Here is a 225805-nt window from a genome sequence, read left to right on the forward strand (position 1 = left end):
ACGTGTTACTCACCCGTTCGCCACTCGAGTACCCCTGCAAGCAGGAGCCTTTCCGTTCGACTTGCATGTGTTAAGCACGCCGCCAGCGTTCATCCTGAGCCAGGATCAAACTCTCCACAAAAAAGTTTCAGAAAGAAACAGGCCGTGAAAAGCCCAAACCCAACCAAAAACAAACCAAACACCAACACCCAAACAGGGCGCCGGACTGGCAAAATCCAAAAATTACAAAGGTTCAAACAACCAACCCCCAACCCGACGGGGCACAAAGGAGGCTGGTCAAAAAATACGTGAAACATGTTCAACCACACCCCACGCACACTATGAACCAAAAAAGATGACGCGATCCATCATTGGAATTCAACCACGCCACCACCGGCACACACCCACAACAGGGCGCACACCACACAGTGCACAAAACGAGGCAGGCAAACACACCCACGCAACAAAAGTACATTGGCACACTATCGAGTTCTCAAACAACACCAGCACACCCACCAACCAGAACCAAACGGCCCCAGCCGGAAAAAGCGGCTTCGTCAGAAGCTACACAACCAACCAACCAAAAGTCAAACTCACGTTAAACCCCGGTTAACCAGAACGTAACCCCTATTCACTTAAACCATTCCCTCCGAGCGACCGAACCGCTCAGAAGCAACGGATGGATATATAACCACGAAGCCAAAACGCACACAAATCAGCAGCGCAACCTGCCTTTTAGTGGTACGCAGCAATCGGCCCATGCGGGCCATCGATCACTTGCACCGGGGTATTGAAGATCTCGGTGAGCAAGTCGTCGCGCATGATCTCCTCCACGGTGCCGAAAGCGAAGACCTGCCCGTCCTTCGCTGCGCAGATGTAGTCGGCGTAGCGGGCCGCGAAATTGATGTCGTGCAGCACGATGACGATGGTCCGGCCGAATTCGCGGGCCGCGGAGTGCAGGTGCTGCATCATTTCCACGGAGTGGGAGATGTCCAGGTTGTTCAGGGGCTCGTCGAGAAGCACGTAGTCCGTCTCCTGGCAAAGCACCATGGCAACGTATGCGCGCTGGCGCTGACCGCCGGAAAGCTGGTCGAGGTAGCGGTGCTCGAGTTCGCGCAGGCCGAAGAAGTCGATGTAACGGGAGATGATCTCCTCATCCGCCTCGGTCAGGCGTCCGCCCGAGTACGGGAAGCGGCCGAAGCCGACGAGCTGGCGCACGGTCAGGCGGGTGACAAAGTGGTTTTCCTGCCGCAGGATGGAGACCACTTTGGCCAGGTCCTTCGGGTTGGAGGAGGTAACGTCCATCTGCCCGATGCGCACGGAGCCGGAGTCAAGCGCCAGAAGGCGGCCGATCATGGTCAGGAGTGTCGACTTGCCGGCGCCGTTCGGCCCCACCAACGCGGTGATGCCGCCGGCCGGGATTTGCAGTGAGACCGGCCCGATGGCGGTGTCGTCGCCGTAGGCCTTGCTCACCTCGTTGAGCTCGATCACAGTCTCCCCTTCCGTAGGACAACGATGAGGAACGTCAGGCCGCCGACCAGCTCGATGATGATGGAAACGACGCCCTGGGCGTAGAAGATGTGGTTCATGATGAAGTACGCGCCCGCCAGGATGCAGTAGCCGAGCAACGCCGCCATGGGGAACACGTAGCGGTGGTCGTAGGTGTCCGCGAACTGGTACGCAAGTGTGGCCACCAGGAACCCGAGGAAGGTCATCGGTCCGACGAGCGCGGTGGACACCGCCATCAGAACCGAGACCAGCACGAGGGTGTACACCGCGTGCTTCTTGTGGTTCACGCCCAAATTCACGGCCACGTCGCGGCCCAGGCTGAGCACGTTGAGACGTCGCGAGTTCACGTACATCAACCCGGCAGCCACCAGCACCAGCGGCACGGCCAGCGGGTAGTAGGCCGGGTCCGCGTTGTTCACGGAGCCGAACAGCCGGGCGGTGAGCAGGTCGAACTCGCTGGGCGTGAGCAGACGCTGCATGAACGTCGACACGCTGCCCAGTCCCCCGCCGAGCACGATGCCGACGAGCAGCATGGCGTGCATGTTCGGGTTGTCGCCGGCGAGCAGCCACGTGTACAGGATCAAACTCAGCCCCACCATGAGCACGAGCTGGACCACGAACATCTCCAGCGTGCGGGCGTTATTCAGCCCCGCGGCGCCGAGGAAGTACACGGTTGAGGTGTGAATGGCCACGTACAGCGACTCGAACCCCATGATGGACGGGGTGATGATGCGGTTGTTGGTCACCGTCTGGAATGCCACTGTCGCCACGGCCTGGCAGACCGCCACCACCGCCATCGCAATGACGGAGTTCATGCGGCGCTCCGCGATCAGCCAGTAGCCGCGGGTGCCGAACTCCATGGGGTTTCCCCACGACAGCAGGCCTGCGGTGAACAGCAGCGCTGCCACCACCAGCGCGCCTACGACTAGCCAGTAGCGCCTCTTGCTTTGCGACGTCTGGAACGCCCCGACCCCGCGCATTACCTCACGCATTCCGGCTCCTCTTCACAATCAGGGCGATGAAGACGGCGGCGCCGACCACGCCGAGGATCACGGACACGGGCATCTCGAACGGCGCGATGACGATGCGCCCGAGCAGGTCGCACAGCGTCACCACGCCGATGCCGGTGAGGCAGACCCAGGGCAGGTTGGACCGGAGGTCGTCGCCACGCAGCATGCTCACGATGTTGGGGACGATGAGCCCGAGGAACGGCAGGTTGCCCACGACAACTGTGACCACGCCGGTGGCCACGGCGACGAGACTGGTGCCCACAAGCACGATGCGGTTGTAGTTCAGGCCGATGTTGGTAGCGATGTCTTCGCCGAGGCCGGCTGCGGTGAGGCGGTCGGCGTAGAAGAACACGGCGACGACCACGAGCAGCACGACCCAGAGGATCTCGTACTGGCCTGCGATCACGCTGGTGAACGAACCGGCGAACCACACGCCGAGGGACTGCAGCAGGTCAGTCTGCAGGGCAATGAACGTGGACACCGCGCTGACCACGGCGCCGAGCATGATGCCGACGATGGGCACCACCAGGCTGGAGCGCAGTGTGACGCGCCGCAGGAACGCGAAAAACACCATGGTGCCGATGAAGGCGGCGCCGACGGCGAACAGCATGCGCGTCATCACGGAGCCGTCCGGGAACAGCAGAAACGACGCGAGCAGCCCCAGACCGGCCCACTCGGTGGTGCCGGTGGTGGTGGGTTCGACGAAGCGGTTCTGGGTGAGCATCTGCATGATCAGCCCGCTCATCGCCATCGCCGCGCCCGCGAGCACCAGCGCGATCGTGCGCGGCACGCGGGTGGCGCGGAACATTTCCCAGCCGTCCTCGGTGCCCAGGATGTCGTACTGCCCCACCATCAGCGACGCGGCAAGGAGTGCTAAAACAAGGACGACACCCGCCGCGAGCTTCCAGTTCAGAAGCTTGGGGCGGGTGGTGGTCGTTGTGTCAGTCATCGAAGACAGACTACTTGCCTGCCTCGAGCTGCTCGGAGATCTGGTTGAGGATCTCGGTGTAGGTGTAGATGGACTCGTTGGTGTAGGTGTCCGCCGGGGCGACGTAGACGTGGCCGTCCTTCACTGCGGTGACGTTCTTCAGCGGCGCGGAGTCGTTGATCACGGACAGCGCTTCCGGCGAGTCCGTGATGGACTTCACGCCCGCGTCGCGGTCCAGCACAAGCAGCCAGTCCGGGTTCGCGCCAGCGATGGCTTCGACGGAGATGTCGTCGCCCTGGTGGTCGTCGGAGGCGTTCGCCACCTCGAGCGCCGGGGTGAAGCCGATCAGGTCGAACAGCGGGCCCCACACGCGGCCCACGCCCGGGGCGACGTAGCCGATCTCACCGCCGGAGACGTTCAGGGCCATGACCTTCTGTTCCGGGTCGTAGGCGTTGCGGGCGCGCTGGACAGCCTCGGTGAATTCCTGAACTGCCTGCTCAGCCTCAGCCTGCTTACCAAAGACGTCGCCCAGCTCCAGGGTCTGGCGGATAATCTCGCGGTCAAACGGCTCCCCGTCGCGCGGCTCGAAGTCCAGCAACGTGGCGTCCGGGACCAGCTTCTCAATCTCTTCGTCGTATTGCTCGAAGCGCTGGCCGGAGATGATCACGTCCGGGTCAGCTGCCACGATGGCCTCGAGATTCGGCTCCTTGTGGTTGCCGATGTTGACGATGTCCTCGTTGTCCGCGATGCCCGGGATGGAATTGGGCACGATGTCGCGCGGCGCGGCGACGGGCTTAATGCCCCAGGAATCCAAAAGCTCGAAGGAGCGGTTGTCCAGGGCGACCACCCGCTTCGGCGGGGTGGGCACGGTCTTCTCGCCGTAGTTGTCGGTGACGGTCACGGTGCCTTCGGAAGCATCATTGCTTGCCGACGCCCCTTCGGTCGCCACCGATTCCGAACCAGCGGCGACATCCGTGCCGGACTCACTGGTGGAGCATGCACCCAGCGCGAGGGCGCCGGCCGCAACAAGAGCGATGAGAGGGGTACGGGAGAAACGGGTCACGGTCGTCCTTCCTTCCAATCCATAAGGTAAGGGTTTCCTGACCCATCTTAGGCTAACCAAACTTCGGCACCTAACCCGCCCCCGACTTAGACCTTCTCAATCACCGCAGCAAGCCCCTGACCACCGCCAATACACATGGTCACGAGCGCACGCTGGGCGTCAGTCGGAGAAATTACTGGTAGTCGCGGCCGTGCATCTTTTGAAGCTCAATGCCGTGGCCCTGGCCCGCGAGGAACAGGGTGGACGCGTCGAGCTGGAACAGCTGCGGGTTGGACTGCAGGACCATCTTCAGGTCGTCGGCGTCCTTCTGCGCACCCGGCTCGCACGCCATCTTGGTCTCGGTGAAGTCGCTGAGGTGCAGCGCGCCGGTGTTGTCGATCTGGTACTTGGCGGTGCCGGAGTTGCAGCCGTCGTTCAAGTGGAGCACACCATTTTCCCGGAAGTCCAGGGTGATGGTGTTGTTCTTCTTCGCCTGCAGCGTGGTGTCCAGTGCAGCGGAGAGGCGCTCGTCCTTGAGCTGATCTGCACCTTCTGGGAGCTGCTGGATCAATTCGGAGCCGGCTGGGTTTTCCGGTGCCGGCGCTGGCGCCGGTGCGGGTGTGCCGCCGAGGTCACCGAACAGGTTCGAGCTCATCTGCACGAATTGGTCAATGCTGGAGGCTTCGGGGCGCTCCTGGGCGTCGGCAGTTCCGACGCCGAGCAGGCCGCCCGCGAGGGCGACGACTGCGGTCGTTGTGGACAACTTCCTTAGGGTCTTGGTCGAAGTAACCATGGCCATCACGCTACCGAGCGATTTCAGGCGAACAAGGGGCTCAAGGGAACTTCAACGCAACTCCACATTTGCGTTGACGCGGTTCATAGCTTCGCCGCACGCACTAGCGCTCTGTAAAAACCAAAACCCGCTGCCCAGAGGTGGGAGCAGCGGGGGCGCAAGTGGCGTCGACTAGTTTGCAGCAACCTTGGAGAATTCGATGGCCTTACCCTGGGCCGCCAGGGCGATCGTCTCGTTGTCGAGGCGGTACACCGACGGGTTCGAACGCAGGATGGACGTCAGCTCGTCCGCCTTGTTCATCTTGGTCGGGTCGCACAGACGCTGCGTCTGGGCGATGGCCCCGACCTTCACGGCGCCGGCACCGTCGATGGAATACCCGGCGCTACCGGCGTTGCAGCCGTCGAAGAAGGACAGCTTGCCGTCCGGGCCGAAGGTGACCGTCATGGACGCGTCACCCTTGACTGGCAGTGGCCCCTCCAGGGCAGCCTTCGCCTTCTCTGCGGGCAGCGGCTTCGCGTCTTCCGGCAGGTTCTTCAGCAGCATGTGGGACCCGCCCTTGTTAATCACGGAGCCGCTAAAGGCAGACCAGCCCATCTGCGTCCAGCCCTCGATGTCGGCCGGGCCGTTGGAAGACATCTGCGCATTGGCGGTGCCTACGCCGAAAAAGCCGCCGGCGAGGGCGGCGAGGGCAGTTGCTGCGGACAACGTCTTTACAGTCTTGGAGGTCATGAGCGCCAACCTACCTGGCTTTTCGCGGCACTCAAGGACTTCTACGAAGCTTTTAAGCAACCTGGACGCCCCTTTAACCCAACGGCCAGCGCACGCTAGGGCGGCTTAGAAAAAACACCACTTCGTCGCGCTCCAGCCACGCCCCCTTGCCGCTTTCAGAGTCCCAGCAGGTCACGCCAGTTTCCTCCACCGCGCACACGAACGGGCCGTGGTTGACCACTTCGCCGTACTGCACTACCTCCGCGGATTCGCTGCCAGGGGGCCACACGGAGTCGTCGTAAAGCGGCGGCTCAGTTTGCTCGCGCGGGTAGCCGCCGAGGATTTCCATCATCCACCTCGGCGTCCCCAGCTCACCGATGCCGAATTGCTCGCTTTCCATGAAGGACTTCACGCCGCAGTCGAACATCGGCCCGTCCGCCAAGTTCATCATGCAGCCGATGTTGCCGGACGGGGTGACAAACAGCGCGTTTTGCACGGGGCTATCGCCGATACTCTTGATCGTCCTGATCGGCCGCGCGTTGTCCGGGACGGGCCCGCCAGCGCCCGGGTACGCCAGCGGGGCGCCGGGGATGCCTTGCCTATCGACGTGCTCCGCCTCCCCCGACGTCACAGCATCAGCCTGTTTCGCTGGCTTCTCAGGCTCCGGCGCTTTCGCTTCCGGCGCCTCCACGGTTTCGGTCACCGTCGCACGCTCCGCCTCAGGCCCGCCGCTGCAGCCGACGACCAAGAAAGTCGTGGCGGCGAGTGCTGCGATGACGTTGCGGTTCATGCCACCGGAGGCTAAAGCCCGACTATTCGGTGCCGGTTTAAACAGGCGTAAAAGTTCCTGTCGGCCGCAGCCCCACAAACCCCGAGCAAGCCCTCACGAGTATGCGCGTTTTTGGGCCTTAATAGGGGTTTTTCGCTCAGGGTTTGTCGCGCTGCCCGCCACCACCCGTGACAATGCGCGGGCAAAGCACTGGAAAACTTTGCCACCCACGTGGCCCCGGCGCTGGGTTGGAAGCCGAACACCGAGGGGCCCGTCACCGGCTACCCGGCCGACTAGATCCCCGGGCCTCGGCGGCATGACTACCATGACGGCCCATAAGGACGATCCCTAGATCTTCCGACGCCCCGACCGCCGAAAGCTCTCCTCCAAGGACCCAAACCGTAATGCAGGATCCAAGCGCACCCCTCACGACGCACACCGACTCCACCGGCGAGTTCGTCATCTACAACACGGAGGACGGACGGACCGAGGTCCAATTACGCTTCATTGATGGCTCAGTCTGGATGACCCAGGCCGAAATGTCAGAGCTTTTCGACGTCACGCGCGCCAGTATCAGTGCGCATCTCACAAACATCTACTCGGAAAACGAGCTGACCAGGGATCGAACTATTAAGAAATTCTTGACAGGTCGGTCTGAAGGGGATCGAAACGTCACTCGCTCGATTGACCATTACAATCTCGACACCATCATGGCCGTCGGATCTCCCAAAGAAAACGTCTCCAGCCCCGCAGAAAGTCTGACTGAGCCACGAAACGGAAAAGCGGACGTTCTACCTTGTAAAACGTCCGCTTTCGGTGGAGCCGCCGGGAATTGAACCCGGGTCCTTCATCACCGCGCCAGGGCTTCTCCGTGCGCAGTTCGCACGTTGTCTCTCATCGACCCTCCGGATCAGGCGAACATGTCCGGATGACGGGCCCAGTCAGTGAAAGGTGTCCCTTCCAAGGCCCCACTGACAGAGCCGGAAGGCAAGTCCCCTAAGTCGACGCCAGGTACCGGGTCGGGGACATCCCCGGCCTGACGGACACGCAGGTCGCTGGACCTTTCTATTTAGGCAGCGAGGGCGTAGTCACGCTGAGAGTTCTTCTCTGCGTTTATTAGTTACAGCGACGCTTACGGTGGTCTCCTGCCTGCACCGGCACGCTTCCCCTGGCTAAGTCGATGAAGTCGAAACCAGAATCGACCCCTTCAACTACGAAGAAACGTAGGAGAAGGAATTTTACCGCACGCGTCCAAGATGCACAAGATGCTTTACGACGTCAACGCCGGACGCACCCGGAGAAACTCCACTACGGCGTCCGGGCCGGCGTCGACGGCGAGGCGGGCCGCCTTGGCCACCTCGTCGGCCGCCATCTTCGGGCGGCCGTTGTCGCCGGCGAGCATGTCGGTGTCGGTGCGGCCCGGGTGCAGGGAGGTCACGCGCACCTTGCCTGCTTCCTCCTGCGCCAGGGACTCGGTGAACCCGCGCAGGGCGAACTTGGACGCGCAGTAGCCGGAGTTTTCGGCGATGCCGTGGAATCCGGCACCGGAGTTGATGGTGATGATGAGGCCGGAGGAGCGTCGCAAGGCAGGAAGCAACGCGCGAGTGAGCGTGACGGGGGCGAAGAGGTTGACCTCCATCATCTCGCGCCACTTGTCGTCGGTGAGCTCTTCGAGGGGGCCGCCGTCCATCTCGCCGGCCGCGAGGACGAGCACGTCCAGCTCCTCAATCTTGGAGGCCGCCTCCAAGATCGCGCCGGTGTCGGTGAGGTCCGCCTCGAACGGCTCGGCGCTGGGCAGAGCGGAAACGATGTCGGAGGCGTCCTTCGACGCGCCCGCGTAAATGTGGTGGTCCTTGCCCAGGTCCTCGGCGATGGCGCGGCCAATGCCGCGGGATGCTCCAGTAATCAGTGCCTTCTTCATAGGCACCCACCGTAGCGAATCCGAAGATTTAAGCCTTGATGCCCTTGAGCTTGCGGCCCAGATCGCGGGTGATCTCGTGGTCCTCGGTGCGACGCTTGATGTCGCGGCGCTTGTCGTAGTCCTGCTTACCCTGCGCAAGGCCCAGCTCGACCTTGGCGCGACCGTCCTTGAGGTACAGCGACAGCGGGATCAGGGTGCGGTTGCCGTCGCGGACCTTGCCCTCCAGCGAGTCGATCTCGCGGCGGTGCAAAAGCAGCTTGCGGGTGCGGCGCGGCGGGTGGTTGGTCCAGTGGCCGCGGGAGTACTCCGGGATGTGCATGTTGCGCAGCCAGACCTCGCCGTTGTCGATGGTGGCGAACGCCTCCACCAGCGAGACCTTGCCCTCGCGCAGCGCCTTGATTTCGGTGCCCTGCAGCACCAGGCCGCATTCCCAGGTGTCCAAGATGTGGTAGTCATGGCGAGCTTTCCGGTTGGTGGCAAGCACACCGGTGTTGGAAAGCTTCTGCTTCTTGTTCTTCTTGGACATAAGAGCGCCAAGTGTACTACTTGCGCACGTAAGAGCGAAGCGCCACCTGCGCGGCCAGCCCGCCGAGCACCATGGCGACCAGGCCCACCAGCGGCATGACCGCCCACACGGTGCTGTCCGGCACGCGCGCGATGAGCTGGTTGGCGTAGAGGTCCCCCAGCAGCGGGTCCACGATGAGCTGCTTGCCGGCCCACACGCCGACGGTGGCCAGCACCGCGCCGATGAGCACGGACAGCACCGCCTCCAGCACGAACGGCGCCTGGGTGAACCAGCGCGAGGCGCCCACCATGCGCATGATGCCGATCTGCTCGCGGCGGTTGTACGCCGCCAGCTGCACCATGTTGGAGATGAGGAACACCGCGGCCAGCGCCTGCGCCGCCGCCACCGCGAACGCCACGTTGCGGAAGGTGTTCAGCGTCCCGGCCGCCGAGCGCACGGTGTCCGCCTGGTCGGAGATGACCTCCACCTGGTCCATGTCGCGGATCTTGTCCAGTGGCGAGGTGTCGGTCGGGTCCGTCAGGCGCACGTGCAGCGCCGCCGGCAGTGCCTCCGGGGCGGTTTCGCGCACCAGCTCCGGCTCGGATTCCTGGAACAGTTCCTTGAAGCGCTCGTAGGACTGCTCGCGGGAGCGGAAAGTCACCTGCTCGACGCGGTCGTCCGCCTGCAAGGTGTCGCGAACCTGCTTGCAGCGGTCTGAGGAGCAGTCTTGGTCGCTGGCGGAGATGTCCTCGTCCAGCTCCACCATCACCTCGACGCGGTCCAGGTACAGGTCTTTCGTCTGCGTGGTGGCCTTGGAAATCAGCACACCGGTGCCCACCAGCACCAGCGACAGCGCGGTGGTGATGATCAGCGCGATGGTCATGGTGAGGTTGCGGCCGAGGCCTTTGACACCCTCACGGAAAACAAACTCCCAGTTCACGGCTACCTCCTCACGTCCCCGTACACGCCGTTTTCCTCGTCGCGCACGATCTTGCCCAGCTGCAGTTCAACTACGCGCTTGCGCATCTCGTCCACCGCTCGCGCGTTGTGCGTGGACATAATCACGGTGGTGCCCATGCGGTTAATGCGGGCGAGCAGCGCCATGATTTCGTCGGCGGTGCCGGGGTCGAGGTTGCCCGTTGGTTCGTCGCAAAGCATGAGCTTGGGCTTATCCACGAAAGCTCTCGCAATAGCCACGCGCTGCTGCTCACCACCAGACAGCTCCCGCGGCATGCGGTTGGCTTTGGCGCCGAGGCCGACGAGCTCGAGCGCGTCGGGGACGAGTTTGGCGATGCGGTTTTTCGGCTTGCCAATGACCTCGAGTGCGAACGCGACGTTGTCGTAGACACTCAAGTTCGGCAGCAGGCGGAAGTCCTGGAACACGTAGCCGATGGATTGGCGCAGCTTATTTACCTGCTTGCCGGAAAGGGCGTTGACGTGGAAGTCGTTGAAGAAGATGTCGCCTGAAGAGACGTTTTCCTCGCGGATCAACAGCTGCAGGAATGTGGACTTGCCGGAGCCGGACGCGCCGATGAGGAACACGAACTCGCCGTCGGGGATGTCGAGCGTGACGTCGTCGAGCGCGGGGCGCGTGGACGTCGGGTACGCCTTGGTCACATGGTCGAATCGGATCACGCGACACACCTTACCTGTTACTGGTGTGACTGCAGTGGTTGTTGGCGGCGGGGCGGGATCAGTCTGCGGCCGCCGGTGCCGGATGTGACATCCGGCTTGTCGCATTAATCACTCTGCCCAGGTCGCGAGAAAAAGCGATTCCACATCCGTCACTGCCGGCACTCCCCTAACTAACGATTACCCTTGAGTTTGTTGTGATACCCGCACAACATTGTTAGGTTTTCCTCCGTAGTTTCGCCACCCACCGACCACGGCGTGACATGGTCAGCATCCATACCCCTCTTTCTGTACTACCGCCCAGGTAAGCAAGTAAGGCAAGGTTAAGGGCTATTTCTGGTCTGTAAGTAAGGAGTACATTGAAGGTATGACCGCTTATCATCTCCTCGGACGCGAGGGCGCACGGCGCATCGCGTGGTGGCGCCCGCTGGTGGAGTTCGTCGTTGTGCTCGTGCTCTTTTTCGGAATCTTTGCCGCGATGATCGCGCTTTTCGACGCCGCCGACCAGGCCTTCAACCCTGCAGTAAAAGCCATGGGCGATTTCGAGTTCGTGGATACGCCCTGGCTCGCTCTGGCGGCCGGATCGATACCGGCGGCAAACATCCCAGCAGCGTTTCTGGCCGCGCGCATACGCGGTCGACGCCCAGCCGCTCTGTGGTCGACGGAGCATCACTTTCGGTGGCGCATCTTCGGACTAGCGTTGATGCCTGCGCTGGTTTTCTTTGGCGCGGAGCTTGCATTCTCGGTGGCTCGCGCTCCCGAAAACGCGACTGCAGCGTCTGACGGCGGGTTTACCCTGGCGAGGTTCGGTGCATTGTGCATCCTCATTGCACTCATCCCGCTGCAGGCGCTGTCGGAGGAACTCGTATTCCGCGGCTCGCTTGTGCAGGTGGTTGGCCAGTGGACCCGCTCGCCTTGGGTGGCCTACTTGGTCCCGGCGCTGCTGTTTGTGTCTGTCCACAACTACGATTGGCGCGGTCAGCTCAGCGTGCTGACTTTCGCGCTCTGCGGCGCCTTCCTGACGTGGTCAACGGGCGGATTGGAGGCTTCGCTCGCGGTGCACGCGGTGGCGAATACTCTCGCGTTCGTAACCGACCCTTTCCATGTATACGTTGCCGGGTTGGCAGAGGCGACGGTAGTGGATGTGGTTGCGTCGATAAGCGCGACCGTACTCGCCACCGCTGCGATTTGGTGGCTGGTCACTAGGGCCGGCGGTATTGCATCGAAATCTTGTCAAGCTAGCTTGACCCCCGCTTAGGCGGGCTATCTTCAAGTTCGTTCCCCATGCCGGTCTTAACCTTCCCGATGCCCTGCGCGAACAGATGACTCACCAAAGGTGGACCATCCACCTACTTGCGAAATACGATAGCCCCAAGACCAAGATTCTTTCTCTTACGCCTCCTGCTGCTGCGCCATGCGCCAGCGGATGCCGGCCTCCAAGAACCCGTCGATGTCGCCGTCGAGGACCTTCTGCGGGTCGCCGACCTCAAAGTCGGTGCGCAGATCCTTGACCATCTGGTACGGGTGCAGCACATAGGAGCGCATCTGGTTGCCCCAGCTGGCGTTGCCGCCGGCGCCGAGGGCATCCATCTCGGCCTTTTCCTCCTGGCGCTTCTTCTCCAACAGCTTGGACTGCAGAACGTTGAGCGCCGAGGCCTTGTTCTGGATCTGGGACTTCTCGTTCTGGCAGGTCACCACAATGCCGGTGGGGATGTGGGTGATGCGCACTGCGGAGTCGGTGGTGTTCACGCTCTGCCCGCCGGGGCCGGATGAGCGGTAGACATCGACGCGGATGTCGGAATCCGGGATGTCGATGTGGTCGGTCTGCTCCACCACCGGCAGCACCTCCACCTCGGCAAACGAGGTCTGACGGCGCGCCTGGTTATCAAACGGCGAGATGCGCACGAGCCGGTGCGCGCCCTGCTCCACCGAGAGTTGGCCGTAGAGGTACTCGCCGTGCACCACGAAGGTGGCCGATTTAATGCCGGCTTCTTCCGCATAGGAGATGTCGTAGATGTCCACCTTGTGGCCTGCCTTTTCGGCCCAGCGGGTGTACATGCGCATGAGCATCTCGGCCCAGTCTGCCGCGTCCACGCCGCCGGCGCCGGAGCGGATGTGCACCACGGCTTCACGCTGGTCGTATTCGCCGGAGAGCATGGTCTGCACCTCCAGCGAGTCAATCTGCGCGGCGACGTCTGCCAGCTCCTCGTCGGCCATGGAGGCGTCGCCTTCTTCTTCGGCGAGTTCGTACATCACCGGGAGGTCGTCGATACGCGAGCGAAGCGAGGACACCTTCTTTAAGCGCGCTTGCACATTCGACAGCTCGGTGGTGACCTTTTGCGCGTGCGCGGGGTCGTCCCAAAGCGACGGGTCCCCGGCTTGGGCCTCCAGCTCGCGGGCGCGCTCGCGCAGGACGTCCAGGTCCATCACCTTCTCAATGGTGGAAAGTGTGGAGCTTAAGTCCTTGATCCGCGTCTGAGTTTCCGGCTGCATAGGGGCAAAGTCTAGCGAACCGCCTGACGCGGCCACCAAGACGGGATACAGTGGCTTGCGACCCCACACGGGTGCCCGGGGCACCGGGCTGAGATCGCGCTAACGCCCGCGCGAGCACCGTTCGAACCTGTCTGGTTAGAACCAGCGAAGGAAGGAGAAGGTCGTGGCTCACGACATCTATGCACATGAAATCCACCCGAAGCACTCCTACGCCCCGATTGTGAAGGACGGGCTCGAGGTTCCGGAGACCGCAATTGCGCTGGATGATTCCCCCACCGGCCCGAACGAGCCGTTCAAGATCTACCGCACCCGCGGCCCCCACGCGGAGCCGGAGGTGGGCCTGCCCAGCCTGCGCGGCGAGTGGATCGCGGCGCGCGGGGATGTGCAGGAGTACTCGGGCCGCGAGCGCAATTTGCTTGATGACGGCCGCGCGGCCGTCAAACGCGGCGCCGCCAGCGAGGAGTGGCGCGGCGAGACCCGCACGCCGCTGCGCGCGAAAGACGGCAAGCGCGTGACCCAGATGGCGTATGCCCGCCGCGGGGAGATCACCCGCGAGATGGAGTTCGTCGCGCTTCGCGAGCACTGCGACGTGGAAAAGGTGCGCGAAGAGGTCGCTGCGGGCCGCGCGATCATCCCGAACAACGTCAACCACCCGGAGAGCGAGCCGATGATCATCGGCAACGCGTTTTTGACCAAGATCAACGCCAACATCGGCAACTCCGCGGTGACCTCTTCTATCCGCGAGGAGGTGGACAAGCTGCGCTGGGCCACCCGCTGGGGCGCGGACACCGTGATGGATCTGTCCACCGGCGACGACATCCACGCCACCCGCGAGTGGATCCTGCGCAACTCCCCGGTCCCGATCGGCACCGTTCCGATCTACCAGGCGCTGGAGAAGGTGAACGGCATCGCGGAGGACCTGACCTGGGAAGTCTTCCGCGACACCGTGATCGAGCAGTGCGAGCAGGGCGTGGACTATATGACCGTGCACGCCGGCGTGCGCCTGCCGTACGTGCCGCTGACCTCCAAGCGCGTCACCGGCATCGTCTCCCGCGGCGGCTCCATCATGGCCGGCTGGTGCCTCGCGCACCACAAGGAATCCTTCCTGTACGAGAACTTCGACGAACTGTGCGAGATCTTCTCCCAGTACGACGTCGCATTCTCGCTTGGCGACGGGCTCCGCCCCGGCTCCGTGGCCGACGCCAACGACGCCGCGCAGTTCGCGGAACTAAAAACCATCGGCGAGCTGTGCAAGCGCGCCTGGGACTACGACGTGCAGGTGATGATCGAAGGCCCCGGCCACGTGCCGCTGAACATGATCCAGGTCAACAACGAAAAAGAAGAGCAGTGGTGCGGCGGCGCGCCGTTCTACACGCTCGGCCCCCTGGTCACCGACATCGCGCCGGGCTACGACCACATCACGTCCGCCATCGGCGCGGCCAACATCGCGGCCGGCGGCACGGCGATGCTGTGCTACGTCACCCCGAAGGAGCACCTGGGGCTGCCCAACCGCGACGACGTGAAAACCGGCGTGATCACCTACAAGGTCGCCGCCCACGCAGCCGACGTGGCTAAGGGCCACCCGGGCGCTCGCGACTGGGACGACGCGATGAGCAAGGCCCGCTTCGAGTTCCGCTGGCACGACCAGTTCGCCCTGTCCCTGGACCCGGAGACGGCGCAGTCCTACCACGACGAGACGCTGCCGGCGGAGCCCGCGAAGACGGCGCACTTCTGCTCCATGTGCGGGCCGAAGTTCTGCTCCATGCGCATTTCGCAGGACATCCGCGACGAGTTCGGCGACCAGATCGCGGACCTGGGCATGCCGTCGTTCGATTTCGACGCCGACTCCCCGGCCGCGTCTTCCGACGCGCGTGAGGGCGAACAGGAGATGGCGCGCGAGTTCCGCGACTTGGGCTCCAACGTGTACCTCAAGGAGGGCGAGGAGTCCCCGACTGCGCCATAATGGCTGCGTGACCGATACGCAGCAGTTTATTTCTGACCACCGCAACGATTCCGACGCCGAGCTCGCAGCCGCGCTCGTGCAGCATGCCGGCCAGCTGGCGCTGCGCATGCGCGCGAACGGCCTGGACGCGGAGGTGAAAACCTCCGTCTCCGACGTGGTCACGGAAGCCGACCGCACCGCGGAGCGCTTCGTCGCCGAGGCGCTTCAGGCGCTGCGCGGCGACGACGGCGTGATCGGCGAGGAAGGCGCTTCCCGCCCGTCCGCCACCGGCCGCACGTGGGTGATCGACCCGGTGGACGGCACCTACAACTTCTCCCAGGGCTCGGACTACTTCTGCTCTGCGCTCGCGCTTACCGACGACAACTCCGCCCACACCCCGGCCATCGGCGCCGTGCACCGCCCTGCTACGGACACCACGTGGGTCGCGGCGGACGGCGTGGCCACGCGTGACGGGGTGGAGCTTGAGGGGTTGGCGGAGTCGTCGCTAGGCGAAAGCGCTGTGGTGACCTACCTGCACCCCACCTTCATGGCAAACGACGATGTGCGCGAGGCGTGGCTGCGCGTGATTTCCGGCGCGGCGACGATGCGCATGATGGGCGCCGGTTCTATTGACCTGTCGAATCTCGCGTCCGGGCAGATGGGCGCGTGGCTGCAGCACACCGTACCGGATTGGGATTGGTTGCCGGGCAAGGCGCTGGTCGAGGCCGTCGGCGGGCGCTGCATCAAGGTCGACGCCGGTGGCGTGACTTGGTGCGTTGCCGGCAACCCGCGGATCGTGGACGAGATCGCCGAGCACCTGCGCGGCTAGTTGCCCGGGCTACGGCAGGCGGAACCCGCCCGGGATGTCGCCGAGCACGGCGTCCATGCGCAGCGCACCCGTCGGCGCGTGCAGCGGGCCCTGCAGCGGGGTGCGGCAGGCCACGTTGAACGGCGGACCCCAAATGCCGCCGTTGATCATGCCGATCACGCGGTCGCCCACCATCAACGGCGCACCCGAGTCGCCCTGCATGGCGCAGACCTGGTTGGTGTTGCGCTGCTCCCAATCGGTGTAGGTGTGGCCGCAGGTGGTGCCGGAGGCCACGCCGGTCTTGCACACCACGCCGCCCGGCTTCACCGGTGCGCCGCCCAGGTGGTTGACGGTCACACCGTTGTAGGAGCGGGTGACCTCGGTGTTGTCGGCGAGCGTGATTACGGCGTAATCCAGCTCGCGGTTGACGTGTGTGATGGTGCCGGTGCGGCCGAGCTGCCAGGAGTCCGCGGAGCGCACGGCGTCGCCGACGTTGCCGCAGTGGCCGGCGGTGACGGCGATTTTCTCGCCGCGGTCGTTGTAGCCGGCCGCCGTGGTGGTGCACATGACTTCCTTGCCGGGCTCGGAGCCGACGTAGAGCGGGGTGCTCGGTCCATAGAGCGCGCGGCCGCGCCGCATCGCCTCATCGGATTCCGCCGGGGTGCGCGGGGCGTCGAAGAAGGAGCCGGGGACGCGGTGCAGGACCTTGTCCGCCATGGGCTTTCCGGCCAGGGCTTTGGAAACCGGGTCGGTGCGCCACACGTAGTTGAGCAGGTCGCCCACCGGCGCCTCCGCCTGTTGGGCGTGCGCCGCGGGGCTGCCGATAGCCGCCGAGGTGGCAATCAGAAAAGCGGCGGTAAGCAGGCGGGCGGCGGTCGAGCGACGCATAGCAACCCCAATCACATTGGCAACATGAGTATCAACAGAGACATTCAACCACATCCTTTTCCTCCGCGGGCCAGTAACCGCAAACGTGGCTCATGCGGGCCTGAGGCGGTACCTTGAGCGCATGCACGAAGCCGCCAACACCGAACAGCACCAACCACCGCAGCAACCCACGCAGCAACGCCCCCGCCTGATCGTCCCGGACCTCGCGCGGGGCACCGCCCTGTTGGGCATCGCGATGGCCAACGCCGCCCAGGGGTGGGTGATCAACGACTGGTCGGAGGACCAGTCCCGGGTGGGCTGGTCCGTCGGCGGCGTGCGCCCGGATAGCGTGATCGACCAGATCGGCGCGGTGTTCGCCGCGATGTTCATCCACGTGCGCGGCCTGCCGATGTTCTCCACGCTGCTGGGCTTCGGCTTCGGCCTGGTCGCGGCCAGCCTGTACCGCAAGCACTACCCCGCCAAGCAGGCCCGGCGCGTGCTGTACCGCCGCTACGGCGCGCTCGCGCTGTTCGGTGTGGCGCACATGTTCCTGCTGTTCTACGGCGACATCATGCTCACCTACGGGCTGGTGGGCATCTTCCTCGCGGCGATGCTCACGCTGAGTTCGAAGACGCTGCGCATCATCGCCTACACCATCCTCGGCCTGTTCACGGCCCTCGGCGTCGCCGGCGGTATCGCGTCGTTCTACTTTGACGCCTCCGGCGGCTTCAACCAGTCCGAACCCACCGCCACCTTCGACACCTTCGGGGCGTACTTCTCGTTCAACCTGGACATGGCACTCGGGCAGCTGGTCGCGCAGCCGTTTGCGGTGCTGCAGCTGTTATCGCTTGCCATCATCGGCTACGTGTGGGCGAGGGAGCGTGTGCTTACCGACGTCCACGCGCACCGCCGCACCCTCATCACCTGGAGCATCATCACCGGGCTGGTCATCCTCTGCGTCGGCCTGCCCTGGGGCTTAGCCGCCGCGGGCGTGCTGCCGGACGAGTGGGAGCTGCCGCTGTTCGTGCTCAACCAGGCGCTCGGCTACCTCAGCGGCCCGGGTATCCTGGCGCTGCTCGCGCTGGCCACAGACGAGCTGAACAACCAGGTCCCGGGTTGGGCGCGCGCGTTCGTGGCGCTGGGCAAGCGCTCCATGTCGGGGTATCTCGCGCAGTCGTTCCTCTTCATCGCGATTTGCACCCCGGCGTTTTTGGGCATCGGCCTGGACGCCTCGGTCACCGGCAAGCTCATCATCGGTTTTGTGGTGTGGTTGATTAGCCTGCTGCTGGCGGTGGTGCTGGACCGGGCGGGCAAGCAAGGCCCGTTCGAGTGGGCACACCGCCACCTCTCCTACGGCAAGACGGGAAGGATTGAGCCGAAATATGATCAGCCTCAAATCACTGCATGAGATGACACCCATGCAGGTCCACCAGCTGTACAAGCTGCGTGTGGACGTCTTCGTGGCCGAGCAGAACTGCCCCTTCAAGGAGATCGACGACCAGGACGCCGCCCCTGAGACCCGCCACATCCTCGCCTTCGACGGCGAGACGTTGGCCGGCTGCGCCCGCGTCTTCCCCACCGAGGACGGCTCGCGCTTCGGCCGGTTTGTGGTCCATCCCGATTTCCGCGGGTCCGGCCTCGGCCCGCAGATCGTGCGCACCGGCATCGAATACACCGAGCGCTTCGACGGCGACCTCATCGTGGAGGCCCAATCCGGCCTGGTGGGCTACTACGAGCAGTTCGGGCTTGTCGCCGAGGGCGACGAGTTCCTCGACACCGGCGTCCCGCACAGAAAAATGCGGCTGGCCCGCTAGGGGCTCAAGCCGCATCGTTGCAGGTTAACCTGCTACTGGTCGGACCTGCGGTCGTCGACAAGCGTGTCGCTCTCGCCGCTGCGATTGCAAACGGCGTGTACGCGCCATGCTTGGTCCTAACTAGGTCCTAACTAGATTCTTGGCAGAGTTAACGGCCAGGCTTGATCAGCGTGCCGGCGAGAGAGGACGTGGCGGCGGATCCCACCAGCACTCCGATGGTGTAGAGGATCCCTGTCACCCCCAGCATCTGCAGCAGCCAACCGAAAAACAGCGCGCCAACGACGGCGCCGGCGATTGCGACGACCCAACGTCCCATAGTGAAAACCTTCCTCAAGTTTTATCGAGAGTTTGATGGCCTGTCCGCACCACGGTACCGATTTGCTAGGCTCAGCCTCTGCAACGCGGGTGTGAGAGGGATGAAAACCGTGGAAAACACCGAGCAAAAACTCCTCGAGCGATTCATGTGGCTTTCCATCGCCGCAGCGGTGCTGACCATTGTGTTGAAAGTGACTGCCGCCTGGGTGACGGGCTCTGTGGGCTTTCTTTCAGACGCCATCGAATCTGGCATCAACCTCATTGCTGCCGCGGTGGGTTTGTGGGCGCTGAAGCTGTCGGCCAAGCCCGCGGACGCCAACCACCACTTCGGCCACGCCCGCGCCGAATATTTCTCTGCCCAGGTGGAGGGCTCGCTGATTCTGCTGGCGTCGGTGGCCATCATCGTCACCGCCGTGGACCGGCTGATCCACCCCGTGCCGGTGGAGCAGCTTGGCATCGGCTTGGCATTTTCCGTCGTGGCCACCATCCTCAATGGCGCCGTCGGCGTGGCGCTCATCCGTGCGGGCAAGAAGTACCGCTCCACCACGTTGGATGCCGACGGGCACCATTTGCTTACCGACGTTTGGACCACCGTCGGCGTCATCGTCGGTATGGCGCTGGTGTGGCTGACCGGCTGGCAGCCCCTCGACCCGATCGTGGCGCTGGTCGTGGGCGCGAACATCATGTTCACCGGCTACAAGCTGCTCAAAGGCGCAATCCTGGGGCTGCTGGCGGAGTCGCTGCCGAAGGAAGAAAACCAGATCGTCCACGCCTACCTAGACGAGTACGCCGCCGCCAACGGCGTGAAGTTCACCTCCGTGCGCACCACCGCCGCCGGCCGCGAGCGCATGGTCAACCTGGTCATGCAGGTCCCCGGCGACTGGACGGTCGACCGCGCCCACGACCGCGCCGACGAGGTGGAGGTCGGCGTGGCCGAAGCCCTCGGCGGCGCGGAGACGATCGTGCACGTGGAACCGCTGGGACACCCCACCCGCACCGGCCCGATGACGGTCTAGGGATCCCTTCTGCCGGGTGCCCCTCCAGCCCCCGCGCGGATCTGCTAGTTCCGTTTTTGGGCAACTAGCAGATCAAGTGTCCAACTTTACGTTTCCCCAGGTGATATTGGAACTGAACCCCAGCAACAGCGCCATCTGCTAGTTCCGTTTTCGAGCAACTAGCAGATCCGCAAATCACCGCCCGCAACCCGCCCCACCTGGACCTCGAAAACGCATAGGCTGGCGGCCATGGCTGATTCGATCAAGGATCCCGAGCTCTACGAGGCCCTGCTGCGCGAGGGCAACTCCAAGTCCAAGGCAGCCGCCATCGCGAACGCCGCGGCGCGCGACGGCCGCTCCGCAGTCGGCGAACGCGGCGGCGAGTCCGGCTCCTACGAGGACTGGACCAAAGACGAGCTGTACGCCCGCGCCCAGGAGCTCGACATCGAGGGCCGCTCCGAGATGACCAAAGACGAGCTGATCGAGGCCCTTCGTGACTAGTCCGCTTGATCTGCGCTGTTACTTCGTCACTGGTCAGGGCCCGGACGTCGTGGAGCGCGCCCGCCAGGCTGCGGCCGGTGGCGCGGGCGTGATCCAGGTCCGCTCGAAGCCGATCACCGCCCGCGAGCTCTACGCGCTCTCCCGCGCCGTCGCCAAAGCGGTCCACTCCGTCAACCCACGGACACATGTGCTTATCGACGACCGCGCCGACGTCGCCGCCGCCCTCCGCAACCAGGGCATCTCCGGCGTCCACGTCGGCCAGGACGACCTGGACGTGCGGGTGGTGCGCGAGCTGCTTGGCCCGAACGCGATCATCGGCCTGACCACCGGCACCCTGGAGCTGGTCCAAGCCGCCAACGAGTACAAGGGCGTCATCGATTACATCGGCTGCGGGCCGTTTCGCGCCACGCCCACGAAGGATTCCGGCCGCGCCCCGATCGGGCTGGACGGCTACCCGGAACTGGTCGCGGCGTCAGAGCTGCCGCTGGTGGCCATCGGCGACATCACCGCCGACGACGCCTACGACCTAGCGCGGGCAGGCGTGGACGGGCTGGCCATCGTGCGCGGCATCATGCACGCCGGCGACGCGAAGGCGTACTGCGAGCGCGTTGTCGCCGAGTTCGACCGCGGTGCCCAGGCCCACGCAGCCACGAGTTAGTACGAGCTGAACCCGTCGCCGGTCAGTTCGTGCACCTCGTCGCCGGTAATCGCCGGGTTGAACACGGACACCAGCACGAGGTCCTCGTCCTTGCCGCCGCGCAGGTAGTGCGGGTCGTGCTTGTCCAGCACGTAGATGGTGCCCGGGGTAATCGGGTAGACGTTGCCGTCGGTGTCCTCGACCTCGCCGGATCCGGCGATGCAGTAGCAGGCCTCGAGATGGTTGCGGTATTCCAGCTTGGATTCGGTGCCGGCGCGGACCACGGTGTGGGCGACGGCGAACCCCATGTCGTCGCGAGCGGTGAGCAGGCGTTCGCTGGTGCCGCCGCCCCATTCGACGGTTTCTACGTCTTCGCGGGATCGGATGAACATTTGCACTCTCCTTGAATCTCGACTCTCACACGTTCACCTGCCACGGTATCGAAATTCCCGGAATCACCGCCGAAAACGCGCTACCCTCTGAAGAGTGATTATCTCGGTCGTCGGCGCAGGAATTATCGGTTTGACCACCGCTCTTATGCTCGCGGACCGCGGCCACACGGTCACGGTCCACGACCCCGAGCCCGCCTCCGGTGCCTCCCACCACGCGGGCGGGATGCTCGCCCCGACCGCCGAGGTGGTGTACAAGCAGGATCCGCTTTTCCCGCTGATGCGCGCCTCCGCCGAGTGGTACCCGGACCTGATCACACTCACCGCGAAGTACACGGACCTGCCCACGGGTTACCGCACGGACGGCACCCTCGTCGTCGCGCGCGACATCGCGGACAAGACCCACCTGGATGAACTCACCGAGTACCAGTCCCGGCACGGCATGGCGGTGGACAAGCTCACCGTGCGCCAGGCCCGGAAGCTCGAGCCGGCGCTCTCCCCCGCCATCAACGGCGCCGTCTGCATCGATGGCGACCACCAGGTGCAGCCCCGCCTGTTCACGCGTGCGCTTCTCGACGCCTGCCGGTCCGCGGGCGTCACCTTCACCACCGACCGCATCGACTGTCTCGACCAGCTCGACGAAGCCGACCAGGTCGTCGTCGCCAACGGTCTCGGCGCCCAAGAGCTCGTCGAAGGCTTGGACCTGCGCCCGGTATACGGAGACGTCCTGCACGTGCGCGTGCCCAAGCACCAGTACCCGCTGCTCACACGGGTGGTCCGGGGGTTCGTGGAGGACCGCCCCGTCTACCTCATCCCCAGGCAGGACGGCACGCTGACCATCGGCGCGACCACCCGCGAGGACGGTCGCGGTCAGCCCCAGGTCCAGGGCATCCACCAGCTGTTGCGCGACGCCATCGAGCTCGTCCCGGCGCTGGAAGAGTGCGACTTCGTCGAGGCCACCGCGGGCGCGCGCCCCGGCACGCCGGACGACCTGCCCTACCTTGGCCGCGTCGACGAGCGCACGGTCGTGTCCACCGGCTACTTCCGGCACGGGATTCTGCTTGCGGGGTTGGGGGCGCGGGTAGGGGCGGAGCTCGTCGATAGGCAAGAGCCCTCAATAGACTTGACCGCGTGCGACCCGAGGAGGCATTCATGAACATCACGCTCAACGGAGAAGCAGTCACCACCGCCGCCACGACGGTAGAAGAGCTGGTAAATGAGGTCGGCGCGCCCGCGGACGGCACCGCGGTGGCCATCGACGGCGAGGTCGTGCCGCGATCGCAGTGGGGGCGCAAGCTTCTCGACGGCTGCGCCGCCGACATCCTCACCGCAGTGCAAGGAGGCTAAACGTGCTGGAAATTGCCGGAACACAGTTCGGCTCGCACCTGATCATGGGCACGGGCGGGGCGAGCTCCTTTGACATGCTGGAGCAGGCGCTTGAAGCCTCCGGCACGGAGCTGACCACGGTGGCGATGCGCCGCCACTCCGCCAAAACTGACGGCGGCGAGAGCGTGTTCGACCTGCTCAAGCGCCTAAACATCGCGCCGCTGCCGAACACCGCCGGCTGCCGCACCGCGCGCGACGCGGTGATCACGGCGAAGCTGGCGCGCGAGGCGCTGGGCACCGATTGGGTGAAACTCGAGGTCATCGCGGACGACCGCACGCTGCTGCCCGACGTGGTGGAGACCGTGGGCGCCTGCGAGATGCTCGTCGACGAGGGCTTTACCGTGCTGGCCTACACCTCCGACGACCCGGTGGCTGCCAAGCGACTCGAGGACCTTGGGGCGGCAGCGGTGATGCCGCTGGGCTCGCCGATCGGCACGGGTCTTGGGATCCTCAACCCGCACAACATCGAGCTGATCTGCTCGCGCGCGGAGGTGCCAGTGCTTATCGACGCCGGCGTGGGCACCGCCTCCGACGCATCGCTTGCCATGGAACTGGGCTGCTCGGGCGTGCTGCTGGCGAGTGCGGTGAACCGCTGCCAAGACCCGGTGGCGATGGCGCAGGCCATGCGGCACGCGGTGGAGGCCGGCAGATTGGCGCGCGCCGCCGGGCGGATTCCGAAGCGCGAGCACGCCGTGGCATCCTCCACCTTCGACGGGCTGGCCAGCTGGGCGGACGAGGTTTTGTAAGTGCTGCCCGAGCAAGAACTCAAGCGCACCGCGCGCCAGATGAACCTGCCCGGCTTCGGGCCGGAGCAGCAGCAGCGGCTTTACGACGCCAACGTGCTAGTCATCGGCGCGGGCGGCCTGGGCTGCCCCGTCATGCAGACGCTGGCGGCCACCGGCGTCGGCCACATCACGGTGTGGGACGACGACACGGTGGACATCACCAACATCCACCGCCAGATCCTCTTCGGCGCGCAAGATGTGGGCCGCCGGAAGGTCGACGTTGCCGCCGAACGGTTGCGCGCCCTGCAGCCGGACATCCAGGTCACGGCGGTGAACAACCGGCTCAGCCCCGACAACTTCATCGAGGCGCTCGACGGCATCGACCTGCTCATCGACGGCTCCGACACGTTTGCCACCAAGTTCATGGCCGCCGACGCCGCCGAAATCACCGGCACGCCGCTGTTGTGGGGTTCGGTGCTGCGCTACCGCGGCGACATCGCCCTGTGGCACTCCGGCCCCGGCGCGCCCGCGGACGGGGTCGGTCTTCGCGACCTCTACCCCACCCAGCCGGACGCCGATTCCGTGCCGGACTGCGCCACCGCCGGCGTGCTCGGCGTGACCACATCGGTGGTCGGCTCGCTCATGTCCACCGAGGCGCTGAAGTTCCTCTCCGGCATCGGCGAGGTTCAGGTGGGCCGGCTGCACATGTACGACGCCCTTTCCGCCACGATCCGCCGCTTCACCGTCACCCGCGACCCGGCGCGCGAGCTCGCCACACACCTGGGTACCTACGCCGAGGCGTGCAACGTGAACACCGAAGGGCAAGAGCTTTTCGACGCCCTCACGGCCCACCACCTCCCCTCCCTCGACGTGCGCGAACCGCACGAGAAGGCGATCGCAGATCTGCCCGTGCCGGGGATAAACCTGCCGCTCAGCGAGGTGGAACGGGACCCGGAGGCGGTATCGAGGGCGCTTAAGCAGTTCTCGCGCGGCGACGAGGTTGTTGTGTATTGCGCGGGTGGGGTGCGTTCGGAGCGATTCGTCGATAAGCATGGCGCCCTGGCCGAAACATTGGGAATTTCTTTGAAATCTTTGCCCGGAGGCGTGCAGCGCTGGGCATAAACTGCAATACTTCTGTCATGCAGATCACAAAGACCGCCCCCATTGTTACTACCGCCACCCTCATCGCCGCCACTGCCACGCTCGCGCCGGTCGCATCCGCCAACAGCGCCGCCTATTCCAACACCGCAGGCGACGTCCGCTGTGAGATCTACCAGGTCCAGGGCACCACGAAAACCATCTGCGTGTCCGACGCCGCACGCAAGGCGCAGCCGGAGTGCAACCCGCCGGAGCAGCTCGCCCCGGCCGTCAGCGTCGGTGGCGGATCCGCCGAGGTCCACTGCTGGAACCAGGGCTTTACCAACGCGCCCCAGAAGTTGAACCCGCTGCAGGTCAAGCAGCTCGGCTCTGCGTACATCGCCCCGGATTTCTCCGGCAACCTGTACGTGGCGGACATTGCCACCCGCGCGATCATCCGCGCCGGCGCCACCAACCAGGTACTGTTCAAGCTCTAACAAGCCCGCCGTGCAGGCCCGGGCGACCTAAGCCGCGCTCTCCTCCTGCCGGCGGATGCGGCCCCGGCGCGCAAACCACGCCACAACAAAGGAGAGCACGAGCGCGACGAGCACGCCAAGGTTAGCGTCTGCCCAGTGCTCGCCGACCAGCGGCAGGAGGTAGCCCTGCCAGTTGTTCCAGGCCGCCTCCTCTGCGAAGAGGTTGGCCACCAAGCCCCACCCGATCACCGAAGAGACTGCGAGGATGCTAATGGAGCCCCAGTCGACGGCGCCGTAGCGACCTTTGGCGCTGTAGAGCGCTGGCTCGTCGTAGTCCTGAGTACGGCTGTAGATGTCCGCAATCAGGATGCCTGCCCAGCTGGCCAGCGGCACGCCGAGGGTGATCAGGAAGGATTGGAACGGCCCGAGGAAGCTTTCAGCGAAGAAGACCACCCAGATAGTGCCTAGGGTCAGGATCACACCGTCGATGGCAGCGGCCGCGGGGCGCGGGATATTGATGCCCAAGGTCAGAAGTGTCAGGCCCGAGGAGTAAATACCCAGCACCGCACCGGAGACCAGCGCCAGCACCGCGGTGATCAAAAACGGCACGAGCACCCAGGTGGGAAGCACCACCGCAAGCGCGCCGATCGGATCGTCCGCGATCGCCTCCGCCAGCATCTCGTCGGACGCGGCGAGCAACAACCCGAAAACCACCAAAATCGCAGGAGCGATAGCGCCGCCGAATGTGTTCCAGAAGATGATGGCGGAGTCCGGGGTGTCGCGGCGCTGGTAGCGCGACCAGTCTGCGGCGATGTTGATCCAGCCCAGGCCGAAGCCGGTCATCACCATCACCAGCGCGCCGACCACGCTGCCCGCGGAGCCGGCGGGGATGGATTGGACCGCGGCCCAGTCGATGCGCGGGATGGTCAGCGCCATATACAGCACGGTCACGGCGCCGGTGATCCAGGTCAGCACCGACTGCAGCTTCATAATCGTGTGGTAGCCCAGCACCGATGCTGCCACGATCAGCCCGGCGACGATCACGGTCGCGATGACCTTGGTGGCGGTGCCCGGGTTGCCGCCGAGCTCGCGGATCACCGTGGTGGTGGCCAGCACCGCCATGATGGACAAAAACGTCTCCCAGCCAATCGAGGTCAGCCACGAGACGATGCCCGGCACCTTCTGCCCCTCCACTCCGAACGCTGCCCGCGAGAGCACCATCGTCGGCGCGGACCCCCGCTTGCCCGCCACAGCGATGAGCCCGCAGAGGAAGAACGAAAACGTCACGCCGAGGGCGGTAACGAGTGCGCCTTGCCAGAACGACAGCCCGAACCAGAGCACGAACGAGCCGTACGAGATGCCGAACACCGAAATATTCGCGGCGAACCACGGCCAGAACAGGTCAGAGGGTTTCGCGGTGCGCTCGGCTTCGGGGACGATATCGATGCCCAGGGTTTCCACGACGGGGGTCGTTCCGCGCACCGGTGTGTTATGTGACATACATGGACTATACGTCGCAGTTACGCACGCATAATGGCGGAATGAGAATTCTTGCTCTTTCCACCAGCGTCCACCGCTACACCACCTCCGGCATCCACACCGGCATGTGGCTCGGCGAGTACACCCACTTTTACGACGTTGTCACCGCAGCCGGCCACGAGGTCACACTTGCCAGCGTCGACGGCGGCGCCGTGCCCATCGATCCGGTGAGCCTAAAAACCCCGGTGATCCAGCTCGGCGGCACCAACAAGCGCTACGCGGACCCCGAGTTCATGAGCCAACTCGACGACACCCCCGCAATCGCCGACGTCGACCTCGAGAACTTCGACGGCATCTACCTCATCGGCGGCCACGGCACCATGTTCGACTTCGGAGCTGCAGACGTGAAAAAGGCCGTCGCCCACTTTGCCGACAACGACAAGATCGTTGCCGCGGTCTGCCACGGCCCGTGCGGTCTGCTCGACGTCACCCTCGCCAACGGCGCCAAGCTTCTCGAAGGCCGCCACGTCACCGGCTACTCCTGGACCGAGGAGAAGCTGGCCCGCCGCACCGAGGAAGTCCCCTTCAGCCTTGAGGAGAAACTCCGCGGCCAGGCCGGCGAGTACACCACCGCCAAGATCCCGATGACCAAGCACGTCGTCGTCGACGGCAAGCTCATCACCGGCCAGAACCCGACGAGCGCGGCTGGTGTCGGCGAGGCGGTGCTTGAGCTAGCCGTCTAGCTGGAGCTCGGGGGGGGGGGGGAATTCGACCGGCATGCAGAATCCCGGCCAGGGGATCCCCTGGCCGGGTTTCAATCACGTTGGTAGCGGGGGCAGGATTCTAACCTACGACCTCTGGGTTGCGGAACTCAATTAGTTGGCAACTTTCCTATGCCTTTCCCATGTGAACAGCAGAGAAGAACGCCGCCCGGCCGGGCGTGCGGTCATTTGCGCACGGATCAGTCTCGACCGCAAAGAAGAAGCGGGTGTGAACCGCCAGCTTGACAACTGTCATAAGCTCGCCGGGCCTTACGACCTCGAAGTCGTCGATGAACTGGTCGACAACAGCGTCAGCGCGTGGTCGGGGGTCGAGCGCCCGGCGTACACCGAACTTCTCCGCCACATCGCCCGCGGCAATGTCGACCGGGTCGATCGTGTGGCACACCGACAGGCTCGCAAGGCGTACGCGCGGCCTTCTCGGCTACCTTGAAGTGTCGAAGCTCGCCGGGGTGGTCACGCTCACCGTAAAGGGCAACGGGATGGACCCGTCGTCGTCCGACAGTAAGTTTCCGGCGCCCGCCCTCGACGCCGACCACCTCGACGACACCCGGCGCCTGTCGAAGTTGATCGGACTACGAGCCGACGCCGGGAACGAACTGTTCTGGTCGTGGTCGACGGTCTGACGCACACTACCCCATAAATAGGGGTTGAACATTAGCTTTGGTCAGTTCATTCATATATTTTCTTTATGTTTGACCTTCCAATATCCGACACAGTTCTAGTCGCCGTTATCACCGGTACTCTGACTTTGCTCGCCGGTGTATATGGCGAATTTACCAAGAACGCTCTTGCCAGACACCACCGACGAAAAGAACAGGAGGCCGAATCACGTAAAGAACAGCTCGCCGCTGTCCGTGACTTCTTAGCAACCGCCGGGGAATTGAGACTCAATTCTTTGTACGAAGCGTTACCCCTCACCTACACCGCCACCATCCAGGATCAGGTTAAAAAGAAAGTTGAAGTTGAGGGGTCAAATAAGCGCTTGTCGAAAAATTTGGAAAAGATCTTTTCGCGGAAGCCCAAACGGCCCGCCCATTCCTACTCGACTATGCATGAATTCGGAATGGATACCTTCAAAATCAAGACGGCCAACGCAAAACTTCGTGCAGAGTTACATAGCGCATGGGAAACCATGGATCTTCAGCTTGCCCACCCGCAAGTACGGGGGGCTTCGAAACGTGTTCAAGAAGCCCTTCGGGACAAGAGCACCTACGTGGGAGCGTCAATAACGAGCCCCTATACGAAGGGGAAAAACTACGCGACTTTCGTAGCTTCAGAATTTGACCGGGTACTCGACGAGCTTCGAGAGACAGCCGTCGCACAGTTAAGAGAATGAGAGTGACCGACCTAGACTTACCCCCGAACACCCTCCCCCGCTGCCACACCGACGGGGCTATACAACCACAACAGCGGATATATGCTCTTGGAGGTCAAGTCCCGTGTAGTGGTGTAGCCGTTTGTGCTTTCGGCTCGGTATGAAGTTGGGGGTTTTGTTAGGCGGTTAGCTGGTGGTGGTCGCCGTGATCATCTTCGGTTTGGTGCATGAGGTGTTTGGTGTGCTCGAGCGCGGATAGTGACATGGAGCGTTTTTGCTGGATCCAGTCGTCGTGCTACTCGGCAAGAACCGCCCCGACAAGCCGGATGATGGATTCGCGGTTCGGGAAGATCCCCACAACGTCGGTGCGCCGGCGGATCTCCCGGTTTAACCGCTCGGTGGGGTTGTTCGACCAGACCTTCGTCCAGACCGGTTTCGGGGCTGCGGAAAACGCCAGCACCTCATCGAGTGATTCCTCCAAATACGCAGCAACCTGCGGGAACTTCGGTTCTAGTAGGTCGACGACCTCACGGGCTTGGGCCCAGGTGGATTGGGCGTCGGGTTGCTGGAAGATCGTCTGGAACATCGCTTAAGACCATCGGCCTTTTAAGTTTTCGGGACTTTCTCGTAGAGGTTTTTGGCGAAATGGGTGCGACAGCGTTGCCACGACGCGTCGGGCAGCACTTCGGATATCGCGTGCTGGATGCCCTCATGAGCATCACTGGTGATAAGGAAGACACCGCGAAGTCCGCGGGCCTTGAGGTCTTGGAAGAAGCCTTTCCACGATGCGTTGGATTCCGCAGTGGCAACGTGCATGCCGAGCATTTCGCGGTACCCGTCGGCGTTGACCCCGGTGGCCAAAAGTACGGAGCATTTGACCACCCGGGGTGCCTTCGCGCACTTTTATCGTCAGCGCGTCGCACGACATGTAGGCGTACCCGCCGGTGTTGCGACCGGCTAGTTGGTAGCGGTGTGGTGACTTTCGGGTAGCGGTTCAGTGGGTTTCCGGTAGCGGGGTTGGCGGTGGCGGGTGATGCTTTCGGGTGGTTGCACCACAGGGGTGTAGCCGGTTACCGGAAGGAGTCCGCTGATGACGGATTACCGGGCGGTGATGAAGCTGCTTGTGCAGCAGCGTTCGTACCGCCAGATTGAACAACAGCTCGGGTGCTCGCACCGCGCGATTTCCCGGTCGAATCAGGTGCTTCGATCCCTTGGGATTCGCACTATCGACCAGGTTTTGGCGTTGACGGATGATGAGCTCGACGAGTTATTCGTAGATGGGCGCAGTACCGGCCAGGGCGATTTCGTCCCTATCGATTTTGATGCGGTGGTCAAAGCCCGCACGGGGCGTAACAAGCAGACACTGCAAGTGCTGTGGGCGCGCTACACCTCCACACCTGCTTTACCCGGCCAGCTCCATTACAGCTACGACCGGTTTCGACAGTTGGTGGCGTCTCATGTCGATGCGGCCGGTTTGACCGCACGCATCACCCATACACCGGGGCACACCATGCAGGTGGATTGGGCAGGCACCAAGATGCGCCTGTTCGACCCTTATGGCGCACCGGGGGTGAAGGTCAGCGTATTTGTTGCCTCAATGCCGTATTCCGGGATGATTTTTGCCCTCGCATGTCCGGATGAGCGCCAGCATTCCTGGCTTGATGCCCACCACCACGCGTTCGCCTACTTCGGGGGCGTGCCTGAGGTTGTGGTGCCGGATAAGAGGGTGTCAGGAAGTTTGTGTGTGAGGCTCTGATCTAGAAGGAGTTTCACCGATAATGACTACGGTGTCACCGAAGAAAAACCATGACCCGGCAAAGGTCAACGAGATCAGCGAGAAGCTGATGGAAAATCCTGAGCTTGCCAGCTTGATAAGCGAGCTGTCGACCTCCGCTGATGATGCCAGCGAGCTGGTCAAAGGCCTACTGCAGGCATCAATCAACGCTGGTCTACAGGCGGAGATGGATGCGCATTTGGGCTATAGCCACTCCGACCGCAAGGCCAAAGCCCAGGTGGAAACCGCGCAGAGCAGCAATCACCGCAACGGGTCGTACACCAAGACCGTCAATTCCGGGTACGGCGCGGTGGAAGTGACCGTGCCCAGGGACCGTGCCGGCACGTTTGCGCCAAAGATGGTGCCCAAGGGCGCACGCCGTCTCACAGAGCTCGATGACATGATCGTCTCGCTATACGCCGGTGGGATGACGGTGCGCGATATCCAGCATCACCTCGCGACCACGCTCGGGGTGGATATGAGCCCGGATACGATCAGCACCATTACCGACGCGGTGTTAGACGAGGTCATGATCTGGCAAAACCGCCAGCTCGACGAGTTCTACCCCGTGATCTTCCTCGACGCGCTACGCGTCAAGATCCGTGACGGCCACCGCGTGGTCAACAAGTCCTGCTACATGGCGGTTGGTGTCGACATGGACGGCATCAAGCACATCCTGGGATTGTGGATCGCGGAAAACGAAGGCGCTGCATTCTGGGCATCGGTGTGCGCGGATCTGGCCAACCGCGGTGTCCAGGACGTGTTCATCGTGTGCTGCGACGGACTCAAAGGCTTGCCGGAAGCCGTGGAAGCCACCTGGCCGAATTCCATGGTGCAAACCTGCATTGTGCACCTGATTCGGGCTGCGAACCGGTGGGTGTCCTACCAGGACCGCAAATCTGTCTCCCGGGCGCTGCGTGAGGTCTACACGGCCGCCAACGAGGACACCGCACGTGCCAGCTTGGATGCGTTCGAGGCCAGTGAACTCGGCCGGAAATACCCGCAGTCGGTCAAAGTCTGGCGCGACGCCTGGGAGCGGTTCGTGCCGTTCCTGCAGTTCCCGCCGGCGGCACGCCGGGTGCTCTACACCACCAATTCGATCGAATCGCTCAACGCTGAACTGCGTAAAGCTACCCGCAACAGGGGCCAGTTCCCGAACGATACTGCGGCGCTGAAGACGCTGTGGCTGATGATCTGCAACATCGAAGACAAGCGCGCCGCGCAGCGAGCGAAGAAAGCAAAGCGCGATATTGAGTGCAACGGCTATATTGAAGGAGCGACAGCCACCGGGTGGAAACAAGCCATCAACCAACTAGCCGTGGCTTACCCCGACCGATTCGCGGACTACTTGTAAACCAAACCCCCGCACACAAAGAATCGGACACTCTCCCGGATAATGCTTCGACTGCGTCGAACGCGATCAGCGCGGCGGATCGAAACCGCAAGGTCAACGACACCTACGAGCAGTTTTTGGAGCATTACAACACCGCAGCACTGCCCACGAGGGCGAAACGGCCGAAAGACAAAGCGAATGTCGAAGCCGCAGTCAAGATCGTCACCCACAAGGTCATCCACGCACTCGATGGCCACCAGTGCGTCGACCTTGACGAACTCAACTCGCGAATTCAGCAGCTGGTTGACCAGATCAACCAGGCGGTACCGTTTCGTCACCAGCAGTCAAGCCGCAAAGACATTTTCGATGCGCATGAAAGGCACCTGTTGACAGCGCTTCCCGATACCCCGTGGCAGCGCACCGAGTGGAAACGCGCCAAGGTCGCCCCAGATTTCCACATCACCGTAGCTAGCGTGCGGTACTCCGTGCCGCACCAGCTCGTTGGCCGCACTGTCGATGTGCGCATCACCGGGCAAGTGCTCACGGTCTTCGATGGTGGCCGTGCCGTTACAACCCACACGCTTGCCCACACCCGCGGGGCGTATGTCACCGATGCCGACCACATACCGGCGAACATGGATCACACCCAGGGACTGTGGACGAGCGATTACTTCCTGCGCGAAGCCCAAAAGATCGGGCCGGCGACACGCGCAGTCATCGAGGAAATGATCACGGCGAAAGCAATCCCGGCCCAGGCGTACCAATCGTGCAGAAACGTGCTGTCAATGGGCAAACACGCCAACAAGCTCGTGTTGGAAGAAGCATGTAAGCGCTTGGTCTCCTCCGACGGGACCCGCCGGGCGGTGTCCTACACCGCGGTCAAAAACATGATGGCCGCCGTACGCAAAGAAGCCGCAACCCGACCACACGGCTTCGACCAACCGGCACCGGCCACACCTGGGCATCGGGCCCACGCACCCGCCGCTGCCACACGCGACACCAGCGGCGCCTACCTCGGTGGCGCAGCACAGTTCAGTCTGGACAACCTCATCAAGAAAGGAACCACAACGCCATGACCCCACCGACCCCGCCTCAAGAGCGTTTCCTCGACGAATCCGTCCTCGCGGACTTCACAGCGATGCGCATGACAGCCTTCGGCAAAAGCGTCATCGACATCGCCAACGACCCAGCCTTCGACACGTGGACCTTCTCCCAAAAGGTGCTCTACGCACTCGACAAAGAAGTCGCGGCCAGACGCGAACGCCGCATCAACAAACTGCTCAAGGCATCACGATCGCCAAACCCCGATGCCTGCCTCGAAGACGTCGTCTACGCACCTGACCGCAACATCAACCCAGAACAAGTCAGCCGACTCGCTCACGGACAATGGTGCCACCTGGGCCAAAACATTGTCATCTTGGGCAAATCCTCAGTCGGCAAGACCTACCTCGCCCAAGCACTGATCACCGCAGCATGCCGCAACGACTACTCCGCCAGGTTCTACCGCACCGACATGCTTGCCGCGCACTTCGCAGTGATGCCACTCGACGACCCAGCCCGGCTCAAACTCACCCGCGAGCTGATCAACGTCGACGTGTTAGTCCTCGATGACTTCCTCACCACCCCAGTCGATGCCACCACCGCACACCTGCTCTTCAACATTCTCTCCGAACGAGAAGGAAACCGATCAACAATCGTGACCTCACAGTTCACCCCGCAAGACTGGTACAGATCCATCCCGGACGCCGTCATCGCCGAATCCATCCTCAACCGACTCGTCGCTGGCGCCGAAATCATCACCCTCGAAGGGCCAAACATGAGACTGGAAACTAACCAGTAACCCCACAAAACGCCTGAGCAGGGACCGCTACCGGATCCCCACTCAGGCGCTACCACAAACTCACCACACCGCTACCATTCCGATCTTCTAAACACGCCGGGATCGAGTGGGCGGTTTTTGAAATCGGCGACCATCTCGTCGAGTTCTTCCGCCATGCGTGAGACTTGGGATTTCGACATGTTGGTAATGCCGAGTGTTGCTACCAGGTCGTTCATCCTGCGGGTGGAGACCCCTTTGAGGTAGCAGGTGGCAATCACAGTCGACGACGCCCGTTCTGCTCGCGAACGGCGCTCGAGCAGCCAGTCCGGGAAGATCGCACCGTGGCGCAGCTTCGGTACTGCGACATCGATGGTGCCGACACGGGTATCAAGGTCGCGGTGGCGGTACCCGTTGCGGTGGTTGACCCGCTCGGTCGGGGCGACGCCGTATTCGGCGCCGCAGACGGTGTCGGCCTGGGCGGAGAGGATCTGGTTGATAAACCCTTGCAGCATCTGGCGCATCAGATCCGGGGAGGCTTGGGTGAGCAGATCATCCAAGTAGGTTGCCGGGTCGATAGAATGCGGTGCAGCGGTCATCGTCATGTGCCTTTCGGTGAGATGTGGTAGTTGAGTCGAAAGGTTACTGGCGGTGGCCGCCCCACTATTTCCAGGGCCCACCATCAGCAAGCGTTACACCACACTAAGGGACGCAACCCGGCACGGCGCATACAGACAGTGAATACGACTACGATTTCTGGAAGGATGACACCGAATCCTCCCCCCACAATGCCCAACGCGGGCACCGCGTGCCCTGACACGCGAACGGCTACGGTTACGCAAGATCCCGCTGCCGTGCGGCGTGAAAAAGAACGCAAGGACGCAGAATCCCCTTCCAGATTGACCAACTATCCCATCTGGGTCTCCATTACGTGGCTCTACCAGTCCGTAATAGCGCTGGGAATACTTAATATGTTGCTGGTTCTCGGGCTGGATAAATTGAGATTTTTCACCCGCTTTCCAGTAAACGAGTGGATCCTAATCCTGGTACTTCTCGTTATCTATGCCGTGGTGGTCGCGCCGCTGGGGGCCTTTACGTTGTCAAGACTGATGACGCAGCCGAGTGGTATCAAGCTAAAGAGAACGCCACCCACAAGTGGCTGCGGTCCACGTTCTTCGTACTCGCTCTCCCGGGCCTCGCTTGGACTGCGTTTTGGGGCTGGCTCTTGTGGATAATCGCTAGGTACTGGTGGGTGATGCTGATACTTGGAGGCGCATTTTTCTTCACCTATGCGATGACCGACGGATTTTTCGGCCGTATGAAAAAATGAGATGTACTACGGCAAGGTTTGGCAAACCACCAAAGAGCTCGAAGAAGCCATCGCGCGATACATCGAGTTCTATAACAACCACCGGATCAAAACCAGTCTAGGCGGTGTGAGTATCACCGCCTACCGAAAACTTCATGCAGCGTAACCCGAAACTGTCCAACAAAATGTCCGCGTCCCCATCTGTGTGTTAATGAAATGTCACAGACACTACGGAGTGCAGTGAGTTGCGCAGCAGAAACGCCAGTAAAAGCACCGCTGCACTGCACTGTAAAACAGCACGGGTGATGTGCAACAAAGCGGCGTGTGAAATGCACCGTGAAATGTCAGTGCACCTAGAGCTGCACCACCGCTATTCCCCTACGACGTCCGAACGGCGCCTTTGACCTGGCGTAGACATAGAGAAAGCGCTGGGTGGTATGCCCAGCGCTTTGTTTTCGCGACCTGAACTGGTCTGTTGGTGGTGTGAGCCGTTACTTCACAACCGGGGTGAGGACTGCAAGACCGCTGGAAGGCACTCGCTTTTGATCATCTTTGGAGTCGTGAGCCTCGAGGTAGACGGTAACGGTGCCTCCGCCTCGGACATCGAGAGTACGTTCAACGACCTTACCGGCCGGGACAGTAAACGTGCCAAGGAGTTGCCCGTCTCGCTTGACCGTAACCTTGCCGGTTCCACCTGAGTTCGGGATCGTATCAACCCAAGCCGCCTTGAGATTCAGCGTTCGTGCGGTGTCTGCCACGTGATACTCCTCGAAGGACACTCGATATGCACCTTGACCGTCAGTGGAGAGGATTGACTTTTTATACTCCTGCCCGTTCACGGTCACCCCCATCCCCGATTTGATCTTCCAATCGTGGAAATTAGTGGGAAAGTACGACTGAAGCCCTCAGGGACGGCTGTCGGTCAATTGAGGGAGATCCCCGCGTCGTTGAGCGCTGCCCGCCCGGCGGGAGTGAGACGCACGGCCCGGGTACGACCCCTGCGGGAAAGCCATTCCTTATCCAGCAGAGTCTTGCAGATTCCCGTGCCGAGAGGGCCGGCGAGGTGGAAGCGGCGTTCGGTGGAGTCCATGCACGACCTGCCCGTATCGAGCATCTTCGGGGGCACACCCCACTGCATGAACAAGCGATGACCTTGATTAGTGACCTGACAGTGCGAATCGATGAACTCGTGCTCTTCCAGTTGTTCAGCCAGGCGCACCCCGAGCTTACCGGCGAGGTGCTGATAACAGGTGCGGCCTTCACGTAGGTTCGCATTCGCCCGTGACGCGCTGAGGCTGTGAGGAGTGGGCAGGGGCGAGCGGGCGACCACGCCAAGGCTCTCGACCACTCGTGCGATGTCTTCCCCGGCCAGGCGAATGTAGCGGTGCCGGCCCTGCCGAATGTCGTGGACGAGACCGTGGGTGACGAGCACGTCAACATGCTCGCTCGCCGTCGACCGGGCCAGGCCCGCGTACCTGCCCAGTTCACCAACCGTCCAGGCCCGCCCGTCCATGAGCGCAGCACACATGGCCGCCCGCGACGAGTCAGCCAGAGCCGACGCGACTGTCGAGATATCCGGGACCGCTTCAGGAAACACGCGCGCAACCATGTCTCCAGTGTGCACCCGGAACTGTTCGGTGACGACCGAACAATCGCAGGCGTAGTTTGAACTCACCAGATTCATTGCATCAGGAGACGAAGGGAGCGATCGCGATGAACGGGGACCGCCAACGGCTACGCGGGCACTACGATGAGGACTTCTACAAGCGCACCTACTTCGGCCACCCGCCCGCCGAGGCTTCGCTGGAGTCTCGCGTATGACCGCGCATCGGCGCACGGCGCTGGTCGCGACCCTCCTCGGTTTCTTCATCGTCATGCTCGATACGACCATCGTCAATGTCGCCCTCGCCGAGATCGGCACTGACCTCGACATGACGGTGGGCTCACTGCAGTGGGTCGTCGACGCTTACACCCTCGTGTTCGCCGCGTTCCTTCTCACAGCTGGGGCCGCATGCGACCGTCTCGGGGCCCGCAGGGTCTACCTCGCTGGCCTGGTGGTCTTTGCTGTGCTCTCGGCCGTGTGCGCCCTCGCTCCCACAGGCGGGTTCCTCGTCGCTGGTCGCGCCGTCCAGGGCGTGGGCGCGGCAGCGATCGTGCCGGGCTCTCTGGCATTGCTGTCGGCTGTGTACGACGATCCGAAGGAACGAGCACGCGCCATCGGGCTGTGGGGCGGCGCAGGAGGTGTTGCCGCCGCGATCGGACCGGTCCTGGGCGGAGCGCTGGTGTCGACGATCGGGTGGCGGGCGGTGTTCTGGGTCAACCTCCCCATCGTTGCGATCGGCTGTCTGCTCACCTTGTGGGCAATTCCCGTGCTCACGGGCAGTCGCGCGAGACGGGTGGACCTACCCGGACAGGTGCTCTCCGTGCTCACGCTGGTGGCAGTAACCTATGCAGTCATCACCGCAGGCGAACACGGATGGTCACCCTGGCAGGTAGCCGTGCTGATCGCCGGGGGCGTCTTCCTCGCCCTGTTCATCATCGCAGAGCGACGACACCCGGACCCGATGCTGCCGATGGCCTTGTTCACTCGTGCCCGGTTCTCCGTGGCCGCAATGGTAGGGCTCGCGCTCAACTTCAGCTTCTTCGGACAACTCTTCGTGCTCTCCCTCTTCTTCCAGCAGTACCTGGGATACGAGCCGTGGCTGGCAGGCCTCGCGCTGGCACCACAGGCGTGCAGCGCCGTGGTCGCGTCACCGCTGGGCGGCCGTGCCGTCGCCCGGTGGGGCGCGTTCCCCACCATGCTCACCGGCCTGGTAGTTGGCACGATCGGCTTCAGCAGCCTCGTGCTGCTCACCGCAGAAACCCCTTACGTGGTGGTCGCGGTGTTGACCTTCACAGCTGGATTCGGGATGGCCTTCGCGATGCCGGCCGCGACCTCGGCCGCAGTGGCCTCGGCCCCGCCGGAACATGTCGGCATCGCAGGAGGAGTCATCAATGCCGCCCGCCAGACCGGCAGCGTCGTCGGCGTCGCAGTCCTCGGCGAAATGGTCGCCAGTGGAGCGTTCCTCACAGGCTTCCACACAGCCGTCGCGGTCGCCGGTGGAGTCTTCGGTGCCGCAGCGCTCGTAGTTGCCGCCACCATCATCAGTCACCTATAGGAGCCAGTTACACCTGAAGTTTAGAATCATTGTGTGGTGAAGCACCATCGGAGGAGGTCGAAGAAGCTGCTCTCCCCCCAACTTTGCCACAGCACCTATACGAGCCAGGTGCGCGTCATGCGGGCAGCCCATTCAACAACGGCTGCACCAGTCGACGCTGCGTCGGTCGCGGCCTGTGTTTGTTTTGTACTCCATAGTCCATTAACTGCTAGCATCGCGGACATGGGTAGACCACGAACGTTTGACGAGGCGACGGTGCTGGATGCCGCGGCCGCGCAGTTCAGGGTGCGTGGATTCGCGGACACGTCGACTGAGCAGTTGTGCGCGGCGGCCGGGGTGCGGCGGAGCAGCCTGTACAACGCCTTCGACTCCAAGGATGAGCTGTTCGTTCGAGCACTGGAGCGCTATGTCGAGGTCACTGGTGAGAGTCAGGAGGCGGTGCTCGCCGATGCCGAACTGGATGGCTTCGCACGCGTGAGCGGCGTTCTGAATCTCATGATCGCCGAGGAGTACGAGGCGTCCACTGAAGGGCACGCGGCCGGGTGCATGGTCGTGACGACACGCATGACGCCGGACCGCGGCAGTCAGGACCCGCGCGTCGCCCGCATCCTCGACCGTGCACTGGGACGCCAGCTTGCGATGCTGGAGCACGCCGTCAGGGCCGGCAGGTTCGACGGCAGCCTCCGGCCGGACCTGGACGCTCGGGACACCGCACTGCTGGTCGTCACCCTGATCTCAGGGATTCGCGTCATGGCACAGGCCGGCTCCGCACCCGAGGAACTGCGGCGGATCGTCGCACTCGGCCTCAGTGCCCTGACACCTTGATACGCCACTACTGAGAAATCCGTGAGCTGTCGGGCTCACCTGCACCTTTATTTTGTACTAGAGAATCCACATTGGAGACCGGGCAATGAAGAAATACCTGTACGTACTGATGCTCACGATCATGGTGGTGGTCATGAGCGAGTTCCAGACCGCGGGGATGATGCCGCAGATCGCCGCAGACCTGGGCGTCTCGACCGGCCAGGTCGGGACGGTGGTCACTTTGTACGCGCTCGGCATGGCGCTCGGAGGCCCGCTGCTGGTGTACCTCCTGCGGCATCGCCCACCCAAAGCCTCGCTGTTGATCGTCATCGGAACCTATGCCGCGCTGGAGGTCCTGGTCCCGCTGATCCACGAGTTCTGGTGGCTGGCACTGCTTCGCGTCCTGACCGGATGCCTCTCCGGCGCCGCCTATGGCATCGCCGTGTCCTACAGCGCCCGACTGGCCCCGAGTCCGGAGAAGATCGGCGAAGCAGTGTCCATCGTGCTCGGCGGCATCATGATCGGAACCGTCATCGGCCTGCCGCTGTCGCACTTCCTCGCGGCCCGCTGGGGCTGGCAGTCCAGCTTCTACATCCTAGGCATCGCGGCCTTCGCCGTGTTCCTCATCAGCCTGCTCACCCTGCCCGCCCGTGAAGCCGCCACCCAGGAAGCCGCCGCACAGGACCTGCGCAAGCTGCGCTCGCCGAAACTCTGGTCCAGATACCTGGTCAGCCTGCTGACCATCGGCGCAGCCTTTGCCGGCTTCTCCTACTTCACCCCGCTGCTGGAACAGAACGCCGGCTTCGCGACGAATACGACGACCCTGATCCTGCTCGCCTACGGGATCGTGTCCTTCATAGGCAACCTCATCGTCGGCAAGTTCGCCGACCAGCACGCCATCGGCATCCTGCGCATCGGACACACACTGCTATTCATCTCACTCGCGCTCCTTGGAGCCTTCAGCAACGCACAGCCGCTCGTGCTGGCCATGGTGCTCATCGTAGGCGTCGCCGGAGTGCCGATGAACCCCGCCTTGGTCGCCCGCGTCGCCGAAATCGGAGGAACCGGGAACATGGTCAGCACGGTGCACACCTCCCTCATTACCATGGGCGTCGCCCTGGGATCAGCAATCGGCGCGCTCGCCATCGGCCGAGCCGGTGACGATCCCTCCGCAGCCATGTGGATCGGAGCAGCCTTCGCCGTTCTCGCCACACTCACCCTCGCAACACAAGCACGAGGCAGAAGACAACCTCTTCGACCGCCCCATGCAACTGAAACAGTAGATTGTGTCTGATCTGCTGATCTGATCAGATCACATCTCAAATCGGCAGGCCCGTCGATCTCCTGGACCATCAAACAGACGTAGCTACTTTCGCATCCCAACGGCGTTCTCGTCTCCATGTAGCGCTGTGGAGGCGATGCACTCATTGCGGAAAGGGCAAGGCACGATGTTTGTCTACGGGCAACCGAACCCGGACGCGGTGATCGTCAACCGGGTCTTCGAGACGGCCTGAGAACGCCCACACGCAGCGGCCATCAGGGAATGAGAAACTGAGTCTTCGCTGCTCTCCCCCCAACTTTGCAACAGCACCTGAAATGGGGACCGACGGTCTCAAGGTCCGGGGCGACATTCGCAGGGGTCAGATCTTGTATTTCTGGGAGCCGTAACGGGTACCTGGCCTTGTAAGCCCAGGAGCTCCCACAGGTGGTCGACAACCTGCACTGGGCTCTTCCGGGGGCAAGGTTGGATGAATCCCATCTCAGCGACACGGGAACTGAAGCGTCCTGGGTTTAGTTCCGCCCCCAAATTGATCTTTGTACGCGTCGATGCAGGAGATCATTTGGTCGCGGGTCGGTCGAGTTCCGCTGCGAAAAAGCCGAAGCTGTCTTAAGAATCCCGTTTGCTCGTTTCAGCTCACGGTTTTCGCGGCGCAGACGCTTGAGCTCTTCTTCCATTGTTTCGCCGCCTGAAGCGTCAGAATTATCTCGTACTGAAGCGCTGTCACGGTACCAAGCCCGCAACGCGTGGTGGGATACTCCAAGCAGCTCACCGACCTCCGTGTAGGCGCGTTGCAGTGAGCAAGACTCCAGTCGGACCATTTCGATGATCTGATGGCCCGCCTTCTCCTTGAACTCAACGGAATACTTTCTGGGCATAGTGCCTAATCCTTCCTTACCAGAGGTAGGAACTGAACCCAGGACGCCTCAAGATGAACTTCTAAGCTTAGCCACCAGCCTCAAAGAGAAGCTGGAAGGCTAGCAATTATACGGTTCCTCTGCCGTTAGGCAGTGAGATAAAACCTCACGTGAAGAAAATCGGCATGCTCTGTGCTATCCATTTTCACCCCTGCTTTCTACCAGTGCCGGAAACAGGAAGGTGGGCGCCGCGCAGCGTGAAAAACATCGCGACAATCAATGAACCAGCCGCCACTGCGAAACTCAAGGTAGTTGAGTTACTAAACACCACAGCGATAACCGCAGGGCCCATAATTTGCCCCAAGCTGTACCATGTCGTTAGGGAAGCCGCCGCAACTGGGCTCCCCGCTTTGAGACCCGCTTCAATAGTCAGCATCGTTACCCCCATGAAGGTAGCTCCGAACAAAAACGCCGACACAAACAAAAGACCGGGCCCAGAACTGAAGACTGCCACGACAGCACCTGTAACCTGCAGGAAATAGCATCCAGCAAGCGCTTTGAAGGTTCCCACTCGGTTTGCCGCATACGACCAAAACAACGGGGATGGAGCGGTGGCGCATCCAGCTACCAGCCACGTCGAGGCGGCGGCTGTTTGCCCGAAAACCGGCTGCGCTAGAACCACCAGATATGTACCGATGATGATATAGCCTGCGCCTTGGAAGAGATATCCAGCAGATAACCACCGCAATGGTTCAAGCGAAGATTCCTGTCCTTGGTCACTTCGTGGCCGAGTAGAAGAATCGGAGCGATTTTCACGTATTGGCCAATTCCATGCAAGAAGCGAAAGTGCTGCACTCACTGCTGCGCAGATAAGCCACAGTGCCCGCCATGAGATAACGCTTCCCCCCATGAGGACAATTCCTCCGGAGATGAGGATGCCTAGCCCAACCCCAGCGTAAATTATTCCACCATCATGGGCTCGGCGTTTGACCACGGGAATATTCTGCGTCACCGAGACGAAAACTAGAGCTGAGATGGCCCCAGCCAAAAAGCGGACCGCTATTTGCCACCACGGTGAGCCAGAGAAAGCAACCGCCGCCAGGAGCACTGTCGTCAACACAAGGGCTGCCCTGTATAATCTTCTAGAAATCGGCACCCACCCTCGGGAGGCCGCCAAAGAACCCGCAAAATACCCGGCGTAGTTGGCGGTGGCGATCCACGCGCTGGACTGTCCCGACCAACCCAGGGAACCTACCATCAAAGGCAAAATGGGGGTGTAAAAGAATCTGCCCAAGCCCATGGCTACTGCTAGGCCGGCGGTACCACGCGACACCAAAAGAGCATCCCGGTGGGTAGTTTCAGTCGCAGCGGAGTGAGCGTCTCCCTCAGGCTTCCCCATTGTTTTCCTCCTGATTGTTTTCCTCCTGTGCAATCATTTGCTGAGAGGTATGCCCAACTGCCAACACAACATTTTTGACCACTACCGTGTGCCCATCAGAGTCCATGAGAGCGTATGCCCCCTCTTGATCGGAAATAGATAGCACTCGCGTGGGCACTAAGCGAATATCTACATAATCTCGATAGGCAGTAACTACCTGAGAAGCTACCCAGTGAAGATAAGCGCCATAGAGAGCCCTAGATGTATAGGTGCCTGGCCCCGTTTGCAGAGCCTCTTCCAAAAGGACAGGATCTGAGTGCAGGAAGGCAGAGGCTTTCTCAGATTTCAGCCATTCGTAAAATGTGGGCCCCTCGAGACACCTCCCCTCGATACCGGCGCCGGAATCAGGGAAACCACTGAGCTGAGATGCCACAGTATTCATGAGGAGAGCAGGAGTCCGATAAGGATTCCACACCTTGCCGGATCCGAAGGATGAATCATCAAACCAGACCAGTACGGGTGTTTCTTCTCGATCATTACTGTGCGCCAACCGGTCCAGGGTTCTTTCGACGACCGCCAGCCCTCTCGGCCCCCCGCCCACAACAGCTACCTGGGCAGCCAGAGGAACGACTCGACCGACGCCTAGAGAAGTAGAATATGGGGTCAGCTCATCAACAATATCGGCCGCAGGTGCCGAATGGGCGCACCCGTAGTTCACTCCCGCCCAAAGGTTAAGGCTTTCCACATCGCCAGCGTAATTAGCATTTGCTCTTAACTCTGAAGTCAAATGGTGAAGTTCCGGATACATCGACGGAGCGGACTGGGAGTACTTTTCAGTAAAAGTATTGGTGATGGCGCGAGCCGATCTTCCGGTGAACGCTTTAGTAAGGGTGGTCGGCCGACCGCGTAACTCTTTCAGAGCAATCTTGTGGGTATGTTTCGTCCCCGCCTCATCTGCGAGAAGAAAATGGGTGCCCACCTGTATAGCCCATGCACCCCAGCGAAGGAGTGCGAGGGCTTCTTTTGCAGTCGCGATACCACCTGCAGCAATAACAGGCTTACTTACTTTAGATAAGGCATATTCCAGCAGTTCAGAAGTAGAATGAGTCGATCCCTCACTCTCGGTAGAGAGCACAGTCGCTCGATGGCCTCCAGCTTCTGCCCCCTGAACACATATAGCATCACACGAGGTGGATGCGAGAAAGTCGATCTCATGAGGCGTTGTCGCATTTAAAACAACACTTTTCCCTGCTTCTTGAAACTCATGGATCAACGTTTCATCAGGGTAGCCAAACGTAAAAGAAACTACTTGAGCCTGCGAGCTTAAAGCAATGTCTATCTTTTCCCGGTAAAAGTCGTCCCCCGTAAAGGGTCGATCAGGTAGCTCCCCAAGTATCTGGGTATCCGTTTCGAGTAAGACGCGGTATCGCTTCCATAGGTCCTGCTCCTTAGAAGAACGCTCTCGATCCGGAGGCGGGCAGAATATATTTATCCCGTACGGGCCGTCCGCTTCACCTTCAACCTGTTGAATTGCCGATATCAGCTTTTCTGGAGTTAAGTAACCTGCAGCAATATTTCCCAAACCGCCGGCATTCGTTACCGCGACACAAAGTTCAGGAGTAGATGGCCCCCTGCCATTGGCGCCAAAATCAAGGGTCTCTTCAAAGTGATCATGAGTGAAATCCTTACTCAGTGAAATCCACGGCATGATTCACGCTACACAATTTCTGCAGCGTCCTGGGTTTAGTTCCGCTTCTTTTACGGCCCTGTGTTGATGGGCTCGGTGAGATAGTACTCGGTTTCTATTTCCTGTGGGGTGGCGTAGTCCAATGCTTCGTGAAGTCGCTTAGTGTTCCACTAATGCACCCACCGCAAGGTGGCCAGTTCGACTTCTCCGACCGACGTCCACGGGTCGGACCATTTCGATGATCTGATGGCCCGCCCTCTCCTTGAACTCAACGGAATACTTTCTGGGCATAGTGCCTAATCCTTCCTTACCTGAGGTAGGAACTAAACCCGGGACGCTTCAAACTGTACGAATCGATGTATGGGTCGACCACGACCTCGGCGGATCTAGTATCTTGAAGAAAAAATAACCCCGCAGGGAAACCTGCGGGGTGTTGTTGTAACTAGAACGGTGCTTGTTCAGCGTCTGCGAGCGCTGCGTTCGCCGCCTCGCCTCCGCGACGGGCAGCGCGAGCAGCGGACTCCTTCTTGGAATCAATCAACTGCACCGTGTCGATGCGCGCCACCAGCGGGTACTGCTTCTGGCCGTCCTTGTCGGTGTAGACGTCGGTTTTCAGCGAGTAGCTCACCGCGACGCGGCCGCCGGAGCCGATGCAGCCGAACACGCCGGGGTTCTTCGCGTCCTGGACGTAGCCGGTCAGCTCCACGATCTCGGACTCGACCTTGCCGGTGGCCTTGTTCTTGAAGGTGTTGCGCGCATAGACGCTGAGCTTCACCGTCGCGCCACCGTTTGCGTGCTCGAACAGCTTCGGTGCGCGAGCTGCGTTGCCGACGATGGTGCCGTTGTTGAATGGGTTGGACATGGTGGTTCTCCTTACGTGAGTGGGTGTGAATTGCTGTGCAGTTTGGGTACTTAAGCAGCGGCTTTGCTGCTGCGGGGTGGTTGCGCTGTCGTTACAGCACTGCCCAGGGCAGCGGTGTGCCTGCCGCCTCTAGGTCGCGCAGTTCTTGTGCTGCGCCCGGATCGGCGTCCTCGCCGTCGATGCCGTCGGCGAGCTGGTAGAGCAGTTCCAGGTCGGTGTGGATGAAGTCGCGCATCAGGTGCCTCCTTGTTCGGATTGATGGTCAATCCGTCTGTTGGAGACAGCTCTGCTGTCTAGAGGTCGCTCCCCTACCTCGTTGAGGTATCTGTCGTCGCAAGCCACGACCCCGCGAGAAAAAGAAACCCCGTTGCATCGCTGCAACGGGGTGTGTGGTGCTACTCGGTGAACAAGATCGTGCGGGTCTTCTCGGCGCCCTCGCGGACGAGTTCAACCATCCGCTCGCCTTGGCCGATGTCGGTCAGCTTGGCCACCAGCGAGGCGAAGTTCTCCTTCGGCCCGATCTCGGTGGCTCGCTGCGCAGCCACGCCAGCTAGCCCCGGTTGGCCGGTGGCGTGGGCGAGCACGGCAACAGTGGCTGTGAGCTGCGCCCGCATCCCTGGCCAGCTGGTCGGGACAGCGCGCATAACCTGCTCTATGAACGCAAGGCCCGCCTGCGGCTCATCGAGCAGTGCTGCAAGCAGTGTGTCTCGCAAGCGCGGCGTGGTGAAGCATTTCAGCGCAGACCGAACAGCGCGCGTGCTCGGCTGGGTGATCCCTGCCGCCGCCTGCTCGTATTCACGCTGCAGCATGTCGGGAAAAACGGGCGGGATATACGCCAGCGCGTCTTCGATGATGTCGGCGTGCTCGGCAGCGTCGATGCCGTGATCGGTGCTGTTCAACCGCGCCTCGATGTCGTCTTTGCTCGGCTCCGGCAGCTCTCCGGTGTCTGCAAGCATCTGCTGCAGCGCCGCCGATGCGGCGACCTCGCCAACAACGCCGTGGCGCGGCTCGTCGATGAACGGATGCTGATTCACAGACCACCACGCAGCCCCAGTGACGATCTCGGGCACCTGCACCACCCCGAGCAGCGGCGGTAGGTGCACTGCCCCACTAGTGAGATACGTGGCCGTCTCGACGAAGACCGGCTGCGCAATGTCATCGCTGATCATGTACGCGATAACAGCGTCGAGTTCGAGGTGGTGGACCCACGCTGCGAACCGCTCGCGGCTCTCGGTGAGCTTCTCCACGGCCTCGTCCAGGTCGAACCGCGCGACCGGGCCGAGGCGGATGGTGTCGACGCCCTCGTCGTCGACGAAGAACGCGAGGATCAGCGAGTTGTTCGGGTAGAAGCCGAGGATGCCGGGGAGGTTCGCAAGGATCTCGCCGTGAGATGCAAGCGTGTGGGAATGAGTGGACATGGCAGTGCTCCTTTGCACGAATACGGGGTGTACATGGTCAATCCCGTATTCGGTCCGGCTCTGCCGGTCGCGCCCTGCCACGGCACCACCGCACCTGAAGCGTGCTGAGCGTCGCTAGCGCAGCCTGATGCTCGGCTTGCCGGGTGCGGGCGCTAGCGACGCAGCATGTGCTTAAGCGTCGGCTTCGATGCGCTTGAGAGCGCGATAGATCGTCGGCCGCGAGACGTTGAAGGTGCGCGCTACAGCGCTGACGGACTTGCCGCCGTCGATAAGCTCCTTGGCCATCTGCGCCTGCTCAGTCAGCTACGCTGACCCAAGCAGCATAGCTAACCCCCGACGTGTCTACTTTCCGGGGGTCAGGCCCGTGCTCGACAACCCCAGCGGACTCAACGCCCACGCCAGCGTCGCGGACCATGCGGCCGGGTACCGGAAGGTGGCCAAGGCCGCGGGCATCGCGATTTAATCCCGCGCAGAGCCGGAGACTGTGACCTGGCGATCATTGATGCGCAAGGTGCTGTCAGCGGCAGCAATAACTGCGGCATCGTGCGTGGCGGCCAGAACGAGTGCGCCCCCGTCCGCAGCTCGCCGCAGGAGCGCGATAACTTGGTCGCGGTTAGTGGGGTCGAGGGAGGCGGTCGGCTCGTCAGCGAACACATAAGCCGCGCCGCGGAGCAGGGCTCGGGCGATCGCCAGCCGCTGCTGCTCGCCTCCGCTGAGAATAGCTGCCGGCCCGTCGAAGGGGACATCAAGACCGACTTCGCCGAGGGAGTGCAGCAATTCTTCTTTGGAGTATTGCTTCCTGGATAGCCCGAGGGTGAGGTTATCTTCGCAGCTTAGTTCGGGAATGATTCCGTGGTCTTGGTGGATTATCGCTGCGCGTTCTCGCCAGAACCTCCGCCTCCGCTTCATCCTCCACGCGGAGGCATTCTCACCGTCTATCCGGAGGAGGCCGTCCGCCGGCGGCAGGAGCCCGGCCAAGGTGTTGAGCAGCAAAGTCTTTCCGGAACCGCTGGCTCCACAGATGGCGACAAAGCCTGGCCCGGGTAGGGAAAACGTTGCATTTTCCACGAGGGACTTCTTCACCATCCGCGTGCTGCGCCCCACAGAAAAAGTCGACTCCGCGGCGAGACAGAGATGAGAGGTGGAAATCTCCGGCGGCAGAGTGGGGGACTGATTGGGGCTAGCCAATGACATTGTGACTCCTAGGGGAGGCGGACATGTGCTGAGAAATACTGAGACGGACAAAACCGAGGTAGACGATTAAGACAAGGCAGCTTAGCGCGGTGAAGGTGTAGAGGAACGGGTTGGGAAGCAGTAGCGGAGCCAGGACGGACAATATGACGACAACTGTCAGGCTGACCAGTTGGCTTTTGAATAGTCGCCACATCGTTTTGTCCGGTGATTGCCCAGCGCTGTGGAGGAGTACCAGGAGGCGACGGTGAACTCGGAGCTGGATGCGCGCCTGGACTATCAAGGCCGCAAGCGTGGCGAGCAAAGCTCCGAGGACGCTCAGGATACTCAGCCAGAACAGCGCCGTGCTGGCTACTAGTTCGGCCAGACCGCGATCGGCCGCGCGTACCGGGTACACGTAGCCTTCGAGGCCGGCAGCGGTAAGTTCTGGACCCAGTTCCGAGAAATCCGCGAAGAGCAAATTTTTACTCGAAGCTGTGGAGCTTAGGAAGTCTGCGTCGAAGCCGGATAGATCGTCCGTTTCAAGCACGTAAAAACAATCGCCGGGAACCAGTTCCCCCGACATTGTTCCACTAATGAATCCGACCGCATGATCGGCACTGACCGGACCAATTTGCGCAGACTTAAGGAGCAGGTCGCCGGATTCCTGAGCCCACAGATCCACGGAAGCTGCGAAATGCTCTTGGGCTGCGGAATAGTCGACCGAGTGGTTGTCGTCTCCGGGACGGAACTGATAATCCTGCAGATCGTGCCATTGGCGGTTAGCAAGTGCCACGGGGCAGGAGTCCGGCACACCGGTAGCTTCTTTCGGCAAAGTATGGCTGAGGACAGCCCCGTGCTCCCGTTCCCAGCTGAGCGCGAAGTCGCGGAAGTTCTGCTGCACACTGGGCGGCAAGAGCTCGCCTCCTTCCACGCGGCCAGCAGGGCCGTCGAAGTTGGCTGAAAAATGCAAGGCTCCAAACTCCGCGAGAGATTTCCAGGTCTGTTGGGCCTCGGATTCCTGCTGGTAGGAGCGGAGCGCAGCCGCTGAGCTAAGACCCGCTGCTACAAAGGTCACGCAGGTAAAGACCGAAATTACTTTCAGCGCTTTTCCCGCCGCCTTCTCTGCGGGGGCACGCTGCCCCAGCAGCGCTACTGCGCGGCGCAACAATGGGGCGGTGACGGCTACGGCCAAACCGGTGGTAGCCAGGGCCAAGCCTATCCCGGCGGCGTAGAACCTGAGGAACAGGAGGGCAAAAGAATAGCTCCCTTGGCGGGCGAGGAATGTACTCGCAAGGCCAATGAGAACTAGGTGCGGGAGGATGACAAAGGTCCATTGCCGCCAATTGCCTTTTTGACTGCGGTGCCCGCCATTTATTGTGCGCAGCGCTGCCAATCTAAGACCGGAAACCCGAAGAACAAATACCAGGGCAAAAAGGGAAACGACAAATAGAAACAGGATCGCCACCAACGCGGGCAGGCGGAAGACGACCGATTGGATGAGGTGAAGGAACTGCGTCTTTTCGCTTAGCCTGAGCCCGTCATTCCTGGCCGATTCGTAGAAGTGGTTCGCATTGCCACCCGTTGCTTTGGGAACCAAGACGTAGTCACCGTGGTAATCCAGCGACCCAAGCTCACTGGCCGCTTGGCTCAAGGCATCCGGCCGGTTGAGCCGGGGAATGCGTTCCGGTGCTGGATAATTTTGCTCCAGCGGGATGAAAACCTCGTGGGAAGTCCCGCTTGCGTCATCGGTGCCAGTCAGCCGGTAGATGGAGTAGCCGTTCTGCTCGGCCAATGAAACCAGTGAGTTACGGATTACCGTCGGTGCGTAGTCTGACTCAAGTTCCTCCGCGAGTGAAGTCTTAGGCTCGACGTAGTCAAGACTAAAGGTTGATTCGACCCCTAAGGACAAGGGCTTGGTGGAGTCAACCAGGGCTGTCAGCAGCCACCCAGTAGTCGCGATGACTGCAGCAAGAAGTAGGCTCAAAAGCCCAAGTACTAGGGGTCGAATGCGCATGAGTTCTAGCAGAAGTTGTAGTAGTAGCTGTCCTTAGTGCCCGGCAAATTCGTTGCCCAAAGCTCGGCGATCGACTTCTGGCCGCCGCGGGTGTTGATGCTTCGTTGCGTTCTGTCGTTGACGATCACAGTCGAAGTATGGCACCGATTCACGGTGAAATAAGAACGCGCCTTAGCGTCCCAGAATCCGTCGATCTCGTACGCCCCGCGCCTGACGTGCTGCTACGTGAGCGCAGTTACAGGATGGAGGTGTACGAAATCGTATTACATGACGCTAAGTGTAACACAATTCACAAATTGGCGATACCGTACAGCGAGAATTAAAATTTCGCCGCTCGACGTGCGAGGCGACAAGAGCCGTGTCATACTTCCCGCGAACGCCACGGTTGAGCAGTGTCGCCCCCGATACACGAGGGCAGATCTCCCCCGAACTGCCGGCTCCCGTGGCGTTCCTCGTTGCGGCCGACCTCGCAATCACTAAGCAATGTCCCGAGAACCTGCACCGCTTGGTTGGAGCGTCGCGGTTCCGTTTGGTGCAGGATTTTGGGGTTAAGGGTCAAAAAGTGTGTCCAGAATCGCGGATTTTTAGGGATTGACCTGTAGGTTTCAGGAAAGTATATGCTTCCGGGGCATATATCTGGGTCTCGAGCGTTCAATCCTCGGTGTGGCAGCGTTGGTGTGCTATGCGCGGCGTGGTGTGGTGTCGCAATGTCAAAGAACCAACCTCGCTGCTACTGCGGCGGTGAAATGAAACGCAACGGCACCACTAGCAAAGGCACCACCAGATGGCGCTGCAAACAATGCGGCGCCTCCAGCGTGAAACGCCGAAGCGACATCACCAACGCGGCGGCGTTCACCGTCTTCATCGACCACCTCACCACCGGTGCCAGCCTCGATACTGTTGCCCGCCGTGTGGGGTGCTCACCGCGCACGATGCAACGTCGATTCGAACCGTTCTGGTTCGTTGATGTGCCTGACCCCACCGCCGGCCACGACAAGCGGGTCTACGACCAGATCTTCCTCGACGGCACCTACACCGCCGGCGGCTGTTTGATCGTCGCGGCGACCATCGACCACGTGATCGCCTGGCACTGGTGCAAACGCGAAACCACCCGCGACTACCAGCTGCTGCTTGAACGCATCGAAGCCCCACTCATCGCCGTCATCGACGGCGGCCAGGGAGCCTACAGCGCGATCAAAAAGTGCTGGCCGACCACGAAAATTCAACGCTGCCTCGTCCACGCCCAACGGGTGGTGCGCCGCTACACCACCACCAACCCGCGTACGGATGCTGGGCGCACCATCTACCGACTTGCGCTGAAACTGACCCGGATCACCACGCTGGATGAAGCCGCCGCATGGGGTGCGCAGCTGCACGAGTTCTCCACGATCTACCGGTCATGGATGGACGAGAAGACCCTGATCAAGGACCCCAAAACCGGTGCATGGACACGGGTGTGGACACACCACAACGTGCGCAAGGCCTACAACAGCCTCAACCATCTTTGGCGGTCCGAGATGCTGTTTGTCTACCTCAACCCGCCAGCAGGAGTCCTTGCGCCCGAGCGGATCAAATCCACCACCAACAGCCTGGAAGGCGGCATCAACGCCCAGCTCAAACTGCTCGCCAGAACCCACCGCGGCAGATCCGGTGAACGACAACGCCGCATGCTGGATTGGTGGCTCTACTTAAAAACGGAGCTGCCTGACGATCCAGTACGAATCGCCAGGCAGTCCGACTGGGGCCAGGGCCAACTCGCCAAAGTATCCACCCTGACCCGAAACGAGAACCAAGCCGACCACGAAACAGGACGACCAGCCCTCTACGACAACGCTATCGACACCGACTACACCCACTCAATCGGCATCCAAAAAGGCCAAATCTAACCCCCACGACACGCCGGGCCAGACACACTTTTTGTCGTTTAACCCGGATTTTGACCCTAGTGCACCAGCTAGTGCACCAAATGGCGATCCGATCACAAAATGAAGAAGACCCCTACCAGCATTTGCACTGGTAGGGGTCTTATCTTAGTAGCGGGGGCTGGATTCGAACCAACGACCTCTGGGTTATGAGCCCAGCGAGCTACCGAGCTGCTCCACCCCGCGTCGGGCGTTTATGTGATTATCGCCTGTCGCCGTAACCGGCAACGTGGAGTTACTATACATACACCAACTAATAGCACCAAACCTCCTGCTCAAAGGAGGTTTGGCGCTTTCGTTTTTGTGCTCGAGTGGCGCGCGTGCGCGGATCGTGCTTACTGAGCCCGCTGGTACTCCTCCACCGCACGGTCCAGGCGGTCCAGGGCACGGCCGTACTCCTCGAAGGAGCCGTCGCGTGCGCTCTCCAGGTTGCGCAGGGCGTCGTTGATGTTGTTCATCGCCTCGTCCTTGTTCACCTGCGGAGCGTCCTGGCCATCCTCCGGCTTGGCCTCGCCTTCCGGCTTAGCCTCCTGGCTCTCGCCCTCCGGCTTGGAGTCCTGGTTTTCGTCCACAACCTCGATGTCCTGGGCGGCCGAGGAGTGGATGCCCACCTGGTCAAGCGCCTGGGAGATCGTCGGGGCGTAGCCCACCTGGCCGCGGTAGAACACCAGCACGCGCAAAAGCTTCGGGAAGGCAGAGGCCTGGTCCTTGCGCTGCGAGTAGATCGGCTCCACGTAGAGGATCTCGCCGCCGCCCACCGGCAGGGTAAGCAGGTTGCCGTTCTTCAGGTCGTTGGTGCCCTCCCACAGGGTGCGGTCGCGCGCCACCTGGTCGGAGGACATCAGGGCGTCCTGCGCCTGCTTCGGGCCCTGGGTCTGCTTGTTCGTCGGCAGCACGCGCACGGTGATCTGGCCGTAGTTCTCCGGGTCGGAGGACACCGCCATGTGCGCGGAGAGGAACTCGCGGTTCAGGCCGCGGAACGGGGTGATCAGCTGGAAGGAGGCCTTGTCGGTCTCCGGGTCGGCCGCCACCACGTAGTACGGCGGCTGGTTCAGCTGGCCGCGGCCCTCAGGCGCGGTCGGGTCGTTCGGCACGGACCAGAAGGCGTCGTTGTTGAAGAACACGCCCGGGTCGTCCACGTGGTAGCGCGCCAGCAGGTCGCGCTGGACCTTGAACAGGTCCTCCGGGTAGCGCAGGTGCTCGCGAAGCGACTCCGAGATGTCGGACGCCGGGCGCACCGTGTCCGGGAACACACCCTGCCATGCCTTGAGCACCGGGTCGGACTCGTCGAAGGCGTACAGCTCCACGGAACCGTCGTAGGCGTCCACGGTGGCCTTGACGGAGTTGCGGATGTAGCCGACGTTGTCGGTGATCAGGCGCTGGGTGGTGCCGTCCGGGTTCAGCGCGTCCTGGGTGGTGTCCTGCAGGGATTTGCGCGTGGAGTACGGCATCTGCGACAGCGTGGTGTAGCCGTCCACGATCCACTTCACGCGGCCGTCCACCACGGCCGGGTAGGTCTTGGAGTCCGTGGTCAGCCACGGGGCGACCTTCTCCACACGCGTGCGCGGGTCGCGGTCGTAGAGCACCTTGGAATCGCCGCCGACGCGGTCGGACAGCAGGAAGTTCAGCTCCTGGTACTTCACCGTGTAGGCGAGGCGGTTGAACATGTTGCCGATGTCCACGCCGCCCTTGCCGTCGTAGGTGTAGGTGGAGTTATCCGTGTCGTACTCCACTGGGCCCTGGCCGGTCTCGCCCACAATGGCGTAGTCCAGGCCGTCCTTGGCGGAGGCGATGACGGGTCCGTAGTAGATGCGCGGCTCGTCGACCTTGATGCCCAGCTCTTCTGCGTCCTCGGAGGCCTTGGCTGCGGCGTTGGACTGCAGGTCGGACACCGTGAAGATGGGCAGGCCGCCGCGGGTGGAGCCGGCGTCCTGCGCCGCCTCGTCCACGGTGTTGGCCTGGGCTGCGATGAAGCCGTTGCCGTGGGTGTACACGGTGTGGCGGTTAATCCAGTCGCGCTGGTTCTCACTCAGCGAGTTCGGGTCCATCTCGCGGGCGGCGACCACGAAGTCGCGCAGCTCGCCGTCCACCTGGTAGCGGTCCATGGCCAGCTGGTCCGGGAATCCGTAGAAGTTACGCAGCTGCTGGTTCTGGGTGAACGTCGGGGAGATGATCTCTGGGTCCAGAAGTCGCAGGTTGGAAATCGTGGCCGCGTCGGAGGCGACGTCCGAGTTGGAGGTGTTGCCTGCGCCCCAGTCCTCCAGGTAGGTCACGTTGTCGTCGGTAAGCCCGTACGCCTCGCGGGTGGCCTCGATGTTGCGGCCGATGTACTCGTACTCCTTGGCCTGGCGGTTCGGCTTGACGGAGAACTGCTCCATCAGCGCCGGCCACACGTTGCCCACCACCAAAGAGGACAACAGCATCAGCACAGTGGCCAGCACCGGCACGCGGAAGTCGCGGTAGACAATGGAGGCGAAGAACGCCGCCGCGACCAGCACGGCGATGACGGTGAGGATGATCTTCGCCGGCAGCATCGCGTTGACGGTGGTGTAGGAGGCACCGGTGAAGATGTCGTTTTCGCCGTAGAGCAGGTAGTAGCGCTCCAGCCAGTAGCTCACGGCCTTCAGCAGCATCCACAGGCCAGCGGTGACGGCGAGCTGGATGCGCGCGTCCTTGCTAATAAAGCCGGAGATGCCGGAGACCTTGTTGCCGATGCGGATGCCGCCCAGCAGGTAGTGGCCCACCGCGGCGACCAAAAACGCCACCAGCAGCAGCATGGAAAGCGTGTCCACCACCGCGGAGATGCCGGGCAGCGTAAACGCGTAGAAGCCCAAGTCCTTGCCAAACTGCGCGTCGGTGGAGCCGAACTCGCCGCCGTTGAACCAGAGCATGAACACGCGCCACATGCGCTGGCCAGCCAGGCCGGACAGGATGGCGACGACAACCGGCACCCACACCAGCATGCCGCGAACGGACCGCTGCACCTGCTGGCGGTACTGGGCGGCCTGGTCGAACGGCGCGGCCTGCTCCTGGGGCCTGCCGCGCCACGCCAGGCGCGCGGCGATCCAGGTGATCGCACCGCCGATCAGGGCGAAGATGACAAACAGCACCACGCGGACCAGGATCACGCGGTTGAACACGCCTCTAAAGTCCACCTCCCCGAACCACAGGAAGTCGGTGTACAGCCCGACTGCCATAGGCAAGAGGAAAAGAATGATGGCCAAGACACCGATGGTGGTCATCAACCCCGTATTCGGTTTCTTGGCGCGTGGTTGTGGCCGATTGAGGCGGGTAGCCAAGCCTGCTCCTTAGGAATTAGTGTGTGCAACGCAGTTAAGCTTCAAGCTTAAATAATCCAACGTCAAACTTGCCCGGAGGGTTCCCGTGCGCGAACAGCAAGCATTAAATAAGGCCATGATGGAGGCCGTCGAGTTCGTCCACGCGGAGGGGTGGGACGCTCCCCCAACCTTGTTCGGCCTGGTGCCGACGCAATTGCTTGTCGACGAGCTGGGCAACCTGGACGACTCTTCCCCGTTAACACTGGTGGTCCAGGACCTCCCAGAGCACATCCTGCCCGGCTCCGAGGAACTGGGCGAGTACGTCTCACGCATCGCCTGGCCGCGCGAGGTCGAAGGCGTGATCCTGGCCCAGGAGATCGTGTTCAAGGACGCCTCCGCCGGCGAGGACGCCGAGCCGCGCCCGGCGCGCCTGTTCTCCGGCGTGCTGCGCGAAGAAGACATTGAGCAGACGCTGTTGCAGCTGCGTCTGACCGATCAGGAGCTTGAGGAGCGCGGCGCGTTCGCGCAGGACGACATCGAGCTGCGCGGCGGCCCCGGCGTGGCCCCGGGCGTTGTGGCGGCGCTGCGCTACGGCCTTGAGCAGGACCCGGACGAGCTGGTTTAGGATGTCGGTTGTGTCTACTTCCCGCGCCTCGTCTCGTAGCTGGTCCCGTTCCATTGCCGTCGCCGCCGCGACGGCCGCAGCGCTGACGCTTGCGGCGTGCTCCAACGATTCCGACTCCGACGATCCCGATACCCGCGCGCCGGAGATCACCTCCACGGAAACACCGCCGAGCGAGCCGGAGCAGAACGGCACCGAAACCAGCGCCGAGACAGACGCGGGCACCGAGACTGAATCAACGACGGCGACGTCGACGCGAAGCGAGACCGCTTCCACGTCGGCTACCTCTGGCACGTCCACGAAATCGCCGTCGAAGAAGACTGCTGCGGGCACGGCGGATGCGACGTCGACAAGCAAGAAGCATGAGACTGACGCGCTGGCGGAAGTGCGCGAGCGCTTCGCCACCTTGGCCCCTGAAGAATTCTTCGACCAGTTCGACGACTGCGCCGCGGGCGGTTTGAGCGGCTCCTTCGACTGCTCCGGCGAGGGCATCGGCCAGTTCCAGTTCTTCGACTCCGACTCCAAGGCCGCCTCGACAACGCAGCTTCTGACGGAGCTGCGCTCCTCGCGCGTGGTGGAGGACAACGGCGACCGCGTGGTGGGCTGGTCCACGCTCGGCACCTCCGCGATCATCACCGTGGTGGACAACGAGGCCGGTCAGGTAATGCAGCAGCTGATTTCCACCGACCAGGAGGATCCGCGCCAGCGCATCTACGACCTGGGGTTGGCCAAGCAGTAGCTACTCGCAGGCGGGCACGTCGCGGCCCGCGGCGAAATCCTCCATCGCCTCGACGGCCTCGGCGAGGTTGTCCACCTTCGCCACCGTCATGTGCTCCGTTTCCACGCGTTTGACGGCGTCGCAGTTGCCGGCGGGCGCTAGGAAGAGCTCGGCGCCGTCGTCTTCGGCGGCGCGGATCTTGTGGGTGATGCCGCCGATGGGGCCGACCTGGCCGTCCTCGTTGATCGTGCCGGTGCCCGCGACAAACTTGCCGCCGTTGAGCGCGCCCGGGGTGAGCTTGTCGATGACGGCCAGTGAGAACATCATGCCCGCGCTCGGCCCGCCAATGTCGTTGAGGTTGTAGTTCACGGTGATGCCGCCGGCCGGTTCGGAAGTCATGAGTATGCCCAGCATGGGCTGGCCCTTCTCGTGCGGGTTCTCCCCCAGCTCCACCGACTCGGTGTGCTCGTTGCCGTCGCGCTCGACGGTGATCTCGATCGTCTCGCCGGGTGTCTTCGCGCGCACTGCGTCCTGGACCTCCTGCGGTGTTTCCACCTTCTCGCCGGCGACAGCGGTGATCTGGTCCTGCGGCTGCAGGAACCCCTCGGAGGCACTGTCTTCAATCACGTCGTGCACCACCACCGTGGTGGGACGGTGCAGGTAGTGCATGGCCGCCACCGTCGCAGATGCTTCGGAGGCGACAAACGCCTGCTGGTTGACCTCGCGCACCTGGTCCTCGTCCAAGTCCGGCGGCATGATCTGCTCCACCGGCACGATCGTGTCGTCGGTGGCGATCCAGCGCCCCAGTGCCTGGCCGAGCGTCATGTTTGTGCGCACGGACACGGTGGTCATGTTCAGCTTGCCGCCGGTGTCCAGCGTCTCCGCGCCCTCGATGTCAACGACGGGCTCGCCGCCGACCTCGCCGAGCGTGTCAAAGGTGGGCCCCGGCCCCTCCGCCGCGTACGGCACGGTCAGGCGGATGTCGGTGCCCGGGATGTGGTCCGCGGTCAGCGCACCTGCCAGCAGCACGACGGGGATGGACCCCCAGACCAGGGTCGACCACCGCCGGTTCCGTGCTTCACGTGCTTTGGACATGGGCGCAGATTCTAGCGCAGGAGGCGTGAAGTACTGGTGCTGGACCGTTGCTGGCTCTCAGCGAACCCATGCACTCGCGGGCTGACTGTATTCTGGCTGGCATGACTAACGGATTCGGCTTTTCCTTTCCTAACGACTCGAACGATGACGGCGAAAACGACGGCAACAATCGGGGCGGCGACGGAAACGGCCGCGGCGACGCGAACAACCCGTTTGCCGCATTCGGCTTCGGCGGGGGCCAGCCCGGCGGGGGCGGCTTAGGCGACGTGTTTAACCAGCTGGGCCAGATGCTCTCCGGCATGGGCTCGTCCATGAACGCCCAGGGCGCGGGCGACGCGGTGAACTTCGAGCTGGCCGCGCGCATGGCTCGCCAGCGCGTCGCCGGCGCCAACCCGGTCTCCGACGCGGACACCCGCGCCGCGGAGGAATCCCTGCGCTTAGTGGAGCTGTGGCTGGACGAGGCCACGGACCTGCCCGCCAGCGGCGCCAAGGCTGAAGCCTGGAATGCCGAGCAGTGGCTGAACCAGACCATGCCGATGTGGAAGCGCCTGGTTAACCCCGTAGCCGAGCACATGAACCGCGCCCAGCTGGACTCCATGCCGGAGCAGGCCCGCGAGATGATGGGCCCGATGGCCGGGATGATGAACCAGATGAACGCCATGCAGTTCGGCATGAAGCTCGGCCACGCGCTGGGCGATTTGGCGCAGCAGGCTCTGACTGGCACCGACTTCGGCCTTCCCGTCGCCCCCGCCGGCACCGCCGCGGTGCTGCCGAAAAACATCACCGAGATTTCTAAGGGTCTGGATCTGGCCGGGCAGGAAGTGATGGTCTACATCGCTGCCCGCGAGGCCGCCCGCCAGCGCCTGTTCCGCCACGTGCCGTGGCTGGTGGAGCGCATCGTCTCCTCCGTGGAGGAGTACGCCGCAGGTCTTGAGATCGACACCTCCCACATCGAGGAGGTCGCCCGCAACTTGAACCTGGAAGGCGGCGACCCGCAGCAGATCCAGGAGGCGCTACAGAACCTGCAGGGCGAGGACCTCTCCCCGCGCGTGGGCACCCGCAACGCCGGCGCCACCTCCCGCCTGGAGACGCTGATCGCCCTGGTGGAAGGCTGGGTCGACGTGGTGGTGGCCGAGGCACTCGGCGACCGTATCCCGTCCACCCCGCAGCTGGCCGAGGCGTGGGCGCGCCGCCGCGCCACCGGCGGCTCCGCCGAGCAGGCCTTCGCCAACATCGTCGGCATCGAGCTGGGCGCCCCGCGCACCCGCGACGCCGCCGAGCTGTGGCGCCGCATCGACACCGCCGTGGGCACCGAGCGCCGCGACCAGGTGTGGAACCACCCGGACTTCATGCCGTCCGCGGAGCACCTGGACAACCCTGCGGCGTTCATTGACACGCTTCTCGACGATCAGCCCGACACCGACTTCGATGACGAATTTGCCAAGCTCGAGCAGGAGCTGCGCGACAACCCGGAGCTCAAGCGGGAAGACGGCGACGGCAAGGACGACGGCCGCGAGGACGGCACCGAGCTCTAGGCCTCTGAGCTTCCGAAGCGCTGGTAGGCCTCCAGGTAGCCGCGGGCGCGCTCCGCGTACGGCACCTTGTCCGCCCACTGGTAGAACTCGGCGCTGTGGTTGGGGATGAACGTGTGCGTCAGCTCGTGCACGATCACCGCGTTCAGTACGTAGTCCGGCACCTGCTTTAACCGGTCACTGATGCGGATGTCGCCGGTGGACACCGTGCAGGATCCCCACCGGGAGCGCTGGTTGGACACCCACCGGATTGAACCGATGCGCGCCTGACCGTCCAGGACGCTCGCGTTGAGGGAGTCGGCGCGCGTGCGCAAGGAATCGTCGTCAAGCGGGCGCGCCTTTGTCTTGCGGTCGAGCTTGGCCAGCATCTCGGTGACCGCCTCGCGCTCCTGCGCATCGGTGAAGTGCGCGGGGATGCGGATCTCCGCCACTCCGCCCACCAGCCGCGCCTGCACCGAGCGCGTCCTGCGCGCCGAGCGGATCACGCGGTACGGCGTCGAATTGTTCTGCGTTTGCCTGCCAGCCATGGCAATGCATTGTAGGATCCCGCATCGGGGGTGGATGCAGGGATGATCAACAACAACTCACGGGTGAAACTCGCCCAGGGCGCGCACCCGTTTCTGCGCGCAGACAACGTCATGCAATTCGGCACCGACGCCACGCGCACAGGGTTGGTGACCACCGAGCACGCCAAGGACGTCGCCGCGCTGTTGGGTGTGCTCATGCGGCCGCGTCGGCTGGGCTGGGTGGTCGAACAGCTCGCCGAACTCATCGGCGCCGAGGCCGCGCGCAGCTTGGTGGACGACCTGGTCAGCTACCGGGTGCTCGTGCCGGCTATAAAACCCGAGGTGCTGCTGGTCGGCCACGGCAGATTGGCCACGGCGGTGACCGCCAGGCTGCGCGAGTGCGGATTAGATGTGCGCACGCAAGCGCGCAACGAGGCGCTGTCGAAGTTCCTCCTGCGCGGCGACACGTGGGTGCCGGTGGCGGCGGTGAACACCACTGCCCTACTCGGCGAGCTCGCCGCACTGACCCGACAGCGACAGGGCGCGGTGCTACCGGTGACACAGGTGGACGCGCGCGTGGTGGTGGGCCCGGTGTGCGCGCGGCCTGGCCCATGCCCGTTGTGCGTGCGCCTCTACCTTCTGGACTGGGACCCCAACTGGCCCGTGGTGGAGCAGCGCGCGCCGCTGAGCGTGCAGGGCGAGCCCATCGCAGCCGCGGCCGGCGCCGCGTTTGCCGCGGTGTTGCTGCGGCGCTTGGCGGGCGTGCCGGACCCGCCCGGGGTCTCCGCGCCAAAGCCAGACGCTGGGCTGCTCACCGTGGTGGACCCGTTCGCACCGCACCCAGTGCCCACGGCGACGCTGCCGCCGCACCCGGACTGCGCCATGTGCTTCTAGGGGGCTTCTAGGGGTGCTTCTAGCGGAACTGCCCCAGCACCTCGAGCACGCCCGCGCCGTAGTTGTCCACCTTCACCGGGCCCACGCCGGAGACACCGAGCAGCTCGCGCTCGTCTGCAGGCATGGCCTCCGCGATCGACATCAGTGTCGCGTCCGTGAACACCACGAACGCTGGCTGGCCCGCGGCGCGTGAGACGTCCAGGCGCCAGCGCTTCAGCGCGGCGTAGACGGCCTCGTCGAAGTTCGGCTCGCATTCCTCGTGGCGACCCAGGGATTTCTCCGCGGGCGTGCCTAGCTGGTTGCCGCACACCCGGCAGCGCTTCGCGCGCTTGAGCCGCTGCGGAGATTTTTCCACCTCCAGCTCCGGCACCAGCCCGTCCAAGAAGCGCGAGCGGGTGCGGCTTTTGTGCCCGCCCTCCTGGCGCGCCAGCGACCACGACATGTGCAGGTGCTCGCGCGCACGCGTGACACCGACATAGAACAGGCGGCGCTCCTCCTCGATCTGCTCGTCGCCGGCTTTCAGCGCGTGCGAGATCGGCAGCGTCTTTTCCACCAGGCCGACCAAGAACACCGCGTCCCACTCCAGGCCCTTCGCGGCGTGCAGGCTGGCCAGCGTCACCCCGTCCACCGCCGGGGGCTGCTTCGCCTCCGCGCGGCGGCGCAGCGAGCCCAGCACCTCCGCCATGGTGGATGCCTCGCGGGTGCGCACGATCTCCTCGATCAGATCCACCAGCGCGCTCAGGGACTGCCAGCGCTCGCGCGCCTTCGCGCCCTCCGGTTCCTCCGGCGTCAGCCCCAGCGGGGCGAGCGCGGCACGCGCGATGCGCACCGGATCGTCCGGCAGGTCCGTGCGCTTGGAGGCGCGCAACAGCTGCGCGAACGCCTCGCGGATCTCCGCGCGCTGGAAAAACCCCTCGCCGCCGCGGACCTGGTAGACAATCCCCTCGTCCGCCAGCGCGGCTTCAAACGCGGCGGACTGGGCGTTGATGCGGTACAAGATGGCGATTTCGCGGGCAGGGACGCCGTCGTTGAGCAGCTTGCGCACCTTCTGCGCCACCGCGCGGGCCTCCGCGGGCTCGTCGTCATAGCCGTTGAACTGCGGTTCTGGACCGTGCCCGCGCATGCCCTGCAGCTCCAGACGGGTGCCGGCGATGCGGCCGCTGGCCTTGCCGATGACGGTGTTGGCCAGGTCCGTGATCTCCACCGTCGAGCGGTAGTCACGCTGCAGCTTCACCACGGTCGCGTGCTCGTACGTGCGCGAAAAGTTCAACAGGTAATCCGGGGTCGCGCCGGTAAACGAGTAAATGGTCTGGTTGGCGTCGCCGACCACCGTCAGGTCGTCGCGGGTGCCCAGCCAGGCCTCCAGCACGCGCTGTTGCAAGGGGGTGACGTCCTGGTACTCGTCCACAACGAACGACTGGTACTGCGCGCGGAACTCCTCCGCCACCGCCGGCGCGTTCTCCAGGGCCCCGGCGACGTGGATGAGCAGGTCGTCGTAATCGATCAGCATGCCCTCCGGGCTGGTCTTCGCCTCCTCGTAGAAGCGGTAGACCTGCGCGACCTTCTGCGCGTCCGCCGGAGGGGTGCGCGGGGAGTCGGCGATGCGCTGCACGTAGTCCTCCGGGCCGATGACCGATGACTTCGCCCACTCGATCTCACTGAGCAAGTCGCGCACCATTTCCTTGCCCGTGTCCAGGCCTGCGGCGCGGGTGGCGCGCGCGACGATGGGGAACTTGTTGTCCAGCACCCGCCACGGCAGATCGCCTGCGATCTGGGGCCAGAAGTACTGCAGCTGGCGCATCGCCGCGGAGTGGAACGTGCGCGCCTGCACCCCGCCGATGCCCATCGCGGTCAAGCGGTCGCGCATCTCGCCGGCGGCGCGCTTGGTAAACGTCACCGCCAGCACACGGTTCGGGGCGACCTGGCCGCGGTCGATCAGGTTGGCGATGCGGTAGGTGATCGTGCGGGTTTTACCCGTGCCCGCGCCGGCGAGGATGCACACCGGCCCGCGCGGCGCTTCCGCCGCCACACGCTGGTCCTCATCCAGCACGCTGAGGTCTATCGCCATGGGTGTGCTCCTTCCGGGTTGGGTGTCTGCGGTGTCGGCGGTGTCGGCCGTGTGGCCGCCCAGTCGTCGATGAGCGCGCGGGCGATGGTGCCCTCCACCGCGAGCGTGAGAGAGTCCAGTTCGTCGCGGCTGGCCCACACGGTGCGTGTCAGCTCGCCGTCGGTGGGCGCTTGCGCATTGACGTCCGCCGTGCGCGCCGCCATGCCGAGCATGAGCGCGCCCGAGAGTGGCCACGGCTGGGAGCGCAGGTAGCGCACGCCGGTTACGCGCCGACCGGTTTCCTCCCACACCTCGCGGGCGAACGCGGCTTCGAGGGTCTCGCCGACATCCACGTAGCCTGCCACCAGGGTGAGGTAGCCGGGGCGGCGGGCGTTTTCCACCAGCAGGATCCGCTCGCCTTTCGGGTCCTCCACCAGGCCGATCACGCACGGGTCCAGCCGCGGGAAGATTGGCCGGCCGGTGGCGCCGCGGGCAACGATGCCGCCGTCGCCCCAGCGCACCTCGGAACCGTCCGCCGGGTCGAAACGGGTGCGCTCGCGGGCGTTGACTAAACCGACCGCCCGTGCCGCCAGCGGGTGGCAGGCGTGAGTGCGCGCGTCCCCGGTAGCCCCGCCTGGCCCGGCGAGGTCTGCCGCGTCGACGCCGTGCACCCGGGCCGCGGTGACCTCGCGGGTCACGTGCACGCGGGAGGTGATTTCGGTGGCGGCCGGAGGTGCGTCGAAAAGCTTTGGCTCCCCGTCGGTACCGAGTGGGAAGCGCCCGGCAGCATCGATGAGCAACAGCATCCGGTTAATCCCGGTTGGTGATCGCGCCGTTCATGCGCACGTACAGCAGGCGATCGCCCGGCTCGACCGTCTCCGCCTCGGGGGAATCGATGCGGTAGAGCTCGCCGGAGCGCACCACGCCCAGCACGATGTCGGCGAGGTGGCGGGGGTTCGCGCCGACCTCGTCGTCCGCGATCGGGCGCTCCGCAACCGCGAAGCCCTCGTCCGGGCTGAGCAGGTCTTCCATCATCTCCACCACCGGCGGGGTCACGGTGGCGATGCCGAGCAGGCGGCCCGCGGTTTCGGAGGAGACGATCACCGAGTCCGCACCGGACTGCATGAGCAAGTGCTGGTTCTCGCCTTCGCGCACGCTGGCCACGATCATCGCGCTCGGCGCCATCTCGCGCACCGACAGAGTGATCAGCACGGCGGTGTCGTCCGACGACGGCGCCACGATCACAGACCGCGCGCGGCTGATGGCGGCCACGCGCAGCACGTCCGACTTGGTGCCGTTGCCGTGGACGGTGATCAGCCCGCGCTTCTCGGCGACGGTGAGTGCGGCCGGGTCCGGGTCGATGACCACGATCGAGGACGGCGACGCGCCGCCGGCGATCAGGGCGTCGATTGCGGAACGGCCCTTGGTGCCGTAGCCGATGACAATAGTGTGGTTACGCACGCTATTCCTCCACTGTTGGATCTGGAGTGTCTTGCGGGAATCCTCCGTGAGCACCGACAAGGTGGTGCCGACCAGGAGCATCAGGAAGGCCACGCGGGCCGGGGTGATCAGAAAAATGTTAATCAGGCGGGCGGACTGCGTCACCGGCGTGATGTCGCCGTAGCCCGTGGTGGACAGCGTCACCGCGGAGTAATACAGCGCGTCGATGAACGTCAAAGGTTCGGAGTAGCCGTCCCTGTCCAAGTACGCCACGAACGCGACGGCGACGATGAGCAGCAACGCGTAGAAGAAGCGGCGCGCGATCAGCGACCACGGGGTGGCGCGCGCCGCCGTGGGGATGTTCACAACGTCCAGCAAGCTGTGCACCGGGATCTCGGTGAGGTTGGTCGCGTCTGCGCGCAGCGACAACAGGCTCCGAAGCTTCATCCCTGCCGCTCCTCGCTTTCTAGTGCAATGTCTTCGCCGGGCGTGCCGGTGCCCGCGCCTCCGAGCATTGTCTCGAGCTGGTCAAGATCCGGCAAGGCGCGCGGCGCGAACGTCTCGCCCGTGCGCACGTAGAAAAATACCGCCCGCACCGGCTTGCCGTCACGTGCGATCCGGCGCCACGCCTCGCGGTAGACCGAAAGCTGCAGCTGGGCCGATTCCATCGCGTCGCGGCCTGGCTTTTCGCCAGTCTTCCAGTCCACCACGACCCAGCCGTCGTCGGCGGCGAAGACGGCGTCCATGCGCCCGCGCACTACCGAATCGCCCAGTGCCAGCTCGAAGGGGTGCTCGACGTACTCGGGCGTGCGCCCGGCCCACTCGCTGGCCTCGAAGTTGCGCTTCAGCCGCTCCAGGACGGCGCGGTCCACTTCTGCCTCGTCGTTGCCCGGCAGCTCGTCTTCTGTCAACAGTGGGCGCGCTCCGTAGAACTGCTCCAGCCACTCGTGGAACGCGGTGCCGCGCTTGGCGTAGGTGTTCGGCTTGAACGGCACGGGGCGGCGGGCGCGGCGGGCGAACTGCTCCGGGTCTGCCTTCAGCGCCACCACGTCGGAGGCGGTGAGCTCGCCCGGCATGACCACCGGCACGTCCGCGGCCTGGGCGGCGCCGTGCTCCTCAATCAAGGCTGTGGCGTCGCGCTCCCAGAGCGAGAACAGCTCGCCTTCGGCGTAGTCCGGCAGCGTATCCATGGCGGTACGGACCGCTTCGGCGGCCGCGATGTCGCGCGGCGTGGGCGCGTAGTGGGGCCAGCGGCCGGACTCCGGCGCTGCCGCCTCCTGCGTGGCCTCTTCCGTGTCTTCCTCGGGCGCGGTGCCTTCGTCCCAGACCACCACGCACTCCTCCGGCACGCGTTCGCGCATGGCGGCAAAGTGCTCGTAGGGCTCTGCCTCGCGTGCCACACCTTCGCGGCGGCGCGAGCCGGTGACAATGAGTTTCTTCCCGGAGCGGGTCACCGCCACATAGAACAACCGGGCGGCTTCCTCGGCCAGATCCCCGGCGACCTCTTTGAGCCAGGCTTTGCCGGCCTTCTCAAAGTCCGAGCGGTTCTCCACGTCCGCGAAGACCGGGTAGACATCCGGGTCGCCGAACGTTTCCGGCGGCAGGAAGCGCGGGAAGGTGAGGAAGGTTTCCGTCTTGGATTTGTACGTCGCCGCGTCCGCGTGCAGCACCGCCACGGTGTCCCACTCCAGGCCCTTGGCCTTGTGCGCGGTGAGGATCTGCACCCGGTCCTCCTTCACCGCCACCGATCCCGGGGCCAAGCCGTCCTCGAAGCTGCGGGCGAGCTCGAAGAAGTGCAGCAGCCCGTCCAGGCTCGCGCCCGGGTACGCGGCAACCTCCTCAAGCAGGCGGTCCAGGTGCACCGCACCCGTGGCGGAGCCGCGGGCGAGCACTTCGGTGCGGATGCCGAAGACGTGGATGATGTCGGCGAACAGGTCGCTTAGCCGCTTGCCCAGGCTGTGGGTACGCAGCCAGCGCAGCTTCGCCGCGGTGTCCCGCATGCGCGCAAGGCCTTCCTCGCTGTAGCGCTCCGGCTCGCCCAGGTCCGCCAGGGCGTCCGTGAGCCCTTCGGGCTTGTCGGAGCTGGCGGAGATCTCTGCGGCGCGGGCCACGAGCTCCTCCAACTGGGCGTGCAGGTGTTCCGCCGAGTCCGCCGGGGCGGTCTGAGGCTGGGTGTCAACGCCCGAGCCGTGCAGGTTGTTCGCGCGCGACGCCAGCGCCTGCAGGTCCGCCAGGCCCAGGCCCACGGCGGGTCCGCCAAGGACGCGCAGCGCGGCGGCGGTGTCGTCTGGGCGCACCAGCATCGTGGCGATGGCGACGGTGTCGGCGACCTCCGGGACGTCGAGAAGCCCTGCAAGTCCCACGATTTCGTAGGGCACCCCACGCTCCTCCAGCGCCGCCGCGAGCACTGGCGAGTGGCGGTTCTTGCGCACCAGCGCGGCCGCGGAAAGCGCGCGTCCTTCCTGCGCCGCCGCCCGGTATTCCTGTGCGAGCGCGTCTGCCACGTAGGCGATTTCCGCGTCCTGGTCCGAAAAGAACCCCAGGGTCACATCACCCGCATCCGCGGCCGGTCGGGGCTCTAGCTGGGCCACGGCCCTGTCCTCGGCGGTGCCCAGCACCGCGTCGGAAACGCCGTTGGCCAGGTCCAGCACCTCAGGCGGGTTGCGCCAGGAGGTGGTCAGCTGCTTCTTCGGCGCCGCGCCTGCCGGCGACGGGAAATCCTCCACGAACGCGGCCAGGTTGGCGGCGGTCGCGCCGCGCCAGCCGTAAATCGCCTGCATCGGGTCGCCCACTGCGGTCACTGTCAGCGACGGGTCCGCGCCCTCGCCGAACAGGCTGCGCAACAGCACGCGCTGCGCGTGCGAGGTGTCCTGGTACTCGTCCAGCATGACCACGCGGTAGCGGGAGCGCTGCGACTCCCCCACTGTCTTGTGGTCGCGCGCCAGCTTCGCTGCCACGGACATCTGCTCGTTGAACGTGACCACGCCGCGGCGGCGCAGTTCCGCCGCTAGCTCCTCCACCAGCGGCAGCATGTTTACGCGCATTTCCTGCTTGGAACGCCATTTCGTGAGCACCTTGGTGAACTCCACGCGGGCGCGCGGGGCCATGGGGTAGGACTCAGTTTCTGCGAGGAAGTCGTGCGCGTGCTCGCGCACCCACTCGGGCGAGGCCAGCTCGTTGCCCATCGCCGTGGTCAGCGCGAGCAGGTCCTCCACCACGGTGGACAGCGACGGGTTGGAGCCCAACTCCGTGATCAGCCCGCCGGAGTAGTTGACCACCACGTCTGTGGCGATGGCGTGCAGCTCCGCATCCGTGATCAGCCGGGCGTCCGGCTCCACCGGCACCAAAAGGCCGTATTCGCGAATCAGCTCGCCGGCGTAAGAGTCGTAGGTGGACACCGAAGGCGCGATCACCTCCAGGTTTTTCGCCAGCTCGCCGGACGGGTCGAGGCGGCGCACCAGGTCGGTGTTGGCCGCGAGCGAGCCCAGCCGGTCCCGGATGCGCTTGCCCATCTCCTGGGCGGCCTTGCGGGTAAACGTCAGACCCAAAACCTCGTCCGGCCGGGCGTAGCCGTTGGCCACCAGCCACACCACGCGCGCGGCCATGGTTTCGGTTTTGCCCGCACCTGCGCCGGCGACCACCAGCAGCGGGCCGGGCTCCGCGCCGATCACGGCGGCTTGCTGGTCTGTCGGCGGGTATTGCTGCCCCAGGTAGCGCGACAGAAGCACGGGAGACATCGGGGTGGGGTTAGACATGGTGGATTGTCGCTCCTTCCGGCTGGATCGGGCACAGCGCTCGCACAGCGCAGCGGTCGCACTGCGGGCCGACCACGGCGAGCAACGTCGGTCCTGCGGTTTCCTCGGGCAGCCCGTCGAGTGCGGCGGCGAGCGCGTCCAGCTCTTCGTCGGTTTTCGCCGCCTGCTCACGGGTGCTTAGCGTCTTCTTCTTGGCGTTCGGGTACACCAGCACCGCCCCGCCCACCGAAAGCGCATTTGCGCCGTCGCGCGCGGTGACCACCTTGCCGCCGTCGAATTCGCCGTGCGCCAGCGCCAGCTGGTAGGTGGCCAGCTGGGGGTTGTCCGCGGTGGCGTCCTTGGTCGGCGGGTACGCGCTCGTTTTCAGGTCCACAATGTGCACCGCACCGCTGCTGTCGCGCTCGAGGCGGTCCAGCCTGCCGCGGATACGCACACTGTCGCTGACCTGGACGTTCACGTCCGCTTCCACCGCGACCTGCTCAAAAGCCCCGCGGCTGGCCTGCAGCCAGCCATGGGTGCGCTCGAGCATGGCCCGAAAGTCCGCGATGTCGCGCTCAACCTTCCACTCCGGGGCGTTATCCGCGGCCCGGCGCGCCGCCACGGTCGCATCCAGCGCCTCGGCATCGTCCATGCCGTTGCCCAGCGCTTCGAAGTAGGCGTGCGCCATGGCGCCGTAAATCATGTCCAGCGATTCATCCAGGCCCGACATCCGTTCCAGCACCGCCTGCATGGGGCAAGCGAGCAGCTTTTCCACCCGCGACGGCGACAGCGCCGGCGAGACGCCGAGCGGTTCGCTTGTGGACGGCTCCGTGGTCGTCCACCACTGCTCCGGATCCGCGCCCAGCACGCCGGCGGCCGCCATGCGCGCGAGTTGGCGGGACGCCTGGCTGCGCTGCGCCTCTGTGGATGCTGGGTCTGTCAGCACGCGGCGGAACTCGGCGATCAGGTCGCCGTGCGCGAGCACGCGCACCACTGTGCTTCCGCCCTCGGCCCCAGCGGCAGCGCCCGCACTCTGGCCGACGATCCGGGCGGCGTCCGCGGACGTGCCCGCGATGCGCACCTCGCGCGGCTGCACCTTGAAGTCGCGGCAGAACTCCTCCACGAAACGCGAGCGCTGCTCCACTTCCTCGCCGTCGTCGCTTTCTACGGCGGTGACCAACAGCTGCTCCGTGGCGCGGCTGGCCGCCACCGTGAACAGGCGGCGCTCCTCCACCAACCGCTCGTTGATGTGGGAAACGGGCACACCGGGGTCCACGTCCTTGTCGATGAGGTCCACCAGGTCTTCCTGGCGGAACAGCGACCCGGTCTCCCCCAGGCTCGGCCACGTCAGCTCCTGCACGCCCGCCACGACCACGCGGCGGAACTCGCGGCCAACCGCTCCGTGGGCGGTGAGCAGTGCTGCGGCGTCCGGGGTGGCGTTGCGGCGGTCGCGCACGCCGGTGGGCAGCTCCTGCTCGGTGATGGACGCGACGAAGGATTCGATGCCCGCGCTGGGCCTGCGCTCCGTGTGGTCGCCCGCGGCGTCAAACAGCGCCATCACGGCGTCGAGGTCCCGGTCCGCCTGCGAGCCGGTGGCGCCGCCGCGCAGCGCGGACGCCAGCAGCCGGTTGGACAGCCCCGTGGCGTGCCAGAGCGCCCACAGCACTTCCTCCACCGTGCCGCCGCCTGCTAGCGCGCTGCGCCCGGCGTCGAGCACGTCGCGCACTCGGTGCAGGATGTCCAGCTCGCGGTCCGTGAGCACGGTGCCGAAGTCCGGGAGCGCGGTCGGGGTGGCCAAAAGCTCGCGCAGGCTTTCCTCCGCGCGGGTCTCCGGCGACCAGCGGCGCAGGCCGCGCAACAGCCTGCGCAGCGTCACCGGGTCTGCGCCGCCGACCGGGCTGAGCAGCAGGTCGCGCCACTCGGTGGCCGAAAGTTCCTCGTACAGCGCGCGCACTCCGAGCAGCAGGGCCGACACAATGCGCTGCTCCCCCAGCACCAGGTCGGTGGGGTTGAGCGAAACCGGCACCCCGGCGCGCAGCAGCGCGCGCCGCATCGGCTCAAGCAGCGGCGTGGAGCGCACCACCACCGCCATGTCGCGGTAGGCCACGCCCTCCTCCAGGTGGGCGCGGCGAAGCGTGTCCGCCACGAGCGACAGCTCGGCCGCGCTGGAATCTGCGATCGCGGCGGACCGCACAGGCGTCCTGCGGGTTGCGCCGAGGTCGATCACCTCGTGCTCCAATCCGCCGAGGTCCTTGAGAAACGCTGGGGAGGCGCCGCGGAAGTGGAACACGGACTGCTCCAGATCCCCGCCGACGACGCCGAGGTCCGCCTGCTCCAGCAGCCGTTGCACTAGCGCCGCGGATGCCGGCGCCAGGTGCTGCGCGTCGTCCACGATCACGGTGTGCCACGTGCGCGGCAGTTCCACCTCCAAGGCGGCGGCAATCAGCTCGGATGCTGAGAGGCGGTGCGCGCCGGACAGCGCCATCACCTGCTGGTACTCGCGTAAGAAATCGCCCGAGGCGGACCAGATGCCAATGCCGTGGCGCTGTCCCAGCTCGACCAGGTCCTCCGGGCCCAGGCCGCGCTCAATGGCGCGCAGCAGAAAGTCCCTCAACTGCCGCGCAAAACCGACCATGGGAAGCGCCGGGCGCAGCTCCGCGGGCCAGGTGCCGCCGCCGTCTTCAGCGTGGCCCCGCAGCAGCTGGCGGATCACCGCGTCCTGCTCCGCGCCGGAGATCAGCCGCAGCTCCTCGTCCATCTGCTGTCGCACCAGCGCGAACGCGAGCGAGTGCACGGAGCGCACCACCGGCTCGTCGGAGACAAACCCGGAAGCGGCCAGCGTGTCCGCCAGCTCCGCGCGCAGCCTCGCGCCGGTCTCCTTCGAATCGGTAAGCACCAGTACCCCGCCCGGGCCGTGCTCCGCTTCGCCGCCTGCGTGCCTGCGCATCGCGGCCGCGGCGGTGTCCAGCAAAAAGCTCGACACCCCGGAGCCCGGCTCGCCCGTGACTTTGTGCAGGCCTTGTTGGGGCAGATCAACCGGCCATTCGCGCCGCGTGTTCGGGCGTGTGCGCGGCACGAGGTAGGCCTTCGGCTCGAGTACCGCCGGGGGCACGGGAGAGGGTCTGGTGGAAGTCATGACGTCGATTGTGTCACTCACTCCGACACGAGGACCTCATCAACCCTCTCAACTATCGAACGTATGTCCGAACCCGCAGCTCGTGCGCAGGCCGCGCGGTACTCCAGCGCGCGCCGCGCCAGCCCCCGCAGCTCCGGCACATGCGCCCACCTGTCCAGCACGGCCGCATCGCAGGCCTCAGCGAGCAGCCCGTCCACAATCACCAGCGCCGCGGTGAAACCTCGGGGGCGTTTGCCTGAAGACGGCACAAGGTCCGTCAACGTCGGCACCATATCCCCGGAAAAGAGCAGGCAGGACACAAAATCCATGTGCGCCACAACGTCGTCTGGCTGCGGCGTGTAGTCGCGCCACACCGCGCGCTCTGCCGTCGCGAACGCGTCGCCACGGTCCGCCGCCGGCGGTTCAACCCCGGCCATCGCCTCGTCGTAGCGCAGGGCGGCGGACACGGCTTCGTCGATACGCGCGCGCACCTGGCCCTCAACAAACTCGCTGGCCTTGAAGCCGCCCACGACCAGGCGGCCGTCAGTGGCGCGCACCGGGCGCGACACGGCGATGCCCGCGCCGAACTCGCCAGCATGATCGCGGGCCTTGCCGGACCAGGCCGCAGTGTCGCTGGCCTCGGAGACCACCACCCGACCGAAGCGGACGCCGTTGTCCCACTCCGGGCCCAAAGGGATGCCTGCCCGGCCGTCGAGCTGGAACGCCGACAACACATGTCCGGGGATCTGCTGTGCCGTTTGCTCTGCCACCTACAGCCTCCTACAGCGCCGCTGGGCGCGGGTAGGGCCACGGGTTCGTCCGGCAGGTGTCCGGGTTGTCCGGGTAATTGTCCTCCGGGCTCATCTCCCGCAGCTGCGCATTGTTCAGGCTTAAGGTCTGCTGCATCATGATCGGCGCCAGCGCGTTCGGCTCCGGGCACGGCACGTGCTCCGCAAAGCCCACGGCGTGGCCCACCTCGTGGTTGATCAGGTACTGGCGGTAGCTGCCCAGATCACCCTGGAACGGCACGGCGCCTCGCACCCAGCGCGACTCATTGAGCAGCACCGTGTCCTCGCCCGTGATGCGGGTGCGGCAGCTGGTCTCGGTGCCGATCTGCACGCCGCACAGCTCCGCCGTGGTGTCCAAAGAGGTCAGACGGATTTTCAGCGACGGGTTGTCGTTGACGCTGACGTGCTCGAAGCGGAAGCGCGGGTCGTTGATCCAACCGCGCGGATCGCTCAACGTCGCGTCAACCATGTGCGCAAACGCCTCATCCCCGCCGTAGCCCGAGGTGTCGATGCCATGCTCGACCTCCACGGCGAAGCGCACCACCAACTCGGTACCTTCGCCTGCGGTCATGCCTGGAGCACCCACTTCGTAGAAGGTGCCGGCTCCGGTGGTGGTGTACGGCCCGCCCGGCGGCAAGTTGTGCGGATCAAACTCGCCTTCGGCGATCTTCGCCGGCTCCAACGGCTCCACACCGCCGTCCGGGTCTTCCTCGCGCTGCGCGGGCGAAGACGCTGCGGATTCCTCCTCCTCAGCAGAGGAAGCGGTGGAACCAACGGCCAGGTCCTCCGGGTTTTGGAACATGTTGATCAGCACAAAGACCGTGATCACGGCCAGCACGGGGATGGCGTAGGCACGCCAGCCGTACTCCTGCGCAAACGCGGCGAGCTTGCCATCACCAGCCTCGGCGTGCTTCGAGGAGGTTTTGGGCCCCCATGAGGCACCGTGAAGCTTGGCGCTTTTGCGCGTGCGCTTTTCGTCACTGCGACGGCGCGGGCGCGCGGGCTCCGAATCTTCGGATTCGAGATCCCAGCTATCGAACCAGTCGCCGAAATCATCGTCGCCGGTTTCACGGGCACCGAATTCGCCATCGCCAGGGCGGCGGTGCGCCCCGTGGCCGCCCCCGGTGGAGCCGCCGCGGGCGTCCCGCTCATGTGCGCCGTGCCGTTGTGCCATAAATGCGTAATTTAGCGCATGAACCCGACGGATCGGGCTGCGGCAGTACCCTGCTCCACGTAGACGATGCGGTCGGTGCGGATGAGGTACACGCGGCCCTTGTCGTCCTCCACCTTTAGGGTGGCCTGGCCGCCGTCAATGGCCTGCTCCACGGTGGCGATGATGTCGTCCTGGCCCTCCGGCAGCTTGATCGTCAGTTCGCGGGGGCTGTCTGCAAGACCGATCTTGATATCCATGGCGCCATTGTAACGGCCTGTAGTTAAGATAAACGCGTGCCCTATTCAGCTGAGAGTGAACACAACCGCGCCTCAACTGGCGCCCCGGCTGGCGACAAATCGCTACCGCCGACGTTTGTTCAGCTTGGCGTCGCCGCTGAAATCACCGATGCGCTGGCGCAGCGCGGCATAGTGCGCCCCTTTTCCATTCAGGAGCTCACGCTGCCCCGCGCGCTGGCGGGCCGGGACATCATCGGGCAAGCCCGCACCGGCATGGGCAAGACGTTCGGTTTCGGTGTCCCGCTCTTAGACCGCGTGTTTGACGACGCGGACATCGACGAGCTCGACGGCACCCCGCGCGCGCTGGTGATTGTGCCCACCCGCGAGCTCGCCGTGCAGGTCGGCGACGACCTCGCCTACGCCGCCTCCGAGACGCCGGTGCGCGTGACCACGATTTACGGCGGCCGCCCGTACGAGGACCAGATTGCGGCGCTGGAAGCGGGCGTGGACGTGGTCGTCGGCACGCCCGGGCGCCTGATTGACCTGCACGAGCGCGGCGACCTCACACTATCCACCGTGGCGATTCTGGTGCTCGACGAGGCGGACGAGATGCTGGACATGGGCTTCTTGCCCGACATCGAAAAGCTCTGGGCGGCGGTGCGCGATGACGCGCAGACGATGCTGTTTTCCGCCACCATGCCGGGTCCGATTCTTTCGCTTGCGCGCGCGAAGATGAACACTCCGGTGCACATCCGCGCCGAGTCCGCCGACGCCCCGCGCACCCACGACACCACCCGCCAGGTGGCGCTGAAGTCCCACCGCATGGACAAGCCCGAAGTGGTCGCGCGCATCCTCCAGGCCCGCGGCCGCGGGCGCACCATCATCTTCGCCCGCACGAAGCGCTCCGCCGCGGAGCTTGCGGAAGACCTCGCGCAGCGCGGCTTTACCGTTGCCGCGGTCCACGGCGATCTTGGCCAGCGTGCGCGCGAGGCGGCGCTCGATGCTTTTCGACGCAGCTCGGCCGACATCCTCGTCGCCACCGACGTCGCCGCCCGCGGCATCGACGTCGAAGACGTCACCCACGTGATCAACTTCCAAACTCCGGATGACCCGATGACGTACGTGCACCGCATCGGCCGCACCGGCCGCGCCGGCAAGAACGGCACCGCTGTCACGCTGGTGGGCTACGACGAGGTGCGCAAGTGGGAAGCGATTAACGACGAGCTGTCGCTGGGTGCCCGCGAGCTGCCGGAGTGGTTCTCCACCTCGCCGGAGCTGCACGAGACCTTGGATATCCCGGACTCAGCTACAGCACGAGTGGGACGCCCGCGTAAAGTGCTCGGAGCACGCCCAGCACGAGCCTCAGGAAGGAAACGGCGATGAATTCTCCCCTGCGTCGCACCCGCGGCGACCTGATCGCTACCGGAGTGATCGCAGGTGTCTCAGCGCTGCTGCTGGGCACCGCCTTTTTCACCGCCCCCGCGCGCGACGCGCACCTGGATTCTGCCCAGGAAGAACACCAGGACTACGGGCAACTCGCCGTGGTGCCGAAGTCTTTCAGCGAAGGCTTTTCCCTGCCGGACACGTCCGGCCGCGACCAGCCGCTGGTGGCCAGCGGCATGGTGATCACGTACAACGACCACACGCTCACCGCCACTACCCCGGAGGGTGAGACGGCGTGGACGTACGAGCGTCCCAACGAGCTGTGCCTGGTGGACCAGGCCTGGGGCAAGGTTGTGGCCACCTACCGCGACAACGCGGGCTGCGGCGACGTGGTTGCCATCGACGCGAAGACCGGCAAGTACGCCGGCACCCGCTCGGCTAGCGCGCCGGACAACGTGGTGCGCTTGGCGTCGAACGACCGGGTGGGCTACGCCAGCTCCCAGCGCGCCGAGGTGTGGCGCTCCGACCTGGTGCGCACCGTGGAATACGGCTATGTGGAGGCGAAGCAGGAGCCGGACATGCAGCCCAACGAGTGCACCATCACCTCTGCGCTGACCCGCACGGAGCTGGTCGCTGTCACGGAGATCTGCGACGACGGCGCGTACTTGCGCCTGCAGGAGGCCACGCCGGAGGATTCGCGCAAGCCGGAGGTTGTGGCCAACATCGAGATCAGCCCGGACGCGTATTTGGTGTCCATCTCCCAGGACGCGGCCGCGGTCTATGACCCAACCACCTCCGAGGTGCGCGGTTACGACAAGGAGGGCACCAACATCAGCTCCTCGTCAGTGCCGCAGATGGACAGCCCGGAAGTCGGCCCGGACGGCATTATCAAAAATCTTCCCGTGGCCGACCTGCCGCACCACATGACCTACTGGGAGAACAACTCCCTGCTGCTGATGGAGCCCGCAGCGCTCGCCGTCACGGGCGTGTTCCAGGGCGCGCTGGGCACTGGTTTCTCCGCCGGCGAGAAGCTGCTGTACGCCTCCGACAGCGGCATCGCTGTGGTGGATTGGGACAAAAACGCCGTGGACAAAATCATCCCGGTCGACCGCGGCGGCTACGCCGGCCCGGTGCACATCTCTTCCGCCGGCGCCACCGTGGTGGAAAAGCGCGGAGACGAAGTTGTGGTGATGAAGGCCAACACCTAAGCAGTCGGCCTTACCCCCTCCCCCTAGCGCGGCGCTCTACTGGGTGCGCCGCGCTTTGCGTTGCGCGTAGCGCGCCTCGTTGTACTCGCGTGTGGCCGGGTGGAAGATGCCGATGAGCGCGAGCACCGCGGACGCCAGCGTCGCCGCGCCCAGCAGCGGCACGCCGCCGCGGAACATGTACACGGCCACGCCCGCCAGTATCGCTTCCACCAGCACGATCGCGCCGGTGGCGCGGGGGTTGCCTTTCAGCGTGCTCACCGCGGCGTAGGCGATGTAGCCGAAGATGATCGCAAGGAACGTCGCGGTGCCGATGTTGACGTAGTTCGCTGCGGGGGAGTCCGATTCCAGCGTCGATGTGTGCTCGGTGAACTGGGAGACGATCAAAGAGGCCGCGTAGATGAACATCGCGGCGCACTGCAGAAGCACCACCACTGCGCTGAAACGCATCACTGCCGGCACGGTTCCATGCGCAACCTCGGGGCTATTCGGGGCGGGGTTATTGTTGGTTTCCACATCGAAGCAGTCTAGGCCCCGCCGGCTTGCGCTCCCACTTGCGTTGCGCGATTTGACGGTAGCCTATCTCGAAGGGTGCTAGCCTTTCTGCAGGTCACATTGCTTGTCGACGCCCTCCGGACGCACCCCGCACCCAACCCCGGCCGACGAAAGCAGTGTTAGATTCTATGATTCCCGTCACAATTTGGCACGCACCCCTAGCGCGGTGTAGGTGAACATGCCATTATTTCCGGGTAGCAAAAACAACGGGCTGGTTACACAGCCCTTAACCCTAAGCCACCACAGGGTTAACGCCCGGTAAACCGGAAGACGGGTCCCGCATCCAACGGGACACTCCGCCCGGCACCAGGAATCAAACTTCGTTTGCAACGCATCCGCCAAATGCGGGTGTTTGTGGTGCGCACGTAATTGCACATGGATTCAACCCACACCATTTAAAGGAGAGTCACCATCATGGATTGGCGCCACGAAGCTATTTGCCGCGACGAGGACCCGGAACTGTTCTTCCCCGTCGGTAACTCCGGCCCGGCACTGAGCCAGATCGCGCAGGCCAAGCTGGTCTGCCACCGCTGCCCCGTCACCTCCCAGTGCCTGAAGTGGGCACTGGAGACCGGCCAGGACGCCGGCGTCTGGGGCGGTCTGTCCGAGGAGGAGCGCCGCGCGCTCAAGCGCCGCAACAAGGCCCGCGCCCGCAACCGCGCACGCCTGTCGGCGTAAAACTCCGCCGGATTACCTTGCCAGCAGTGCAGGGCTATACAGTGGAACATCTGTAACCGGTACCCATATTCAAAGGAGGCCCCCATGAGCAAGCGTGGTCGCAAGCGCAAGGACCGTCGTAAGAAGAGCGCGAACCGCGGTAAGCGCCCCAACTCTTAAAGCGCGGTAAAACGAAGTAGCAAGCGGGCCCTTCCCATTTCGGGAAGGGCCCGCTTGTTGGTTTCTACCTACCGGCCAGCCTTACTCTTAGCGCATTGCGAGGAATGCTGCGCCGATGCCCAGGGCTGCTAGGGCTGCGACGACACCGCCGATGATGGCCGCGACGTTGACCTGGCTGTCAGCCTGCTTGGGAGCCTCAGCCTTGGCGGGCTTGACCTCAACCTTGACCTTGGCCTCGGCTTTCGCTTCGACCTTCGGATCGTCCTTCACCGGCTGCTCCGCCTTAGCGGGGACGACACCCGGCTGAGCCTCGGCCTCGGCAGCCGGCTCGTCGGCGATTTCCTCGGCCGGGACCAGCTCGACCATCTCGTGCACGTCGGCAACCTCGACAGGCTCCGGCTTCTCAACCTCGACGACCTCCTCCGGCTGCTCGATCTCCTCGACCTCAGCCTTGTCGGCGATGTCAACGCGGGCGCCGATGGACTCGGCGTAGGCGCCGATACGGGTGTTGGCCAATTCCAGGCTGTCCCAGTCCGCCGGAACGAAGACCTTGCCTGTCGGGGTGTCGGCGAAGTAGCCCTGCTCGGAGTAGTTGAAGTAGTCAAACTGGTGGTCGTAGTTCATCACCGACTGGTAGCCGGCCTGCATCGGGGAACCTTCAGCGATGTCGGTGACGTACTGCTGAGCACCCCAGTGGCGCAGTCCCAGGGTGTGGCCGAACTCGTGGAGGATGGTGTTGCGCACCTGCTCGTCGTTGGCGCGGCCACCCGGGTTGGCGACGTAGAAGGAGTTATCGCCCACCAGCGACAGGCCCGTGGCGTTGGAACCTGCACGCATCCGATCGCCCAGCACGCCGGGGCGGAAGATGTTCGCGCGGTCACCAAGGTTGTTGATGGTGTCGATGAGTTGGAACGCCTCAAACTCGCTCGGGTCAAAGTAGAAATCGCGGTACTCCAGCGTCTCGCCGCCGTGGACGTCAGAGTAATTGGGGATGTTGGTGTAGTGCTCGCCAGCGTCGATGTGCAGGGCAATGCCGTGGTCGGCAAACAGGTCCACCAGGTCGTCTAGGCCCTGCTTCGACGGGGCGTAAGAAGTGCGGTTGGCGCTAGCGCACTCGCGTGCCGCGCGGGTGTCGCACTTCAAGGTGTCGTATTCCGACGACATCCAGTTCAGCTGCATGAACAGATCCGGGCGTTCGGGGTCCGCGCCCCAATCCGGCAGGGGGATCTCCGTGCCGTCGGCAAGGACGACGCCTTGCTCTTCCCAGATGTCCGGCAGGCCGTCGCCGTCGGTGTCGGCGAGGGTGGCGGTGTTGGTCAGCACCGGTGCGAGCTCAACGTCCTGCTGGGCGTGTGCGACGTTCGCGCCGGACACCGCGATGGCGGCGGCAACTGCTGCGGCGATGGTGTTTCGGAATGCTGCTCGCATCTCGGTGACTCCTTGGTGTGCGTTTTTCTCTTTGTGACATCCCCGAGTTTATGCACCGAATATGCGCAGGTAAACCGCTCGCCGCCAGGCTGAAAAATACCCTAAATCGTTGAACATTCCGTCCGGATTGTTCAACGTTTCCACCCGTTCCTAGCTGCGGATTGTTCATCAATCTGCCCGCGTGATCCGCCGTTTCGTCAGCATTGTTCAACGATCAAACTGCAAACGCGCGCGGATGGTTGAACAATCCACTATCACTGCATTTTATACACGTTAAGGTGTTTTCCAGTATGGATTCCGGCAATTTTGCGTCTACCTGCATGTTTGGATTGCATACACAACTCACACACTCTTATTTTCCCCGGGTTTCCCTCAGAAATGTAGCAAACCCCCTGGATTGTTCAAAGATCCGCGGATTGTTCATCAATCCGGAAACCCCCGCTACCCCCGTTTTTTACCCCCGCTGCGGCGGCAAGGGGCCGTCGCAAAGCAAAAAGCCCGCAACCTACAGGCTGCGGGCGAGAAACAGAGGCCTTATCTATAGCGGACTTCGGTGTAGCTCACCGTAGTAATGGAGGCGATGATGCGCTGGCGCAACGGCTCCGGGGCCTTCGCGGGGCCGCAGCACTCGCGCACCATCGCGCGGACGTCGCGCTCAGACTGGGCGACGGCCAGGCACTCCGGGCAGGACGCCAGGTCGTTCTTGATTTCCTCGCGGCGCTCAGGCGCAGTGTCGGCATCGAACAGCTCGCACAACAAACGGTGGGTGGCGTCGCAGCCGTGAGCGTCGGTGTGGGTGTGTCCGGTGGACATTACTTCTCCTTCGCGTCCTGTTTGCCGGCGGCATCCGCCATGTCAGCGTGGTCGAGGCCGATGCCGCGTTCCTTCGCCACGTCCTTCAACATCCCGCGGAGCTGTTTTCTTCCCCGGTGCAGCCGGCTCATCACGGTGCCGATGGGAATGTCCATCACATCCGCGATCTCCTTGTAGGCCATCCCCTCCACATCCGCGTAGTAGACCACCATGCGGTAGTCCTCGTTCAACGCGTTGAGCGCCTCGGAGATCCGCGAGTTCGGCATGGCTTTCAGCGCCTCCACCTCCGCGGACTCCAGGCCGGTGGAGTCGTGCGAGCTGGAGGTGTAGAGCTGGTTGTCCGTCACCTCGTCCGCGGAGGTTTCCAGCGGGCGGCGCTGCTTCTTGCGGTAGGAGTTGATGTACGTGTTCGTCATAATCCGGTACAGCCACGCCTTGAGGTTGGTGCCGGGGGTGAAGCTGCCGAAGTTTTTGTAGGCCTTTAAATAGGTCTCCTGCACCAGGTCCTCGGCGTCCTGCGGGTTGCGCGTCATGCGCAGCGCGCCGCCGTACAGCTGGTCCAAAAGCGGCATCGCTTCCTCGTTGAAGCGCGCCTTCAGGTCATCGCTCACGCCTGCGTCTGGCTCGGTTTCGGGCATGTGAGCCATTGTAGGGCCACCTTCTGCGCGCGCTACCCTGTGGCCATGGCCGAGAAAACCCGCGCATTGACGGCACTGAAAGGCACCGACCACGAGGTGCTCACCTACTCCCCCAGCCAAGACCACTTCGGCGAGCATTCTGCGGCCGAGCTCGGTTTGGATCCGGCCGCGGTGTTAAAGACGTTGGTTATCGCCCACGAGCGCGATCTTGCCATCTGCTGCGTGCCGGTGGCCGGGCACCTTTCCTTAAAGGCCGCGGCGAAAGCGCTCGGCTGGAAGCGCGCGGAGATGGCAGATCCGGCCAAAGCGCAGCGCGCTACCGGCTACGTCGTCGGCGGCATCTCTCCGCTTGGCACGATGCACAAGCTTGCAACGCTTATCGACGCCTCCGTGGCCGACCTGCCCGCCGTCACCGTCTCCGCCGGCCAGCGCGGCCTGTCCGCCCGCCTCGCACCGCGCGACTTGGCGGAGCTGACCAGGGCGGAGTTCGCGCCGATTAGCGCTCCGTAGCGTCTACGCCGATAAGCTCCGCGTAGTCGTTTCTGGTGTTGCCCACTTCCTGGGCCGCCTCGTTCCACACCAGGGTCTCCGCCACGTGGGAGGGGTGCACCAACTCCAGCGCTTCGTCCGGGGTGCCGTCGACCCAGGTGCGGATCTCGTCTTCGCGCAAAAACAGCGGCAGGCGGTGGTGCAGCCACGCCATGTTCTCCGTGGCCGCGGTGGTGACCATGGTGGTGGAGAGGCGATCCAGCCCCGTCTCCCACAGCGCGGCGGCGTAGAGCATGCCGTCTTTCGGGCGCACGAAGTACGGCTGCTTGCCGTTTTCCGTCTGCTTCCACTCGTAGTAGCCGTCCAGCACCATCAGCCCGCGGCGCGCCTTGAACGCGCTGCGGAAGGACGGCTTCTCGGCCACCGTCTCACCGCGGGCGTTGAACAGCGGCGGGCCGGTCTCGTCCTTCTTCCAGGTGGGCAACAGGCCCCACCGGGCGGCGTCGATACGCGCGCTGCTCTCTGCAACCCTGATCAACGGCACCTGCTGGGTGGGCGCGATGTTGTAGCGCGGCGGCGGGGTGCCGTCCGGCGCCTGAACTTCCGCGACGCCGGGAAGGCCCGCCACTGCCTCAACGAGGTCGTCGCCTGACGTGAAAAGAACGAATCGTCCGCACATGCGCTCCATTATCATGACTTTCATGACCGAGATGTGGCCTGCGCCGTTTCACCCCAGCCCGATCACCCACACGCAACGGGTGCCCGGGTCCAAATCCATGACCAACCGCGCCTATATTTTGTCGGCGCTCGCGTCCGGCCCGTCCACGATCGTCGGCGCGCTGCGCTCGCGTGACACGGACCTGATGGAAAGTGCGCTGCGCGCCATGGGCACCGCCATCGAAGAGGACGGCGACACCATCCGCGTGTCTCCGGGCAAGCTGCGCTCCGCCGAGGTCGATTGCGGCCTGGCGGGCACGGTGATGCGGTTCGTGCCGCCCGTCGCGGCGTTCGCGGATGGGCCCGTGCTTTTCGACGGCGACGCCCACGCCCGCAAACGCCCCATGTCCACCATCCTGGACGCGCTGCGCACCCTGGGCGTGTCCGTGGCGGGTGACACACTGCCGTTTACGGTGCACGGCACCGGCCGCGCCGAGGGCGGCCCGGTGGAGATCGACGCGTCCGGCTCCTCCCAGTTCGTCTCCGGCCTGCTGCTTGCCGCGCCCCGGTTCGAGCGCGGCGTGCAGATCCGGCACACCGGCGGCACCCTGCCATCGATGCCGCACATTGAGATGACCGTGGCGATGCTTCAAGACGCCGGCGTTGAAGTTGCGGCCACCGCCAACTCCTGGTCCGTGGAGCCGCAGCCGATCCGCGGCACGTACTGGGAGATCGAGCCGGACCTATCCAACGCCGCGCCGTTCTTGGCCGCCGCGGCGGTCACGGGCGGCGAGGTGCGCATCCCGAACTGGCCGGTGACCACCACCCAGCCGGGCGCAACCATGCAGTCCATCCTGGAACGCATGGGCTGCGAAGTGGAGCTGGAGGCCGCCGGCGCCGGCCACACCCTGCGCGTGCGCGGCCCGGAGGCCGGAAGCCTGCGCGGCATCCGCCTCGACATGAGCGACATCGGCGAGCTCGCCCCCACCGTCGCCGCCATCGCCGCCTGCGCCACAACGCCGAGCGAGCTGACCGGCATCGCCCACCTGCGCGGCCACGAAACCGACCGGCTGGCCGCGCTCTCGCGCGAAATCAACGGGCTCGGCGGCAACTGCGAGGAGCTCGGCGACGGCCTGCGCATCACCCCGACCCGGATGCGCGGCGAGGCCTGGCACACCTACGACGACCACCGCATGGCCACCGCCGGCGCCATCATCGGCCTGGTGGTGAGCGGTGTCGAGGTGGAAAACATCGACACCACCTCCAAGACACTGCCCGGGTTCGCCGACATGTGGGCGGAGGTGGTGGCACAGTAATGGGCCGCAGCTTCGCCGACTACGACGAGTCCGATGTGCGCGTGCGCCCCGGCAAAGGCTCGCGCCCGCGCTCGAAGAACCGCCCCACGCACGACGACGCCGAGTTCGGCCTCGTCGTGGCCAAGGACCGCGGCCGCTGGGGTGTGGTGCTCGATACCACCGGCACCCGCCTGCAGTGCACCCGCGCCCGCGAGCTGAAGCGCACCTCCATCGAGGTGGGCGACCGCGTCGGCGTGGTCGGCGACACCTCGGGCGCGAAAGACACCCTCGCCCGCATCGTCAAACGCGAAGAGCGCACCTCAGTGCTGCGCCGCACAGCGGACGACACGGACCCCTACGAGCGCATCATCGTCGCCAACGCGCAGCTGATGCTCATCGTGGTCGCGGCCGCCGACCCGCCGCCGCGCACCGGCTTTGTCGAGCGCGCCCTCATCGCCGCCTTCGTCGGCGGCGTGACCCCGGTGGTGTGCGTGACCAAGACCGACCTCGCGGACCCCTCAGACTTCGAGCGCGAGCTCGAGGCCATGGGGGTGGAGGTGCTGCGCACCGGCGTCGAGGACGGCGTGGAGCAGCTGCTAAAGCTTATCGACGGGCACGTCTCCGCCCTTATCGGCCACTCCGGCGTGGGCAAGTCCACCCTGGTCAACCGCATCGTGCCGGACGCGGACCGTGAAACCGGCGAGGTCTCCGGCGTAGGCAAGGGCAGGCACACCTCCACCCAGTCCGTGGCGCTCGAGGTCCCCGGCGGCGGCTGGATCATCGACACCCCCGGCATCCGCTCCTTCGGCCTGGCGCACGTCGCCCCCGAAGAAATCGTGGACGTGTTCCCGGACTTGGAAGAGGCGGCGCAGCGCTGCCCCCGCGGCTGCACGCACTTGGGTCCCCCGGCGGATCCGGAGTGCGCCTGGGACGAGCTGGACCCGGCCTCCCCCGTCGGCCGCCGGGCCGCGGCAGTGCGTGGCCTGTTGGCTGCCCTGCACTCCAACAACGAGTGGGAGCTAAAGCAGCTCGACGAGCACCGGTAGCTCGCTCGGGTCGTAGAACGCCATGTAGTTGTCCTGGGCGTCGCCCACGGCAAGCTCGGCATCCTCGTCACCCAGGTCGGCGGCGTCGATGACCTCGATCGCCTTCGCGGTGGCCTCCTCGGCCTCCGCGATGTCCACGTGGATCGCGGCGATGTCCTCGAAGTTCACCGGCGCGGACAGCTTCACCACGGACTCGCCCATTTCCGGATCCGGGGTGGCCTGGGAATCCGGCACGTCCGCGGAGACCACCACGCGGCGGTGCGGGTGGCGCTCCTCGTCGCCGATGGCCAACAGGCGGATGGACGCCATCGCTGCGTCGTCGAACGCCACGGCCTCGATCTCCTCCTGGTCGCCGGAGGTGAAAAACTCGTGCAGCGCCTCGGTGGCGGCGAACGCCCAGCCGTTGCGGGCGTGGATCAGGCGGTTGTCCTCCAGCGCCGCGAGCATGCCGAAGGTGGCGGGGATGTAGACGCGCACTAGAACTCGCCCTCGACGTCGAACAGGGACTGGATCTCCACCGCAGTGCGGTCGATCGCCGTGTGCAGGATGCCGATCATGTTGTATTCGACAGCGGCGCGGACGTTCATGATGTCGTCGTCGATCATCACGCAATCGTTCAGGTCCACGCCGATCGCGTCGGCCGCGGCCTGGAACGCGGCGCGCTCCGGCTTTTCCGCCCCGATCTCGCCGGAGAGCACCACAGCGTCGACCACACCGCCGAACTCCCACTCGCGGATCTTTTCCGCCATCTCGCCGTCGCCCTCCTCGTTGGAGAGGATGCCCACGGAAATGTCCTTCGCCTTCACCGCCTGAATGAGGGTCTTCCAGCGCTGCTCGTCCTCTGCACCGGTGTCCAGCACTCCTGCGTAATCGATGATCAAGCCCTGCAAGGGTTCCCTCTTTCGTTGGTTGCGTCGCGGATGCCTACTGTAGTGAGCACACCCTTTACACGGGCGGCTGCGAACGTGGACAATACTACCTACCCCGCACCACGCCCGTCCCCCTCTGCTACGCATTCCCGCTCAGTTGAGGGAGGACACCCGCCATGTACTACACCGCCCCAGGGCACCGGCACGTGCAAGTGCTCGTGCCGCAGCTGAACCGGAGCCCAGCCGTGCTCGGCCGGCTCATCCAAACGCGCAACTCCGAGTCCGCGGCTCCGCCGCCGAACACTGCCGCCGAGATCGAACCGGTCGTGGCGGAAGCGCTCAACGCCGCGCTGAGCAAACACCGCGCCACGTCCATGATGGCCTGGCGCTTCGCGCCGGCGGTGCGCGCCCACATCCGCGCCCGCCAGCACGCGGCGGCGCTGACAAACGCACCGACAAGCACCGCCCCCGCGGCGGACAGGCTCCAGGTGGTTACCTGCCACGCCCGCGAGGGCGGTGAATTCTTCGGCACCGTCGAAACTCAAGACGGCACCAGGAGGGCCTACGCCGCGAAAATCTGCGACGGCAAGCTGGTCTCCTTCAAGGTGCTGTGAGGCGGCAGCTCGTCGCTAAGCAATTTGCTAGACGACGGTGGAGCCGCCCGCCTCAGCCGCCTGCTCAGTCCCCTGGGCCCCAAACTGCTTGCGCATGGAGAACAGCTGGCGCACGGTCTCCTCCTGGACAGCTTCGTTCATCGCGTTGAACATGTCGCCGCCCTCCTTCTGGTACTCCACCAGCGGGTCGCGCTGCGCCATCGCGCGCAGGCCGATGCCCTCCTTGAGGTAATCCATCTCGTAGAGGTGCTCGCGCCACTTCGTGTCGATGATCGGCAGGATCACCATGCGCTCCAAATTGCGCATCTGTTCCTCGCCGCCAATCGACGCCACGTTGTCCTCCAGCTTGTCGTACTGGGCGTTCGCGTCGTCGAGAAGCGCCTGGCGCAGCTGCTCCGAGGTGAGCTCGCCGGCGCGGCCGTACTCGTCGCCGTCGATAAGCTCCTGCGCGCTGACCGTCGGGCCGTATAGGGAATCCAGCGCGTTCCACAGGCCGTCGAGGTCCCAGTCCTCCACGTAGCCATCGGCGGTCGCGCCGTCGACGTACGCGCCGATGGTGGAATCGATCATGCGGCGCACCTGGCCAGCAATGTCCTTCGAGGCCAGGATCTCCTGGCGTTCGCGGTAGACCACCTTGCGCTGCTCGTTGAGCACCTCGTCGTACTTCAGCACGTTCTTGCGCATCTCGAAGTTCTGGTTCTCCACCTGGGACTGCGCGCCCTTAATCGCGTTGGAGACCATCTTCGCCTCAATCGGCACATCGTCCGGCACGTTGAGGCGGTTCATCATGTTCTCCATGGACTGGCCCACAAAGCGCACCATGAGCTCGTCGCGCATGGACAGGTAGAAGCGGGACTCGCCCGGGTCGCCCTGACGGCCGGAACGGCCGCGCAGCTGGTTGTCAATACGGCGCGACTCGTGGCGCTCGGTGCCGATGACGTACAGGCCGCCGGCCTCGCGCACCTCGTCGCCAAGCTGCTGCGAGCGCTCCTTGGCAGCCGGGAGCTGCTCGTCCCACGCCTCCTGGTAGCGCTCCGAATCCTCCAGCGGGTCCAGGCCCTGCGCCTGCAGCTTCGCGTCCAGGAGAATCTCCGGGTTGCCGCCGAGCACGATGTCGGTGCCGCGGCCAGCCATGTTGGTGGACACGGTCACCTTGCCCGGCAGGCCGGCCTCGGCGATGATGCGGCCCTCCTCCTCGTGGTACTTCGCGTTGAGCACGTTGTGCTGCACGCCCTTGCGGGTGAGCAGCTGCGACAGGTACTCGGAGCGCTCCACCGAGGTGGTGCCCACCAGCACCGGCTGGCCCTTGGCCGCGTGCTCCGCGATGTCCTCCGCCACGGCCGCGAACTTCGCTTCCTGGGTCTTGTAGATCAAGTCGTCGCGGTCCGTGCGCTGATTCGGGCGGTTCGGCGGGATCTGGACAACGTCCATCTTGTAAATCTGGTGCAGCTCCGCCGCCTCAGTCTCGGCGGTACCGGTCATGCCGGACAGCTTCTCGTAGAGGCGGAAGTAGTTCTGCAGGGTCACCGTGGCCAGGGTCTGGTTCTCGTTTTTGATCTCCACCTGCTCCTTGGCCTCAATGGCCTGGTGCATGCCCTCGTTGTAGCGGCGGCCCGCCAGCACGCGGCCGGTGAAGCCGTCCACGATCATCACCTCGCCCTGGCGGATGATGTAGTCCTTGTCGCGCTCGAACAGCTCCTTCGCCTTGATGGCGTTGTTGAGGTAGCTGACCAGCTGCGAGTGCTCCGGGGCGTACAGGTTGTCAATTCCCAGCTGGTCCTCGACGAACTCCACGCCCTCTTCGGAGATGCCCACGGTGCGCTTGCGCTGGTCCACCTCGTAGTGGATTCCTTCGCGCATACGCGGCGCGAGCTGCGCGAACACGGTGTAGAACTGGCTGGAGCCGTCCACCGGGCCGGAGATGATCAGCGGGGTACGCGCCTCGTCGATAAGGATGGAGTCCACCTCATCCACGATGGCGTAGTTGTGGCCGCGCTGGACAATGTCGTCGACGGAGCGCGTCATGTTGTCGCGCAGGTAGTCGAAGCCGAGCTCGTTGTTGGTGCCGTAGGTGATGTCCGCCGCGTACGCCTTCTTACGCTCAGCCGGACGCATCTCGGAAAGGATCACGCCCACCTCCAGGCCCAGGAAGTGGTGGACACGGCCCATCATCTCGGCGTCGCGCTTAGCCAGGTAGTCGTTGACGGTGACCACGTGCACGCCCTTGCCGGACAGGGCGTTGAGGTACGCCGGCAGCACCGACGTCAGGGTCTTGCCCTCACCGGTTTTCATCTCGGCGACGTTGCCGAAGTGCAGTGCGGCGCCGCCCATGATCTGCACCTTGAAGTGCTTCTGCCCCAGCACGCGCCAGGAGGCTTCGCGGGCGGTGGCAAACGCGTCGAGCAGAATGTCGTCCAGGCTCGCGCCGTCTGCGAGCTTGTCCTTGAACTCGGCGGTTTTGGCCTTGAGCTCCTCGTCGGTCAGCGCGGCGTACTCGTCGTCGAGCGCCATGACCTGATCGGCGATCTTGGCAAGGCGCTTTACGGTGCGCCCCTCACCGGCACGGAGCAGCTTTGACAGTCCAAACACGTGTGCAAAGTCCTTTACTGATGGGTTGACAGGGCCAAGGTGATACAACCGGCCATTGTACGCACGCCTCCCTGGGTATAGACAACCCCATAGGCACAATTGCCTATCGACGAACCCCGCCCCAGCCCAGAACCATAGACAGAACTGAGCCGGGGCGGGGTTTAGTAGGTTGAGCTGCGGTTACTCGGCCTCCCCTTCCGGGGCGAGCTCGATCAAGCCGTAGTCGAACGCGTGGCGGCGGTAGACCACAGCCGGACGGTTGGTCTCCTCGTTGATGAAGAGGTAGAAATCGTGGCCCACCAGCTCCATCTCACGCAGCGCGTCGTCCACGCTGCGCGGCGCGTTGGGGTGCACCTTGGAGCGCACGATCTGGCCCGGGACGATGTCCTCGACCTGGTCTGCGTACGGGTCCACGTCGTACTTGCCGGCCTCCTGGGCGGCGCGTTCCTGCTCCGCCTTGGCGTCCGCCTCAATCTCCGCGGCGAGCACGCCGGTGCTCTTCGGCGCGCGGTGGCCGGACAGGGCGATGTTGCGGCGCGCCTTGACCTTGCGCAGGGAGCGCTCCAGCTTGTCCACGGCGGCCTCGAGCGCGGCGTAGAAGTTCTCTTCCTTCGCTTCCGCGCGGGCCAGGTGGCCGGAGCCGGTGGCGGTGATCTGGATGCGCTCCGCCTCCGCCTCGCGGCGCGGGTTCTTCTCGTGCTGCAGCTCCACATGGAACGACTTCAGCGTCGGGTCAAGCTTTTCAATCTTGGCCAGCTTGCCGTTCACTCGTTCCTGGAAATGCTCTGGGACCTCGACGTTTCGCCCGGTGATGGTGACCTGGGCGTCCGGGCTCAGCGTCTCTTGGATCGGGTTACGGTCTGCAGACGTCATCTGCGTCCTCCCTTGCGGTAGTAGGAACTGTGTCCACCACCACTATACAACTGGTTATGACCAATTCGGCCGGTTTTTGCGAAAGCTCGCTACCCTGCCCCGACACATCGCGGCGGAATCTGTCAGGCGACCCCTTGAAGCCCAGGTCGGGACAAACGGCTGCCGTAATGTGTCAGGAATCCTCCGGCCCCAAATTGATTCACCGGCTAGTGAATAGATTCCGCTTGGAAATTTTCCTCCCTGGGCAAAGTGAACAAATTCGCCAACAGATCGGGATTTGTTCACTCGGACAGGTGGAGCGAGTGAACAAATGCCCCCGCCCCGACACTTCGTGGCTGAATCTGCCAGGCTGGCCCTTAAGGCCCAGGTCGGCGCAAACGGCTGCCGTAATGTGTCAGGAATCCCCGGGAATCCGCCGCCAAGCCCCCGCCGGGACCCCGCCGCTACGCCGCGCACAGCGCCACGCACGCGGCGACGTCGGCCCCGCGCGAGAGCAAAAGAGTGGCACTGGCCTGCAGCGTCGCGCCGGTGGTGACTACGTCGTCGACAAGCACGACCCGGCCGGCGGGCACGCCGGAAATGCGCACGCGCCCCGAAAGGTTGGCCCGCCGCCCGGCTTCGTCCAGGCCGGACTGGTCCGCCGTCCGCGGGTCCAGCGTGAGCACCGGCGCCACCCGCCTGCCGGTGGCGCGGCAGACCTGTTCCACCGGGTCCCCGCCGCGCGCCCGTGCGGAGCGGGTGCGCGTGGGCGCCGGCACCAGCACCGCCCCGGCAGGGATCTCGCCGCGCGCCTCCAGGTACTCCAGCGCGGCCGCGAGCACCGCGCCGACATGGCGGCGCACCGCCAGGTGGTTGCGCTCCTTCATGGCCAGGATCACCCCGCGGTGCGGGTCGGCGTACGGTCCGAGCGCGAACACCGGCGCGTGCGGGGTGGTGTTGGGAAATACCCGCTGCGGTGGCGTCGCTAGGCCCTCTCGGCACGCGGGGCACAGCAGCGGCCCCGGCGCGCGGCAGCCCGCGCATTTCCGCGGCAGCAGCAGCTCGCCGACCTGACCGAATATCTCCCCCATGCGGGCAAGGCTAGCGCGAAGTGATTGGCAGCGCGCGCACGCCTTCCAGTCCCGGCACCTCGCGCCAGATCGGGTTGTCCGCACCGGAGGCCGGCACCTGCAAAAGCGCGTTAGCGTCGGTGACGTATAGCGTGCTCGGCGACGCCGCCACCGCCACCACCGGCGCCGAAATGTTGCCGGCGGACATCGCGGTCATGGAGGAGCCGTCCTGCTCCACGCGCATCACCGGTGTAGTGGAGGTCGTGCCTACCAAGAGGGATCCGTCCGGGCGCCAATCTGCGGAGATCACGCTGCCTGAGAGTTCATGCGCGTACTCGTAGACGTTGACGATGGAACGCTCGCCGGAGGGTTGCCGGCGCACGATGCCGGTGTAGAGGCGGCCGTCGATCACCATGACCACCCTGGTGCCGGTGCGCGACAGCCGCAGCACGGAAATGTTGCCGTCCACGCCGTCGGGCAGTTCCACCTTGACCTCGCCGGTGGTCAGGCTGCCGGTGGCGGCGGACTGCACCGTGCGCAGGATCCGCTTGCCGTCGGCCACTGTCCACACCGCCGCCGCGTCCGGTTCAAAGGCGGGGCGGGTGAACGTGCCCGCACGCATGACCTCGGCCTCGGATCCGTCGAACTTGCCCACGCGGAAGATGTCGTCCTCGGCGTCGCCGGGTTTGCCAAAGATGGCGGCCCACTCCCCGTCCTTGGCGATGTCGGCGAAGATGACGTCGTTGGCGGCGCCGAGTGAGCCCTCCACCGGCTGCGTGGATCGCTCGTCCACGCGGACGACCTTGCCGCCTGCGAGGGCGTACAGCTTGGTTTCGCCGACGGTTTCCACCAGCGGGCTCGCGGCGATGAAGTCGTCGGTGTCGAGGCTGTCGGTGCCGTCGATAAGCGGTTGCCCGTCGGCCTTGAGCTCGTAGGGCCCGGTGACACCCGCGGTGGCGAGCGTCCACACCACCTGGGCTGCGAAGCGGGCGCGTTCGTCCTCGCTCACGCCGGCGAAACCGGTGAAGGTGTAGGCGCCGTCCTGCTCTCCCGTGTAGGACACGCTCGAGGGCAGCGATCCGGTGAGCGCGGGCCGCAGCCGCTCCGAGGGGCCTTCCATGAGCAGCCCGATCAGGTCGCTCGCCAGCGTTTCGCGGCGCGAGTGCACCCAGCGGCGGTCGGTGACCAGCTCCCGGTCGTCCTGGTCGAAGAAGTACAGGTTGTACGGCTGGTACTGGTTGCGCAGCTCCGTGCGCTCGAACACGACGCCTTCCGGCAGCGAGGAGATGCGCCATTGCCCGTCCACCATCTCCATGTCGATGGTGGCCTCATAGTCTCCGCGCTCCGGCGAGTATGAGCCGCCGGAGCGCACCACGCCGACGACTTCGCCGTGCACCGAGTAGCTGCGCTGCCCCACTGAGGACCCCGGCAGGGTGGTCATGCCGATGCTGTCCACCACGAGTTTCTGCCCGCTCGGGTCCCACGCGGCGGAAGCGCCCTCGGTGAGGTAGGCGCGCGCCGCCTCATAGTCGCTGTCGGGGGTGGCAGAGGCATGGTAGAAGTCGCGCAGCAGAAGGTCCGATTCCTGGCCGTCCTTCGGCCCCGCGGCCTGCGTTTCCGTCTCCTCGGGCGCGAAGGAGCGGATCACATGCGGCGCCGAGTTCGTGGGCAGCGAGGCGCAGCCGGCGGCCAGGGTCGTCAGCGCCACCGTGAGGCAGGCGAGTGTTTTACGCATCGGTGTCCTCCTGGAGCCTTCGCTTATCGACGTCCAAAGGTGCCCCTCCATCAGCTCCCCCGTCGCCGCCGCCGGCTGCGGCCTCACCGGCGTCTTCAGTGTCCTCCGGGGCGTCGAGCGCTTCGGGGGCGATAGCGCGCGGCGCCTCGAGCGGAAGCGGCGATTCCGTGAAACCGGCCTCGACATCGCGCGGCAACACGAGGCGGAACTGCGAGCCCACCCCGTACTCGCCGATCGCATCGAGCACGCCGCCGTGCAGCTGCGCATCCTCGCGGGCGATGGCCAGGCCCAGCCCGGTGCCGCCGGAGTGGCGCTTGCGGGACTTGTCGGCGCGCCAGAAGCGGTTGAACACCAGGTCCTCTTCGCCTGTCTTTAAGCCCACGCCACCGTCGGTGACGGTGATCGCCACCGCCTCGTCGTTGGAACGCATGCGCACGGTGACCGGGTTGCCTTCCGAGTGGTCGATGGCGTTGGCGATGAGGTTGCGCACCACGCGCTCGATGCGGCGGGCGTCGCCTTCCAGCGTCTGCGGCTCGTCCGGGATGTCGAAGATGACGTCCACGTCCAGCTCCTCGGCCAGGTGCTGGGTTTGCTGCCAGGCGGACTCCACCGGCTGGCGGGCGTCCACGTTCGCCGCGGAGAGCTCAGCCACGCCCGCGTCGTGGCGGGAGATCTCCAGCAGGTCGTTGAGCAGCGCTTCGAAGCGGTCTAACTCGCTGGTCATCAGCTCCGAGGCGCGCTTCGTCGCCGGTTCCAGCGAATCCTCGTTCGCCGCGATCAGATCCGCCGCCATGCGCACCGTGGTCAGCGGAGTGCGCAGCTCGTGGGAGACGTCGGAGGTGAACTGGCGCTGCAGCGAGCCGTACTCCTCCAGGTTGGCAATCTGCTTGCTCAAGGTGTCCGCCATGTCGTTGAAGGACATGGCCAGCACGGCCATCTCGTCCTCGCCGTCGACAGGCATGCGCTCCCGGAGGTGGCCTGATGCGAAGCGCTGCGCGGTGCGCGAGGCGGAGCGCACCGGCGCCACAATCTGCTGGGACGCCAACCAGGAAATGCCCATCAGCAGCACCACGACGATCACCGCGGCGGACGCCAAGATGCCGCGCATGAGTGCGACCGTGGAGACTTCGCTTTCCATGTTCATCACCAGGTACAAGCGAAGGTTGGGGATGTCGGCGTTGGTCGGGGTGCCCACAATCAGCGCGTCGTAGGCCGAGCCGTCCGGGCGCTCCACGGTGGCGAACTGGTAGGCCACGTTGCCGTCTTCAACATAGTCGCCCAGGCGCTTCGGAATTTGGTAGGCCTCAGGCGACGACGTCACAGCACCGTTCGGCGCCTCCACCACCAGCACGGGCTCGTAGAAGCTGGCGGAGTCGCCGCTTTCCTGCGCGCGCTGCGTCAGCCCGGCGCGCGCCGAATTCAGGCGCGCCTGCAACGAGGCGGAGGAGCCGGAGTTGGCCAGCTGGTACTCCACGGTCGAACGCGCGCGTTCGATTTCCACAGTGGCGGTTTCGATCTTGGCTGCGGTGATGCGGTCGGTGACAACGGACGCCAGCGCGAAGCCAAGCACAGACATCACGACCGTGGACACGAGCAGCACCGTGCCCACGAAGCGGACCTGCAGCTTCGTGGACCAGGCGTGCCGCACCCGGTCGCCGACACGACGTATGGCGTCCAGGTGCTACACCCCCGACTTACCGGTCTTGTAGCCCACGCCGCGGACGGTGAGGATGATCTCCGGGTTTTCCGGGTCGTGCTCAATCTTGGAGCGCAGGCGCTGCACGTGCACGTTGACCAGGCGTGTGTCGGAGGCGTTGCGGTAGCCCCACACGGACTCCAACAGCTCCTCGCGCGAGTGCACCTGGTTCGGCTTGCGTGCCATCTCCACCAGCAGGTCGAACTCCAGCGGGGTCAGCTGGATCTCCTCGTCGCCGCGGGTGACGGTGTGCTGCGGCACGTCCACGGTCAGGTCGCCGACCTCGAAGACGTCCGCCGGAGTCTCGTCCGTGCGGCGCAGGCGCGCGCGGATACGGGCGACAAGCTCCTTCGGCTTGAAGGGTTTGGTGATGTAGTCGTCCGCGCCGGACTCCAGGCCCAGCACGACGTCCACCGTGTCCGTCTTGGCGGTGAGCATGACCACCGGCACCGCGGACTCCTTGCGGATCTCGCGGCAGATGTCGATGCCGTTCATCCCCGGCAGCATCAGATCCAGAAGGATCAAATCCGGGTCGAACGAGCGGAAGGCGGGCACCGCCTCGGCACCGTCCGTCACGGAGCTGGTCTGGAACCCCTCGGCCTCCAGCACGATTGTCAGCATCTCGTTGATCGCCGGGTCGTCGTCCACCACGAGGATCTTCGGTGCCATGCGTCCTCCTCTATCCTTTTCGCGCTGAGCTGGCCTTACTGCGCCAGCTCGCCCACTACCTGCATGATAACCGCCGGTTCCGACGTGCGAAGCCACCGGCTCGCCCAGTTGCGCTCCGCGAGCTCGGCGTACGCCTGAAACGTCGCCACCTGCAGCGCCACGTCGCGCTCGTAGCGGTCCCGGGTGCGCGTCGCGTCCTGTTCCTCGCGCGCCTCCGCGCGCTCGCGCGCAACGTCCGGGGTGGTGTCCACCAGCACCTGCAAGTCGGGCTTGGGCAGCCCCAATTTTCCAAACTCCAGGTCGTGGACCCACTTCACGGCGGCCGGGTCGCCCGTGCGCGCGCTCGTGTACGCCGCGTTGGAGGCGACATAACGATCCAGGACGATGACGCTGTGCGGGTCGCCAGCGAAGCCGTCGAGAAGCTGCTTCGCCCCATGCCTGTCCAGGGCGAACAGGGTGGCCATACCGAACGCCGAATCCGTCAGGTCGCCCATGCGCCCATGCAAGGCGTCGTGCGCCAGCTGCGCATGCACGGACGTTTCATAGCGCGGAAACGCTAGCGTCTCAGCGCCGAAGCGCTCCTTCACCGCAGTGACTAGCGTGTTCTTGCCCGCGCCGTCGATGCCTTCAACTGCAACAATCATTCAGCTACGCCAGCGCCTCGAGGAACTGCTCCAAGTCCTCCTCGGTGTCCGCCTCCTCGAGCACGGAAGCGGCAGACTCCACCAACTGCTCGTCCATCTCGTCTGGGCGCAGGCGGATAAACGGGTACGTCTCCGCAATCTCGCCGGCGGAAAACGGCGCGCCCGCCCAGATCGCCGCGATGGTGGCTGCGGCCTGGCCGTTGAGCAGCTCTTCCTCAGAGGGATCCTGCTTCGCGGCGAGGAGCACCGCGTCACGGACCGCCTCAAAAACATCCTCGAAATCAAGATCGACTAGCTCGTCCAGGAAGTCCGTGTTGGCATCGACCGTGAAAATCTGCTCGTCCCAAGTACTCACTGCGGCGCTCCTTCCGTAGATGGTGCGCGAGCGGGCGCCCGCACAACGTGTCGCACCCATTTGTATACGGCAAAACGACGCTCCGGGGCACACAAACGCAAAACAACTCGCCGCGCAGGGGTTCCCCATTTCACGATGACGTGCTATAAACAGTGCTACGAAGCCAAACGTTACCAAGTTGTAACCAATGCGCGGGCCGGAAACGCCCGCGGGAGGAGTCACCGTGGAAGGGACAGCACGCCGGGTAGCCGTGTTCATCGGCGCAGGTGCACTGCTTGCTGCCGTCGTCGGTTTCACGGTGTGGGCGACCTCCGCACCCGGCCAGAACAACCGCGCCGGGTTTACCGCGGAAGCCGCGGGCACCACTGGCAACAGCGCCGCTTCCACCACCTCGAGCCCGACAACGGAGACGGTGACGGAGAACCTCACGCACACCCGCACTGTGCGCAGCTCCACCAACTCCCCCGACAACGGCCCCGCCGCGCACCACGGCGCGGATGCGGGCGCGGCGGGAGCGGCAGGCTCCGGCGCTGGGCGCGCAGGCGCTTCCATGCCCACCGGCTACAACGCGGCGCACGACCCCTACCTGCCGCCGCACGCGGTAGTCGCTCCGGCGCAGGAGTCCACGCAGCCGTCGCGCGTGTACCGCCCGTCCAACATCGTGCCGTCTCCGGCCCGGCCCATGGCCGCCCCTCAGGGTGCCAACCCGGCGGCGGAGCCCACTCCGGCCTCCGCGGACAACCGCACCACCTCCCAGCAGACGCCGGGCAGCACCCCGCCGCGCGAGCCGGGCGACGGCGGCGCCGCGCAGACGAGCACCGCCGCCACCCCGGCACCGGGTGGATCCGAGGTGCAGCCGTCGAAGCGTCCGGATCAGCCGCAGACCACGCAGCAGCCGGAGCAGTCTGAGCCAACCGCGCAGCCGGGCCACGGCTCTGGTCCGTCGCACGTGCCGGACGGAATCCAAGAGGGCACCCCGTCCGAGCCTGGATCCCCCGCCGCGCAGGAAGACCAGCGCCCGGAGATGCGGATGCAGGGCGCAGGAGCCGCAGCGCAATCGGTTCCCGGCGCCGAAAGCGCGGCAGCCGCCGCACCGCAGGGCAGCGCTCAGCCGAGCGAGGCGCCGCAGACCCCGGATGCCGCCACGGGAGGCAATAAGGCGCCGGCACCCGTCGCGGGCAAGGAAGACGTCGCAGGCTACCCGCGCGAGAAAGAAGGCGTGACGGCCCGCGACGTGATTGACAAGATCACCGGCCGCTAGACCGTCGCCACAAACACCTGGGATTTGCCGGCTGCGGTGATTTCCGTCGCCGCCTCGCTCGCCGGGACCCAGGCGCCGTTGCCCTGCGTTAAGACGAACCCGTCGGCGCCGCGCACCTCGCCGGCGGTGCACAGCACGATCGCGGGGCCGTCTTCGTCGACGGCCAACGTGTCGCCGTCGTCAAGCGCATGCATGCGCACCGCGAAACTGTCCACAGGAAGCTGGAACTCCACACCGCCGTGCGACGGGGCCGCCTCCGCCCGCGGGTTTTCCAGGGTGCTGAAGTCCAGCACCTTCACCAGCTCCGGCACATCCACGTGCTTGGTGGTCAACCCGCCGCGCAGCACGTTGTCGGAGTTGGCCATGACCTCCACGCCCAGACCGGACAGGTAGGCGTGGAGCTGGCCGGCGCGCAGAAACGCCGCCTCGCCCGGCGCAAGCGTGAGCACGTTGAGCAGCAGCGCCGCCAGCACGCCCACATCGCCCGGGTAGGTCTGGTTGAGCTCGAGGTAAACCTCGGCGGCCTCCACCATCCACGCAGGGGCTGTGCGCTTATCGACGAGCTCCGCTGCAGCACGCTTCACCGATTCAATCAGCTCCACGCGCGGCTGGTGCGGCAGCGAAATCAACGTGGTGAACAACGCCCGCAGATCCCCTTCGCCGTCCGTGGGCAGCAAGGTGGCGTAGCGGTCCAGCTCCGGGCTGCCCAGCTCGGCGAAAAACGCCGCGGTGTCCGGCACCGGGCGGAACCCGGCGAGCGCGCGGAACTCGGTCAGCGCGACGATGAGCTCCGGTTTGTGGTTCGGGTCCTTGTAGTTGCGGCTCGGGCTGTTCAGCTCGATGCCCTCGGCGTTTTCCCGCTCGAAGCCTTCCTTGGCCTGCTCCAGCGAGGGGTGGGCCTGGATGCTCAAGGGCGCGGCCGCGGCGAGCAGCTTGACCAGAAACGGCAGCTGGTCGCCGTGCGCGTCCTGCACGCGCTTGCCCAACGCGGCGGCCGGGTCGGCGGCGATGGCGTCGTCCAGGCCTTGCCCGTTCACCGTCGCCGGGGCGGCCGGGTGGGCGCCGAACCAGAGTTCCGCCTGGGGCTGCGGGCTCGGCGAAGGCTCGCCGCGCAGCTGGGCGATCAACGTGTGGGAGCCCCAGGGGTAGGGGCGCAGAGCTCCTTCGAGGTGCTCCATGGTTCTCCTTCTACTCCTCCGAGGCGGCGTCGGCGACGTCGGCTGCAAGCGCCGTCGCCGCGTAAGCCCTGGCAACCAGGCGCGCCGCACCGGCCGCCGGATCATCCACGTCCGTCTCCACGGACTCGACCCGGCTGCCCGCCGGGGCCACCGGGCTGGCGGTCCCGCACGACCAAACAACGGTTGTTAAACCTACCAGCTTCGCGGGACCGTCGATGTAGGGGTCGTGGAACAAATCGTCCGCGCCAGCCGTCGAATTGCCCTCCTGAGCACGCTCGACGGCGAAGGGAAGTTCCTCCGCGCCCACGGCGGAAGCAGGGATGCCGTGCGTGGACCACAGCGCGGCCACCAGCTGCGCCACCGCGCTTCCTGCCCGCCCGACGCCGGTGTGCAGCACACGGGCACCCTCGGCCTGCGCGCGCAGCTTTCGCGCGGCGTTGACCGCCACGTCGCGCCTTGGGGAGACAGACTCCAGCTCAGCGTCCACCTCCGAGGCCAAGAGCTCGAAGCGCTCCGCCACCACCTCGGCCGGCTGGCGCAGCGCGAGCAGCACCGCGCCGACCACGGCGCAGGTGCGAAGCGGGGAGGCACTAGCGGTGTCGGGCAAGGCGGGGATGACGGCGGCGGCCTGTGGTGCGTCGTCAAGCAATGGCCCCTGCTTCGGGCCCGCGAGGATGGTCTCGGCGCCGCGGTCGGCCGCAGTGGTCAGACCGCGCAGGTCCTCTTCGCGGCCGGCGTTGTCGCCCACAACCACCACGACATCGAGCGCGCCGACGTACGCCGGCAGCACGTCCGTGACCACAACTGGCACCTCGAGCGGGGCTGCAAACGCTGCCACCGCACGCGCCGCGGCCGCCGCGACTTGGTCGGTGGCCAGCACGACCACGCTGCGGGGTGCAAGCCCGCGCAGCCCCGCAAGCAGGTACGCCGCCTGGCCCACGGCGCGGAGCTGGGCGCCCTCGTGGGCGATGTCGAAAAACAGGGCGTCTTCCCTGGAAAATCCGCTCATACCCCGCGAGCGTACGCGGGGAAGCTTATGCGCGGATGATGCCGAGGATTTCCTCGGTCAGCGCGTCCACTTCCTCGCGCGTCGGCGCCTCGGCGTTGAGCCGCAGCAGCGGCTCGGTGTTGGAGGCGCGCACGTTGAACCACGCCTTGGAGTCCTTCAACTGCACCGTCACGCCGTCGAGGGTGTCCACGGATTCCGCGCGTTCCGCAAACGCGTCCACCACACGCTGCGTGGCGGCTGCCTGGTCGGCGACCTCGGAGTTGATCTCGCCGGAGGCGGTGTAGCGCTCGTAGGCGCCCATCAGCTCGCTCAGCGGCGCGTCCTGCTCCGCCAGCGCGGCCAGCACGTGCAGCGCGGCCACCAGGCCGGAGTCGGCGTTGAAGAATTCCGAGAAGTAGTAGTGCGCGGAGTGCTCGCCGCCGAACAGCGCGGAATGCTCCGCCATCTGCGCCTTGATGTAGGAGTGGCCCACGCGGGTGCGCACCGCCTTGCCGCCGTACTCTTCGATCAGCTCCGGCACCGCGCGGGAGGTGATCAGGTTGTGGATGATCGTCGCGCCCGGGTGCTGCTCGAGCGTGCGGGTGGCAATCAGCGCGGTGATCGCGGACGGCGAGACGGCCTCACCCCGCTCGTCAACCACGAAGCAGCGGTCCGCGTCGCCGTCGAAGGCCAGGCCGATGTCCGCGCCCTGTTCCACGGTGAACTTCTGCAGGTCCACAAGGTTCTTCGGGTCCAGCGGGTTCGCCTCGTGGTTGGGGAACGTGCCGTCGAGCTCGAAGTACAGCGGGCGGATGTCCATATCGCCCAGCACCGCCGGCACCGTCATGCCGGCCATGCCGTTGGCCGCGTCCACCGCGACCACAAGCTTGCGGCGCGCGGGCACCGGCACGAGCTCGCGCAGGTAGGAGGCGTACTCCTCCAGGGCGTCATGCTTATCGACGACTCCCGCTTCCCCCTCGTACCCCGGCACGCCCTCGAGGATCATGCGGCCAATCTCGCCCAGGCCAGTGTCCGTGGACACCGGGGTCGCACCCGCGCGGCAGAGCTTGATGCCGTTGTACTGCGCCGGGTTGTGCGAGGCTGTGAACATCGCGCCGGCGCAGCGCTGGGTGCCGGCGACGAAGTAGAGCTCGTCGGTGGACGTCAGGCCCAGCAGGGTCACGTTGATCCCCTGGCTGGCAGCGCCCTCGGCGAAGGCGTCTGCAAGCGCCGGCGAGGACGGACGCATGTCGTGGCCGACAGCGATGCGGGTCTCCCCTTCCCCGCGCAGGATGTGCGCGAACGCCGCGCCTGCGGTGCGGACGAAGTCCTCGTCGATGGTCTCGCCGACGACGCCGCGGACGTCGTACGCCTTGATAACGCTTTTCAGCGTTGCTTCTGTGTGCTCAATAGCCATGCGCGGTATCTTATCGCGCGCCCCCGACACGGGCCTGCGCAGACCGCTGTTGCTACTGCTCTACCTCCGGGTCCGGCACGATGCGCAAGTGCGAGCGACGCGCCGCCTTGGCAGCCGCGATCTGCTCCTCCACCCGCTTCGTGCGGTGCACCGGGTGGTTGGAGGTGTCCGGGTTGTTGAAGTCTTTCTCCGCCGAGTACTCGATCGGGTCCTGGCCGGTTTCCACCAGCCCGGTGGTCACCCTTCCTGCTTCGCGCACCGCCTCCGCGAGCGCGGTGATGTCGGTGTTCTCGTCGTCCAACTCGTCGTCGTCGAGCTCGACGTGCTCGACGCGGACCAGCTCCCACCCCACCGGGGCAGTGATGTGCGCGGAATGACGCTCGCACAAATCCCAGGCGTGCGGGTCCGGGGCGGGCGCGAGCGGTCCGATAACTGCCGTCGAATCCGCGTACGCGTAGATCAGCGTGGCCACGGCGGGCCGGCCGCACCCGGGGCGGCAACAACGGCGGTAGATATTCACGGCGCCAAGTCTAAACCCCACATTGAGATTTCGATAGTGCAACGCGGCGCGCCCGCGACACCTGCGCCCCGCGGCGCAATAGCATTGCCAGCTATGAGCTCCACCGGCCCCTCCCACGTGCAACCGGCCCGCAACCGCCACGGCCACGGCGTGCGCGGGCCCATCCTGCCTATCGGCGTGCCGCGCTACCGCACCCGCGCAGACAGCTTCGACCAGCTGGTCATCGACGCCTACGCACCGCTGCACAACCAGTACTTCAACGAGCTGGCCGGCGTGGACCTTGCCGTGGACACTATTCCCCGGATGCGTCTCAGCCCCGACATGACGGTGTTTCCGGACGAGATCATCGCCGACGGCCCGGTGCCGCTCGGGCGCGTGCTGCAGGCCGGGGTGGACAAGCAGGGCAACCCCACCCGCGCACGCTTCGTGGTGTTCCGCATGCCCATCGAGCACCGGGCAGCGCAAACACAAGAGCGGTCAGAACTCATCACCTGGGTTCTGACCGCTCTTGTGGCCAATTACCTCAACTTGGATCCGAGGACTATCTCCCCAGACTTCCCCTGGTAGGGCTTAGCCGATCTGCTTTTTCAGGCGGCGGCGCTCACGGTCGGAGAGCCCGCCCCAAATGCCAAAACGCTCGTCGTGCTCGAGCGCGTATTCCAAGCACTCGTCGCGCACTGCGCACGCTTTGCAGATCCGCTTCGCCTCGCGGGTGGAGCCGCCCTTCTCCGGGAAAAACGCCTCCGGGTCGGTCTGGGCGCACAGCGCCTGATCCTGCCACTCCTGCTCGACGGCGCCGAACAACTCGTCGAGGGTCATCCCTCCTGCGGCCGCGCCGCGGAGGGTGGCGTCTGCCTGGTTTTCCACGCCATTACCTTCCTTAGTTGCTTGTCGGTCGTATAAGAGTGGTGACCGCAGTTCCCGGCTGGCGGGCACTGCGGATAACACTGCTGTGATTACACACCGGGACACTAAATAGCCGCAACCAGAATTCTGCAGTTTCGGTCCCCCGCCCCCCATTTCCCACGTCGCTCGTCACACGAGTCACATTAGTCACACGCGCCAGGAGATGGGGGTGCGCATCGGGGGTACTACATATGGTAGCGGCGCCGATTTGAGCAACTATTTTTCAGTTTTGGCGTGTCGCTTACGCGTCCGGAGAGAAACGCACTCCCGAATCCGGGATTTCCACGCCCGGCCACACGCGCATGCCCGCCTGCAGCTCGCAACGCGCGCCAATCGTTGCCCCTTCGCCGATCACGCAGTCCGTGATCCGCGCGTTCGCGCCGATCCGCGCACCAGCGGCGATAATCGAGTTGCGCACCATCGCGCCAGGCTCGATGGTCACGCCGTCGAAAATCACCGAGTCGTCCACACGCGAGCCGGCCCCGATCTCGCAGCCGCGGCCCACAGCCGTGCCGCCCATCAAGATGACGCCGTGCGCGACGCCAGCGGAGTCGTCCACAAGCGACTCGCCCGTACGCCCCTCGAGCAACGGCGAGTACGCGATGCCGCGCACCACATCGGAAGACCCCTGGACGAAATCGTCCGGGCGGCCCATGTCGCGCCAGTAGGACGAATCCACGTGGCCGACCACCTTCGCGCCCGCCTCCAGCAGACCCGGGAACGTGTCGCGCTCCACCGACACCACGCGCCCGGCCGGGATCTGCTCGATCACAGAACGCTTGAACACGTAGCAGCCAGCGTTGATCTGGTCGGTCGGCGGATCCTCCGTCTTCTCCAAAAACGCCAGCACGTTGCCGTCCTCGTCGGTGGGCACCGAGCCGAACGCGCGCGGATCCGGCACGCGCACCAGGTGCAGCGTCACGTCGGCGTCCTTGTCCACGTGGGTGGTGGCGATGGCGGACAGGTCCGCGCCGGAGAGCACGTCGCCGTTGAACACCATGGCGTTGTCGTAGCGCAGCTTGTCGTACACGTTGCGGATGCCGCCGCCGGTGCCGAGGGCCTCTTCCTCCACCACGTACTCGATTTCCAAGCCGAACTCGGAACCGTCGCCGAAGTACTCCTCGAACACCTCAGCCTTGTACGACGTGCCCAGCACCACATGGTTCATGCCTGCCGCCTTAATGCGGGCGAGCAGGTGCGCCAAAAACGGGTAGCCCGCGGTGGGCAGCATCGGCTTCGGGGTGGACACCGTCAGCGGGCGCAGACGCGTGCCGCGCCCACCCACCAGGATCACCGCGTCCATCTCTGCCACTGCCCCGCCGGTCGCCTGTGCGGCGCCGGTGTGCTCCGAAGTTGCCATTGCTCGTCCTTTTCTTCCTGCTGTTTGTGTTTCTCGCTAAGTATCGGTGCGCCGCCGCGGTTTACGCAGCCCGAGCTGGAACGCCCCGCGGACTTTCAGCCCGAGCCACAACGCCCACCGCAGCGGCGCCTGCCACGGGTGCGGGTGCCTGTCGCGCTGGAAGCGGTAGGCCGAACCGTGGTGCGCAGGCACCGTGACCTTGCGGAACTTGCCAGCCACATGGCCCTGGTCGTGCAAAATCACCGACGACGGGCAGTACAGGTTCTCCCACCCGGCGCGAGAAAGCCGGTCGCCGAAGTCGATGTCTTCGAGGTACATGAAGTAGCGCTCGTCGAAGCCGCCGATGGCGTCGAACGCGTCCCACCGCACCAGCAGGCACGCGCCCGAGAGCCACCCTGCGGTGCGCTGGACGTGCATGTTCGCGTCCGCCTTGTAGGCGCGGGAAAACGGGTTGCGTGGCCAGACGTCGTAAAGCAATGCATGCCCGATGCCTGTGGCAAGCCCGGGCACCTCGCGGGCGCTCGGGTACGCGGAGCCGTCCGCTTCCTCGATGCGCGGGCCCGCCGCCCCCGCCTTTGGAGCGGCGTCGATGCAGCGGATCAGCTCGTCGATACTGCCCGGGCCAAACTCGACGTCGGGGTTGACGATGAGGAAGTAGTCGTTTCGGATCGCATTCGCTTCTCGGCGCTCCGCAAGTGCCGCGGCTGCGACATTAATCGCCGCCCCGTAGCCGATGTTTCCGCCGGTGGGGAGGAATTCCACGTGCTCGTGCTGAGCGGCGGCGCGCTGGGGCGCGCCGTCTGTAGAGCCGTTGTCCGCGCAGACCAAATGCACCTCGCCGCGCGTCGCCGCGTCGAGCGACGCAATCAGGTGCGACAAATGCTCGCCCGGCGAGTAGGTCACCGTGATCACCGCGAGCGGTGCGTCAGTCGGATGGAGAGAGTCAGCGTTCACAATGGCTGGAATCATACCCACCAGTGGGGCCGGAATTGGTGTACGGCACAGGCACAGCCGAGGGTATTCGGGAGGGAATGTCGTATACTTCCCCGCGTGACTGACCCCAATCGGCGTGCCCGCGACATTCAGGCGGCACCATCGCGAACGCGAGACGTGTCCCAGTCCGGCCACCCTGTGGTCAAAGGAGTGCTGGCTGTAGTCTCCGCCCTGGCGATCACCCTGTCCGGCGTCGGCTACTTCGCCGTCGGCCGTTTGGGCGGGCAGCTGTCCGCCTCGGAGCTGGACGTGAGCTCCCAGAGCAAATCCAAGGGCAAGGGCAACAAGGACGACGCGGTGCTCGACGGCGCGGTGGATATCCTGCTCGTCGGCTCCGACTCGCGCACGGACGCGCAGGGCAACCCCTTAAGCGAGGACGAGCTCGCCCGCCTCAACGCCGGTGTGGCCGATGGCGAGATCAACACCGACACCATCATGGTTGTCCGCATCCCGGAGGATGGCTCGAAGGCGACGGCCGTTTCCATCCCGCGCGACACCTACGTCCACGACTCCACCTACGGCAACCTCAAGATCAACGGCGTTTACGGCGCCTACGCTGCCGACAAGCGCGAAGAGCTGGTTGAGGAAGAGGGCATGTCCGAAGGCCCCGAGCTGGAGCAGCGGGTCGCGCGCGCGGGCCAAGAGGGGCTGATCGACGCGGTGGCCGACCTCACCGGCGTGGAGGTGGACCACTTCGCGCAGGTGGGCCTGCTCGGCTTCGTCTTGCTCACCGACGCCGTGGGCGGCGTGACCGTGTGCCTGAACAACGCGGTGGACGAGCCGCTGTCCGGCGCCCACTTCCCCGCCGGCGTGCAGACGCTCAACGGCACGCAGGCGTTGTCGTTCGTGCGCCAGCGCCACGACCTGCCGCGCGGCGACCTCGACCGCATTGTCCGCCAGCAGACGTTCATGGCGTCGCTGGTGCGCACCATGCTCTCCGCCGGCACCCTGACCAATCCGGCGCGCCTGCGCGAACTGGCCAACGCCGCCGAACGCTCCGTCACGCTGGACAAGGGCTGGGACGTGGTCCGCTTCGCCCAGCAACTTTCCGGCCTGGCCGGCGACAACGTCACGTTCACCACCATTCCGGTGACCTCCGTCAACGGTGTGGGCGACTACGGCGAATCTATCGTCACCGTCGACGTGGCCCAGGTGCACCGGTTCATGGAAGACGCGGTGGAGCCCGATCAGGAAGAGGACACCACCGAGACCTCCGACTCCGCAGACTCTTCCGACTCCGCGGCGTCGTCGACGCTTAGTTCCCAGGACGTCATCGTGCTCAATGCCGGGGCTGTGCCGGGCCAGGCGGGCCGCGTCGGCGAGGAGCTGGGCAAGCAAGGTGTCCAGGTCTCCGAGGTGGCCAACGCAATGGACGGCCTGTACTACCAGAGCCAGGTTGTGGCGCCGGACGCGGACGACCCGGCAGCCCAGGCGCTCGCCCGGATCCTCGGCGGTGTGCCGGTGGTGGCCAACGCCACGCTCGAGCCGGGCACGATGGTGGCGGTCGTGGCCGACGATTACGCAGGCCCGGGTCTCATGACCGAGGAGGAAGCGCAGCAGGAGGCGCCGGTGGGCACGCCGGGCGAGGATTTCGGCGCCACCGAGATCGGCCCCGAGATCACCGCCGACGGCGACAGCCCGCGCTGCGTGAATTAGCCCCGCCCCCTTGTCCCACATTTCGGGAATGTAATTCCAGAATTTTCCCGAAACCGGAGAAAACCCTGCGCGCACTTTGGTAAAACCAGAATGCATGACTCGCACATCACGGCCCGAGCCATCGCCAGAGACCACAACAACCACCGGAACGAGTAGCGCGCCCGAAAAGCAGGGCGCGACAGACCGTGTCCTCAACACCATCGAGAAGGTGGGCAACAAGCTCCCCGAGCCGTTCACCCTCTTTTTGCTTTTGTTCCTCATCACCGCCGTCATCTCCACGGTGATGGCTTGGTCCGGGGCCCAGGTCCAGGTCCCCGGCTCAGACGAGGTCCGCCCCATCCACGGGTTCTTCACCAAGGAAGGCCTGGCCTGGTTCACCGTGAACCTGGGCGAAAACTACGTCGGGTTCCCGCCACTTGTCTACGTGATGCCCATCATCCTGGCCGTGGGCATCGCGGAGCGCTCCGGCATGCTCTCGGCGCTGATCCGCCGCCTGTTCGGCTCCGCCAACAAGACCGTCCTGCCCTACGCGGTGGGCCTGATCGGCGTGTCCGCCTCCCTGATCGCGGACCCGGCCTTCATTGTCATCCCGCCGCTGGCCGCCATGGTGTTCAAGGCCGCCGGCCGCCACCCCGTCGCCGGCCTGCTGGGCGGCTTCGCCTCCGTCGGCGCCGGCTACGCCACCTCGATCCTGCCCGGCTCCCTTGACGCGCTGTTCGCCGGCATCACCAACTCCGTCATGGAGGCGCTGCCCAGCCTGGAGGCAAACGAGGTCACGGTGATGTCCAACTACTGGTTCAACATCGCCTCCGCGTCCATCCTGGGTTTCATCGCTGGCCTGATCATCGACAAGGTGCTGGAGCCTCGCCTGAACAAGATGGGCGTGCCCACCGAGGTCGCCGAAGGCGAGGCCGCCCCGGACCTGGACCCCGACGGCAAGGAGATCACCGCCGAGCTCACCGTAGAGGAGAAGCGCGGCCTGACCGCCACGCTGTGGGTCACGCTGCTGCTTACCGTCGCGGGCACCGTCGCCGTGCTCGTGCCGGGCTCGCCGTGGCGCAATGAGGAAGGCACATTCCTGCCGGATTCGCCGCTGATGGAATCCTCCGTGTTCATCGTGGTGCTCTACTTCGTGGTCATGGGCTTGGTGTACGGCAAGGCCGCAGGCACAGTGAAAAGCGTCACCGACGTCACCGACATGATGGGCTCGTCCATCAAAGAAATGACCGGCTTCTTGGTGCTGGCGTTCATCCTCGGCCAGTTCATCGCGCTGTTCAACTGGTCCGGCATCGGCACCTGGACCGCCGTGAAGGGCGCGGAAGCCCTCGAGTCCGCGGGCATCGGCGGCTTCGGCGCGATCATCGCGTTTGTCATCCTCGCGTCCTGCCTGAACCTGCTCATCATCTCCGGCTCCGCCCTGTGGACGCTCATGGCCGCGGTGTTCGTGCCCATGTTCGCGCTGCTCGGCTTCGACCCGGCGTTCATCCAGGCCGCCTACCGCGTCGGCGATTCCGCGACGCAGATCATCACCCCGCTCAACCCGTACATCATCGTCATCCTCACCCAGCTGCGCCGCTACGAGCCGAAGGCCGGCATCGGCACCCTTATGTCGCGTCTGATTGTGTTCACGGTGGTGTTCTGGATGTTCTGGCTGGTGCTGCTGTTCATCTGGTACCAGTTCGATCTTCCGTTGGGGCCGGGTGCGTCGATCATGTTGGCGTCGTAAAGCAATTGCCCCTTACGATGGGCGGGCATGAGCATGCTCGCACCGCTAATGCAGACCGACCCGTCGACGCCGCGCCTGACTGTTTACGACGACTCGCGCGGTGTGCGCATGGATTTTTCGGCGCAGACGCTGGACAACTGGGCCAGCAAGGTCGCCAACATGCTCGACGAGGAATTCGACGCCGGCGACAACGTCGCCATCGACCTGCCGGTGTCGTGGCAAGCGGCGGTCATCGCCATCGGCGCGTACAGCTCCTCGCGCACCCCGCTTATCGACGCCTCCGGTGCCCCCGCCCCCGACCTCATCTTCACCACCCTGGACGGCGCCGCGCGGTGGAGCGAAGTGCCCGATTGCGTGGTGGTCTCCGATGACCCTTTCGGCCGCGGCGTGGTGGAAGCCGGCGGTGAACTGCCCGTGGGCACCGTGGACTTCGGGCCCACCGTGCGCTTCTACGGCGACGACTACTTCGGCCAATCCCCCTCGCTGAGCTCGTTCGCCGTGCCCGGCATCGAGGCGGAGCGCTACCTGGTGCAGGACTGGCACACCACCGACGAGTTCGCCGCGAACGTGCTCGGCCCCATCGCCGCCGGCGGTTCCGTCGTGGTGGTCACCGGGCTGGTCTCCGCGGAGCGGCTGCAGGAGATCGCCGAGGCGGAGAAGGTCACCCGCTTCATCGACGGGCAGTAACGCGGCGGGGCTGTGGCTGGTTGCCCTGGCCCGGTCGGTTATTCTGTGGCGGATACACCCGTGCTCACGCCCATGAAGGGACCGCCCATGCTCACCAGCTCCATCTCCCGCCGCGCCATCGCCCCCGCGCTCGCCGTCGCCCTCGTCGCCGGCGCCGCCCCGGTGGCCACCGCCGCCCCGGCAACCGACACTGCCGCAGCCACCGACCAGACCTCTGACCAGGCCGACCAGGGCAAGCAGTCCAGCGGCCCGGGCAGCTCCGAGTACACCCAGGACGAAATCGACAACGCCAAGCGTTTCGCCGGCCTGCTCGCCGGCATCATCGCCATTGTGGCCACCATCGGCGCCGCTGGCCTCTACTTCGCCGGCCCGCACCTGGGTCTGAACCTGCCGGGCCTGCAGAAGTAGCGCTTCCGGGCGCGCGGCCCCCCGTCTCGGCGCGACCCCCATTCCACAAACCCCGAGTAAGGGATCCAGAGTATGGCCCAAAATCGGCCTTACTCTGGATCACTTACTCGGGGTTTAGCTCTGTAGGTCTGCCCCAGTCCACTGCCGGATAGCCTCACGGATCGCATCCGACCGGGTGGTCAGACCCTCCGCTTCGGCGCGGGACATGAGGGCGGCGATCGTTTCGTCGTCGAGACGCACCGGTACGACCGTACCTGCACCTCTACCTACTGGTGGACGACCTCGGCGGGGAGCCGGCAGCTTCGAAAGGTCGTACCCCGCTTCAGCCTCATCAGCCCACTGCTGAATTTGCTCTTCGGTGATGGATTTGCCGTGGATCTTTTCCATGCGAATATCGTATACGAAAATCCGCCCCTACCGCCCGAGCACCCGGCGCACGAAACGGCGCCACACCACCCGCGCCACGGAGTGCGGCAGCGCCACCACTTCCCGCGCGTAGTTTTTCACCCGCGACGTCTTTGGGGTCGGCGCCGCTACTAACTGCACCGGAATGCCCAGGTGCCAGGCCCACACGCGGGTGCGCAAGACGTGGAACCCGCTGGTCACCACGGTCAGGCACGCGGCATCCGGGAACAGCGCCCGGGAGCGCTCCAGGTTTTCGTTGGTGGAGCGTGCCTGAGGCTCCAGCACGATCGACGACTCGGGCACCCCGCGGACCAGCAACCAGTCGGCCATCACCTCCGCCTCCCCAAAACCGGAGACGACCAGCGGCGCGGGGGCCGCACGCCACACTTCAATCGCCCGCCGCAGGCGGAACTCGAGCATGCGCGAAGGGCGCCCGTCCACGATGCGGGCGCCCAGCACGACGATTGGGTTATTCACCCATCAGGCGCTGGCGCAGCGCCTCGTCCTTGCGCTCGACCTCGGCCGCCATGCGCGCCTGGTAATCCACCATCTTGCGCTGCACGGCCGGGTCGGCGGCACCCAGGATGCGCGCGGCCAGAAGACCTGCGTTTTTCGCCCCGCCAATGGAGACGGTGGCCACCGGCACCCCGCCCGGCATCTGCACGATGGACAGCAGCGAGTCCAGTCCGTCCAGCGTGTCCAGGGCGCGCGGGATGCCGATGACCGGCAGCGGCGTCGCAGCGGCGACCATGCCCGGTAGGTGCGCCGCACCGCCGGCGCAGGCGATGATCACCTGCAGGTCGCGCGTGTGCGCTTCCTTGGCGTAGGCCAGCATTTTCTCTGGCGTGCGGTGCGCGGAGACCACGCCGACTTCAAACGGGATGCCGAATTCGGCGAGCACCTCGGCGGCCGGGGCGACGGTGTCCCAGTCCGAGTCGGAGCCCATGATGATGCCAACGGCTGGCTGTGCCATGTGTCTAGTCCTTCCAGGTTGCGTGGATGATGTAGTGCGCGGCGTCCTCGGCCACGGCGAGCGCTTCCTCTACGGTGTCGGCGCACACGTTGACGTGGCCCATCTTGCGCCCGGGGCGGTGGTCCTTGCCGTAGAGGTGCACCTTGGCCTGCGGGTACTTGCGCATCACCGCAATGACACGCTCGGCCATCGGCACGGAGGGGTCCTCGTCGCCACCGAGGGTGTTGACCATGACAGTCGCGGGCGAAAGCTTATCGACGGCACCTAACGGCCAATCCAGCACAGCCCGCACATGCTGCTCGAACTGGGAGGTCACGCACCCGTCCTGGGTCCAGTGGCCGGTGTTGTGCGGGCGCATGGCCAGCTCGTTGACCGACACTTCCGGGCCGTTGTCGCCCTCGTACTCGAACAGCTCCACGGCCAACACGCCGGTCACGCCCAAGCCTTCGGCAACCTGCACGGCGAGCTCCTCGCAGCGCTTGGCCAGCTCCGCGGACATGCCCGGCGCGGGCGCGATGGCCACGCGGCAGATGCCGCCGTCCTGGCGCGACTCCACCACCGGCCAGGCGCGCACGTCACCGGAGCGGTTGCGCGCCACCATCGCGGACAGTTCGCGGGTGAATGCGACCTTCTTCTCCGCCATCAGCGGCAGGTCGCGGCCCAGCAGGTCCTCGACCAGCTCGGCGCACTCTTCGCGCGACGACGGGAACCACACCCCGTGGCCGTCGTAGCCACCGCGGGTGGCCTTCAGGCACACCTGGCCGCCAGTCTCATCCCAGAACGCCTCGGCGTCCGCCGCCGACTCAATCGCCGTAAACGCCGGCACCGGCAGGCCGGCCTCGGACAGGCGCTTTCGCTGCTCGAGTTTGTCCTGCGCGTAGATCAAAGCATCGGGGCGGGGTTCTACGGCCACGCCATCGTCGATAAGCAATTGCGCGTACTCGTTGGGCACATGCTCATGGTCGAAGGTGACCGCATCCGCGCCACCCACGACCGCGCGCAGATCCTCGAGCTTGGTGTAATCGCCGAGGCGCACATCGCCGAACACCTGCGCCGCCGAGGCATCCTTACTCGCGGCGAGCACGCGGGTCTCCACGCCGAGTTCGATCGCTTCCGTCTGCATCATCCGTGCCAACTGGCCGTCGCCGATGACGGCGACGACGGGCATCCCATAGGCGTTACTCACTCTGCACACTGTAGTCGCCCCTCCGACTAGCATCGCAGCCATGTCTGAAACGATCGCCCGCCACACCATCTTCCAAAACTCGCTGATGACCGCGCTTCTCGACGGCATCTACGACGGCGAGCTGACCATCAGCGACATGCTGAGCAAAGGCAACTTCGGCCTGGGCACCTTCGACGCCCTCGACGGCGAAATGCTCATCCTGGACGGGGTGTGCCACCAGCTCACATCCGACGGCAAGGCGCGCGTGGCAGATCTGGACCAGCGCACCCCGTTTACCGTGGTGACCAACTTCGTGCCGCGGATGCGCTTCGACGCGCCCGCCGGCATGGTCCGCTCCGAGCTGGCCAAGTTCATCGACGACGCCGAGCCCAGCCACAACTTCTTCACCGCCGTGAAAATCACCGGCCGGTTCAAGGAAGTGGTGGTGCGCACGGTGACCAAGCAGGAAAAGCCCTACCCGCCGATGTCCGAGGCCGTCTCCGACGACGCGGAGCACGTCTTCACCGACGTCGAAGGCGTCATCGGCGGTTTCCGCACCCCCATGTACGCCAAGGGCATCGGCGTGCCGGGCTGCCACGTGCACTTCATCGATAACGAGCATTCGCGCGGCGGCCACGTGCTGGACTACACCGTGGACGAGGCCGTGATCGAGCTGTGCCCCGGCACCGACATGGAGCTGCACCTGCCGGTCACCGCCGAGTTCTTGGGCGGCAAGCTCTCCCCCGAGGACCTGGACGAGCAGCTGCACACCACCGAGATCAAGGGTGACAAGTAGGGCCTTGGCTTCAGCGCGCTGGCTTTAGCGCGTGGCGCCGAGCGCGCGCTGCAGCACCTTCTCCACCGAGCGCGTCTTGCCCACTCGCTCGAACACGATCGGCTGGGCGTAGCCGTACACCGCCACGTTGATCCCGCCGCGCTCGCGGCGCACGGAGTGGATCTGGCGCAGCGGAATGGAATCCACCGCGCCGCGCCGGCCGCGGGCCAGGATGCGCTTGTCGGTGACGATGAAGCGCCGGCGCCTGGACGCTACCAGCGGGACGATGAACCGCCACAGCACGAGCAGCGCCCAGATAAGCACCACAATGTTGCGCAGGCCCGGGTCCACGTGCGGGGTCACGTCCATCCAGCCGACGGCCATCCACGCTACGCCGGTCACGGCCACCAGCTCGAGCAGCGGGATGGTCAGCGAGGAAAGCGGCGCGCACACGTCGGCGAGGACAACTTCGTCCCCGCCGACGCGAAACGGTGCTTTGCCAGCCATAAACAGGCAGGGTACTGCACGCCTAGGACGTCGGCCGCAGATGGTGGACGTCGCCGACGGAGAAAGCGGAGCCGTCGATAAGCACTTCGCCCTCGTCGTTGACCCCGGTGACGGTGCCGGTGACGGTCTCCTCGCCCTCGCGCATCTCCAGGCGCACGTGCTGGCCGATGGTCGAGCACACGGCGCGGTAGTTTTCGAGCAGCTGCGGGTCGCCCTCGCGCCACTGGTTTAGGCGCTTGCCCATGGCGAGCAGGATGTCGGCGGTGAGATCGTCGAAATCCACATCCAGGCCCTCGAGGTTGAGCGCGGTGGCGGTCTCCACCGGCAGGTCCTCTTCGCGCATGGCCACGTTGATGCCGATGCCCACAATCACCCGCGGCATGTCCAGCGCGGAGAGGATGCCGGCGATTTTCTTGCCGCCGATCTGCACGTCGTTGGGCCATTTCAGCCGCGCCTGCGGCACCACATCCGTCACGGCAACACCCGGCGCGATGGACAGCAGGCCGAACGGCGGCACCTTCTCGGGCACCTCCACCACCATGCTCATGGCCAGCTGCGAGCCTTTCGGCGAGACCCAATGGCGCCCCAGCCGCCCTTTGCCGTCGGTCTGCTCGTCGGCGATGAGCACCGTGCCGGGCTCGCCTTCTTTGAACAGGTCAGCGTTGGTGGAGCCGGTGGTTTCCACCCACCGCACGTTCGGCCAGTACTCCGCCACCGCGTCCTGGATGGCCTGAATGTCGCGCACAGTCATAGCTAAAGAGCATATTGCTTATCGACGTCCACCTCGCCCCGTGCCAGTTTTGGCCGCACGTCCAAACGATCATTCGAGGACGGGCCTACCCTCGGTTCCACCCTCAGCGCCTTGAAGATGGCCCCGAGGATCCCCCAACACGAAAAGGTTGTGACACGTGACCGACAAGAAGCAGAACCCGCCCCAGGACGCCCCGGAGCAGCAGGCCCCAGCGGCTGTCTCCCCCACCGGCTGCCCGTTCCACTTCGGAGCCGACAACTCCGGCGGCACCGACCCGCGCGCCCAGCAGGGCGAGTACCTCACCACCGCGCAAGGCGCACGCCTGTCGGAGACGTCGAAGTCGCTGCGCGCCGGCGAGCGCGGTCCGCTGTTGATGCAGGACCACCACTTCCGCGAGAAGATCACCCACTTCGACCACGAGCGCATCCCGGAGCGCGCCGTCCACGCCCGAGGTGTGGGTGCGCACGGCGTGTTCGTCGCCAATGGCAATGCCTCGAAGATTTCCAAGGCCAAGGTGTTCAAGAAGGACGCTGAGACCCCGGTCTTCGTCCGCTTCTCCACCGTGCTGGGCTCGCGCGGCTCCGCGGATTCCGTGCGCGACACCCGCGGTTGGGCCACGAAGTTCTACACCGAGGAGGGCAACTGGGACCTGGTGGGCAACAACATCCCGGTGTTCTTCATCCAAGACGCGATCAAATTCCCGGATGTGATTCACGCCGGCAAGCCGCACCCGGACCGCGAGATCCCGCAGGCGCAGTCCGCGCACGACACCTTCTGGGACTTCGTGGGCCAACACACCGAGGCCACCCACCACACGTTGTGGAACATGTCGGACCGCGGCATCCCGCGCTCGCTGCGCATGATGGAGGGCTTTGGCATCCACACCTTCCGCTTCATCAACGACGCCGGCGAGACCACCCTGGTGAAGTTCCACTGGAAGCCGAAGTTCGGCGTGCACTCGCAGGTGTGGGAGGAAGCCCAGATCACCGGCGGCATGGACCCGGACTTCCACCGCCGCGACCTGTACAACGCCATCGAGGCAGGCGCCTTCCCGCAGTGGGACTTGGGCGTGCAGGTGTTCCCGGACACCGAGGACCAGATGTTCGAGGGCATCGACCTGCTGGACCCGACGAAGCTGGTGCCGGAGGAGCTCGCGCCGGTGGAGATCATTGGCACGATGACGCTGAACAAGAACCCGCGCAACTACTTCGAAGAGGTTGAACAGGTGGCGTTCTGCCCGTCGCACCTGCCTCCGGGCATCGACGTCACCGCCGACCCGCTGCTGCAGGGCCGCCTGTTTTCCTACCTGGACACCCAGATTTCCCGTCTGGGCGGGCCGAACTTCTCGCAGTTGCCGATCAACCGCCCGCAGACGCCGGTCAACGACAACCTTCGCGACGGCATGCACCAGGTGGCCTCCCACACCGGCGTCGCGCCGTACAAGCCGAACACGCTCGACGGCGGCGCACCCACCGAGGCCACTGTGGACGAGGGCGCATTTATCGACGTGCCGGTCGCCGTGAACGGCGAGATCACCCGCGAGCACCCTGCATCCTTCGACGACCACTTCTCCCAGGCCCGACTGTTCTACCTCTCCCTCACCGACGTGGAGCAGGAGCACCTCACCCAGGCGCTGTCGTTCGAGCTGGGCAAGTGCTACGAGGAGTCGGTGAAGACGCGCTACCTCGAGGTGCTGGCGCACGTGGACCAGGACCTCGCGGAGACTGTCGCCGACAACTTGGGCCTGCCGCACCCGGAGAAGCAGGACGTTGCGGACGTGGAGCCCTCGAAGGCGCTGTCCCAGATGGGCGGCACCTGGCCTATCGACGGCCGCCAGGTCGGCGTGCTGATCTCCACCGACATTTCCGGAGATACAGCCGCAGCCGTGGGCAAACTCGTCGATGAGCTTTCCGCCGCCGGCACCACTCCGCTCGTGGTGGCGGAAAAGGGCGGCACGGTGAAGCTGGGCGACAAGGACACTCCGATCTCGCGCACCTGCCTCACCGCCAGCTCCATCGAGTTCGACGCGGTTGTGGTGGTTAACCCGCCGGCGAAGACGGACGTGGACACCATCCTCGGCGAGTGCGAGCGCCACAAGAAGGCGATCGTCGCCGTGGGCGAGGCCGGCAAGCAGGCGCTGGAGGCCGCGCGCGTCCCGGCGGACCAGCCGGGCATCGTCGCGGTCGACACCGCCGACGCTGCCGCTGCGCCGGTGCAGGAGCTGCTGGCTTCCCACCGTGTTTGGGAGCGGTAGTTCTGTAGTAGCTCACCACCCCTAACCCCCGCTTGTGCCCCGCGCCGCTTACCCGGCACGGGGCCTCTTTTCTGAAAATCAGGTAGTAGGAGTCCTGAAAATCGGGTAGTAGAGCTTCTGAAAATTGGGTAGTAGGAGTCCTGAAAATACGGTAGTAGGGCACTTTCGTGCAGTACAATGCCCAATATGGCCTACCTCCGACGCACCCTCGACGACGAGCTCGACCTTCTCATGCCCCATCTGTCCGCAATCGCCATTGACGGGCCGAAAGGTGTCGGGAAAACCGACACGGCCAAACGCCGCGCCAACACCACTTGGTTCCTTGATGATCCGGATATGCGCAGCATTGCGGAGGCCGATTTTTCGCTCTCCTCAGCGCCGGACGGCACGTTGCTCATCGACGAGTGGCAGCATCTCCCCCAGGTTTGGGATGCAGTTCGCCGCCAAGTGGACCTAGGAACTGCCCCCGGGCGTTTTCTGCTCACCGGCTCGGCCACTCCCGTCGACGCGAAGGGTTCCCATTCGGGCGCCGGGCGGATCTACTCGTTAAGAATGCGCCCGATGGCCGTCCATGAACGCGGCGTTTCCGACCCCACGTGCAGCTTCGCCAGGATCTTGGGCGGAGACAACGATGTGTCGGGACACTCGGATTTCGAGGTCGGCGATTACGCCAAGCTCATCACCGGCAGTGGTTTTCCCGCTATCGCCGCGGCTGATCCCACGGTCCAAACGCTGATGCTCGACTCGTACATCGAGCGCATCATCGACCGCGACATCCCCGATGCAGGCTACGAAGTACGCCGGCCCGAAAGCCTCCGGAGCTGGCTGCGCGCCTATGCCGCGGCCACTTCCACGACCACCGCCTACTCGAGGCTGCTCGACGCCACAACGGGCGGCCAGGTGGAGCAGCCGAATCAGAAAACTACGCTCGCATACCGCGAGCACCTAGCGAAGAATTGGCTGCTCGATCCAGTCCCTGGGTGGGTTCCGGAGCATAACGAGTTCAAGCGGCTGCAGCAGGGCCCCAAACACCACCTCGCCGACCCCGCTCTCGCGGCACGACTGCTCGGCATCGGCCCATCCAGCCTCCTCAGCAACCGCGCGGCCCACATGTTTGGGCCACTCTTCGAATCCCTGACTGCGCTCACACTCCGTGTGCTGGCCCAAGCAGCCAGAGCGCGGGTGTACCACCTCCGATCAAACGCCGGAGAACGGGAAGTCGACTTCATCATCGAAGGACCGGAACGAGAAGTCGTCGGTGTTGAGGTCAAACTCAAGCCGCGGGTTGAGGACGCCGATGTCCGGCACCTTCTGTGGCTGCGCGAGCGCATCCCGGACCGGGTAACCAACCTGATGGTGGTAACCACAGGTAAACAGGCATACGTCCGACCCGACGGAATCATCGTCATGCCGCTCGCCCTCCTCGGCGCGTAGGCGCCGCTCTACTGCCCGTCGGTGGAGGGTGAAACGCGGGCGGCGGAGCCGTCGATAAGCATGGCGGCACATAAGGAATCTAGACTGAGGCGTTATGAGTTCATCCAAACCCGACATGACCACCACCGCGGGCCGCATCGAGGATCTGCGCAACCGCCTGGATGAGGCGCAGGCCCCGGTCGGTCAGGACGCGATCGACGCAGTGCACGCAGCCGGAGCCGCGACCGCCCGCGAGCGCGTGCTGAAGCTTGTGGACGAGGGCACGTTCGTGGAAACCGACGCGCTGGCGAAGCACCGCGTCGAGGCGTACAAGATGGACAAGTCCAAGCCCTCCACCGACGGCGTGGTCACAGGCTACGGGCTTATCGACGGCCGAAGGGTATGCCTGTTCTCCCAAGACCCCACCGTCTTCGACGGGCAGATCGGCGAGGTCTACGCCGAGAAGATGCTGAAGATCTACCACCTGGCCACCAAGACAGGCGTGCCGCTGATCGGCATCTACGACTCCACCGGCCCGCGCTGGAAGGAAGGCATCGTCACTGCGCACATGCAGGCGCAGATCCTGCGCGCCGCCACCCGCGCGTCCGGGCTGATCCCGCAGATCGCGGTCGTGGCCGGCGACGCGGCGGCGTTGACCGCGGCGAGCGTGCCGCTGGCAGACATCACCATCATGGCCGAGGGCGCGGCGATGCACGTGACCACCGCCGACATCGTGAGCAAGGTGACCGAGACCGAAACCACCAGCGACCAGCTCGGCGGCAGCGCCGTCCACGCCGCGGGGACCGGCCTGGCGCAGCTGACCGCCGCCACCGATGTGGAGGCCGTGGAGCTGGCGCGCGCGGTGGTGGGCTACCTGCCGCTGAACAACAAGGCCGCCTCCCCGCTGGGCGCTGAGGCTGCCGGTTCCGGTGCTGGCCTGGACACCTTCATCCCTGATGACGACAACCAGCCCTACGACGTCGCCGACGTGATCAACGCCGTCACCGACGGGGACTTCTTCGAGCTTTCCGCAGGCTACGCGGGCTCTGTGGTCACCGGGTTTGCGCATGTTGGCGGGCGTGCCGTTGGTGTCGTCGCCACGCAGCCGAGCGTGTTGGCCGGCTGCCTGACCCGCGACGCCGCCCGCAAGGCCGCGCGCTTCATCCGCACCTGCGACGCGTTCAACCTGCCGATCGTGCAGTTCGTGGACTCGCCGGGCTTCCTGCCGGCCGTCGAGGAGGAGCGCGCAGGCTCCTCTGCCGCCGCGGCTGCTCTCGCCTACGCGTTCGCCGAGGCCCAGGTGGGCACGATCACCGTGGTCACCCGCAAGGCGTTCGGCCCCTCCTATGCACTGCTGGGCTCCAAGGGTTTGGGCGCGGACCTAGTGTTCGCGTGGCCGACCGCCCAGATCGCGCTTGCAGACGCCCCCACCGCCGCCGAAGCCATCGGCACCGACGCCGAGCAGTACGCCGAGGAGAACCTCAACCCGTACGTGGCCACCGAGCGCGGCCTAGTCGACGCGGTGATCGAGCCGTCCGCCACCCGCGCCCGCGTGCTGGAGGGCCTGCGCCTGCTGGAGCGCAAGGTGGCCTACCCGGCGCAGAAGAAGCACGGCAACATCCCGCTCTAACCACGAAAAGGAGGCTGACGTGGACATTCAGGTACTCAAGGGCAACCCCACCGAGGCAGAGCTCGCCGCGCTGTCGCAGGTGCTTGAGCAGCTGCAGCGCGAGCGCAAGCTGGCCGGGGTGCAGCCGGACGCGAACGGCTGGGGCGCATCGCACCCCGCCGCCGCGTTCAACCCGCACGCCTTCGCCTCTGCGGCGTACTTCTAATGCGGCTGGTGTTGGCGTCGCAGTCGCCGTCGCGGCGCATGCTGCTCGAGCAAGGCGGGGTTACCCCGGTGCTGCGTCCGGCGCACATCGACGAGGACGCAGTGATCGCATCGCTTCACGGCGTCGATGCGGCCACCACCGTTTCCACGCTCGCCCGCGCCAAAGCTGAGACGGCAATCGCCGAATTCCCCGACGACGTGGTGGTCGGCTGCGACTCCATGCTGCTGCTCGACGGCGAGCTTCTGGGCAAACCCCACACCGTTGAAGCGACCATCGAGCGCTGGAAGGCGCAGCGCGGCAAAGAAGCACAGCTGCTCACCGGGCACGCCGTGTGGTTCGGTGGCGAGTGGGTGGTGGACACCGTCGCCACCACCATTCGCTTCGGCGACGTCTCCGACGCCGACATCGAGGCCTACGCCCGCTCCGGCCAACCGTTGGAGTGCGCGGGCGCGTTCACGCTGGAGGCGCTGGGCAGCTGGTTCATCGACGCCATCGAAGGCGACCCCACCAGCGTCATCGGCCTATCCATGCCACTGCTGCGCCGCTGCCTCTACCGCTTCGGGCTGGACGCCTCCGACTTCTGGGAGTGAGGGGCTGGCCGAGATCCGGGCGGTTTTGTACGAATCGACATTTTTTCGGAATCTGCCCTGCAAAACCCCAGGTCAGATTTTAGCGTTGTTGATTCGTACAAATTTGCGACGAACTCCCCGCACGCGCCCCTAGAATCCGCGGGCTGTGAGGAACTCGTCGAGGACCTTGAGCCCCTCCGGCTGGTGGTCCACGCACATGCGCAGCCACTCGCCGATCTTGTTCTTAGGGTTGCGGACATTCGACGGCTCGTCCAAGTCCACATCCTTGCCGAACAGCGCTTCATAGATTGGGCGGCGCTGCTCGTCGCTCTCCGCTCCGATCTTTACCGCGAGCTTGATCGGTGTGTCTCCGTGGCTTTCGCGGTAGTTCACATCGGCGCCGGCGGCGACGAGCCGCTGCACGAGAGCCGCGTCGCCGCTGCCGAGATCGTCATGGCTGAGCAGCAGCGTCAGCGTGTTCTGCCCGTAATCCACCACCGTCGCATCGGCGCCGCAGTCCAGCATGTCGTTGCTGATCTTTTCGCGAGCCTCCGGGTCGCGGTTGATCAGTCCGGCGCACAGCATCTCTGTGGCGTCGTTCGCTTCCGGGTCGTAGACCTCCAGAAACTCCTCGTAGGTACCGTTTTGGGCGACATACAGCGGGCTTGCCATGGTTTTCTCTCCCTCGCTAATGACCTTTTGCTTTCAAGAACTCGTCGAGGACATAGAGCTTTTCCGGACGGTCGTCGGCGTTCATGCGCAGCCACTCACCGATGCTCATGACTGGCTCGTGTGCGTTGGACGGAAGATCCAGATCCAGCTCTTCTGCTCCAAACAGGGCCTGATAGAGCGGTCGACGCTGCTCGTCGTCGTCCACACGGATCTCGATCGCCAGCTGCAGGACCAAGGATCCCCGGCGTTCGCGGTAGTTCACGTCGGCGCCGCCGTCGACAAGCCTCTGCGCAAGCGCTGCATCACCGGACCCCAGATGACGGTGCCTGCCCAGCAGGACAGTCAGTGCGTTCTGCCCGTATTCGACTCGCGACGCATCCGCGCCCCGGTCCAACATGTCGTTGCAGATCGCGGCGCGGGTTTCCGGATCCTTGTTGGTAAGGCCGTTAAGCAACATGTCCGTCGGGTCGTTCACCTCTGGGTCGAACACCTCGAGAAACTCCTCGTAGGTGCCCTTCTTCGCCGTGTACGTCGGGCTTGCCACAATCGCCTCCTAATAGCCTCTGGCCTTGAGAAACTCGTCCAGGACATCGAGTTTGCCGGGGCGCCCGTCCACGTTCATGCGCAGCCACTTCCCGATCGAGTTCTTTCGGGTGCGCAGGTTCGTCGGCTCGTTCAAATCCACGTCCGCGGCGAACAGTGCCTCGCACAGGGGGCGGCGCTGTTCGTCGTCGTCAACGCGGATTCGAATAGCAAGCATCATGGGTACGTCGCCACCGCTTTCGCGATAGTCCACGTCGGCGCCGCCGTCGATAAGCCGCTGCGCCAGTGCAGGGTCGCCGTTAGCGAGCCGGTCGTGGCTCAGCAGCAGCGTCAGCGTGTTCTGCCCGTAATCCACCACCGTGGCATCCGCGCCGCGGTCCAGCATGTCGTTGCTGATCTTTTCGCGAGCCTCCGGGTCGCGGTTGATCAGTCCGGCGCACAGCATCTCCGTGGCATCGTGCGCTTCCGGGTCGTAGACCTCCAGAAACTCCTCGTAGGTTCCGTTTTGGGCGACATACAGCGGGCTAGCCATTGGTGCTCCTCGGTGTGGGACGCAGGTCACATCGGGTTACGCGCCCCACAATATGCGCGAATGCCTGGCCCGTCACGGTCTCCCAGGAAACTAGTAGCCTGGCGGCCATGGAAATCAACGACATGCTCGCCCCGAAGCCCATCGAGCTGCCCGCCGACCCAGCCGCGGGCAAGGATTTGCTTGCAGACGACACCGCGCTCGCCCACCCCGACTCCCCCGCCGTCTGGGCCGCCCGCGCGGAACGCGAACTGAGTGACGGCGACAAGCTCATCGCCTACGCGTACGCCCGCACCGGCTACCACCGTTCCCTGGACCGCCTGCGCGCCAACGGTTGGAAGGGCTGGGGCCCGGTCCCCGCCTCCCACGAGCCGAACCAGGGCGTGTTGAAGGCCATTGCGATGTTGGCAGTAACCTCACAGGCTATCGGTGACCAGGCAGAATACGACCGTTGCCACCAGATGCTTTCCGACGCCGACCCGCAAAGCGTCGAAAAGCTTTTACCCTAACGAGGTATGACGCAAATCAACCAAGCGACCAAGCTACTCATTGCAGTTCCGACGGCGCTCGCGATTGCGTCGTGCAGCGCCACGGAGGACACAACAGCTGACACAGCTGCGGGAACCGGCGGGAAGGCGCCCACTGTCACCGCGTCCATCGGCGGTGCCGGGGCGGACACGGCCGCTCAAGGTGCAGACCTCCCCGAAACGGTGACTCAAGAAAAGACCGTCACCGAAGCGGCCGCGCAGCCACCGGCCGGCGAGGCCGCTGCCCCGCCAGCCCCCGCCCCCGCCCCGGAGGGCGACAACTGTGCCAGCCTGCCCACCGATCCGCGCCAGCAGTACGCCACCGGCACAGCCCCGGGCCGCATGCCGGCGGCTGACAGCCAGTCGGACATGAACTACTGGATCGAGAACATCGAGAACCACTACGATCCGTGCGCGCCGATCAGCTGGATCACGTTCCGCGGCTCACTCGGCGACGGGGATCGCCCGGCAGGCACCGGCGCCTCCATCAGCGACGGCCTCGCGCTCTACATCAACGGCCAGCCCGCAGGCGACATGCGGCTATTCACAGAGGTTGAGAGCATCGAATTGCTTAACGACGGCCAGCTCCGCCTCTCCTGGGGTGAACGCGGAGAAGCCACCGCGGCAGGTATTACCGACCACTACACCGTGGACCTCACGGCACAAGGCGACGCTGTGCAGCCCGTCGCTGGCGACGTCGAGCAGTTCAACCGGTTCTGGAACCAGTCCGGTTACTTGCTCAACTAATCGCCGGATCGTCTAGCACCGCAGCGAATGTTGCTAGACGATCCCGCACCCGACAATCTATTTCCCCAGCTGATGTTGGAGATGGGTGCCAATAAGAAACGGATCGTCTAGCAGGCCATTGTGTCTGCTAGACGATCCGTTGCGAACGGGCGGAGTGCTCGTCGAGAAGCGAAACGCTCTTAGGCGTGCTTCTCCTCGACGCGCTTGATGGCCTCCTCGGCCACCTTCTCCTGGATGCCCATGTCCAGCTCGGAGGTGAAGCCGACGCAGGAGCAGTTGATCTCGCCGAGGACGTAGGTGTCCTCGCCGGTCTCGTCGTCGTCGGCGAGCATGAAGTCCGCGGTCCAGATCAGCGGGATGTTGTCGCCGCCGAGGTTCTCAGCGATGACCGGGCGGGCCTCGGCGAACATGTCGACGAGCTCCTGCCACTCCTCCGGCTTCTGGTAGGTGTACTTCGCGCCGGAGAACAGGGTTGCGGAGAACGCGTCGCCGCCCTCGGCCGGCTTCTTGTGCACGACGAAGACCGGGTGCGGGCCGACGAGCAGGATGCGGATTTCGCCCTCGACGATGCGCGGCATGAAGCGCATGTCCACGAGCATGCCGTTGTCGCCGACGATGTACTGGTCGCAGAAGTCCATGAACTCGCCCAGCTCGCGGTCTTCGGTGTGGTTGTCCACGGCCTCGGTGCACTTGAGCTTGGTGTCCAGCGGCAGGGCGGTGCCTGGCTCGACGGACTCGGCCAGGGACTCGTCGGCAAGGCGCACGCGCCAGATGCCGGAGCCGGTGGAGCCGCGGTTCTGCTTGAGCACGCGCTCGCCGTAGGACAGGGACGTCGGGAAGGTGTTGTGGAACTCCTCCACGTCGTAGTACGCGGCGGTGTCCTCCGGCACGAGGTCGGTCTTGTTCAGCTTGACCAGGGCGTCCTTGGCACCGTAGGAGATCATTTCCTGCGGGGTGGACATGCCCACCAGGCCGGCCTCGGACAGGCGGGTGAGCAGGTCGAAGTAGCCCTTCTCGCCGCCCGGGATGTTGCCCGGGTTCACGCGGGAGATGTAGGCGTCGAAGTTTTCGGAGACGTAGGTGAACAGGTCGTCCGCCCACTCCGGGCGGAAGTAGACGACCTCGGAGTGCCAGCCCTTTTCCTTGATGGCGTTCACGATGGGCATGGTGTCCTTGCGGTGGCCGTCGAAGGACTTGTCGGAGCCGCCTTCGACCTCGAAGACAACAATCGCCTTGTGCACGGTTGGTCCCTTTCATGGTTCATGCCCCGCTTCACGCTCACGCAGGAGCCGTCGGGGCAGGTCAGATTGCTAGAACAAACTGGCCGCGACCTGTATGTTCCTGACTTGACTTTAACCCGCGGCAGTGAGTTCCACCGGGCGAGCGATTTGATAGTGTGCAAGTTCACACCACCGTGTTTTCTGGCCGAACGCGTCAAGCGCGCTGCATTCGTTTCTGTATCGTTGACGGTGGTTTTGCACACTGGTGTTGCACACCGCACACGAGCGAGAAGAAAGGTTGCCGCCATGGGCATCGAGCTCGACGACACCCCGCAGTTCCAGCAGTACGCGCACCCGGAGAAGTTCGTTTCCGCGGCGTGGCTGTCCGCCCGCCTGGGCGTGCCGGGTTTGAAGGTCGTGGAAAGCGATGAGGACGCGTTCCTCTACGACATCGGCCACATCCCCGGTGCGGTGCGCATTGACTGGAAGCGGGATTTGAACGACCCGCTGGTGCGCGACTTCATCGACGGCGAGGCGTTTGCGGAGCTGATGCGCTCGCGCGGCATCAACCGCGACGACACTGTGGTGGTCTACGGCGACTCGTCCAACTGGTGGGCGGCCTACACCGCGTGGGTGTTCGAGCTGTTCGGCCACCCGGACGTGCGGCTTCTCGACGGCGGCCGCGACGCGTGGATGGGCGAAGAGCGCGACACTTCCTTTGTGGTGCCGGACTACCCGCGATCGGACTACCCGGTGGTTCAGCGCCAGGATGCGCCCTTCCGCGCGTTTGCTTCGGAGTTGCTGGAGCGCACGCCCGCGCAGCTTATCGACGCCCGGCCGGCCCCGTTCTACCTGGGCGAAGACCCGAATCCGGGGCCTTCCTCCGCGCCGTCGCTGCGCCAGGGCCACATCCCCGGCGCGGTGAATGTGCCGTGGGGCCGCTCGGTGTTCCCCAACGCGCGCTTCCGCTCGTTGGAGGACATTCAGGCGATCTACGCCGACTTCGACAAGGACGCCGAGACGGTGGTGTACTGCCAGCTCGGCGAGAGCTCCTCGCACACGTGGTACGTGCTCAAGCACATCTTGGGCTTTACCAACGTCGCTCTCTACGACGGCTCCTGGGCCGAGTGGGGCAACATGGTGCGCATGCCTGTGGCCAAGGGCGACGCGCCCGAAAACGAAGCAGATTAAGCACGCCGGCGCGGTGGCGCTGTAACATGGTTCGACGTTTGTCCGACGTTTCTAACGGTGTGTTTTTCCGATTGTTAAGGACGGGATTGCTTCGTGCCTACCACTGCAGCGACTACTGACCTGCCGAACAGCGTGACCAAGGTGCTGGTGGCCAACCGCGGCGAGATCGCCGTGCGCGTCATCCGCGCGTGTGTGGACGAGGGCATCGCGTCTGTCGCCGTGTACGCCGAGCCGGACGCGGACGCGCCGTTCGTCCAACTCGCCGACGAGGCCTTCGCCCTCGGCGGGGAGACCGCGGCCGAGAGCTACCTGGACATGGACAAGGTCATCGCCGCGGCGGAGAAGTCCGGCGCGGACGCGATCCACCCGGGCTACGGCTTCCTGTCGGAGAACGCGGAGTTCGCGCAGAAGGTCATCGACGCAGGCCTGACCTGGATCGGCCCCTCCCCCGAGGCCATTGCCGCGCTTGGCGACAAGGTCACCGCCCGCCACATCGCCGAGGCCGCGCAGGCCCCGATGGCGCCGGGCACGAAGAACCCGGTTGCCGGCGCCGACGAGGTAGTCGCCTTCGCTGAAGAACACGGCCTGCCCGTGGCAATCAAGGCGGCGTTCGGCGGCGGCGGCCGCGGCATGAAGGTGGCCTACACGCTCGAGGAGGTCCCGGAGCTGTACGAGTCCGCCACCCGCGAGGCCACTGCCGCGTTCGGTCGCGGCGAGTGCTTCGTGGAGCGCTACCTGGATAAGGCCCGCCACGTGGAAGCGCAGGTGCTGGCGGACCAGCACGGCAACGTGGTGGTCGTCGGCACGCGCGACTGCTCCCTGCAGCGCCGTTTTCAAAAGCTTGTGGAGGAGGCCCCGGCGCCGTTCCTCACCGACGAGCAGCGCGAACGCATCCACGCCTCCGCTAAAGCCATCTGCCGCGAGGCCGGCTACTTCGGCACGGGCACCGTGGAGTACCTCGTGGGCTCCGACGGCCTGATCTCCTTCCTGGAGGTCAACACCCGCCTGCAGGTGGAGCACCCCGTCACCGAGGCCACCACCGGCATCGACCTGGTGCGCGAGCAGTTCCGCATCGCCCGCGGGGAGCAGTTGCTTTTCGACGCCGACCCGGTCCCCCACGGCCACGCCATCGAGTTCCGCATCAACGGCGAGGACGCGTCGGCGAACTTCATGCCAGCACCGGGCACCATCACCGCCTACGCCGAGCCGGCCGGCCCGGGCGTGCGCGTGGATTCCGGCGTGCGCGCAGGATCCGTGGTGGGCGGCCAGTTCGACTCGATGCTGGCCAAGCTGATCGTCACCGGTGCCACCCGCCAGGAGGCGATCGAGCGCGCCCGTCGCGCCCTCGGCGAGTACGTCGTGGCCGGCTTCCCCACCGTGATCCCGTTCCACCAGGCCATCCTGGACAACCCAGCGTTTGTCGGCGACGAGGACGGCTTCGGCGTCTACACCCGCTGGATCGAGGAGGAGTGGGACGGCGAGCTTCCCACCACCCCGGCAACCGACGAGGACGCGGATACCGAGGCGCCTTCTCGCCGCACCTTCGCGGTGGAGATCGACGGCCGCCGCATCGAGGTCGCCCTGCCCGAGGAACTCGTCGCGGCAGGCCCCGCCAAGCGCAAGCCGAAGAAGCGCCGGGCGGGCAAGGCAGCCGTCTCCGGCGACGCCGTCGCCTCCCCCATGCAGGCCAGCGTGATCAAGGTCAACGTGGAGGAAGGCGAGGAGGTCGCCGAGGGCGACGTGCTGGTCGTGCTGGAAGCGATGAAGATGGAAAACCCGGTCAAGGCCCACAAGGCGGGCGCCGTGACCGGCCTGGCCGTCGAGGTTGGCGGCCAGGTGAACAAGGGCGCCGTATTAATGGAGCTGAAGTAGCCCTTCCGCTAGGAACCCCAACCCTGCATGATCCGCAGCGCGGGCTCGCGGTACTGCGGTGGCAGCGCACCGACGATTTGCGGCAGCGCGAACAGCACCCCGGCGAGGGCGACTAGCACGATCGCGGTGATCCCCACCGCGCTCATATCCGAGCTGCCGCCGTTACTGACCCGCTCCGGCTTGCCGCCCGGCACCGCGGTTTCGTGCACCACCGGCGTTGAGATGCGCTTCGCCTGCGCCAGCAGCTCCAGTTCTTCTTCTGGGCTAACCTGCGGGCCGTTGTCCGGCACGGAGCTGCGGTTGAGCCGGCCTTCCTCCCCCTTGCTGCCCACCGCCAGGCTCACGCCGGTGTAGACGGACAAAAAGCCCTTGCCCTCCACCCACACCGGGCCTCCGGAATCGCCGGGTTTGCCGGACGGGCCGTCCCAGTAGAGGTTGTTGCCGATGGCGCCTGCGAAGCTGCCGCACGTCGTCTTCTTGCTGGTGCCGCCGTACACGCACACCGGGTCGCCAGAGCGCATCAGCGACGGCGCCACCACCGCGTCCCCGGATATGGCGTTCTTGCCCAGCTTCACGCCGTCTGCCCAGCGGATCACACCCCAGTCGTTGGCGGTGCCCTCGTCCGCGTTCATCGCCGACGACGGGTGGAACGTGCCGGAGGCGCGGAACCCCTCCCCCATTACCAGGGCGCGGTCGCCCTCTTCGCCGCAGTGCCCGGCGGTGTAGCTGACGTTTTGGCCTCGGTCGTTAAACGCGATGGTGCAGCGCCCTTTGCCCACCACGTCCACCAAATCGCCCTGGTTGACCACGGGGGTGGCGGCGGGTGGAGCGTCGTTCACCACGGGCGCTGCCACGGCGAATCCGGGGGTTGCGGCGAGGGCCAGGGCGGTGGACGTCGATAGGCAAATGCGTCGAAGCATGGGGAAAGATTAACGTGGAGCGCATGGATTACACACCTGAGTTCCAACTGCGCGAGGCCACCGAGTCCGACCGCACCTACCTGCGGCGGCTGAATTACCTCGCCGACGTCTTCGGCAACGAGGCCGGCGATGTCGGCCACAGCGAGCGCGAAGGCGCCGAAACTTATGTGGGCCAGTGGGACCCGGAGCGCGAAAGCGGCATCGTCGCATTCGATCAATTCCACGTACCTGCAGGTGGCGTGTGGTTGCGGTACTGGCAGTCGCCTGACGACGGGCACGCGAACCTCGCCCCCGACATCCCCGAAATCGCCATCGCGGTAGAAAACCGCTACGCAGGCAACCGTCTCGCGGTGAGGCTGCTGCAGGCGGCGGTAGAGCTGGCGAAGCGCCAGGGCGCGCCGAAGGTGGCGCTGTGGGTGGACCCGGACAACGACCGGGCGCGCCACCGCTACGAGAAGTTCGGGTTCAAGAATGTCGAGGGCGAGGACAACGTCATGGTCGTGGACGTGGAGGATTTCACCGCGTAGGCCCGTGTCGCCGGTGCTCGAGCGCGCCTCGGCACAACAAAGCAAACACCGCGCGGCCGTTCAACGGTCCGCGCGGTGCTTACTGCTGCCCCGTTAGGCGATGACCACCACGAGGTCGCCGCCTTCCACCTTGGTCGGCTGGGTGAACGCGACGCGCTCGATCTTGCCGTCCTTGGTGGCGGAGATCGCGGCCTCCATCTTCATGGCCTCGATGGTTGCCACCGGGTCGCCGGCCTTGACCTCGTCGCCCTCCTTGACGGTGACGGTCACGGCACCGGCGAACGGCGCTGCCACATGCCCCGGGTTGGATGAGTCGGCCTTCTCCACCTCGGCGACGGAGGACTCGGCGGACTCATCGCGCACCGTGATCGGTCGGACCTGGCCGTTGACGGTGAGGATGACCTGGCGCATACCCTTCTCATCCGGCTCGCCCACGGCCTCGAGGCTGACCACCAGCGGCGGGCGGTTCTCGTCGATCTCGCCGTACCAGATCATGGTCTCCTCGCCCTCTTCAAGGCCGTAGAAGAACGCCTTGTCGCCGAGCTGGTCGGTGATGCCGTAGGTGCGCAAGTGCTCCTGGTACTCGGCGTACTGCTTCGGGAAGAGCAACTTGTCCAGGGCGGCGCGGCGGGTGTCGTGGTCCTCCGACTGGAGGTCGGCGGCGAGCTCCTCCGGCACCTTCACGGTGTGGTCGACCTCGCTGCGGTTTTCCAGCGCCTTGTCGCGCAGCAGCGGCCAGCCGCCCGGAGGCGTGCCCAGCTCACCCTGCAGGAAGCCGATGACGGATTCCGGGATGTCGTACTTGCGCGGGTTTTCGGCGAACTCCTGCGGGCTGACACCCTGGCCCACCAGCTGCAGCGCTAGGTCGCCGACGACCTTGGAGGACGGGGTGACCTTGGTCGGGCGGCCGAGGATTTCGTTCACGCCGGCGTAGTAGTCCTCGATGAGCTCGAAGCGGTCCTCCAGACCCAGCGCCTTGGCCTGCGTGCGCAGGTTGGACAGCTGGCCGCCCGGGATCTCGTGCTTGTACACGCGGCCGGTCGGGCCCGGGATGCCGGACTCGAACGGGGCGTAGACCTGGCGCACGGCCTCCCAGTAGGGCTCCATGTCGAAGACGGCCTGCAGGTCGATGCCAGTGTCGCGCTCCGTCTCCGCAAAGGCGGCGACGAGGGCGGACATGGACGGCTGCGAGGTGGTGCCCGCCAGCGGCGCGGACGCCACGTCGACCACGTCGGCGCCGGCGTTGGCGGCCGCCAGGTAGGTGGCCAGCTGGCCGCCCGCGGTGTCGTGGGTGTGCACGTGCACCGGCAGGTCAAAGCGCTCGCGCAGCGCGGTGACCAGCTTGGCGGCGGCTGCCGGGCGCATCAGGCCCGCCATGTCCTTGATGGCCAGGACGTGGGCGCCGGCGTCGACGATCTCCTCGGCCAGCTTGAGGTAGTAGTCCAGCGTGTACAGGTCTTCCGCCGGGTCCATCAGGTTGCCGGAGTAGGCCATGGCCACTTCGGCGACGGTGGTGTTGGTCTCCAGCACCGCGTCGATGGCCGGGCGCATCTGCGAGACGTCGTTGAGCGCGTCGAAGATGCGGAAGATGTCGATGCCGGAGGTGGCGGCCTCGCGCACGAACGCCTTGGTCACGGAGTCCGGGTACGGGGTGTAGCCCACGGTGTTGCGGCCGCGCAGCAGCATCTGGATGTTCACGTTCGGCATCGCCTCGCGCAGCTCGTCCAGGCGCATCCAGGGCGACTCGTGGAGGAAGCGCATGCCCACGTCGTAGGTCGCGCCACCCCAGGCCTCCACGGAGGTCAGCTCCGGGGTGAGGTGGCCGACGTGCTTCGCCGCCGCGACCAGGGTGTTGGTGCGGATGCGGGTGGCCAAAAGCGACTGGTGCGCGTCGCGGAAGGTGGTCTCAGTGACGCCCAGCGCGGTCTGGTTGCGCAGCTTCTCCGCCCACTTTGCCGGGCCGAGCTCGAGCAGCTCGTCGCGGGAGCCGCGCGGCAGGTCGCCGTAGTTGGCCTCCGGCAGCTTCTTGGACGGGCGGATGTTGGTCGGGCGCGGACCGTTCGGCTGGTTCACCGTCACGGACGCGAGGTAGTTGAGGATCTTGCCGGCGTCGTCGGCAGCTGCCGGCGCTTCCAGCAGGTTCGGGTGGTCCGCGATGAAACCGGTGTTGATGCGCTCGTGGCGGAACTCCGGCTCGCTCAACAGGGCGCGCAGGAAGCCGATGTTGGTGGACAGGCCGTTGATGGTGAACTCGTTCAAGGCGCGCAGCGCGCGGTCCACGGCGACCTGGAAGTTGCGGCCGCGGCAGGTCATCTTCACCAGCAGCGAGTCGAAGTTCGGGGTGATGGTGGTGCCGACGGCCACGTTGCCGTCGAGACGCACGCCCGCGCCGCCCGGCGACTGGTAGCCGGTGACCACGCCGGAGTCCGGCCTAAAGCCGTTGGCGGGGTCCTCGGTGGTGATGCGGCACTGCAGGGCGGCGCCGTTGACCTCGATGAGGTCCTGGGTGAGGTGGAGCTGCTCCAGTTTCGCGCCGGCGGCGATGTACATCTGGTTTTTCACGATGTCGATGCCGGTGACTTCCTCGGTCACGGTGTGCTCGACCTGCACGCGCGGGTTCATCTCGATGAACACATGGTTGCCGGACTCGTCCACGAGGAACTCGACGGTGCCGGCGCCCTCGTAGTTGATCTCCTTACAGAAGTTCACCGCGTCCTGGCAGATGCGCTGGCGCTGCTCCTCGGTGATGTGCTGCGCCGGAGCAATCTCCACGACCTTCTGGTGGCGGCGCTGCACGGAGCAGTCGCGCTCAAACAGGTGCACGACGTTGCCGTGGGAGTCCGCCATGATCTGCACCTCGATGTGCTGCGGGCGGATCACGGCGCGCTCGAGGTAGACGTTCGGGTCGCCGAACGCGGCCTCCGCTTCGCGGGAGGCTTCAGCAGCAAGCTTCTCGACGTCCTCCGGTCGCTCAATAAAGCGCATACCGCGACCGCCGCCGCCTGCGACTGCCTTGACGAAGACGGGGAACTCGAAGTCCTTGGCGTACTCCGCCAGCTGCTTCGGGTCGTCGGACGGCTCAGAGTCCTTCAGCACCGGCAGGCCGGCGCGCTCCGCAGCCTGGACGGCGGCGGACTTGTCGCCCGTCAGATCCAGCGTTTCCGGGGAGGGACCGATGAACTTAATGCCGTTGTCGCGGCAGGCGCGCGCCAGGTCGGCGCGCTCGGAGAGGAACCCGTAGCCTGGGTAAATCGCGTCCGCGCCGGTTTCCTTCGCGGCGCGGATGATCTCGTCGATGTCCAGGTAGGACTTCACCGGCTGGCCCGGCTCGCCAATCTGGACGGCCTCGTCCGCGAACGGGCGGTGGAAAGAGTTGCGGTCCTCGCGGGGGTACACGGCGACGGTCTTCGCGCCGGTCTCGAATGCTGCACGGAAGGCACGCACGGCGATTTCGCCGCGGTTGGCCACCAGGATCTTGCTAAAGCTGGGTAGGTCGTGCAGAGGAAGATTGTCCGGGTTCATCGGGCTCCTTTCGCAAAGGGGTTTGCGGTCATAAGGTTACGGGCAGTTTAATACAGATCACATCTTTTCCGGGCCGCTTCGGGGGAAAGCGCGGGGGTACACAACGCGGGCCACCGTTCACGGTGGCGCGCGTTTTGGGGGATTAAAGTGCGCTCTAGCGCTCGATCCAAGTCCCCGCCGAAGTACTGACGCTTTAACTTTTCTTTCCATGCGGCACGGCAATGTATTCCGTGATCAAATCCGCCTTCTCAGCAGTACGAAACTTCAACATGATTGTGAACTCCTTGACTCAGATGACTCACAACCAGGTTGGCAAATAGCGTTCGGTGGACTCTTGCCCTTTTGTTTTTGCACTGGGGGACGCGGGGCTGCGGGCCGCCGATTTCGCTCCTCATACGCCAGCTCCCACGACTAATGTAAGCGTCTCACACCACCTACAGAGAGCTTAGAGTAGAAGGGCAGAGAACTTGAACGAAGATTTAAGTTACGCGACCGCAAATTGCCCCTTCTTAACAGCGATGGTCGACACTAATTCAGGTGGCTACAAACCTTTGAACGCTGGTCTCACCCGTAAAAGTTCATACTCGGCCCGATTCTGGCATCTGAGGCAACAAATCAAGCGCATTGGATCCTCCACGGGCAGATGAAGAAGGGGCTGAGATCACCGACTGATTTATTTTTGGCCTGAGCACTATGACTGATTCTGTCAATTTGCGGCGGCTCCCGCGGAGCCCGAGCGTATTCGACCCCCCGAGAGTGCTGTGTACCGAATCCAGATACTGAACCTCTACAAACCAGGCATCGCTTGCCATTTTCGCGATCTCAGTGCCACTCAAACCGTTGCTTGCCTCTGCTTCTGGGAAAGTGATAATGACGTCGCATCCACGATCCCTGAGGTTCTTCAACAAGTCACTCATCGCAGAGCGTGCTTTGGATCTCATGCTGAATTCAGACGCTGGGCGCTCCTTAAGCGACGGTGCACGACCCTTTCCCTCTATTTTCGGCCATCCTCCACGGGCGATGCCCTCCAGGACGTGATAGAAACGGCTATACTGCACAGCTGAGTAGGGAGGATCTATAAATACGAGATCGGAATCGTTTAGCGTTGTAGCGAGCGACTCAGCGCTTCTGACAACTGATTGGCCTCTCTGTTTCGCATAAACCGGAGATATCCTGGAAATCGCTGAATATACAGTTGTTGCAATGTCTTTACTCCATGAGCTTTTGATGTGCCGTAGCAGACTGGACGTCGGCTGAAAGGGTTGAGCAGTGTGCCCCGGCGCTGCGGCACAGGCGCTAGCAGCATCTAAGAGGGCAGCCATGGCAACAGTGCGTTCTGGTTCTTCAGCTGGAAGCGAATCATGTAGCCGGTCTAGTGTTCGCGCCTGGGATAGCGAATAGTAGTGTCCGCCATAATCGCGACAAATAAACCCATTTCCCTCCGACGCCGCGTCCTGGCGCATCTGCCATACAGCGTCGGGGGTTAGGTTCGAAACTTGTGACAACCTCTCCTTTTCCAGCTCAGGCAGTATCCATTCGTGAAGAATTGCATTACCCACGAGGGAGGCTGTTCTTTCGATAACGGACGCAGAGAAAACTCGAGCATACTCTTGGAGGTCGGCACTCAGGACGGGTATATCTGCATTCTCCGCTACAAAGTTTCCAACTGCTCCCGAACCAGAAAAAAGATCAACAAACCGCCCCGCCTTTGCAACGTTGGCAAGAGTTATTGAACCAAGTTCACCCTCGAGAAGGGAAGCCTTGCTGCCCATGTATTTCACGAATAACTCCAAGTCACAATGCGTTCTGTCTGCCCTAACGCTCCAATGTAAATCTCGAGGTCCGTGTACAACCGTTTTAAGTTCGCCGCCTGGGATTCTTCCAGAGAATCCAGGGCATCCCCTATATCTTCATAAAGATCGACGGATCTTTCGGGCAACGGTTTGCGTTCGATCAGCCCGCGCGCCAAAGCGAAATCGTCTAACCACGATCGGAGGACACTGGAGGAAAGCCCCGCGTCAAATAAGATTTCTCGACCGAGGCCGGTGGCAAATCGCGCAAGAATTGTAGCCCGAGACATCATGGGGCGAATAAATTGGCTTGGATTAATTTCTCCGCGGGTGTCATTGAAAGCTACCCCCACTAATTCTTTGAACTCATCGCTGCTGGGGCCTCCGAGTAGAGCCCGTTGCAAGGCCGTACCTTCCTTCCCTGCTGGAGTAAGGGAGAGAATCCAATTCTTCCAGTCTTCGCCCTCGTTAGCGTTCACCTGAGTCGTTTGCCCCACCTCGCTCGGCTCGAAACCTTCTTCCGAGGTTGCTCGGTACTGTCGTTTGAGCACGGTCGCTAGGATCGCTTGATCCAAACGAGAAAAGTTGCCACTCGCGATCGGTTCGACCTGCTCCCATAGATCGGCGACGATTTGTTTGATCAAATCAGGATCCAAAGACGTATGCAAGAGTGAAGATGGCTCATAGCTGGCCACATTTCGCCGCCCTTTATCGAGTTTGAAAGAATCGAAATCCAACGCAACGTCTCTGAGCATCTCGCCTACGGCCACAGATTTCCCGGCAGGAATCCTCTCTAGCCACACGTAGAGCGGACTGCTATCTGGCAGCACCATTTCAGAAACTTTGTCGACAGCCCTCTGCCCTTCAAACCATGCGTCCAAAATTTTCCATGCCGCGACATGGGTGGAATTATTGCTAACCTCAAGGAAGCCATCGTCTTTAGTGCAAATATAGCTCCGTCCTCTGCCAATAAATATGCCCTCCGATGCAAGGATGCTCTTCGCAGCTCTCAGTTCGGAGTAGTAAGTCAGATGTACCGCTGCATTCGCATCCCCTTTTAACAGGGAATCAACCGCGCGCCCGAGGTAGCTCCACGCGTCGAACGAGTGCACGAAAATCGAAGACGCAATAAATTCTTTCGCCTCATCAACGGCCGTATTCCCGTTGAGAAGGTCTGTATCCAGACTGTCCGCGCCTTGGGGAAAATACCTGTTGTCTTCGGCGCACCAAGCTGTAGTCTCATCGAATTCCTTCTCCCGCATAATCCTTACAAGCTCGTCATGCGCCTCTCGCAGCTGATCTTGGTTGACGTTCGCGACTGTGTTACTCACGGGCGCCTGTTTCCCTTGATTTTGCAGGCAGCCGACGAAACCATACCGCCCGCGGTTTCAGCAAGATGATCCACGAGCTGATCGCGCAACTCCTTATACCCACCGCTCCCTCGAAACGCTGCTTTTTGGCGACGCAGGTCTGGGTCCAGATTTGGAAACTTACTCGTGCGCCAATCAAAAGAGGACAAACTCGTCGCGATTTCAGCCAGGAGCTTATGGATGGTCTCGGGAATTTCGATTGCGGAATCTGCCAGATTTTCTGGCGTAATGTCCGGCAAATTGCCCCTGCCCCTCCAGTCGGCGAGTCTGAGCTCGTCAGCGCAGACATAACAAACATCATTAACTACGTGTTGAAAACCGCGCACCCCCTGGTCGGTCGAAAGGAGAAGTAGCTCATTTTCGAAAAGAGGAACGTCATTTACCAATTCCAAGCTCTCATCCCGCGAGCCCGACATAACGAGCGGCTCAGCACGTTCGCTAAGTAGCGCGGGATCCCCCAGCTGCCTTGTCTCCTCGGCCCACGTTGATTTTGAGGTGTTCACAGCTTTTGCGAGAAGCTTCCATGCGGTGATCAAAAATGCTGCCTGTTGGAGCCTCGACCATTCCAAACCGTCATTCCGATTAGGTGTCCCACCGAAGATGCCACCGATGCTTTGGTTTCCTTTCGGTTCCCAAGGTTTCACCATACTAGCTGTCAGGCTCCGAATGAATGAAGCCTGGGTCACGGGGCCGTGTTCTTTCCGCCGGCCGCCGAGCATATTGATCCGCCGAAACCAGGGGCTTTCGGGAGTCGACCACAGGGCTTCAGTCAGTTCTTGCGCTCTTGTCTCCCTGTAAACCACGAGACGGTCGCCTCGCTCAAGCCACTCCTGCTCTCTAAGCAGAGGGTATAGGTCGAAGGCGAGGGACGGGTTTATCTTTTTGGGCTTGATATTAATCGTCCAGAACAAGTACGCCTGCCAAGATACGTCCAGTCCATGGAACGCGACAACCGGCAGTTCAAAGCCAGAGTCTTCCAAACTCTCGTCGAACGCAAATAGACGATGCTGGCCGTCGATCACTTCGATGGGCGGAATCTCGAAGTCAATATCGTTCGGCAAGACCAACTTCGCAAACCCTGTTTGAGCGTCCGACTGAACTTCGATCGCTTTCGAACCGTCCAGTAACTTGGAATTTCTCTGATCCCCTGGCTTTAAGATATTTACGACAATCGCTGTAGGTAGCCACCCGGGTTTTTGCAAATTCTCATCTGCGTTCTGGTTGCGTTGGGCAGCTGTGAGCGTCGATGCCGGAAAACCCTCACGAATATATCGCCTAATTTCCTCGCTTCGGGTTGGCTCATGCCGGCGCTGAATTCCTAAATCATCTTTTCTGGCTTCTCCCGTGCTAGTGTCACGCCGATAAATAGCTGAAAGTTTCCTAAGGTCTTTAGCCGCGATCGAGAAGAGGTAGAAATGTTCCTCTGGTCGGGACTGGCCTTCTCGCGGGTCGAAATTAACTTTGCCCCAATCATCTAGCCACTGTTTCACTCGCAATGCCGGAATCGTAGACTTACTAAATTTCATAATCACATCGATCTCCATTAAATTGGCTAACCAGTAAAAGATATTGGTGAGCAGCTATGGTCGCGCCCCTCAAACTCATCAAACCTTACACGTCATCAGTTGCCCATCTCAGCGAAAAGTTCGTGGTTTGGTGGCCTGGGAAACTTAAAAGCTTTCGCCGAGTCATCCAATCACTCCGACGCACAGCCCTCACCCCCAACATCAACGGGCTTCATTTGACCGACCACCGGGTCGTAGACGTACCCCACGATCTCCCCGGACATGATGAGCTCGATGGCGCGGTCGATAACCGGCAGCGGTACGACGAACCATTCGGTCGCGGCCACAGATCCGCCTACGGCATCGACTATCGACGCATCCAAGCGCACCGAAGCGAACACCCTGTGCAGCAGGTGCTCGAGCGCGGACGGGCGCAGGTTGTAGGCGCGGTAGCTGGCCACGACCTCGACGGGAGCCATGAGGTAGGTGGGGCTCTTCTCAGCGCCGGCGATACGCTTTTCCACGGGGCCGCGGGAGAAACCGATCTTGTAGAGGTCCTTCAGCGAGCGCACATCGGGGTGATCGCTGAGTGAGCGCAGGACGTAAAGGTAGCCGGTTTCCTCATCGGCATCGCCGATCTCGTCCGCGGTCATGGTCGCCCGTGTAAGTGCCTGGCCACCGGTTTCGTAGAGCCGGTTGGCTAGGGACTCGCGGTACATGGAGGATTCGGTGCCGTTTTCGAAGATTACTCGCAGGCGCGGCTTGGTCTCCCCGCGCTCGACGTTGGGCTCGTGAACCTCGGCCACGAAGCACAGCAGGCCACTGACCAGGAAGAATCTCCCCTCACGGATGCTGCTTTCGCCGGCGAAGGGGGTAAGCTTCCACGTCTCTTCGGCAAGCTCCTGGTGCTTGGCCTTGAAGTGTCCTTCGAACACGGCGAAGTCCGCGGCTTTCACGCGGGTCGCGCGCTCGCCGTCCTCGGCGGGGCTCTTGCGAGCGGGCAGGGTGGACACGTCGAAGATGTCGGGGACCGCGCCCAGGAGGTCGGAGTCACCAGCAAGGAGGTCGTCGAGCGAGGCGGGCGCGGGAGTTGCGGCCAGGAGGCCGTGCTCGTCGTGCTTGGTGAGGTCAGCGATCTTATCCGCGCTGCTGCGGATCCCCACCAGCCGCGCGCCGAGTTTGCGCTCGGCGATGTCGAGAGTGTCGGGGCTGGGTTCACGGCCGTGCTCGGAGACAAAGTCGTTGATCTCTTTGAAGGCGCGCACGAGTCGGTCGACTTCGGTGACGGGCCGGGGCTTTTCCGGCATGTCCAGTAGCCCGTCGCCGTCGGACGCTATGAGGGCGTCGAGCTGGTCAAGCAGGGGGTCGTTGCTCACTGGTGCGCTCCTTCGGGGGACTGCTGGGCTGCCTGGACGGCGGCCAGCTCAGCTCGGCGATCGGCAGCGGCTTTGCGGGCGACGAGGAGGGCGTCGGCAAGCTGGCGCTCTTCGGCGTTGTCGCTGCGACGGTCGGGCTCGCGCCCGTTGACCGCCACCCAGGACTTGACCCGTGGGTAGAGCGCGAGTGCTTCTTCCAGCGACATGTCGATTCGGGTGGCGTAGATGGTGTCGGAGATGAGCTGGAGCACCGAGGGGGTGACGGACTTGGAGAGGATCTCGAAGGCGCGCTGGAAGGGGTTGATCTTGTCGATAAGATTGATGTTGAGGTCGTCGATGTTGACAAACTGGTGCGCCATCTCGATGAATCGCTTGTCACCCACCTCGCGCACCTCGCCCGACTTGACCACCGAGTCCACCACCACGCGCTGGCGAACCTCCTCCACCTCCGCTTCGGTGAGGTCCGGGTACTGCTCGCGGATGATTTTAGGGATGAGCACCTTGTTGGTCGTCTCCGCGTCGACGCTGCCGACGGCCGCGCGGGCGAAGGTGTCGTCCTGCAGGATCTTGGCCTTGAGGTCGTTGAGGTCCGTCTCCACGATCTGCTTGACCCGGTCGGTGGAGGGCTCCTTGAGCCCAGCGATCTTGAGCACGCCGGGCTCGTTGGTGTCGTCGCCGCTCTTTTTGGCCTTGAAGTTGAAGTTCTGCGCGAGCACCTGCTCCATGAGCAGCGAGGCGGTGATCGCCTTGAGCATGTTGTTCACGGACACGGTGACCTCGCTTTGGGCAGCGTCGGGCTCGGCAAGCAGGTTGGTGAACTGCGCGTGGGTCTTGCCCTCGACGTCGCGGGTGACGCGCCCGATGATCTGGATGATCTCGGTCAGCGACGCCCTGTACCCCACCGTCAGGGCGTGCTCGGCGAAAGGCCAGTCGAAGCCCTCCTTCGCCATGCCGAGCGCGATGATGATGTCCACCGCGTCCGGATCTTTCGAGGCGACGTCGACGAGGTAGGCCAGGGTGCGGGCGCGCGCCTTCTGGTCGGTGTCGTCGACGAGGTCAGCCACGCGCAGGATCTCACCGTTGTCGCGCCGGCGCACGAGGATGATCCCGGTGTCTTCCTCCTCCCCCACGCTCTCGCCGATGGTGTCCAGGATCAGCCCGACTTCCTCGATCTTGTCCTTGGTGGATTCGCCGGAGTTGACGTTGGGGATGTGCAGGATGGTCTTCTTGTCCAAGTCCAGCACCTCACCGATGGTGTCGGTGTAGCGGCCCTGGTAGAAGTGGTGCCCGATGCCGAGGGACTTCAGGTACTCGTAGCCGTTGAGCTGGTCGTAGTAGTTGAAGGTGACGGGGGTGAACTTGGCCTCGTCACCCGGCATGAGCACGGGGATGGCGTCGCCGCGGAAGTAGGAGCCGGTCATGGCGATGATGTGGGCGTCGGAGCCGCTCATGATGTCTCGAAGCAGTGCCCCGAGGCGGCTGTTGTCCAGGTCCGCGGAGACGTGGTGGAACTCGTCGATGGCGAGCACGGTGCCGTTGAAGTCTGCCGGAGTGAGCTTTTCAAAGGCGAAGCGCAGCGTCGCGTGGGTGCACACGAGGATGGTATCGGTGCTGTTCATGAACCGGATGAACTGCTCAACCTTGCTGGCGGAGCTGCCGGGGGTGCACAGGTTGTTGCGCGGCTCGACCTCCCAGTCCGCGAAGAAGCCATGTGTGACCAGATCGGTGTTGGCAAAGGAGCCGCCGATGGAGCGCTCCGGCACCGCCACGATGACCTTGGTGCGGCCCTGGTTGTAGAGCTTGTCCAGCCCCACGAACATCAGCGCGCGCGACTTACCCGAGGCCGGCGGAGCCTTGATCAGGAGGTATTCGGCGTTGCGCTGCTCGTAGACGCGCCGCTGCATTTCGCGCATGCCGAGCTCGTTCGTGCTGACAGACGTACCCGCCTGCGCGTACTGCACCGTGACGAGATTCTCTCGCGAGTGTTTGCCCATGTTAAGCCTTCTTCCGTGACCGCTTTGCCGGTTTCGCCGCTTCCTCCGCGGCGATCATCTCCTCATACTTAGCAAAGAGGTCCGACAAGCGGTCCTCATCCGTTTCGTACGGACGTTTGGAATACAGCCCGTCCACGAAGCGGTCGATGTCCTCGTGCGCCTCCCGCAGGTTCGCGGGCATCAGGTCGGGATCGTAGAGCTGCGCCAGCGTCTTCTCGCAGTGGTACTCACGCACGTCCAAAACCCGCAGGGCTTTCTCCGTGAGCTTTTGCTTTTCGACGTCCGACAGTGCCCGAACCGGGAAGTTGTTGTAGACGATGGTGTTGGAGTAGCGGTAATCCGTCTTCATCTTGCCGCCCACAGCCCGCGCCCACACCATGTGCATACGCGAGGTGAGGAGGCCGAACAGCCACGGCTCAGCGTCGTAGACGGCGAAGGCGGCATCTGAAATTACCGTTTCAGGTCCGAGATAACCCATCGGGATGTAGTCACGGCGCTCGGAAGAGACCCTGGGGACGATGATGGAGTCGGTGGGTTTGTAGGCAGGTTGCTTAAAGCGGAGTGGCCAGTTTGCGCATTCTCGAGTCGCCTTGTCATTGCGGCTTTTTCGGAACCGTCGGATGTTCTCAATGCGGGTAGCGAGACTTGGGAATGACTCAACGGTGCCCGTGTCTGTGAGCTCCACCCAGAGGCAATACCTTTCCTTGTCGTTTATGAATTCCGAAGCCCCCATATAGCGCCGAAAATATGGTGCAGCGGCCTTTTCGAGTGCTTCTGTTTGAACCTTCTCGTCGCGAGTGAAGATGAGGTTCCCACCATCGGAGGGCTGCGACCCCCTGACCATCGAAGGAAGTTTGCTCAGATTCTGGCTCCTTCTTGAGAAATAAATGTTGGGCCCGTCGACAAGATACCCATTGATGCTTTTAGCTGGGAGCCGCAGATCGCCGTTGTAGATCCATTTCGGCTCGGACGATGTATTCCGTAGCCCAATCACCGCAACCGTCACCCCAGCATTGTGCTTCGCGTTATTTTCCCATTTAAAAGACGTGTAAGCGTATCCGATCTCTACCCCGCCCGTTAGAACCGTGGGAAACATCAGGCCGACGTGGTCTCCTTGCGCAACAGAGTTCGTCGTAACAAAAGCGAGCTGTGAGCGAGTTCCTCGTACGTAGTCTGCGCCCTTTACAAACCAGAGCGAAATGTAGTCAAGATTTCTGGAGAATTTCCGATTGCCAAAAACGAACCCGAAATCATCCTTTTGTTCTTCCGTCTGCATGCTCGAGCCCACGTACGGCGGGTTCCCGATCAGGTAAATCTCATCAGTTCCGTTGTTCGGGCACACCTCGTTCCAGTCGATGCGCGCGGCGTTACGGGCTCCGATCTGGCCGGTCTCCTTCAGCGGGATCAGCGGGATAGCTACGTCGAACAGCTGCTGGAACTCGCGGTTCATCTGGTGCTTGGCAATCCACAGCGAGAGGATGGCCACCTCGACGGCGAAGCCGTCGATTTCGATGCCGTAGAAGTTTTCGATGTTGATGGCCGATTCGTTGAATAGGGCGTCGTTAGCCCCGAGCTCGGACTGGCGCTGCAGGATTGCGTGCTCCAGGCGGCGTAGCTCCTTGTAGGCGATAACCAGGAAGTTGCCCGACCCACACGCCGGGTCGAACACCTTGATGCGCGCGATGCGCTCCAGCAGCTGCTGCAGCTGCTTCGGTTTGTCAAAAGCCGCCTCGAACTCCTCCTTCAGCTCGTCGAGGAAGAGCGGCTCGATCGTCTTCAAGATGTTGGGCACCGAGGTGTAGTGCTGGCCCAAGTTGGAGCGCTTTCCCGGGGTGACAATGGCCTGGAACATCGAGCCGAAGATGTCCGGGTTGATGTCCAGCCAGATCTGGGTGCCCAGCTCAATGAGCATTTCGCGCGCCTTCGCGGAAAAGCGCGGGACCGTCAGGTGGGAGTCCGTGCGGAAGAGACGGCCGTTGACGTAGGGGAAGTCCGCCAGGTGCGCGGGCTTGTTCGCCGGGTCCGCCTCGTCGAGGGCCGCGAAGAGATCTCTGATGAAGTCGGCGGTGTCGGAGCCGTCGTCAAGCGTGTGCGAGCCCACCGCATTGGTGAACTGATTCTCGGCGAAGATGCCCGTGTCCTCCGCGAAGTAGCAGAACAGCAGGCGCGTGAAGAAGACGTTGAGGCCGTGGCGGTTAGACGGGTCGTCGAGGAGCCCGGGGTTGGCGGAGGCAAGCTCGTCGAAAAGCTTGCCCATCTTCTCCGCCGCCTTGACGTCGGCGTGCGACTCCGCGGTGTACTGGGCCTTCTCCATACCCGCCCAGGGGAGGAAGAAGGTAAAGTGCTGGTCGATCTCGCGCAGCGCGAAGGTGCGGTTCTCCGCCGTCTTCGAGTCGAAGGCGATGACGTTTTCGTAGTCCGTGACGATGACGAAGCGCGGGCTGAACTTCACCACCGTGGGCGAAACGCGCAGCTGCTCGAGCTCGTGCAACAGGTCGCCCTCGGCCTCGCGGAAGTAGACGACGTTCTTCTGCGCCACCTCGCGATGCGGGTCGTCGGCCACGTTCAGGGAACCGTTGCGCAGGCGAGTCACGTTGCCTTTCGACCGACCATAGGCGAGGAGGAGATCGAAGATGATCTCGCGGTCATAGTGCTCGCGCCCAGCGAGGGGCTTGATGCGTTCTTCAATCGCCTTGAGGTTCAGTCGTGCCACGTCAGGTTCCCTTTTTCTTGTCAGCGTCCTCGGGAGAGCTTAGTAAAGTTGGAGTGGTCGGGAGGGGTTAGTTCCAGGTTGCGCGGGAGGAGAGCTGGAGGCGTCCGGGCAGCCTCGGGAAGCCTGGTTCGGCGAATTTCACGTAACCACAGCGGCGCCCAATAGGTGAAAGGAGTGCCCACCGTGAACCAGACTGGACTGCACCGCGCTGCGCGGTCGCGCACCGGCGCTGAGGAATCTTCCTCCGCTTCCGCGAAGACAACGGCCCGGGAGGAGGCCACCCGGCTGCGTCACGAAATCGCGATTTTGGAGGCCGAGAAGCAAATCCTGGGGGCGTTCAACGCGTTAGGGGTATAGGTGGTCTGCTGGGTGGGTTTTAGGTGAAGAACGGAAAGGCAAGAGCACGCCGTCCCCGCAATTCCGTAGGCCGAGCGGCCGTTCACCGACAGCGGCTTGCGCAGCGTCCCGTGGTTCTCAATCTGAAACAGCGGGTTGACCGCGATCTGCCGCGTCCAGTCCGGGTTGGCATCGATCCAGCGCTTGTTCCAGAACAGCGTCACCGGCACCGCCAGCTCCTGGAGGGTGGCGAGGAGGGCCGTCGACACGCGAGCCTTGCGGCCCGCCGCAGGCGTCGAAGGTGAGGGCGATCGTCTTCGGGTTCGGATCAACCGTCCGCACGTTTCCCGGCAGGCCCAGCCCTCAGTCACGGGCCCCCCGCGTTGAAGTAACGCTTCACGACGTCCGCGGGCCGCAAACTCCAGCGCACTTGTCTCGGGCGTCGGACTGACGGGAGCGGATGTGGTCGGTTCCGCGTCGCCCCGGCTGACCGGCGCCGAACACGACGCCACGCTCCACGCTGCGCATATAAACGGCATCGCCGCCTCTGCACGAAGCAGGTCGCGGCGGCTCAGGGAGCGAGGCGTGCGGACGCCCTTGCCGTCCGCTCCATCGGCACCGTCTCGGCGAGGCGCAGAGGAAAAGCCCATGGCCGTTGATCTTGTGGGACGGGGCGACGGTGCGCTCGGCGAGGCATTGGTGCCTACTCTCGGGTCGATTTATCTGATAGGCCAGATTTCGTGACAGCGCTGAAGCATTTTCAGGGACGGCTACCGAGCAGTCTCTGACCCCCAAAGAAGGTTTGGTCGCCGTTCAGCCGTCGCGGCTAAGAAACCAAGCTGCGCGAGGTATTGAGGCTCATTCCAACACGCCCACCCGGCACGGGCGTCAAGGTACTATCCACTTCGTGCACGAGAACGGATCAAAGACGCTTTTCGCCAGTGGTCTCCACAACACCGATCGATTTATAAACCACGTGGAGGAAATCCAACGGCTACTAGCAGATCGGTACGGAATCAAATTCAGGAACTTCGGCGAGGCACTCAAGTACGCGGAAGAACAGCGGCATCCCGTTGTCTCCAAGCACAGCAGCGATTTTGATGTGCTGAGAGAAACGCGCAATATCATTCAGCACTCTCCACGCAATAGTGGCCAGGCTGTCGTCGTTCCGTCCGACTGGGTCCTGAACACAGCTCAGAAACTCCTTAACAAGATGGCTAATCCCGTCCGTGTGAAAGAAGTCATGGTCCAGCCCGAGCATTGCTTTACTAGCGACGAAATTCACCGGGTTCTCAAGACAATAGTGGAAAAAAACTATTCTCAGCTTCCTGTCTTCGAGAATGGCCGCTACATCTCACTCCTCACAACCAATGGGATCGCACGCTGGGTTGCAGACGCTGCGGATACTTCCGGGGACATTCTTCTCGGTGTAGCAGAAGTACAGGAGGTCCTGGGCTCAGTAGAGAGTGGCGAAAATCCGCGATTCGTGCGCCCCACCGACTCGATAGCGAGACTCTTGGAACTGTTCACCAGCCCTGAGTATCAAAGTGATTGCGTTTTGGTAAGCGACACAGGCCACCAGAGTGGCAATCTTCTCGGGTTGGTTACAAAGTTTGATCTTCCGCGAATTTACGCAATGCTGTAATCGGAGACGCTGCAGTTTTGGCGAAGCAATCCACGCTTCGTCGACTTTCCCACCAACTCTTCGCGTGTCAGCAACCAGTTTGGTCCGCGTAGCAACCGGCTAAAGGAGGGCCTAACGTAGGCAATTCCTTGCGCCGCCTCCGCCTCACCGCAGCCTCTGCCCCGGAGGCGTAGCTGGCGGTTTCCCCGAGCCGCCGCGCTACTTCGCCCCCAACACGGCCTGGCTGATCAGCATGTCGATGCGGCGCACGTCGAGGTCACGGCCGATTTTGATCTTGACCTTGCCGGCGCGGGTCCACAGCTCGATCTCCGCGTTGAAGTCGAGCGTGCCGGCGTTCTCGGTGGACCACATGTTGATGGCCGAGTACGGCAGCGAGTAGACCTCCACCTTCTTGCCGCGGATGCCCTGCGCGTCGCGGACGATGAGGCGGTGGGTGGTGAAGATGGCGCTGTCGCGGAAGGTCTTGAAGGCAGCGACGGCCTGCTCGCCGGGCACGAGCATGGTGGCGACGTCATCGGGGATGGGCGTCTCCGCGACGAAAGTCCACTCGGTGATGGCTGCGGTTTCCATGTGTTCTCCTCTTCAGACGGATACTCGAATTAGTCCTGTTCGCGGTAGGAGCGCTCCGCGCGCCTTTGGCGCTCGGCCGTCCAATCGTTGCCCGCGATCGCCGACATCATACGGCGATCGGAGGTGATGACGTCGTGAAGCTTGCGCGCGATGAGATAGACCGTACGGGCTCGATGTGGACCCGGCCTCGGCAATGCCGATCGGGCCGGGGTGCGCCGCCTGCCCGCGCACAAACTGCCCGCAACGGGCGTTTCCTGCCTGGTAGCGCCTAATCCAGATCGGTGTTGGTGACCAGGCGGCGCGCTGCCTCGGTGATGGAGCCGGACAGCGACGGGTAGACCGCCATGGAGCCGGCGAGCTGGCGCACGGTGAGGTTGTTGGCCACGGCGATGGTCAGCGACAGGATCAGCTCGGAGGCGGTCGGCGCGACGATCACGCCGCCGAGCACCTGGCCGGAGCCCTTGCGGGCGAAGATCTTGACAAAGCCGTACTGCAGCGAGCGCATCTTCGCACGCGGGTTGGTCGCCAGCGGCAGCTTGTAAATGTCCGCGTCGACCTCACCGTCGCGGATCTGCTGCTCCGTCACGCCGACTGCGGCGATCTCCGGGCGGGTAAACACGGCGTTGCCCACCGTCTTCAGGCGGATCGGGGTGACACCCTCGCCGAGCGCGTGGTCCACCGCGATGCGGCCCTGCTGCGCGGCCACGGACGCCAGCGGCATCAGGTCGGTGCAGTCGCCGGCGGCGTAGATGCCGGAAACGTTAGTGCGGGAGACGCGGTCGACGTGGATGTGACCGGACGGGGTGACCTCCACGCCCGCGGCCTCCAGATTGAGGTCGGCGGTGTTCGGGATGGAGCCGATGGACATCATCACGTGCGAGCCCTCGATGGCGCGGCCGTCGGTGGTGTGCACGACCACGCCGTCGCCGGTGTTTTCCACGCGCTCCACGCGGGCGTCCTTTTCCAGCTGCACGCCGCGGTCCGCCAGCACGTCCTCGAGCACATCGGCGGCGTCGGCGTCGTCGTGAGGCAGAATGCGGTCGCGCGAGGCCACCATGGTCACCTTCACGCCGAGCTCGGCGAACGCGGAGACGAACTCCGCGCCGGTGACACCGGAGCCAACCACGATCAGGTGGGTGGGCAGGTCCTTCAGGTCGTACATCTGGCGCCAGTTGAGGATGCGCTCGCCGTCCGGCTCCGCGCCCTTGAGCACGCGCGGGCTCGCGCCGACGCACACGAGCACCATGTTGCAGGTGATGGTCTCCGTCGACCCGTCCGCAGCCTCGACCTCGATGTTGTGGGTGGTGTGGCCCTTCTGCTCGTCCGCGAAGCGGGCGCGGCCCTCGATGAAGCGCACGCCGCCCTGCTCCAGCTGCGCGCGGATGTCGTCCGACTGCTTGCCGGCGAGCGACTTCACGCGCTCATTGAGCGCCAACAGCGACAGCTTCGAATCCCCGAGCGCGTGGCTCAGTCCCATGTCGTCCGCGCGGCGCAGGTCGTTTTTGATGTTCGCGCCCGCAATAAAGCTTTTCGACGGCACGACGTCCTTCCGGATCGCTGAGCCGCCCGCGCCGCTGTCCTCGACAATGGTGATGTCCGCACCGTACTTGGACGCCATCAGCGCAGCCTCGTAGCCGCCCGGGCCTCCACCGATGATGACGATCTTCTTGGACAAAACAGCACTCCTCATGGGTCGGGTGACAGGGAACCAAACTGGGAGACAGTCTACCCAGAGAACATCTATTCTTCGCCCGGGCGGAAGTACTCCTCCACGATGGAGCCGAACAGGCGAACGCCGGCGCCGAGCGCGCGCTCGTCCACGTTCAAATTGCCCTGGTGCAGATCCTGGTAATCGCCCTCCCCACTCCAGGCGCCGAGGCGCATCATCGCACCAGGCACGTGCTCAAGGTACCAGGAGAAGTCTTCCCCGCCGCTGGATTGCGGGGCGGACACCACCGACTGCGGGTCCACCGCGCGCGCTGCCTCGACGGCCAGCGCTGTCGCGGCATCGTCGTTAAGCACAGGCGGCACCCCACGGATGTAGTCCAGGTGGTAGGTGCAGCCCGTCGGCGCGACAACCAGGTCGATGAGGTCTGTGAGCAGGTCCTCGATCTCGCGCCAGGTGGTGATGTCTGCGGTGCGCAGCGTGCCCTCGATAAGGCCCCGCTTCGGAATCGCGTTGGCGGCGTCGCCCGCCTCCGCATGCCCGAACACCAACACCGTTCCCGTGCGCGGGTCCACCCGGCGTGACAACAGCCCCGGCAGCTGGGTGATAAGCGCGCCCATGGCGTAGACCACGTCCGCGGTCAGCTGCGGGCGGGAGGTGTGCCCGCCGGGGCCGTGGACCTCGATGCGGATGACGTCGGACGCCGAGGTGATCGCACCGGTGCGCACGCCGATCTCGCCGACCTTGATGTGCGGCTCAGCGTGCACAGCGTAAATCGCGGCAACACCCTCGAGCCCGCCCCACTTGATCACGTCCAGGGCGCCGCCGCCCATGACCTCCTCCGCGGGCTGGAAGATGATGCGCACCGGGTGCTCCAACTCCACCGTGGACAGCGCGCAGGCGAGCGCCAAGGCGACGCTGGTGTGGATATCGTGGCCGCAGGAGTGGGACACGCCCGGGTTGGCCGATGCGAAACTCAAGCCCGTCTGCTCCGGAACCCGCAGCGCGTCGATGTCCGCCCGGAACGCCAGGCGCTTGCCCTCTGCTGGACCGAGGTCCACGTACAGGCCGGTGCCCGGGAAACGCACCGGGTGCAAGCCGTAGCTCTCCAGCGTCTCCGCCAGAAAATCGGTGGTGGAGACCTCCTCGTTGGACAGCTCCGGGTGGGAGTGGATGTGGCGGCGCCAGCCGATCACGCGTTCCTGGTTTTCGCTGAACCAGCGATCCACCGCAGCGGCGATACCGGCGTTATCCACGTGCGCTCCCCTTTTTTTGTCATCTTCGGTTATCGGGTTTTGCTGACAAGAGTGTACGCGCACCTGCCGCAAAGTAGACAAAGCGGTGCGGAAGGTGTTGTTACGGTGGCTCACATGAGACCGACTACTCCCAGGAGACCCGCGCGGAGATGGCCGAAGAGGGCGTAAGCGAGGCGGACGTCGAAGCCGCACTCGCCGCCGCCCGCAACGGCGAGGCCGAGGTCGAGTGGGACAACGGCTACTGGGAAATTGAGTGGCGCGACATCAAGGTCGACATCAACGCCGACGGCCTGGTGCTCGACGCCGACCGCTAGACCACGGGCCGCTAGAACGCCGGCGTACCCTGCGGCGCGCCGCGGCGCAGGTACGTGTCGTGGAACCTGGCGGTGTCCTGCGCGCTGCGCGGCCACTGGAACCGGATCGGCGCCGGGGCATCCATCCCAGACGCCTCAGACATCAGGAAACAGCCCTCGACGTTTTCCGCCGCGCCGGGCAGCAGCGCCGCCGGCGGCACCTGCAGCGCGGAGGCGAGCCGGTAGCACGTGCTCAAGGTGGGGTCGGCCACCTTGGAGTTGTAGTCGTTGCGCTCCAGATTCGAGATCAGCGAGCGCGACACGCCCGCCAGCTCCGCCAGGCGTGTTTGGCTCAAGCCCCGCATGAGCCGGATGGCGCGCACGCGCTCCCCCAGCCCGAGTGCGTAGCTCGCCCAGTGCGATTGCGGCAGTACTTCCCCCATGGTCTTTCCCCCGTATTTGTCGGCGCTCCCCAAAGCGGTCAACCAGTTACGCCACGCAATGTAGCGCGGGATTGACGGCGGCGCTACCGGAGGAACGTCGACAAGCTTAAAGCTCGATGTTGCGCGGGCCGTAGAGACGATCGCCCGCGTCGCCCAGACCAGGGACGATGTAGGCGTCCTCGTTGAGCGACGGGTCGATGGTGGCGGTGACCAGGCGCACCGGTCCGCCGTGGGCCTCCAGCCTGTCTACGCCCGGCTGCGCAGAAACCATGCAGATGCACGTGATGTCGTCCGCGCCGCGCTCAACCAGCAGGTCGATGGCGTGCAGCAACGAGCCGCCGGTGGCCAGCATCGGGTCCACCAGGAACACGGGCTGGCCCGACAGGTCCTGCGGCAGGGCCTCCAGGTAGGGCACCGGCTCGTGGGTAGTTTCGTCGCGCGCAAGCCCGATGAAGCCCACCTGCGCGTCCGGGATCATCGACAGCGCCGGGTCGACCATGCCCAGGCCCGCGCGGATGATCGGCACGATGATCGGCGGGGTGGCAAGGCGCGCGCCGCGGGCGGTGGCGACGGGGGTTTCGGTGTCGAACTCCTCCACCTTGAGGCCGCGCGCCGCTTCGTAGATGAGCATCGCGCCCAGGTCCGCCAGCGCCGCACGGAACGCCGCGTTGTTGGAGCGCTTGTCGCGCATGATGGTCAGGCGGGATGCGGCAAGGGGGTGGTTGACAACCGTGATATCCATGCGGCTCATGCTAGTTCACTCCGCGGGGCGCGGAAATTTTTTGCGCCCCGAGGGAACCGGGACGGTGGTTTCAGCGTCCAATGGCCATGACTGTTTTTCACATTGATTCCGCCGCCGTATCCGCCATGACCGATTCGCTGCGCGACGACGCAGCACGTTTGCAATTGCTTAACGACGTCTCCGTGCCCCGCACCTGGCCCCTCGGCGAATTCAGCGCCGCGGTGACCGAGTCCATCGCCAAAGCGAACACGGACGCTGAGGCGCTGCGCGCCGAGGCCCACCGCATCGCAGAGGCGATGGACCTGGCGGTCGACGCCGCCGCGGCCGTTGACGCCTGCACCTGCCAGAAACTGGGGGCGACGCTATGAGCCCCCTGAAGACCGACGTTGGTAGCGCAATCGACCTGTTGCACCGTTTCGCCGGCCCGGGCGGCGCCAGCCTGGACGTCCACGGCACAGCCAGCATGCTGGCAAGACTTTTGCCCTTTGATCTGCCCACCCTGCCGGGCTTCAGCATGCCGGACTTCAAGGATTTCGACCCGCTGGCCGCCGTGGCCAACACGTCCGGGGCATCGCGCGTCGGCGCCGCGGCAGACCTGGCGGACTACCGCGCAACGATCAGCGACGGGGTGCTGCGCGGCGGTGTGCTGATTGGCAGCGCCGCCTTTGATCTGGCCACCATTGCCGGAGGGCTCGTCAACAAGGCGGTGGCGGCGCCCGCGATCGCCGCCTCGCCAGCGGGCCTCATCGGCGCCGCCGCCTACGTGGCCGGAATCATCGCCGACGCCATCGCTGACGCCATGAAAGTGCTTGATGCACTGGAAAAAGAACTTCGCCAAATCGCGGACACGCTCACCTCCGCCACTTCCGCAGCGTCAGACCGCGTCATGCCCGGCGCCGGCCCGGCGACCGAGAAAGCCCACGGGGAGTTGCAGCGCCTCGCCTCCCTGGTCGCGCCTGCTGCCGAAGCGGCGCCTGCACCCGCGCCGCCGGCGGTGAAACCGGCCTCCGCCGTCGCCCCGCCACCACCGCCGGAACCTGCTGCAGCGGCTGCCCCACCGCCGGTACCTGCTCCGGCGCAAGAGTCGGGATCCGCTGTCGGCGCAGCCGCCGTCGAAGCCGCGAAAAGCCAGATCGGAACCCCGTACGTGTGGGGCGGGGCCGCACCCGGCGGCTTCGACTGCTCCGGGTTGACCTCCTGGGCGTACCAGCAGGCGGGTCTGGAAATCCCGCGCGTCGCCGCGGACCAGGCCGTAGGCAGGCAGGTGTCGTATCAAGAGTTGCAGCCGGGGGATCTGGTGCTGTGGTCCGGGCACGCCGCCATGTACGCGGGTGACGGGATGATGATCGAGGCGGGCAGCCCCGTGCAGATGAACCCGGTGCGCACAGAGAATCTGGGCATGACCTTCCGCGGATTCTGGAGGCCGACCGGCTAAAGTTTCCCGCATGACTACGCGCGCGATTCTCCCCGTCAAGATCTCCCTGACCGAGGGCGACTTCTACACCCTGTGGGCACCCACCTGGAAAGAAAAGGGCAGCGAGTGGCAGGCCTTCCTCGGCGACGACCAAGCCGTGCTGGCCTTCCACTCCCCCGAGGAGCTCCTGGCCTACCTGGAAACGACCAACGCCCACGACCTGGCGGACCACCCAAAGTGGCAGGAGTTCCAGGCCCAGGGCGACGACCGCGTGGTGCCCAACGACAAGCAGTACTTCGACATCATCGGCGCACCCGAGTTCCTGGCCGGCCGCCCGAGCCACGAAAACGTCTCGCGCCTGTCGCGCGTGTTCCAGATCTCCCGCTCCCTGGCGGACGTCGCCTCCGCGGAGCAGGCGCAGATTTTCTTCGCCTCCCACTCCATCCTGGGCAACGTCAGCCGCGGCTCTGACCACTACGCGGGCGAAAACGGCCTGTCCGAGTGGTCCGGTGTCGGCCGTGTGGTGCTGGCGAACTGGGAGAATGTGGTCAAGTCGTTGGACGAGTCTGTCCGTGTCGTCGATACGCAAGAGCTCGATGCCGAGCGCGTCGCAGCCGCAGGCACCGCCATCGCCGCCGCCACCGAAGCCCGCGCCGCTGCCGCCGAGCAGGCGCGCGCGGACGAGGAGGCCCGCGCTGCCGCGGAAGACCCGTACGACTCCTCCGCGTGGGGCCGCGCCGGCATCGACCCGGTGAAGGTCTCCATCCAGGGCCAGAGCGTGTACACGCTGCGCACCTACCTGCGCGGCGCCCCGGTGTTCTTGGGCAAGTACGGCGAGATCATCACCTTCCCGTCCACCAAGCACCTGGGCCGCTGGATCCTGGAAAACGACGACCACGACCTGGCTGGCGTGTCCACCTGGCAGGACCTCATCGACACCGCCAACGCCGGCGAGCTGAAGGTGGAGGTCCACCCGGACAACTCCTACTCCTTCAACGGCATCGCAGCCGACATCAACAAGGGCACCGACGCGGTGGACACCGCACAGATGTCCAAGGCTTACGAGCTGCTCGCGGACGCCGCGGACTGGGCGAACGATGATTCGCTGAACTCCCTGCTTCTGGCCAACCCACGCATGCAGGACTACCTGGCGTACATGCTGGGCTCCACCCGCGCCGCAGGCTACGTGCCGTCCGCGCCGTTCACCGATAAAGCGGAGGCGTGGACCGAGATGGAAAACCAGCTGATCAAGCGTTTCTCCAAGTTCTAAACCGCTTCGCCGTTGCCCCTGGGCATCCCAACATGCCCGACAAACGTGCCACCTTTACAATTTCCAGCTATGGCAGTGGACCAGGTCGACCCCCTCATCAGCTCCATCTATCACTGGATGGACGTCTCCGGCGTGCTACTGATGGGCATCATCGGCGGCACCCTGGCACGCCAGCTCGGCTACGACATCGTGGGCTTCTTCTTCATCGCGATGCTCTCCGCCCTCGGCGGCGGCATGTTGCGCGACGTGCTGATCAACGAGGGCACCGTCGCCGCGATGAGCCAGCCGGAGTACCTGATCCTGGCGTTTACCGGCGCGCTGATCGCCCGGTTCACCTACTTCAAGGGCAAAGCGTGGGAACTATTGCAGTCCCACGGCGACGCGCTGGTGTCCTCCCTGTGGGCGGCCACCGGCGCCTCCAAGGCCATCCAGTACGGCCTGCCGGTTTTGCCCACGATCATGATGGGCGTGTTCACCGCCACCGGCGGCGGCATGATCCGCGACGTGGTCACGGGCCGCGAACCCAGCGTGTTCGGCGGCAACCAGCCCACCGTCATCCCTGCGGTAGCGTGCGCGGTGATCATGCTGGTGGGCAACGCCACCGGCTACCCGGCGCTCGGAATGGTCATCGGCCCCGTGGTCAGCTTCGCGTTGTTCCTCGCCGGCTACTGGGGCAACTGGCGCATCTCCACGGACTCCGAGTTCGCGCCGGTGAACACCACCGTGAACATGACGGCCACCCAGGTGGCGCACCTGGCCAAGAAGGCGGAGAACAAGTCCCGCGCCGTGGCCCGCGGGCTGGAGCCGACGCGGGTGCGTTCCTGGCGCCACCGGCAGATGGAAAAGGCGCTGCAGCGGCGCATCGAGGCGGAGATCCGCAAGGGCAAGCGCCCGGCGGAGGCGGTCAGCGACGCGGACGATTTCCTCACCGAGTTCACTACCCAGTTCCCCGCCATCGACGCTGAGGTGCTGGCGGAGGCCGTGGGCACCACGCCGCAGGAAGCTGCGGAAGACGAGAGCCTCTTCGACAGCATCGGCGTGGATTTGGCCGGCGATTCCTACGAGGACGAGGCCGCGGAGGAGCCGGACCCGGCCGAGACGGAGGCGATGCACGCCGACATGCTGGATATCATTCTCTCCGACGAGGTCCTCACCGACGAGCTCATCGAGCGGCTCGCGGCCCGCTACGACCAGAAGGATTCCTAGATGAAGCGTGCGCTCGCAGCTGCCACAGCATTGAGCTTTTGCTTTGCGACGGCAGCTCACGCCCAAGACGCCGAAACCCCGACCGAAGCCACCTCCTCGGCCGGCCCGACCGTCGGCTACTACGACGAGGGCGGCAACTGGATCCCGCCCAGCCGCGGCCGCGCCCCCGACACCGACAACTGCCCGCAGGCCACGTGGCCGCCGGAGCCGGTGTCCACCTCCGAGCGCGCCGCGTCCTCCCCTTCCCCGCTGCCCGTGCTTTTCGACGGCCCCTGCGGCATCACCGCAGCCGACGGCTACCAGGTCCCCGACGGCGTGGTCGCCTCCTCCTGGCTGGTGGCCGACCTAGATTCCGGCGACGTGGTGGCGATGAAAGACCCGCACGGGCGCTACCGGCCCGCCTCCATCATCAAGGTGCTGCTCGCGCTGACCGTGATCGACGAGCTGCCGCTGGACCAGAAGGTCCCGGTCTCCGCGGAATCCGCCGGCCAGGAAGGCTCCGCCGCCGGCATCGGCGAGGGCGGCGACTACACCGTCGAAGACCTGCTCACCGGCCTGCTGCTGTCCTCGGGCAACGACTGCGCACACGCGCTCGCCCAGGCCCTCGGCGGCGACGAGCTGGCGCTGGGCAAGGTCAATGCGCTGGCCAAGAAGCTCGGCATGTCGGACACCCGCGCGACGTCGTATTCCGGCCTAGACGGCGCTGGCATGTCCACCTCCGCCTGGGACATGGGCCTGGCCTACACCGCGGCGTTTGCCGACCCCACCTTCACCCGCATCGTGGACACGGAGCACACCACCTTCCCCGGCTTCGACGACCTGCCGCCGTTCGAACTGTGGAACGACAACCAGCTCTACCTCAACGACCCGGACGGCATCGGTGGCAAGACCGGCTACACCGACGACGCGAACCACACGTTCGTCGGCGCCGTGAACCACGAGGGCCGCCGTCTCGTGGCGGTTGTGCTGGACACGTCGGCCTACGACCACCGCCCCTGGGAGCAGGCGCAGATGCTTCTGCACGAGGCGTATGGGGTGCGAAGCTCCGTCGCAAAGCTTGAGCCCCTGAGCGAAAAGACCCCCGAAACGACAATGGCCGCCCCCACCCCCGAAGCTGCGCCTGAGCAGGCTGGGGAGGAGACGACCTGGAACCGCTGGTGGTCCTACCTGATTGTGGTGGCCGTGCTCGCGCTTGCCGCGCTGGCCACCGCGTTTAGTCTCGGGACAGCAGAGAAACCACGCCGACGCCGATAGCGCCCAGCGCCGCGCCGACCCCCAGCGCCTTGCCGGAGGCGTTGGACTCGTCCCTGCCGCGAACCGCACCCGCGCGGACGTTGATCACGGCCGGCTCCGGCACCTCCGCCGGCGCCATCGCGAGCGACTCGTCGGTGGTGGCAGTCCACGCCGCGACGTAGAGCACCACGCGCCAAATCAGGTACAGCATGACCATCAGGGTGATGATCGGGCCGAAGATCGCACCCGCCGGGTTGCCGGTGGCCGAGGAAATGACCAGGCCGGCGAACTGCTGCAGGATGGCGAAGATGACCGCGCCGAGCAGCGCGCCCTTCAGACCGGACTTCGCCGGGACCTTCGTGCGCGGCATGTACATGTTCACCCACAGCATGACCAGGAAGCTGGCCAAGACGCTGACCAGGAAGCCGACAACCCACACCACCGCGCGGGAGCCCGGGAAATCGCCGATGCCCAGGCGGTCCATGGCGGTGCTGGTCCAGCTGGACAGGCCCACCGCGGTCACCGCCGCGGCGACCAGGAACAGCACGATCAGCACGATCAGGCCGACCAGGTCCGCGAGCTTCTTGGTCACGAAGTTGCCGCCCTCATTTGCGTCCACCTTCCACATCGCGGACACGCCGACGCGCAGGTTGTTCATCCACCCCAGGCCGGACCACAGGGTGGTGAGCAGGCCGATGCCGGCCACGGCGCCGCGCTGGTCGATGGCGGTCTCGACCAGCTCGTTGACCATGTCGCCCAGATCCCCGTCCAGGGAGTTGGCGATCTGGTTTTGGATGTCGTCCATCAGATCTGGGCGGGCGTTGAGGAAGAAGCCGAGTCCCGCGAAGACCAGCATCAGCAGCGGGAACAGCGCCAGCACCGAGAAGTAGGTGATGCCGGCGGCCATCTGGTTGCCGCCCTGCGCCCCGAAGCGGTCGTTCATGCGCAGCACGTGGCCGGCGGCGGGAGACTTCTTCTCCACCTTCGCCTCAAAGCCGCCCTTCTGCTGCTTCGAGGCACGCTCAATGCCGTGTTCGTCGGTGTACGCCTTGCGCGGCGCGGTCGAGGTAGCCATCGACGTCCCTTCAACTATGTGTCATTTACCAAACACATCGTAGAGGAGGCTGTGCGATGGCGGGGCGGCGCGGGGTCGGGGCGTCGGCAGGCCCTTCGCACCTTTCGTCAGTTCAGCACATGCTGTATAGTTCAGCTCATGCTGACTATTGCTTCGCGCCTCGACGTTATGAACCGGCTCGGCCGGGCCATGGCGGATCCGACGCGTTCCAGAATCCTGATGACACTACTCGATGGCCCGAGCTACCCGGCCGTACTCTCGCGCGACCTGGGCCTGACCCGCTCAAACGTCTCGAACCACCTGACCTGCCTGCGTGACTGCGGCATCGTCGTTGCCGAGCCGGAGGGCCGCAAGACACGCTACGAAATCGCCGATCCGCACCTCGCGGCAGCGCTCAACGCGCTGGTGAACGCGACGTTGGCTGTCGACGAAAACGCCCCGTGCATCGACCCTGAGTGCTCGGTGCCCGGCTGCGGCGAGAAGGGAGAGGACGCATGAGCTCGGCGTGTGGATGCGAACACGACCCCGCCACGGAGATCGAAGAGCTCGATCGGCCATGGTGGAAGGACCCCGAGTTGCTGCTGCCGATCTTCTCCGGCGTAGCCCTCTGCATAGGCCTGGCGCTGGGCTGGTCCGGGCTAGCGACACCCGCGACAGTACTGTTCTGGGTCGGCCTGCTGCTCGGGGCGTATACGTTCGCGCCCGGCGCGATCCGGAACCTTGTCACGAAGCGCAAGCTCGGCATTGGTTTGCTGATGACAATCAGCGCGGTCGGCGCGGTAATCCTCGGTTACGTCGGAGAGGCCGCGGCGCTAGCGTTCCTGTACTCGATCGCCGAGGCGCTGGAAGACAAGGCGATGGACCGGGCGCAGGGCGGGCTGCGGGCACTGTTGAAGTTGGTACCGCAGACCGCGACGGTGCTGCGCGACGGCACGTCGGTCGAGGTCGCAGCGAAGGACCTCGTGACTGGCGAGCTTATGCTCGTGCGCCCCGGAGAGCGGATCGCCACGGACGGCATCATTCGGTCTGGGCGCTCCAGCCTTGACACCTCAGCGATCACCGGAGAATCCATTCCGGAGGAGGTTGCGCCCGGCGACGAGGTGCCCGCGGGAGCGATCAACTCCGCCGGTGTGCTGGAAGTCCAGACGACCGCAGCTGGAACGGACAACTCGCTGACCACACTCGTGGACCTGGTCGAGCAGGCGCAGGCGGAAAAGGGCGACCGCGCCCGGATCGCCGACCGGATTGCCCAACCCCTAGTGCCCGGGGTGATGATCCTGGCGGTGCTAGTCGGCGTGATCGGCTCGCTGCTGGGCGACCCCGAGACGTGGATCACCCGTGCGTTGGTGGTTCTGGTCGCAGCGTCGCCGTGCGCGCTGGCAATCTCCGTGCCGCTGACGGTCGTGGCCGCGATCGGCGCGGCCAGCCAGTTCGGCGTGGTCATCAAGTCTGGCGCGGCGTTCGAGCGGCTCGGCGGCATCCGTCACCTGGCGGTGGACAAGACCGGAACCCTCACCCGCAACCAGCCCGAGGTTACCGGCGTGGTCCCGGCAGACGGGTTCGATCGGGCGCAGGTGCTTACTTTCGCGGCGGCAGTTGAGCAGCAATCGACGCACCCCCTCGCCGCGGCGATCGCGGCAGCGGGGCCCGAAGCGCCCGCCGCCCAGGACATCAGCGAGGAAACCGGGCACGGCATCAGCGGCACCGTCGAAGGCCGACGGGTGCTGGTCGGCAGCCCCCGGTGGATCGACGCCGGGCCACTGAAGGCAGACGTTGAGCGCATGGAGTCCGAAGGCCAGACCTGCGTCCTAGTCACCGTCGATGACGCTCTCGCCGGAGCGATCGGTGTCCGCGACGAGCTGCGTCCCGAGGTTCCCGAAGCCGTGCAGACCCTGCGCGCCAACGATGTGGAAGTGAGCATGCTCACCGGCGACAACACTCGCACCGCCCGGGCGCTGGCTGAAATCGCCGGAATCGACGACGTGCGCGCCGAGCTGCGCCCTGAGGACAAGGCAAGCATCGTCGCCGAATTTTCCTCCAAGACACCGACGGCGATGATCGGCGACGGCATCAACGACGCGCCGGCACTGGCGGGCGCGACGGTGGGCATAGCAATGGGAGCGACCGGCTCTGACGCCGCGATCGATTCCGCTGACGTCGCCTTCACCGGCCACGACCTCCGACTGATCCCGCAAGCGCTGCAGCACGCCCGCCGAGGCAGCAGGATCATCAACCAGAACATCGTGCTGTCTCTGGCCATCATCATCGTGTTGATGCCGCTTGCGATCAGCGGCGTGCTGGGCCTGGCTGCGGTCGTGTTGGTTCACGAGGTCGCTGAAGTCATCGTCATCTTGAACGGCCTGCGGGCCGCACGAGCGAAGCGCTGAGGCTACGCCGGAAGCGGACCCCGGCCCCGCCGCGAGCCCCTAGCGCTTCGGGGCGAGGAAGCCGACCTTCTCGTAAACATCCGCCAGCAGCGGGGCCGCAATCTCACGGGCGCGTTCGGCACCGCGGGCCAGGATGGCTTCGAGCTCGCCGCGGTCGGACATCAGCTCGTCGTAACGGGCGCGAAGCGGCGTGGTGAACGCTTCGAGTGCTTCTGCGGTGTCGACCTTGAGCGCGCCGTAGCCCTGTCCCTCGTAGCCGGCGACGATGTCGTCGATAGGCTTGCCCGTCAGCGCCGACTGGATGACCAGCAGGTTGGACACGCCGGGCTTGTTTTCCTTGTCGTAGGCGATCACGCCGTCGTTGTCGGTGACGGCGGAGCGGATGCGCTTTGCGGACGTCTTCGGCTCGTCGAGCAGGTTGACAATGCCCTTCGGGTTCGCACCCGACTTGGACATCTTCGAGGTGGGATCCTGCAGGTCGTAGATCTTCGCCGCACCCTCAACGATCATGCCCTCCGGCACGGTGAAGGTCTTGCCGTAGCGGGAGTTGAAGCGCTCCGCCAGGTTGCGGGTCAGCTCCAGGTGCTGGCGCTGGTCCTCGCCCACCGGCACAAGCTGCGGGGAGTACAGGAGGATATCCGCGGCCATAAGCACCGGGTAGGTGAACAGCCCCACGGAGGTGCGGTCCTGGCCCTGCTTGGCGGACTTGTCCTTGAACTGCGTCATACGGCTGGCCTCGCCGAAGCCGGTCAGGCACTGCAGCACCCAGGTCAGCTCGGCGTGCTCGGGCACGTGCGACTGCACGAACAAGGTGGAGCGCTCCGGGTCGATGCCGAGCGCGATCAGCTGGGCGCAGCCGGCGAGGGTGCGGTGGCGCAGCTCCTCGGGGTCCTGGTCCACGGTGATGGCGTGCAAGTCCGGGATGAAGTAGAAGGCGTCGTAGCCGTCCTGCAGGTCGATCCACTGCTTCAGGGCACCGAGGTAGTTACCCAGGTGGTAGGAGTCGGCGGTGGGCTGGATTCCGGAAAGCACACGTTGCATGGAGTTCATAGTAGTGGGCCGGTGCGGGGAGGGAACCGGGGGCGGTGCGGGCGCGTCTAACTCTTTAAAGCCGTCCACAGAAGGAGTACACGTTGGCTCTTACAAAATCAGACAGACCTTGGTTGCTTACAGCGCTCGCAGTTGCTGTTTCTCTCGGATTTGCTGTCAGTAATGCGACACGTTCGGCCGAAGAAGCCTGGATGGTGCTCGACTTCGCGTCTCGCATCATCGGGCCTCTTGGAGCTGCTTGCATTGCTTGGCTCGGGGTTTCGCAGACACTCGATAACTCGCAAAAGCTGGACCGCGTTAAGGAGTGGCACACGATGCTTCGCTGGGCGACTGACATGTGCAACGCCTCGAGCGAGCGTGAAGTTGAGGCGGGGATTGCTATTCTCGATTCCATCGACAGACAGTCGGAAATCCCTGCCGACCAGCACGAGGTAATCGACGCGATCTTGACCGCCGTGTTCCGAAATCCCAACACGCCTTTTGAGGAGCAGCGATGACAGCCCGATCCAAAGCTAGAGAAATTCAACCTCCGAAGCCGGAGTTTTCCCGGAGCCAGATCGCCGCGGCCAAGCTCATCGTGAAGCGCGATAAGGAAGGAAAAGGCAAGGTCCCCATTACGCCGGACATTCTCCGCGCAGCATCCTTCGACCTCTAGCCATGCGCATCACCGTCTTGCAGCCCGATTCCTTCGCGCCGCTGCAACGCCTCGGCCCGTGGCTCGAGCGCGCCGGCGCGACCCTGCGCACCGTCGATCTCAGGGAGCCATTGCCTATCGACGCCTCCGGTGACCCCCTCATCCTCCTCGGCGGACGCGCAGATGCGTTGGACACGCACGCCTCGCCCTGGCTGCCGGCAGTGCACGAGTTGCTCCGCAGCGCCTTCGAATCGGGCACGCCCGTCCTCGGGATTTGTTTGGGACACCAGATCATCGCCGACTGTTTCGGCGGCGAAGTTTCCGTCGGCCTAGCTACGCAAAACGAGGAAGGCGCCACCCCGGTGACGTTGACCGACGCCGGCGTGGACGATCCCCTGCTCGGCCCACTCGGTCCATCCCTGGTGGTCGAGCAATCCCACCACGACGCGGTAGTCACGCTCCCTCCCGGCGCGACGCTGCTGGCATCAAGCGAGCGCTGCCCGATTCAGGCCATGCGGCTGGGGTCGATCGTCTCAGTGCAGTTTCACCCGGAGTGCTCCCCGGAGGTGGCCGGCCAGTGGGCGACAAACGGCGGCCACGATGGTGCCACGGTCGAAGCGGAGCTGCTGCGCCACGACGACCATCTCACCCGCACCGGCGAAACGTTGGCCGAGGGCTTCGTCGTCGCGGCCCGCGGCTGGCGCTGACGGCAATGGTCGCTGCCGCTCTCCGGCCCGGCCCCATTCCGGCCCCACCATTCAGACGCCGCTCCCGGCCCCATTCCGGCCCTACCTCCGGCCCCCATTCCGAGGATGCTTACTCAAGGATGCTTACTTCTCGAGTGGCGCGCTCCACAACCGCCGACCACACTCGAGAAGTAAGCATCCTGGGGTAAGCATCTGGGCCCGGTAAGCATCCTGAAGTAAGCATCTAGGCCGCCACCGGGGCCCGAAACCGCCCCTTACCGCTCCACCCACTCGGAGCGCAGCAGCCCGTGGCGAGAGCAGGCCGCCTCCCACGCCATCGGCGAAATTTTCACCACCATGCGGCGTTGGCACAGCGGGCAGATGCGCGGGGCATCGTAGGGGCGGGCCGGGTCGAGCGGCCAGGCGATCTCGCCGGACAAAACGGCATCGGCGAGATCGGTGTTGTCGGGAATCTTCATGCGCGGAAAAACCTAGCGGAACCTGGCGAAAGATTACAGCGACTTGATGGTGTCGTAGAGAACGCCGTGGCCGGAGTTGACCTTCTCGCCCACTGGGGTGATGCCCAGGTTCACGCCCGGCGTCGCGCCTTCCATCACGCGGTCCACGGCGTCGCGGTCCTTCTCCATCGGGCGGCCGAAGGTGGTCAGGTAGTTGCCGCCGATGATCGCGTTGGCGCCGCCCATGAGGCCGGCTTCGGTGCCGTCGTCGCCAAGCGCGAGCTCGGTGCCGCCCGCGAAGCGCAACTGGGTGGACGGCATGGCCAGGCGGAACGCTGCGACGGCGCGCAGCGCCTCGCCCTGCGGGACCAGCGGTCGGTCGGCGAACGGGGTGCCCGGGCGCGGGTCGAGGAAGTTCATCGGCACCTCGTGCGGCTGGATCTCCGCGAGCTGCACTGCGAACTCGGCGCGCTGCTCGATGGTCTCGCCCAGGCCGATGATGCCGCCGCAGCAGGTCTCCATGCCCTCGGCCAGCACGTTTTCCAGGGTGTCCTTGCGCTCCTGCCATGTGTGGGTGGTCACCACGTTGGGGAAGAAGGACTCCGCGGTTTCGAAGTTGTGGTTGTAGCGGGACACGCCCATCTTGGCCAGCTGGCGGGCCTGGTCTCGGGTGAGGATGCCCAGAGAGGCGGAAATCGAGATGTCCACCTCGTCCTGGATGGCGGTAACGGCCTCGGCGACCTGGTCGAGCAGCTGCTGGGTCGGGCCCTTCACGGCGGCGACGATGCAGAACTCGGAAGCTCCCATCTTCTCGGACTGCTTGGCGGCCTCGACCAGCTCGTTGATGTCCAGGGTCACGGCGCGCACCGGGGATTCGAACAGGCCGGACTGGGAGCAGAAGTGGCAGTCCTCGGGGCAGCCGCCCGTCTTCAGGGAAATGATGCCCTCGAGCGAGACGTCCACGCCGCAGTGCTTGATGCGCACCTGGTGCGCCAGGTCGAGCAGCTCGGGCAGGCGCTCGTCCTCGATGTTGAGGATCTGGACGAGCTCCTCCTGGTTCAGGCCCTCGCCGTTTTCCAGGGCCTTTTCGCGTGCGATGTCAAGGATGTCAGTCATTACTGGACTCCGTTCTTGGTGGTTCACGTCACAAGTAGGTGCCAGTGTAGCCCGTTCTTGAACGGTGTTCAGCATTTAGCGGTAATCAACCAAAAGTGGCGAGTGGTCGGACCACCGCTGCTCCACCGTCGGCGCCTTGTCCACCCAGGTCCGCTCGGCACGCTCGAGCATGTTCGCGGTCGCGGCCTGCACGTCGATACGCCACCCCGCGTCGTTGTTGAAGGCTTGCCCGCGGAACGTCCACCAGGTGTACGGCGCGTCATCCGGGTGCAGCCTGCGCGCCACGTCGAACCACTTCGGGGAGCAATTTGCTTCTCGACGGCCCTCGGACACGTACTCCACAGCCCCCGCCCACGCAGCATCTGCCTTGACGTCTAAGTCCTGGGCCTCCTCGTCCGGGAAGCAGCCGAACACCGCGTCCATGAACGCGCGCTCGTGCGGCAGAAAGCCCGACTTCTTCCGGTTGGTCTTCCAATTCTTCAGGTCCTCGCGGCGGTGGCAGATGTTCCAATCGCCGCCGATGACCATGTCCGGATACTCGCCCGCCCACTGCTCCAGCAGCGGCTCGAACTCGTCGAGGAAGCGGTACTTCTCGTCCTGCTTCGGAGTGTCGGCAGAACCCGACGGCAGGTACAACGAGCCGACGCGGGTGCCGTCGGAAAGTGTGGCAGCGATAAAACGTCCCGCATCTTCGAAACTGGGGATGCCGAAGGTGACGTCGTTAAGCGGAGTGCGAGACAGGATGCCCACACCCGCGCGCCCCTTCGCACCGGGGGTCTCCGCGGGGGCGACGGCGAGGTGCCACCCGTCCTCGAGCGCGGGCGCCAACGCCGCGCGCGCCTGGTCGACGGTGGCGCGAACCTCCTGCATAAGCACCACATCCGCCGAGGTTTCGGTGAGCCAGGCCAGCATGCCCGGGTTGTCCTCGTTGCGGATTTTGGTGGCGGCGCGGATGCCGTTGACGTTGACCGACGCGATTGTGAGACTCATGTGTGATGACCCTAGTAGTCTGGTTGGCTGAAGTCAGACACGTTAAAACAAAGGAGCATTATGGCGAAGATCATTTGGACCCGCACCGACGAAGCGCCGCTGCTGGCGACGTACTCCCTCAAGCCGATCGTGGAGGCTTTCGCTTCCCGCGCCGGCATCGACGTGGACACCGCCGACATCTCGCTGGCCGGCCGCATCCTCGCGCAATTCCCGGACCGCCTCGGCGACAAGAAGGTCGACGACGCGCTGGCGCAGCTCGGTGAGCTGGCCAAGACGCCGGAAGCCAACATCATCAAGCTGCCGAACATCTCCGCTTCCCTGGTGCAGCTGAAGAAGGCCATCGCGGAGCTGCAGGCCGCAGGCTTTGACATCCCGGACTACGAGGACGCGCAGGACAAGTACGACGCAGTCAAGGGCTCCGCTGTGAACCCGGTGCTGCGCGAGGGCAACTCCGACCGCCGCGCCCCGGAGGCCGTGAAGAACTTCACCAAGAAGCACCCGCACTCCATGGGCGAGTGGTCCTCCGACTCGAAGACCAACGTCGCGACCATGGACGCCGGCGACTTCCGCCACAACGAGAAGTCCGTCATCATGCCGGACGCCGACACCCTGACCATCAAGCTGGTCAAGGCCGACGGCGGCGAAGAGGTTTTGAAGGACGGCCTCAAGGTTGAGAAGGGCGAGGTCATCGACGGCACTTACATGTCCGCTAAGGCTCTCGACGCCTTCCTGCTGGACGCCGTGAAGCGCGCCAAGGACGAGGGCGTACTCTTCTCCGCGCACCTGAAGGCCACCATGATGAAGGTCTCCGACCCGATCATCTTCGGCCACGTCGTGCGCGCCTTCTTCAAGGACGTCTACGACAAGTACGGCGAGCAGCTCCTCGCCGCGGGCCTGGACGGCGAGAACGGCCTTGGCGCTATCTACGAGGGCCTGTCCGAGCTGGAGAACGGCGAGGAGATCCGCGCCGCCTTCGACAAGGCCCTGCAGGACGGCCCGGCGCTGGCGCAGGTGAACTCCGCCAAGGGCATCACCAACCTCCACGTGCCGTCGGACGTGATCATCGACGCCTCCATGCCGGCGATGATCCGCACCTCCGGCCACATGTGGAACGCCGACGACCAGGAGCAGGACACCCTGGCCGTTATCCCGGACTCCTCCTACGCCGGTGTGTACCAGACGGTTATCGACGACTGCCGCGCAAACGGCGCCTACGACCCGACCACCATGGGCACCGTCCCGAACGTCGGCCTGATGGCCAAGAAGGCCGAGGAGTACGGCTCCCACGACAAGACTTTCAAGATCCCGGCCGACGGCAAGGTCCAGGTTGTCAACGCTGCCGGCGACGTGCTGATCGAGCACGACGTCGAGGCCGGCGACATCTGGCGCGCATGCCAGACCAAGGACGCCCCGATCCAGGACTGGGTCAAGCTGGCCGTCAACCGCGCACGCCTGTCCGGCATGAAGACCATCTTCTGGCTGGATGAGGAGCGCGCCCACGACCGCAACCTGATCGAGCTGGTTCAGAAGTACCTGAAGGATCACGACACCGAGGGCCTGGACATCTCCATCGCTTCCCCGGTCGAGGCCACCAAGACCTCCGTGGAGCGCATCCGCCGCGGCGAGGACACCATCTCCGTGACCGGCAACGTGCTGCGCGACTACAACACGGACCTGTTCCCGATCCTCGAGCTGGGCACCTCCGCGAAGATGCTCTCCGTGGTCCCGCTGATGGCTGGCGGCGGCCTGTTCGAGACCGGTGCCGGCGGCTCCGCCCCGAAGCACGTCCAGCAGGTTGAGGCGGAAAACCACCTGCGTTGGGACTCCCTCGGCGAGTACCTCGCGCTGGCCGAGTCCTTCCGCCACGAGAAGAACACGAACGGCAACGAGCGCGCCGGCGTCCTGGCCGCCGCGCTGGACAAGGCCACCGAGAAGCTTCTCGACGAAGGCAAGTCCCCGTCCCGCAAGGTGAACGAGATCGACGACCGCGGCTCCCACTTCTGGCTCTCCCTGTTCTGGGCAGAGGCACTGGCAGCCCAGTCCGACGACACCGAGCTGGCCGAGGTCTTCGGCCCGATCGCGAAGGACCTGCGCGACAACGCCGATACCATCGATCGCGAGCTTCTCGACGCCCAGGGCAACGCTGCCGACCTCGGCGGCTACTACTGGCCGGACGAGGAGAAGACCTCGGCGGTCATGCGCCCGTCCGCAACCTTCAACAAGATCATCGACGCACTGGAGAAGTAACTCGCTGATCTGAGATCGGCCGGTGTCGGGGTTTCGCGCCCCGCTCCGGCCGTTTTTGTTGCGCTGTAGTTCGCCCGCGCGGCTATCCCGCCCAGGATGCTTACCCGAGGATGCTCACCCCGGCTAGATGCTTACCCGAGGACGCTTACTTCTCGAGTAACGCGCAAGAATCTGCCGGAGGTTCGTCGAGAAGTAAGCGTTTGGGAGTAAGCATCTAGAAACCGGTAAGCATCCTGCAGTAAGCATCTAGCCCATCCGCGCCGCCAGCACCTCGGTGCCGGCCAGCGCAGCCCGAACTTCCGCGATGAACACGTGGGGTTGTTCCCGCAGGAGCTTGGAATCGAACCGCAGGATGACGTAGCCCTTGTTGCCGATCCGTTTCTGCCGGCTGAATTCTTTCTTCCACACCTCGCCGGCGTCGTCGCGCTCGTATTTGATTTCGCCGTCGATCTCGATGATCAGCCATCCCTGAACCAAAAGGTCGGCGAAGTAGCGCTCGATCTGGGCTTGGGCGACCACCGGCCCGATCCCGGCCTCGATCAACAAGCCCCTGGCCAGGGACTCGTACGCTGAATCGGAGTTCGGGATCGCGTGCTCCAAACACCTCCGGGCCACACCGATCCCCTTGGCCCGCCCCATCTTGCGGATCTCTTTTTCAATCGCGTCGCGTTCAATGCCGCGCCGCAGGAGGTAGTCGGCGGCGATGAGCCCTTCGATAAACCCGTGGTAGCGGGCGATGTCGATGAACGTGCGGATCGGCGTGGAAAGACAGTGCCCCTCGTAGACCACCTGCTCGTCGCGCCGAAGTTTGGAAAACCGGAACGCGTAGCGCCCGCTCTGGGCCCGGCTTTGCGACACGCTCCGCGACGGCAGCGCCACCTCCACCGGTTCCTCCCCGCGTGAAATCACCCACATCCCCAGCTTCCGCGCCGCTGAGCGCCCCACCAGCACGGCGGCGTTGCTCACCATCGCGGCGGCTTCCACGCGCAGCCACTGCCGTTCGTGGTACTTCAACTCGCCCCACGTCGCGGCCGGAAACCACACGGCCGGTTCCAGCTCCACAAACTCCCCATCCGGAAAGGTGCCGTGCGTAAGCTTTCGCGTATCGACGAGCTCCGCCCTCAACTGCCCTTTCCGTTCTTCCCAACGCCCCAGTTCATGTGTGTCTTCTCGGTCCATCCCCACGCCTCTTGGACGCACGAAAACCCGGCGCGGTTCCCTCACAGATTTATATTCAGACAAATGCACAGCCCACACCCCATATAGACCGCTTGGTACGCAATAGCAGACAAAGCGGACTACATTGCACCCCATGACGAACTCGAAGCAGAAGTACGACAATTCGAACGCCAGCGAATGGTCGTTCGGCACCCGCTCCATCCACGCCGGCCAGCAGGTGGACCAAGATTACGGCGCGCGCAACCAGCCGATCTACATGACCACCAGCTACGTCTTCGACGACGCCCAGCACGCTGAGAACCGCTTCAACCTCTCGGATGCGGGTCCGATTTACACCCGCCTGACCAACCCGACGCAGTCCGCGCTGGAGGACCGCCTCGCTTCCCTGGAGGGCGGCGTGGCAGCCACCGCGTTCGCGTCCGGCATGGCCGCGGAAACCGCCGCGATCCTCACCCTCGCCCAGGCCGGCGACCACGTGGTCACCTCCCCGCGCCTCTACGGCGGCACGGAGACGTTGTTCCAGCACACTCTGCCGAAGCTGGGCATCGACTTCACCTTCGTGGAAAACCCGGACGATCCGGCAAGCTGGCAGGCCGCCGTTCAGCCGAACACGAAGGCGTTCTACGGCGAAACCTTCGGCAACCCGATCGCGGACGTGCTGGACATCCCGGCCATTTCCGAGGTGGCCCACAACAACCAGGTCCCGCTGATTGTGGACAACACCATGGCCACCGCAGCCCTGGTCCGCCCGCTGGAGCTGGGCGCGGACATCGTGGTCCTTTCCACCACGAAGTTCTACACCGGCAACGGCGCGGCCATCGGCGGCGCGATTGTGGACGGCGGCTCGTTCGACTGGACCGTCGAGCGCGACGGCGAACCGGTCTTCCCGCTGTTTACCACCCCGGACCCGGCGTACCACGGTCTGAAGTACGCGGACCTGGGCGCCCCGGCGTTTGCGCTGCGCGCCCGCGCCGGCCTGCTGCGCGACACGGGTGCCGCCATTTCCCCGTTCAATGCCTGGGTGGCGCTGCAGGGTATCGATACGTTGGCGTTGCGCGTCGAAAAGCATAATGCGAACGCAAAGAAGGTCGCCGAGTTCCTCGCCGCCCACGACAAGGTAGCCAAGGTCAACTACGCGGGCCTGGAGGGCTCGCCGTACAAGGCCACGCAGGAGAAGCTGGGGCTGAAGTACACCGGTTCGGTGCTGTCCTTCGACATCGCGGGTGACCAGGACGACAAGACCGCGGCCTGGAAGTTCATCGACGCGCTGAAGCTGCACTCCAATCTGGCTAACATCGGCGACGTGCGCTCGCTTGTGGTTCACCCGGCGTCCACGACGCACTCGCAGTCCGACGCCGAGGGTCTCGCGCGCGCCGGCATCACCCAGGCCACGGTGCGCCTGTCCGTGGGCATCGAGGACGTCGAGGACATCATCGCGGACCTCGAGCGCGGCTTCGCGGCGGTGTAAATGCTGGCTGCGGAAGGCGAGCTGGGCACCGTCGCCATCGGCGACGTCCACACCGAGGCAGGAGCGGTGATCCAGGATGCGCACATTGCCTATCGACGGTGGGGCGTCCCCCGCGGCGACCTGGGCGGCAAAAACAACATCCTGCTGGTGGAGCATGCCTTAACCGGCGACACCGACGCCGCCGACTGGTGGTGCGAGGCCATCGGCCCCGGCAAGGCGCTGGACACCGACGCGTGGTGCGTGATCTGCACGAACGCGCTTGGGTCCTGCTACGGCTCCACCGGGCCGGCAAGCGAACACCCGGACGGCGGCGTGTGGGGCTCGCGCTTCCCGGCGATCAACATGCGAGACATGGTGCACGCCGAGCGCGCGTTCCTGGAGGCGCTGGGCATCGGCCGGGTCCACGCGATCATCGGCGGCTCTATGGGCGGCGCGCGCACCCTGGAGTGGACCCTGCTCTACCCCGAGGCCGTGGACTACGCGCTGGTGCTCGCGGTGTCCGCCCGGGCCAGCGCCTGGCAGATTGGCATCCAGTCCGCGCAGATCACCTCGATCACCCATGACCCGGATTGGCACGGCGGCGACTACCACGGCACCGGCTGCGCCCCAGACGCCGGCCTGGCCGCCGCGCGCCGCATCGCGCACCTGACCTACCGCGGCGAGCTGGAGATCGACGAGCGCTTCGGCACCTTCGCCCAACCCGACGAAAACCCGCTCGGGCCTTACCGCGCGGACGGCGAGCGCTTCGCCGTGCAGTCCTACTTGGAACACCAGGGCACGAAGCTCACCAAGCGTTTCGACGCCGCCAGTTACGTCACCCTCACCGAAGCCCTCAACCGCCACGACGTGGGACGCGACCGCGGCGGGCTGAACAAAGCGCTGGCCTCGTCGACCGTGCCGACCATGATCGTGGGCGTGGACACCGACATCTTGTACCCCTACCACCAGCAGGAACACCTCTCCCGCAACCTGGGCAACCTGCTCGCCATGGCGAAGCTGTCCTCGCCGGTCGGCCACGACGCCTTCCTTGTGGAGGCCCGCCAAATGGACCGGATCCTGCGCAACTTCATCTCGCTGACGCACGAAACGCCGTCCGCGCGCGAGGTCGCAGCGGAGCGCGGCGCCTACGACATCTAGAGGTCCGTGACCTGCACCTCGGTGCCGTCCGCGGTGGCGAGGTAGGCCCGGCCCATGCCGACCCAGCCGGCGAACGGGGCGTCGAAAAGCGTGATGCGCTGGTGCACATGCCCGAGCAGCCACGCGCCGTACCCCAACGCGGCGAGCTCGTCGCGGGTGCACGGCAGGCACGGGTTGTTGGAGAACTCGCCGGTCACCGAGGTGTGCAAAAGCCCCAGGTTCGGCGCCTCTTCAACCGGCGCCGGGAACTTTGCGACGAGCTCTCGCGGATCCCGGTCCACCTCCACCGCAGCGGTGTGCAGCGCCCACCCACCCGCCCGGATGGTCTGGGGCTCTTGCCTTGCGACGATCACGCCGTCCGGGATGGTTTCTGTGAGATCGTGGTGCACGTCGTGGTTGCCCGCGATGAACACGACGGTGTCGAACAGCTCGAGCCCGCGGGCGAAAAACCGGGTGACCTCGCCGTATGTCGCGTCCGCGAACCGCTTGCGGTCGATGACGTCGCCCAGCATGACCAGGTGCCGAGCGCCCGCCTCCGCGCCGCGTTGCAGGGTGCCCAGCGCCCAGTCGATGCCGGGGCCGGTCTTCTTGTCGCCGTGTTGCTTGCGGCCGAGGTGGATGTCGGCGACAACGAGGACGGGGTCGGCTGCGTGGTTAGGCATGGTGCCAGGATATCCGCGGGCTACACGTCGCCCAGGAAAATCTGGGCGTGACGCAGGTCGAAGATGTCCGCCTCCGCCACATGCCCGTACACAAACGGGTATAGCTGCTCCCGGTTCGGCAAGCACGTCTCCCCGTACTCTTCTGGCGACTGGTGGTCGAACACCGCCACGAATCGGCGGCCCGGGAGCAGGTTCAGCCCATCTTCAAGTGCAAGCGAGAATTCCTGGTTGCTGGCGTCGGTCCAGCCGCGCGGGATGAGCTCCGAGATGTCGCGTGGCAGCCAGTGCCCAATGGTGCGGGCCAGCTCGACTGCTGCGTCGACACGCATCTCCTCGTTGAGCTTCGCCGCGCTGCGGGCCAAGTCGCGGGGCACTTCATACACCTCGTCAAAGTTGCTCATCACCGACAACGAGTACGCGTACATGTCCAGCAGGTTGCGGCGGTACACCCCGTCCTCGTCGAAGCGCGGGGAATACACCAGGTTGTCCAGCTGCTTCGCGTAGGCGAGTTCGGTGTAGTACTCCACCGGTGTGTAACCGCAGGTGAGGCTACAGAATTCTTCAGCGGTCTCACCGAGCTCCTTCAGCAACGGAAACGCCTCATCTTCGGTGTGCACAAGGTAGGTGATGCGCATGTCGTCGACGTAGACCGAGGTAGCAAGCCGCGATATAACCGTCCCGTCCGGGAACATCGGCACCGGGTAAACGGTGCGGCCCACCGCGAAGTAGTCGTCCACCTCGTCCGCGTCCAGCATGTTCACGCTCACCGCCTCGTGGTCCGGGGTGAGCGTGGCGGCGAAGCTTTCCTGCGTCTGCAAATCGTCCACCACCACGACTCGCTCTGTGGGACTGTCGCCTCCCAGACGCGTTGGCATCCACGTCTCTAAGCAATCGTGGAACTCCTCGAGCTCACCCATGAGGAAGTTGCCGGCCGCCTGTTCGCACTTCCTGGCCTGGTAGTACGCGGTGGTGAAGCGTGGGTCCCATTCTTTGAGAATCTCTAGGTTGTCGGCGGCTTCCGCGAAGTAGCGGCGCGCCTGTGAAGGGGTGGTGTCAACGGAATCGCGCCCCAAATCCAGCAGTTGGTGGGTGTTGGCCAGCACGACGTAGGCATCCAAAGACTCGGTACGCCACGGCTGCACTGGCGTGTACTCGGACACAGCGGCCGACAGCTCGGCCGTCATCTTGCGGGCAAAATCAATTTGCTGGGGAGACGGTTCGTCCTCGTAAATCGACTTCACCGACACGGTGACCTCAACCTCGGTGCCGGGGATGTCGGTGGTGAACGAGAAAATACTCGGGTGGGAATCTGTCATGCGGGACCTCCTGGGGAAACGACAGCTTCAACCCTACGAATCCCGCCGACACGCAGCGCGGATTTACCGAACGTGTGCGCTACTTCTGCCCTGCCACCAGCGGATCAGCACGAGCACTGCGGTGGATGTGCCGACGCCGATCAGCGTCATCGCCATGGCTTCAGCGCGGTGGCCCTGCTCGAACTGGTTCATGATCCACGGCGCGAGCAGGTTGATGCGCGTCGGGCGGATCAGCGAGGACATGACCAGCTCGCGGATGCCCACGAAAAACGCGAGCAGCCAGCCGGCGAAAATGCCGGGCGCGAGCATCGGCAGCGTGACGCGGGTAAACGTCTGCCAGGACGTCGCGCCGGCGACGGCGGAGGCCTCCGACAGCGTCGGCGACATCGCGGCGGCGGACGTTTTGATGTTTTGCACCGCCATCGGCACAAACAGCACCGTAAACGCCATAACCAGGATCAACTGCGAACCGTACGGGGTAAACGGCAGCTTCGGCGAGTTCCACAGGAGGATGAAGCCGATCGCCAGCACAATGCCGGGCACGGTGTCCGGCGCCACGGCCAAAAAGTCGGAGACGCGCGCGGGCCAGCGGCGGCTGCGCATCGTGAACACCGTCACCGCCAGCGCCAGGATCACCGCGGTTGTCGCGCCGATGGCGCCGAGCACGATGGAGCGGGTCAGCGCCTCCTGCCCGGACGGCATGGTCAGCACGATGTGGAAGTAGTCGAACGTGAGGTTGTCCAGTGTCGGCGGCTTGGAGCGCAGGATAGTCATCGCCGCCAGGATGATGGAGATGTACGGGATGAACACGCTCAGCGTGAACACCACCGCGGTGTACAGCCAGGCAAGAGCCATCATGCTTCTCGACGGCCGAAGGTTGACCGCGCGAGACACCCTGCCGCCCGTGGCGAGCACTCCCCTGCCCGCCCACTGCTGGATGGCCCACGCCATCACACCGAGCGTGAACAGCACGCTGGAGGACGCCGCCGCCTTGGAGAAGTTCAGCGGGTCGATGGTCACGTCCTGGTAGATCGAGGAAACGAGCACCTCGTAGCCGATCGCGTTGCCGAGGGTGACCGGGGTGCCGAACTCGCCGGCGGCCTTGATGGAGACGATCAGCGCGCCGAGCGAGTACGGCCCGACCACCGCTGGCACGACCACGCGGCTGAACTGCTGCCACCGGTTCGCACCCGCCACCTGCGCCATCTCCAGCTGCGAGGCCGGGATCGACGCGAACGCGTTGCGCAGGATCAGGTAGAGGAACGGGAACAGCTCGGCGGCCATGATGAAGCCCATACCCCACACTGAGTTGATGGCGGACCGGACGGCGTCGCCAAGCGTGGGCCCCAACAGCATGTCCGCCACGCCGCGCAGGCGGGTGAAGTCCATCCACGCCATCGCCGCGGCGAACGGCGGGGTCATAAACGGCACCATGACCAGCACTTCCACCCACCCGGCGCGCCGCATGGGCGTCCAGGCGCGGAAGAAGGCCAGCGGTGCCGCGAACAGTGTTGCGAAGAAGACGACGAGGACGGAAAGCCAGACCGTGTTGCGGATCACCCGCAGCATTTCCGGGCGCAGCAGGCTCTGCAGGGCAGAGTCTTCGCCGCGGTAGCCGGTCACCGCTGTGACCAGGACGGACACCAGCGGTGCCGCGACCAGGACCAGGAGGATGATCAGGACCGGGTAGACCCCGGGGTTGGTTTTCGTCTTCGCCGTCATTGGTGCCTTTTACTTCAGGTAACGGTCAGCGAACTGCTCGCGGACGTTCTTGGAGTCCTTGGAGATGGCGGCCCAGTCGTCGGAGATCTGCTTGATGTCCGCCAGCTTCGGGCCGTTCTTCGGCTCCACGTTCTTGTTGGACGGGATCATGTTCTTCGACGCGGAGATCTGCTGCGCCTCCTCGGAGAACATGAAGTCCACGAAGGCCTTCGCGGCGTCCATGTTGTCGGAGGACTTCATGATCATCACTGGGCGCGGGGTGACGGTGGTGCCGGAGGACGGGATGACAACCTCGAGCGGCTCGCCCTTGCCCTTGGCGGAGTAAGCGGAGTAGTCCACACCGCCGAAGACGATGCCCTTGGAACCGGAGGTGACCTGGTCAAGCGCCGGGCCGTTGGCGCCCTGGACGATCATGCCGTTGTCGAAGAGCTTGTCGAACAGCTCCCAGGTCTTGTCCTCGCCCCACTCGGCGATCATGGCGGTGAGCAGGTCAGCGGCGGTGCCGGACTCACGCGGATCCGGCATGATCACCTGGTCGGCGTACTTCGGGTCTGCCAGGTCCTCCCAGTCGGTCGGGATGTCGGAGACCACGTCGGTGTTCGCCACCAGTGCGAGCGCGGAGCCGTCGCGGCCGTGGAAGGTGTCGTCGGCGGCGTTCCAATCGGCGTTGGCGGCATCGATGTTCTCCGGCTTGTAGGACTCCAGCGCACCGGTTTCTGCCTGCTTGTTCGCGGCGCTCCAGGACGCCAGGTAGACCACGTCGGCCTGCGGGTTGGCTTCCTCCGCCTTGATCTTGGCGGTGACCTCGCCGGTGGTGCCAGCGAACACGTTGACGGTCACGCCGGTCTTCTCCTGGAAGGCCTCGACCAGCGCGTCGGTCAGGCCCTGCGGGTTTGCGGAGTAGTAGTCGATGGAACCGGACAGGCCCTCCGGGGCCTTCCACTCGTCGGCGGTGACGGTCTCGTTGGCCTCGTTTGCGCCGGTGGACTCAGCGGTGTCGTTGGACTCGACGGAGCCGCAGGCAACCAGGCCGAACGCGGCGGATGCGCCCGCAAGCGCTGCGATGATCTTCTTCATGTTGGGAAATCTCCTGTAAAAGGGGAAACGGGATTAGGAACGCGGGGTGAGTGTGAGCAGTACTTCGTCGCCGCGGCCCAGGCGGTGCCTGGTGTAGGCCAGCCAAGGCTCCGGCGCACCCGGCACGACGCTGCGGATTTCGTAGCGTCCGCCGGTGTACTGGCTTTCCACCACCTCGCCGACGATGGAGTTCGCCGGAAGCACATCCGGTCGCTTTCCATGCAGCGGGGTGACCTCGAGGTCCTCCGGCCGGTTCGACGGCAGGGTCTCGTGGGTGTTGGTCACGCCGACGAAGCCGGCGACGAAGTCGTCCGCCGGGTGGTCGTACAACTCAACTGGGTCCGCGAACTGCGCGACGTTGCCGGCGTTCATCACCGCGACACGGTCGGACATGGCCAGCGCCTCCGACTGGTCGTGCGTGACGTAGATAACGGTGAGGTTCAGTTCGTAGGCCAGGCGGGTCAGCTCGGAACGGATCTGGGTGCGCAGGGCGGCGTCGAGGGCGGACAGGGGCTCGTCCATAAGCAAAAGCTCCGGGTCGGAGACGAGCGCACGCGCAATGGCGACGCGCTGCTGCTGCCCGCCGGAGAGCTCGTTCGGGCGCTGCTCGGCCTTCGCGCCGATGCCCACCATGTCCATCGCGCGTGCCACGCGCTTGTCGCGCTCCGCCTTGGACACTTTCTGCTTGCCGGTGGTCAGCGGGAACTCGACGTTTTTGGCCACGGTCATGTGCGGCCACAGCGCAAGGTCCTGGAACACCATGGACAGGTTGCGCTTGTTCACCGGCACGTTGGTGTTGGGGCCGAACACCTCGCGGCCGGCGAACTCGATCACGCCCGCGTCCGGCGTTTCCAGCCCGGCGATGCAGCGCAGCAGTGTGGACTTGCCGCAGCCGGAAGGACCAAGGATGGAGACAAACTCGCCCTTTGCGATGTCTAGGGACGTCTCGTGGAGCCCAGTGCCGTCCGCAAACTCCCGCCGGACTCCCTATAAGGAGACCTGGGCCGTATCGCTTGCAATGTTTTCAGCACCGTTACCAAAATTCACCCGTGGCACACTAGGGACGCAAGGTTGCCGCCTGCCGACGTCTAGCCGACGCGGAGGTGAACACCTGGTGAATGTTGAGTGGCGCTACGTCGGTGAGCTACGACCCCAGGGCGTCCACCGACCAGGACAGCCACAGCATGGCCGCGCCAAGGGCGGTGGTAAACAGCGCGTCGAAACGCTTCGAGCGCACCGCCACCAGGCCGATCACCCTGGAATCGCAGGTCAGACGCATCACGGTGAGCCACAGCATGGCCGCGCCCAGGGTGAACGTGGCGCGGCGCCAGTGCTCCGTGGCCGCGTAGATCCCCGAGAGCACGAAACCCACCACGAACAGCGCGGCCATCACCCGCTGCACCACAACGGGCAACGGCGAGGCCGCGGCGCCGCGGTCGTGGGGGTTGTCCAGCGTCAGCCCGTCCGGGAGCTCCGTGCTCAACCGGTCGCTCCCAGGCAGCTGGATCCTGCTACTTGCCAAACCGGCTCACGCCCTAGTTGGCGTCCTGGCCGATGCCGGCCTGGCGTTCGGCGTTTTCCACGATGTTGCGCACCAAGAACGTGCGCGTCATCGGGCCCACGCCGCCCGGGTTCGGGGAGACCCAGCCGGCCTTCTCCCACACATCCGGGTGCAGGTCGCCGACGGTTTTGCCGTCGACGCGGGAGACGCCGACGTCGAGAAGCGCGGCGCCTTCCTTAATCATGTCCGCGGTGATCATGTGCGGCTTTCCGGCGGCGGCGATGATCACGTCCGCGCGGCGGGTCTCCGTGGCCAGGTCCTTGGTGCCGGTGTGGCACAGCACGGTGGTGGCGTTGACGTCGCGGGCGGTGAGCATCAGCGAGATCGGGCGGCCCACCGTCACGCCGCGGCCGATCACGCACACGATCGCGCCGTTCAGATCCACGCCGAAGCGCTCCAGTAGCTTGATGGAGCCGTTCGGGGTGCACGGCAGCGGCGCGGGCTCGTTGAGCACGAGCTTGCCCAGGTTCACCGGGTGCAGCCCATCGGCGTCCTTGGACGGATCAATCAGCTCCAAAATGCGGTTTTCGTCCAGGTGCTTCGGCAGCGGCAGCTGGACGATGTAGCCGGTGACGGCCGGGTCGTGGTTCAGCTCGTCGATAAGCTTCTCAAGCTCCTCCTGAGTGCAGTCGCCCGGCAGCTCCTTCATGATGGACGCGATCCCCAGCTCCTCGCAGTCCTTGTGCTTCATGCGCACATAGTTCTGGCTCGCCGGGTCCTCCCCCACCAGCACCGTGGCCAGGCCCGGGGTGACGCCGTGCTCAGCTTTGAGACGAGCCACGCGCTCCTTCAAATCCGCGAAAATCTCCTCGCGGTAGAGTTTTCCGTCCAGTTTGATCGCAGTCACGGCCCCAATCCTAGACTGTCAAGCGTGCTCCACCTGATCTACGACAACCCAGCCATCGGCGGCAACGCCGGCGCCGCCATCCGCCTCGCCGCCAACACCGGGGCGCAGCTGCACTTCGTCGAGCCGCTCGGCTTCAACTTCGACGACAAGCACCTCAAACGCGCCGGCCTGGACTACCACGACCTGGCGGACGTGATCATCCACCAGGACATCGACGCCTGCTTCGATACCATCCCCGACTCGCGCATCTTCGCGTTCACCGCGCACACCGAGCACCACTACCACGAGGTGTCCTACCAGGACGGCGACGCGCTCATGTTCGGCAACGAAGCCAACGGCATCCCCGAAGCACACCTGGCCCACCCGCGGATCACGCGGGAAGTCCGCATCCCGATGCTGCCGGCGCGGCGCAGCATGAACCTGACCAACTCCGCGTCAGTCGCCGTCTACGAGGCGTGGCGCCAGCTCGGGTTCCTCGGCGGGGTCTAGATCCTCGAGTACCGATTCCAGACGATCCGCAACCAACAGCCGGACATCTTCGTCCGTGACCTCAGATGAGCCGACAGCGACCAAGAATCCCTCTTCGTTTCTCACGATTCTTGCGACCATGTGCCTAGTGTATGTTGATCGCTTCCGGCTGAACAGTAGTAAGCGAATGCTGCTTATCCCATCTACAAACGGGGGTAAAAGTGATCAGTTTTACCTAGCTACTTGGCTGTTGATATATATTCTGCATCAACGGTCCCCCTGCAAAGCCTCTCCACGATGCGCCACCAGGGGTCCTTTCTTATAAAGCGAGCGAGAATCTTGAGCATCAAGCCATATAGCCAAACATCGCACAAATAAATAGCGTAGAAACACCGTGACATCCTGAACTTGTCGTAAGCTCAGTCGCCGTCTACGAGGCGTGGCGCCAGCTCGGGTTCGTCGGCGGCATCTGACAAGGGGTCCGTGACCTGCATCGGCGGGAGCTTGCGGGCCCGCAGCTTATCGACGATTTCACGCGCCTGCGCCTCCCCCACATCGCGCAGGGAGACACTGAACGGGCCGGGCACCATGTCCAGGTCCACGTTGGCCAGGCCGAGGACGCGCTGCAGCGGGCCCTGCTCGAACGCCAGTTCCTGGATGTGGGGGGTTTCCACCATCTGGTACCAGCGTCCCAGCCGGCCGGCCGTCGCGGCGACTGCGCCGTCGCGGATGGTGACGGTCTGGCGCTTCCAATCGATCGGCGAGACCCACCGGGCGCTGCGCGGCGAGCGGTAGTCGGCGCCGGCGAGGTCCGTCAGGTCGCTGCCAGTCATCGGCCCGATGGCGTCCACCATCGCCTTTGCCTGCTCCCACGTGCCCACCGGCAGAAGCTTCGAGGTGCCGGTCTGCTTGTTGCGCTCCGAGCCGTAGCCCGCCACCACAACGGAGACGGTCCACCAGCCGAACAGCCGCCAGAACATCGGCTGGCGCAGCTGCACCGCGTGGATGCGCGAGCGTGGCACCGCTTGACGACGGCGGTTGGCCAACCCGTACGTGAGGTGGAACATCTCCCCCTCCTTGGTGCAGGTGAACCGCCAGGACTGGTCGATGGTGCGCCAGATCCGTGGCAGGAACCCCACCAGCACCGGGATGATCGCCGCGGCGGTCAGGTCCGTCCAGATCGGCACGAACGCCCACGCAATGGTGAACAGCGTGGACATCTGGAACGCGGTGCCGATAAGCGACCTGCGGATCGGGATTGGGGGGACGAGGTTCGGGCCGGAGGCGTCGATAGGCAATTGCTTCTGCGGTCCCCCGATGCGGCGCAGCAGTTGCGCGCGCACCTCCTCCGCTTCATCGCGCGGCAGGTAGGTGATGTCGATGGCGGATTGCGCGTTGCCGGCGGCCTCGATGCGCACCGACGCGAGGCCGAAGATGCGCGGCGCGAAGGATTCGATGACGTCGACGGCCTGAATGCGGTCGAAGCGCGCGGCGCGGACCTGGTTGGTCAGCACGCCGCGGCGCACCTCTACCTCCTCCTCGCCGATTTTGAAGCCGCTGCGGCGCCACCAGATTTGGGAGACCGCGAAAATCACCGCGAGTGCGGCGACGGCACCCGCCGCCGCCCACGCGATCTCGCGCGCGCCGACGTTTTCGCGCTGCGCCCAGTGATAGATAGGCATGGTGAAGTTGAACAGCGCGATCGTGGCCAGGGCCAGCACGAACGCCCACACGCGAAGCAGCGGGGTGAGGCGGTGGATGCGGCGGTAGCCCTCCATGCCGGGGGTGGTGTGCTCAGTGCTCACAGGCCGCTCATCCGCTCGCGGGCTTTGACGGCGAGACGGTCGCGCAGCGCGTCGGCGTCCTCCGCGAGCAAGCCCGGAAGATCCGAATCCGACGAGCTCGACGCCGTGTGCACCTTCAGCTCCTTCAGGCCGAGGGAGCGGGAAATCGGGCCGGACTCCACATCCACGAACTGGATTCGCCCGTACGGGATCACCGTGATGGTGTGGAACATCTTGCCCTTGCTCAACACCAGCTCATTGTCCGTTTCCAGCCAGCCCATGTTGCGCACCTGGAACGGGATGAGGAAGAACCGCCAGATGAAAAAGACACCGAACAAGCCCAGCGGGATGAGAAAACCCCAGCCCCACTCGCGGTAACAGAGGTAGAGCCCGCCGCAGACGAAGAACATCCAGATGGCGTTGCTGACCAGCTTCGGCCACATCAGCTTCGGGGAGACCTTGTGCATCGTCTCCACCGAGGTGGGCAAAGGCTGCAGCGGTGCGTCTGACATGGCGCTCACGCTACCAGCCCGGGATGGTTGGGCTGTTCCGGCGTAGATGCTTACCCCAGGATGCTTACTCGGCGTAGATGCTTACTCCAGGATGCTTACCCATCGAGTACGGCGGCTGGCATCGCCCTGGCTCTCTCGAGAAGTAAGCGTTTAGAAGTAAGCATCCTGGGGTAAGCATCCACAGCCAACACCCGGCACAGCCACCCGGTCACACACCCATCACCAGAAAACGCGCGACCCGTGTGGACTACGACAAGTTCTCCTGCTGCTTCGGTGCCGTCGACGCACTGTTCGGTATCCGCCCAGCGCAGTTTTACGGCAACGACGACACGCTAGAGCATCGGGCCGCCTCGCGTGCCAAACAGTTGCGACCTCCTGTTTCGCACTGTACGATTTCTTCCACGGAGCCGGGTTTTCCGGCGAATAGGCAACGGCCCCCACCTCAGTTGTGGGGGCTGTCCTCATTTCAGTGGTGACTGGTTGAGCGCTTCTAAAATCCAGCGTTCACGCCGAAGCCACTCACCAAGTTTCGGATTAATCATTTTGCAGAGTTCAACGCTGTCTTGGTGCGCCTGTCTCACTGCATTCTCCTCCGAAATAATCGGCCTGTGATGCGAAGCTCGGTTTCGGATGGTCCGCAAACTATTTGCTCGAGAAGAAAAGTTCGTCTCATCCGCGTGAGTTAACCGTGGGCGGATCGCTTCGACCCACAGCACGTGCCGAGGATTTCTGTCGTTTTGGTAATGGGACGTCGGCAACAGCTGGGTCCACGATCCAAAACTTAATCCAGCCACATAATCATTATGGGTAGGGTTCGGCCCAGCAGTTTTCAAATCGGCGAATGACCTCAGCGGCCTTTTCGGCTGTGCCACCACTGTCGCGAGCAAATCAACTGGGTCGGTAATCCACTCCCGAGTTCCGCCGTGTTGGATATTCCACTCCGCAAAACTTTCGTCGATGACTGTTCTCAGCTGCACCTCTGCAAACCCTGTGGTTCGGAGAATCGCTGCAGCAACATAGGAGTTCCAGAGATAAATCTGAGCAGCAACCAAAGGCCCTTTTTGCCCGGCGAGATCCATGTACCTTTGTCGTCTCGCTTCAGGTAGCGAGCCCAGAATGATCTCCGCCGAGGTTTTTGTCACCGGATTGGTCGAAATTTTCATTTTCCCCCCTCTGCTCCACTTGTACCCCATCACCGGAAATCCCGGGACCCGCGCGAGAGCAGCTCCCCCATCGCCAGCGGCTCGAGCCGGTCCGCCACCACGGACACCGCCCCGGAGGCGTTTTGCACGATCCCGCGCACGACCAGCGCCTTGGCGGTGCGCGCCAGCACCCGCTGCTTGTTCCACAGACCGACGGAGATGACCACGTTGATCAGCCCGGTCTCGTCCTCCATTCCCAAGAAGGTCACCCCGCCTGCGGTGGCTGGGTGCTGGCGGTGCGTGATCACGCCGGCCACGCGAACGCGGGTGCCGTCCTCCACGCCGTGCAGAAGCTCCGTCGCCGGCACCACGCCCTGCGCGGACAGCGCTGTGCGCACCATCTCCACCGGCATGACCCCCGGCGTGACACCGGTGGCCGCCACGTCGGCGGCCATCAGCTCAAACGGGTTCATGCCCGGCAGCGACGGCGCCACCACCGAGGACAACCCGGGCAGCATGCCCTCGCGCTCCGTGGCGGCCACGCCCGCCTGCCACAGCGCCTGCCTGCGCGTGCCCCCGAAGCAGTCCAGCGCCCCCGCCCGAGCCAGCGCCTCGACGTGCTCCACGGACAGGTCGGCCCGGCGCGCCAGGTCCGCGATCCCGTCGAAAGGCGCGGCCTGTTCAATCCGCAATGCCGCATCCGCACCCAGGCCCCGCACCAGGTTCAACCCCACCCGGATCGTCGAGGAGTCCACGCACAGCGCCTCGCGCCCCGAGTTGTTCACGCACACCGGCAGCACCTCCACCCCGTGGCGGCGCGCGTCCTGGATCAAAGACTGCGGGGAGTAGAACCCCATCGGCTGCGCGCGCAAAAGCCCCACGCAGAACTCCGCCGGGTAGTGCCGTTTGAACCAGGCGGAGAAGTACACCAGCGAGGCGAACGACTGCGAGTGCGACTCCGGGAACCCGTAGGCGGCGAAGGCCACGATCTTCTGCCACAGCCGCTCGGCGACCTCCGAGCCAATCTCGTTGGTGCGCCAGCACCCCTCGAAAAACCGCGACTTCAACGCCGCCATGCGAGCCGGTGAACGCTTCGACCCCATGGCCCGCCGCAGCGCATCGGCCTCGCGGCCGGAAAAGCCTGCCGCATCCACGCAGATCTGCATGAGCTGCTCCTGGAACAACGGGATGCCCAGCGTCTTGCCCAGGGCGCGCTCGAGCACCGGGTGGTCGTACTCCACCGGCTCCAACCCGTCGCGCCTTCTTAAATACGGGTGCACCGACCCGCCCTGGATCGGCCCCGGGCGGATCAGCGCCACCTCCACCACCAGGTCGAAAAACCGGCGTGGCTTCAACCGGGGCAGGGTGCCCATCTGCGCGCGCGATTCCACCTGGAACACGCCGACGGAATCGGCGCGGCAGAGCATGTCGTACACGGAGGCGTCGTCAAGCGGAAGCTCCCACAAGTGCACCGTGCGGCCCGTGGTTTCCTCCACCAGATCCACCATGTGGTGCAGCGCCTCCAGCATGCCCAGGCCGAGCAGGTCGAACTTGACCAGGCCGGCCGAGGCACAGTCGTCCTTGTCCCACTGCACCACCGAGCGGTTTTCCATCCGCGCCCACTCCACGGGCACCACGTCCGCAATCGGGCGGTCGCAAATCACCATACCGCCGGAGTGAATGCCCAGGTGGCGCGGCTGCCCTTTGAATTGCGCCGCAAGCTTCTCGACGCCCTCCGGCACCTCCGTCATCCCCTTCGCCCAACTATCAGCCGCACCCTGCGCGAACCCCAAAGCACGCGCGGCGTCGCGCACCGCGCCCTTAGTCCGGTATGTGATCACGTTGGCCACCTGCGCCGCGTTGTCGCGCCCGTAGGTGTCGTAGACGTACTGGATCACCTCCTCGCGCCGGCCCGACTCGATGTCCAAGTCGATGTCGGGCGGGCCGTCGCGGTCCGGGGAGAGGAACCGCTCGAACAGCAGCCCCGCCTCGATCGGCTCCACATTGGTGATGCCGAGCGCGAAGCACACCGCCGAGTTCGCCGCACTGCCGCGCCCCTGGCACATGATGTTCTGCTTCGCGCAGAAATCCACCAGGTTGTAGACGATGAGGAAGTAGCCGGGAAAATTCAGCTCCTCGATCACCTCCAGCTCGTAGCGGATTTGGGCCATTGCTTTTCGACGCACCTCCGGCCCCCGCGACGCATAGCGAAACTGCGCACTCGCCAGCGTGAGTCCCCGCAGATGCTCCATCTCGCTGCGGCCGTCCGGCGTGGGGTAGCGCGGCAGCTCCGGCGCGACCAGGTCGAGCGTGAACGCGCAGCGTTTGGCCAGCTCGACGCTGTAGGCAAGCTTGTCCTCGCACCCTGGGTACATGCGTTGGAGCTGGTCGCCGGAGCGCAGCCAGTTCGCCCCCATCGGGTGCAGGTCCCCGTGCGCCTGGGCGAGCGACTCGCGCCTGGCCAGCGCCCGCTTCGCCTGGGCCAGCCGGGCCTGGTCGCGCGTGGCCGCGGCCGGTGCCGCAGTGACGATGGCAGGGAGCTGCGCTGCGTGTTTTTCCGCGTGCGCGTTTCGCGCCCGGTCTAGTGCTGCGTGCCGGTCCGCGTCCTCGGGCGTCATGGACACCTCGTACTCCAGCACCACATTGTCCGCGCCGAAGACGTCGACCAGGTGGTCGATTTCCTCCGCCCACCGCCAGCCGGCAAGCACGACGCAGGTGCTGCCCAGCTGGTCGCCGATGAGCTCCAGCGGCGGGTAGGCCACCTTGTCTTTCTCGCGGGTGGCCATGTGCGCGTCCGCCATCAGGTGGGAGAGGCGCTTGTAGCCCTCCGGCCCGCGGGCGATCACGGGCAGGACGGTGCCGCCGAGCGTCAGCTCCGCCCCGAAGACGGTGTCCAGCCCGGCCGCGGCGGCCGCCTCCGCGAACTTCACCGCGCCGTAGAACCCGTCCCGGTCCAGCAGCCCCACCGCGCTCAGCCCCAGCTCAACGGCCCGGGCCACCAAGTCCTCCGGTTCGCTCGCCCCGCCGAGGAAGCTATACGAGCTGACGGTGTGCAGCTCGGCGAACGGTGTCGTCGATAGGCATCGCTCGCGCGATGGAGACGTCGACTCCGCCTTGCCGTACGCAGCGCCTGCGGGCGTGCCGGTGTGACCGACCGGCACCGGCTCCGGGCCGGGGCGGCCGGAGAGGATGCGTTCGAGCCGCGACCACGACAGCGGCGCTCCCCCGTTGAACCTCATGGAGGGGACGCTACCACTGTCCGAAACTGTGTGCTACTTTGCGCGGTGTAACGCCCCCGCGCCCGGCAGACAGCTCGGTAAGTAAACCCGTCCAGAAATAGACTAAGCGGTACATAGGGTGCTAGATTCTGACCCGTCATAGATTCCCTACCCAAGGAGACCCCAATGCGTATCACGCGCACCCTCGCAACCGTTGCCGCGGCTGCCCTCGCCACCACGGGCTTGGTCGCCTGCTCCAACGAGTCCGACGACACCGCTGACACCGCCGCCAAGGACGGCGACAACGTCACCGTCAAGATCGGCACCACCGAGGCTGACCAGGAAGCGTGGCGCGTGTTCAAGGACCTGGCCAAGGACAACGGCATCACCCTGGACATCGTCTCCTTCTCCGACTACTCCCCGGTCAACGAGGCGCTCGCGCAGGGCGAGCTGGACGTGAACAAGTTCCAGCACATCAAGTACCTCGCCGAGTACAACAAGGCCTCCAACAACGACCTGCGCGTCGTCGGCTCCACCGAGATCGTGCCGCTGGCGCTGTTCTGGAAGGACCACGACTCCATCGACGGCATCGAGGGCCAGTCCGTCGCCATCCCGAACGACCCGTCCAACCAGGGCCGCGCCATCAACGTGTTGGTCCAGGCCGGCCTGCTCACCCTGAGCGACAGCGTCGCAGACGAGCTCGCCCCGACCCCGGCCGACATCGACAAGGCCGCCTCCAAGGTCACCGTCACCCCGGTGGACGCGTCCCAGACCCCGTCCGCCTACAACGAGGGCAAGCCGGCCATCATCAACAACACCTGGCTGGACCGCGCCGGCATCGAGCCGGGCCTGGCCGTCTTCCAGGACGACCCGGAGTCCAAGGAGGCTGAGCCGTACATCAACGTCTTCGCCGCCCAGGCCGACAACATCGACGACGAGACCCTGAACAAGCTGGTCGAGCTGTGGCAGACCCCGGAGGTCGCCGAGGCTGCGGCGAAGGACTCCAAGGGCACCTCCGTGCCGGTCTACCGCGAGCAGGCTGAGCTCAACGAGATTCTGGACCGCCTCCAGAACAAGTAAGTCTCCACACACCCCCAACTAAGCAAAAGGAGCACGCTTCATGCGTACCAAGCGCGTTATCGCCGCTGCGGCGGCATCGCTCATCGCGGCCACCGGGCTGGTGGCCTGCTCGTCGGAGACGGAGTCGTCGACAAGCAATGGCGACGGCGACAAAGTCAGCGTCAAGATCGGCACCACCGACGCCGACCAGAAGGCCTGGAGTGTCTTCGCCGACGAGGCGCAGAAGGCCGGCATCGACCTGGACATCGTCCGGTTCACCGAGTACCCGCAGGTCAACCCGGCGCAGACCGAGGGCCAGATTGAGATCTCGAAGTTCCAGACCATCAACTACCAGGCCCAGTACAACGCCACCTCCGGCAAGGACCTGCGCATCATCGGCTCCGGCGAGATCAACGTCCTGGGCCTGTACTGGAAGGGCCACGACTCCCTCGACGGCATCGAGGACGCTGAGATCGCCATCCCGAACGACCCGTCCAACCAGGGCCGCGCGATCAACGTGCTGGTCCAGGCCGGCCTGGTCACCCTGCGCGACGGCGCGCCGAAGCTGACCCCGACCCCGGCCGACATCGACAAGGACGCCTCCAAGGTCAAGGTTGTCGCCGTGGACGCTTCCCAGACGCCGAACGCCTACAACGAGGGCCGCCCGGCGGTCATCAACAACAACTGGCTGCAGCGCGCCGGCATCGACCCGGCCTCCTCTGTGGCCGCGGACGACCCGAACTCGGAGCTGGCGGAGCCGTACATCAACGTCTTCACCGTCTCCGGCGACGACCTGGACAACGAGACCTACGAAAAGATCGTGGACGTCTGGCAGTCCGAAGAAGTCACCGCGGCGCTCAACGAGGACTCCAACGGCACCGCCGTGCAGGTCCAGCGCTCCAAGGAGGACCTCAACGAGATCCTCGACCGCCTTGTGGAGGAGTACAAGTAGATGGCAAAAACTGGCACCCGGATTGAGTTCCGGAACGTATCCAAGGTCTTCAAAACCAAAGACCGCGAGGTCAAAGCCGTCGACGACGTCACCCTGACCGTCGAGCCGGGCGAAATCCTCGGCGTGATCGGCTATTCGGGTGCCGGCAAGTCCACGCTTGTCCGCCTCATCAACGGCCTGGACATGCCCACCTCGGGGCAATTGCTTCTCGACGGCACCGACGTCGTCGGCATGTCCGAACGCAAACTGCGCGAGATCCGCCGCAACGTCGGCATGATCTTCCAGCAGTTCAACCTCTTTTCCTCCCGCACCGCCGCCGGCAACATCGAGTACCCGCTGAAGCTGGCCGGTGTGGACAAAAAGGAGCGCAAGCGCCGCGTCGCCGAGCTACTCGACTTCGTCGGCCTGTCCGAGCGCGGCGAGAACTACCCGGAGCAGCTCTCCGGCGGCCAGAAGCAGCGCGTCGGCATCGCCCGAGCGCTGGCGACCAACCCGTCGCTTTTGCTTGCCGACGAAGCCACGTCCGCCCTCGACCCCGAAACCACCCACGAGGTGCTCGGCGTGCTGCGCCGCGTCAACGAGGAACTCGGCATCACCATCGTGGTGATCACCCACGAGATGGACGTCATCCGCGCCATCGCCGACAAGGTCGCCGTCATGGAGGACGGCCAGGTGGTGGAGTACGGCAGCGTCTACGACGTGTTCGCCAACCCGCAGACATCTGTGGCGCAGCGTTTCGCCGCCACCAGCCTGCGCAACCGCCCCGACGAGGTGGAGGCGCGCGAGCTTCTGGCCAAGCCGGGCCGCCTGTTCACCGTGGACCTGACGGAGGATTCCGGGTTCTTCGGCGCGGCGGAAGCCGCCCGCGAGCGCGGCGTGTCGGTGGAGCCGGTGCACGCCGGCATCACCACCTTGCAGGAACGTTCCTTCGGCAAGATGACCGTGCGCCTCAACGGCGACGATGCCGCCATCAACGAATTCTTGGCCACCCTGCAGCAAAGCACCGAGATTGAGGAGATCACCCGATGAACCCGTTGAGCACTGGCGTAACCGAGTACATCCTCGCCGAGCCGAACTGGGACACCCTCGGCCCCACCTTCGTCGAAGCCATCGGCGACACCCTGTGGATGGTGGCCATCACCATGGTTGTCGGCGGTTTCTTCGGCCTGCTTCTGGGCCTGTTTTTGTACACCACCCGCCCGGGCGGCATCCTACAGAACAAGGTGGTCTACACCATCATCAACGTGGCGGTGAACTTTTTCCGCCCCATCCCGTTCATCATCATGATCGCGATGCTCTACCCGCTGACCCTACAGGTGGTGGGCACCACCATCGGCCGCGCCGCGGCGACGTTCGTGATGTGTTTTTCCGCCACGTTCACCGTCGCCCGCATTGTGGAGCAGAACCTGGTGGCCATTGACCCCGGCGTGATCGAGGCCGCCCGGTCCATGGGTGCGAGCCCGTGGAAGATCATCACATCGGTGATCCTGCCGGAGGCGCTCGGCCCGCTGATTTTGGGCTACACGTTCATTTTCATCGCGGTGATCGACATGTCCGCCATGGCCGGCTACATCGGCGGCGGCGGCGTGGGCGACTTCGCCATCGTGTACGGCTACCGCGCGTTCGAGCCTCAGGTCACCTGGGCTGCGGTGCTGGTCATCGTGGTCATCGTGCAGCTGGCGCAGTTCATGGGCAACTGGCTGTCCAAGAAGGTCATGCGCCGGTAAGTTTGGGTGCCATGAAGGTTGCGGCGTTCGACTTCGATGGCACTCTCCACCACCCTCCCCACGGGTTCCGCGAGGAGGACATCGCCGCGATAGATGCCTGGCGTAAAGCCGGGCATCTTGCCATTTCTGCCACCGGCCGCTCCCGCACTGCGCTGGCGTACGGGATGCGCGGCAGCGGGCTCGGGTTCGACTACCAGGTGCTGTCCAATGGCGGTTCCGCCACGGACGGGGCGAACCGCCAGCTCATCTTCGGCCACGAGGTCGCAGGCTCCGTGTTGCAGGCGACTCTGGACGCCTTCGGTTCCCGCGACGGCCTGGCCATTTTCGGCACCACCCTGGGCAGCGTCGACGGGGTGTTCGCCAACAACACCGGCGTCACCCACACCTTCACCGCGAATTTCCAGCAGATGACTCCCGCGGACATCCCCGCCCACCGGTTCGCCGTCGTGCCCATCTGGGTGCCCAGCGACGAAGACCTGCGCGCGGAGGTCGTCGACTGGGCGTCCGCGCTCGGCGAGGTCGCAGTCGCGCAGAACCAGGACTACATCGATCTCATGGCCCCGGGCCGTTCCAAGGGCTCAGGCATCCTGCAGCTTCTCGACGAGCTCCGCCTCCCCCGCGAATCCCTCCAGCTCTACACGTTCGGCGATTCCTGGAACGACCTGCCCATGCACGCCATCGCGGATACCTCCCACAGCTTCCACCACTCGCCCGCCGAGGTGCGCGCCGCCACGGGCCGCGTCATCGGCTCCGTGTCGGAGGTCCTGGGCGAGTACATGTAGCGCCCCTCGCACAGATCGTCTAGCAGCCGGGAAAACACTGCTAGACGGTCCGACAAACGCGGACAAGTTTCCCCAGGTGATATTGAACATCATTGTCGGTATCGGCCTGACCGTCTAGCAGGGTGTCGACGCTGCTAGACGATCCACAGCACCAGCCCAGGACACCCCCGAAACCTGATCTGTGGCGGCGCGGGAAGCAGGAAGCTAACCCCGCAGGGTCACCGACGCTGCGACCCAGGCCGTACTCTCCTTCGGCGCCTTCCCGCACGAGTCGACCACACCGGACACCGGACGCTGCTCCAGCTGTACCTCGTACACCTGGCCGGACGCGGTGTCGGTGACTAGGGCGGAGCCGTCATCAGACGCAGCGACATCGAACTGGCCGTAGCATGCGCCGGGCACCTCGGCGGCGACGGCGAGTTCGGCGACCTGCTCGACGGGGCCGAGGGTGCCGCGGCCGCGGTTGCCGGGGACGAAGTAGATGCCTTCGGATGCGTCGGTAAGCATGGCGTCGGTGGCCTCGACGTTCATGCGGCCGAAGCTGTAGGCCCACGGCATGAGCAGCATTGTCGGCGCGAAGCGGTGGCCCTTGATGTGGGAGGTCTCCCACACCATGTCGTTGCCGGGGCCGAACGGGTGGCGCGCGTGCAGCTCGTTGACCATGGGGCGGCCCTTTACCGCGCAGCAGCGGTCGCGCTTGGCGTGGGTGCAAATGAGCAGCAGCGGGCGCTCGCGGCGCTCCGCGCCGTTGCGGCCCGGGCCGGACAAGTCCAGCTCCAGCAGCTCGTCAGGGCTGTCGACGTGCTTGACCTCGGTGACGGCCTCGTCGGCGAAGACGAGGTAGAGGTGGTGGTCGCTGATGTTGCGCCCCTCCCGCGTTGGGTGGCGGATGAGCAGCAGCGTCGCGTCATGCGCTTCGAGCATGGGGGCGAGCTTGGCGGTGAGTTCCTCGCCGAGGGCGGCGTCGCCCATGACGTCGCGGGGCCAGGCCTCCGGCCACTCGAAAAGCACGTACACCGAGCCGGGCTTGGCGGTTCCCGGCAGCGGTTCAACCTCTACGTCAGAGCAGGGCAGTTGTTGCATGTCACCACCATAGCCAACAGGGCAAATTCACCTCCGGCGCCGACCATCCAGCCTCTTAGACACCACACCAAGTTATAACGGTTGTATAACCTTTTGCGATTTCGCTCTTTTCCTTTTTGATCTCACCTGTCCGCTGGCTACGGTGACTGGGTGTTTAAAATTTCCGGTCTTTCCCGCGCGGCGTTCGCGGGCGCGTGCGTGGCGGTCGCTGCCGCGTGCGGCGCCTGCGGGGCCGTCAGCGACGGTGCCGGAAATACCCTGATGGGCAGCATTTCCTCCCCCACTACGCAGGCGCAGCCGCTGGGCACGGCCGACCCGGCGCCGAAGACGCAGCGCCCCTCGGTGCCGTCGCGCCTGGTCGTGGTCGGCGTGCGTGTCGGCGCGCACGAGGGCTTCGACCGCGTGGTGGTGGACCTGGAGGGCGACGGCGACCCGGGCTGGTTCGTGGACTACACCTCCACCCCGATGCAGGAGACGGTGGGCCAGCCACTGCAGGTGGCGGGCAACTCCTTCCTCAACATCAACGTCGACGGCACCGTCTACCCCTTTGAGCTGGGCAAGGACAACAACGTCCCCGTCACCATGGCGGGCGACACCGGCAACGTCATCGACGTGATCAGCGCCGGCACGTACGAGGGCCGCAGCCAGGTCGTGGTGGGCCTGCGCTCCGAACTGCCGTACTCCGTGCAGGTGCTCAAGGATCCCACGCGCGTTGTCGTGGACATCGTGCAGAAGTAGCTAGTACACCGCTTCCACGCGCCAGCTGCGCCGGCTCCACACCAAAAGCCAGCCGGTCACGGCGCCTCCTTCCCCGCCTTCGCGGCCCACGACCTGCATGCGTGCGACGCGGCCTGCGGGCAGTTCGGTTTGCGTCCACCAGTCCGCGTCTACGGGCCACGGGCCCGCCCATCCGGTGACGATGTAGCGCTTCTCGCCCCAGGCCAGTCCGTACGGTTCGGCATTCAGCAGGACTTCGGCGGTGACGATGACGGGGGCACCGGAGGCGTCGATAAGCATGATGCGCGAAGCCGGGTGGTCGATGCCGCCGCCGAGGCGCGCGGGCAGGGGTTGAGGGATCGCCCCGGGCCACGATTGCCTATCGACGTCCCCCGGTTCCTCCCCGAACGGCACCATCGCCACGCGCTCGGCCACTCCGCGCCCGCCGACAAGGCGCGGTTGGAGTACGGCGTCGATGCCGAGTTGGGACTGGACGCGCTCGACCACCCGGCGCGCGGTGTCGGTGGACGCGCCGTCGGACCACAGCTCCCCCACTGGTTCCGGTGCGGCGAATTCGAGCGGCTCGAGGGTGAGGCTGGTGATCGCGCCGGAGCCGCCGTTGGTCAGCCAGCCGTCGAGTTGCCAGCGCACGCGGTCCGCAGTGGCGGCTTCGGTGAGTGGTTCGCGGGTGCGCCAGACGCGCTCGACGCGGGTGCCGTCGTGGAGCTCGGCGACAACTTTCAGGCGCAGGCAGTTGCGGCCGGTGTCTTTAAGCCGTTCGTGCAGGCTGGCGGCCAGGGTGCGGGCGGCGAACGCGGCGGCGTCGACGCGCTCGATCGGGTCCTCGGGCGTGATCGCCACTGCGAGGTCCTCCACGGGCAGCTCCGGGGCGACGCGACGGTCCGGCGCGGCGGAGGCGATGCGGTGGATGCGCATGCCTTTGGTGCCGAAGCGGGTGGTCACCGCGTTCGGCGGCAGTTTCGCCAGCTCCCCGAGGGTGGTAATGCCCAGCTGACCGAGCGCTTTGACGGTGTCCATGTCTGCAGCGAGCGACTCTTCCGCCACCAGCACGCCCAGCGGCTGCGCGGCCAAAAACGCGGCCGACCCTCCCGGCGGGACCACCTGGGAAACGCGCGCGGCGATGAGCGCGGTGGCGATCTCGTCGGCAGCGCCTGCCTGGGTGTCGATGCCGCGGCGCGAGGCAGCGTCGATAAGCATCTCGAGCGCTTTGTCCTCGGCTCCGTGGAAGCGGCCCGCGGCGTCCACATCCACCACCACGAGCCCGGGGCGTAAGACCTCCACGCTGGCGGCGACCTCGTCGAAGCTGGCGGCCAGCGAGGCGAACATGCGCCCGTCGCGGTCCGGGTTGTCCTCTATCACCGTCAGTTCGGGCGCGACCGCCTGAGCGTTGCGCACCCGCATCCCGCGGCGGATGCCCAGCTGGCGCGCGGCGTGCGAGCACACCTTTATCCGGTGATGCGCCGCGATCGCGATCGGTTCTGCCAGCTCATCGCCCGATTCCAGCCGCGCGGCCTGCACCGGCCAGTCCGGGAACCACAGCGCCGCGGCCCTCATGTGACGGCCCGGAGCCTTCGCTTCTCGACGCCTCCGGTGCCCAACGTCACCCGCGCACTCGCCGGACGGTAGCCCTTGGCCTGCGCGCGGACGTCGAAGTCGATGCCGGTGATGCGGCCTACGCCCCGCCCGATGCCGTGGAACTGCGCGAGCTGGCCCGTGACGGTCAGCGCCGGCGAGGGCACCTCCACGTTCACGCACACCAGCGCGGCCTGGCCTTTGCGGATCCTGGCCAACAGCGGGCGTGCGCGAACCGGGGTGAGCTGGAACGGGCTGCGGGTGCGCAGCACCACCAGGTCGAGGCCCTCGGCGAGCACGCCCGCGACGCTCAAGTCGTCGAGGCCCGCGTCCGGCACCGCCACCACCCGCTCCATCGCGTCTGCGTCGTCGCCTGTACCGATGCCGGCGTAGGACAGCTCCGGCCACCCCACCACGCCCACGCGCCCGCCGGCCTGCACCACCTGGCCGATGAGCTCCACGATCAGCGCCGGGGTGTCGCTGACGTGCGTGACCGCCCGGCGCGGCAGGCCCCCGTTCGGCAGCACGAGCGAAAGCTCGCCCGCCACCATCAGGGTCTCCGCATCCTCGACGACCTGCTGCGGAACCTCCCCGCCGATAGCGGCCATACGGGCACGCAGCTCGGCGATCTGGTCGGCGCGCGACTGCTGACCTGGCGGTTCATCCACAACCGCCAGGTTTGCCGCCGCTGCCGACGCAGCTCGAATAGGTGTTCCACTCACGCCAGATAGTATGCACCCTGGCACCGACACGGGCAACGTCCCTGGTCGAACATACTTGCGTATATATTGTCCTGCGCAAGCAAATAGTCGCTCCGCGAAGCTGACCGGTTAAGCTGCCCAGCATGATCCCGATCAGCGCAGCAGAGGTCCGCAACCGCGTCACGCCGATCCCCACCCCAACCGTCGTACAGGCGCTGGGCTCTGTCGGCGTGGGCGGGTCCGTCGGCGTGATGGTCTCGCAGGCGCCGCTGGGGGTAAAAGCAGCCGTGGCGATCCTGTGCGTCGTTGCCGCCGTCGCCGTCACGCTGCTGCACCCCTACCGCAAACAGCTCCGCACGTTTGCGGAGGAGAAGAACGTGGCCAGGGTGCCGTCGATAGGCATGGTGCTCCCCCTGATGCTGTGGTGGCTGCTGCTCATGCTCGCGCCGCTGGCCGGTTGGCCCGCGGTGGGCGCGTGGGTTGCGGGTGTGCTGGCGGCCGCGGCGGCGTGGGTGCTGTACCCGCATGTGGACGGGTCGCGGCGCCTCGCGTACGCGTAGAGCCACTCGAAAGGCTTTCTAGTAGACGAGTTTTCGCAGCTCAACCTAGAAACATTCCCTTTCGAGTAGCTTTCTAGTAGCTTTCGAGCTACCGCAGGAGCACCCCTTCGCACAGACCCCTAGTAGCAAAGCCCTATTAAGGCCGGAATCGGCGCATACTCGGGCTTTGCCACTTGGGGTCTGTCGGCAGCACGGCGCAGCCAGCAAACAGCAAGACAGCCCCGCCCCCGCCCCGCCACACCGAAACCCCGGCTGCGAAGTCCGGCAAACGCACGGATAATGGCGCGCATGGCTCAAGGATCTTCAAACTCGCTTCAACACATGTGGGACACGCGCCCGCACCGCATCCCGAAGGACGAGGGCGGACGCGCCGTCATCGCCGGTGTTTGTGCCGGTTTCGGCGAGCGCTACAAAGTCGACCCGGTGGCCGTGCGCATCGCGTTTGTCATCCTCAGCCTGGTCTTCGGCGGCGGCATCTTCGCCTACCTGCTGTGCTGGATGTTCATGCCGCGCGTGGGCATGAACATCACCCCGGCCAAGGCGATCATCACGCCGAAAAGCGAGCTCACCCCGCACGAGATCGAGGAACGCAAGCCCGGGTGGTGGCTACTTATCGGCCTGATTGTGTTCCTGCCCGCGGCCGGTGAAGCGGGAGACCTGCGCGGCACCCTGATCAGCTTCGCCGCGTTCTTCTTCGTCTGGTTCTTCACCTACGCGCGCCAGCCGGAACCGCCGGCAGGCCCCAACAGCAACGACGACCTGGTCTGGCGCTAGCCAGCAAAACCAGCTAGCGGTAGCGCTTCGGCACGTCCGGCTCGCCGAGCGTGAGCATCAGGCGGTTCGCCCAGTTGAAGAACGCGGATGAGTTCACCACGTCCAGCACCGCCAGGTCGTCCAGGCCCGCGGCCCGCAGCGCCTCCACGTGTGGCGCGCCGAACTCGTAGGGGGTGCGGGTCAGCGCCACTGCGGCATCGCGGATGGCGTTCCACAGCTCAGAGTTCAGGTCGGCGGTGACGCCTTCGTCGAGAAGCGTGTCAATGGCCTCCGCGTCGCCGCCTTCCTCTTTGGAACGACCCTGGTGCACCGAGGCGCAGTACTCGCAGCCGTTGAGGCGCGAGGCCACGGTGGCGGCGAGTTCGCGCTCGGCGCGGCCCAGCCCGCCTTCGGTGTTGTAAAAGATGTCCAGGTCCGTCAGCGTGCGGGCCTTGAGCGCCTGCGGGTCGCGCGCGAGCAGGCGGAAGTACTCCATGTCGGCGCGCTCGGGCTTGATCAGGGCGTCGACGTGCGCGTCGGTCAGCTCGCCCTTTTCCAGCGGCGCCACCCACGGCTTCCAGCCCAGCGGGTGCGCCACAAACGTCTCGGGCGCAACCACCTCGGGCTGCAGGGTGGCGGCGGCGGGCGCCCAACCGGGATCCGCAACGCCGGCTCGCTTCTCGACGCCCTCCGGCACCCCGCCGCCACCCGCCAGCACACGCACACCGTGCACGACACGCAACTGGAACGCCACAAAGGCGATGAGCTGGCCGAGCGAGACAATTGCGTTTTCGTTGTAGCCCGCTTCCTGCAGGTGCCCGATCGCCGCCGGGGATGCGTCCTTCGGGTGGAAGGTGAGCAGGTGGGCGAAGTCGAACGCGGCGGCCAAAGCCCCCTCGCCGAAGGTCACGAAGTCGCCGCCGGCGTAGGGGCCGGCGGACACACCTGCGCGCACGGCGTCGTCGACCTCGGCGACGAGCGACTCGTCCTCGTCCGCAAGCAGGTCGGTGTAGAACGCCGCGGCGCGCTTCGCGCCGGAAACACCGGCGATGAACGCGGCGACGGCGTAGCGGGTGGCAACCGGCAGCGCCTGAATCAGCGCGTCGTCGGTGGGCTCGAACAGCGCCTCGAAGCTGCGCTGGGCGTTGTCCACGGCCTCGGGACGGCGGCGGCGCAGCTCGGCCAGCTCGGCCGGGGTCTCGGCGAGGGCGTCAATAATGTCGGTGCGGTTAGACAACAAACTCTCCTAACTGTCGGGCGCGGAACACGGTGCCGGGGATGGCGTTGATGAGCTCGCGGGTGACCTCGTGCTGCGGGTGTGCAAACACGTCGTTGGTCGCCCCGTATTCCACCTGGCGGCCGCGGCTGAATACACTCACGGTATCCGAAATCTGGCGCACCACCGCCAGGTCGTGGGAAATGAACACGTACGTCAGGCCGAGCTCGCGCTGCAGGTCCTCCAGAAGCTCCAGGATTTGGGCCTGCACGGTCACATCGAGGGCGGAGACGGCCTCGTCCAGCACCACCAGCTCCGGCTCCACGATGAGCGCACGGGCGATGGCCACGCGCTGGCGTTGCCCGCCGGACAGCTGCGCCGGGGTGCGGGAGGCAAACTGCTTCGGGTCCAGCGCCACGCGCGCCAGGAACTCGTCGGCACGTTTCAGCGCCTCACGCTTCGAGGCTCCGGCGAGGTTGCGCAGCGGCTCGGCGACGATCTCGCCGACCCGCATCTTCGGGTCCAGCGAGGAGTACGGGTTTTGGTACACCATCTGCACCCGCCCGCGAAGGGCCCGCTGCTGCTTCGGTGTGAGCCCCGTCAGCTCCGTGCCGTCTAGGGTGATGCTTCCCGCGGTGGGCTGGTTGAACATGGCAATCGCGCGCCCGGTGGTGGTCTTGCCGGAGCCGGAGCCGCCGACCAGGGCATGGGTGGAGCCGCGCGCCACCTCGAAGGAAATGTCCTCGACCGCGGTGAAGTCGCCGTAGCGCTTGGTCAGCCCGCTGACAGAAAGGAGGGTCTCGGGGGTGACCGGAGGACGTCGATAGGCATCTGCGACCGCAAGCGACGGCACGTTGGCCAGCAGGCGCTTCGAGTAGTCCTGCTGCGGGCTAGTCAGCACCTGGCTCACCGGCCCGTGCTCGACCACGCGGCCGCGCTCCATGATCACCACGTCGTCCGCCCGGTCGCCCGCAACGGCGAGGTCGTGGGTGATGAAGACGACGCCAAGGCCCAGCTCAGCGCGCATTTCATCCAACAGGTCCAGGATGGTCTTCTGCACCGTCACGTCGAGCGCGGACGTCGGCTCGTCCGCAATCAGCACCTCGGGCTCGAGCGCCACGGCGGCAGCGATGAGCACGCGTTGCTTCATGCCGCCGGACAGCTCGTGCGGGTATTGGTTGTAGCGGCGCTCCGGGTCGTCGATGCCCACGCGTTCCAGCAGGGCAATTGCTTTGCGACGGCGCTCCGCCCCATCACCGACCCCATGAATTTCCAGACCGTCCTCCACCGAGGCGCCGATGGTCTTCAACGGGTTGAGCGAGTTATTCGGGTCCTGCGGCACCAGCCCGATCCTCGTGCCGCGCAACCTGCGCCACTCGGCGTTGGTCAGGCCGGACAGCTCCTGGCCCTTGAAGCGGATGCTGCCGGAAAGCACGTTGCCGGAAGGTCCCAGCAGGTCCAGCGCCGCCATGGCGGAGGTGGTCTTGCCAGAGCCGGACTCGCCCACGATGGCGGTCATGTTCCCGGCCTCGACGGAAAACGATATGTCGCGCACCACCGGGTCCGCGTCGCCGTACGCGACGGTCAGGCCGCTGACTTCAAGCAGAGGCGTGGTCACTTCACATCACCTTCCTGTTGGATCACCTGAGACAGGTGGTTGGCGGACATCACAGTGGCCACGATGGCCAGGCCGGGCAGCAGGATCAGCCACCAGGCGGTTGCCATGAAGTCGCGGCCTTCCGCGATGAGCAGGCCCCACTCCGGGGTCGGCGGCGGCGCGCCGTAGCCCAAAAAGCCCAGGATGGACAGCTGCAAGATGGCGGTGCCGAACTGCAGCGCGGCCAGTGCCAACACCGGGGTCAGGGAGTTCGGCAGCACGTGGCGGAACAGCACCTGGGCCTGGGTGGCGCCGGAGCCGTAGGCGGCCTCGACGAAGTCCGCGCCCGCAATCTGAATCACCTGCGAGCGCGCCAGACGCGCGAACGTGGCCACCGACGTCATGCCGACGGCGAACGCAGCCTGCAGCGAGCCGAAGCCGGTGACAATGATGATGGACAGCGACAGCAGGATGCCGGGGATGGCCAGCAGCACATCCACCAGGCGCATCAGCACCGTGTCCACCCAGCCGCGCTGCGTGCCGGCGATCAGGCCGATCAGGGTGCCCAGCACCAGGCCGACGGCCACGGCGATCACCGCACCCAGCAGCGACTGGCGCGCGCCGTACACCACGCGCGAGAACAGGTCGCGGCCCACCGCGTCGGTGCCGAAGATGTACTCGCCGTTAGGGGCGAGCAGTGCCACGTCAACGCCGTTGTACGGGTCGTGCGGCGCGAAGATGCCCGGCACGATCGCCCACAGCGCGGCGATGGCCAGCACGATCAGCGACAGGATGGTCGCCGGCGAGCTCCAGCGGCGGTGCCTGCGGGCCTTGCGCGGCGCGCGGTGGTCCTTCTGTGGCGCGCGCTGGTTGTGCACCAGGTTGGTCGTGCTCATCGGACGGCCTCCTTTGCGGTCGTAGCCGGGGTGTGTGCGGCGGTCTGCTCCTCAGGGGCCGCCGGGGTGTGTGCGGCGGTCTGCGCCGCGGCCTGGTCGCGCAGGCGCACGTCCAACACCGGGTAGAGCAGGTCCACGATCAGGTTGATCACCACGTACGCGGTTGCGGCGATGAGCACCACGCCCAGCAGCACCGGCATGTCGCGGCTGGACACGGCGTTCACGGTCAGCGAGCCCAGCCCGGCGCGGCCGAAGACGGTCTCGGTGACCACGGCGCCGCCGACCAGCTCGCCGAACAGCAGGCCGGCCATAGTGATCGCGGGCAGAAGCGAGTTGCGCAGCACGTCGCGCCAGAAGATGCGGGCCTCGCTCGCGCCGCGGGCGCGCACGACCTGCACGAACGGCTGGGCGCGGACCTCGTCGATGGAGCGGATCAGCACCTGCATCAGCGGCGCGGCCATCGGCACAGCGAGGGTGAGCGTGGGCAGGATCAGCCCCTCCAGCGGGGTCGGGTCAACCACGTTGACCCAGCCCAGGCGGAAGGAGAAGAACTGCAGCAGCAAAATGGCGATCCAGAAGCCTGGCAGGGACACCATGAACGACGGCAGGGCGCGCACGGCGCTGCGCAGCGCACCTGCGCCGGGCAGGGTGGCCACGTACGCGGTGGCCAGCGCCACCACGATGGCTAAGCCCACGGACGTCGCGGCAAGCGCGAACGTGTGCGGCGCGGCGTCCGTGATCAAGTCGAACACGGGCGTGCCGGATGCCACCGAGTAGCCCAGATCGCCGGTGAACAGCCCGCCCAGGGTGGCGAAGTACTGCTGGATCAGCGGCTTGTCCACGCCCATCTGCTCGCGGATCTGCTCGATTTCCGCCTGGGACAGGCCCAGGGCCGGGTCCGCGTAGCGGGCGGCCACGCCGTCGGAAGGCAGCGCGGACAGCAGGAAAAACGCCAGGGTGTAGGCCAAAAGGAGCACGATGAGCGCCTGGCCGATGCGCTTGAGTACGTACTTGCCCATCTACTTGTCCTCCTCGCGGTCGAAGTACACCGAGTAGAAGCTCGGGCGCGCCACCGCCTCGGTGCCGAAGCCCTTCACGTGCGGGGCAACCGCGTACACCTGCGGCTCCTCAAACAGCGGCAGGGTGTAGGCGTTTTCGGTCAGGTGGTCCTGCACCGCCTTGGAGGCGGCGGCGCGGCCGGCGTCGTCCGGGGTGGAGACCACCTTGTCCAGAAGTGCCTGCAGCTCGGTGTCGATGGGTTCGCCGTCACCGGCGTTGTTCAGAAGCGAATCGCGGCGGTCCACGGACAGGAAGGACTCGATCACGTCGTAGTCCGCGCGGCCCACCATGGTGTGCATGAGCTGGACGCGGTTGATGTCTTTTTGCGCCGCGTTTTGCGTTGCGCGGTCGCCGGCGACCATGTTCAGTTCGATGCCCAGCTCGCGCAGGTCGGACTGGATCATCGTGACGATCTCTTTCGAGCGCGGCTGCGGCAGGGCGTGGTTGACCCACAAGCTCAAGCGTTGACCGTCCTTCTCACGGATGCCGTCCGGCCCGGGGGTCCAGCCGGCGTCGTCGAGAAGCTTGCGCGATTGATCCGGGTCGAAGGTGTACGCGCCCGGCTGCTCCGCATAGCCCAGGGCCTTCGACGTCATGGACGAGGTAGCCAGCGGGTAGGAATCCGACAGCAGGATGCGGATGATCTCCTCGCGGTTGACCCCGTGGATGATCGCCTGGCGCACGCGGATGTCCTGCAAAAGCGGGTGGTTGAAACGCAGCGCCAGCTGGTTGTTCATGCCGTTGGCGGTGGCGGCGACCACCTGCACGCCCTGGTCCTTCAGGTGGCGCTCCACCGGCGGGGAGACCGTGCGCGCGACGTCGGCCTGGCCGGACAGCAGCGCGCCGGAGCGCATGGCCTCTTCCGCGGCCAGGGTGTAGTGGATGCCGTCGATACGCGCGCGCCCCTGGTGCTCAAGCGACGGCGGCGCCCAGTCGTAGTCCTCGCGGGTCTTGAGCACCAGGTCGGTGCCCAGGGTCTCGCTGTCCACCACGAACGGGCCGGAACCGATGACGTTTTCCGCGTTGCCGGGGCCGAAGTCCTCGTTGCGCAGCTTCAGCGAGGAATCAGCCAACAGCCCCGCGTTGTAGGTGGACGTCGCCTGCGCGAAGCCCGGCGAGGGCGCGGAGAAGTAAAAGCGCACCGTGTCTTCGTCGACAACCTCGCCGCGCTCGTAGTTGGAGATTTGCTCCGAGACGTTGAGCAGACGGTCCTTGTCGCCCAGGCCGAACAGGTCGAAGTTGTCCACGATGTTCTGCGCGGTCATGGGCGTGCCGTCGGAGTAGGTCACGTCGGTGCGGATGTCGAACGTGAACACCGTGGCGTCCTCATTGATCTCCGGCAGGTCCGTGGCAATCCACGGCTCAAGCTCCAGCGTCTCCGGGTCCTGGTAGAGCAGCCGGTCCGTCAGCTGGTTGACCACGCCGCCGTTGGGGTAGAACCCGGCGGCCGGCGGGTACAGGCTGTTAAACCAGTTGGACTCCAGGTAGGTGAGCACGTCACCGTCGTCGCCGCCTGCCGCCGCCGCGCACCCGGCGAGCAGGCTGGCTGCCGCGCCGAGCGCAAGCGTCGCGGCTACCTTTGTTTTAGGCACGTTATCGTCCTCTTTCTTCGGTTGCGCAGTGCACATTACCACTGTTAGACAATCCGGTTCTTTCGCAATAGACTAGGCAGTCTACATACGATCATTGGTTCACAGAAATCGTGGAGGTTTTTCACCGTGGCAGCATCCATCGCAATCGTCGGAGCAGGACCCCGCGGCATCTCCATCACCGAACGCATCGCCGCCTACCTGGGCGACCGCAGCGAGGCGCTCACCCTGCACATCATCGACGACGCCCAACTCGGCGCCGGCCGCATCTGGGACACCGACCAGACCCGTACGCTGTGCATGAACACCCTTGCCGGCGCGGTCACCCTGTTCACCGAACCCGGCGCGACCGTCTCCGCCCCCGTGCTCGAAGGCCCCACCATGTACGAGTGGATCCAGGCACTTCGCGGCGAGAAAAGCCACCCGCTTATCGACGCCTCCGGTGCCTCCCTCCCCGAGCACTACAACGAGGAGCTGCGCGCCACCCGCCCCGAGTCCAACCCCTCGCGCGCACTCTACGGCGAGTACCTGCGCTGGGCCTGGAAGGTCGCGCTCGCGCAGCTGCCGGATTCGGTCGAGGTGGTCGAGCACCACTCCCGCGCGGTGTCGCTTGCGGCCGAGGGTTCGCAGGACGCCATCGAGCTTGCCGACGGCGCGATCGTGCACGCCGACGCCACCGTCCTCGCCTCCGGCTGGGTGCTGCCCGCCCCCACACCCGCGCAGCAGGCGTTCGCCGACTCGGGCCTGACCTACATCCCGCCGGGCAACCCGGTGGAGCAGGACGTTTCGCTGCTTCCGGCCGGAGAGTGCGTTGTGGTGCGCGGCATGGGAATGGGCTTTTTCGATCTCATGGCGCTGGCCACCATCAACCGGGGCAGCCGCTTCGTCGAGGATCCTGCAGCCCGCTCCGGCCTGCGCTACGAGGCCACCGGCAAGGAGCCGCACTTCGTGGTCACCTCCGGGCGCGGCTACCCCTACCTGCCCAAGTCCGAGTACCACTCCCTGCCGCCGAAGGCTGACCTGTCGCGCCTGCGCGCGGCCATCGACGCCTCCGAGGCGCCGGTCTCCTTCGGCCTTGATCTGTGGCCGGCGCTGGCCCGCGACGCCTACGCCGAGTACTACCGCGTGCTTGCCCGTGTGCGTCCCGAAGCGCTCAGCGTGCCGCTCGAGGAGATCTTGGCGGCCATCGACGCCGCCGACCTCGCAGCGGTTGCCTCTGCGGACGACATCCTGCCGGTCGCGAACGCGCTGACCGAGGCGCTCGACGGGATGAGCACCGCACCGTTCGACATGGCCGCGTGGGTGGACCCGCTCGCCGGAACCGAGGAGCTTGACCTGGAGGAGCTGAACCGCCGCGTCGCCGAGGGCATGGAGGTGGACATCGCCGAGGCCGTGTCCGCCTGGGACTCCCCGCTTAAGGCCGGCCTGTGGGCGATCTCCGCGGGCCGCAAGCCCAGCGCGATCGCCACCCAGAACGGCCGCGGCCCGCGCGAGGCGGCACTGTCGCAGTACATGGCGTTCGGCCAGATGGTCGGCTCCGGCCCGCCGCTGTTCCGCACCCGCGAGCTGCTCGCGCTTTTCGACGCCGGCCTGGTCACCTTCTTAGGCCCCACCCCCGTGGTGGAGGTCGCCGACGGCGAGTACGCAGCGGTTAGCCACGGTCGCACGGTGCGCGCCGCCGCGCTTGCCGACGCCTTCCTGCCCGGCCCCGACATCCGCACCTCCCCCGATGCGCTCACCGCGTCGCTGCGCGAGGCCAGCCGCGTGCGCCCGTTCGCACCGGGTGGTGTGGAAACCGCCTCCCCGGAGACCGACGATGGCACCCGCCGCACCGTCCACCCCGACGGCGAGCTGGATCCGCGCCTGCACATCGTGGGCATCCCCACCGGCAAGCAGTGGGCGGACACCACCATCTCCCCCATGCCCGGCACCGACCCGCTGATGCTGCAGGAGACCGACAAGACGGCACGTTCGCTGCTCACCCAGGCGGGCGTGCTCTAGCCTAAGTCCCGCGCCACCGCCCACCTGGTGAGCTGGTGGCGGTTGGAGGTCTGCGTCTTGCGCAAAATGTTCGACGCGTGCGTCTCCACCGTCTTCACAGAGATGAACAACCGCTCGGCGATCTCCTTGTACGTGTAGCCGCGCGCGAGCAGCCGCAGCACCTCGAGTTCACGGCGGGTCAGCGAATCCACCGCCGGGTCGTCCTCTTCCACCACCGGCCCCGAGGCGAAGGCGTCGAGCACGAACCCGGCCAGCCGCGGCGAGAAATACGCGTCCCCGTCGCGCACCCGCTCGATCGCCTCAGCAAGCTCGGCGCCTGCGATGTTCTTGGTTACGTACCCACGCGCGCCAGCACGGATCAAGGCGATGACGTCCTCGGCGGCATCGGAAACACTCAGCGCCAGGTACGCCGGGCCCGGCGCCCGCTTGAGCACGGCCAGTCCGCCGCCGTCGGGCATGTGCACGTCTAAAAGCACCACGTCCGGGCGCGTGCGCTCGATCCCACGCACCGCCTCAGCGACCGTGCCGGCCTCACCAACGATGTCAACCGCGTCCGCCAGCTCAGCCTTGACCCCGGCACGGAACACGGAGTGATCGTCCACCAAGAACACGCTCGTCATAGCTCTAACGCTATCTCTACCTCTGAGCCATTGCCTATCGACGACACCACGTGCACCTCTCCCCCAACCCGCCGAACGCGGCCCACAATGGAGTCGCGCAAACCGTGCCGATCGGCCGGGACGGCGTCCGGGTCGAAGCCGGAACCGCGGTCGCGCACAAACACCTCGAGCCTGCCCGCGAGATGCTCCGCGTAAACGTCGATGGTGTCCACACCGGCGTGCTTGGCGGCGTTGACCATTGCCTCCCTCGCGGCCAGCACGACCGCTTCGGTGCGCTCGTCGAAGGCGACATCCTCGCCCACCGTGACCGGTTGGATGACCACGCGGAAGGCGTCCTCCACCTCGCCGGCCGCTTTCTGCAGGGCGGCAAAGGTGGTGGTGTGGTTGGGCACGGAGTCGTCGAAAAGCCAGGCCCGCAGCTCGCGCTCCTGGGCGCGCGCGAGGCGGGCGACCTCATCCGCATCGCCTGCCTGCTTCTGAATCAGCGCGAGGGTCTGCAGCACCGAATCGTGCAGCCGCGAGGCAATCTCCGCGCGCTGGTCCGCCACCGCCTTCGCCTCCCGCTCCGCGACGAGCGAATTGGCCAGCTTGGCTATCAGCGGCACAACCAGCACCGCCACGCCCACGACCGTGACCAGCACAGAGACCACCACGCCGCCAACCCCGGCGCTTTCGCCCACAAACGCCACTGCCAGCACCCCGGCCATGACCAGCAGCGCACCCAAGGTCAGCGCGGCGATGTTGCCCCACGACCCCGTACCGCGGTCGTAGGCCTGCAGCGCAATCACCGCGCCGACGATGAGCACGCCGAGCACGAACACCACCGTGGCGCCCGCGCCCGAGGACAGCTGCAGCGCAATAAGCGCCCCTGCGAACCCGAGCACCACCAGCGCGAGATCCATCGTCCCCGGGCGCTGGCGCTGCGCCCCACTGTCGTCCAGCGGCGTAAACATCCACAAACCGGCGTAGAGCAGCGCGCCGAACCCGCCCGCGAAGCTGGCCGCGACGAAGAACAGGCGCACCCATTTGTCCTCCACCCCCAGGTGGTCGGCCACACCGGAGGCCACGCCGGCCACAACGCGGCGGGAGCTGTTCCGGGTCAGCCGGGGATACAACGCAGACATAACCCCCATCGTTGCACGGGCACGCCTTCGGGCACATCGGGGAAAACCCTGAAACGAAAAATCAGGGTCGTTCCCGATACCGCGGCCCGCGCTCCCGCGGGAGGATAGAGCCATGGAGAACAACACACTCACGCAGATGTGGGAGACCCGCCCGCCCCGCATCCCGGAGAACCAGGGCGGCAAGGCCGTCATCGGCGGCGTCTGCGAAGGCATCGGCGCCCGCTTCCACATCGACCCCACGTTTGTCCGCGTAGTTTTCGTCGCGCTCTCGCTCGCGTTCGGCGGCGGCATCTTCCTCTACCTGCTGTGCTGGATCAACATGCCCCGCTTCGGGCTGACCCGCAGCCCGTGGGCCGCGATCATCACTCCGAAAGAGCAGCTGACCGCAGCGGAGATGAAGGATCGCGACACCGGCTGGTGGCTGCTGCTCGGGCTGTTCCTGTTTTTACCGTCCATTTCCGTCGCAGGCGATCTGCGGGCGGTGCTGGTCACGTTCATCCTCTTCGCCGCCGGCTGGTACTTCCTGCACCAGCGCCAGCCCGAGCCGCCGGCTGGGTTGCTGGTGGGCGAGCCGGAGGAGGCACGGACAAGCAACCGCCCCGCTGTGGACACCTCTCACCTGACGGTGCCCGAAGGACACGAACACCCCGGCCAGCGCCCGCCCGCCTGGGACCCGCTCGGCGCGGCGCCGGAGCTGTGGCACCTGCCGGAGCCGAGCGAACCGGCGCCGCAGCAGTCCAAAAAACGCAACTGGTTCTGGATCCCGGTCGCCTTGGGTCTCTCAGCGGCCTCTCTCGTGGCGCTTGCGTTTTACAGCGACGTTCGCGACGGCGACTACGGGCGCTTCGGCAGCGCGCACATCACCGTGTACGACGTCGACACCCTGCCAGACCAACCGGGCGTCAACGGCTTCGTCGGCGAGACCTACCTTGACCTCTCCGAGCTCGAGCCGCTGCGCGAGCCGAAAACCGTCGAAGTCAGCAACACCATCGGCAAGGTGGAAGTGATCCTGCCCAACAACGTCCCCGTCGACGTGAACTGTCAAGTCACCATCGGCGAGACCGCCTGCCCCGAAGAAACGCAAAACGCGGACAAGGACAGCGCGCTACTCACGATCAACGTGACAGAGCGTATCGGGTCCGTGTCCGCGTACTACGAGGAGTGAGTCCGGGACTTACTCCCACTCGATGGTGGCCGGCGGCTTGGACGTGACGTCCAGCACCACGCGGTTGATGTCGGCGACCTCGTTGGTGATGCGGGTGGAGATGACCTCCAGGGTCTCGTACGGGATGCGCACCCAGTCCGCGGTCATCGCGTCCTCGGAGGCGACCGGGCGCAGCACGATCGGGTGGCCGTAGGTGCGGCCGTCTCCCTGCACGCCCACGGAGCGCACGTCCGCGAGCAGCACGACCGGGCACTGCCAGATCTCATCGTCCATACCGGCCTTGGTCAGCTCCTCGCGGGCGATGGCGTCGGCGGCGCGTAGCGTCTCCAGGCGCTCCTCGGTGACCTCGCCGATGATGCGGATGCCCAGGCCCGGGCCCGGGAACGGCTGGCGGTTCACAATCTCCTCGGGAAGGCCAAGCTCGCGGCCGACGGCGCGGACCTCGTCCTTGAACAGCAGGCGCAGCGGCTCGACGAGCTCGAACTCCACATCGTCCGGCAGGCCGCCGACGTTGTGGTGGCTCTTGATGTTGGCGGTGCCGGTGCCGCCGCCGGACTCCACCACGTCCGGGTACAGGGTGCCCTGGACCAGGTAGTCCACCTGCTGGCCCTCCAGCACGCCGGCTACGGCGCGCTCGAAGGAGCGTATGAACTCCGCGCCGATGGCCTTGCGCTTCGCCTCCGGCTCGGTCACGCCGGCGAGCTTGTCCAAAAACGCCTTGCGCTCGTCCACGGTGACCAGCTTCGCGCCGGTGGCGGCCACGAAGTCGGTCTCCACCTGCTCGCGCTCACCCTGGCGCAGCAGGCCGTGGTCCACGAACACGCAGGTCAGCCGGTCGCCGATGGCGCGCTGCACGAGTGCCCCCGCGACGGCGGAGTCCACGCCGCCGGACAGGGCGCAGATCGCACGGCCCTCGCCGACCTGTTCGCGCACGTCCGCGATGAGCTGCTCGGCGATGTTGGAGGCGGTCCAGTTCTGCTCCAGGCCGGCAATCTCGGTGAGGAAGCGGGTGAGCACCTCCTGGCCGTGCGGGGAGTGCATGACCTCCGGGTGGTACTGCACGCCGGCGAGCTTGCGGGAGGCGTCCTCGAATGCCGCGACGGGCGCGCCCGGGGTGGAGGCGGTGACCTCGAAGCCTTCCGGCGCCTGCGTCACGGAGTCACCGTGGGACATCCACACGGCGTGCTCGAACTCGAGGCCTGCGTGGAGCACGCCGCCGTCGACACGCATCTGCGTGCGGCCGTACTCGCGCGCACCGGTCTCGGCCACCTCGCCGCCGAGCGCGCGGGTCATGATCTGGAATCCATAGCAGATGCCGAAGATCGGCAGGTCCAGCTCGAAGATCTCTTGGTCGAGCTGCGGCGCGCCCTCTTCGTAGACCGACGACGGGCCGCCGGAGAGGATCAGGGCCTGCGGGTTTTTCTCGCGGACTTCTGCGGCGGTGATGGTGGAGGGAACCACCTCGGAGAACACGTTCGCCTCGCGCACACGGCGGGCGATCAGCTGCGCGTACTGCGCGCCGAAATCGAGGACAAGGACTGGGCGGGCTTGCGGAGTATTCACAGGCCTAGATCGTAGTCGATCCCGCGCGAGACCCAACTGCTTGTGCGCCGCCATGGAAGACCCCAGAATGACCAGCATGACCTTGCGTGCCCCCGCGCCGGCGTGGTCGAGGACAAAGGAAAGCCGCGCGAAAAGCGTTACTGAACAGCCGAGCTGAGGCGCTCCAGGGCGGCGCGCACCTCGTCGGTGGACGGCGCCTGCGCGAGCTTCTCGGAAGCCTGCTGCAGCTGGGCGATGGAATTATCCGCTGCCTCCATAGCCTTGTTGACCTGCTCCACCAGCGGCATCACTTCGGCGCCCATGGTGGACTCGTTGGTGTTCTGGGACCAGCGGCGGATCATCTCCAGCGGGATCTTGGTCAGCTCGGAAATGGAGTTGACCTTCAGCTCCACGCGGCGGCGGAAGGACGAGTGCAGGAACACCGCGTCGTCCATCTCGCGCACGTCGACCTCGAGCGCGTCCACAAGCAAACGCATGGACTCATCCGCGCCGGCCTCGGTGGAGAACTGCGCGGTCTGCGCGGTGTGCAGACGGGCCAGGGCGATCGCCATGCGCGCGTTCGCGGTCTTGGCGTAGAGCTCCTCGGCCACCTCTTCCAGCGTGGCGGCGTTTTCGTCGATGATGCCACGCATGGTCGCCCACACCTGCAGCGGTGCGAGCAGCAGGGTGCGCGAAGCGCCCTCGGTGACCACGTTTTCCATCTCCGCCTTCACGTTGTTGGTGACGGCGTTTTCCTCCACCAGGGTGGCGGACGCCTTGCGCAGCTCGTCGGCGGCGTCCTGGATGGCGGTCTGGACGTTCATGAACTGGTCCAGCTCGCCGTACAGCGCGCGGGCCGCGTCGTAGACGTCGCCAGAGCCTTCCGGCAGGGTGAATCCGGCATCCTCGAGCGCCTGCACCTCGGCAGGCAGGGCGGCGCGGATGAACGCGTCGTAGTCCGGCAGCAGCTCGCCGATCTTCTCCGCGCCCTTGACGGCGCGCTCGCGGCGGCCCACACCGTTGGCCTCGGCCTCGTGCTCGACCAGGTTCGCCTCCTGGTACAGCTTGCCTGCCGCTTCGAAGCGCTCCGTCATCGGACGGGTACGCACAGACAGGTAGCCGCCGTTGGGCAGCGGGGTCACGGTGGCGAGCACGTCGTACGCCGAACCGCTCTTGGCGCTGTTGCGCACGTATGCGGCGAAGGGGCGGCCGTCCTCGATAGTGTCCCACATGAGCTTGAAGGCGCCGCCCGGCATCTCATCGTTGCGGATGAGGTTGTGCGGCTTGCCGATCATCTCGTCCGCGTCGTACTGGGCGTACTTGATGAACACGTCGTTGACATGCGTCATCACACCCTTCGCGTCGGTGACCGAGAAGAAGATGTCGTTGACATCGACTTCGTGCGAGGCACCCTCTGGTGCGTCGCGAAGAATGGTTACACGGCTAGACATGGGCGTACTCATCCAATTTCTCAACTACGGATTGCCAGATCGGCTTTCTGAAAAGCTTTCACATCAGTATAACCACACTTTGCCATGATTCTCTTCAGACCTCCGACGATGTTGAGACCGCCATACGGATCGCTCGACGGCCCGAAGAGCACCGTCTCCAGCGCGGTGGAGGTGCTGGCAATCGGATCCTTGCTCACATCGCCGCGGGGGAAGCGGGGGTGGGCGGCCTGTGCCTCCCAGTACACGCCGTTCGCCGCAGCCTCTGATGCTTGTTCCAGAGTCCGGCCGAGCATGACCGCGTCCGCGCCGCACGCGATGGCGAGGGCGATGCTTTCAGCGTCCCAGATGGGCACGTCCGCGAGCACATGCACATAGCGTCCGCCGGTCTCGTCCAGGTAGTCGCGGCGGGCGGCCGCCACATCTGCGATCGCTGTCGCCGCCGGGACCTTCACCACGGTGCTGGAAGAACCGGAGCCCACAATCACACCGGCCACACCGGAGCGCATCAGGTGGGTTGCTGTGGAGTAGTCGAACACCCCGCCCGCGATCACCGGCACGTCGAGCGAGCCGACGAACTCCTTCAGGTTCAGCGGCTCGCCGCCCTGCTGCACGTGCTCGGCAGAGACGATGGACCCCTGGATGAACAGGATCTCCGCACCCGCGGCGATGACCACCGGCGCGAGCTCGCGCGCGTTCTGCGGGCTCACGCGCACTGCAACAGTCACGCCGGAGTCGCGCACCTGGGCGATGCGCTCGGTGAGCAGGTCGCGGTCGAGCTCGGCGGCGTGCAGTTCCTGCAGCGTGCGCACGGAGCGCTCGCCGGAGTCGAGGTACTCCTGGTACTTCTCCTCCGAGTCGATGCCCCAGGCGTCCTCGCAGGATTCCACGACCTTCTTCACCGCGGCCTCAAAGTCGGCGTGGCGGCCCCACAGCCCTTCGGCGTCGATCACGCCGAGGCCGCCCTGCTTGCCCATCTCGATGATGAACTCGGGGCTGGCCAACGCGTCCGTCGGGTGGGAAACGAGCGGGATGTCGAAGGCGTAGGCGTCGATGTGCCAGCTCGTGTCCACGTCCTTTGAGGAGCGGGTGCGGCGCTTCGGCACGATCGAAAGGTCGCCCAAGTCGTACGCCCTGCGGGCCTCGCGGCCGAGGCCGATTTCCACGTAGTCGCGCATGTCTCTCCCCTACTGGCGGTAATTCGGCGCTTCGACGGTCTGCGTGATGTCGTGCGGGTGCGACTCGCGCAGGCCGGCGGCAGTGATCTGGACGAACTGCTTCGTCTGCAGCTCCTCAATGGAGGCCGCGCCGGTGTAGCCCATGGCGGCGCGCAGGCCGCCGACGATCTGGTGGGTGATGGAATCCAGCTCGCCGCGGAACGGCACGCGGCCCTCGATGCCCTCCGGCACCAGCTTGTCCTCGCTGGTCACGTCCGCCTGGAAGTAGCGGTCCTTGGAGAAGGAGCGCTTCTCGCCGGTCAGGCCGCGGCCCTGCATCGCGCCCATGGAGCCCATGCCGCGGTAGCGCTTGTACTGCTTGCCGCCCACGACCACGATTTCGCCCGGGGCCTCTGCGGTGCCGGCGAGCATGGAGCCGAGCATGACTGTCGACGCACCTGCAGCCAGCGCCTTCGCTACGTCACCGGAGAACTGCATGCCGCCGTCGGCGATGATCGGCACGCCTGCGGCCTTCGCCGGGACGGACGCCTCGAGGATCGAGGTGATCTGCGGCGCGCCCACACCGGCCACCACGCGGGTGGTGCAAATGGAGCCCGGGCCGATGCCCACCTTGATCGCGTCTGCGCCCGCGTCGATCATGGCCTTCGCCGCGCTGCGGGTGGCCAGGTTGCCGCCGACGACGTCGACGCGGTCGCCGAATTCCTTCTTCACGCGCGAGACCATCTCCAGCACGCGGTTGTTGTGCGCGTGCGCGGAGTCCACCACGAGCGCGTCCACGCCGGCTTCCACCAGCAGGCCGGCGCGGTCGAAGGCGTCCTCGCCGGTGCCCACGCCAGCGGCGACGAGCAGGCGGCCGTCCGCGTCCTTGGACGCGTTCGGGTACTGCTCGCTTTTCACAAAGTCCTTCACGGTGATCAGGCCGGCCAGGGTGCCGTCGGCAGCCACGATCGGCAGCTTCTCCACCTTGTTCGCGGACAGCAGCGCGAGCGCTTCTTGCTTATCGACGCCCTCCGGTGCGACCACGAGCGGCATCGGGGTCATGACCTCGGCGACCTTGCGCTTGAAGTCAGCCTCGAAGCGCATGTCGCGGTTGGTGATGATGCCGACAAGGCGGCCGCCGTCGTCAACCACCGGCAGGCCGGAGATGCGGAAGCGGGCGCAGAGCGCGTCCACGTCCTCAAGCGTCATGTCCGGGGTTGCGGTTAACGGGTTGGACACCATGCCGGACTCGGAGCGCTTCACAATGTCGACGTGCTCCGCCTGGTCCTGGGCGCTCAGGTTGCGGTGAATCACGCCGATGCCGCCCTGGCGTGCCATCGCGATCGCCATGCGGGACTCGGTGACCGTGTCCATCGCGGCGGAGGCGATCGGCATGCCCAACCGGATGTTCTTGGTGAACTGGGAGGCGGTGCTCACCTCGGACGGGACGATGTGGGATTCCGCCGGCAGCAGCAGCACATCGTCGAAGGTCAGGCCGCGAAGCGCAACCTTGTCCGGATCGTCCCCACCAGTCCACACACGCTCGTTCGCCATCGCTTAGTCTCCTCTCCCGCGCGGATGTTTTTCGCCATGATATAACGCCCCGCAAACCCCGACCGTGCCACCCAGTTCAGCGCTCCTGCGAGCGGGGGATCGAGCCGGTTTGCCACACCGTATAGGGTTAGACGGGTGAACTACGACGACATGATGCCATTGGACCCGTTCGCGGACGACCCCAACGACCCGGCATCCTTCATCGAGGACGAAGAGCACGCCGAGCCGCTGTCGCCCGCCGAACGCGTCGCAGTCATTCAGGATCTCTCGCATGTGCGCGACGCGAAGCGCATGCTGAAACCCCGCGGAATCCTCGGGGTGTCGTTCCTCTGCGAGGACTGCGACCAAGTCCACTACTACGACTGGGAGATCATGGAGCAAAACATGATCGCCTCGCTGAACAACCAGCTGCCCCCGGTGCATGAGCCGAGCGCGAACCCCAACATCGAGGCCTACGTGCCCTGGGATTACGCCATGGGCTACCTGGACGGCTTAGAGGGGCGCTAGGAGCTGCTGCCCACCGGCGGGTGGACGATCGGGCCGCCCTCTGCGCCGCCGGAGACACTGTTGCCCGCGCCGAACTCAGCGGGCGGATTCACCATCGTCGCCGGGTCGTTGACCCGCAGCGACGGGTGCTCCTGTTCCGAGGCGGTGCCCTCCGCCGAGGACCCACCGGTTGTGCCCTGCGTCGGCGCCGTGATGCCGGAAGTCGCGCTCGGCTGCGTGCTCGACGGCGTCGGCTGGGTGGACTGCGAGGGCTGGCGGGCGCCCGCACCGGAGCCTGAGCCATTGCCTGCACCCGGCCCGCGCTGCGCCGGATCCTGCGAGGACTGCGGCGGCTGCTGCTGCGCCGGCGGCGCCTGGACAGCCGGGGCCTGCTCCGGAGTCGGCTGCTCGGTGGAGGTGTCCTCCGCCGGCACCGTGGTCGCCTCCGTGACCGTCTCTGTCACCGTCGCGGCCGCGCCGTCCTTGGCCGCGCGCCGCTCGCGCTCCTTCATCGTGGCCACCAGGCCGCGCGCCTGCTCCAGCAGGTCGCGGGCGGCAGCGGCATCGCCGCTTTCGTTGGCCGCCTCAAGCTCGTCGAGGGTGGTGGCCAGCTCCACCATCGTGGTGTCTTCGCCTTGCGCGCCGTCTTCGAACAGGGCGGCGCCGGTGCCGACGCACACCACGGTCGCCGCGGCGGCGCCGATCAAGCCGGACAGCCACGGGCTGACGCGGCGCTTCGCCTTCTCGGCGCGCTTCTCGTCCAGCGAGGCGACGTTGCCGACGGACTGGGAATCCTCCACGTACAGCTGTGGCGCCGGCGGCATCGGCCGGTCGACATCGCCCTTCAGCTTCAGCAGGGCGGCGGCGAGGGGGTCGTTGCCTGCCGAAGGATCGTCGCCAAGCATGAGCGCCTCAATGAACGCGTCGCTGTTCGCGAACTCCTCAAAATGATCGTCCTGCCGTGTCATAACTCCGCCTGCCCTCCGTCCAGTTGCTTCCGCAGTTTGGACAGCGCACGGTGCTGGGCAACACGCACTGCACCTGGTGTGCTGCCCATGACTTCAGCCGTCTCCTCCGCGGACAGCCCCACAAACACTCGCAGAATAACGATGTCGCGGGCCTTCTCGTTTAATGAATCGAGCAAAACCCGCACAGCGTTACTCCCCGACGACACCATCGCGGCGTCCTCCGGTGTGATTGTCGCCATTTCGGTGTCGGGCACCTCTTCCACCGGGCTCAGCTTGTCGCGCGCCATCGCACGGTGCGCGTCTGCGACCTTGTTAAACGCGATTCCGTACACGAACGCCATGAACGGCCGCCCGGTGTCGTTGTAGCGGTCAATGCTCGTCGCCACCGCGAGGCAGATCTCCTGGGCCACATCTTCGGGGGTAGGCATCCGCCCTCCCCCGATGCGCGCCCTGGCGTAGCGCAGCACGCGCGGGTGGATGATGGAGATGATGCGCTGCAGCGCCCGCCGGTCGCCCTGCGCAGCGGCGGGGACCAAGCCAGCGAGTTCTGCGTCTTCATCGCTTGCAGCCACGCGCATCTCCTCCCTTTATCTGTCAGCCTGCTCCGGACTCGCGTAACCCGTACATAATAGACGCACTTGCCATTTTGTTTGCGCTACCGAGCTTTTGCCAGGAATTCACCTGCCCGTAACCAGGTGCGTTAACGCAGTAAGACAGGGGTATTTTCGCGCGGTTCGACTGCGCGACAGCAGTCTGTAACCGGGACGAAACCAAACGTTAACCAGAGCAGTCCACACTCGTTGCCGGTTACACGTTTGAGGTACTTCCACAAAGGAGCACTCCCGATTATGTCTTTGCCGCATCAGCTTCCCGGACCCAACGCAGACTTCTGGGATTGGCAGCTACACAGCAAGTGCCGGGGGGAGGCCTCCGAAATCTTCTACCACCCCGACGGGGAGCGCGGCCGGGCGCGCACGCAGCGCGAAAACCGCGCGAAGGCCATCTGCTTCGAGTGCCCGGTGCTCTCCCAGTGCCGCGAGCACGCGCTGCGTGTGGCTGAGCCGTACGGCATCTGGGGCGGCATGAGCGAATCCGAGCGCTCCGCCATCCTGCGCGGCACCGCCGGCGGCATGAAGGTCGCCGCGGCTTCCGCCAAGTAGCCCGGAATACGAAAAACGCCCCGATTTCGGGGCGTTTTTGCTTATCGACGAACCTTCGGTTGATGCGCGACTAGTGCGCGTGGCCCTCGTGCTCGTCTTCCTCAGCGGGCTTAGTCACCACAGACGCTTCCGTGGTGAGCACCATGCGCGCCACCGACGCGGCGTTGACCACCGCGCTGTGGGTGACCTTCACCGGGTCGATGATGCCCTGCTCGATGAGGTTGCCGTACTCGAGCGTGGCGGCGTTGAAGCCCTCGCCGTTTTGCATCTCGGCGACCTTGGACACCACAACGGCGCCGTCGAGGCCCGCGTTGTCGGCAATCCAAAACGCCGGCTTGGACAGGGCGCGGGCCACGGCCAGCACGCCGGTCTTCTGCTCGGCCTCGAAGCCCTCGGCGAAGGTCTCGAGCTGCTTGGCAATCTGCACCAACGCGGAGCCGCCGCCAGCGATGATGCCCTCGTCCGCCGCCGCGCGGGCGGCGTTGATGGCGTCCTCGACGCGCAGCTTGCGCTCGTTCTGCTCGGTCTCGGTGGCAGCGCCGACGCGCAGCACGGCCACACCGCCGGACAGCTTGGCCAGGCGCTCTTCCGCCTTCTCCTTGTCCCAGGTCGAGTCGGTGGACTCGATCTCGCGGCGGATCTGGTTGCGGCGGTCCTCCACTGCCTCAGCGGTGCCGGCGCCGTCGACGATGACGGTGTCGTCCTTCGTCACCGTCACGCGGCGGGCGGAACCGAGGTGGTCCAGGGTGGCGTCCTTGAGGTTGACGCCGACCTCCGGGTCGATCACGGTCGCGGCGGTGACCACCGCGAGGTCGTCCATAAACGCCTTGCGGCGCTCGCCGAAGTACGGCGACTTCACTGCGACAACCTTGAGGATCTTGCGGATGGAGTTGACCACCAGCGCCTGCAGCGCCTCGCCCTCGATGTCCTCTGCCACCACGAACAGCGGCACGGACTCGGAAGCGGCCTGCTCCAAAAGCGGCAGGAAGTCCGGCAGGGAGGAAATCTTGCCGCGCACCAGCAGCACGCGGGCGTTTTCCAGCACTGCCTGGCCGGCGTCCGGGTCCGTCATGAAGTACGGCGAGAGGAAGCCCTTGTCAAAGGAGATTCCCTCGGTGAGATCCACGTACGAGTCGATGGACTGGGACTCCTCGACGGTGAGCACGCCGTCCTTGCCCACCTTGTCCATGGCGCCGGCGACCATCTCGCCGACCTCCGGGTCACGCGAGGACACGGTGGCCACGTTCGCGATCTCGGCGGAGGACTGCACGTCGGTCGCGCGGGCCTTGAGCTCCTCGACGACCTTGTCTGCGGCGGCCTTGATGCCCTTGTTCAGCTCGATCGGGTTCGCGCCGGCCGCGACGTTGCGCAGGCCCTCGGCGACGAGCGCCTGAGCCAGAAGCGTTGCGGTGGTGGTGCCGTCGCCGGCAATGTCGTTCGTCTTGACTGCGACGGACTTCACCAGCTGCGCACCGAGGTTTTCAAACGGGTCCTCGAGGTCGATGTCGCGGGCGATGGTCACGCCGTCGTTGGTGACGGTCGGCCCACCCCAGGACTTGGACAGCACGACGTTGCGGCCGCGGGGGCCGAGGGTGACCTTCACCGCGTCGGCGAGCGTGTCCACGCCGCGCTGGATGCCCTCGCGGGCCTCCTGATCAAATGCGATGAGTTTTGCCATGGCGCTTACTTCTCGACGACGGCCAGCAGGTCACGGGCGGACAGCAGCAGGTACTCCTCGCCGCCGTACTTCAGCTCGGTGCCGCCGTACTTGGAGAAAACGACGGTGTCGCCCTCCTTGACGTCCACGGCGACACGGTTGCCGTTGTCGTCCAGGCGGCCCGGGCCGACAGCGATGACGACGGCTTCCTGCGGCTTCTCCGCGGCGGAATCCGGGATAACCAGGCCGGACGCGGTGGTGGTCTCAGCCTCGGCGATCTGGACGAGGACCTTGTCCTCCAGCGGCTTGATGTTGACGTTTGCCATGATCAGCAACCTTTCATTGGTGAATGATTCAACAGTTCAGGTCTGAAGAGGCGCAGCCGTCGTCGCGGGTGAACAACTGTGCTTCACACAACCTGCTTTGGCACTCTACCCCCGAGAGTGCCAGCCAACAACCACAGGCTGTGTGTTAGCGCGATTTAGGTGTTGAGCACCGCGTTTCGCCAAAGCTCGTACTCTTCGGCGTTGTCGGCGCGGTAATTCTCCACCGCGCGGATGGCCTGCAGCACCTTGCCGATGGTGCGCTCGTCCACGCTCTCCCCGTCGCGCGCCGTGAAAATCACCGGGCCGGAGATTGCGCGGGTGGGGTCGGTGAGGAACTCCGGGTTGTCCGTCTCCGCGGTGTTGCGCGCCAGCGACGCCACCGGGTTCGGCTCCTGGCCCAGCTGGGCCGCGTCCGGGCGGAAGATGGCGTGGAAGCGGTTGCCCTCCTGATCGAAGGCCACGTCGACAACGTCGTCGGTCACGCCGCCGAGGGTCTCGCGCACCGTGTCCTCGTCGAAGACGATGCGGCGGTAGGTCAGATCCGGGTTGACCAGGAACCCGAAGCGCTCACGGTCGGCCTGGCCCTGGTCGAACTGCTCGGTAGTTTCAGCGGACACGGGTAATCCTTTCGTCGAACAAGACATGCAGGCCCCAAGCGTATCCGCAGCCAGCACTTTCCGCTTTACGACGACACGAGCGGGACCTCGACCTCCAGCGACGTGTCCGTGCCCACGCCCAGCCCAGACGGCGCAGCGCCTTCGTGGATGAGCTGCGCGGCCAACGCCGCGATCATCACCCCGTTGTCCGTGCACAGGTTGAACCGCGGCACGCGCAGCTCAATACCGGCCGCGTCGCAGCGCTGCTGCGCAAGTTCGCGAAGCCTGCGGTTCGCGGCCACGCCGCCGCCGAGCAGCAGCGTGTTCGCGCCGGTGTCCTGGCAGGCCATGACGGCTTTCGCGGTGAGTACGTCGCAGACTGCCTCCTGGAAGGACGCGCAGACGTCCTCCAGCGAGATCACGCGGCCGTCGCGCTCGGCGGCCTCGACGTGGCGGGCCACCGCGGTTTTCAGGCCCGAGAAGGAGAAGTTGTAGCGGTGCTCGCCGCGCAGGTCCTCGGCGCGCGATAGCGCCCGCGGGAACTTCACTGCCTCCGGGTCGCCTTCGGCCGCGAGCCTGTCCACCACCGGGCCGCCGGGGTAGCCCAAGCCCAGCAGGCGGGCGACTTTGTCGTAGGCCTCGCCGGCGGCGTCGTCGAGCGTGGTGCCCAACTCCCGCATCGGCTTGCCCACGGCCTCAACCTCGAGCAGCTGCGTGTGCCCCCCGGAGACCAGCAGCGCGACCGCGTGCGGCAGCGACTCGCCGTCCAGGTTCGCTACCGCGACGTGCCCGCCTAGGTGGTTCACGCCGTAAAACGGCACGCCCCACGCCGCCGCGTATGCCTTGGCCGCGGACGCGCCGACCAGCAGCGCGCCGGCCAGGCCCGGGCCCACAGTGGCGGCGACCGCGTCCGGCTTGTCGATGCCCGCGTCCGCCAGCGCCTTCTCCATCACCTGCGGCATGGCCTCCAGGTGGGCGCGCGAGGCGATCTCGGGCACGACCCCGCCGAAGCGGGCGTGCTGCTCCATCGAGGAGGCGACGACGTCGGCGAGGATGTCCATCGTGCCGTCTTCACGCAGCTCGACAACGCCCACGCCGGTTTCGTCGCACGAGGACTCGATGCCCAACACAATCACTGGTCTCGCCTTTCGCTCTTCTTCGGCCGCGTCATGGTGTACGCGTCCATGCCGGAGGCCTGATAGTAGTTCTTGCGCACGCCCGCGGTGAAAAACCCGAAGCTTTCGTACAGCCGGATCGCGGGCGTGTTGTCCACACGCACCTCCAAGAAGCACGGCCCGCCCAAAAGGTCCACGGTGTGCATCATCTGGTCCATCAGCGCCCGGCCCAGGCCCTCGCCCTGCCGGGAGGGTTCGACGCCGATGGTGTGGATCTCAAACTCCGGGTCGTCTTTCGGCCCGAGCATGGCCAGGCCCGCAAAGCCGACCAGCTCATCGCCGTCGAAGGCACCCAGGTAGAAGGTGTGGCGCGCGGCGATCTCGGAACGGTACGCCGCCTCGGACCACGGGCTGTCGCCGGCGAAGAGCACCGCCTCGATGGCGGCGGCCGCCGGGGCGTCCGCGACGGTCAGCTCGCGGAAACTCAGGCTCATGGCAGCGCCGGCGACTTCGGTGCCTGCTTCGGCGGCACCGCATCTGGCCGGCGCAGATACAGCGGCACCAGCGGCTCCGGCGGCGCGTCCAGGTCGGCGACTGCGACGAGGCCGCCAGGTGTTGGGGGTTGGTAGGTCACCCTTTGGGCGTCGATAGGCAAAAGCTCCGCGAGCGACGACGGCACGCTGACCACGTCCACCGCGGGCGAAGAAAGGTCCGCCGGCCTGCACACGTCCGGGCCCGCCACCCGCTCGCCGCCGGAGTAGCGCGCCCAGTACACCTCGCGGCGGCGCGCGTCGGTGACCACCAGCGCCTCACCGCCAAGCGACGCGGCAACCGCGTCATGCGTGCACACCCCGTGCACCGGAATGGCAAGCGCCTGCCCCAGCGCCGACGCGGTGGACATGCCCACGCGCAGGCCGGTAAACGGCCCCGGGCCGCAGCCGACCACGACCGCGCCCAGGTCCGCGAACTCGACGCCCGCCTCCCCCAACAACCGGGTGATCTCCGGCATGAGCGTCTCGTTGTGCGCGCGGGTGGCAACGGCCGTCTCCGCGAGCACACGGTCCCCGTCCACGATGCCTGCGACCAGGTCAGTCGTGGCGGTGTCCAGGGCGAGAACGAGCATTACTGGCCCAACCCGAGGGTCCAGCGGCCCTGGTTCATGTGGAACGGCATCGCGGTGTTGAGCGGGAAGGACTCGGACTGCGGCACGGTGCAGATGTCCACCTTGTTCAGCTCCACCGGGTCCACCATGGGAGCCTCGCCCTCGCCGCCCGGGATGAGCAGGACGTAGCCGAGGTCGCCGCCGAGGTCCAGGTCGTCGGCGCTGATGCCGAAGGCCTCAAGCTTGGCGTCCACCAGCTCCTGCGGCTCGCCCGGGCACAGCGTGGTGTAGCCGAGGTAGCGCTCCGCGTCGTAGATGCGCGCCGGGTCCACCAGCTGCGCAGACACGGCGTCGCCGCCCGGGCGGGTCTGCTGCAGCGAGCGCGTCAGCGAGTTCGTGGGCGTCACCTGGGCGACCTCGGTGGAACGGGACTGCGGGATGAAGATGATCCCCGCCAAAATCACGAGCCACAGCACAGCTGCGAGCACGATCCAGCGGCGGGACTGGCTAGTGAGGTTGAGCATGCGTGTAAGCCTACATCCCGTCTTCGACGCGCCAGGAGATAATGCGGGCTTCTGTGTCGGCGTGCGTGCGCCGATCCAGCGTGACGTGCACGTGGCGCTGCGCGAGTTGCTCCACCAGGCCGCCGCCCCACTCGGCCACCACCACGGCATCTTCGAGGGCGCTGTCTAAGTCGAGGGCGTCGAGCTCGCCCAGCGGGTCGTCGCCGAGCCGGTAGGCGTCCACGTGCACGAGCGAGGGGCCATTGCCTATCGACGAGTGCTCCCGCGCAATCACGAACGTCGGGCTCGTCACCCGGCCCTTGACCCCCATGCCCCTCGCGATGCCCTGTGTGAAGGTGGTCTTGCCCGCGCCGAGCGGGCCGTCGAGCACCACGAGGTCGCCCGCCTCGAGCGTCTGCCCCAGCTCTTCGCCGAGCGTTTGCGTATCTTGGGCATCGTCGCACAACCGCTCGCCCTGCGCCGGAAACGTGGACTTCATCTACTTGCCCTCCCCGATGTAGCGGCGGGTGGTGCGCCCGCGCGGGGCGCAGACCACCTCGTAGTTGATGGTGCCGGCGCGCTTGGCCAGCGCGGTGGCGTCGCCGAAGATGACGGCCTCGTCGCCCGCGGCGACACCTGCGTCGTTGTCGCCGAGCCAGACCACAATCTGGTCCATGGACACCCGGCCCACCTGCTGGTAGCTCCGGCCCGCGATGTCGACCTCGACGGCGCCCTGCCAGGAGCGCTGCACCCCGTCCGCGTAGCCCGCGGGGATCACGGCCGTGAACCCGTCCGCCGGCGCTTCCCAGGTCCGGGCGTAGCTGGTGGCCTCGCCTTTGCGCATCGGTTTCACCGTCACCACCGGCGCCGACCAGGTCATCGCCGGTTTCAGTCCGTGGTCGAGGCCGTCGACCGGCTCCAGGCCGTACAGGCTCAAACCCGGCCGGACCATGTCGAAGTGCAGGTCCGGGCGGGTCCACGTCGCCGGCGAGTTCGCCGCGTGGTTGCGCGGCACCTCAAGGCCCACCTGGCGGGCCTGGGCGATCGCGCGGCGAAACGCGGCCGCTTGCTGGTCCGTGTACGGGTCGGACGGGTCGTCGGCGCAGCTGAAGTGCGTCATCAGCCCCGCAACCTCGAGCTTGCCTTCGCGCTGCGCGTCCAGGGCGAGCTCGAAGGCCTCCTGCCAGCGGACCTCGTCGATGCCGGAGCGGTGCATCCCCGTGTCCACTTTGAGGTAGACGGTGGGCGCCGTTGGTGCGTTGATAAGCGAATGCAAATGCGTGAACGACGGCACCCCCACGTCGACGCCAGCCGGCAGCTCCTCTTTCGGATCCCACAGCCAAGCCAGCACCGGTTTAGTGGTGAGCTCGCGCACCCGGCGCGCCTCCGCTAACGTGGCCACGCCGAACGCGTCCGCGCCATTCGCCTCCATCACCGGCACGCAGCGCTTAACGCCGTGATTGTAGGCGTCCGCCTTGACCACGCACATCATCTCCGCGGTCGTCTGCTCGCGCAGGCGGCGGGTGTTGTGCGCGATAGCGTCCAGATCGATCGTTGTTGTCAGCACGGGCCTATTACACCACGTGGGTCACACCCAAAACGATGAGCAGCACCGCCACCGACCACGTCGCAGCAGCCGTGACCTGGTCGGGGTGGGCGCGCGCCCAGTCGAAGCCGCGCGCGGCGGCGCTGTCCGGCTTCGCGCGCACCCAGCCGACGGCCAACGCCGCCAACGTGGGCAGCGACAGCGCCACCGTCGCGTACAGCGGGATCGCAGCGTAGCGCACCTGCGCGTCGACGCCGGCCGCCGACAGCAGTGCCAGCCCGCCGTAAAACGGCAACGAGGTCGCCGACTGGATCAAACCGAGCACCATGCCGGTTCCCACGGTGGCCGGGCCGGGGGTGTGCAGCGGGCGCATGATCTTCTGCACCAGCGCCTGGTTGTTGCCGCCGCGCACCGCAAGGACGGCGGTGAGGACGCCGGTGGCGAGGAGCAAAATGCCGAACACCGGGCCTTCGACGAAGCGCTGCACCACCGGGCCCAGGCCGTCGAAAATCACCAGCATGATCAGCGCCAAGCCAGCCACGCCGCACCAATCGCCCGCGATCAGCAGCGCGGTGGTCTTGGCGTAGTTGCTCCGTGCAGCAATGCCGACTGCGACGATGACGCCGATGAGGAGCAGATTCACCGAATCAATGAACGCCAGCTGCAAAGCACCGAGCATCCGACCTCCTGTGTGTGGGGTTTGTCGGACTCACCCTAGCGGAGACAGGTTTGCAGTAGGATTGCCCGCGTGTCTGCGAAGCTGAAGAAACTCTCCGACCTGTCCAAGCGCGGCCCGCACCGCGTCCTGGAAGGCGACCTGGGCTACACCGGCCTGCCCGGCAAGGTCTACACCCCCGCCGAAGGCAAGAACCTGCCCGGCGTGGCGTTCGGCCACGACTGGCTCAAGGACGTCGCCGCCTACGAGGACACCCTGCGCCACCTGGCCAGCTGGGGCATCGCCGTGGCCGCGCCGGACACCGAAACCGGCTTCAAGCCCGACCACGTCGGCCTCGCCGCCGACCTGGAGACCGCCATGCAGATCCTCGGCGGCGTGCGCCTGGGCAACGGCAACATCTCCATCTCCCCCGGCAAGCTCGGCATCGTCGGCCACGGCATGGGCGGCGGCGCCGCCGTGCTCGCCGCGGTGGACAACCCGAAGGCGAAGGCCGTGGCGGCGGTGTACCCGGCCAACGTGGCGCCGTCCGCAGTTGAGGCGGCGCGCAACCTGTTCGTCCCCGGCATGGTCGTCGGCCCCGGCGAAGACGGCGACTCGCTGTTCGACCCCGGCAACCCCGCCAAGCTGGCCTACAACTGGGCCGGCGAAGTGGTCTACCGCGCGCCGAAGAAGGGCGACCAGCAGTCCTTCTCCGAGGACAACCTAGTCAAGCGCATCCTCGGTGTGGGCAAGTCCGACCGCGGGCTGCAGGAAACCATCCGCGGCCTGCTCGTGGGCTACCTGCTGCACCAGCTCGACGAAGACAAGGCCTACGCCTCCTACTCCGAGCCGGAAGCCGAAGGCTCCGGCGTGGAGTCCCTGACCGGCGAGAAGCTGTCCAAGGCCGCCGGCCTGGCGCGCGACAACGCCCGCTTCTCCCTGTTCTAGCCACCTCCCCCGTCGTGCTTACACGACGGGGTTTTCGCCGTTCGGGCCTATCGCGCGCAGCACCGCCTGGATCTGCTGCTTTTGCGAAGCGTTACGACGACTCCGCGGCATGCTGTAATCCCCCCGCGGCACCGTCACCGGCTGCCGAGGCATCGTCTCCCGGGCCCGCGCGTGGTGCTTGGCGGTCATCTCCATCTTCTGCTGCGTTTCCTTCATCAACGCCTCAAAATCCGCCATGCGCTTCGCGGTGCGCTTTTGGTACTGCGCCACAAAAAGCTCGAAATCCATCGCTACCACTCCCCTGCCTTCTTCATTGCCCACGGATCAGCTTCCACCCCACCGGCTTCGGTGTCATTGCCGCCACCATCTCCCGCCTGCGCCGGCTGCGTTTCCAGATTCTCCAGCTTCTTCGGCGGCGGCGCCGGTTCCTCCACCTGCGACAGCTCCGGCGGCGGGGCGATCACCCCGTCATCCGCAGGTGCAGGCGGCGGTGGCGGCGGTTCCGGTTCCGGTTCGCACTCCGGTTCTGGTTCCGGTTCCGGTTCGCACTCCGGTTCTGGTTCTGGTTCCGGTTCCGGTTCGCACTCGGGTTGAGCCGCAGGCTCCGTCGGGCAGTCCTCCAGCGCCGTCTCCTCGATGCCGAGCGTCGCCTCCAGTTTCGCGTCCAACGTCAGATCCAACTTCAGATCCAGCCCCAAGCGGGCGCCTGAATCGGCAGATACGTCGGACGCGCTGGTGGCGGCGGCGGGGCGCGTCGTGACGTCGCAAGGCGAATGCCCCTTCTCTCCGAACTGCACCGGCGGGGCCGGCTGCTCTGCGGCCGCGGTGTCGACGCGGGTGGCCACCTCCCCCAGGCACTCCTTGATCACGCCGTTGCGGTCGCTGGCGGTCTCGCGCGCGCTGCGCAGCGCCTCGATGACCATCTCCACCGCCGGCTGGATCAGCTGCACAATCCCGCAGTTCAGCACGATGTCCAGCATGCGCCGCGCCGGCTCCAGCAGGGCGCGCACCGCCGACTCCGCGGTGTCCACGATCGCCTTGATCGCCTCCCCACACTGCCCGATCGACTCGCCTGCGGCTTTCGCGCGGTCGAAATGCTCGGTTTCGCGTGCTTCGTCGCAACGCTCGCGCTCGCGGATGCCCACCTCGTCGAACCAGTCGCTCTCGTCGCACGAACACGTCCGCGCCGGCGTGTCCGGCCGCTGCCCGCCCGCGGACAACTTCAGGCCCGCGGCGACAAACGCACTCAGATCTAGCCCGTCGGTCTGCGCGACCTGCTCCAGCAACTCACCGGCCAGGCCGTGGACCGCCGCGCGCTGCGCCGGCCCCACCTCCGGCGCGACATCGACCGCGCGCACCAGCGACTGGACGTCGTCTTTCACCGCAGCCATCATGCCTTATCCACCCCACCGGAAATCGATGCCAAATACTCGGAAGAGAGCTGGTCGGCGGCGACGGTGGCGTCGCTAAGCAAAAGCACCTGCCCCCAATTCTCCCCGCGCGCGGCAAGGAAGCGTTGCGACGTGGCATGCAACGCCTCCAGCGCATCCACGATGCGCCGCCCCTCCTGCGCAAAACCCGCGCCGAACGCTGACGCGGCAACCACCGGCCGCTCGGCGTCGAGCTCGCGCGCGGCGTCGCGGTACGCGTCGATAGCCTCTGTGTACTTCGTGCGCACCGCATCAATATCGATGTCGAGCGCCCCAACATGTGTCATATGCCCACCCCCGAAAGGCTCGCAGTAACTGTCTTACCTTTACTTAGACTCCCCCAAAGCCCCGGCGGTTCCCTGCCGGGGCAAAAAACTTTTACCGCGGTTAAACCTACACCGCGGCGACGACCGCCGCGAGGCGACCGGCAACCTTGCGCGCCTGCTCCTCCTCAGCAGCCTCCACCATGACGCGGAACAGCTCCTCGGTGCCCGACGGGCGCAGCAGCACGCGGCCGGAATCGCCCAGCTCAGCCTCCGCCTCGGCGATGGCGTCCTTGACGGACTGGTCCTCCAAAATCAGCGCCTTGTTGGACACCGGCACGTTGATCAGCGTCTGCGGCAGCACCGTCATGACCTCGGCCAGCTCGGCGAGCGACTTGCCGGTCTCCGCCATGCGCTCCATGAGCATGAGGCCGGACAGCACGCCGTCGCCAGTCGTGGCGTGAGCCGGCGCCACGATGTGGCCGGACTGCTCGCCGCCCAGCGAGAAATCGCCGTTGCCGAGCTCCTCGAGCACGTAGCGGTCACCCACCTTCGTCTCGCGCACCTCGATTCCCTCGCGCTGCATGGCCAGCTTCAGGCCCAGGTTGCTCATCACCGTGGCGACCAGCGTGTTGTCCTTCAGGCTGTTGGACTCCTTCATGCCGGTGGCGAGGATGGCCATGATCTGGTCGCCGTCGACGACGTTGCCCTGCGCGTCCACGGCCAGGCAGCGGTCGGCGTCGCCGTCGTGCGCCAGGCCCAGGTCCGCGCCGTGCTCGACCACGGCCGCCTGGATCTGGTCCATGTGGGTGGAGCCGGAGCCGTCGTTGATGTTGTAGGCGTTCGGCGTGTTGTGGATCGCGGTGACCTCGGCGCCGGCGGCGGCATAGGCCTTCGGGGCGACCTCGGAGGCGGCGCCGTTGGCGCAGTCCACCACGACCTTGATGCCGCTCAGCGGCTCGGTGACGGCCTCCTTGAGGTGGGCGAGGTAGCGCTCCTGCGCGTCCGGCGCCTCCTCGATCACGCGCCCAATGGCGGTGCCGGTCGGGCCCGTTTCCTCCAGCACGGCCATGGCGCGCTCGATCTCGTCCTCGATGTCGTCCGGCAGCTTCTTGCCGCCGGCGGCGAAGAACTTGATGCCGTTATCCGGCATCGGGTTGTGGGACGCGGAGATCATCACACCGATGTCGGCGCCGTAGTCGTCGGTGAGAAACGCCAGGCCCGGGGTGGGGATGACGCCGACGCGCAGCACGTCCACGCCTTTCGACGCCATACCGGCCGCCATCGCGGCAGCCAGCATCTCGCCGGAGACGCGCGGGTCCCGGCCGATCAGCGCGATCGGGCGGCGTTTCTCAGAGCCGCGGTCCTTGGTCAGCACGGTCGCAGCTGCGGCGCCGAGCTTGAGGGCAAGCGATGCGGTGAGGGCCTCGTTAGCCAGGCCGCGGACACCGTCAGTTCCGAACAATCGAGTCATGCGCACAATTATGCACTTGCCTATCGACGATCGCTCCGCCACCCCAACTTTCGCGCGATTTTACCTGCGGGTTTGGTAGTTATCCACAGGGGTGCTGACGCAAATTCCACAGGGCCGGGCGGGGCGGGGTTGCGCTTGTTTTAGTGTTCGTGGCATGAACCCGTTCGACGCATTCATTCAGGCGATGGCCGCAGCATCCATGGAGACACTGCGGCACTTCGACCTGCCCGTCGCGCTTTCGGCTGGCATGGCGCCGGATCGAGCACGCGCGTGGGACGCAATGCAAAAGGTGTACTACGGGCCCACCAAGTTCACCCGCAAGCAGGCCTTGGCGGCGCAGAAAGCCCGCGGGTTCTCCCTGGACGAGCTCGCACTGATCGAACGCCGCGTCGGAGGCGTGAAAGATCTCGGCGAGCGGTGGCGGCTGCGGCTGGCCTTGTTGGACGTCACCGGCGGGTACCGCGCGATCGAACGCGCCGCACGAGAGCTGGTGCCCCGCGACGATGACACCCCGAAGAAGAAACAGGTCGCGTTCTCCGCGCCGAAAAACGGGCGGGCGCGCATCACCATCGACACCACCGACCGCAAAGCCGCAGATTTGGAGCACCGCCTCAAGCAAGGCATCGACGCCACACTGCCGGCCGCACCCCAGATGGAGGAGGCGTTCTGGCGCATCGTCGAAGGCAAAACCGGCGGGGTCGTCGCCGCGGCACCACGCCCGATCGTGCTGGTGCCGATCACCGAACACGCCCGCATCATGGCGGGAGACGGCGACGACGTCATCCTCACCTTGACTGACGGCACCACCATGACCGGGGCGGAGTACATGCAGCAAGAGTTCGGCGAAGCCTTGGAGGTCGCCGCCTTCCACCCGGAGGAAGGGGCGGTGAACCTGTACGACACCGAGCGCTTCGCCAACCAGAAGCAGCGCGACATGGCCTGCATGGTCTCACCCGTGTGCGCGTTCCCCGGCTGCCGCCACGGGGCGTACGGTGCGGAGATCCACCATGTGGATGCGTGGAAGCACGGCGGCTACACCAACATGGACAACCTGGTGCCACTGTGTAAGTACCATAATCGGATCAACGACGACGACCCCTGGCGCAAATCCCGCGGACGCATCGCCATGATCAGAGGCGCACCCTGGTGGATCTCACCCCGCGGATACCACCTGAGAAACACAGACCGCGGAGCACTCGACCAACTCTTCGGCCCCCGACGCACACCCCTGCCCTAAACAACGCGAAACGCCGCCGCCCAACAAGGACGACGGCGAATCGGCGCGCGCAAAAAGCGATTAACGCTTGGAGTACTGCGGTGCGCGACGGGCCTTGTGCAGACCTGCCTTCTTGCGCTCCACGGCACGGGCGTCACGGGTGAGCAGGCCGGCCTTCTTCAGGGTCGGGCGCTCAGCCGGGTTGTAGATGTTCAGCGCACGGGCGATAGCCAGGCGCAGAGCACCGGACTGGCCGGTCGGGCCGCCACCGGAGATGTTGGCCTTGATGTCGAACTGGCCCTCGCGCTCGAGCAGGGTCAGCGGGGTGAGGATGTCCTGCTGGTGCAGCTTGTTCGGGAAGTAGTCCTCGAACTCGCGGCCGTTGACGGTGATCTTGCCCTCGCCCTCGACGACGGTCACGCGGGCGATGGCGCGCTTACGGCGGCCAACGGTCTGGATCGGACCCTCGTGCAGCGGAGCGACCTCGACGGTCTCCTCGGTTGCCTCAGCCTCGGGGGCGATGGCGTCGCCGATGGTGTAGTTGAACTCCTCGGTCGCGGCGGTTGCGGCGTCGACGTCGGTGCCCAGGTCCTCAGCGGCGGTGTTTTCGAAGTTGTTCGGCTCGGTCATTACTGTGCCACCTGCTTAAACTCGTAGGTTTCCGGCTGCTGGCCAGCGTACGGGTGCTCGGCACCGACGAAGACGTGCAGCTTCTTGATGGACTGACGGGAAAGCTTGTTGTGCGGCATCATGCCCTTGACAGCTTCCTCGATCACGCGATCCGGACGCTCGTCCAGCGCGCGGCCCAGGGTCATGGACTTCAGACCACCCGGGTAGCCGGAGTGGCGGTAACGCATCTCGCGCTCGCGCTTGTTGGAGGAGATGTGGATCTTGTCGGCGTTGATCACGATGACGTGGTCGCCGGTGTCGACGTTCGGTGCGTACTGCGGCTTGTGCTTACCGCGCAGGATGTCTGCGACGGTGGAAGCAAGCTTGCCCAGCACCACGTCGGTTGCGTCGATGACGTACCACTTACGGGTGATGTCACCGCTCTTCGGGTGGTAAGTAGACATGCATGACTCCTTAAAGTCTGTCTAGATGGCTGCCGGCCAAAAACTTCGTCTGCCCCTTTGTGCTTTACGGCGGCCGGTGGAGACCCGAAAAGCGCATCCGGCGGGACACACAGGGATAACACCCTACGGCACGCGCCCCCGAAAACAAAAAAAGCGCCGCCGCAGGTGATTCCCCCATCACCTGCGGCGGCACGTCCCCCGTATCCCCCGTGTGGTTGCGCCGCGGGCCGGTCCGAAGCCGAGCCCGTCCCCCGATGAAAACGGCCCCGTCACGGCCCGCGACGCAAGTCTTGTTGTTTTAGCCCCAGCTGTTTGCGGCTGCGTTGTTGACGGCGAGCATGGTGGTGTTGCCGTCTTCAACGGTGTTGGCGATTTGGTTGAGGATCTGGTTGAGATCCTCCGCCGCCTGGTCCCACTTGGCCTGGTGTGCCTGGTAGGCCGCGGCTGCGGTGCCTTCCCAGGTCTGGGCCATGGGCTGGAGCATCTGCTTGAGTTCGGCCAGGTCGCCGTTGATGCGGGAGGCGGAGGCGCGCATGTCCTCTGCGGCGCCGGCAATCTGCGCGAAATCGTACTTGATCTGCATTGTTTCCCCTTTACAGTGCGAGTCCGCCGGCGATCTGGCGGAGGCTGTCGGTGTTG

General features: G+C 65.3%; 223 protein-coding genes, 1 tRNA gene, 1 rRNA gene, 1 other RNA gene, 5 pseudogenes and 1 riboswitch (1 of these 232 cut by a window edge). Of the genes and pseudogenes, 88 read left to right on the top strand and 143 right to left on the bottom strand.

Annotation, left to right across the window (positions count from 1 at the left end; all coding sequences use genetic code 11):
• The 8 genes from O5O53_RS00005 to O5O53_RS00045 all read right to left on the bottom strand — a co-directional run.
• Positions 1–121, bottom strand: a 16S ribosomal RNA gene (locus O5O53_RS00005); the annotation flags it as partial.
• A 593-nt stretch (positions 122–714) separates the two neighbouring features.
• Positions 715–1470 (bottom strand): iron ABC transporter ATP-binding protein, encoded by a 756-nt coding sequence (locus tag O5O53_RS00010; protein WP_269507650.1) that lies wholly within the window; start codon positions 1468–1470, stop codon positions 715–717.
• Positions 1467–2480 (bottom strand): iron chelate uptake ABC transporter family permease subunit, encoded by a 1014-nt coding sequence (locus tag O5O53_RS00015; RefSeq protein ID WP_269507652.1) that lies wholly within the window; start codon positions 2478–2480, stop codon positions 1467–1469. The genes O5O53_RS00010 and O5O53_RS00015 overlap by 4 nt, the downstream gene beginning before the upstream one ends.
• Positions 2473–3447, bottom strand: coding sequence for an ABC transporter permease (locus O5O53_RS00020; protein ID WP_269507655.1), 975 nt, complete (start codon positions 3445–3447; stop codon positions 2473–2475). The genes O5O53_RS00015 and O5O53_RS00020 overlap by 8 nt, the downstream gene beginning before the upstream one ends.
• 10 nt (positions 3448–3457) lie before the next feature.
• A complete protein-coding gene (locus O5O53_RS00025; protein WP_269507657.1) occupies positions 3458–4489 on the bottom strand; it encodes a siderophore ABC transporter substrate-binding protein in 1032 nt (343 codons plus the stop codon).
• 172 nt (positions 4490–4661) lie between these two features.
• Positions 4662–5261, bottom strand: a complete 600-nt coding sequence (locus tag O5O53_RS00035) for an META domain-containing protein (RefSeq protein ID WP_269507659.1) — start codon at positions 5259–5261, stop codon at positions 4662–4664.
• 171 nt (positions 5262–5432) lie between these two features.
• Positions 5433–5990 (bottom strand): META domain-containing protein, encoded by a 558-nt coding sequence (locus tag O5O53_RS00040; protein WP_269507662.1) that lies wholly within the window; start codon positions 5988–5990, stop codon positions 5433–5435.
• A gap of 73 nt (positions 5991–6063) precedes the next feature.
• On the bottom strand, positions 6064–6759 hold the full coding sequence (locus O5O53_RS00045; RefSeq protein WP_269507664.1) for a hypothetical protein: 696 nt from the start codon (positions 6757–6759) through the stop codon (positions 6064–6066).
• Positions 6760–7142: 383 nt separating this feature from the next.
• Between O5O53_RS00045 and O5O53_RS00055 the strand changes: the two genes are divergently transcribed.
• Entirely contained in the window at positions 7143–7574 is a 432-nt protein-coding gene (locus O5O53_RS00055; protein WP_269507667.1) for a virulence RhuM family protein, read from the top strand.
• On the opposite strand, the gene ssrA is transcribed toward O5O53_RS00055, so the two are convergent.
• The 6 genes from ssrA to O5O53_RS00085 form a co-directional block, all read right to left on the bottom strand.
• Positions 7553–7944: a transfer-messenger RNA gene (gene ssrA / locus O5O53_RS00060) on the bottom strand. The genes O5O53_RS00055 and ssrA overlap by 22 nt on opposite strands.
• A 64-nt stretch (positions 7945–8008) precedes the next feature.
• On the bottom strand, positions 8009–8659 hold the full coding sequence (locus tag O5O53_RS00065; RefSeq protein ID WP_269507670.1) for an SDR family oxidoreductase: 651 nt from the start codon (positions 8657–8659) through the stop codon (positions 8009–8011).
• A gap of 28 nt (positions 8660–8687) precedes the next feature.
• Complete coding sequence (smpB, locus tag O5O53_RS00070) at positions 8688–9185, bottom strand: SsrA-binding protein SmpB (RefSeq protein WP_269507672.1); 498 nt, start codon at positions 9183–9185, stop codon at positions 8688–8690.
• 16 nt (positions 9186–9201) lie between these two features.
• Positions 9202–10104 (bottom strand): permease-like cell division protein FtsX, encoded by a 903-nt coding sequence (gene ftsX, locus O5O53_RS00075; RefSeq protein ID WP_269507674.1) that lies wholly within the window; start codon positions 10102–10104, stop codon positions 9202–9204.
• A 2-nt stretch (positions 10105–10106) separates the two neighbouring features.
• On the bottom strand, positions 10107–10799 hold the full coding sequence (gene ftsE / locus O5O53_RS00080) for a cell division ATP-binding protein FtsE (RefSeq protein ID WP_239218445.1): 693 nt from the start codon (positions 10797–10799) through the stop codon (positions 10107–10109).
• Positions 10800–10969: 170 nt separating this feature from the next.
• The gene (locus O5O53_RS00085) at positions 10970–11074 is read right to left on the bottom strand and encodes an HNH endonuclease (RefSeq protein WP_269507678.1); all 105 of its coding nucleotides are present in this window, start codon (positions 11072–11074) and stop codon (positions 10970–10972) included.
• 89 nt (positions 11075–11163) lie between these two features.
• On the opposite strand from O5O53_RS00085, the gene O5O53_RS00090 reads away from it, so the two are divergent.
• On the top strand, positions 11164–12054 hold the full coding sequence (locus O5O53_RS00090) for a CPBP family intramembrane glutamic endopeptidase (RefSeq protein ID WP_269507681.1): 891 nt from the start codon (positions 11164–11166) through the stop codon (positions 12052–12054).
• Between the two features lie 134 nt (positions 12055–12188).
• On the opposite strand, the gene prfB is transcribed toward O5O53_RS00090, so the two are convergent.
• Entirely contained in the window at positions 12189–13289 is a 1101-nt protein-coding gene (prfB, locus tag O5O53_RS00095) for a peptide chain release factor 2 (protein ID WP_269507684.1), read from the bottom strand.
• Positions 13290–13346: 57 nt separating this feature from the next.
• Positions 13347–13459, top strand: a riboswitch (TPP riboswitch).
• Between prfB and thiC the strand changes: the two genes are divergently transcribed.
• Entirely contained in the window at positions 13453–15252 is a 1800-nt protein-coding gene (gene thiC / locus O5O53_RS00100) for a phosphomethylpyrimidine synthase ThiC (RefSeq protein WP_269507687.1), read from the top strand. It overlaps the preceding riboswitch by 7 nt.
• Before the next feature lie 7 nt (positions 15253–15259).
• Positions 15260–16060, top strand: a complete 801-nt coding sequence (locus O5O53_RS00105; protein ID WP_269507690.1) for an inositol monophosphatase family protein — start codon at positions 15260–15262, stop codon at positions 16058–16060.
• Between the two features lie 9 nt (positions 16061–16069).
• Here O5O53_RS00105 and O5O53_RS00110 read toward each other — a convergent pair whose 3' ends face one another.
• Positions 16070–16927 carry a chymotrypsin family serine protease gene (locus tag O5O53_RS00110; protein WP_269507693.1) on the bottom strand — a complete coding sequence of 286 codons (858 nt, stop codon included), beginning with the start codon at positions 16925–16927 and terminating at the stop codon, positions 16070–16072.
• A 121-nt stretch (positions 16928–17048) separates the two neighbouring features.
• Here O5O53_RS00110 and O5O53_RS00115 point away from each other — a divergent pair, with 121 nt between their 5' ends.
• Positions 17049–18314 (top strand): DUF418 domain-containing protein, encoded by a 1266-nt coding sequence (locus tag O5O53_RS00115; RefSeq protein WP_269507695.1) that lies wholly within the window; start codon positions 17049–17051, stop codon positions 18312–18314.
• On the top strand, positions 18289–18720 hold the full coding sequence (locus O5O53_RS00120) for a GNAT family N-acetyltransferase (RefSeq protein WP_239357313.1): 432 nt from the start codon (positions 18289–18291) through the stop codon (positions 18718–18720). The genes O5O53_RS00115 and O5O53_RS00120 overlap by 26 nt, the downstream gene beginning before the upstream one ends.
• A 148-nt stretch (positions 18721–18868) precedes the next feature.
• On the opposite strand, the gene O5O53_RS00125 is transcribed toward O5O53_RS00120, so the two are convergent.
• On the bottom strand, positions 18869–19036 hold the full coding sequence (locus O5O53_RS00125) for a glycerol dehydrogenase (protein ID WP_269507698.1): 168 nt from the start codon (positions 19034–19036) through the stop codon (positions 18869–18871).
• Positions 19037–19181: 145 nt separating this feature from the next.
• Between O5O53_RS00125 and O5O53_RS00130 the strand changes: the two genes are divergently transcribed.
• The 3 genes from O5O53_RS00130 (at position 19182) to O5O53_RS00140 (ending at position 21189) form a co-directional block, all read left to right on the top strand.
• A complete protein-coding gene (locus tag O5O53_RS00130; protein ID WP_437177830.1) occupies positions 19182–20051 on the top strand; it encodes a cation diffusion facilitator family transporter in 870 nt (289 codons plus the stop codon).
• A 228-nt stretch (positions 20052–20279) separates the two neighbouring features.
• Positions 20280–20531, top strand: a complete 252-nt coding sequence (locus O5O53_RS00135) for a DUF7218 family protein (RefSeq protein ID WP_034997609.1) — start codon at positions 20280–20282, stop codon at positions 20529–20531.
• Positions 20524–21189 carry a thiamine phosphate synthase gene (locus O5O53_RS00140; RefSeq protein WP_269507703.1) on the top strand — a complete coding sequence of 222 codons (666 nt, stop codon included), beginning with the start codon at positions 20524–20526 and terminating at the stop codon, positions 21187–21189. The genes O5O53_RS00135 and O5O53_RS00140 overlap by 8 nt, the downstream gene beginning before the upstream one ends.
• Here O5O53_RS00140 and O5O53_RS00145 read toward each other — a convergent pair.
• A complete protein-coding gene (locus O5O53_RS00145) occupies positions 21186–21560 on the bottom strand; it encodes an ectoine synthase (RefSeq protein WP_168684649.1) in 375 nt (124 codons plus the stop codon). The two genes, O5O53_RS00140 and O5O53_RS00145, sit on opposite strands and share 4 nt — an antisense overlap.
• A gap of 94 nt (positions 21561–21654) precedes the next feature.
• Between O5O53_RS00145 and thiO the strand changes: the two genes are divergently transcribed.
• From thiO to O5O53_RS00170, 5 genes are read left to right on the top strand one after another with little or no spacing between them, the layout of a single operon-like run.
• Positions 21655–22713, top strand: coding sequence for a glycine oxidase ThiO (gene thiO / locus O5O53_RS00150; protein WP_269507706.1), 1059 nt, complete (start codon positions 21655–21657; stop codon positions 22711–22713).
• Positions 22710–22904: a sulfur carrier protein ThiS gene (thiS, locus tag O5O53_RS00155; protein WP_269507709.1), complete on the top strand. Its 195-nt coding sequence runs from the start codon at positions 22710–22712 to the stop codon at positions 22902–22904. The genes thiO and thiS overlap by 4 nt, the downstream gene beginning before the upstream one ends.
• A gap of 2 nt (positions 22905–22906) precedes the next feature.
• On the top strand, positions 22907–23689 hold the full coding sequence (locus O5O53_RS00160) for a thiazole synthase (protein ID WP_269507711.1): 783 nt from the start codon (positions 22907–22909) through the stop codon (positions 23687–23689).
• Positions 23690–24790, top strand: coding sequence for a ThiF family adenylyltransferase (locus O5O53_RS00165; protein ID WP_269507713.1), 1101 nt, complete (start codon positions 23690–23692; stop codon positions 24788–24790).
• Positions 24791–24807: 17 nt separating this feature from the next.
• Positions 24808–25242 carry a hypothetical protein gene (locus tag O5O53_RS00170; RefSeq protein WP_269507715.1) on the top strand — a complete coding sequence of 145 codons (435 nt, stop codon included), beginning with the start codon at positions 24808–24810 and terminating at the stop codon, positions 25240–25242.
• 27 nt (positions 25243–25269) lie between these two features.
• On the opposite strand, the gene O5O53_RS00175 is transcribed toward O5O53_RS00170, so the two are convergent.
• Positions 25270–26721: a purine-cytosine permease family protein gene (locus tag O5O53_RS00175; protein ID WP_269507718.1), complete on the bottom strand. Its 1452-nt coding sequence runs from the start codon at positions 26719–26721 to the stop codon at positions 25270–25272.
• Positions 26722–26762: 41 nt separating this feature from the next.
• Between O5O53_RS00175 and O5O53_RS00180 the strand changes: the two genes are divergently transcribed.
• From O5O53_RS00180 to O5O53_RS00195, 4 genes are all read left to right on the top strand, one after another.
• A complete protein-coding gene (locus O5O53_RS00180; protein WP_269507720.1) occupies positions 26763–27443 on the top strand; it encodes a type 1 glutamine amidotransferase domain-containing protein in 681 nt (226 codons plus the stop codon).
• 247 nt (positions 27444–27690) lie between these two features.
• Complete coding sequence (locus tag O5O53_RS11650) at positions 27691–27912, top strand: recombinase family protein (protein ID WP_367616710.1); 222 nt, start codon at positions 27691–27693, stop codon at positions 27910–27912.
• 1 nt (position 27913) lies between these two features.
• Entirely contained in the window at positions 27914–28105 is a 192-nt protein-coding gene (locus tag O5O53_RS00190) for a hypothetical protein (RefSeq protein ID WP_269507727.1), read from the top strand.
• 65 nt (positions 28106–28170) lie between these two features.
• Positions 28171–28818 carry a hypothetical protein gene (locus O5O53_RS00195; protein WP_269507729.1) on the top strand — a complete coding sequence of 216 codons (648 nt, stop codon included), beginning with the start codon at positions 28171–28173 and terminating at the stop codon, positions 28816–28818.
• Between the two features lie 157 nt (positions 28819–28975).
• On the opposite strand, the pseudogene O5O53_RS00200 reads toward O5O53_RS00195, so the two are convergent.
• A pseudogene (locus tag O5O53_RS00200) lies at positions 28976–29740 on the bottom strand (IS256 family transposase); the annotation flags it as partial.
• Between the two features lie 147 nt (positions 29741–29887).
• On the opposite strand from O5O53_RS00200, the gene O5O53_RS00205 reads away from it, so the two are divergent.
• From O5O53_RS00205 to O5O53_RS00220, 4 genes are all read left to right on the top strand, one after another.
• A complete protein-coding gene (locus O5O53_RS00205; RefSeq protein ID WP_269507732.1) occupies positions 29888–30553 on the top strand; it encodes a DDE-type integrase/transposase/recombinase in 666 nt (221 codons plus the stop codon).
• 22 nt (positions 30554–30575) lie between these two features.
• On the top strand, positions 30576–31925 hold the full coding sequence (locus O5O53_RS00210; protein WP_269507735.1) for an IS256 family transposase: 1350 nt from the start codon (positions 30576–30578) through the stop codon (positions 31923–31925).
• 116 nt (positions 31926–32041) lie between these two features.
• Positions 32042–32980: a Mu transposase domain-containing protein gene (locus tag O5O53_RS00215; protein ID WP_269507738.1), complete on the top strand. Its 939-nt coding sequence runs from the start codon at positions 32042–32044 to the stop codon at positions 32978–32980.
• Positions 32977–33744, top strand: coding sequence for an ATP-binding protein (locus tag O5O53_RS00220; RefSeq protein WP_181889444.1), 768 nt, complete (start codon positions 32977–32979; stop codon positions 33742–33744). Before O5O53_RS00215 ends, O5O53_RS00220 begins: the two co-directional genes overlap by 4 nt.
• Positions 33745–33845: 101 nt before the next feature.
• Here O5O53_RS00220 and O5O53_RS00225 read toward each other — a convergent pair.
• Positions 33846–34319, bottom strand: a pseudogene (locus tag O5O53_RS00225) (transposase); the annotation flags it as partial.
• A 732-nt stretch (positions 34320–35051) separates the two neighbouring features.
• Between O5O53_RS00225 and O5O53_RS00230 the strand changes: the two are divergent.
• Positions 35052–35195 (top strand): IS3 family transposase, encoded by a 144-nt coding sequence (locus O5O53_RS00230; RefSeq protein WP_269507741.1) that lies wholly within the window; start codon positions 35052–35054, stop codon positions 35193–35195.
• Between the two features lie 325 nt (positions 35196–35520).
• On the opposite strand, the gene O5O53_RS00235 is transcribed toward O5O53_RS00230, so the two are convergent.
• Positions 35521–35808: a hypothetical protein gene (locus tag O5O53_RS00235; protein ID WP_269507743.1), complete on the bottom strand. Its 288-nt coding sequence runs from the start codon at positions 35806–35808 to the stop codon at positions 35521–35523.
• A 143-nt stretch (positions 35809–35951) separates the two neighbouring features.
• Entirely contained in the window at positions 35952–36713 is a 762-nt protein-coding gene (locus tag O5O53_RS00240) for an ArsR/SmtB family transcription factor (protein WP_269507746.1), read from the bottom strand.
• 133 nt (positions 36714–36846) lie between these two features.
• On the opposite strand from O5O53_RS00240, the gene O5O53_RS00245 reads away from it, so the two are divergent.
• The 4 genes and pseudogenes from O5O53_RS00245 to O5O53_RS00260 form a co-directional block, all read left to right on the top strand.
• Entirely contained in the window at positions 36847–38187 is a 1341-nt protein-coding gene (locus O5O53_RS00245) for an MFS transporter (RefSeq protein WP_269507749.1), read from the top strand.
• Between the two features lie 222 nt (positions 38188–38409).
• Entirely contained in the window at positions 38410–39012 is a 603-nt protein-coding gene (locus tag O5O53_RS00250) for a TetR/AcrR family transcriptional regulator (protein WP_042529878.1), read from the top strand.
• Positions 39013–39097: 85 nt separating this feature from the next.
• Positions 39098–40285 carry an MFS transporter gene (locus O5O53_RS00255; protein ID WP_259851809.1) on the top strand — a complete coding sequence of 396 codons (1188 nt, stop codon included), beginning with the start codon at positions 39098–39100 and terminating at the stop codon, positions 40283–40285.
• 115 nt (positions 40286–40400) lie between these two features.
• Positions 40401–40505 (top strand): annotated as a pseudogene (locus O5O53_RS00260) (IS6 family transposase); the annotation flags it as partial.
• 288 nt (positions 40506–40793) lie between these two features.
• Here the strand turns inward: O5O53_RS00260 and O5O53_RS00265 are convergent.
• From O5O53_RS00265 to O5O53_RS00315, 11 genes and pseudogenes are all read right to left on the bottom strand, one after another.
• Positions 40794–41148, bottom strand: a pseudogene (locus O5O53_RS00265) (transposase); the annotation flags it as partial.
• A 184-nt stretch (positions 41149–41332) separates the two neighbouring features.
• Complete coding sequence (locus O5O53_RS00270) at positions 41333–42526, bottom strand: YbfB/YjiJ family MFS transporter (RefSeq protein WP_367616708.1); 1194 nt, start codon at positions 42524–42526, stop codon at positions 41333–41335.
• A complete protein-coding gene (locus O5O53_RS00275; RefSeq protein WP_269507755.1) occupies positions 42513–44213 on the bottom strand; it encodes an FAD/NAD(P)-binding protein in 1701 nt (566 codons plus the stop codon). The genes O5O53_RS00270 and O5O53_RS00275 overlap by 14 nt, the downstream gene beginning before the upstream one ends.
• Positions 44214–44263: 50 nt before the next feature.
• Positions 44264–44416, bottom strand: a pseudogene (locus O5O53_RS00280) (integrase core domain-containing protein); the annotation flags it as partial.
• 218 nt (positions 44417–44634) lie between these two features.
• Positions 44635–45054 (bottom strand): single-stranded DNA-binding protein, encoded by a 420-nt coding sequence (locus O5O53_RS00285; protein WP_269507758.1) that lies wholly within the window; start codon positions 45052–45054, stop codon positions 44635–44637.
• A gap of 91 nt (positions 45055–45145) precedes the next feature.
• Complete coding sequence (locus O5O53_RS00290; RefSeq protein ID WP_005291046.1) at positions 45146–45289, bottom strand: hypothetical protein; 144 nt, start codon at positions 45287–45289, stop codon at positions 45146–45148.
• Between the two features lie 160 nt (positions 45290–45449).
• Positions 45450–46472: a DUF4192 domain-containing protein gene (locus O5O53_RS00295; protein WP_269507761.1), complete on the bottom strand. Its 1023-nt coding sequence runs from the start codon at positions 46470–46472 to the stop codon at positions 45450–45452.
• Positions 46473–46643: 171 nt separating this feature from the next.
• Complete coding sequence (locus O5O53_RS00300) at positions 46644–46757, bottom strand: helix-turn-helix domain-containing protein (protein ID WP_269507764.1); 114 nt, start codon at positions 46755–46757, stop codon at positions 46644–46646.
• Between the two features lie 174 nt (positions 46758–46931).
• A complete protein-coding gene (locus tag O5O53_RS00305) occupies positions 46932–47666 on the bottom strand; it encodes an ATP-binding cassette domain-containing protein (RefSeq protein ID WP_016456434.1) in 735 nt (244 codons plus the stop codon).
• A complete protein-coding gene (locus O5O53_RS00310; RefSeq protein WP_269507767.1) occupies positions 47653–49437 on the bottom strand; it encodes a bacteriocin-associated integral membrane family protein in 1785 nt (594 codons plus the stop codon). Before O5O53_RS00310 ends, O5O53_RS00305 begins: the two co-directional genes overlap by 14 nt.
• A 227-nt stretch (positions 49438–49664) precedes the next feature.
• Positions 49665–49787 carry a hypothetical protein gene (locus tag O5O53_RS00315; RefSeq protein WP_496197143.1) on the bottom strand — a complete coding sequence of 41 codons (123 nt, stop codon included), beginning with the start codon at positions 49785–49787 and terminating at the stop codon, positions 49665–49667.
• A 579-nt stretch (positions 49788–50366) separates the two neighbouring features.
• Here O5O53_RS00315 and O5O53_RS00320 point away from each other — a divergent pair.
• A complete protein-coding gene (locus tag O5O53_RS00320; protein WP_269507772.1) occupies positions 50367–51545 on the top strand; it encodes an IS1249 family transposase in 1179 nt (392 codons plus the stop codon).
• 148 nt (positions 51546–51693) lie between these two features.
• On the opposite strand, the gene O5O53_RS00325 is transcribed toward O5O53_RS00320, so the two are convergent.
• Both O5O53_RS00325 and O5O53_RS00330 read right to left on the bottom strand, forming a co-directional pair.
• A tRNA-Met gene (locus O5O53_RS00325) sits at positions 51694–51767 on the bottom strand.
• Positions 51768–51916: 149 nt separating this feature from the next.
• Positions 51917–54823, bottom strand: coding sequence for a UPF0182 family protein (locus O5O53_RS00330; RefSeq protein WP_437177831.1), 2907 nt, complete (start codon positions 54821–54823; stop codon positions 51917–51919).
• A gap of 172 nt (positions 54824–54995) precedes the next feature.
• On the opposite strand from O5O53_RS00330, the gene O5O53_RS00335 reads away from it, so the two are divergent.
• Together O5O53_RS00335 and O5O53_RS00340 are read left to right on the top strand one after the other, a co-directional pair.
• Positions 54996–55484 carry a PPA1309 family protein gene (locus O5O53_RS00335; protein WP_181890064.1) on the top strand — a complete coding sequence of 163 codons (489 nt, stop codon included), beginning with the start codon at positions 54996–54998 and terminating at the stop codon, positions 55482–55484.
• A 10-nt stretch (positions 55485–55494) separates the two neighbouring features.
• Positions 55495–56220, top strand: coding sequence for a hypothetical protein (locus O5O53_RS00340; protein ID WP_269507778.1), 726 nt, complete (start codon positions 55495–55497; stop codon positions 56218–56220).
• Here the strand turns inward: O5O53_RS00340 and O5O53_RS00345 are convergent, their stop codons facing one another.
• A complete protein-coding gene (locus O5O53_RS00345; protein WP_269507781.1) occupies positions 56221–57294 on the bottom strand; it encodes a YlbL family protein in 1074 nt (357 codons plus the stop codon). It lies immediately after the preceding gene.
• A 101-nt stretch (positions 57295–57395) separates the two neighbouring features.
• On the opposite strand from O5O53_RS00345, the gene O5O53_RS00350 reads away from it, so the two are divergent.
• Positions 57396–58829, top strand: a complete 1434-nt coding sequence (locus tag O5O53_RS00350; RefSeq protein ID WP_269507784.1) for a zinc-dependent metalloprotease — start codon at positions 57396–57398, stop codon at positions 58827–58829.
• On the opposite strand, the gene O5O53_RS00355 is transcribed toward O5O53_RS00350, so the two are convergent.
• Complete coding sequence (locus tag O5O53_RS00355) at positions 58826–59353, bottom strand: M48 family metallopeptidase (protein WP_269507787.1); 528 nt, start codon at positions 59351–59353, stop codon at positions 58826–58828. The two genes, O5O53_RS00350 and O5O53_RS00355, sit on opposite strands and share 4 nt — an antisense overlap.
• A 42-nt stretch (positions 59354–59395) precedes the next feature.
• Here O5O53_RS00355 and O5O53_RS00360 point away from each other — a divergent pair, with 42 nt between their 5' ends.
• A complete protein-coding gene (locus O5O53_RS00360) occupies positions 59396–60226 on the top strand; it encodes a hypothetical protein (RefSeq protein WP_269507789.1) in 831 nt (276 codons plus the stop codon).
• 19 nt (positions 60227–60245) lie between these two features.
• On the opposite strand, the gene O5O53_RS00365 is transcribed toward O5O53_RS00360, so the two are convergent.
• Genes O5O53_RS00365 through O5O53_RS00400 form a run of 8 tightly spaced genes read right to left on the bottom strand, consistent with a single transcriptional unit; the run spans position 60246 to position 72760 of the window.
• Positions 60246–62294: an ATP-dependent DNA helicase UvrD2 gene (locus tag O5O53_RS00365; protein ID WP_181889970.1), complete on the bottom strand. Its 2049-nt coding sequence runs from the start codon at positions 62292–62294 to the stop codon at positions 60246–60248.
• Complete coding sequence (locus O5O53_RS00370; protein WP_239356804.1) at positions 62285–63079, bottom strand: NAD(+) diphosphatase; 795 nt, start codon at positions 63077–63079, stop codon at positions 62285–62287. The genes O5O53_RS00365 and O5O53_RS00370 overlap by 10 nt, the downstream gene beginning before the upstream one ends.
• A 4-nt stretch (positions 63080–63083) precedes the next feature.
• Entirely contained in the window at positions 63084–64160 is a 1077-nt protein-coding gene (locus tag O5O53_RS00375; protein WP_181889968.1) for a potassium channel family protein, read from the bottom strand.
• Complete coding sequence (locus tag O5O53_RS00380; protein WP_269507792.1) at positions 64157–67468, bottom strand: ATP-dependent helicase; 3312 nt, start codon at positions 67466–67468, stop codon at positions 64157–64159. Before O5O53_RS00380 ends, O5O53_RS00375 begins: the two co-directional genes overlap by 4 nt.
• Positions 67461–70583, bottom strand: a complete 3123-nt coding sequence (locus O5O53_RS00385) for an ATP-dependent DNA helicase (protein WP_269507794.1) — start codon at positions 70581–70583, stop codon at positions 67461–67463. The genes O5O53_RS00380 and O5O53_RS00385 overlap by 8 nt, the downstream gene beginning before the upstream one ends.
• Before the next feature lie 17 nt (positions 70584–70600).
• The gene (locus O5O53_RS00390) at positions 70601–71332 is read right to left on the bottom strand and encodes a hypothetical protein (protein ID WP_269507993.1); all 732 of its coding nucleotides are present in this window, start codon (positions 71330–71332) and stop codon (positions 70601–70603) included.
• Between the two features lie 10 nt (positions 71333–71342).
• Entirely contained in the window at positions 71343–72524 is a 1182-nt protein-coding gene (locus O5O53_RS00395; protein ID WP_269507996.1) for a DUF3152 domain-containing protein, read from the bottom strand.
• 11 nt (positions 72525–72535) lie between these two features.
• Positions 72536–72760, bottom strand: a complete 225-nt coding sequence (locus O5O53_RS00400) for a DUF3107 domain-containing protein (RefSeq protein WP_194560880.1) — start codon at positions 72758–72760, stop codon at positions 72536–72538.
• Positions 72761–72901: 141 nt separating this feature from the next.
• On the opposite strand from O5O53_RS00400, the gene O5O53_RS00405 reads away from it, so the two are divergent.
• A complete protein-coding gene (locus tag O5O53_RS00405) occupies positions 72902–74122 on the top strand; it encodes a DEAD/DEAH box helicase (protein WP_437177832.1) in 1221 nt (406 codons plus the stop codon).
• The gene (locus O5O53_RS00410) at positions 74119–75330 is read left to right on the top strand and encodes an Rv3212 family protein (protein ID WP_269507998.1); all 1212 of its coding nucleotides are present in this window, start codon (positions 74119–74121) and stop codon (positions 75328–75330) included. The genes O5O53_RS00405 and O5O53_RS00410 overlap by 4 nt, the downstream gene beginning before the upstream one ends.
• A gap of 36 nt (positions 75331–75366) precedes the next feature.
• Here O5O53_RS00410 and O5O53_RS00415 read toward each other — a convergent pair whose 3' ends face one another.
• Entirely contained in the window at positions 75367–75843 is a 477-nt protein-coding gene (locus O5O53_RS00415; RefSeq protein ID WP_269508000.1) for a hypothetical protein, read from the bottom strand.
• A 453-nt stretch (positions 75844–76296) separates the two neighbouring features.
• On the opposite strand from O5O53_RS00415, the gene O5O53_RS00420 reads away from it, so the two are divergent.
• Entirely contained in the window at positions 76297–76560 is a 264-nt protein-coding gene (locus O5O53_RS00420) for a WhiB family transcriptional regulator (protein ID WP_034997533.1), read from the top strand.
• An 84-nt stretch (positions 76561–76644) separates the two neighbouring features.
• Entirely contained in the window at positions 76645–76719 is a 75-nt protein-coding gene (locus O5O53_RS11800; protein WP_095066802.1) for a 50S ribosomal protein bL37, read from the top strand.
• A gap of 87 nt (positions 76720–76806) precedes the next feature.
• Here the strand turns inward: O5O53_RS11800 and O5O53_RS00425 are convergent, their stop codons facing one another.
• The 3 genes from O5O53_RS00425 to O5O53_RS00435 all read right to left on the bottom strand — a co-directional run bounded on the left by O5O53_RS00425 (position 76807) and on the right by O5O53_RS00435 (position 79598).
• Positions 76807–78147 carry a zinc metalloprotease gene (locus tag O5O53_RS00425; protein WP_269508004.1) on the bottom strand — a complete coding sequence of 447 codons (1341 nt, stop codon included), beginning with the start codon at positions 78145–78147 and terminating at the stop codon, positions 76807–76809.
• 534 nt (positions 78148–78681) lie between these two features.
• Positions 78682–78960: a mycothiol system anti-sigma-R factor gene (locus O5O53_RS00430; RefSeq protein ID WP_181889960.1), complete on the bottom strand. Its 279-nt coding sequence runs from the start codon at positions 78958–78960 to the stop codon at positions 78682–78684.
• Complete coding sequence (locus tag O5O53_RS00435; protein ID WP_181889959.1) at positions 78960–79598, bottom strand: sigma-70 family RNA polymerase sigma factor; 639 nt, start codon at positions 79596–79598, stop codon at positions 78960–78962. Before O5O53_RS00435 ends, O5O53_RS00430 begins: the two co-directional genes overlap by 1 nt.
• Before the next feature lie 45 nt (positions 79599–79643).
• Between O5O53_RS00435 and ybaK the strand changes: the two genes are divergently transcribed.
• Positions 79644–80108, top strand: a complete 465-nt coding sequence (gene ybaK / locus O5O53_RS00440) for a Cys-tRNA(Pro) deacylase (protein WP_269508008.1) — start codon at positions 79644–79646, stop codon at positions 80106–80108.
• Here ybaK and O5O53_RS00445 read toward each other — a convergent pair.
• Complete coding sequence (locus O5O53_RS00445; protein ID WP_269508562.1) at positions 80095–80766, bottom strand: SOS response-associated peptidase; 672 nt, start codon at positions 80764–80766, stop codon at positions 80095–80097. The two genes, ybaK and O5O53_RS00445, sit on opposite strands and share 14 nt — an antisense overlap.
• A 22-nt stretch (positions 80767–80788) precedes the next feature.
• On the opposite strand from O5O53_RS00445, the gene aroA reads away from it, so the two are divergent.
• Both aroA and rsgA read left to right on the top strand, forming a co-directional pair.
• Entirely contained in the window at positions 80789–82060 is a 1272-nt protein-coding gene (gene aroA, locus O5O53_RS00450; protein ID WP_269508011.1) for a 3-phosphoshikimate 1-carboxyvinyltransferase, read from the top strand.
• Positions 82060–83085: a ribosome small subunit-dependent GTPase A gene (rsgA, locus tag O5O53_RS00455; RefSeq protein WP_269508014.1), complete on the top strand. Its 1026-nt coding sequence runs from the start codon at positions 82060–82062 to the stop codon at positions 83083–83085. Before aroA ends, rsgA begins: the two co-directional genes overlap by 1 nt.
• On the opposite strand, the gene O5O53_RS00460 is transcribed toward rsgA, so the two are convergent.
• Positions 83059–83562: a DUF6912 family protein gene (locus O5O53_RS00460; protein ID WP_181889955.1), complete on the bottom strand. Its 504-nt coding sequence runs from the start codon at positions 83560–83562 to the stop codon at positions 83059–83061. The genes rsgA and O5O53_RS00460 overlap by 27 nt on opposite strands.
• Positions 83562–83975: an HAD family hydrolase gene (locus O5O53_RS00465; protein ID WP_269508017.1), complete on the bottom strand. Its 414-nt coding sequence runs from the start codon at positions 83973–83975 to the stop codon at positions 83562–83564. Before O5O53_RS00465 ends, O5O53_RS00460 begins: the two co-directional genes overlap by 1 nt.
• Before the next feature lie 155 nt (positions 83976–84130).
• Here O5O53_RS00465 and O5O53_RS00470 point away from each other — a divergent pair, with 155 nt between their 5' ends.
• Positions 84131–84568, top strand: a complete 438-nt coding sequence (locus O5O53_RS00470) for a hypothetical protein (RefSeq protein WP_269508020.1) — start codon at positions 84131–84133, stop codon at positions 84566–84568.
• A 27-nt stretch (positions 84569–84595) separates the two neighbouring features.
• Here O5O53_RS00470 and secA read toward each other — a convergent pair whose 3' ends face one another.
• From secA to O5O53_RS00510, 8 genes are all read right to left on the bottom strand, one after another.
• Positions 84596–87157, bottom strand: a complete 2562-nt coding sequence (secA, locus tag O5O53_RS00475) for a preprotein translocase subunit SecA (protein WP_269508023.1) — start codon at positions 87155–87157, stop codon at positions 84596–84598.
• A 180-nt stretch (positions 87158–87337) separates the two neighbouring features.
• Positions 87338–88030 carry a ribosome hibernation-promoting factor, HPF/YfiA family gene (hpf, locus tag O5O53_RS00480; RefSeq protein WP_269508026.1) on the bottom strand — a complete coding sequence of 231 codons (693 nt, stop codon included), beginning with the start codon at positions 88028–88030 and terminating at the stop codon, positions 87338–87340.
• A gap of 443 nt (positions 88031–88473) precedes the next feature.
• On the bottom strand, positions 88474–89100 hold the full coding sequence (locus O5O53_RS00485; protein ID WP_070476156.1) for a ComF family protein: 627 nt from the start codon (positions 89098–89100) through the stop codon (positions 88474–88476).
• Positions 89101–89110: 10 nt separating this feature from the next.
• The gene (gene lpqB / locus O5O53_RS00490; protein ID WP_269508029.1) at positions 89111–90814 is read right to left on the bottom strand and encodes an MtrAB system accessory lipoprotein LpqB; all 1704 of its coding nucleotides are present in this window, start codon (positions 90812–90814) and stop codon (positions 89111–89113) included.
• Complete coding sequence (mtrB, locus tag O5O53_RS00495; RefSeq protein WP_269508032.1) at positions 90807–92462, bottom strand: MtrAB system histidine kinase MtrB; 1656 nt, start codon at positions 92460–92462, stop codon at positions 90807–90809. The genes lpqB and mtrB overlap by 8 nt, the downstream gene beginning before the upstream one ends.
• A 33-nt stretch (positions 92463–92495) precedes the next feature.
• A complete protein-coding gene (gene mtrA / locus O5O53_RS00500; RefSeq protein WP_269508035.1) occupies positions 92496–93179 on the bottom strand; it encodes an MtrAB system response regulator MtrA in 684 nt (227 codons plus the stop codon).
• Positions 93180–93214: 35 nt separating this feature from the next.
• Positions 93215–93823: a dTMP kinase gene (locus O5O53_RS00505; protein WP_070476148.1), complete on the bottom strand. Its 609-nt coding sequence runs from the start codon at positions 93821–93823 to the stop codon at positions 93215–93217.
• Between the two features lie 4 nt (positions 93824–93827).
• The gene (locus O5O53_RS00510) at positions 93828–94178 is read right to left on the bottom strand and encodes a hypothetical protein (RefSeq protein WP_269508038.1); all 351 of its coding nucleotides are present in this window, start codon (positions 94176–94178) and stop codon (positions 93828–93830) included.
• Between the two features lie 223 nt (positions 94179–94401).
• Between O5O53_RS00510 and O5O53_RS00515 the strand changes: the two genes are divergently transcribed.
• The gene (locus O5O53_RS00515; RefSeq protein WP_269508041.1) at positions 94402–95439 is read left to right on the top strand and encodes a hypothetical protein; all 1038 of its coding nucleotides are present in this window, start codon (positions 94402–94404) and stop codon (positions 95437–95439) included.
• Here O5O53_RS00515 and manA read toward each other — a convergent pair.
• From manA to O5O53_RS00535, 4 genes are read right to left on the bottom strand one after another with little or no spacing between them, the layout of a single operon-like run.
• Positions 95436–96617: a mannose-6-phosphate isomerase, class I gene (gene manA / locus O5O53_RS00520; RefSeq protein WP_269508044.1), complete on the bottom strand. Its 1182-nt coding sequence runs from the start codon at positions 96615–96617 to the stop codon at positions 95436–95438. The two genes, O5O53_RS00515 and manA, sit on opposite strands and share 4 nt — an antisense overlap.
• 10 nt (positions 96618–96627) lie before the next feature.
• Positions 96628–97626 (bottom strand): hypothetical protein, encoded by a 999-nt coding sequence (locus O5O53_RS00525; RefSeq protein ID WP_269508047.1) that lies wholly within the window; start codon positions 97624–97626, stop codon positions 96628–96630.
• A 25-nt stretch (positions 97627–97651) separates the two neighbouring features.
• A complete protein-coding gene (locus O5O53_RS00530; protein ID WP_269508050.1) occupies positions 97652–99022 on the bottom strand; it encodes a phosphomannomutase/phosphoglucomutase in 1371 nt (456 codons plus the stop codon).
• A 52-nt stretch (positions 99023–99074) separates the two neighbouring features.
• Entirely contained in the window at positions 99075–99542 is a 468-nt protein-coding gene (locus tag O5O53_RS00535) for a DUF3499 domain-containing protein (RefSeq protein ID WP_269508053.1), read from the bottom strand.
• A gap of 93 nt (positions 99543–99635) precedes the next feature.
• Here O5O53_RS00535 and O5O53_RS00540 point away from each other — a divergent pair, with 93 nt between their 5' ends.
• Positions 99636–100109: a metallopeptidase family protein gene (locus O5O53_RS00540; RefSeq protein ID WP_070476127.1), complete on the top strand. Its 474-nt coding sequence runs from the start codon at positions 99636–99638 to the stop codon at positions 100107–100109.
• Between the two features lie 3 nt (positions 100110–100112).
• Here O5O53_RS00540 and O5O53_RS00545 read toward each other — a convergent pair whose 3' ends face one another.
• The 3 genes from O5O53_RS00545 to O5O53_RS00555 form a co-directional block, all read right to left on the bottom strand.
• Positions 100113–100361 carry a WhiB family transcriptional regulator gene (locus tag O5O53_RS00545; protein WP_171194374.1) on the bottom strand — a complete coding sequence of 83 codons (249 nt, stop codon included), beginning with the start codon at positions 100359–100361 and terminating at the stop codon, positions 100113–100115.
• Between the two features lie 328 nt (positions 100362–100689).
• Positions 100690–101808, bottom strand: coding sequence for a mannose-1-phosphate guanylyltransferase (gene manB, locus O5O53_RS00550; protein WP_269508056.1), 1119 nt, complete (start codon positions 101806–101808; stop codon positions 100690–100692).
• A gap of 36 nt (positions 101809–101844) precedes the next feature.
• Entirely contained in the window at positions 101845–102777 is a 933-nt protein-coding gene (locus O5O53_RS00555) for a glycosyltransferase family 2 protein (protein ID WP_437177827.1), read from the bottom strand.
• 81 nt (positions 102778–102858) lie between these two features.
• Here O5O53_RS00555 and O5O53_RS00560 point away from each other — a divergent pair, with 81 nt between their 5' ends.
• The 4 genes from O5O53_RS00560 to O5O53_RS00575 all read left to right on the top strand — a co-directional run bounded on the left by O5O53_RS00560 (position 102859) and on the right by O5O53_RS00575 (position 107278).
• The gene (locus O5O53_RS00560) at positions 102859–104457 is read left to right on the top strand and encodes an LCP family protein (protein WP_269508062.1); all 1599 of its coding nucleotides are present in this window, start codon (positions 102859–102861) and stop codon (positions 104455–104457) included.
• 94 nt (positions 104458–104551) lie between these two features.
• Positions 104552–106183 carry an AbgT family transporter gene (locus O5O53_RS00565; RefSeq protein ID WP_269508065.1) on the top strand — a complete coding sequence of 544 codons (1632 nt, stop codon included), beginning with the start codon at positions 104552–104554 and terminating at the stop codon, positions 106181–106183.
• Positions 106184–106210: 27 nt separating this feature from the next.
• Positions 106211–106870, top strand: coding sequence for a TIGR03089 family protein (locus O5O53_RS00570; RefSeq protein ID WP_269508068.1), 660 nt, complete (start codon positions 106211–106213; stop codon positions 106868–106870).
• 87 nt (positions 106871–106957) lie between these two features.
• Positions 106958–107278 (top strand): hypothetical protein, encoded by a 321-nt coding sequence (locus tag O5O53_RS00575; RefSeq protein WP_269508071.1) that lies wholly within the window; start codon positions 106958–106960, stop codon positions 107276–107278.
• Positions 107279–107392: 114 nt separating this feature from the next.
• On the opposite strand, the gene O5O53_RS00580 is transcribed toward O5O53_RS00575, so the two are convergent.
• Genes O5O53_RS00580 through O5O53_RS00595 form a run of 4 tightly spaced genes read right to left on the bottom strand, consistent with a single transcriptional unit; the run spans position 107393 to position 109842 of the window.
• Complete coding sequence (locus O5O53_RS00580) at positions 107393–107665, bottom strand: ribbon-helix-helix domain-containing protein (protein WP_302470854.1); 273 nt, start codon at positions 107663–107665, stop codon at positions 107393–107395.
• A 27-nt stretch (positions 107666–107692) separates the two neighbouring features.
• The gene (locus tag O5O53_RS00585; RefSeq protein WP_269508073.1) at positions 107693–108160 is read right to left on the bottom strand and encodes a YdcF family protein; all 468 of its coding nucleotides are present in this window, start codon (positions 108158–108160) and stop codon (positions 107693–107695) included.
• Positions 108153–108656, bottom strand: coding sequence for a 5-(carboxyamino)imidazole ribonucleotide mutase (gene purE, locus O5O53_RS00590; protein WP_269508075.1), 504 nt, complete (start codon positions 108654–108656; stop codon positions 108153–108155). Before purE ends, O5O53_RS00585 begins: the two co-directional genes overlap by 8 nt.
• A 4-nt stretch (positions 108657–108660) precedes the next feature.
• The gene (locus tag O5O53_RS00595; protein WP_269508077.1) at positions 108661–109842 is read right to left on the bottom strand and encodes a 5-(carboxyamino)imidazole ribonucleotide synthase; all 1182 of its coding nucleotides are present in this window, start codon (positions 109840–109842) and stop codon (positions 108661–108663) included.
• Between the two features lie 40 nt (positions 109843–109882).
• Here O5O53_RS00595 and budA point away from each other — a divergent pair, with 40 nt between their 5' ends.
• Entirely contained in the window at positions 109883–110617 is a 735-nt protein-coding gene (gene budA / locus O5O53_RS00600) for an acetolactate decarboxylase (RefSeq protein WP_269508080.1), read from the top strand.
• Between the two features lie 24 nt (positions 110618–110641).
• On the opposite strand, the gene O5O53_RS00605 is transcribed toward budA, so the two are convergent.
• A complete protein-coding gene (locus tag O5O53_RS00605; RefSeq protein ID WP_269508083.1) occupies positions 110642–111103 on the bottom strand; it encodes a hypothetical protein in 462 nt (153 codons plus the stop codon).
• A 22-nt stretch (positions 111104–111125) separates the two neighbouring features.
• Entirely contained in the window at positions 111126–111854 is a 729-nt protein-coding gene (locus tag O5O53_RS00610; RefSeq protein ID WP_269508087.1) for a biotin--[acetyl-CoA-carboxylase] ligase, read from the bottom strand.
• Positions 111855–112011: 157 nt separating this feature from the next.
• Between O5O53_RS00610 and O5O53_RS00615 the strand changes: the two genes are divergently transcribed.
• The 5 genes from O5O53_RS00615 (at position 112012) to O5O53_RS00635 (ending at position 117946) form a co-directional block, all read left to right on the top strand.
• Positions 112012–114108 (top strand): catalase, encoded by a 2097-nt coding sequence (locus O5O53_RS00615; protein ID WP_269508090.1) that lies wholly within the window; start codon positions 112012–112014, stop codon positions 114106–114108.
• 186 nt (positions 114109–114294) lie between these two features.
• A complete protein-coding gene (locus tag O5O53_RS00620; protein ID WP_269508093.1) occupies positions 114295–115542 on the top strand; it encodes an ATP-binding protein in 1248 nt (415 codons plus the stop codon).
• Between the two features lie 94 nt (positions 115543–115636).
• Positions 115637–117151 (top strand): acyl-CoA carboxylase subunit beta, encoded by a 1515-nt coding sequence (locus O5O53_RS00625; RefSeq protein WP_269508096.1) that lies wholly within the window; start codon positions 115637–115639, stop codon positions 117149–117151.
• Between the two features lie 19 nt (positions 117152–117170).
• Positions 117171–117356, top strand: coding sequence for an acyl-CoA carboxylase subunit epsilon (locus tag O5O53_RS00630; RefSeq protein WP_063938569.1), 186 nt, complete (start codon positions 117171–117173; stop codon positions 117354–117356).
• Positions 117356–117946: a Maf family protein gene (locus O5O53_RS00635; protein WP_269508099.1), complete on the top strand. Its 591-nt coding sequence runs from the start codon at positions 117356–117358 to the stop codon at positions 117944–117946. The genes O5O53_RS00630 and O5O53_RS00635 overlap by 1 nt, the downstream gene beginning before the upstream one ends.
• Positions 117947–118075: 129 nt before the next feature.
• Here O5O53_RS00635 and O5O53_RS00640 read toward each other — a convergent pair whose 3' ends face one another.
• From O5O53_RS00640 to O5O53_RS00650, 3 genes are read right to left on the bottom strand one after another with little or no spacing between them, the layout of a single operon-like run.
• The gene (locus O5O53_RS00640; RefSeq protein WP_269508102.1) at positions 118076–118597 is read right to left on the bottom strand and encodes an ankyrin repeat domain-containing protein; all 522 of its coding nucleotides are present in this window, start codon (positions 118595–118597) and stop codon (positions 118076–118078) included.
• 16 nt (positions 118598–118613) lie between these two features.
• Positions 118614–119141 carry a hypothetical protein gene (locus tag O5O53_RS00645; protein ID WP_269508105.1) on the bottom strand — a complete coding sequence of 176 codons (528 nt, stop codon included), beginning with the start codon at positions 119139–119141 and terminating at the stop codon, positions 118614–118616.
• A gap of 9 nt (positions 119142–119150) precedes the next feature.
• Positions 119151–119672, bottom strand: a complete 522-nt coding sequence (locus O5O53_RS00650) for an ankyrin repeat domain-containing protein (RefSeq protein ID WP_269508108.1) — start codon at positions 119670–119672, stop codon at positions 119151–119153.
• Positions 119673–119779: 107 nt separating this feature from the next.
• On the opposite strand from O5O53_RS00650, the gene O5O53_RS00655 reads away from it, so the two are divergent.
• Together O5O53_RS00655 and O5O53_RS00660 are read left to right on the top strand one after the other, a co-directional pair.
• Entirely contained in the window at positions 119780–120178 is a 399-nt protein-coding gene (locus O5O53_RS00655; RefSeq protein ID WP_181889924.1) for a DUF3151 domain-containing protein, read from the top strand.
• A 6-nt stretch (positions 120179–120184) separates the two neighbouring features.
• Entirely contained in the window at positions 120185–120943 is a 759-nt protein-coding gene (locus O5O53_RS00660; RefSeq protein WP_269508110.1) for a hypothetical protein, read from the top strand.
• A gap of 179 nt (positions 120944–121122) precedes the next feature.
• On the opposite strand, the gene O5O53_RS00665 is transcribed toward O5O53_RS00660, so the two are convergent.
• Positions 121123–122184 carry a Cj0069 family protein gene (locus O5O53_RS00665; protein ID WP_269508112.1) on the bottom strand — a complete coding sequence of 354 codons (1062 nt, stop codon included), beginning with the start codon at positions 122182–122184 and terminating at the stop codon, positions 121123–121125.
• Between the two features lie 285 nt (positions 122185–122469).
• On the opposite strand from O5O53_RS00665, the gene O5O53_RS00670 reads away from it, so the two are divergent.
• Together O5O53_RS00670 and O5O53_RS00675 are read left to right on the top strand one after the other, a co-directional pair.
• Positions 122470–123354 (top strand): sulfurtransferase, encoded by an 885-nt coding sequence (locus tag O5O53_RS00670; RefSeq protein WP_269508115.1) that lies wholly within the window; start codon positions 122470–122472, stop codon positions 123352–123354.
• A gap of 93 nt (positions 123355–123447) precedes the next feature.
• Entirely contained in the window at positions 123448–125226 is a 1779-nt protein-coding gene (locus tag O5O53_RS00675; RefSeq protein WP_269508118.1) for an acetyl-CoA carboxylase biotin carboxylase subunit, read from the top strand.
• A gap of 8 nt (positions 125227–125234) precedes the next feature.
• On the opposite strand, the gene O5O53_RS00680 is transcribed toward O5O53_RS00675, so the two are convergent.
• Complete coding sequence (locus O5O53_RS00680; RefSeq protein ID WP_269508120.1) at positions 125235–126146, bottom strand: chymotrypsin family serine protease; 912 nt, start codon at positions 126144–126146, stop codon at positions 125235–125237.
• A 23-nt stretch (positions 126147–126169) separates the two neighbouring features.
• Here O5O53_RS00680 and O5O53_RS00685 point away from each other — a divergent pair, with 23 nt between their 5' ends.
• Positions 126170–126673, top strand: a complete 504-nt coding sequence (locus O5O53_RS00685; RefSeq protein WP_181889919.1) for a GNAT family N-acetyltransferase — start codon at positions 126170–126172, stop codon at positions 126671–126673.
• Positions 126674–126766: 93 nt separating this feature from the next.
• Here O5O53_RS00685 and O5O53_RS00690 read toward each other — a convergent pair whose 3' ends face one another.
• From O5O53_RS00690 to O5O53_RS11655, 8 genes are all read right to left on the bottom strand, one after another.
• Positions 126767–130195 carry a pyruvate carboxylase gene (locus O5O53_RS00690; protein ID WP_269508123.1) on the bottom strand — a complete coding sequence of 1143 codons (3429 nt, stop codon included), beginning with the start codon at positions 130193–130195 and terminating at the stop codon, positions 126767–126769.
• Positions 130196–130773: 578 nt separating this feature from the next.
• Entirely contained in the window at positions 130774–131988 is a 1215-nt protein-coding gene (locus tag O5O53_RS00695; RefSeq protein ID WP_269508125.1) for a DNA adenine methylase, read from the bottom strand.
• Positions 131973–133316, bottom strand: a complete 1344-nt coding sequence (locus tag O5O53_RS00700) for a hypothetical protein (RefSeq protein ID WP_269508128.1) — start codon at positions 133314–133316, stop codon at positions 131973–131975. The genes O5O53_RS00695 and O5O53_RS00700 overlap by 16 nt, the downstream gene beginning before the upstream one ends.
• Entirely contained in the window at positions 133313–134899 is a 1587-nt protein-coding gene (locus O5O53_RS00705; protein ID WP_269508130.1) for a DGQHR domain-containing protein, read from the bottom strand. The genes O5O53_RS00700 and O5O53_RS00705 overlap by 4 nt, the downstream gene beginning before the upstream one ends.
• A gap of 152 nt (positions 134900–135051) precedes the next feature.
• Positions 135052–136236 (bottom strand): GIY-YIG nuclease family protein, encoded by a 1185-nt coding sequence (locus tag O5O53_RS00710; RefSeq protein WP_269508132.1) that lies wholly within the window; start codon positions 136234–136236, stop codon positions 135052–135054.
• The gene (locus O5O53_RS00715) at positions 136233–138230 is read right to left on the bottom strand and encodes a DEAD/DEAH box helicase (protein ID WP_269508135.1); all 1998 of its coding nucleotides are present in this window, start codon (positions 138228–138230) and stop codon (positions 136233–136235) included. The genes O5O53_RS00710 and O5O53_RS00715 overlap by 4 nt, the downstream gene beginning before the upstream one ends.
• Before the next feature lies 1 nt (position 138231).
• On the bottom strand, positions 138232–140943 hold the full coding sequence (locus O5O53_RS00720; RefSeq protein ID WP_269508138.1) for a DNA methyltransferase: 2712 nt from the start codon (positions 140941–140943) through the stop codon (positions 138232–138234).
• A gap of 290 nt (positions 140944–141233) precedes the next feature.
• Positions 141234–141548, bottom strand: a complete 315-nt coding sequence (locus tag O5O53_RS11655; RefSeq protein ID WP_269508141.1) for a polysaccharide deacetylase family protein — start codon at positions 141546–141548, stop codon at positions 141234–141236.
• Positions 141549–142186: 638 nt separating this feature from the next.
• Between O5O53_RS11655 and O5O53_RS11660 the strand changes: the two genes are divergently transcribed.
• Entirely contained in the window at positions 142187–142924 is a 738-nt protein-coding gene (locus tag O5O53_RS11660; RefSeq protein ID WP_269508144.1) for a CBS domain-containing protein, read from the top strand.
• Between the two features lie 198 nt (positions 142925–143122).
• On the opposite strand, the gene O5O53_RS00735 is transcribed toward O5O53_RS11660, so the two are convergent.
• Positions 143123–143494 carry a PH domain-containing protein gene (locus O5O53_RS00735; RefSeq protein WP_269508147.1) on the bottom strand — a complete coding sequence of 124 codons (372 nt, stop codon included), beginning with the start codon at positions 143492–143494 and terminating at the stop codon, positions 143123–143125.
• A gap of 175 nt (positions 143495–143669) precedes the next feature.
• Between O5O53_RS00735 and O5O53_RS00740 the strand changes: the two genes are divergently transcribed.
• Complete coding sequence (locus O5O53_RS00740) at positions 143670–143759, top strand: short-chain fatty acyl-CoA regulator family protein (protein WP_437177828.1); 90 nt, start codon at positions 143670–143672, stop codon at positions 143757–143759.
• Between the two features lie 3 nt (positions 143760–143762).
• Here the strand turns inward: O5O53_RS00740 and O5O53_RS00745 are convergent, their stop codons facing one another.
• On the bottom strand, positions 143763–145169 hold the full coding sequence (locus O5O53_RS00745) for an NAD(P)H-quinone dehydrogenase (RefSeq protein WP_370642116.1): 1407 nt from the start codon (positions 145167–145169) through the stop codon (positions 143763–143765).
• Between the two features lie 65 nt (positions 145170–145234).
• Positions 145235–146416, bottom strand: a complete 1182-nt coding sequence (locus O5O53_RS00750) for an amidohydrolase (RefSeq protein ID WP_269508150.1) — start codon at positions 146414–146416, stop codon at positions 145235–145237.
• A 149-nt stretch (positions 146417–146565) separates the two neighbouring features.
• Between O5O53_RS00750 and O5O53_RS00755 the strand changes: the two genes are divergently transcribed.
• Positions 146566–146730, top strand: coding sequence for a hypothetical protein (locus O5O53_RS00755; RefSeq protein ID WP_269508153.1), 165 nt, complete (start codon positions 146566–146568; stop codon positions 146728–146730).
• Positions 146731–146741: 11 nt separating this feature from the next.
• Here the strand turns inward: O5O53_RS00755 and O5O53_RS00760 are convergent, their stop codons facing one another.
• Both O5O53_RS00760 and upp read right to left on the bottom strand, forming a co-directional pair.
• Positions 146742–147152 (bottom strand): helix-turn-helix domain-containing protein, encoded by a 411-nt coding sequence (locus O5O53_RS00760; RefSeq protein WP_239357045.1) that lies wholly within the window; start codon positions 147150–147152, stop codon positions 146742–146744.
• Between the two features lie 106 nt (positions 147153–147258).
• The gene (gene upp / locus O5O53_RS00765) at positions 147259–147894 is read right to left on the bottom strand and encodes a uracil phosphoribosyltransferase (RefSeq protein WP_239357046.1); all 636 of its coding nucleotides are present in this window, start codon (positions 147892–147894) and stop codon (positions 147259–147261) included.
• An 86-nt stretch (positions 147895–147980) separates the two neighbouring features.
• Here upp and O5O53_RS00770 point away from each other — a divergent pair, with 86 nt between their 5' ends.
• From O5O53_RS00770 to O5O53_RS00790, 5 genes are all read left to right on the top strand, one after another.
• Positions 147981–148262 carry a hypothetical protein gene (locus tag O5O53_RS00770; RefSeq protein ID WP_269508155.1) on the top strand — a complete coding sequence of 94 codons (282 nt, stop codon included), beginning with the start codon at positions 147981–147983 and terminating at the stop codon, positions 148260–148262.
• The gene (locus O5O53_RS00775) at positions 148259–149329 is read left to right on the top strand and encodes a C40 family peptidase (RefSeq protein ID WP_269508157.1); all 1071 of its coding nucleotides are present in this window, start codon (positions 148259–148261) and stop codon (positions 149327–149329) included. The genes O5O53_RS00770 and O5O53_RS00775 overlap by 4 nt, the downstream gene beginning before the upstream one ends.
• A 10-nt stretch (positions 149330–149339) precedes the next feature.
• Positions 149340–150578 (top strand): SatS C-terminal domain-containing protein, encoded by a 1239-nt coding sequence (locus O5O53_RS00780; protein WP_269508160.1) that lies wholly within the window; start codon positions 149340–149342, stop codon positions 150576–150578.
• Between the two features lie 69 nt (positions 150579–150647).
• On the top strand, positions 150648–151784 hold the full coding sequence (locus O5O53_RS00785) for a trimeric intracellular cation channel family protein (protein WP_269508163.1): 1137 nt from the start codon (positions 150648–150650) through the stop codon (positions 151782–151784).
• On the top strand, positions 151785–153038 hold the full coding sequence (locus O5O53_RS00790; protein ID WP_269508165.1) for a D-alanyl-D-alanine carboxypeptidase family protein: 1254 nt from the start codon (positions 151785–151787) through the stop codon (positions 153036–153038).
• Here the strand turns inward: O5O53_RS00790 and O5O53_RS00795 are convergent.
• The gene (locus O5O53_RS00795; protein ID WP_269508167.1) at positions 152998–154092 is read right to left on the bottom strand and encodes a YhjD/YihY/BrkB family envelope integrity protein; all 1095 of its coding nucleotides are present in this window, start codon (positions 154090–154092) and stop codon (positions 152998–153000) included. The two genes, O5O53_RS00790 and O5O53_RS00795, sit on opposite strands and share 41 nt — an antisense overlap.
• A gap of 138 nt (positions 154093–154230) precedes the next feature.
• Here O5O53_RS00795 and cmtR point away from each other — a divergent pair, with 138 nt between their 5' ends.
• The gene (gene cmtR / locus O5O53_RS00800) at positions 154231–154590 is read left to right on the top strand and encodes a Cd(II)/Pb(II)-sensing metalloregulatory transcriptional regulator CmtR (RefSeq protein WP_005291009.1); all 360 of its coding nucleotides are present in this window, start codon (positions 154231–154233) and stop codon (positions 154588–154590) included.
• Positions 154587–156479 carry a heavy metal translocating P-type ATPase gene (locus tag O5O53_RS00805; protein ID WP_269508170.1) on the top strand — a complete coding sequence of 631 codons (1893 nt, stop codon included), beginning with the start codon at positions 154587–154589 and terminating at the stop codon, positions 156477–156479. Before cmtR ends, O5O53_RS00805 begins: the two co-directional genes overlap by 4 nt.
• Positions 156480–156518: 39 nt before the next feature.
• Here O5O53_RS00805 and trpS read toward each other — a convergent pair whose 3' ends face one another.
• Positions 156519–157529: a tryptophan--tRNA ligase gene (trpS, locus tag O5O53_RS00810; protein ID WP_269508173.1), complete on the bottom strand. Its 1011-nt coding sequence runs from the start codon at positions 157527–157529 to the stop codon at positions 156519–156521.
• An 83-nt stretch (positions 157530–157612) separates the two neighbouring features.
• Here trpS and O5O53_RS00815 point away from each other — a divergent pair, with 83 nt between their 5' ends.
• From O5O53_RS00815 to O5O53_RS00825, 3 genes are read left to right on the top strand one after another with little or no spacing between them, the layout of a single operon-like run.
• Entirely contained in the window at positions 157613–158026 is a 414-nt protein-coding gene (locus O5O53_RS00815; RefSeq protein WP_143339012.1) for a hypothetical protein, read from the top strand.
• Positions 158023–158184, top strand: a complete 162-nt coding sequence (locus O5O53_RS00820) for an RNA helicase (RefSeq protein WP_269508177.1) — start codon at positions 158023–158025, stop codon at positions 158182–158184. The genes O5O53_RS00815 and O5O53_RS00820 overlap by 4 nt, the downstream gene beginning before the upstream one ends.
• A gap of 2 nt (positions 158185–158186) precedes the next feature.
• Complete coding sequence (locus O5O53_RS00825; protein ID WP_269508180.1) at positions 158187–158870, top strand: type 1 glutamine amidotransferase; 684 nt, start codon at positions 158187–158189, stop codon at positions 158868–158870.
• Between the two features lie 254 nt (positions 158871–159124).
• Here the strand turns inward: O5O53_RS00825 and bsaP are convergent, their stop codons facing one another.
• The 3 genes from bsaP to O5O53_RS00840 form a co-directional block, all read right to left on the bottom strand.
• Positions 159125–159328 carry a biotin synthase auxiliary protein BsaP gene (gene bsaP, locus O5O53_RS00830; protein ID WP_239307277.1) on the bottom strand — a complete coding sequence of 68 codons (204 nt, stop codon included), beginning with the start codon at positions 159326–159328 and terminating at the stop codon, positions 159125–159127.
• A 33-nt stretch (positions 159329–159361) separates the two neighbouring features.
• Positions 159362–160423, bottom strand: a complete 1062-nt coding sequence (gene bioB / locus O5O53_RS00835) for a biotin synthase BioB (RefSeq protein ID WP_181889892.1) — start codon at positions 160421–160423, stop codon at positions 159362–159364.
• Between the two features lie 75 nt (positions 160424–160498).
• Positions 160499–161413, bottom strand: a complete 915-nt coding sequence (locus O5O53_RS00840; protein ID WP_269508184.1) for an exodeoxyribonuclease III — start codon at positions 161411–161413, stop codon at positions 160499–160501.
• A gap of 60 nt (positions 161414–161473) precedes the next feature.
• On the opposite strand from O5O53_RS00840, the gene O5O53_RS00845 reads away from it, so the two are divergent.
• Positions 161474–163660, top strand: a complete 2187-nt coding sequence (locus O5O53_RS00845) for an NADP-dependent isocitrate dehydrogenase (protein WP_269508188.1) — start codon at positions 161474–161476, stop codon at positions 163658–163660.
• 246 nt (positions 163661–163906) lie between these two features.
• Here O5O53_RS00845 and O5O53_RS00850 read toward each other — a convergent pair whose 3' ends face one another.
• Positions 163907–164839, bottom strand: a complete 933-nt coding sequence (locus O5O53_RS00850; RefSeq protein ID WP_269508191.1) for a DUF559 domain-containing protein — start codon at positions 164837–164839, stop codon at positions 163907–163909.
• A gap of 133 nt (positions 164840–164972) precedes the next feature.
• Here O5O53_RS00850 and O5O53_RS00855 point away from each other — a divergent pair, with 133 nt between their 5' ends.
• Positions 164973–166307, top strand: coding sequence for an O-acetylhomoserine/O-acetylserine sulfhydrylase (locus O5O53_RS00855; RefSeq protein WP_269508194.1), 1335 nt, complete (start codon positions 164973–164975; stop codon positions 166305–166307).
• Positions 166308–167444 carry a homoserine O-acetyltransferase MetX gene (gene metX, locus O5O53_RS00860; protein WP_269508198.1) on the top strand — a complete coding sequence of 379 codons (1137 nt, stop codon included), beginning with the start codon at positions 166308–166310 and terminating at the stop codon, positions 167442–167444.
• Here the strand turns inward: metX and O5O53_RS00865 are convergent.
• From O5O53_RS00865 to O5O53_RS00895, 7 genes are all read right to left on the bottom strand, one after another.
• Positions 167441–168106 carry a metallophosphoesterase family protein gene (locus O5O53_RS00865; protein WP_269508201.1) on the bottom strand — a complete coding sequence of 222 codons (666 nt, stop codon included), beginning with the start codon at positions 168104–168106 and terminating at the stop codon, positions 167441–167443. The two genes, metX and O5O53_RS00865, sit on opposite strands and share 4 nt — an antisense overlap.
• A 20-nt stretch (positions 168107–168126) precedes the next feature.
• Positions 168127–169422 (bottom strand): hypothetical protein, encoded by a 1296-nt coding sequence (locus O5O53_RS00870; protein WP_269508205.1) that lies wholly within the window; start codon positions 169420–169422, stop codon positions 168127–168129.
• 63 nt (positions 169423–169485) lie between these two features.
• Positions 169486–171144: an ABC transporter permease gene (locus tag O5O53_RS00875; protein ID WP_269508208.1), complete on the bottom strand. Its 1659-nt coding sequence runs from the start codon at positions 171142–171144 to the stop codon at positions 169486–169488.
• 9 nt (positions 171145–171153) lie between these two features.
• Positions 171154–172221 carry an ABC transporter substrate-binding protein gene (locus tag O5O53_RS00880; protein ID WP_269508211.1) on the bottom strand — a complete coding sequence of 356 codons (1068 nt, stop codon included), beginning with the start codon at positions 172219–172221 and terminating at the stop codon, positions 171154–171156.
• A gap of 33 nt (positions 172222–172254) precedes the next feature.
• On the bottom strand, positions 172255–173154 hold the full coding sequence (locus O5O53_RS00885) for an ABC transporter ATP-binding protein (RefSeq protein WP_437177833.1): 900 nt from the start codon (positions 173152–173154) through the stop codon (positions 172255–172257).
• Between the two features lie 211 nt (positions 173155–173365).
• Positions 173366–173704 (bottom strand): DUF3017 domain-containing protein, encoded by a 339-nt coding sequence (locus O5O53_RS00890; RefSeq protein WP_239307072.1) that lies wholly within the window; start codon positions 173702–173704, stop codon positions 173366–173368.
• A 52-nt stretch (positions 173705–173756) separates the two neighbouring features.
• Positions 173757–174629 carry a bifunctional methylenetetrahydrofolate dehydrogenase/methenyltetrahydrofolate cyclohydrolase gene (locus O5O53_RS00895; RefSeq protein WP_269508214.1) on the bottom strand — a complete coding sequence of 291 codons (873 nt, stop codon included), beginning with the start codon at positions 174627–174629 and terminating at the stop codon, positions 173757–173759.
• Between the two features lie 15 nt (positions 174630–174644).
• Between O5O53_RS00895 and O5O53_RS00900 the strand changes: the two genes are divergently transcribed.
• Complete coding sequence (locus O5O53_RS00900) at positions 174645–175118, top strand: tRNA (cytidine(34)-2'-O)-methyltransferase (RefSeq protein ID WP_269508567.1); 474 nt, start codon at positions 174645–174647, stop codon at positions 175116–175118.
• A 398-nt stretch (positions 175119–175516) separates the two neighbouring features.
• Here O5O53_RS00900 and O5O53_RS00905 read toward each other — a convergent pair whose 3' ends face one another.
• The 4 genes from O5O53_RS00905 to O5O53_RS00920 all read right to left on the bottom strand — a co-directional run bounded on the left by O5O53_RS00905 (position 175517) and on the right by O5O53_RS00920 (position 181774).
• Positions 175517–176902: a PH domain-containing protein gene (locus O5O53_RS00905; RefSeq protein ID WP_239307070.1), complete on the bottom strand. Its 1386-nt coding sequence runs from the start codon at positions 176900–176902 to the stop codon at positions 175517–175519.
• Positions 176899–177393 carry a PH domain-containing protein gene (locus tag O5O53_RS00910; protein WP_239307069.1) on the bottom strand — a complete coding sequence of 165 codons (495 nt, stop codon included), beginning with the start codon at positions 177391–177393 and terminating at the stop codon, positions 176899–176901. The genes O5O53_RS00905 and O5O53_RS00910 overlap by 4 nt, the downstream gene beginning before the upstream one ends.
• 461 nt (positions 177394–177854) lie before the next feature.
• Complete coding sequence (locus O5O53_RS00915) at positions 177855–178556, bottom strand: hypothetical protein (protein WP_181889877.1); 702 nt, start codon at positions 178554–178556, stop codon at positions 177855–177857.
• Positions 178557–178585: 29 nt separating this feature from the next.
• A complete protein-coding gene (locus tag O5O53_RS00920; RefSeq protein ID WP_269508218.1) occupies positions 178586–181774 on the bottom strand; it encodes an error-prone DNA polymerase in 3189 nt (1062 codons plus the stop codon).
• 165 nt (positions 181775–181939) lie between these two features.
• On the opposite strand from O5O53_RS00920, the gene O5O53_RS00925 reads away from it, so the two are divergent.
• From O5O53_RS00925 to O5O53_RS00945, 5 genes are read left to right on the top strand one after another with little or no spacing between them, the layout of a single operon-like run.
• Positions 181940–182833 carry a MetQ/NlpA family ABC transporter substrate-binding protein gene (locus tag O5O53_RS00925; RefSeq protein WP_269508221.1) on the top strand — a complete coding sequence of 298 codons (894 nt, stop codon included), beginning with the start codon at positions 181940–181942 and terminating at the stop codon, positions 182831–182833.
• Positions 182834–182873: 40 nt separating this feature from the next.
• The gene (locus O5O53_RS00930; RefSeq protein WP_269508223.1) at positions 182874–183764 is read left to right on the top strand and encodes a MetQ/NlpA family ABC transporter substrate-binding protein; all 891 of its coding nucleotides are present in this window, start codon (positions 182874–182876) and stop codon (positions 183762–183764) included.
• Entirely contained in the window at positions 183765–184793 is a 1029-nt protein-coding gene (locus O5O53_RS00935) for a methionine ABC transporter ATP-binding protein (protein WP_269508225.1), read from the top strand.
• Complete coding sequence (locus tag O5O53_RS00940; RefSeq protein ID WP_269508227.1) at positions 184790–185491, top strand: methionine ABC transporter permease; 702 nt, start codon at positions 184790–184792, stop codon at positions 185489–185491. Before O5O53_RS00935 ends, O5O53_RS00940 begins: the two co-directional genes overlap by 4 nt.
• Positions 185492–185502: 11 nt before the next feature.
• Complete coding sequence (locus tag O5O53_RS00945) at positions 185503–186273, top strand: HAD family hydrolase (RefSeq protein ID WP_269508228.1); 771 nt, start codon at positions 185503–185505, stop codon at positions 186271–186273.
• Between the two features lie 204 nt (positions 186274–186477).
• On the opposite strand, the gene O5O53_RS00950 is transcribed toward O5O53_RS00945, so the two are convergent.
• On the bottom strand, positions 186478–187356 hold the full coding sequence (locus tag O5O53_RS00950) for a sucrase ferredoxin (RefSeq protein ID WP_269508230.1): 879 nt from the start codon (positions 187354–187356) through the stop codon (positions 186478–186480).
• A 150-nt stretch (positions 187357–187506) separates the two neighbouring features.
• Between O5O53_RS00950 and O5O53_RS00955 the strand changes: the two genes are divergently transcribed.
• Positions 187507–188094, top strand: coding sequence for an AMIN-like domain-containing (lipo)protein (locus tag O5O53_RS00955; protein WP_269508233.1), 588 nt, complete (start codon positions 187507–187509; stop codon positions 188092–188094).
• Here O5O53_RS00955 and O5O53_RS00960 read toward each other — a convergent pair whose 3' ends face one another.
• A complete protein-coding gene (locus O5O53_RS00960; RefSeq protein ID WP_269508236.1) occupies positions 188095–189648 on the bottom strand; it encodes a Y-family DNA polymerase in 1554 nt (517 codons plus the stop codon).
• Positions 189645–190334 carry a DnaE2-dependent mutagenesis accessory factor ImuA' gene (imuA', locus tag O5O53_RS00965; RefSeq protein WP_269508239.1) on the bottom strand — a complete coding sequence of 230 codons (690 nt, stop codon included), beginning with the start codon at positions 190332–190334 and terminating at the stop codon, positions 189645–189647. Before imuA' ends, O5O53_RS00960 begins: the two co-directional genes overlap by 4 nt.
• A gap of 176 nt (positions 190335–190510) precedes the next feature.
• On the opposite strand from imuA', the gene O5O53_RS00970 reads away from it, so the two are divergent.
• Both O5O53_RS00970 and O5O53_RS00975 read left to right on the top strand, forming a co-directional pair.
• The gene (locus tag O5O53_RS00970) at positions 190511–190927 is read left to right on the top strand and encodes a hypothetical protein (protein ID WP_269508240.1); all 417 of its coding nucleotides are present in this window, start codon (positions 190511–190513) and stop codon (positions 190925–190927) included.
• Positions 190928–191215: 288 nt separating this feature from the next.
• Positions 191216–191701: a PspC domain-containing protein gene (locus tag O5O53_RS00975; RefSeq protein WP_269508242.1), complete on the top strand. Its 486-nt coding sequence runs from the start codon at positions 191216–191218 to the stop codon at positions 191699–191701.
• A 13-nt stretch (positions 191702–191714) separates the two neighbouring features.
• On the opposite strand, the gene O5O53_RS00980 is transcribed toward O5O53_RS00975, so the two are convergent.
• From O5O53_RS00980 to O5O53_RS01000, 5 genes are read right to left on the bottom strand one after another with little or no spacing between them, the layout of a single operon-like run.
• Entirely contained in the window at positions 191715–192917 is a 1203-nt protein-coding gene (locus tag O5O53_RS00980; protein ID WP_269508243.1) for an alkylhydroperoxidase domain protein, read from the bottom strand.
• Positions 192910–194514 (bottom strand): dipeptide ABC transporter ATP-binding protein, encoded by a 1605-nt coding sequence (locus O5O53_RS00985; RefSeq protein WP_269508245.1) that lies wholly within the window; start codon positions 194512–194514, stop codon positions 192910–192912. Before O5O53_RS00985 ends, O5O53_RS00980 begins: the two co-directional genes overlap by 8 nt.
• Entirely contained in the window at positions 194511–195389 is an 879-nt protein-coding gene (locus O5O53_RS00990) for an ABC transporter permease (RefSeq protein WP_269508247.1), read from the bottom strand. Before O5O53_RS00990 ends, O5O53_RS00985 begins: the two co-directional genes overlap by 4 nt.
• Positions 195386–196408, bottom strand: coding sequence for an ABC transporter permease (locus O5O53_RS00995; RefSeq protein WP_269508248.1), 1023 nt, complete (start codon positions 196406–196408; stop codon positions 195386–195388). Before O5O53_RS00995 ends, O5O53_RS00990 begins: the two co-directional genes overlap by 4 nt.
• The gene (locus tag O5O53_RS01000; protein WP_269508249.1) at positions 196409–198040 is read right to left on the bottom strand and encodes a TIGR04028 family ABC transporter substrate-binding protein; all 1632 of its coding nucleotides are present in this window, start codon (positions 198038–198040) and stop codon (positions 196409–196411) included.
• Positions 198041–198166: 126 nt separating this feature from the next.
• On the opposite strand from O5O53_RS01000, the gene O5O53_RS01005 reads away from it, so the two are divergent.
• Entirely contained in the window at positions 198167–200038 is a 1872-nt protein-coding gene (locus O5O53_RS01005; protein WP_269508251.1) for an FAD/NAD(P)-binding protein, read from the top strand.
• Here O5O53_RS01005 and O5O53_RS01010 read toward each other — a convergent pair.
• Both O5O53_RS01010 and O5O53_RS01015 read right to left on the bottom strand, forming a co-directional pair.
• Positions 200035–200658, bottom strand: a complete 624-nt coding sequence (locus tag O5O53_RS01010) for a LuxR C-terminal-related transcriptional regulator (RefSeq protein ID WP_239307049.1) — start codon at positions 200656–200658, stop codon at positions 200035–200037. The two genes, O5O53_RS01005 and O5O53_RS01010, sit on opposite strands and share 4 nt — an antisense overlap.
• The gene (locus O5O53_RS01015; protein ID WP_269508256.1) at positions 200655–201782 is read right to left on the bottom strand and encodes an ATP-binding protein; all 1128 of its coding nucleotides are present in this window, start codon (positions 201780–201782) and stop codon (positions 200655–200657) included. The genes O5O53_RS01010 and O5O53_RS01015 overlap by 4 nt, the downstream gene beginning before the upstream one ends.
• A gap of 112 nt (positions 201783–201894) precedes the next feature.
• Between O5O53_RS01015 and O5O53_RS01020 the strand changes: the two genes are divergently transcribed.
• Positions 201895–202947 (top strand): PspC domain-containing protein, encoded by a 1053-nt coding sequence (locus O5O53_RS01020; RefSeq protein ID WP_269508259.1) that lies wholly within the window; start codon positions 201895–201897, stop codon positions 202945–202947.
• A 9-nt stretch (positions 202948–202956) separates the two neighbouring features.
• Here the strand turns inward: O5O53_RS01020 and guaA are convergent, their stop codons facing one another.
• The 4 genes from guaA to guaB form a co-directional block, all read right to left on the bottom strand.
• Positions 202957–204564: a glutamine-hydrolyzing GMP synthase gene (guaA, locus tag O5O53_RS01025; RefSeq protein WP_496197145.1), complete on the bottom strand. Its 1608-nt coding sequence runs from the start codon at positions 204562–204564 to the stop codon at positions 202957–202959.
• An 83-nt stretch (positions 204565–204647) separates the two neighbouring features.
• A complete protein-coding gene (locus tag O5O53_RS01030) occupies positions 204648–205940 on the bottom strand; it encodes a PAS domain-containing protein (RefSeq protein WP_239307046.1) in 1293 nt (430 codons plus the stop codon).
• A gap of 20 nt (positions 205941–205960) precedes the next feature.
• Positions 205961–207115 carry a GuaB3 family IMP dehydrogenase-related protein gene (locus O5O53_RS01035; RefSeq protein ID WP_269508264.1) on the bottom strand — a complete coding sequence of 385 codons (1155 nt, stop codon included), beginning with the start codon at positions 207113–207115 and terminating at the stop codon, positions 205961–205963.
• A gap of 9 nt (positions 207116–207124) precedes the next feature.
• Positions 207125–208648 (bottom strand): IMP dehydrogenase, encoded by a 1524-nt coding sequence (guaB, locus tag O5O53_RS01040; RefSeq protein ID WP_269508266.1) that lies wholly within the window; start codon positions 208646–208648, stop codon positions 207125–207127.
• 150 nt (positions 208649–208798) lie between these two features.
• On the opposite strand from guaB, the gene O5O53_RS01045 reads away from it, so the two are divergent.
• The gene (locus tag O5O53_RS01045; protein ID WP_181890050.1) at positions 208799–209155 is read left to right on the top strand and encodes a DUF5319 domain-containing protein; all 357 of its coding nucleotides are present in this window, start codon (positions 208799–208801) and stop codon (positions 209153–209155) included.
• On the opposite strand, the gene O5O53_RS01050 is transcribed toward O5O53_RS01045, so the two are convergent.
• Complete coding sequence (locus O5O53_RS01050) at positions 209152–210102, bottom strand: hypothetical protein (protein ID WP_269508268.1); 951 nt, start codon at positions 210100–210102, stop codon at positions 209152–209154. The genes O5O53_RS01045 and O5O53_RS01050 overlap by 4 nt on opposite strands.
• Entirely contained in the window at positions 210099–210674 is a 576-nt protein-coding gene (locus O5O53_RS01055) for a sigma-70 family RNA polymerase sigma factor (RefSeq protein WP_239357190.1), read from the bottom strand. The genes O5O53_RS01050 and O5O53_RS01055 overlap by 4 nt, the downstream gene beginning before the upstream one ends.
• A 276-nt stretch (positions 210675–210950) precedes the next feature.
• Between O5O53_RS01055 and O5O53_RS01060 the strand changes: the two genes are divergently transcribed.
• Entirely contained in the window at positions 210951–211262 is a 312-nt protein-coding gene (locus O5O53_RS01060) for a WhiB family transcriptional regulator (RefSeq protein WP_070473359.1), read from the top strand.
• Between the two features lie 70 nt (positions 211263–211332).
• Here O5O53_RS01060 and groL read toward each other — a convergent pair whose 3' ends face one another.
• From groL to O5O53_RS01110, 10 genes are all read right to left on the bottom strand, one after another.
• Positions 211333–212940 (bottom strand): chaperonin GroEL, encoded by a 1608-nt coding sequence (gene groL / locus O5O53_RS01065; RefSeq protein WP_269508275.1) that lies wholly within the window; start codon positions 212938–212940, stop codon positions 211333–211335.
• 5 nt (positions 212941–212945) lie between these two features.
• Complete coding sequence (gene groES, locus O5O53_RS01070; protein WP_038609785.1) at positions 212946–213245, bottom strand: co-chaperone GroES; 300 nt, start codon at positions 213243–213245, stop codon at positions 212946–212948.
• 155 nt (positions 213246–213400) lie between these two features.
• On the bottom strand, positions 213401–213862 hold the full coding sequence (locus O5O53_RS01075) for a hypothetical protein (protein WP_269508282.1): 462 nt from the start codon (positions 213860–213862) through the stop codon (positions 213401–213403).
• A gap of 65 nt (positions 213863–213927) precedes the next feature.
• A complete protein-coding gene (tsaD, locus tag O5O53_RS01080; RefSeq protein ID WP_269508284.1) occupies positions 213928–214977 on the bottom strand; it encodes a tRNA (adenosine(37)-N6)-threonylcarbamoyltransferase complex transferase subunit TsaD in 1050 nt (349 codons plus the stop codon).
• Positions 214974–215450 carry a ribosomal protein S18-alanine N-acetyltransferase gene (gene rimI / locus O5O53_RS01085; protein WP_269508287.1) on the bottom strand — a complete coding sequence of 159 codons (477 nt, stop codon included), beginning with the start codon at positions 215448–215450 and terminating at the stop codon, positions 214974–214976. Before rimI ends, tsaD begins: the two co-directional genes overlap by 4 nt.
• Positions 215447–216079: a tRNA (adenosine(37)-N6)-threonylcarbamoyltransferase complex dimerization subunit type 1 TsaB gene (tsaB, locus tag O5O53_RS01090; protein ID WP_269508290.1), complete on the bottom strand. Its 633-nt coding sequence runs from the start codon at positions 216077–216079 to the stop codon at positions 215447–215449. The genes rimI and tsaB overlap by 4 nt, the downstream gene beginning before the upstream one ends.
• The gene (locus tag O5O53_RS01095) at positions 216079–216582 is read right to left on the bottom strand and encodes a hypothetical protein (protein ID WP_269508293.1); all 504 of its coding nucleotides are present in this window, start codon (positions 216580–216582) and stop codon (positions 216079–216081) included. The genes tsaB and O5O53_RS01095 overlap by 1 nt, the downstream gene beginning before the upstream one ends.
• 10 nt (positions 216583–216592) lie before the next feature.
• Positions 216593–217060, bottom strand: coding sequence for a tRNA (adenosine(37)-N6)-threonylcarbamoyltransferase complex ATPase subunit type 1 TsaE (gene tsaE, locus O5O53_RS01100; RefSeq protein WP_239307036.1), 468 nt, complete (start codon positions 217058–217060; stop codon positions 216593–216595).
• The gene (alr, locus tag O5O53_RS01105; protein ID WP_269508296.1) at positions 217061–218128 is read right to left on the bottom strand and encodes an alanine racemase; all 1068 of its coding nucleotides are present in this window, start codon (positions 218126–218128) and stop codon (positions 217061–217063) included.
• 7 nt (positions 218129–218135) lie between these two features.
• A complete protein-coding gene (locus tag O5O53_RS01110; RefSeq protein ID WP_269508299.1) occupies positions 218136–218786 on the bottom strand; it encodes a sulfite exporter TauE/SafE family protein in 651 nt (216 codons plus the stop codon).
• A gap of 69 nt (positions 218787–218855) precedes the next feature.
• On the opposite strand from O5O53_RS01110, the gene O5O53_RS01115 reads away from it, so the two are divergent.
• Complete coding sequence (locus O5O53_RS01115) at positions 218856–219710, top strand: dienelactone hydrolase family protein (protein ID WP_269508302.1); 855 nt, start codon at positions 218856–218858, stop codon at positions 219708–219710.
• An 18-nt stretch (positions 219711–219728) separates the two neighbouring features.
• On the opposite strand, the gene O5O53_RS01120 is transcribed toward O5O53_RS01115, so the two are convergent.
• From O5O53_RS01120 to glmM, 4 genes are all read right to left on the bottom strand, one after another.
• Positions 219729–219998 (bottom strand): hypothetical protein, encoded by a 270-nt coding sequence (locus O5O53_RS01120; RefSeq protein WP_181889840.1) that lies wholly within the window; start codon positions 219996–219998, stop codon positions 219729–219731.
• Between the two features lie 2 nt (positions 219999–220000).
• The gene (locus O5O53_RS01125; protein WP_269508305.1) at positions 220001–221101 is read right to left on the bottom strand and encodes a hypothetical protein; all 1101 of its coding nucleotides are present in this window, start codon (positions 221099–221101) and stop codon (positions 220001–220003) included.
• On the bottom strand, positions 221101–221427 hold the full coding sequence (locus O5O53_RS01130) for a hypothetical protein (protein WP_269508308.1): 327 nt from the start codon (positions 221425–221427) through the stop codon (positions 221101–221103). Before O5O53_RS01130 ends, O5O53_RS01125 begins: the two co-directional genes overlap by 1 nt.
• A 106-nt stretch (positions 221428–221533) precedes the next feature.
• Positions 221534–222877, bottom strand: a complete 1344-nt coding sequence (gene glmM, locus O5O53_RS01135; RefSeq protein ID WP_269508311.1) for a phosphoglucosamine mutase — start codon at positions 222875–222877, stop codon at positions 221534–221536.
• Positions 222878–223031: 154 nt separating this feature from the next.
• Here glmM and O5O53_RS01140 point away from each other — a divergent pair, with 154 nt between their 5' ends.
• Complete coding sequence (locus O5O53_RS01140) at positions 223032–224114, top strand: HNH endonuclease signature motif containing protein (protein ID WP_269508314.1); 1083 nt, start codon at positions 223032–223034, stop codon at positions 224112–224114.
• A 60-nt stretch (positions 224115–224174) separates the two neighbouring features.
• On the opposite strand, the gene rpsI is transcribed toward O5O53_RS01140, so the two are convergent.
• From rpsI to O5O53_RS01160, 4 genes are all read right to left on the bottom strand, one after another.
• Entirely contained in the window at positions 224175–224723 is a 549-nt protein-coding gene (gene rpsI / locus O5O53_RS01145) for a 30S ribosomal protein S9 (protein ID WP_236883584.1), read from the bottom strand.
• Complete coding sequence (gene rplM, locus O5O53_RS01150; protein ID WP_034997310.1) at positions 224723–225166, bottom strand: 50S ribosomal protein L13; 444 nt, start codon at positions 225164–225166, stop codon at positions 224723–224725. The genes rpsI and rplM overlap by 1 nt, the downstream gene beginning before the upstream one ends.
• 298 nt (positions 225167–225464) lie before the next feature.
• Positions 225465–225749, bottom strand: coding sequence for a WXG100 family type VII secretion target (locus O5O53_RS01155; RefSeq protein WP_239307026.1), 285 nt, complete (start codon positions 225747–225749; stop codon positions 225465–225467).
• A 10-nt stretch (positions 225750–225759) separates the two neighbouring features.
• Positions 225760–225805, bottom strand: the final stretch of a protein-coding gene (locus O5O53_RS01160) for a WXG100 family type VII secretion target (RefSeq protein ID WP_239217657.1). Its footprint extends 266 nt past the window's final position; only the last 46 of its 312 coding nucleotides appear in the window; its start codon lies off the right edge, out of view; its stop codon occupies positions 225760–225762.

The organism is Corynebacterium faecium, assembly GCF_027257105.1.
In the GTDB taxonomy this organism is placed as follows: Bacteria; Actinomycetota; Actinomycetes; order Mycobacteriales; family Mycobacteriaceae; genus Corynebacterium; species Corynebacterium lehmanniae.

Excerpts from the sequence above, each read along its gene's own strand:
- O5O53_RS00395 (WP_269507996.1), bottom strand. The coding sequence starts at position 72,524 with ATGGCACAACGGCACGGCGCACATGAGCGGGACGCCCGCGGCGGCTCC.
- O5O53_RS00555 (WP_437177827.1), bottom strand. The coding sequence starts at position 102,777 with ATGATTCCAGCCATTGTGAACGCTGACTCTCTCCATCCGACTGACGCA.
- O5O53_RS00375 (WP_181889968.1), bottom strand. The coding sequence starts at position 64,160 with ATGAAGCTTCGGAGCCTGTTGTCGCTGCGCGCAGACGCGACCAACCTC.
- O5O53_RS00295 (WP_269507761.1), bottom strand. The coding sequence starts at position 46,472 with ATGTCCACTCATTCCCACACGCTTGCATCTCACGGCGAGATCCTTGCG.
- trpS (WP_269508173.1), bottom strand. The coding sequence starts at position 157,529 with ATGAACTCCATGCAACGTGTGCTTTCCGGAATCCAGCCCACCGCCGAC.
- O5O53_RS00045 (WP_269507664.1), bottom strand. The coding sequence starts at position 6,759 with ATGAACCGCAACGTCATCGCAGCACTCGCCGCCACGACTTTCTTGGTC.
- O5O53_RS00755 (WP_269508153.1), top strand. The coding sequence starts at position 146,566 with ATGGCCGAAGAGGGCGTAAGCGAGGCGGACGTCGAAGCCGCACTCGCC.
- manB (WP_269508056.1), bottom strand. The coding sequence starts at position 101,808 with ATGGCAACTTCGGAGCACACCGGCGCCGCACAGGCGACCGGCGGGGCA.
- O5O53_RS00655 (WP_181889924.1), top strand. The coding sequence starts at position 119,780 with ATGGAAATCAACGACATGCTCGCCCCGAAGCCCATCGAGCTGCCCGCC.
- cmtR (WP_005291009.1), top strand. The coding sequence starts at position 154,231 with ATGCTGACTATTGCTTCGCGCCTCGACGTTATGAACCGGCTCGGCCGG.
- O5O53_RS00770 (WP_269508155.1), top strand. The coding sequence starts at position 147,981 with ATGACTGTTTTTCACATTGATTCCGCCGCCGTATCCGCCATGACCGAT.
- O5O53_RS00635 (WP_269508099.1), top strand. The coding sequence starts at position 117,356 with ATGCGGCTGGTGTTGGCGTCGCAGTCGCCGTCGCGGCGCATGCTGCTC.
- hpf (WP_269508026.1), bottom strand. The coding sequence starts at position 88,030 with ATGACGTCTGCAGACCGTAACCCGATCCAAGAGACGCTGAGCCCGGAC.
- O5O53_RS00915 (WP_181889877.1), bottom strand. The coding sequence starts at position 178,556 with ATGAAAATTTCGACCAATCCGGTGACAAAAACCTCGGCGGAGATCATT.
- O5O53_RS00505 (WP_070476148.1), bottom strand. The coding sequence starts at position 93,823 with ATGATTGTTGCAGTTGAAGGCATCGACGGCGCGGGCAAGAACACGCTA.
- O5O53_RS00085 (WP_269507678.1), bottom strand. The coding sequence starts at position 11,074 with ATGGATGCTGACCATGTCACGCCGTGGTCGGTGGGTGGCGAAACTACG.
- O5O53_RS01155 (WP_239307026.1), bottom strand. The coding sequence starts at position 225,749 with ATGCAGATCAAGTACGATTTCGCGCAGATTGCCGGCGCCGCAGAGGAC.
- manA (WP_269508044.1), bottom strand. The coding sequence starts at position 96,617 with ATGGAGCACCTCGAAGGAGCTCTGCGCCCCTACCCCTGGGGCTCCCAC.
- rplM (WP_034997310.1), bottom strand. The coding sequence starts at position 225,166 with ATGTCTACTTACCACCCGAAGAGCGGTGACATCACCCGTAAGTGGTAC.
- O5O53_RS00115 (WP_269507695.1), top strand. The coding sequence starts at position 17,049 with ATGCACGAAGCCGCCAACACCGAACAGCACCAACCACCGCAGCAACCC.
- O5O53_RS00040 (WP_269507662.1), bottom strand. The coding sequence starts at position 5,990 with ATGACCTCCAAGACTGTAAAGACGTTGTCCGCAGCAACTGCCCTCGCC.
- O5O53_RS00610 (WP_269508087.1), bottom strand. The coding sequence starts at position 111,854 with ATGACTGTGCGCGACATTCAGGCCATCCAGGACGCGGTGGCGGAGTAC.
- O5O53_RS00910 (WP_239307069.1), bottom strand. The coding sequence starts at position 177,393 with ATGTCAGACGCACCGCTGCAGCCTTTGCCCACCTCGGTGGAGACGATG.
- O5O53_RS00255 (WP_259851809.1), top strand. The coding sequence starts at position 39,098 with ATGAAGAAATACCTGTACGTACTGATGCTCACGATCATGGTGGTGGTC.
- O5O53_RS00640 (WP_269508102.1), bottom strand. The coding sequence starts at position 118,597 with ATGGCAAGCCCGCTGTATGTCGCCCAAAACGGTACCTACGAGGAGTTT.
- O5O53_RS00870 (WP_269508205.1), bottom strand. The coding sequence starts at position 169,422 with ATGACAGATTCCCACCCGAGTATTTTCTCGTTCACCACCGACATCCCC.
- O5O53_RS00365 (WP_181889970.1), bottom strand. The coding sequence starts at position 62,294 with ATGGCGATAGACCTCAGCGTGCTGGATGAGGACCAGCGTGTGGCGGCG.
- O5O53_RS00705 (WP_269508130.1), bottom strand. The coding sequence starts at position 134,899 with ATGGAGATCGATGTGATTATGAAATTTAGTAAGTCTACGATTCCGGCA.
- O5O53_RS00355 (WP_269507787.1), bottom strand. The coding sequence starts at position 59,353 with ATGGCTGGCAGGCAAACGCAGAACAATTCGACGCCGTACCGCGTGATC.
- O5O53_RS00170 (WP_269507715.1), top strand. The coding sequence starts at position 24,808 with ATGCAGATCACAAAGACCGCCCCCATTGTTACTACCGCCACCCTCATC.
- O5O53_RS00620 (WP_269508093.1), top strand. The coding sequence starts at position 114,295 with ATGGCCTACCTCCGACGCACCCTCGACGACGAGCTCGACCTTCTCATG.
- O5O53_RS00715 (WP_269508135.1), bottom strand. The coding sequence starts at position 138,230 with ATGGGCAAACACTCGCGAGAGAATCTCGTCACGGTGCAGTACGCGCAG.
- O5O53_RS00380 (WP_269507792.1), bottom strand. The coding sequence starts at position 67,468 with ATGTCTAACCCCACCCCGATGTCTCCCGTGCTTCTGTCGCGCTACCTG.
- guaA (WP_496197145.1), bottom strand. The coding sequence starts at position 204,564 with ATGGCGGCGCACAAGCAGTTGGGTCTCGCGCGGGATCGACTACGATCT.
- O5O53_RS01035 (WP_269508264.1), bottom strand. The coding sequence starts at position 207,115 with ATGCGCGACTACGTGGAAATCGGCCTCGGCCGCGAGGCCCGCAGGGCG.
- O5O53_RS00335 (WP_181890064.1), top strand. The coding sequence starts at position 54,996 with ATGATGGAGGCCGTCGAGTTCGTCCACGCGGAGGGGTGGGACGCTCCC.
- O5O53_RS00625 (WP_269508096.1), top strand. The coding sequence starts at position 115,637 with ATGAGTTCATCCAAACCCGACATGACCACCACCGCGGGCCGCATCGAG.
- O5O53_RS01050 (WP_269508268.1), bottom strand. The coding sequence starts at position 210,102 with ATGACACGGCAGGACGATCATTTTGAGGAGTTCGCGAACAGCGACGCG.
- O5O53_RS00425 (WP_269508004.1), bottom strand. The coding sequence starts at position 78,147 with ATGCGAGCAGCATTCCGAAACACCATCGCCGCAGCAGTTGCCGCCGCC.
- O5O53_RS00240 (WP_269507746.1), bottom strand. The coding sequence starts at position 36,713 with ATGAATCTGGTGAGTTCAAACTACGCCTGCGATTGTTCGGTCGTCACC.
- O5O53_RS00960 (WP_269508236.1), bottom strand. The coding sequence starts at position 189,648 with ATGAGGGCCGCGGCGCTGTGGTTCCCGGACTGGCCGGTGCAGGCCGCG.
- tsaE (WP_239307036.1), bottom strand. The coding sequence starts at position 217,060 with ATGAAGTCCACGTTTCCGGCGCAGGGCGAGCGGTTGTGCGACGATGCC.
- O5O53_RS00790 (WP_269508165.1), top strand. The coding sequence starts at position 151,785 with ATGAAGCGTGCGCTCGCAGCTGCCACAGCATTGAGCTTTTGCTTTGCG.
- O5O53_RS01045 (WP_181890050.1), top strand. The coding sequence starts at position 208,799 with ATGATGCCATTGGACCCGTTCGCGGACGACCCCAACGACCCGGCATCC.
- O5O53_RS01140 (WP_269508314.1), top strand. The coding sequence starts at position 223,032 with ATGAACCCGTTCGACGCATTCATTCAGGCGATGGCCGCAGCATCCATG.
- rimI (WP_269508287.1), bottom strand. The coding sequence starts at position 215,450 with ATGAGCCTGAGTTTCCGCGAGCTGACCGTCGCGGACGCCCCGGCGGCC.
- O5O53_RS00485 (WP_070476156.1), bottom strand. The coding sequence starts at position 89,100 with ATGGGGGAGATATTCGGTCAGGTCGGCGAGCTGCTGCTGCCGCGGAAA.
- O5O53_RS00245 (WP_269507749.1), top strand. The coding sequence starts at position 36,847 with ATGACCGCGCATCGGCGCACGGCGCTGGTCGCGACCCTCCTCGGTTTC.
- budA (WP_269508080.1), top strand. The coding sequence starts at position 109,883 with ATGTCTGAAACGATCGCCCGCCACACCATCTTCCAAAACTCGCTGATG.
- O5O53_RS00920 (WP_269508218.1), bottom strand. The coding sequence starts at position 181,774 with ATGAGGTTCAACGGGGGAGCGCCGCTGTCGTGGTCGCGGCTCGAACGC.
- O5O53_RS00565 (WP_269508065.1), top strand. The coding sequence starts at position 104,552 with ATGACTCGCACATCACGGCCCGAGCCATCGCCAGAGACCACAACAACC.
- O5O53_RS01010 (WP_239307049.1), bottom strand. The coding sequence starts at position 200,658 with ATGACGAGCGTGTTCTTGGTGGACGATCACTCCGTGTTCCGTGCCGGG.
- O5O53_RS00570 (WP_269508068.1), top strand. The coding sequence starts at position 106,211 with ATGAGCATGCTCGCACCGCTAATGCAGACCGACCCGTCGACGCCGCGC.
- O5O53_RS00290 (WP_005291046.1), bottom strand. The coding sequence starts at position 45,289 with ATGCGCGACTTCATCCACACCGACCTGGAACTGCTCTACCAGCTCGCC.
- O5O53_RS00760 (WP_239357045.1), bottom strand. The coding sequence starts at position 147,152 with ATGGGGGAAGTACTGCCGCAATCGCACTGGGCGAGCTACGCACTCGGG.
- guaB (WP_269508266.1), bottom strand. The coding sequence starts at position 208,648 with ATGGCGAACGAGCGTGTGTGGACTGGTGGGGACGATCCGGACAAGGTT.
- O5O53_RS00350 (WP_269507784.1), top strand. The coding sequence starts at position 57,396 with ATGACTAACGGATTCGGCTTTTCCTTTCCTAACGACTCGAACGATGAC.
- O5O53_RS00940 (WP_269508227.1), top strand. The coding sequence starts at position 184,790 with ATGAACCCGTTGAGCACTGGCGTAACCGAGTACATCCTCGCCGAGCCG.
- smpB (WP_269507672.1), bottom strand. The coding sequence starts at position 9,185 with ATGTCCAAGAAGAACAAGAAGCAGAAGCTTTCCAACACCGGTGTGCTT.
- O5O53_RS00210 (WP_269507735.1), top strand. The coding sequence starts at position 30,576 with ATGACTACGGTGTCACCGAAGAAAAACCATGACCCGGCAAAGGTCAAC.
- rpsI (WP_236883584.1), bottom strand. The coding sequence starts at position 224,723 with ATGACCGAGCCGAACAACTTCGAAAACACCGCCGCTGAGGACCTGGGC.
- O5O53_RS00445 (WP_269508562.1), bottom strand. The coding sequence starts at position 80,766 with ATGTGCGGACGATTCGTTCTTTTCACGTCAGGCGACGACCTCGTTGAG.
- O5O53_RS00660 (WP_269508110.1), top strand. The coding sequence starts at position 120,185 with ATGACGCAAATCAACCAAGCGACCAAGCTACTCATTGCAGTTCCGACG.
- O5O53_RS01130 (WP_269508308.1), bottom strand. The coding sequence starts at position 221,427 with ATGACACATGTTGGGGCGCTCGACATCGATATTGATGCGGTGCGCACG.
- O5O53_RS00685 (WP_181889919.1), top strand. The coding sequence starts at position 126,170 with ATGGATTACACACCTGAGTTCCAACTGCGCGAGGCCACCGAGTCCGAC.
- O5O53_RS00945 (WP_269508228.1), top strand. The coding sequence starts at position 185,503 with ATGAAGGTTGCGGCGTTCGACTTCGATGGCACTCTCCACCACCCTCCC.
- groES (WP_038609785.1), bottom strand. The coding sequence starts at position 213,245 with ATGGCAAACGTCAACATCAAGCCGCTGGAGGACAAGGTCCTCGTCCAG.
- O5O53_RS00690 (WP_269508123.1), bottom strand. The coding sequence starts at position 130,195 with ATGAACCCGGACAATCTTCCTCTGCACGACCTACCCAGCTTTAGCAAG.
- O5O53_RS00875 (WP_269508208.1), bottom strand. The coding sequence starts at position 171,144 with ATGACGGCGAAGACGAAAACCAACCCCGGGGTCTACCCGGTCCTGATC.
- O5O53_RS00270 (WP_367616708.1), bottom strand. The coding sequence starts at position 42,526 with ATGGGGAAGCCTGAGGGAGACGCTCACTCCGCTGCGACTGAAACTACC.
- O5O53_RS01110 (WP_269508299.1), bottom strand. The coding sequence starts at position 218,786 with ATGCTCGGTGCTTTGCAGCTGGCGTTCATTGATTCGGTGAATCTGCTC.
- O5O53_RS00735 (WP_269508147.1), bottom strand. The coding sequence starts at position 143,494 with ATGGAAACCGCAGCCATCACCGAGTGGACTTTCGTCGCGGAGACGCCC.
- O5O53_RS00410 (WP_269507998.1), top strand. The coding sequence starts at position 74,119 with ATGAATTCTCCCCTGCGTCGCACCCGCGGCGACCTGATCGCTACCGGA.
- aroA (WP_269508011.1), top strand. The coding sequence starts at position 80,789 with ATGACCGAGATGTGGCCTGCGCCGTTTCACCCCAGCCCGATCACCCAC.
- O5O53_RS00110 (WP_269507693.1), bottom strand. The coding sequence starts at position 16,927 with ATGCGTCGCTCGACCGCCGCCCGCCTGCTTACCGCCGCTTTTCTGATT.
- O5O53_RS00575 (WP_269508071.1), top strand. The coding sequence starts at position 106,958 with ATGCTCACCAGCTCCATCTCCCGCCGCGCCATCGCCCCCGCGCTCGCC.
- glmM (WP_269508311.1), bottom strand. The coding sequence starts at position 222,877 with ATGACTCGATTGTTCGGAACTGACGGTGTCCGCGGCCTGGCTAACGAG.
- bsaP (WP_239307277.1), bottom strand. The coding sequence starts at position 159,328 with ATGAAGATTCCCGACAACACCGATCTCGCCGATGCCGTTTTGTCCGGC.
- O5O53_RS01095 (WP_269508293.1), bottom strand. The coding sequence starts at position 216,582 with ATGCTCAACCTCACTAGCCAGTCCCGCCGCTGGATCGTGCTCGCAGCT.
- O5O53_RS00855 (WP_269508194.1), top strand. The coding sequence starts at position 164,973 with ATGACGAACTCGAAGCAGAAGTACGACAATTCGAACGCCAGCGAATGG.
- O5O53_RS00525 (WP_269508047.1), bottom strand. The coding sequence starts at position 97,626 with ATGAGCGGATTTTCCAGGGAAGACGCCCTGTTTTTCGACATCGCCCAC.
- metX (WP_269508198.1), top strand. The coding sequence starts at position 166,308 with ATGCTGGCTGCGGAAGGCGAGCTGGGCACCGTCGCCATCGGCGACGTC.
- O5O53_RS00820 (WP_269508177.1), top strand. The coding sequence starts at position 158,023 with ATGACAGCCCGATCCAAAGCTAGAGAAATTCAACCTCCGAAGCCGGAG.
- O5O53_RS00400 (WP_194560880.1), bottom strand. The coding sequence starts at position 72,760 with ATGGATATCAAGATCGGTCTTGCAGACAGCCCCCGCGAACTGACGATC.
- O5O53_RS01120 (WP_181889840.1), bottom strand. The coding sequence starts at position 219,998 with ATGGATTTCGAGCTTTTTGTGGCGCAGTACCAAAAGCGCACCGCGAAG.
- thiS (WP_269507709.1), top strand. The coding sequence starts at position 22,710 with ATGAACATCACGCTCAACGGAGAAGCAGTCACCACCGCCGCCACGACG.
- O5O53_RS00930 (WP_269508223.1), top strand. The coding sequence starts at position 182,874 with ATGCGTACCAAGCGCGTTATCGCCGCTGCGGCGGCATCGCTCATCGCG.
- O5O53_RS00385 (WP_269507794.1), bottom strand. The coding sequence starts at position 70,583 with ATGACTTCCACCAGACCCTCTCCCGTGCCCCCGGCGGTACTCGAGCCG.
- O5O53_RS00180 (WP_269507720.1), top strand. The coding sequence starts at position 26,763 with ATGAGAATTCTTGCTCTTTCCACCAGCGTCCACCGCTACACCACCTCC.
- O5O53_RS00090 (WP_269507681.1), top strand. The coding sequence starts at position 11,164 with ATGACCGCTTATCATCTCCTCGGACGCGAGGGCGCACGGCGCATCGCG.
- O5O53_RS00650 (WP_269508108.1), bottom strand. The coding sequence starts at position 119,672 with ATGGCTAGCCCGCTGTATGTCGCCCAAAACGGAACCTACGAGGAGTTT.
- O5O53_RS00135 (WP_034997609.1), top strand. The coding sequence starts at position 20,280 with ATGGCTGATTCGATCAAGGATCCCGAGCTCTACGAGGCCCTGCTGCGC.
- O5O53_RS00145 (WP_168684649.1), bottom strand. The coding sequence starts at position 21,560 with ATGTTCATCCGATCCCGCGAAGACGTAGAAACCGTCGAATGGGGCGGC.
- O5O53_RS01020 (WP_269508259.1), top strand. The coding sequence starts at position 201,895 with ATGGAGAACAACACACTCACGCAGATGTGGGAGACCCGCCCGCCCCGC.
- O5O53_RS00470 (WP_269508020.1), top strand. The coding sequence starts at position 84,131 with ATGTACTACACCGCCCCAGGGCACCGGCACGTGCAAGTGCTCGTGCCG.
- O5O53_RS00530 (WP_269508050.1), bottom strand. The coding sequence starts at position 99,022 with ATGGCTATTGAGCACACAGAAGCAACGCTGAAAAGCGTTATCAAGGCG.
- O5O53_RS00120 (WP_239357313.1), top strand. The coding sequence starts at position 18,289 with ATGATCAGCCTCAAATCACTGCATGAGATGACACCCATGCAGGTCCAC.
- O5O53_RS00795 (WP_269508167.1), bottom strand. The coding sequence starts at position 154,092 with ATGGCTACCTCGACCGCGCCGCGCAAGGCGTACACCGACGAACACGGC.
- O5O53_RS01015 (WP_269508256.1), bottom strand. The coding sequence starts at position 201,782 with ATGTCTGCGTTGTATCCCCGGCTGACCCGGAACAGCTCCCGCCGCGTT.
- O5O53_RS00430 (WP_181889960.1), bottom strand. The coding sequence starts at position 78,960 with ATGTCCACCGGACACACCCACACCGACGCTCACGGCTGCGACGCCACC.
- O5O53_RS00990 (WP_269508247.1), bottom strand. The coding sequence starts at position 195,389 with ATGAGCACGACCAACCTGGTGCACAACCAGCGCGCGCCACAGAAGGAC.
- O5O53_RS00670 (WP_269508115.1), top strand. The coding sequence starts at position 122,470 with ATGGGCATCGAGCTCGACGACACCCCGCAGTTCCAGCAGTACGCGCAC.
- lpqB (WP_269508029.1), bottom strand. The coding sequence starts at position 90,814 with ATGCGTAAAACACTCGCCTGCCTCACGGTGGCGCTGACGACCCTGGCC.
- O5O53_RS00925 (WP_269508221.1), top strand. The coding sequence starts at position 181,940 with ATGCGTATCACGCGCACCCTCGCAACCGTTGCCGCGGCTGCCCTCGCC.
- O5O53_RS00845 (WP_269508188.1), top strand. The coding sequence starts at position 161,474 with ATGGCGAAGATCATTTGGACCCGCACCGACGAAGCGCCGCTGCTGGCG.
- O5O53_RS00935 (WP_269508225.1), top strand. The coding sequence starts at position 183,765 with ATGGCAAAAACTGGCACCCGGATTGAGTTCCGGAACGTATCCAAGGTC.
- O5O53_RS00950 (WP_269508230.1), bottom strand. The coding sequence starts at position 187,356 with ATGCAACAACTGCCCTGCTCTGACGTAGAGGTTGAACCGCTGCCGGGA.
- O5O53_RS00805 (WP_269508170.1), top strand. The coding sequence starts at position 154,587 with ATGAGCTCGGCGTGTGGATGCGAACACGACCCCGCCACGGAGATCGAA.
- O5O53_RS00345 (WP_269507781.1), bottom strand. The coding sequence starts at position 57,294 with ATGTCCAAAGCACGTGAAGCACGGAACCGGCGGTGGTCGACCCTGGTC.
- O5O53_RS00205 (WP_269507732.1), top strand. The coding sequence starts at position 29,888 with ATGACGGATTACCGGGCGGTGATGAAGCTGCTTGTGCAGCAGCGTTCG.
- O5O53_RS00175 (WP_269507718.1), bottom strand. The coding sequence starts at position 26,721 with ATGTCACATAACACACCGGTGCGCGGAACGACCCCCGTCGTGGAAACC.
- O5O53_RS00360 (WP_269507789.1), top strand. The coding sequence starts at position 59,396 with ATGATCAACAACAACTCACGGGTGAAACTCGCCCAGGGCGCGCACCCG.
- O5O53_RS01030 (WP_239307046.1), bottom strand. The coding sequence starts at position 205,940 with ATGTCTAGCCGTGTAACCATTCTTCGCGACGCACCAGAGGGTGCCTCG.
- O5O53_RS00220 (WP_181889444.1), top strand. The coding sequence starts at position 32,977 with ATGACCCCACCGACCCCGCCTCAAGAGCGTTTCCTCGACGAATCCGTC.
- ybaK (WP_269508008.1), top strand. The coding sequence starts at position 79,644 with ATGGCCGAGAAAACCCGCGCATTGACGGCACTGAAAGGCACCGACCAC.
- O5O53_RS00545 (WP_171194374.1), bottom strand. The coding sequence starts at position 100,361 with ATGACCCTCGACGAGTTGTTCGGCGCCGTCGAGCAGGAGTGGCAGGAT.
- O5O53_RS00230 (WP_269507741.1), top strand. The coding sequence starts at position 35,052 with ATGTACTACGGCAAGGTTTGGCAAACCACCAAAGAGCTCGAAGAAGCC.
- O5O53_RS00055 (WP_269507667.1), top strand. The coding sequence starts at position 7,143 with ATGCAGGATCCAAGCGCACCCCTCACGACGCACACCGACTCCACCGGC.
- O5O53_RS00605 (WP_269508083.1), bottom strand. The coding sequence starts at position 111,103 with ATGGCTGGCAAAGCACCGTTTCGCGTCGGCGGGGACGAAGTTGTCCTC.
- O5O53_RS00020 (WP_269507655.1), bottom strand. The coding sequence starts at position 3,447 with ATGACTGACACAACGACCACCACCCGCCCCAAGCTTCTGAACTGGAAG.
- O5O53_RS00775 (WP_269508157.1), top strand. The coding sequence starts at position 148,259 with ATGAGCCCCCTGAAGACCGACGTTGGTAGCGCAATCGACCTGTTGCAC.
- O5O53_RS00850 (WP_269508191.1), bottom strand. The coding sequence starts at position 164,839 with ATGGACCGAGAAGACACACATGAACTGGGGCGTTGGGAAGAACGGAAA.
- O5O53_RS00580 (WP_302470854.1), bottom strand. The coding sequence starts at position 107,665 with ATGGAAAAGATCCACGGCAAATCCATCACCGAAGAGCAAATTCAGCAG.
- O5O53_RS01125 (WP_269508305.1), bottom strand. The coding sequence starts at position 221,101 with ATGGCTGCGGTGAAAGACGACGTCCAGTCGCTGGTGCGCGCGGTCGAT.
- O5O53_RS00865 (WP_269508201.1), bottom strand. The coding sequence starts at position 168,106 with ATGCCTAACCACGCAGCCGACCCCGTCCTCGTTGTCGCCGACATCCAC.
- O5O53_RS00285 (WP_269507758.1), bottom strand. The coding sequence starts at position 45,054 with ATGTCCAACCCATTCAACAACGGCACCATCGTCGGCAACGCAGCTCGC.
- O5O53_RS00320 (WP_269507772.1), top strand. The coding sequence starts at position 50,367 with ATGTCAAAGAACCAACCTCGCTGCTACTGCGGCGGTGAAATGAAACGC.
- O5O53_RS00780 (WP_269508160.1), top strand. The coding sequence starts at position 149,340 with ATGACTACGCGCGCGATTCTCCCCGTCAAGATCTCCCTGACCGAGGGC.
- O5O53_RS00130 (WP_437177830.1), top strand. The coding sequence starts at position 19,182 with ATGTGGCTTTCCATCGCCGCAGCGGTGCTGACCATTGTGTTGAAAGTG.
- rsgA (WP_269508014.1), top strand. The coding sequence starts at position 82,060 with ATGGGCCGCAGCTTCGCCGACTACGACGAGTCCGATGTGCGCGTGCGC.
- O5O53_RS00300 (WP_269507764.1), bottom strand. The coding sequence starts at position 46,757 with ATGGCCAAGGAGCTTATCGACGGCGGCAAGTCCGTCAGCGCTGTAGCG.
- groL (WP_269508275.1), bottom strand. The coding sequence starts at position 212,940 with ATGGCAAAACTCATCGCATTTGATCAGGAGGCCCGCGAGGGCATCCAG.
- O5O53_RS00970 (WP_269508240.1), top strand. The coding sequence starts at position 190,511 with ATGATCCCGATCAGCGCAGCAGAGGTCCGCAACCGCGTCACGCCGATC.
- O5O53_RS00125 (WP_269507698.1), bottom strand. The coding sequence starts at position 19,036 with ATGGGACGTTGGGTCGTCGCAATCGCCGGCGCCGTCGTTGGCGCGCTG.
- O5O53_RS00330 (WP_437177831.1), bottom strand. The coding sequence starts at position 54,823 with ATGACCACCATCGGTGTCTTGGCCATCATTCTTTTCCTCTTGCCTATG.
- O5O53_RS00975 (WP_269508242.1), top strand. The coding sequence starts at position 191,216 with ATGGCTCAAGGATCTTCAAACTCGCTTCAACACATGTGGGACACGCGC.
- O5O53_RS00840 (WP_269508184.1), bottom strand. The coding sequence starts at position 161,413 with ATGAGTCTCACAATCGCGTCGGTCAACGTCAACGGCATCCGCGCCGCC.
- O5O53_RS00305 (WP_016456434.1), bottom strand. The coding sequence starts at position 47,666 with ATGTCATTGGCTAGCCCCAATCAGTCCCCCACTCTGCCGCCGGAGATT.
- O5O53_RS00995 (WP_269508248.1), bottom strand. The coding sequence starts at position 196,408 with ATGGGCAAGTACGTACTCAAGCGCATCGGCCAGGCGCTCATCGTGCTC.
- prfB (WP_269507684.1), bottom strand. The coding sequence starts at position 13,289 with ATGCAGCCGGAAACTCAGACGCGGATCAAGGACTTAAGCTCCACACTT.
- O5O53_RS00825 (WP_269508180.1), top strand. The coding sequence starts at position 158,187 with ATGCGCATCACCGTCTTGCAGCCCGATTCCTTCGCGCCGCTGCAACGC.
- O5O53_RS00035 (WP_269507659.1), bottom strand. The coding sequence starts at position 5,261 with ATGGTTACTTCGACCAAGACCCTAAGGAAGTTGTCCACAACGACCGCA.
- bioB (WP_181889892.1), bottom strand. The coding sequence starts at position 160,423 with ATGACTGACATCCTTGACATCGCACGCGAAAAGGCCCTGGAAAACGGC.
- O5O53_RS00420 (WP_034997533.1), top strand. The coding sequence starts at position 76,297 with ATGGATTGGCGCCACGAAGCTATTTGCCGCGACGAGGACCCGGAACTG.
- O5O53_RS00880 (WP_269508211.1), bottom strand. The coding sequence starts at position 172,221 with ATGAAGAAGATCATCGCAGCGCTTGCGGGCGCATCCGCCGCGTTCGGC.
- tsaB (WP_269508290.1), bottom strand. The coding sequence starts at position 216,079 with ATGCTCGTTCTCGCCCTGGACACCGCCACGACTGACCTGGTCGCAGGC.
- O5O53_RS00785 (WP_269508163.1), top strand. The coding sequence starts at position 150,648 with ATGGCAGTGGACCAGGTCGACCCCCTCATCAGCTCCATCTATCACTGG.
- upp (WP_239357046.1), bottom strand. The coding sequence starts at position 147,894 with ATGGATATCACGGTTGTCAACCACCCCCTTGCCGCATCCCGCCTGACC.
- O5O53_RS00195 (WP_269507729.1), top strand. The coding sequence starts at position 28,171 with ATGTTTGACCTTCCAATATCCGACACAGTTCTAGTCGCCGTTATCACC.
- O5O53_RS00065 (WP_269507670.1), bottom strand. The coding sequence starts at position 8,659 with ATGAAGAAGGCACTGATTACTGGAGCATCCCGCGGCATTGGCCGCGCC.
- O5O53_RS00540 (WP_070476127.1), top strand. The coding sequence starts at position 99,636 with ATGAGCTCCACCGGCCCCTCCCACGTGCAACCGGCCCGCAACCGCCAC.
- O5O53_RS00370 (WP_239356804.1), bottom strand. The coding sequence starts at position 63,079 with ATGCTGTTGCTCATCGATGCTGCCGGGCGCTTCCCACTCGGTACCGAC.
- O5O53_RS00015 (WP_269507652.1), bottom strand. The coding sequence starts at position 2,480 with ATGCGTGAGGTAATGCGCGGGGTCGGGGCGTTCCAGACGTCGCAAAGC.
- O5O53_RS00250 (WP_042529878.1), top strand. The coding sequence starts at position 38,410 with ATGGGTAGACCACGAACGTTTGACGAGGCGACGGTGCTGGATGCCGCG.
- O5O53_RS00435 (WP_181889959.1), bottom strand. The coding sequence starts at position 79,598 with ATGCCCGAAACCGAGCCAGACGCAGGCGTGAGCGATGACCTGAAGGCG.
- mtrA (WP_269508035.1), bottom strand. The coding sequence starts at position 93,179 with ATGGCACCGAAGATCCTCGTGGTGGACGACGACCCGGCGATCAACGAG.
- O5O53_RS00275 (WP_269507755.1), bottom strand. The coding sequence starts at position 44,213 with ATGCCGTGGATTTCACTGAGTAAGGATTTCACTCATGATCACTTTGAA.
- O5O53_RS01060 (WP_070473359.1), top strand. The coding sequence starts at position 210,951 with ATGTCTTTGCCGCATCAGCTTCCCGGACCCAACGCAGACTTCTGGGAT.
- purE (WP_269508075.1), bottom strand. The coding sequence starts at position 108,656 with ATGGCACAGCCAGCCGTTGGCATCATCATGGGCTCCGACTCGGACTGG.
- O5O53_RS00680 (WP_269508120.1), bottom strand. The coding sequence starts at position 126,146 with ATGCTTCGACGCATTTGCCTATCGACGTCCACCGCCCTGGCCCTCGCC.